Annotated in this window: 181 protein-coding genes and 5 pseudogenes (2 of these 186 cut by a window edge); 98 read left to right on the top strand and 88 right to left on the bottom strand. The window is 70.7% G+C overall.

From position 1 onward, the window contains the following. On the bottom strand, positions 1–343 hold the 5' end (the start) of the coding sequence (locus IF11_RS0102940) for a pectate lyase (protein ID WP_051745400.1). 467 nt of this gene lie to the left of the window's left edge; only the first 343 of its 810 coding nucleotides appear in the window; the start codon lies at positions 341–343; its stop codon lies beyond the left edge, outside the window. 59 nt (positions 344–402) lie between these two features. Continuing rightward, positions 403–2238: a rhamnogalacturonan lyase gene (locus tag IF11_RS0102935; protein WP_030349791.1), complete on the bottom strand. Its 1836-nt coding sequence runs from the start codon at positions 2236–2238 to the stop codon at positions 403–405. Positions 2239–2491: 253 nt separating this feature from the next. Here IF11_RS0102935 and IF11_RS0102930 point away from each other — a divergent pair, with 253 nt between their 5' ends. Beyond that, entirely contained in the window at positions 2492–2962 is a 471-nt protein-coding gene (locus IF11_RS0102930; RefSeq protein ID WP_037726818.1) for an Lrp/AsnC family transcriptional regulator, read from the top strand. Here IF11_RS0102930 and IF11_RS0102925 read toward each other — a convergent pair. Next, positions 2949–3434, bottom strand: a complete 486-nt coding sequence (locus IF11_RS0102925) for an Lrp/AsnC family transcriptional regulator (protein WP_206300588.1) — start codon at positions 3432–3434, stop codon at positions 2949–2951. The genes IF11_RS0102930 and IF11_RS0102925 overlap by 14 nt on opposite strands. Positions 3435–3698: 264 nt before the next feature. Here IF11_RS0102925 and IF11_RS0102920 point away from each other — a divergent pair, with 264 nt between their 5' ends. The 9 genes from IF11_RS0102920 to IF11_RS0102880 all read left to right on the top strand — a co-directional run bounded on the left by IF11_RS0102920 (position 3699) and on the right by IF11_RS0102880 (position 11841). Next, the gene (locus IF11_RS0102920) at positions 3699–4577 is read left to right on the top strand and encodes an ABC transporter permease (protein WP_030349788.1); all 879 of its coding nucleotides are present in this window, start codon (positions 3699–3701) and stop codon (positions 4575–4577) included. After that, entirely contained in the window at positions 4574–5377 is an 804-nt protein-coding gene (locus IF11_RS0102915; RefSeq protein WP_030349787.1) for an ABC transporter permease, read from the top strand. Before IF11_RS0102920 ends, IF11_RS0102915 begins: the two co-directional genes overlap by 4 nt. A gap of 105 nt (positions 5378–5482) precedes the next feature. Next, positions 5483–6568 carry an ABC transporter substrate-binding protein gene (locus IF11_RS0102910; RefSeq protein ID WP_030349786.1) on the top strand — a complete coding sequence of 362 codons (1086 nt, stop codon included), beginning with the start codon at positions 5483–5485 and terminating at the stop codon, positions 6566–6568. 1 nt (position 6569) lies between these two features. Next, complete coding sequence (locus tag IF11_RS0102905; protein WP_030349785.1) at positions 6570–7682, top strand: ABC transporter ATP-binding protein; 1113 nt, start codon at positions 6570–6572, stop codon at positions 7680–7682. Between the two features lie 97 nt (positions 7683–7779). Then, positions 7780–8568 carry a carbon-nitrogen hydrolase family protein gene (locus IF11_RS0102900; protein WP_030349784.1) on the top strand — a complete coding sequence of 263 codons (789 nt, stop codon included), beginning with the start codon at positions 7780–7782 and terminating at the stop codon, positions 8566–8568. A gap of 7 nt (positions 8569–8575) precedes the next feature. Then, a complete protein-coding gene (locus tag IF11_RS0102895; RefSeq protein WP_051745398.1) occupies positions 8576–9247 on the top strand; it encodes an RraA family protein in 672 nt (223 codons plus the stop codon). 62 nt (positions 9248–9309) lie between these two features. Next, positions 9310–10053: a 3-keto-5-aminohexanoate cleavage protein gene (locus IF11_RS0102890; RefSeq protein ID WP_030349782.1), complete on the top strand. Its 744-nt coding sequence runs from the start codon at positions 9310–9312 to the stop codon at positions 10051–10053. A 214-nt stretch (positions 10054–10267) separates the two neighbouring features. Further along, positions 10268–10489, top strand: a complete 222-nt coding sequence (locus tag IF11_RS0102885; protein ID WP_030349781.1) for a hypothetical protein — start codon at positions 10268–10270, stop codon at positions 10487–10489. A gap of 47 nt (positions 10490–10536) precedes the next feature. Next, positions 10537–11841: an SPFH domain-containing protein gene (locus IF11_RS0102880; RefSeq protein ID WP_078490366.1), complete on the top strand. Its 1305-nt coding sequence runs from the start codon at positions 10537–10539 to the stop codon at positions 11839–11841. Positions 11842–11888: 47 nt separating this feature from the next. Here the strand turns inward: IF11_RS0102880 and IF11_RS0102875 are convergent, their stop codons facing one another. From IF11_RS0102875 to IF11_RS0102845, 7 genes are all read right to left on the bottom strand, one after another. Beyond that, positions 11889–12230, bottom strand: a complete 342-nt coding sequence (locus IF11_RS0102875; protein WP_030349779.1) for an ArsR/SmtB family transcription factor — start codon at positions 12228–12230, stop codon at positions 11889–11891. Beyond that, positions 12227–12688 (bottom strand): SRPBCC family protein, encoded by a 462-nt coding sequence (locus IF11_RS0102870; RefSeq protein WP_030349778.1) that lies wholly within the window; start codon positions 12686–12688, stop codon positions 12227–12229. Before IF11_RS0102870 ends, IF11_RS0102875 begins: the two co-directional genes overlap by 4 nt. Positions 12689–12779: 91 nt before the next feature. Further along, positions 12780–12938, bottom strand: coding sequence for a hypothetical protein (locus tag IF11_RS41200; RefSeq protein WP_030349777.1), 159 nt, complete (start codon positions 12936–12938; stop codon positions 12780–12782). A 60-nt stretch (positions 12939–12998) separates the two neighbouring features. Continuing rightward, the gene (locus IF11_RS0102860; RefSeq protein ID WP_030349776.1) at positions 12999–13949 is read right to left on the bottom strand and encodes a cytochrome c oxidase assembly protein; all 951 of its coding nucleotides are present in this window, start codon (positions 13947–13949) and stop codon (positions 12999–13001) included. A 108-nt stretch (positions 13950–14057) separates the two neighbouring features. Then, on the bottom strand, positions 14058–15083 hold the full coding sequence (locus IF11_RS0102855) for a 6-phosphofructokinase (protein ID WP_030349775.1): 1026 nt from the start codon (positions 15081–15083) through the stop codon (positions 14058–14060). A 238-nt stretch (positions 15084–15321) separates the two neighbouring features. Further along, positions 15322–16050, bottom strand: coding sequence for a type 1 glutamine amidotransferase (locus tag IF11_RS0102850; protein ID WP_030349774.1), 729 nt, complete (start codon positions 16048–16050; stop codon positions 15322–15324). A gap of 49 nt (positions 16051–16099) precedes the next feature. Continuing rightward, positions 16100–17338: a MurT ligase domain-containing protein gene (locus IF11_RS0102845; protein ID WP_030349773.1), complete on the bottom strand. Its 1239-nt coding sequence runs from the start codon at positions 17336–17338 to the stop codon at positions 16100–16102. Positions 17339–17453: 115 nt separating this feature from the next. Between IF11_RS0102845 and def the strand changes: the two genes are divergently transcribed. Continuing rightward, entirely contained in the window at positions 17454–17999 is a 546-nt protein-coding gene (def, locus tag IF11_RS0102840; protein WP_030349772.1) for a peptide deformylase, read from the top strand. 53 nt (positions 18000–18052) lie between these two features. Here def and IF11_RS0102835 read toward each other — a convergent pair whose 3' ends face one another. Further along, positions 18053–18697, bottom strand: coding sequence for a TetR/AcrR family transcriptional regulator (locus IF11_RS0102835; RefSeq protein WP_030349771.1), 645 nt, complete (start codon positions 18695–18697; stop codon positions 18053–18055). A 175-nt stretch (positions 18698–18872) separates the two neighbouring features. Between IF11_RS0102835 and IF11_RS0102830 the strand changes: the two genes are divergently transcribed. Then, entirely contained in the window at positions 18873–20102 is a 1230-nt protein-coding gene (locus IF11_RS0102830; RefSeq protein ID WP_030349770.1) for an acyl-CoA dehydrogenase family protein, read from the top strand. A gap of 60 nt (positions 20103–20162) precedes the next feature. Here IF11_RS0102830 and IF11_RS0102825 read toward each other — a convergent pair whose 3' ends face one another. Further along, positions 20163–20651, bottom strand: coding sequence for a glutathione peroxidase (locus tag IF11_RS0102825; RefSeq protein WP_030349769.1), 489 nt, complete (start codon positions 20649–20651; stop codon positions 20163–20165). Between the two features lie 129 nt (positions 20652–20780). Between IF11_RS0102825 and IF11_RS36320 the strand changes: the two genes are divergently transcribed. After that, entirely contained in the window at positions 20781–20972 is a 192-nt protein-coding gene (locus IF11_RS36320) for a DUF6011 domain-containing protein (protein ID WP_051745443.1), read from the top strand. Between the two features lie 15 nt (positions 20973–20987). Here the strand turns inward: IF11_RS36320 and IF11_RS0102815 are convergent, their stop codons facing one another. Together IF11_RS0102815 and IF11_RS0102810 are read right to left on the bottom strand one after the other, a co-directional pair. After that, complete coding sequence (locus IF11_RS0102815; protein ID WP_030349768.1) at positions 20988–21866, bottom strand: acyl-CoA thioesterase; 879 nt, start codon at positions 21864–21866, stop codon at positions 20988–20990. Positions 21867–21946: 80 nt separating this feature from the next. Next, complete coding sequence (locus IF11_RS0102810) at positions 21947–24520, bottom strand: DEAD/DEAH box helicase (RefSeq protein ID WP_078490365.1); 2574 nt, start codon at positions 24518–24520, stop codon at positions 21947–21949. 75 nt (positions 24521–24595) lie between these two features. Here IF11_RS0102810 and IF11_RS0102805 point away from each other — a divergent pair, with 75 nt between their 5' ends. Beyond that, the gene (locus tag IF11_RS0102805) at positions 24596–25387 is read left to right on the top strand and encodes a metal-dependent hydrolase (protein ID WP_030349766.1); all 792 of its coding nucleotides are present in this window, start codon (positions 24596–24598) and stop codon (positions 25385–25387) included. Positions 25388–25447: 60 nt separating this feature from the next. On the opposite strand, the gene IF11_RS0102800 is transcribed toward IF11_RS0102805, so the two are convergent. The 4 genes from IF11_RS0102800 to IF11_RS0102785 all read right to left on the bottom strand — a co-directional run bounded on the left by IF11_RS0102800 (position 25448) and on the right by IF11_RS0102785 (position 31353). After that, positions 25448–27229 (bottom strand): ABC transporter ATP-binding protein, encoded by a 1782-nt coding sequence (locus IF11_RS0102800; protein WP_030349765.1) that lies wholly within the window; start codon positions 27227–27229, stop codon positions 25448–25450. Then, complete coding sequence (locus IF11_RS0102795; RefSeq protein WP_030349764.1) at positions 27226–29058, bottom strand: ABC transporter transmembrane domain-containing protein; 1833 nt, start codon at positions 29056–29058, stop codon at positions 27226–27228. Before IF11_RS0102795 ends, IF11_RS0102800 begins: the two co-directional genes overlap by 4 nt. Positions 29059–29269: 211 nt before the next feature. Next, positions 29270–30760 carry a Gfo/Idh/MocA family protein gene (locus IF11_RS0102790; protein ID WP_030349763.1) on the bottom strand — a complete coding sequence of 497 codons (1491 nt, stop codon included), beginning with the start codon at positions 30758–30760 and terminating at the stop codon, positions 29270–29272. Between the two features lie 149 nt (positions 30761–30909). Continuing rightward, on the bottom strand, positions 30910–31353 hold the full coding sequence (locus IF11_RS0102785) for a MarR family winged helix-turn-helix transcriptional regulator (RefSeq protein ID WP_030349762.1): 444 nt from the start codon (positions 31351–31353) through the stop codon (positions 30910–30912). 126 nt (positions 31354–31479) lie between these two features. On the opposite strand from IF11_RS0102785, the gene IF11_RS0102780 reads away from it, so the two are divergent. Next, complete coding sequence (locus IF11_RS0102780; RefSeq protein WP_030349761.1) at positions 31480–33321, top strand: ABC transporter ATP-binding protein; 1842 nt, start codon at positions 31480–31482, stop codon at positions 33319–33321. 207 nt (positions 33322–33528) lie between these two features. Further along, positions 33529–34380, top strand: coding sequence for an endolytic transglycosylase MltG (mltG, locus tag IF11_RS0102775; protein ID WP_030349760.1), 852 nt, complete (start codon positions 33529–33531; stop codon positions 34378–34380). 60 nt (positions 34381–34440) lie between these two features. On the opposite strand, the gene IF11_RS0102770 is transcribed toward mltG, so the two are convergent. The 6 genes from IF11_RS0102770 to IF11_RS43090 form a co-directional block, all read right to left on the bottom strand. After that, on the bottom strand, positions 34441–35514 hold the full coding sequence (locus tag IF11_RS0102770; RefSeq protein WP_078490363.1) for an NAD(P)-binding domain-containing protein: 1074 nt from the start codon (positions 35512–35514) through the stop codon (positions 34441–34443). An 83-nt stretch (positions 35515–35597) separates the two neighbouring features. After that, the gene (locus IF11_RS0102765; RefSeq protein ID WP_030349758.1) at positions 35598–36806 is read right to left on the bottom strand and encodes an LLM class flavin-dependent oxidoreductase; all 1209 of its coding nucleotides are present in this window, start codon (positions 36804–36806) and stop codon (positions 35598–35600) included. Continuing rightward, positions 36803–37858, bottom strand: coding sequence for an ABC transporter substrate-binding protein (locus IF11_RS0102760; RefSeq protein WP_030349757.1), 1056 nt, complete (start codon positions 37856–37858; stop codon positions 36803–36805). Before IF11_RS0102760 ends, IF11_RS0102765 begins: the two co-directional genes overlap by 4 nt. A 110-nt stretch (positions 37859–37968) precedes the next feature. Further along, complete coding sequence (locus IF11_RS0102755) at positions 37969–38745, bottom strand: ABC transporter ATP-binding protein (RefSeq protein ID WP_030349756.1); 777 nt, start codon at positions 38743–38745, stop codon at positions 37969–37971. Next, positions 38718–39578, bottom strand: coding sequence for an ABC transporter permease (locus tag IF11_RS0102750; protein WP_030349755.1), 861 nt, complete (start codon positions 39576–39578; stop codon positions 38718–38720). The genes IF11_RS0102755 and IF11_RS0102750 overlap by 28 nt, the downstream gene beginning before the upstream one ends. 167 nt (positions 39579–39745) lie before the next feature. Further along, complete coding sequence (locus IF11_RS43090; protein ID WP_349817350.1) at positions 39746–39829, bottom strand: putative leader peptide; 84 nt, start codon at positions 39827–39829, stop codon at positions 39746–39748. Between the two features lie 92 nt (positions 39830–39921). Here IF11_RS43090 and IF11_RS0102745 point away from each other — a divergent pair, with 92 nt between their 5' ends. The 12 genes from IF11_RS0102745 to IF11_RS0102690 all read left to right on the top strand — a co-directional run bounded on the left by IF11_RS0102745 (position 39922) and on the right by IF11_RS0102690 (position 68838). After that, positions 39922–40344 carry a secondary thiamine-phosphate synthase enzyme YjbQ gene (locus IF11_RS0102745; protein ID WP_030349754.1) on the top strand — a complete coding sequence of 141 codons (423 nt, stop codon included), beginning with the start codon at positions 39922–39924 and terminating at the stop codon, positions 40342–40344. 76 nt (positions 40345–40420) lie between these two features. Beyond that, complete coding sequence (locus IF11_RS38365; protein ID WP_240627730.1) at positions 40421–40591, top strand: hypothetical protein; 171 nt, start codon at positions 40421–40423, stop codon at positions 40589–40591. Between the two features lie 207 nt (positions 40592–40798). Next, positions 40799–42085 carry an FAD-dependent oxidoreductase gene (locus IF11_RS0102735; protein WP_206300681.1) on the top strand — a complete coding sequence of 429 codons (1287 nt, stop codon included), beginning with the start codon at positions 40799–40801 and terminating at the stop codon, positions 42083–42085. A 52-nt stretch (positions 42086–42137) separates the two neighbouring features. Beyond that, positions 42138–42551: a nuclear transport factor 2 family protein gene (locus IF11_RS0102730; protein WP_030349752.1), complete on the top strand. Its 414-nt coding sequence runs from the start codon at positions 42138–42140 to the stop codon at positions 42549–42551. 50 nt (positions 42552–42601) lie between these two features. Continuing rightward, positions 42602–43447 (top strand): LLM class F420-dependent oxidoreductase, encoded by an 846-nt coding sequence (locus IF11_RS0102725; RefSeq protein WP_030349751.1) that lies wholly within the window; start codon positions 42602–42604, stop codon positions 43445–43447. A 534-nt stretch (positions 43448–43981) separates the two neighbouring features. Then, positions 43982–45946 (top strand): AfsR/SARP family transcriptional regulator, encoded by a 1965-nt coding sequence (locus tag IF11_RS36315; RefSeq protein ID WP_063759110.1) that lies wholly within the window; start codon positions 43982–43984, stop codon positions 45944–45946. Positions 45947–46062: 116 nt separating this feature from the next. Continuing rightward, positions 46063–54759: a type I polyketide synthase gene (locus IF11_RS0102715; RefSeq protein WP_240627731.1), complete on the top strand. Its 8697-nt coding sequence runs from the start codon at positions 46063–46065 to the stop codon at positions 54757–54759. A 62-nt stretch (positions 54760–54821) separates the two neighbouring features. Next, entirely contained in the window at positions 54822–59033 is a 4212-nt protein-coding gene (locus tag IF11_RS0102710) for a non-ribosomal peptide synthetase (protein WP_051745393.1), read from the top strand. A 35-nt stretch (positions 59034–59068) separates the two neighbouring features. Next, positions 59069–62473 carry a non-ribosomal peptide synthetase gene (locus tag IF11_RS0102705; protein WP_106979081.1) on the top strand — a complete coding sequence of 1135 codons (3405 nt, stop codon included), beginning with the start codon at positions 59069–59071 and terminating at the stop codon, positions 62471–62473. A gap of 4 nt (positions 62474–62477) precedes the next feature. After that, complete coding sequence (locus tag IF11_RS0102700; RefSeq protein ID WP_063759109.1) at positions 62478–64049, top strand: GMC family oxidoreductase; 1572 nt, start codon at positions 62478–62480, stop codon at positions 64047–64049. Then, on the top strand, positions 64037–64852 hold the full coding sequence (locus IF11_RS0102695) for a thioesterase II family protein (RefSeq protein WP_051745389.1): 816 nt from the start codon (positions 64037–64039) through the stop codon (positions 64850–64852). Before IF11_RS0102700 ends, IF11_RS0102695 begins: the two co-directional genes overlap by 13 nt. Then, entirely contained in the window at positions 64849–68838 is a 3990-nt protein-coding gene (locus tag IF11_RS0102690; protein WP_051745387.1) for a non-ribosomal peptide synthetase, read from the top strand. Before IF11_RS0102695 ends, IF11_RS0102690 begins: the two co-directional genes overlap by 4 nt. 63 nt (positions 68839–68901) lie before the next feature. Here IF11_RS0102690 and IF11_RS0102685 read toward each other — a convergent pair whose 3' ends face one another. The 3 genes from IF11_RS0102685 to IF11_RS0102675 are packed head-to-tail and all read right to left on the bottom strand — an operon-like array spanning position 68902 to position 71626. Beyond that, complete coding sequence (locus IF11_RS0102685; RefSeq protein WP_078490355.1) at positions 68902–69765, bottom strand: ABC transporter permease; 864 nt, start codon at positions 69763–69765, stop codon at positions 68902–68904. 18 nt (positions 69766–69783) lie between these two features. Next, positions 69784–70641, bottom strand: a complete 858-nt coding sequence (locus IF11_RS0102680) for an ABC transporter permease (protein WP_078490353.1) — start codon at positions 70639–70641, stop codon at positions 69784–69786. Next, entirely contained in the window at positions 70634–71626 is a 993-nt protein-coding gene (locus IF11_RS0102675; protein WP_206300679.1) for an ABC transporter ATP-binding protein, read from the bottom strand. The genes IF11_RS0102680 and IF11_RS0102675 overlap by 8 nt, the downstream gene beginning before the upstream one ends. A gap of 133 nt (positions 71627–71759) precedes the next feature. Between IF11_RS0102675 and IF11_RS40660 the strand changes: the two genes are divergently transcribed. Beyond that, complete coding sequence (locus tag IF11_RS40660) at positions 71760–72470, top strand: TetR/AcrR family transcriptional regulator (protein ID WP_206300678.1); 711 nt, start codon at positions 71760–71762, stop codon at positions 72468–72470. Positions 72471–72552: 82 nt separating this feature from the next. Here IF11_RS40660 and IF11_RS0102665 read toward each other — a convergent pair whose 3' ends face one another. Genes IF11_RS0102665 through IF11_RS36310 form a run of 3 tightly spaced genes read right to left on the bottom strand, consistent with a single transcriptional unit; the run spans position 72553 to position 75783 of the window. Further along, positions 72553–73746 carry a macrolide family glycosyltransferase gene (locus tag IF11_RS0102665; RefSeq protein ID WP_030349739.1) on the bottom strand — a complete coding sequence of 398 codons (1194 nt, stop codon included), beginning with the start codon at positions 73744–73746 and terminating at the stop codon, positions 72553–72555. A 13-nt stretch (positions 73747–73759) separates the two neighbouring features. After that, a complete protein-coding gene (locus IF11_RS37625; RefSeq protein ID WP_051745384.1) occupies positions 73760–74545 on the bottom strand; it encodes a class I SAM-dependent methyltransferase in 786 nt (261 codons plus the stop codon). A gap of 59 nt (positions 74546–74604) precedes the next feature. Beyond that, on the bottom strand, positions 74605–75783 hold the full coding sequence (locus IF11_RS36310) for an FAD-dependent oxidoreductase (protein ID WP_051745380.1): 1179 nt from the start codon (positions 75781–75783) through the stop codon (positions 74605–74607). Between the two features lie 386 nt (positions 75784–76169). Here IF11_RS36310 and IF11_RS0102650 point away from each other — a divergent pair, with 386 nt between their 5' ends. From IF11_RS0102650 to IF11_RS0102640, 3 genes are all read left to right on the top strand, one after another. Further along, a complete protein-coding gene (locus IF11_RS0102650; protein ID WP_030349738.1) occupies positions 76170–77894 on the top strand; it encodes a SagB family peptide dehydrogenase in 1725 nt (574 codons plus the stop codon). Positions 77895–78314: 420 nt separating this feature from the next. Further along, on the top strand, positions 78315–79829 hold the full coding sequence (locus IF11_RS0102645; RefSeq protein ID WP_051745379.1) for a vanadium-dependent haloperoxidase: 1515 nt from the start codon (positions 78315–78317) through the stop codon (positions 79827–79829). A 151-nt stretch (positions 79830–79980) separates the two neighbouring features. Continuing rightward, positions 79981–80391, top strand: coding sequence for a DoxX family protein (locus IF11_RS0102640; RefSeq protein ID WP_425315182.1), 411 nt, complete (start codon positions 79981–79983; stop codon positions 80389–80391). A gap of 93 nt (positions 80392–80484) precedes the next feature. Here the strand turns inward: IF11_RS0102640 and IF11_RS0102635 are convergent, their stop codons facing one another. Next, on the bottom strand, positions 80485–81225 hold the full coding sequence (locus IF11_RS0102635; RefSeq protein ID WP_030349735.1) for a helix-turn-helix domain-containing protein: 741 nt from the start codon (positions 81223–81225) through the stop codon (positions 80485–80487). Positions 81226–81751: 526 nt separating this feature from the next. Continuing rightward, entirely contained in the window at positions 81752–82042 is a 291-nt protein-coding gene (locus IF11_RS0102630) for an antibiotic biosynthesis monooxygenase (RefSeq protein ID WP_030349734.1), read from the bottom strand. Positions 82043–82163: 121 nt separating this feature from the next. Here IF11_RS0102630 and IF11_RS37620 point away from each other — a divergent pair, with 121 nt between their 5' ends. The 19 genes from IF11_RS37620 (at position 82164) to IF11_RS0102535 (ending at position 119493) form a co-directional block, all read left to right on the top strand. Next, entirely contained in the window at positions 82164–82901 is a 738-nt protein-coding gene (locus IF11_RS37620) for a helix-turn-helix domain-containing protein (RefSeq protein ID WP_051745377.1), read from the top strand. A gap of 205 nt (positions 82902–83106) precedes the next feature. After that, positions 83107–84396 carry an NAD(P)/FAD-dependent oxidoreductase gene (locus IF11_RS0102620; protein ID WP_051745375.1) on the top strand — a complete coding sequence of 430 codons (1290 nt, stop codon included), beginning with the start codon at positions 83107–83109 and terminating at the stop codon, positions 84394–84396. Between the two features lie 176 nt (positions 84397–84572). Beyond that, entirely contained in the window at positions 84573–85205 is a 633-nt protein-coding gene (locus IF11_RS0102615; RefSeq protein WP_051745372.1) for a TetR/AcrR family transcriptional regulator, read from the top strand. A gap of 195 nt (positions 85206–85400) precedes the next feature. Next, the gene (locus IF11_RS0102610) at positions 85401–86768 is read left to right on the top strand and encodes an NDP-hexose 2,3-dehydratase family protein (RefSeq protein ID WP_106979089.1); all 1368 of its coding nucleotides are present in this window, start codon (positions 85401–85403) and stop codon (positions 86766–86768) included. Beyond that, on the top strand, positions 86765–87769 hold the full coding sequence (locus IF11_RS0102605; RefSeq protein WP_030349729.1) for an NAD-dependent epimerase/dehydratase family protein: 1005 nt from the start codon (positions 86765–86767) through the stop codon (positions 87767–87769). The genes IF11_RS0102610 and IF11_RS0102605 overlap by 4 nt, the downstream gene beginning before the upstream one ends. A gap of 10 nt (positions 87770–87779) precedes the next feature. Then, the gene (locus IF11_RS0102600; RefSeq protein ID WP_030349728.1) at positions 87780–88502 is read left to right on the top strand and encodes a class I SAM-dependent DNA methyltransferase; all 723 of its coding nucleotides are present in this window, start codon (positions 87780–87782) and stop codon (positions 88500–88502) included. Continuing rightward, positions 88499–89608, top strand: coding sequence for a DegT/DnrJ/EryC1/StrS family aminotransferase (locus tag IF11_RS0102595; RefSeq protein WP_030349727.1), 1110 nt, complete (start codon positions 88499–88501; stop codon positions 89606–89608). Before IF11_RS0102600 ends, IF11_RS0102595 begins: the two co-directional genes overlap by 4 nt. A 61-nt stretch (positions 89609–89669) precedes the next feature. Continuing rightward, complete coding sequence (locus IF11_RS0102590; protein ID WP_030349726.1) at positions 89670–90260, top strand: dTDP-4-dehydrorhamnose 3,5-epimerase family protein; 591 nt, start codon at positions 89670–89672, stop codon at positions 90258–90260. Positions 90261–90339: 79 nt separating this feature from the next. Then, on the top strand, positions 90340–91638 hold the full coding sequence (locus IF11_RS0102585; protein WP_063759108.1) for a DUF418 domain-containing protein: 1299 nt from the start codon (positions 90340–90342) through the stop codon (positions 91636–91638). After that, positions 91635–92705 (top strand): glucose-1-phosphate thymidylyltransferase, encoded by a 1071-nt coding sequence (locus IF11_RS0102580; RefSeq protein WP_030349724.1) that lies wholly within the window; start codon positions 91635–91637, stop codon positions 92703–92705. Before IF11_RS0102585 ends, IF11_RS0102580 begins: the two co-directional genes overlap by 4 nt. Before the next feature lie 352 nt (positions 92706–93057). Further along, positions 93058–94335, top strand: coding sequence for an NAD(P)/FAD-dependent oxidoreductase (locus IF11_RS0102575; protein ID WP_037726810.1), 1278 nt, complete (start codon positions 93058–93060; stop codon positions 94333–94335). A gap of 43 nt (positions 94336–94378) precedes the next feature. Beyond that, on the top strand, positions 94379–95638 hold the full coding sequence (locus IF11_RS0102570) for a cation:proton antiporter domain-containing protein (protein WP_030349722.1): 1260 nt from the start codon (positions 94379–94381) through the stop codon (positions 95636–95638). A gap of 16 nt (positions 95639–95654) precedes the next feature. After that, positions 95655–98393 (top strand): helix-turn-helix transcriptional regulator, encoded by a 2739-nt coding sequence (locus IF11_RS0102565; RefSeq protein WP_051745368.1) that lies wholly within the window; start codon positions 95655–95657, stop codon positions 98391–98393. Between the two features lie 31 nt (positions 98394–98424). Next, entirely contained in the window at positions 98425–100098 is a 1674-nt protein-coding gene (locus IF11_RS0102560) for an NAD(P)/FAD-dependent oxidoreductase (RefSeq protein WP_240627729.1), read from the top strand. Between the two features lie 129 nt (positions 100099–100227). Next, positions 100228–106461 carry a type I polyketide synthase gene (locus tag IF11_RS0102555; protein ID WP_030349719.1) on the top strand — a complete coding sequence of 2078 codons (6234 nt, stop codon included), beginning with the start codon at positions 100228–100230 and terminating at the stop codon, positions 106459–106461. Between the two features lie 66 nt (positions 106462–106527). Then, on the top strand, positions 106528–115707 hold the full coding sequence (locus tag IF11_RS0102550; RefSeq protein ID WP_030349718.1) for a type I polyketide synthase: 9180 nt from the start codon (positions 106528–106530) through the stop codon (positions 115705–115707). 11 nt (positions 115708–115718) lie between these two features. Continuing rightward, positions 115719–118151 (top strand): beta-ketoacyl synthase N-terminal-like domain-containing protein, encoded by a 2433-nt coding sequence (locus IF11_RS0102545; protein WP_030349717.1) that lies wholly within the window; start codon positions 115719–115721, stop codon positions 118149–118151. Beyond that, complete coding sequence (locus IF11_RS0102540; RefSeq protein ID WP_051745365.1) at positions 118148–118939, top strand: thioesterase II family protein; 792 nt, start codon at positions 118148–118150, stop codon at positions 118937–118939. Before IF11_RS0102545 ends, IF11_RS0102540 begins: the two co-directional genes overlap by 4 nt. A gap of 23 nt (positions 118940–118962) precedes the next feature. Continuing rightward, a complete protein-coding gene (locus IF11_RS0102535; RefSeq protein ID WP_030349715.1) occupies positions 118963–119493 on the top strand; it encodes a flavin reductase family protein in 531 nt (176 codons plus the stop codon). Between the two features lie 55 nt (positions 119494–119548). On the opposite strand, the gene IF11_RS0102530 is transcribed toward IF11_RS0102535, so the two are convergent. Next, a complete protein-coding gene (locus IF11_RS0102530) occupies positions 119549–120745 on the bottom strand; it encodes an MFS transporter (protein ID WP_051745363.1) in 1197 nt (398 codons plus the stop codon). Positions 120746–120814: 69 nt separating this feature from the next. Here IF11_RS0102530 and IF11_RS0102525 point away from each other — a divergent pair, with 69 nt between their 5' ends. The 9 genes from IF11_RS0102525 to IF11_RS37615 all read left to right on the top strand — a co-directional run bounded on the left by IF11_RS0102525 (position 120815) and on the right by IF11_RS37615 (position 132165). Continuing rightward, positions 120815–121465 carry a TetR/AcrR family transcriptional regulator gene (locus tag IF11_RS0102525; protein WP_030349713.1) on the top strand — a complete coding sequence of 217 codons (651 nt, stop codon included), beginning with the start codon at positions 120815–120817 and terminating at the stop codon, positions 121463–121465. Between the two features lie 95 nt (positions 121466–121560). Then, a complete protein-coding gene (locus IF11_RS0102520; protein WP_051745360.1) occupies positions 121561–124116 on the top strand; it encodes a hypothetical protein in 2556 nt (851 codons plus the stop codon). A gap of 47 nt (positions 124117–124163) precedes the next feature. Then, complete coding sequence (gene pigE, locus IF11_RS0102515) at positions 124164–126695, top strand: prodigiosin MAP biosynthesis aminotransferase PigE (RefSeq protein ID WP_051745358.1); 2532 nt, start codon at positions 124164–124166, stop codon at positions 126693–126695. 5 nt (positions 126696–126700) lie between these two features. Next, positions 126701–126970 carry an acyl carrier protein gene (locus IF11_RS0102510; RefSeq protein WP_157848401.1) on the top strand — a complete coding sequence of 90 codons (270 nt, stop codon included), beginning with the start codon at positions 126701–126703 and terminating at the stop codon, positions 126968–126970. After that, a complete protein-coding gene (gene fabF, locus IF11_RS0102505) occupies positions 126967–128208 on the top strand; it encodes a beta-ketoacyl-ACP synthase II (protein ID WP_030349709.1) in 1242 nt (413 codons plus the stop codon). Before IF11_RS0102510 ends, fabF begins: the two co-directional genes overlap by 4 nt. A 331-nt stretch (positions 128209–128539) precedes the next feature. Further along, positions 128540–128755, top strand: a complete 216-nt coding sequence (locus tag IF11_RS0102500; RefSeq protein WP_030349708.1) for a hypothetical protein — start codon at positions 128540–128542, stop codon at positions 128753–128755. Positions 128756–128874: 119 nt separating this feature from the next. Beyond that, the gene (locus IF11_RS0102495; RefSeq protein ID WP_030349707.1) at positions 128875–129996 is read left to right on the top strand and encodes a GNAT family protein; all 1122 of its coding nucleotides are present in this window, start codon (positions 128875–128877) and stop codon (positions 129994–129996) included. A gap of 13 nt (positions 129997–130009) precedes the next feature. Beyond that, a complete protein-coding gene (locus tag IF11_RS0102490) occupies positions 130010–130534 on the top strand; it encodes a truncated hemoglobin (RefSeq protein ID WP_157848400.1) in 525 nt (174 codons plus the stop codon). Then, on the top strand, positions 130531–132165 hold the full coding sequence (locus IF11_RS37615) for an FAD-dependent monooxygenase (RefSeq protein ID WP_078490340.1): 1635 nt from the start codon (positions 130531–130533) through the stop codon (positions 132163–132165). Before IF11_RS0102490 ends, IF11_RS37615 begins: the two co-directional genes overlap by 4 nt. Positions 132166–132221: 56 nt before the next feature. Here IF11_RS37615 and IF11_RS0102480 read toward each other — a convergent pair whose 3' ends face one another. Continuing rightward, complete coding sequence (locus IF11_RS0102480; protein ID WP_240627527.1) at positions 132222–132719, bottom strand: SAM-dependent methyltransferase; 498 nt, start codon at positions 132717–132719, stop codon at positions 132222–132224. A 50-nt stretch (positions 132720–132769) separates the two neighbouring features. On the opposite strand from IF11_RS0102480, the gene IF11_RS0102475 reads away from it, so the two are divergent. From IF11_RS0102475 to IF11_RS0102455, 5 genes are all read left to right on the top strand, one after another. Beyond that, the gene (locus IF11_RS0102475; protein WP_051745355.1) at positions 132770–134068 is read left to right on the top strand and encodes an MFS transporter; all 1299 of its coding nucleotides are present in this window, start codon (positions 132770–132772) and stop codon (positions 134066–134068) included. A 47-nt stretch (positions 134069–134115) separates the two neighbouring features. Continuing rightward, positions 134116–134652: a DUF6879 family protein gene (locus IF11_RS0102470; RefSeq protein WP_030349702.1), complete on the top strand. Its 537-nt coding sequence runs from the start codon at positions 134116–134118 to the stop codon at positions 134650–134652. A 28-nt stretch (positions 134653–134680) separates the two neighbouring features. After that, the gene (locus tag IF11_RS0102465; RefSeq protein ID WP_051745438.1) at positions 134681–135391 is read left to right on the top strand and encodes a PIG-L deacetylase family protein; all 711 of its coding nucleotides are present in this window, start codon (positions 134681–134683) and stop codon (positions 135389–135391) included. 106 nt (positions 135392–135497) lie between these two features. Next, positions 135498–136334: a class I SAM-dependent methyltransferase gene (locus IF11_RS0102460; protein ID WP_030349700.1), complete on the top strand. Its 837-nt coding sequence runs from the start codon at positions 135498–135500 to the stop codon at positions 136332–136334. A gap of 213 nt (positions 136335–136547) precedes the next feature. Further along, positions 136548–137858, top strand: a complete 1311-nt coding sequence (locus tag IF11_RS0102455; RefSeq protein WP_030349699.1) for an AMP-binding protein — start codon at positions 136548–136550, stop codon at positions 137856–137858. A gap of 144 nt (positions 137859–138002) precedes the next feature. Here the strand turns inward: IF11_RS0102455 and IF11_RS0102450 are convergent, their stop codons facing one another. From IF11_RS0102450 to IF11_RS0102425, 6 genes are read right to left on the bottom strand one after another with little or no spacing between them, the layout of a single operon-like run. Next, the gene (locus tag IF11_RS0102450; RefSeq protein ID WP_030349698.1) at positions 138003–141122 is read right to left on the bottom strand and encodes a ThuA domain-containing protein; all 3120 of its coding nucleotides are present in this window, start codon (positions 141120–141122) and stop codon (positions 138003–138005) included. 45 nt (positions 141123–141167) lie between these two features. Beyond that, a complete protein-coding gene (locus IF11_RS0102445) occupies positions 141168–142034 on the bottom strand; it encodes a sugar phosphate isomerase/epimerase family protein (protein WP_030349697.1) in 867 nt (288 codons plus the stop codon). Further along, positions 142031–143272 carry an ABC transporter substrate-binding protein gene (locus tag IF11_RS0102440; RefSeq protein WP_051745353.1) on the bottom strand — a complete coding sequence of 414 codons (1242 nt, stop codon included), beginning with the start codon at positions 143270–143272 and terminating at the stop codon, positions 142031–142033. The genes IF11_RS0102445 and IF11_RS0102440 overlap by 4 nt, the downstream gene beginning before the upstream one ends. Beyond that, a complete protein-coding gene (locus IF11_RS0102435) occupies positions 143269–144276 on the bottom strand; it encodes an ABC transporter permease (protein WP_030349695.1) in 1008 nt (335 codons plus the stop codon). Before IF11_RS0102435 ends, IF11_RS0102440 begins: the two co-directional genes overlap by 4 nt. Then, positions 144273–145289: an ABC transporter permease gene (locus IF11_RS0102430; protein ID WP_030349694.1), complete on the bottom strand. Its 1017-nt coding sequence runs from the start codon at positions 145287–145289 to the stop codon at positions 144273–144275. Before IF11_RS0102430 ends, IF11_RS0102435 begins: the two co-directional genes overlap by 4 nt. Continuing rightward, positions 145286–146776 carry a sugar ABC transporter ATP-binding protein gene (locus IF11_RS0102425; RefSeq protein WP_030349693.1) on the bottom strand — a complete coding sequence of 497 codons (1491 nt, stop codon included), beginning with the start codon at positions 146774–146776 and terminating at the stop codon, positions 145286–145288. Before IF11_RS0102425 ends, IF11_RS0102430 begins: the two co-directional genes overlap by 4 nt. Before the next feature lie 165 nt (positions 146777–146941). Between IF11_RS0102425 and IF11_RS0102420 the strand changes: the two genes are divergently transcribed. Further along, positions 146942–148141, top strand: a complete 1200-nt coding sequence (locus IF11_RS0102420; protein ID WP_030349692.1) for an ROK family transcriptional regulator — start codon at positions 146942–146944, stop codon at positions 148139–148141. A 105-nt stretch (positions 148142–148246) separates the two neighbouring features. Here the strand turns inward: IF11_RS0102420 and IF11_RS0102415 are convergent, their stop codons facing one another. Together IF11_RS0102415 and IF11_RS0102410 are read right to left on the bottom strand one after the other, a co-directional pair. After that, entirely contained in the window at positions 148247–151270 is a 3024-nt protein-coding gene (locus tag IF11_RS0102415; RefSeq protein ID WP_030349691.1) for a 3-keto-alpha-glucoside-1,2-lyase-like domain-containing protein, read from the bottom strand. 240 nt (positions 151271–151510) lie between these two features. Beyond that, positions 151511–152278: pseudogene (locus IF11_RS0102410) on the bottom strand (MMPL family transporter); the annotation flags it as partial. Between IF11_RS0102410 and IF11_RS36295 the strand changes: the two are divergent. The 4 genes from IF11_RS36295 (at position 152257) to IF11_RS0102390 (ending at position 156297) form a co-directional block, all read left to right on the top strand. Next, positions 152257–152784, top strand: coding sequence for a MarR family winged helix-turn-helix transcriptional regulator (locus IF11_RS36295; protein ID WP_030349689.1), 528 nt, complete (start codon positions 152257–152259; stop codon positions 152782–152784). The pseudogene IF11_RS0102410 and the gene IF11_RS36295 overlap by 22 nt on opposite strands. A 52-nt stretch (positions 152785–152836) precedes the next feature. Next, complete coding sequence (locus IF11_RS0102400; protein ID WP_240627528.1) at positions 152837–153697, top strand: response regulator transcription factor; 861 nt, start codon at positions 152837–152839, stop codon at positions 153695–153697. 319 nt (positions 153698–154016) lie between these two features. Then, positions 154017–154916: an MBL fold metallo-hydrolase gene (locus tag IF11_RS0102395; protein ID WP_030349687.1), complete on the top strand. Its 900-nt coding sequence runs from the start codon at positions 154017–154019 to the stop codon at positions 154914–154916. Between the two features lie 388 nt (positions 154917–155304). Then, positions 155305–156297 (top strand): hypothetical protein, encoded by a 993-nt coding sequence (locus IF11_RS0102390; RefSeq protein WP_030349686.1) that lies wholly within the window; start codon positions 155305–155307, stop codon positions 156295–156297. 22 nt (positions 156298–156319) lie between these two features. On the opposite strand, the gene IF11_RS0102385 is transcribed toward IF11_RS0102390, so the two are convergent. From IF11_RS0102385 to IF11_RS43085, 14 genes and pseudogenes are all read right to left on the bottom strand, one after another. Further along, positions 156320–157618, bottom strand: coding sequence for an MFS transporter (locus IF11_RS0102385; RefSeq protein WP_030349685.1), 1299 nt, complete (start codon positions 157616–157618; stop codon positions 156320–156322). Next, positions 157615–158790 carry a PLP-dependent cysteine synthase family protein gene (locus IF11_RS0102380; RefSeq protein ID WP_165840610.1) on the bottom strand — a complete coding sequence of 392 codons (1176 nt, stop codon included), beginning with the start codon at positions 158788–158790 and terminating at the stop codon, positions 157615–157617. The genes IF11_RS0102385 and IF11_RS0102380 overlap by 4 nt, the downstream gene beginning before the upstream one ends. 136 nt (positions 158791–158926) lie before the next feature. After that, entirely contained in the window at positions 158927–159274 is a 348-nt protein-coding gene (locus tag IF11_RS0102375) for a hypothetical protein (protein WP_030349683.1), read from the bottom strand. Between the two features lie 897 nt (positions 159275–160171). Beyond that, positions 160172–162391 carry an NADP-dependent isocitrate dehydrogenase gene (locus tag IF11_RS0102370; RefSeq protein ID WP_030349682.1) on the bottom strand — a complete coding sequence of 740 codons (2220 nt, stop codon included), beginning with the start codon at positions 162389–162391 and terminating at the stop codon, positions 160172–160174. A 127-nt stretch (positions 162392–162518) separates the two neighbouring features. Beyond that, positions 162519–162905 (bottom strand): D-ribose pyranase, encoded by a 387-nt coding sequence (rbsD, locus tag IF11_RS0102365; protein ID WP_030349681.1) that lies wholly within the window; start codon positions 162903–162905, stop codon positions 162519–162521. After that, positions 162902–163888, bottom strand: a complete 987-nt coding sequence (locus IF11_RS0102360; RefSeq protein WP_078490337.1) for a ribokinase — start codon at positions 163886–163888, stop codon at positions 162902–162904. Before IF11_RS0102360 ends, rbsD begins: the two co-directional genes overlap by 4 nt. 59 nt (positions 163889–163947) lie before the next feature. After that, positions 163948–165930: an ABC transporter permease/substrate-binding protein gene (locus IF11_RS0102355; protein WP_030349679.1), complete on the bottom strand. Its 1983-nt coding sequence runs from the start codon at positions 165928–165930 to the stop codon at positions 163948–163950. After that, the gene (locus IF11_RS0102350; protein WP_030349678.1) at positions 165920–167482 is read right to left on the bottom strand and encodes a sugar ABC transporter ATP-binding protein; all 1563 of its coding nucleotides are present in this window, start codon (positions 167480–167482) and stop codon (positions 165920–165922) included. The genes IF11_RS0102355 and IF11_RS0102350 overlap by 11 nt, the downstream gene beginning before the upstream one ends. Before the next feature lie 11 nt (positions 167483–167493). Beyond that, the gene (locus tag IF11_RS0102345) at positions 167494–168558 is read right to left on the bottom strand and encodes a LacI family DNA-binding transcriptional regulator (RefSeq protein ID WP_030349677.1); all 1065 of its coding nucleotides are present in this window, start codon (positions 168556–168558) and stop codon (positions 167494–167496) included. A 214-nt stretch (positions 168559–168772) separates the two neighbouring features. Then, positions 168773–169172 (bottom strand): annotated as a pseudogene (locus IF11_RS36290) (LuxR C-terminal-related transcriptional regulator); the annotation flags it as partial. Positions 169173–169511: 339 nt separating this feature from the next. Continuing rightward, positions 169512–170201 (bottom strand): HAD family hydrolase, encoded by a 690-nt coding sequence (locus IF11_RS0102335; RefSeq protein ID WP_030349676.1) that lies wholly within the window; start codon positions 170199–170201, stop codon positions 169512–169514. Between the two features lie 25 nt (positions 170202–170226). Beyond that, positions 170227–170709: an Lrp/AsnC family transcriptional regulator gene (locus IF11_RS0102330; protein ID WP_030349675.1), complete on the bottom strand. Its 483-nt coding sequence runs from the start codon at positions 170707–170709 to the stop codon at positions 170227–170229. A gap of 57 nt (positions 170710–170766) precedes the next feature. Next, the gene (locus IF11_RS37610; protein ID WP_051745348.1) at positions 170767–172155 is read right to left on the bottom strand and encodes a hypothetical protein; all 1389 of its coding nucleotides are present in this window, start codon (positions 172153–172155) and stop codon (positions 170767–170769) included. Positions 172156–172356: 201 nt separating this feature from the next. After that, complete coding sequence (locus IF11_RS43085) at positions 172357–172671, bottom strand: aldo/keto reductase (protein ID WP_483316181.1); 315 nt, start codon at positions 172669–172671, stop codon at positions 172357–172359. Between IF11_RS43085 and IF11_RS43390 the strand changes: the two are divergent. Further along, positions 172664–172873, top strand: a pseudogene (locus tag IF11_RS43390) (hypothetical protein); the annotation flags it as partial. The gene IF11_RS43085 and the pseudogene IF11_RS43390 sit on opposite strands and share 8 nt — an antisense overlap. A gap of 142 nt (positions 172874–173015) precedes the next feature. On the opposite strand, the gene IF11_RS41830 reads toward IF11_RS43390, so the two are convergent. Continuing rightward, the gene (locus IF11_RS41830) at positions 173016–174251 is read right to left on the bottom strand and encodes an MFS transporter (protein WP_240627529.1); all 1236 of its coding nucleotides are present in this window, start codon (positions 174249–174251) and stop codon (positions 173016–173018) included. Positions 174252–174503: 252 nt separating this feature from the next. Next, positions 174504–175382, bottom strand: coding sequence for an alpha/beta fold hydrolase (locus IF11_RS0102310; protein ID WP_030349671.1), 879 nt, complete (start codon positions 175380–175382; stop codon positions 174504–174506). A 188-nt stretch (positions 175383–175570) separates the two neighbouring features. On the opposite strand from IF11_RS0102310, the gene IF11_RS0102305 reads away from it, so the two are divergent. The 3 genes from IF11_RS0102305 to IF11_RS0102295 all read left to right on the top strand — a co-directional run bounded on the left by IF11_RS0102305 (position 175571) and on the right by IF11_RS0102295 (position 180458). Continuing rightward, on the top strand, positions 175571–177586 hold the full coding sequence (locus IF11_RS0102305) for an AfsR/SARP family transcriptional regulator (RefSeq protein WP_030349670.1): 2016 nt from the start codon (positions 175571–175573) through the stop codon (positions 177584–177586). A 185-nt stretch (positions 177587–177771) separates the two neighbouring features. Further along, positions 177772–179286 (top strand): FUSC family protein, encoded by a 1515-nt coding sequence (locus IF11_RS0102300; protein ID WP_030349669.1) that lies wholly within the window; start codon positions 177772–177774, stop codon positions 179284–179286. A gap of 113 nt (positions 179287–179399) precedes the next feature. Beyond that, the gene (locus IF11_RS0102295; protein WP_030349668.1) at positions 179400–180458 is read left to right on the top strand and encodes a lactonase family protein; all 1059 of its coding nucleotides are present in this window, start codon (positions 179400–179402) and stop codon (positions 180456–180458) included. A gap of 249 nt (positions 180459–180707) precedes the next feature. On the opposite strand, the gene IF11_RS0102290 is transcribed toward IF11_RS0102295, so the two are convergent. From IF11_RS0102290 to IF11_RS0102270, 5 genes are all read right to left on the bottom strand, one after another. Beyond that, entirely contained in the window at positions 180708–181628 is a 921-nt protein-coding gene (locus tag IF11_RS0102290; RefSeq protein ID WP_030349667.1) for a sirohydrochlorin chelatase, read from the bottom strand. 95 nt (positions 181629–181723) lie between these two features. After that, entirely contained in the window at positions 181724–182734 is a 1011-nt protein-coding gene (locus IF11_RS0102285; RefSeq protein WP_030349666.1) for an N-acetylglucosamine kinase, read from the bottom strand. Between the two features lie 63 nt (positions 182735–182797). Then, the gene (locus tag IF11_RS0102280; RefSeq protein ID WP_030349665.1) at positions 182798–183475 is read right to left on the bottom strand and encodes a uracil-DNA glycosylase; all 678 of its coding nucleotides are present in this window, start codon (positions 183473–183475) and stop codon (positions 182798–182800) included. A gap of 106 nt (positions 183476–183581) precedes the next feature. Continuing rightward, positions 183582–184670: a WD40/YVTN/BNR-like repeat-containing protein gene (locus IF11_RS0102275; RefSeq protein WP_030349664.1), complete on the bottom strand. Its 1089-nt coding sequence runs from the start codon at positions 184668–184670 to the stop codon at positions 183582–183584. Positions 184671–184762: 92 nt separating this feature from the next. Continuing rightward, positions 184763–185842, bottom strand: a complete 1080-nt coding sequence (locus tag IF11_RS0102270) for an NADH:flavin oxidoreductase/NADH oxidase (protein WP_030349663.1) — start codon at positions 185840–185842, stop codon at positions 184763–184765. A 173-nt stretch (positions 185843–186015) separates the two neighbouring features. Here IF11_RS0102270 and IF11_RS0102260 point away from each other — a divergent pair, with 173 nt between their 5' ends. After that, a complete protein-coding gene (locus tag IF11_RS0102260) occupies positions 186016–186384 on the top strand; it encodes an ArsR/SmtB family transcription factor (RefSeq protein ID WP_030349662.1) in 369 nt (122 codons plus the stop codon). 186 nt (positions 186385–186570) lie between these two features. Beyond that, on the top strand, positions 186571–187410 hold the full coding sequence (locus tag IF11_RS41825; protein WP_240627530.1) for a DUF6214 family protein: 840 nt from the start codon (positions 186571–186573) through the stop codon (positions 187408–187410). A gap of 45 nt (positions 187411–187455) precedes the next feature. Here the strand turns inward: IF11_RS41825 and IF11_RS0102250 are convergent, their stop codons facing one another. After that, the gene (locus tag IF11_RS0102250; protein WP_051745434.1) at positions 187456–188124 is read right to left on the bottom strand and encodes a DUF305 domain-containing protein; all 669 of its coding nucleotides are present in this window, start codon (positions 188122–188124) and stop codon (positions 187456–187458) included. Between the two features lie 177 nt (positions 188125–188301). On the opposite strand from IF11_RS0102250, the gene IF11_RS0102245 reads away from it, so the two are divergent. Then, a complete protein-coding gene (locus tag IF11_RS0102245; RefSeq protein ID WP_030349659.1) occupies positions 188302–189798 on the top strand; it encodes an LVIVD repeat-containing protein in 1497 nt (498 codons plus the stop codon). Here IF11_RS0102245 and IF11_RS0102240 read toward each other — a convergent pair. The 5 genes from IF11_RS0102240 to IF11_RS0102220 form a co-directional block, all read right to left on the bottom strand. Further along, positions 189774–190427 carry a TetR/AcrR family transcriptional regulator gene (locus IF11_RS0102240; protein WP_030349658.1) on the bottom strand — a complete coding sequence of 218 codons (654 nt, stop codon included), beginning with the start codon at positions 190425–190427 and terminating at the stop codon, positions 189774–189776. The genes IF11_RS0102245 and IF11_RS0102240 overlap by 25 nt on opposite strands. Positions 190428–190631: 204 nt before the next feature. Further along, positions 190632–191342 carry an HAD family hydrolase gene (locus tag IF11_RS0102235; protein ID WP_030349657.1) on the bottom strand — a complete coding sequence of 237 codons (711 nt, stop codon included), beginning with the start codon at positions 191340–191342 and terminating at the stop codon, positions 190632–190634. Positions 191343–191361: 19 nt separating this feature from the next. Beyond that, positions 191362–192063 (bottom strand): phosphatase PAP2 family protein, encoded by a 702-nt coding sequence (locus IF11_RS0102230; protein ID WP_030349656.1) that lies wholly within the window; start codon positions 192061–192063, stop codon positions 191362–191364. 33 nt (positions 192064–192096) lie between these two features. Beyond that, a complete protein-coding gene (locus IF11_RS0102225; RefSeq protein WP_030349655.1) occupies positions 192097–193032 on the bottom strand; it encodes a M56 family metallopeptidase in 936 nt (311 codons plus the stop codon). 182 nt (positions 193033–193214) lie between these two features. Further along, positions 193215–193790 (bottom strand): DUF5134 domain-containing protein, encoded by a 576-nt coding sequence (locus tag IF11_RS0102220; protein WP_030349654.1) that lies wholly within the window; start codon positions 193788–193790, stop codon positions 193215–193217. 599 nt (positions 193791–194389) lie between these two features. Here IF11_RS0102220 and IF11_RS0102215 point away from each other — a divergent pair. Further along, on the top strand, positions 194390–195424 hold the full coding sequence (locus IF11_RS0102215) for a glycoside hydrolase family 99 protein (protein ID WP_240627532.1): 1035 nt from the start codon (positions 194390–194392) through the stop codon (positions 195422–195424). A gap of 51 nt (positions 195425–195475) precedes the next feature. Here IF11_RS0102215 and IF11_RS38340 read toward each other — a convergent pair whose 3' ends face one another. From IF11_RS38340 to IF11_RS0102195, 4 genes are all read right to left on the bottom strand, one after another. Continuing rightward, positions 195476–197746 carry an ROK family protein gene (locus IF11_RS38340; protein WP_030349652.1) on the bottom strand — a complete coding sequence of 757 codons (2271 nt, stop codon included), beginning with the start codon at positions 197744–197746 and terminating at the stop codon, positions 195476–195478. A gap of 261 nt (positions 197747–198007) precedes the next feature. Next, positions 198008–199087, bottom strand: a complete 1080-nt coding sequence (locus tag IF11_RS0102205) for a Gfo/Idh/MocA family protein (protein ID WP_030349651.1) — start codon at positions 199085–199087, stop codon at positions 198008–198010. Next, a complete protein-coding gene (locus tag IF11_RS0102200) occupies positions 199072–199740 on the bottom strand; it encodes a ThuA domain-containing protein (protein ID WP_030349650.1) in 669 nt (222 codons plus the stop codon). The genes IF11_RS0102205 and IF11_RS0102200 overlap by 16 nt, the downstream gene beginning before the upstream one ends. A 145-nt stretch (positions 199741–199885) precedes the next feature. Further along, entirely contained in the window at positions 199886–200671 is a 786-nt protein-coding gene (locus IF11_RS0102195; RefSeq protein WP_030349649.1) for an IclR family transcriptional regulator, read from the bottom strand. A 235-nt stretch (positions 200672–200906) separates the two neighbouring features. Here IF11_RS0102195 and IF11_RS0102190 point away from each other — a divergent pair, with 235 nt between their 5' ends. Next, positions 200907–201470 (top strand): GNAT family N-acetyltransferase, encoded by a 564-nt coding sequence (locus tag IF11_RS0102190; protein ID WP_030349648.1) that lies wholly within the window; start codon positions 200907–200909, stop codon positions 201468–201470. 55 nt (positions 201471–201525) lie between these two features. Here the strand turns inward: IF11_RS0102190 and IF11_RS0102185 are convergent, their stop codons facing one another. Then, on the bottom strand, positions 201526–202176 hold the full coding sequence (locus IF11_RS0102185) for a glycerophosphodiester phosphodiesterase (RefSeq protein WP_030349647.1): 651 nt from the start codon (positions 202174–202176) through the stop codon (positions 201526–201528). A 300-nt stretch (positions 202177–202476) separates the two neighbouring features. Between IF11_RS0102185 and IF11_RS0102180 the strand changes: the two genes are divergently transcribed. The 3 genes from IF11_RS0102180 to IF11_RS0102170 are packed head-to-tail and all read left to right on the top strand — an operon-like array spanning position 202477 to position 205735. Then, positions 202477–203874 (top strand): DUF6421 family protein, encoded by a 1398-nt coding sequence (locus IF11_RS0102180; protein WP_030349646.1) that lies wholly within the window; start codon positions 202477–202479, stop codon positions 203872–203874. Positions 203875–203900: 26 nt separating this feature from the next. Beyond that, positions 203901–204662: an SDR family NAD(P)-dependent oxidoreductase gene (locus IF11_RS0102175; RefSeq protein WP_030349645.1), complete on the top strand. Its 762-nt coding sequence runs from the start codon at positions 203901–203903 to the stop codon at positions 204660–204662. Further along, a complete protein-coding gene (locus IF11_RS0102170; protein WP_030349644.1) occupies positions 204641–205735 on the top strand; it encodes a threonine aldolase family protein in 1095 nt (364 codons plus the stop codon). Before IF11_RS0102175 ends, IF11_RS0102170 begins: the two co-directional genes overlap by 22 nt. A 139-nt stretch (positions 205736–205874) precedes the next feature. On the opposite strand, the gene IF11_RS0102165 is transcribed toward IF11_RS0102170, so the two are convergent. Next, positions 205875–206603, bottom strand: coding sequence for a lysophospholipid acyltransferase family protein (locus IF11_RS0102165; RefSeq protein ID WP_030349643.1), 729 nt, complete (start codon positions 206601–206603; stop codon positions 205875–205877). Between the two features lie 314 nt (positions 206604–206917). On the opposite strand from IF11_RS0102165, the gene IF11_RS0102160 reads away from it, so the two are divergent. From IF11_RS0102160 to IF11_RS0102140, 5 genes are all read left to right on the top strand, one after another. Next, positions 206918–207244: a TlpA family protein disulfide reductase gene (locus tag IF11_RS0102160; protein ID WP_030349642.1), complete on the top strand. Its 327-nt coding sequence runs from the start codon at positions 206918–206920 to the stop codon at positions 207242–207244. Positions 207245–207439: 195 nt separating this feature from the next. Beyond that, positions 207440–207946 (top strand): flavin reductase family protein, encoded by a 507-nt coding sequence (locus IF11_RS0102155; RefSeq protein WP_030349641.1) that lies wholly within the window; start codon positions 207440–207442, stop codon positions 207944–207946. A gap of 199 nt (positions 207947–208145) precedes the next feature. Next, positions 208146–208931 (top strand): electron transfer flavoprotein subunit beta/FixA family protein, encoded by a 786-nt coding sequence (locus IF11_RS0102150; RefSeq protein ID WP_030349640.1) that lies wholly within the window; start codon positions 208146–208148, stop codon positions 208929–208931. A gap of 55 nt (positions 208932–208986) precedes the next feature. Beyond that, positions 208987–209949, top strand: a complete 963-nt coding sequence (locus IF11_RS0102145; RefSeq protein WP_030349639.1) for an electron transfer flavoprotein subunit alpha/FixB family protein — start codon at positions 208987–208989, stop codon at positions 209947–209949. Between the two features lie 141 nt (positions 209950–210090). Next, positions 210091–211389: a DUF6986 family protein gene (locus IF11_RS0102140; protein ID WP_030349638.1), complete on the top strand. Its 1299-nt coding sequence runs from the start codon at positions 210091–210093 to the stop codon at positions 211387–211389. Between the two features lie 73 nt (positions 211390–211462). Here the strand turns inward: IF11_RS0102140 and IF11_RS0102135 are convergent, their stop codons facing one another. Continuing rightward, complete coding sequence (locus IF11_RS0102135) at positions 211463–212455, bottom strand: LacI family DNA-binding transcriptional regulator (RefSeq protein WP_407706585.1); 993 nt, start codon at positions 212453–212455, stop codon at positions 211463–211465. A 254-nt stretch (positions 212456–212709) separates the two neighbouring features. Between IF11_RS0102135 and IF11_RS0102130 the strand changes: the two genes are divergently transcribed. Continuing rightward, positions 212710–213672: an ROK family protein gene (locus tag IF11_RS0102130; protein WP_030349636.1), complete on the top strand. Its 963-nt coding sequence runs from the start codon at positions 212710–212712 to the stop codon at positions 213670–213672. Between the two features lie 24 nt (positions 213673–213696). On the opposite strand, the gene IF11_RS0102125 is transcribed toward IF11_RS0102130, so the two are convergent. Continuing rightward, complete coding sequence (locus IF11_RS0102125; RefSeq protein WP_030349635.1) at positions 213697–214110, bottom strand: hypothetical protein; 414 nt, start codon at positions 214108–214110, stop codon at positions 213697–213699. A gap of 23 nt (positions 214111–214133) precedes the next feature. After that, positions 214134–214322, bottom strand: a complete 189-nt coding sequence (locus tag IF11_RS0102120; RefSeq protein ID WP_030349634.1) for a hypothetical protein — start codon at positions 214320–214322, stop codon at positions 214134–214136. 231 nt (positions 214323–214553) lie between these two features. Between IF11_RS0102120 and IF11_RS0102115 the strand changes: the two genes are divergently transcribed. Beyond that, positions 214554–215600, top strand: coding sequence for an NUDIX hydrolase (locus IF11_RS0102115; RefSeq protein WP_030349633.1), 1047 nt, complete (start codon positions 214554–214556; stop codon positions 215598–215600). 48 nt (positions 215601–215648) lie between these two features. On the opposite strand, the gene IF11_RS0102110 is transcribed toward IF11_RS0102115, so the two are convergent. Continuing rightward, a complete protein-coding gene (locus tag IF11_RS0102110) occupies positions 215649–217013 on the bottom strand; it encodes a dipeptidase (RefSeq protein WP_030349632.1) in 1365 nt (454 codons plus the stop codon). A gap of 149 nt (positions 217014–217162) precedes the next feature. On the opposite strand from IF11_RS0102110, the gene IF11_RS0102105 reads away from it, so the two are divergent. Beyond that, positions 217163–218467, top strand: coding sequence for a geranylgeranyl reductase family protein (locus IF11_RS0102105; protein WP_326613231.1), 1305 nt, complete (start codon positions 217163–217165; stop codon positions 218465–218467). Between the two features lie 49 nt (positions 218468–218516). On the opposite strand, the gene IF11_RS0102100 is transcribed toward IF11_RS0102105, so the two are convergent. Next, positions 218517–218966, bottom strand: a complete 450-nt coding sequence (locus tag IF11_RS0102100) for a nitroreductase/quinone reductase family protein (RefSeq protein ID WP_030349630.1) — start codon at positions 218964–218966, stop codon at positions 218517–218519. 165 nt (positions 218967–219131) lie between these two features. On the opposite strand from IF11_RS0102100, the gene IF11_RS0102095 reads away from it, so the two are divergent. The 3 genes from IF11_RS0102095 to IF11_RS0102085 all read left to right on the top strand — a co-directional run bounded on the left by IF11_RS0102095 (position 219132) and on the right by IF11_RS0102085 (position 222024). Further along, positions 219132–219836, top strand: coding sequence for a TetR/AcrR family transcriptional regulator (locus IF11_RS0102095; protein ID WP_030349629.1), 705 nt, complete (start codon positions 219132–219134; stop codon positions 219834–219836). Positions 219837–219961: 125 nt separating this feature from the next. Then, a complete protein-coding gene (locus IF11_RS0102090; protein ID WP_078490329.1) occupies positions 219962–221290 on the top strand; it encodes a sensor histidine kinase in 1329 nt (442 codons plus the stop codon). A 68-nt stretch (positions 221291–221358) separates the two neighbouring features. Then, on the top strand, positions 221359–222024 hold the full coding sequence (locus tag IF11_RS0102085; protein WP_030349627.1) for a response regulator transcription factor: 666 nt from the start codon (positions 221359–221361) through the stop codon (positions 222022–222024). Here the strand turns inward: IF11_RS0102085 and IF11_RS0102080 are convergent. From IF11_RS0102080 to IF11_RS0102070, 3 genes are all read right to left on the bottom strand, one after another. Continuing rightward, the gene (locus IF11_RS0102080) at positions 221985–222299 is read right to left on the bottom strand and encodes a DUF6332 family protein (RefSeq protein WP_240627868.1); all 315 of its coding nucleotides are present in this window, start codon (positions 222297–222299) and stop codon (positions 221985–221987) included. The two genes, IF11_RS0102085 and IF11_RS0102080, sit on opposite strands and share 40 nt — an antisense overlap. A gap of 75 nt (positions 222300–222374) precedes the next feature. After that, positions 222375–222722 carry an SCO4225 family membrane protein gene (locus IF11_RS0102075; RefSeq protein WP_030349625.1) on the bottom strand — a complete coding sequence of 116 codons (348 nt, stop codon included), beginning with the start codon at positions 222720–222722 and terminating at the stop codon, positions 222375–222377. Positions 222723–222789: 67 nt separating this feature from the next. Then, the gene (locus IF11_RS0102070) at positions 222790–224145 is read right to left on the bottom strand and encodes an MFS transporter (RefSeq protein WP_051745346.1); all 1356 of its coding nucleotides are present in this window, start codon (positions 224143–224145) and stop codon (positions 222790–222792) included. A gap of 129 nt (positions 224146–224274) precedes the next feature. Between IF11_RS0102070 and IF11_RS0102065 the strand changes: the two genes are divergently transcribed. Beyond that, a complete protein-coding gene (locus IF11_RS0102065; protein ID WP_030349623.1) occupies positions 224275–225492 on the top strand; it encodes an ROK family protein in 1218 nt (405 codons plus the stop codon). Between the two features lie 27 nt (positions 225493–225519). Here the strand turns inward: IF11_RS0102065 and IF11_RS0102060 are convergent, their stop codons facing one another. Genes IF11_RS0102060 through IF11_RS0102050 form a run of 3 tightly spaced genes read right to left on the bottom strand, consistent with a single transcriptional unit; the run spans position 225520 to position 227728 of the window. Next, entirely contained in the window at positions 225520–226491 is a 972-nt protein-coding gene (locus IF11_RS0102060; RefSeq protein WP_078490328.1) for a phosphotriesterase family protein, read from the bottom strand. After that, complete coding sequence (locus tag IF11_RS0102055; RefSeq protein WP_030349621.1) at positions 226488–227069, bottom strand: DUF4865 family protein; 582 nt, start codon at positions 227067–227069, stop codon at positions 226488–226490. The genes IF11_RS0102060 and IF11_RS0102055 overlap by 4 nt, the downstream gene beginning before the upstream one ends. 47 nt (positions 227070–227116) lie before the next feature. Then, the gene (locus IF11_RS0102050; RefSeq protein ID WP_078490327.1) at positions 227117–227728 is read right to left on the bottom strand and encodes a TetR/AcrR family transcriptional regulator; all 612 of its coding nucleotides are present in this window, start codon (positions 227726–227728) and stop codon (positions 227117–227119) included. Positions 227729–227893: 165 nt separating this feature from the next. Between IF11_RS0102050 and IF11_RS0102045 the strand changes: the two genes are divergently transcribed. From IF11_RS0102045 to IF11_RS41820, 3 genes and pseudogenes are all read left to right on the top strand, one after another. Continuing rightward, positions 227894–228205, top strand: coding sequence for an SHOCT domain-containing protein (locus tag IF11_RS0102045; RefSeq protein WP_030349619.1), 312 nt, complete (start codon positions 227894–227896; stop codon positions 228203–228205). Positions 228206–228269: 64 nt separating this feature from the next. Next, positions 228270–228370 (top strand): annotated as a pseudogene (locus IF11_RS39875) (ABC transporter ATP-binding protein); the annotation flags it as partial. 38 nt (positions 228371–228408) lie between these two features. Beyond that, positions 228409–228817: pseudogene (locus tag IF11_RS41820) on the top strand (ABC transporter substrate-binding protein); the annotation flags it as partial. Between the two features lie 62 nt (positions 228818–228879). Here IF11_RS41820 and IF11_RS0102030 read toward each other — a convergent pair. Together IF11_RS0102030 and IF11_RS0102025 are read right to left on the bottom strand one after the other, a co-directional pair. Next, a complete protein-coding gene (locus IF11_RS0102030) occupies positions 228880–229404 on the bottom strand; it encodes an ATP-binding protein (RefSeq protein WP_030349617.1) in 525 nt (174 codons plus the stop codon). Positions 229405–229660: 256 nt separating this feature from the next. Then, on the bottom strand, positions 229661–229978 hold the full coding sequence (locus IF11_RS0102025) for a hypothetical protein (RefSeq protein WP_030349616.1): 318 nt from the start codon (positions 229976–229978) through the stop codon (positions 229661–229663). 211 nt (positions 229979–230189) lie between these two features. Here IF11_RS0102025 and cds1 point away from each other — a divergent pair, with 211 nt between their 5' ends. Continuing rightward, positions 230190–230686, top strand: the start of a protein-coding gene (gene cds1, locus IF11_RS0102020) for an L-cysteine desulfhydrase Cds1 (protein WP_030349615.1). 661 nt of this gene lie beyond the right edge of the window; only the first 497 of its 1158 coding nucleotides appear in the window; it begins with the start codon at positions 230190–230192; its stop codon lies beyond the right edge, outside the window.

Below are 230686 nucleotides of genomic sequence, written 5' to 3'. Positions count from 1 at the left end.
CGGAGCAGTGGATACCGTCGGCGGCGGGGGCGCCGATGATGACGTTCTTCAGCGTCGCACCGTCGGCGAGCTTGAAGATCGGGTCCTGGTCCTCGTTCTGGCCGCCGCTGCCCAGGTCACCGGTGCCGTAGTAGCGCTTCATACCGCCGTCCACGGAACCACTGATGGGCTTCGTAGCGCCGACCGCCTCGCTGCCGTTGGCCGACGGCCAGGTGGCGGCCGCGGCGGTGGGCAGGGTGAGTCCGGAGGTGAGTGTGGTGAGCATGAGGGCGGCGGCGCCGAGGCCGCCGGCGATCACCCGCCGTTTCCCGGTGCTCAGTCGCGTGCCGTGCTGTTGTGTCATGGTGGGGCGCTCCTTTGGTCGAGTGAACGGTGTGGACCGCGGATTCACGGGTTGTCGATTCACGGCGTGCTGATGGCCGGTCTGGGAGGCGTGGGCATCTTGTCGCCGATGAAGAAACTGGGGTGTGGCGGCTGGTTGTAGGCGGTGTTCTGCCAGGCCAGCGCCGTCCGGTACATCCGGTCGTGCAGCAGTGTGGTGATCTTCCGGTCGGTCGGATGCGGTGTGGAGTAGATGCGCAGCGCCGTGTTGTCGGTGGTGGGCCAGATGACCTCCTCGCGCCAGTCGCCGAGGATGTCGCCGGAGAGCGACGGGGTGGCCTTGGTGCCGTTGTTGGAGTGCACCCCCGAACCGGTCAGCAGCCGGGTGTCGGACGACGGGCCGTACTTGTCGATGTGGGTGCCGTCGAGCAGTTCGCGCACCGGATCGCCGTCCCACCACGACAGGAAGTTGGCCGAGGACGGCTTACGGCCCTTGGTGGCGCCGGCCTCGTCACGGATCGAACCGTCGGCCGCCGACCACATCTCCGCGCCGTCGTTGCCCGCCCAGATGTCCCCGGCCACCCCGCGGCCGTTGTCACCGCCCGGCGCGGTCTGCCACAGCACCTGGCCGGTCCTGGCGTCGGCGAAGTACGACGAGGGCTTCGACGCGTCCTCGTCCACCTTGAAGTACTCAAGGCCCGGGCGGGACGGGTCGAGATCGCCGAGGTGGGCCGCGTCGCCGTGGCCGTTGCGCGTCGTCCACAGACCGGAGCCGTTGTCGTCCACGGCCATCGAGCCGTACACGATCTCGTCCCTGCCGTCGCCGTCCACATCGCCGACCGTGAGGGCGTGGTTGCCCTGACCGTCGTAGCCCTTGCCGCTGTTGGTGGAGCTGTTGGTGTCGAACGTCCATCGGCGGGTGAGCTGACCGCCGTTGAAGTCCCAGGCGGAGATCACCGTACGGGTGTAGTAGCCCCGCGCCATGATCAGGGACGGATTGGTTCCGTCCAGATAGGCGGTCCCGGCCAGGAAGCGGTCCACGCGGTTGCCGTACGAATCGCCCCAGGAGGCGACGGAGCCGCGTGGCGGGACGTAGTCGACCGTGCTCCGCGCGGCGCCCGTCCGCCCGTCGAACACCGTCAGGAACTCGGGCCCTTCGAGCACATACCCGCTGGAATTACGGTAGTCGGCGGAGGCGTCGCCGATCGCCTTTCCCGTGCCGTCGACGGTGCCGTCGGCGGTCTTCATGGCGACCTCGGCCCGGCCGTCGCCGTCGTAGTCGAAGACCTGGAACTGCGTGTAGTGCGCGCCGGAGCGGATGTTGCGGCCCAGATCGATCCGCCACAGCCGCTGGCCCTGGAGCGTGTAGCCGTCCAGGATCGTATTGCCGGTGACCCCGGACTGGGAGTTGTCCTTGGCGTTGGTGGGCTGCCACTTCAGGACGAGATCGAGGTCGCCGTCCCCGTCGAGATCGCCGACCGAGGCGTCGTTGGCCTCGTACGTGTAGTCCGCTCCCGCCGCCGGGACGGAGATCGGTACGTCGAGATAGCCGGAGCGGAACTGGACCGCGCTGGGCGAGGCGGGCTGCTCCGCGCCGTTCACGAGCGCGCGCACCGTGTAGTCCGCGGAGTTGGGGGCGTCCTTGTGCAGATAGTTCGTGGTGGTGATCGGCTCGGTGTTGACCTTGACGGAACCCCGGTAGAGGTTGAAGGACACGTTGTCCGCGTCGGTCGCCAGCCAGCGCCAGCTGACCAGGTTGTCATTGCCCGTGTGCACACTGACCAGGCCGCGGTCGAGCCGCTCCAGCCGCGCCGCGGCCGCCACCGCCCGCTCACCGGGCTGTGCCACGCTCGGCGTCGGCGCCGTCATCAGCCCGGCGAGGACCGCGCCGGACACCGCGAGCACGCTCAGCGGCATCCCTCCGCGGAAGGGGCCCCGGGGGCGTAATGGCCGTGGCGGGGATCCCGAACGTGCTGCGTACGTGCCGGCTCTGAACCGCACGAGTCCTCCAGAGGGGTGGGGGGTGTCTGTCCCTGTGTCCCCTGGTCGCCGCCCGCGCACAAAAGGTTGCCGCCCCCGGCTCCGGCTCCCCGCCGGGAGATCCGCGTACCCGCGCCGGTACCCTGAAATAAGGGTTACGGGTGGGTATAGGCGGCCGGGAGGTGCCGAGGTGATCGATGACCTCGACCGCGGGATCATGCGGATCCTCACGCGGAACGGCCGTACGCCCTACACCGCGGTCGCCCGGGAGCTGGGCACCTCGGAGGCCACGGTGCGCCAGCGCGTCACCCGGCTCCAGGAGAGCGGGGCGCTGCGGATCGTGGCGCTGTGCAATCCGCTGACCCTCGGCCATCAGTCCGTACGGCTGATGATCAGGGTGCGCGATCTGACGCCCCGCGCCGTGGCGAAGAGCCTGGCGGATCTGCCGATGATCAACCATGTCGCGCTGTGCGCGGGCAGCCAGGACATCTTCCTGGAGGGGACCTGCCGGGACCAGGCGCAGCTCGTGCAGCTGCTGGACGACATCCGTATGCTGCCCGGCGTCTCCGAGGTGCAGGTCCTGCTGCTGCTCGAACTCTTCAAGGACTACTCGTGGAGCGGACTCGCCAGCGCGGTGGGGCAGGGCGTCACGGCGGAATGATCCGCTCTCCCGGCGCCGCGGGCAGCTCACGGAAACCCGCCCACAGATAGCTGTCCTTGATGACCTCCAGCACGGTCAGCGCCTCGGCGTGGGCGACGCCGTTGACGCGCCGTACCCGCTCGGTGAGGAGCTCGGCGAGATGCCCGAGGTCCCGGCAGCGTACGTCCGCGATCAGGTCGTACGGGCCGACGCAGGAGGCGACATAGCGCACCTCCGGCATCCGGGACAGCTCACGGGCGACCAGCGCGACGGGCATGTGGTGCACCCGGACGGCGAGGTGCACCTCCATCTCGCCGAGCTTCACCGAGTCCGTCATCCCGACGACCTGCACCACTCCCTGGCGCTGCAACCGCCCGAAACGGGCCCGTACGGACGCCTCGGACAGGCCGATCGAACGGCCGATCTCACCGAAGGACCGGCGCCCGTCGACCCGTAGCTGGTCGATGATCTGCCGGTCCAAGTCGTCGATCATCAGAACTCGGCTCCTGTCCTCCGGGCGGGTACGGGGGCGCGCCCCGTTCCCCCATCATCTCCCCGCTCACGTTGCGCGGGGATGTCCGTTCCGTCACCACGGATCACCACGGCCGGCCGGCTGCGATATTCGCGGAATCAACCACCGGTTTCCACTCGATCCGATGTCGTCCCACCTGTTCAGAGCGGTGCCCCCGGCCCGAGGCTGTTCCCCACCCGGGCACCTGACACCCGGACAAGCCGAGTACGTCCGGGAGGCCAGCGCATGACCGCACCACCCCCCGCCGGCGCGGGGGCCCGCCGAGGATTCCTCACCGCGGCCCTGCTGGCACCCGCCGGACTGACCGTGGCCGGCCTGGTACTCGTACCGCTGCTCCTGGTGGTCCGGGACAGCTTCGCGACGCCGGACCTCTACGGCGGGACCAAGGGCGGCTTCACCCTCGCGAACTACCGGAGCCTGTTCGACCCGGTCTATCTGAAGGTCTTCGGCTACAGCCTCGGCATGGCGGCCCTCAACGCGGCGGTCTGTCTGCTGCTCGGCTATGTGGTCGCGTACTACCTGGTCAGCAGAGCGCCTCAGCGCCAGATGCTGCTGCTTCTGCTGATCATCGTGCCGTTCTGGACCGATTTCCTGGTACGCACCTTCGCCTGGATCAATCTGCTGAGCCCCGGCGGCCCGGTGAACAGCCTCACGGACGCGGTCGGGCTCACCCACGGGCCCGCCCAGTGGATCCCCAGCCAGGGAGCCTCGTTCGTGGGCCTCGTCTACGCCTTCCTGCCGACGGCGGTCTTCCCGGTCTACGCGTCGCTGCGCGGGGTCGATCCGGCGCTCGGCGAGGCCGCCAGGGATCTCGGCTGCGGCTGGTGGCGGGTGCACACCAAGGTGCTGCTGCCCATCGCCAGGCCGGGGCTGCTGGCCGCCGCGCTGCTGACGTTCATCCCGACGCTCGGTGTCTTCGTCATTCCGGTGCTGCTCGGCGGTGGCAAGAACCAGCTGGTCGGCAATTTGATCGTGACGCTCTACACCGAGTTCCGTAACCAGCCGATGGGCGCCGCCGCCTCCGTCGTCCTGCTGGTCCTGATGCTGGTCTCCCTCGCGGTGTTCGGTACGGCCGCCAGGCGCCTGAGGAGGAAGACGGCATGAAGTCCGCTCTCGACACCGTCACCGCCTGGCTGGCGCGGGGCGTCATCGCCTTCCTGTACGTGCCGATCGTGGTCGTCGTCGTCCTGTCCTTCAACGACTCCGACATCACCTACAAGTGGGCCGGCTTCACCACGCGTTGGTACGGGGAGCTGGCGCGGGACACCGAACTGCTGGACGCCCTCCGGGTCAGCGCCGAGGTGGCCCTGCTGTCGGCGACGCTGGCCACCGGCTGCGGACTGCTGGCCGCCATGGGGATGGCCCGGCTGCGTCCCCGGTGGCGGGCGGTGTTCTCCGGCGGGCTCTTCCTGCCGCTGGTCATCCCCGAGATCGTGCTGGGGGTCGCGCTGCTGTCGGTCTTCGGCAGCCTGCACGCCGGCCTGGGCCTGACCACGCTGGTGCTGGGCCATCTCGTGGTGACCCTCCCGTACGCGGCGCTGATCATCCTCGGCGCGCACGGCGCCCTCGACCCCGCACTGGAGGAGGCCGCGACCGATCTCGGCTGCAACACCTGGCAGGCATTCCGCAGGGTGACACTGCCACTGCTGCGGCAGGCCCTGCTGGCCGCCTGGCTGCTCTGCTTCACCATCTCCTTCGGCAACATCGTGATGTCGACCTTCACCAACGGTGTCGGCACCACCACACTGCCGCTGCGCGTCTACTCCCTGCTCAAGGTCGGTCTCACACCCGAGATCAACGCGCTGGGCACCCTGCTCGTCCTGTTCACCTTCCTGATCATCCTGGGCGTCGGACTCCGCCAGATGCGCCGTGTGCTCCTCGGCGGCGACCGTACGCCGCAGTGACCGCCCGTAGCCCTCACACCCCTCTCACACCTCTCTCACACCCCTCGGACTCCCTCGTACGCCGAAGTCCCGTACCCCGCAGGCCCGTTCTCCGAAAGGCCCGTCATGCGCAGAAGCACCGCCTCCAGAGCCCTCCTGACGACCGCCGTCCTCACCGCCACCGCGCTGCTCGCCACCGCCTGCGGCGGCTCGGCCGGCACCGCCGCCGGTTCCTCCTCGGGCGGCGGCAAGACCCTCAACATCTACGCATGGGCCGGTGAGATCCCGGACACCGTGGTCAAGGGCTTCGAGAAGGAGACGGGCATCAAGGTCACCGTCGACACCTTCGACAGCAACGAGACGATGACCGCCAAGCTCAGCTCCGGCGCCTCCGCGTACGACCTCGTCGAGCCCAGCCAGTACACCGTCCAGCAGCTCATCGGCCAGCAGCTGATCCAGAAGCTCGACCACTCGAAGATCAAGGGCCTGTCCAACCTCGCACCCAAGTTCCGCGACCCCGGCTACGACAAGGGCAACCAGTACAGCGTCCCGTGGATCTGGGGCACCACCGGCTTCGCGTACAACGACACGTGTATCCCGTCCGCGACGAGCTGGAAGACCCTCTTCGACCCGAAGTACAAGGGCAAGCTGTACATGCTCGACAACATGCTGGCCTCCTACATCGCCGGACTCCAGGTCAGCGGCTACCGGGCGACCAGCACCGACAAGGACGAGATCGCCACCGCCACCGCCGCCCTCCAGAAGCAGAAGAAGATCCTCGCGGGCTACAACTCCACCAACTACGCTCAGTTGCTCTCCACCGGCCAGGCGTGCGCGGCCGAGGCGTGGAGCGGTACCGCCATGGCGAAGGTCGTGCAGTCCAACCCGCATGTGCACTACGTGATCCCGTCCGAGGGCGGCTCCATCTGGACCGACGGTCTGGCCGTCACCAAGAACGCCAAGAACACCACCTCCGCGTACGCGTTCATCAACTACCTGCTGCGCCCGGAGGTGGCGGCACTGGCGACCGACGACGGCTCCTCGGCCAGCACCAACCAGGCGGCCCGCAAGCACATCAAGGACACCGCGGCCCTGGAGAACCCGGCCATCTACGCCCCGGACTCGGCCATAGCGAAGTCGGACTTCCTGCTCGACCCCGGCACCGCCATGCAGTACTTCCAGCAGGGCTGGACGAAGATCAAGGCGTCCTGACATGACATCAGCTCCCGCCCCCGCCTCCGTGCCCGCTTCCGCCGCGGCCCCCGCCCCCGCCGTCCGGCTGACCGGGATCGGCAAGGCGTTCGGCCCGGCGTACGCCGTCAAGGACGTCACCCTGGACATCCGGCAGAACGAGTTCTTCTCGATCCTCGGCCCCTCCGGCTGCGGCAAGACCACCCTGATGCGGATGATCACCGGCTTCGAGACGCCCAGCGAGGGCACCGTCGAGCTGGGCGGCGTCCACGCCACCGGCGTCCCGCCGCACAAGCGGGACCTCAATATGCTCTTCCAGAGCTACGCCCTCTTCCCGCATCTGAGCGTGTACGACAACGTCGCCTTCGAACTGAAGGTCCGCAAACACCCCCGGTCCGCCATCCCCGGCGCCGTGCGTGATGCCCTGGCGCTGGTACGTCTCGACGGTTACGGCGACCGCGCCGTCGCCGGGCTGTCGGGCGGCCAGAAGCAGCGCGTGGCGATCGCCAGGGCGCTGATCGGACGACCCTCGCTGCTGCTGCTCGACGAACCGCTCGGCGCGCTCGACCAGAAGCTGCGCGCCGAGATGCAGTTGGAGCTGAAGAAGCTGCAACGCGAGGTCGGGGTCACATTCGTGACGGTCACTCACGATCAGGAGGAGGCCCTGACGATGTCCGACCGCATCGCGGTGATGGACGGCGGACGGGTGCTCCAGGTGGACACCCCCGAGGCGATCTACGAGCGTCCCGCCACCCGCTTCGTCGCCGACTTCATCGGCACGTCCACCTTCCTCACCGGCCGGCTCGGTACGGACGGGCTGGCCGTGGCCGGCCTGGGCACCGTCCCGGTCCCCGGGCACGCGCTGCCCGACGGGGCACAGGCCCATCTCGCCGTACGGCCCGAGAACGTGACGGTCGCCCGCACCGCGGACACACTGCCGCCCGGCGGGGTGGCCCTTCCCGCGACCCTCCAGCAGACCGTGTATCTGGGCAACGCCACCCGCTACCACCTCACCCTGGCCGACGGCAGCGAGCTGCTGGCCGAGGCGGGCGGCGCCGGCCGCGCCGAACTGCCCGTCGGTGAGCAGGTGTGGGCCGGCTGGGACCCGGAGCGCTCGCGGGTGCTGGCCGAATGAACACCTCCTTGAGCGGCCCGTCGAGCAGCCCGTCGAACGGCCCGCTCCGCGCGCGGAAGTCCACCCCCACGTACCAGCACAGCAAGGAGATACGGCCGTGAAGGTCGCCGTAGCCCAGTTCGCCCCGACCGCCGACGCCGTCGGCAATCTCGCGGTCATCGAGGAGATGGTCCGCGAGGCCGCGGCGGCGGGTGCCGAACTCGCCGTATTCCCCGAGGAGTCCATGATTCCCTCGGAGGCCGTGGCGTCCCTGCGGGAAGCCGCCGCCGCGCACTGGCCGCGTTTCCTGGACACACTGGCCGGCCTCGCCGCCGCCCACGGGGTCGCCATCATCGCCGGCGGCTACGAGGACAGCGGTGAGTCTCTGCCGTACAACACCCTTGTCGCCCTGGACTCCGGCGGCCAACCGCTGGGCAGCTACCGGAAGATGCACCTCTACGACGCCTTCGACTACAAGGAGTCCCGGGAGGTCCAGCGCGGCGATGCCGGGCCCTGCGTCATCCGCATCGGCGCGTTCAATGTCGGTCTGGTCAACTGCTACGACCTGCGCTTCCCCGAATTCACCAGGTCCCTGGTGGAGATGGGGGCCGATCTGCTGTCGGTCTCGGCGGCCTGGGTCCGGGGCCCGCTGAAGGAGGACCACTGGACGACACTGCTGCGCGGCCGGGCCATCGAGAACACCTGCTGGGTCGTGGCCTCCTCGCTCACCACCCCCGACTGCATCGGGATGAGCATGGCCGTCGACCCGCTCGGCGTGGTCAGGGCCGCGCTCGGCGAGGAGCGCAGGGCGCTGTTCGTGGTCGACATCGACAAGGACCGGATCGACACCGCCCGCACCGTGCTCCCCGTCCTGCGCAACCGCCGCATCATCATCGGACCGAGGTGAATCCGCCGTGCCCGTCACCCTGCACGACTTCCCCGCCCCCGTGGACCCCGCACTCCTCGAACGGCTGGCGCGGCTCGACTTCCCCACCCTGGGCCACTACTTGGAGGAGGGCTTCTGCGATCCGCGACTGCACCGCGTCGCCGGCGAGCGCAAGCTGATCGGCCGCGCGGTCACCGTACGGATCACCGCCACCGACTCCACACTGCTGCACCACGCCGCCGGGCTCGTGGGGCCCGGCGATGTGGTGGTGATCGACTGCGGTGGCGACCGCAGACACGCGCCGCTCGGCGAGGTGGTCGCCAACGCGCTGGCCGCGCGCGGCGCGGTGGGCGCGGTGGTGGACGGGGTCTGTACGGACATCGACGCGCTGCGGGCGGTCGGCCTGCCCGTTTACGCGTACGGCCTGTCGATGCTCACCACCAAGCTGCACGGCATCGCCGACGGCGCGCTGAACACCCCCGTCACCTGCGGCGGAGTCTCCGTGCGCGCCGGTGATCTCGTCCTCGGGGACGGCAACGGACTGCTCGTCGCCCCCGCCGGGCGGCTGGCCGCCGTACTGGACGAGGCGCTCGCCGACGACGCGGAGGAGCCGGAGCTGATCGCGGACCTGTGGAGGGGCAGACCGCTCGGTGCGCTGACCGGCGCGACGGAGGTGGTCGAGAGGCTGTCGGCCCACTGACGCACCCCGCGCCCCCCACACACCACCCATCGAGCACCGCACCCCCCTTCGAAAGGACCACCGTGTTCCTGAAAGCCGCCGTCAACGGTGGACGCAGCACGTCCGAGCACCCCGGCGTCCCGATCACGGCCGCGGAGATAGCCGCCGACACCGCGGCGGTCGTCGCCGCCGGAGCCGATGTGGTCCATCTCCACGTCAGGGACGAGCGGGGCGGCCAGACCATCCGCCCCGACGCCCTCGCCGAGGTCCTGCGCGAGGTGCGCGCGGCGGCCCCGGGCGCGGTGCTCGGCACGACCACCGGGCTGTGGACCTGCTCCTCGCCCGACGAGCGGTTCGCCCTGGTCAAGGCGTGGGAGGTGCTGCCGGACTTCGCCTCGGTCGCCTTCAGCGAGGAGGGCGCCGCCGAAACGGCCGCTCTGGTGGTGGCGCGGGGTATGCGCCTGGAGAGCGCGGTATGGAGCATGGCCGATGTCCCGGCGCTGCTGGCCTCCCCGACGCTCCACCGGAACGAACGGATCCTGATCGAGCCGATGGACCCGGACCCGGACACGGCGGTGGCCCACGCCAGGGCCATGGCCGCCGCCGTCCGGGCCGCGGGTGTCGGCTGCCCGCTGCTCTACCACGGCGAGGACGCCACGGTCTGGCCGGTGCTCCGCGCCGCCCTGGCCGACGGCCACCAGATCCGGATCGGATTCGAGGACGGTACGGCCCTCCCCGACGGCACCACGGCCCCCGACAACCGCGCGCTGGTGCTGGCCGCCCTCCGTGCCGGCCATGCTCCCGGGACCCCCTCCGGAGTACTGTGAAGAGATCGAGGGTATGTCGCCGTCGGCCGCTCTGCCGGGGGCGTCCTCGATGATGGACGAGGTCGGAGGCGCGGCCCTCCAGGAGCGTGATCGCCATGATCGCGACTGATCCGGTGACCGTACGGACGCGGGCCCACGGAGACCGTGGAGCGACGATCCCGTCCGCCGGGGGCCCGGCGCGCCGCCACGAGGGAGACGGGTGGAGCAACGACGTATGTCCGTGGCAGATGACTCCGCGCAGAGCCCTGTCGGCGCGATCGGCAGGGTTACCGTACCGATCCCGGCCGATGGTCCCGGCGAGGTGCTGGTGTCCGTACGGGGCGGATCCGAGGCCTACGCGGCCTGGGCGGACCACCCGATCGGCAGAAACCTCCGGGTGATCGTCGTCGAGTCGATCTCGGCGCGTTCGGTGATCGTGGAGCCCTTTCCGTCCTGAACCCCTTCCTGAACACAGAGAAGCAGGCAGTTCGACAGGAGTTCCCCATGCTGTTCTGGCATGTTCCCGCGCCCAACGAGGCGATGCTCATATCCGGTTCCAAACGCCAGGCACAGGACACACAGTTCCGGATCGTCACCGGGCACGGCAGTTTCGTCATGCCCATCAAACAGAAGGCCCGCATGCTGTCACTCGCGCTGCGGGAGGCGGAGATCGTCGAGGACTGTGTGACCCAGCAGGGCATCCGGCTCAGGGTCCGCGCGGTATCCGTGTTCAAGGTCGGCGACGACGCCGTGTCGATCGCCAACGCGGCCCGGCGCTTCCTGACGGAACAGGAACACATGGAAGAGCTGGTCGGCCGGATCTTCGCAGGCCACCTGCGCTCCATCGTCGGCGGACTGACCGTGGAGCAGATCATCCGCGAGCGCGACCGGGTGGCCCAGGAGGTCAAGCAGGGCAGCCACAGCGAGATGGAGAAGCTCGGCATCGTCGTGGACGCCCTCCAGATCCAGGAGATCGAGGACACGACCGGCTACATCAACAACCTGGCGGCCCCGCACGCCGCCGCCGTCGCGAGCCAGGCGCGTATCGCCCAGGCCAAGGCGGACCAGGAAGCCTCCGAACGCGAGCAGCAGGCCGCCGCGCTCAAGGCCGAGTACGAACGGGACACCGCGATCAAGCGGGCCGGCTTCCTCGCCGAGACGGAGCAGGTCAAGGCGCGCGCCGCGCAGGCGGGACCGCTGGCCGAGGCCAGGTCCTCGCAGGACACCATCGAGCAGCAGACGGCCCTGGCGGAGCGTCAGGCGCGACTGGCCGCGCAGCGGCTGGAGGCCGAGGTCCGGCGTCCGGCGGACGCCGAGGCGTACCGGCAGCGGACGCTCGCGGAAGCGGCGCGTGACCGGGCGAAGTTCGAGGCGGACGGCAACGCGTACAGCGAGCGCGCGCTCGCCCAGGCCCAGGCCGACGCGAACACCGCCCGCGCGGCCTCCCTGAAGGACGGCAACCAGGAACTCATCGCGGCCAACCGCATCGTGGAGAACCTGCCGGCGCTGGCCGACGCGGCTTCCCGGGGCATGTCGGGAGCGAACCTCACCGTCCTGAACGGCACCGACGGCGTCAACGACATGGCGGCGGGTCTGGTGGGCCAGGGCATGGCCATCCTGAACTCGCTCAAGGGCTCCACGGACGGAGCCAAGGAGGCGGCGGGCGCGACCCCCAGCGTGAACCGGAAGCCCGCGCTCCGAGTCACCGAATCCCGTCCAGTACTGGGGAGACCCTCCGCCTTGCGATCGCCGCTCGGCATCCGAAGGAGGAATCAAGGCGCCGAGACGAAGAGAGCGCAGCGAACGTAGTGCGCCAGACGCCGCGGCCTGATCCGCGAAGATCGACCGGACAGGACCTAGGCGTCGGACGCGTCCTCGGCGAGGCGCTTGATCGCCGAGAGCCGGGAGTCCCAGTCCGCGGCGACCCGGTCCATCCACCGGGCGGTGACACTGAGCCGCGCCGGGCGCACCACGTACCGCGCCTCGCGGCCCGCCCGGTGCGCGGCGACCAGACCGGCCCGGTCGAGGACCGCGAGGTGTTTGACGATCGCCTGGCGGCTGACCGGCAGTTCCCCGGCCAGTACCGTGGCGGTCGCCTCGCCGTGCGCGGCGAGGGCGTCGAGTATCCGGCGCCGGGTCGGATCCGCCAGCGCGGACAGGACCTCCGCCACGGTGTCCCGGTCGGCTTCTGCCGTCATGCGTCGAGTCGCTCCACGTAATCCCGGATGTTGACGACCATGTCCGTCCAGCCACCCGTGTGGCTCTCCTTCGATGCGACGTCCTTCCTGTCCTCCGGGATCACGATATCGGCGAAGCCGGTCTCGACCACACGCAGCCTGGTTCCGTCGCCCTCCGGGGTGAGCGTGAACTCCACGAGGGTCGAGTTGCCCTCCTCGGCCACCTGGCCGGGGTACGCGCTGGCCCAGCGGTACGAGAAGTAGTGCGGCGGATCGACCTTCACGATCGTCGTCGGGAACTGGCCGTACTGGCCGTGGTCCAGGTGCATGATGCCGCCCGGCCGCAGGTCGATCGGGGCGGGCTGCCCCTGGCCGAACCACTTCCCGACATGCTCCGGTTCTGTCAGCACCGCCCAGACGCGTTCCCTGGGCGCCGCGATGGTGATCTCCCGTTCGATGCGGTCATCTGATGTGGACATGAGGGGAACCTTCCGCAGATCGGAACCAACGTGCAACTCGATGGTTGCACTGCTCCCTCGATAGTGCAACCCAAGGGTTGCGCGACGTGCCTCAGTGCCCCCGCGAGGCGGCCATACCGATCGTGATCAGCGCCAGCACCACCCAGCCGAACCACAGCCAGCCGTTACTGCCGAGCGCCGCGGTGTAGCCCGTCACGACGACCAGCGCGCCGACGGTCACCACACCCATGGTCTTGGTGGATCCGGACATGTGCGTCCTCCTCCTGGCCGGGCCATGACGCCCATCGTCGCCCGGGACCAGGGGTTCGCGCTACTGCCCCCGGGCCTGGAGTGAGGCCAGATAGGCGTTGTACGCGGCGAGTTCCTTGTCACCGTCCCGGTCGGCGGCCCGGTCCGAGCGCTTCGCCTGCCGCTGCTCCGAGCGGTACCACTGGAAGACCAGCGCGATCAGGACCAGCACGGACGGGATCTCGCTGAACGCCCAGGCGATACCGCCCGCCGCGTTCTGATCGCTCAGCGCGTCGATCCCGAGCGAGGCCGGGGGGGTGCGGTACGCGTCGACCATCGGCTCGCTCGCCATCATCAGCGCGATCCCGAAGAACGCGTGGAACGGCATGCCGGCGAAGAGCTCCAGCATCCGCATCACATAACCGGGCCGGTGCGGGCCCGGGTCGACGCCCATGATCGGCCAGAAGAACACCAGGCCGACCGCGAGGAAGTGCACCATCATCGCGATGTGCCCGGTCTTGGACTCCATCAGGAAGTCGAAGAGGGGCGTGAAGTACAGCCCGTACAGGCTCGCGATGAAGAGCGGGATGGTGAAGGCGGGGTGCGTGACGATCCGTACGTAGCGGCTGTGCAGCAGGGCCAGCAGCAGCTCGCGCGGGCCCTTGCGGCCCCGCCCAGCGACCGGCAGCGCGCGCAGCGCCAGCGTGACCGGCGCGCCGAGCAGCAGCAGGATCGGCGAGACCATGCTGATGATCATGTGCTGGACCATATGCACGCTGAACATGACCATGCCGTAGTCGTTCAGCTTGGTGCACATCACCAGCGCGACGGTCAGCACACCGAGGACGAACGCGACGGTGCGGCCCACCGGCCAGCTGTCGCCCCGCCGCCGCAGCCGCAGGACGCCCCCGCCGTACAGGACCAGTGCCAGCACACAGCCGATGAGGAAGAAGAGGTCCGGGGAGAACTCCAGCGCCCGGCTCAGCGTGAACGGCGGCAGATCCATGGTCATGCCGTGCCCGCTGTGATCCATCCGTCCGCTCCCGGATTCGTATCGATTGTCCGCACCAGACTAGAACCGCCCCCGGTCGCGGCCGCGACCGGGGGCGGTTCCTCGTGGATCACCGCGGTTCCTCGCGGTTCAGAGCACGCACTCCGCCTCGGCGTACCGCTCGGCGGGCACCGTCTTGAGCGTCTCGACGGCCTCGCCCAGCGGCACCATCACGATGTCCGTGCCGCGCAGCGCCGTCAGCATCCCGAACTCGCCGCGGTGCGCGGCCTCGACGGCGTGCCAGCCGAAGCGGGTGGCCAGGACCCGGTCGTACGCCGTGGGGGTGCCACCGCGCTGGACATGGCCGAGTATCACCGGCCTGGCCTCCTTGCCGAGCCGCTCCTCCAGTTCGATCGAGAGCTGCCGGGCCACGCCCGCGAAGCGCTCGTGGCCGTAGATGTCCTTGCCGCCCACATCGAACTCCATCGAGCCCTCGCGCGGCTTCGCGCCCTCCGCGACCACCACGATCGCGAACCGCTTGCCCGCCGAGAAGCGCTTGCCGACCAGCTCGGTCAACTCGCCGATGTCGAAGGGCCGCTCGGGTACGACGATGGCGTGGGCGCCCGCGGCCATCCCGGAGTGCAGGGCGATCCAGCCGGTGTGCCGGCCCATGACCTCGACGATCAGCACGCGCTGGTGGGACTCGGCGGTGGTCTTCAGCCGGTCCAGCGCCTCGGTGGCGACCCCGACGGCCGTGTCGAAGCCGAAGGTCACATCGGTCGAGGCGATGTCGTTGTCGATGGTCTTCGGTACGCCGACGATCGGCAGCCCGGCCTCGGAGAGCAGATGGGCGGCCTTGAGGGTGCCCTCGCCGCCGATCGGGATGATCGCGTCGATACCCAGGTCGGCCACATGCCCCCGGGCGCGCTCCACCCCGTCCCGCAGATGCGCGGGCTGCACCCGGGACGAGCCCAGGATCGTGCCGCCGCGGGCGAGGATGCCGGCGACGGCGTCCAGGTCGAGCTTGCGGTAGTCGCACTCCAGGAGGCCCTTCCAGCCGTCATGGAACCCGATCACCTCGTCGCCGTGGTCGACGACGGCGCGGTGTACGACGGACCTGATCACGGCGTTGAGGCCGGGGCAGTCGCCGCCTGAGGTGAGCACACCAATTCGCATTGCCCGCAATACCTTCGCTTCGTGGGCCGACGGCCGGACCCCATCGTCCGGCCAGGTCGCCGCCACCCTACCGGCGGGCGGTGGCGGGACCGAAACCCGGCGTCCGCCTGCTGGACAGGCCCCGCCGGCGGCCTCGTCGGTGGCTAGGGCCTGTCCGGCGGATCTTCGCGGGCCCGAAGATCCGCCGGACAGGCCCTGGGCCGGGGGCGGGGGGCCTCAGTCCTCGGAGCGGCGTCCGTCAGGCGGGCTGGGTCGCCGCGGCGACCCGCTCGGCGCGCAGCGCCTCGTACCAGCGGTCGTCGGTCGGCGGCAGCGCGTTCACATCGAGGGCCAGCTTCAGCAGCAGGTCCGCGATCTGCGGATTGCGGGCCATCACCGGACCGTGCATGTACGTACCGAAGACGGTCCCGTTGTACGCGCCCTCCGTGCCGTCGCCCGTGCCGTTGCCGCCGCCGAGCCGTACCCGCGCGAACGGCCGGGCCGTCGGACCCAGGTGCGTGATGCCCTGGTGGTTCTCGAACCCCGTCAGCTGCGGCAGGTTCAGCTGCGGATCGATGTCGGCCAGTACGTCACCGACACACCGCTCGCCCTCACCACGGGTGGAGACCACATCGAGCAGCCCGAGGCCGGCCTCGCGCTCGCCCAGATCGTTGACGAACTCGTGCCCGAGGATCTGGTAGCCGGCGCAGACCGAGAACACGATCGCGCCGTTCGAGACGGCCCGGCTGAGCCCGCCGTCGCGGCGCAGCCGCTCCGCGGCCAGCCGCTGCGGCCGGTCCTCACCGCCGCCGATCAGATAGATGTCGCCCGAGGTCGGCACCGGCTGGTCGCTGCGTACATCGACGCGGGTGACGTTCAGACGGCGCTGGTGGGCCCGGCGCTCCACCACCAGGGCGTTGCCCTGGTCCCCGTAGGTGCTCAGCAGGTCGGGGTAGATCCACACCAGGCGCAGGCTGTTGTCGCTCATTCTCGCTCGTCCTTCAGGGTTCCGAGGGGTCAGGTTTGCCGGCACCGGGTCAGTTGCCCACGCGGCGGCGCAGGTCCTGGAACGAGGTGTAGTTGGCGATCGCCTCGATCCGTCCGGGCGGCGCCATCTGCACGGCCTCGTCCGGGGTCTCACAGACCCGGAAGTCGAGACCGGCGACTTCGAGGCGTACCGCGAGGTCCAGCTTCCGGTCCCCGAGGACGAAGATCGGGTGGCCCCTCAGCCGGGTGTAGTCGACGTCCCAGAGCCAGGAGGTGTCCGTGCCGTCCGCGCCACGGGCGTTGACGGCGAGGATGACCGGGGTCGGCGGCGGATCGATGAGGGAGAAGGTCTCCAGCCAGCCCGCCGGGTTCTTCGCGAGCAGCAGCCGCAGATCGCGGCCGAGGAACGACACCACGTCGTACCGGCCTGCCACGGCCTGCACCTGGTACATCCGCTCCAGCGCCACCTGCGGCGGCACCCCGAAGGTCGCCGCGACGGCGGCGGAGGTGGCTGCGTTCGCCTTGTTCGCGCGGCCGGGCAGCTGGAGGTGGATCGGCCAGGCCGAGCCGTGCGGGTCGAGGACATGGTCGCCGTGCAGCGCCCAGCTCGGCGGCGGTCTGCGGAATCCGCACTCACCGCAGTACCAGTCGTCGCCGGGGCGCTGCATCACACCGCCGCAGGCGGGGCAGGACCAGGCGTCGTCCTTCCACTCCTGTCCCGCCGCGACCCAGACCACATTGGGTGAGGAAGAGGCGGCCCAGACGATCAGCGGGTCGTCGGCGTTGGCGATGACGACGGCCTTCGTACCGGCCAGGCCCTCGCGCCACTTCTCGGCGAGCATCCGGGTCTCCGCGGCGCGGTCGAGCTGGTCGCGGGAGAGATTGAGCAGGGCGATCGCCTTGGGCGTCGTGTCCCGTGCCACCCCGGCGAGATACTTCTCGTCGACCTCGATCACGCCGTACTTGGCGTCCGAACCACCCGCGAGGGCCGAGGTGATACCGGCCGGCATATTGGCGCCGAGCGCGTTGGAGACGACGGGCCCCGCGGCCCGCAGCGCCTCGGCGATCAGCCGCGTCGTGGTGGTCTTGCCGTTGGTCGCCGACACGAGGATGACGTCGAGATGCTGCGCCAGCCGTCCCAGCAGATCGGGGTCGAGTCTGAGCGCGACCTTCCCGCCGATCACCGATCCGCTGCCGCGGCCGGCGGCGCGCGACACCGCCGCCGCGGCCTTGCCCGCCGTCACGGCCAGCTTGGCCCGCGGCGTCAGCGGGTCCGTGTTGCCTGACATCGCCTTGATCCTCCTTGCGTCGGTCCGTGGGTCAGCCTATCGAGATCCGGCCAGGGGCCCGAACCGCGGCACCGGGCAGAAGGCGGGGGTTACCACGGACCGTACCCTGACCGTCATGCGAAACCGTCCGATCCCCGGCAGCACCGGGCGAGTACGAGCCATGCGAATGCTCGGTGATCCCGTGCTGCACACCCCCTGCGAACCCGTCACCGACTTCGGTCCCGCGCTCGCGGAACTGATCGAGGATCTCTTCGCGACGATGTACGCCGCCCGGGGGGTCGGGCTCGCCGCCAACCAGATCGGCGTACCGCTCCGGGTGTTCGTCTTCGACTGCCCGGACGACGAGGACATCCGCCATCTCGGACACCTCGTCAATCCGCGGCTGACCGAGGCGGACGGGATCGTGCTGCGCGGCCCCGAGGGCTGTCTCTCGCTGCCCGGCCTTGAGGCCGGCATGGAGCGGTACGACCACGCCGTGGCGGAGGGCGTCACACAGGACGGCGCGCCGGCGCGGATCGAGGGGTCGGGGTTCTTCGCGCGCTGTCTCCAGCACGAGAGCGACCATCTGGAGGGGCTGGTCTATCCCGACCGGCTCTCCGGATGGCGGCGTGCCAGGGCGCTGCGGGCCGCGCGCAAGGCGCCCTGGGCCACCGGCTCGTAGCGCCCGGCGCACGCGTGGCGCTTACGTGGCTCGCGGCGCGCTCCCGCGGCCCCTCAGAAGCCGGGGCCGCCCGCACGGTCGCTCACATCGGCCAGCCGCCCCCACAGCAGATCCGCCAGGCTGCGCACCAACTGCTCCCGCGAACAGGGCCGTTCCCCGAGCCACCAGTCACCCGCGCCGTGCATCATGCCGACGATGCCATGGCCCCAGACCCGGGAGAGCTGCTCGCTGTCGGGGCCGAGGTCGACCCGCTCCTCTATGACCTTGGCGAGTTCCTCGCCGAGTCGGCGCAGCAGCGGCGCGGAGTGGCGGCCGACGTCGAAGCCCTGCTCGGGCAGTTGCGCGTCCTCGGCCGGATGCATCAGGAACCGGTAGACCTGGGGGCGCGCCTCGATCGCGGCGAGGTACGTGTCGAGCGTGGTCTCGACGCGCCGGCGCCGCTCGGCGGGGGCGTCCAGCGCGGTCCGCAGCGCGTCCAGCAGCGCGTCGGTGTGGCGCTTGGCGAGCGCGCGGTAGAGCCCGCCCTTGTCGCCGAAGTGACGGTAGAGAATGGGTTTGGTGATGCCCGCCTCGGCGGCGATGGCGTTCATGGATGCTTGGGGTCCGTCCCTGAGCACCACGCGGTCCGCGGCCTCCAGGAGCTGGCGCCGCCGCGCCCGCGCCGACCGCTGCTGCTCGGCCTGCTGTGTGGTCTCCATAGGTCTGTCTCCCCGCCCCTGCGATTGCCTGACGCCCCGGCAACGTAACACCCTGCCCGCCATCGACGCTGATCAGGCCATGGCCCGTTGACATTTCCTACTTACGGGTAACAGTCTAGGGTTACCGTAGGTAACAATGGCGACGGTTCAACAGTCGCGCAGTGCTGGAGGGGACATGGCCGAGTTCACGCTCGATCTCAATGACGACCAGAAGCAGATACGCGACTGGCTCCACGGCTTCGCCGCGGATGTCATCCGCCCGGCCGCCGCGGAGTGGGACGAGCGTGAGGAGACACCTTGGCCGGTCATCCAGGAGGCCGCCAAGGTCGGCATCTACTCCCTGGACTTCTACGCCCAGCAGTTCTTCGACCCCACGGGCCTCGGTATCCCGATGGCGATGGAGGAGCTGTTCTGGGGTGACGCGGGCATCGCCCTGTCGATCGTCGGTACGGGCCTGGCGGCCGTCGGCGTCCTCGCGAACGGTACCGAGGAGCAGATCGGCACCTGGATTCCGCAGATGTACGGCGACGCGGACGAGGTGAAGGTCGCCGCCTTCTGCTCCTCCGAACCCGACGCGGGCTCCGACGTGGGCGCGATGCGCACCCGCGCGGTGTACGACGGGGCGAAGGACGAGTGGGTGCTCAACGGCACCAAGACCTGGGCGACCAACGGCGGGATCGCCAACGTCCATGTGGTGGTCGCCGTCGTCGACGGCGAGCTGGGCTCCAAGGGCCACGCCTCCTTCATCGTCCCGCCGGGCACCCCCGGCCTCTCCCAGGGCCAGAAGTTCAAGAAGCACGGCATCCGCGCCTCCCACACCGCAGAGGTGGTCCTGGAGGACGTCAGGATCCCGGGCCACTGCCTGCTCGGCGGCAAGGAGAAGCTCGACGAACGGCTGGCGCGGGCCCGGGAGCGGGCCGAGGCACCGGGCGGCGAGCGGGTGAAGAACGCGGCCATGGCCACCTTCGAGGCCTCCCGCCCGGCGGTCGGCGCGATGGCGGTGGGCACCGCGCGCGCGGCGTACGAGGTGGCCCTCGACTACGCGAAGACCCGCAGCCAGTTCGGCCGCCCGATCATCGACAACCAGGGCATAGCCTTCCAGTTGGCCGATATGCGCACCCGGATCGACGCCTCCCGGCTGCTGGTGTGGCGGGCCTCCTGGATGGCGACCACGGGCAAGCCGTTCACCTCGGCCGAGGGCTCCATGTCCAAGCTGTACGCGAGCGAGACGGCGAAGCAGGTCACCGCGCAGGCCGTACAGATCCTCGGCGGCAACGGCTTCACCCGCGAGTACCCGGTGGAGCGGATGCACCGGGACGCCGCGATCTACACGATCTTCGAAGGGACGAGCGAGATCCAGCGCCTGGTGATCGCCCGCACGCTGTCGGGGGTGCCGATCCGCTGATTCCACGCACCGCCGGGCGGGCCCGCCCTTCGTCGGGCGGGCCCGCCCGGCCGCGACGGCTCAGGCCGGCAGCTGCGCCTCGATCGCCGCGACGACCTCCGGCGCCTCCGGCTCCGTACGCGGCCGGATACGGCTGACGACCTCGCCCTTCGGGGAGATCAGGAACTTCTCGAAGTTCCACTGCACATCGCCGGCCTCGCCCTCGGAGTCGGTCGTCTTCGTCAGCTCCGTGTACAGCGGGTGCCGGGTCTCCCCGTTCACATCCGTCTTCTCCAGCAGCGGGAACGTGACCCCGTACGTCGCCGAGCAGAACGTACCGATCTCCTCCGCGGTGCCGGGCTCCTGGCCCGCGAACTGGTTGCAGGGGACGCCGAGGACCGTGAAGCCCCGGTCGCCGTACTGCTGCTGGAGCCGCTCCAGGCCCGCGTACTGCGGGGTGAGACCGCACTTGGAGGCGACGTTCACCAGCAGCACGGCCTTGCCCTCGTACGCGGCCAGGGAGGTGGGCTCACCGGTCAGGGTGTTCAGCGGAATGTCGTACAGAGTCATCAAGATCTCCTCGGTATCCGGCGTTCTCAGCTCATTGTGGACCCGCGGATGACCATCCCAGCGGGCAGGGCTGGTACAGCTGGGACCGTGCAGGAATCACAGCGCCCCTCAGAACTCCCCGACGGCCGGCTGCCCGGCACGGAACCGGACGACCCCACGCGGCGGCTGGTCAGGTGCGGGATGTGCGGCAGGCCGCTCACCGGTACGGCCTCGCGCCGTACCGGCCTCGGCCCCGCCTGTGACGCCAAACTCCATCCGCCCGCACTGGACATCAGGACCCGGCGACGCGAGGCCGATCAGGACCCGCTCCCGGGGATCTGAGCCGGGTGGCGCCCGCTATCCCTGCCCGTCGTGGCGGCGGAACAGCCCCTCCTGCACCACCGACACCAGCAGCCGGCCCTCACGGTCGTAGATACGGCCGCGGGCCAGCCCCCGGCCGCCCGTCGCGATCGGCGACTCCTGGTCGTACAGGAACCACTCGTCCGCGCGGAACGGACGGTGGAACCACATCGCGTGGTCCAGTGACGCCATGTCAAAGCCGCGCGGGCCCCACAGCGGCTCCACCGGGATGCGTACCGCGTCCAGCAGCGTCATATCGCTCGCGTACGTCAGCGCGCAGGTGTGCACCAGCGGATCGTCGCCCAGCGGGCCCACCGCGCGCATCCAGACCGCGCTGCGCGCGTCCGCGTCCTTGATTTCCTCGCGCGTCCAGCGCAGCCGCTCCACATACCGGATATCGAAAGGCTGGCGCCGGGCCATCCTCTCCAGCGGTTCCGGGAGTTGGCCCAGATGCTCGCGTACCTCCTCCGAGACCGTGGGGAGCGACTCGGGGTCCGGGAAGTCCAGCCGGGGCGGCAGCTGGTGCTCGAAGCCGCCCTCCTCGGGGTGGTGGAACGAGGCCGTCAGATTGAAGATCGTGCGGCCCTGCTGGACGGCGGTGACCCGGCGTGTGGTGAACGACCGGCCGTCCCTGACCCGTTCGACCTGATAGACGATCGGGACACCCGGGCGGCCGGGCCGCAGGAAGTACGCGTGCAGCGAGTTGACCGGGCGGTCACCGTCCGTGGTGCGGCCGGCCGCGACCAGCGCCTGGCCCGCCACCTGCCCGCCGAAGACGCGTTGCAGGGACTCCTGGGGGCTGCGCCCGCGGAAGATGTCGACCTCGATCCGCTCCAGGTCGAGCAGATCGACCAGTCTCTCGGCGGGGTTTGTCATGGCGCGGTGTTCTCCCGTTCTCGGTGCGATGGTACGAATCTCAGAGCTGACCCAGGGGCCTCAGAGCAGATCCACGGCTCTCAGAGCTGACCCACGGACGTGACACGCACCACCGCGAGACCCTCCTCGTCGGAGGCCGCGAGATCGACCTCCGCGCTGATGCCCCAGTCATGATCGCCCTTCGGGTCGGCGAAGGTCTGCCGGACCCGCCACAGGCCGTGCGCCGGGTCCTCCTCGATGGAGAGCAGCTTCGGCCCGCGGGCGTCGGGGCCGGTGCCCAGGTCCTCGTACTCGTCCCAGTACGCGTCCATCGCCTCGCCCCAGGCGTCCTCGTCCCAGCCCGACTCGGCGTCCAGCTCGCCCAGTTCGCGGACATGGTCCAGCGCGGCCAGCTCGACCCGGCGGAACATCGCGTTGCGTACGAGGACCCGGAAGGCGCGGGCGTTGGCCGTGACCGGCCTGACCTGGTCGGCCTTCTCCTGCGCCTGCTCGGCGGTCTCCACCTCGGGGTTGGCCAGCTGCTCCCACTCGTCGAGCAGACTGGAGTCGACCTGCCGGACCATCTCGCCGAGCCAGGCCGTGAGATCCTCCAGGTCCTCCGACTTGAGATCGTCCGGAATGGTGTGTTCCAGGGCCTTGTACGCGCCCGCGAGATAGCGCAGCACAATCCCCTCGGTGCGGGCCAGCTCGTAGTGGGACGTGAACTCGGTGAAGGACAGCGCCCGTTCGTACATGTCGCGGATCACGGACTTCGGCGAGACCGGGTGGTCGCCGACCCACGGATGGCTCGTGCGGTACGTGTTGTACGCGTGCACGAGCAGCTCTTCGAGCGGCTTGGGGTACGTGACCTCCTGGAGCCGCTCCATCCGCTCCTCGTACTCGATCCCGTCCGCCTTCATGGCGCCGATCGCCTCGCCGCGCGCCTTGTTCTGCTGGGCGGCGAGGATCTGCCGCGGATCGTCGAGTGTGGACTCGACGACGGAGACCATGTCCAGGGCGTACGACGGTGATTCGGGGTCCAGCAGCTCGAACGAGGCCAGCGCGAAGGTGGACAGCGGCTGGTTGAGCGCGAAGTCCTGCTGGAGATCGACGGTGAGCCGGACGATACGGCCCTCGGAGTCGGGGGTCGCCAGCTGCTCCACCACCCCGCCGTCCAGCAGCGAGCGGTAGATGGCGATGGCCCGCCGGATGTGCCGCAGCTGCTGCTTGCGCGGCTCGTGGTTGTCCTCCAGCAGATGACGCATCGCCTCGAAGGCGTTGCCCGGCCGCGCGATGACCGACAGCAGCATGGTGTGGGTGACCCGGAAGCGGGAGGTCAGCGGCTCGGGATCGGAGCCGATGAGCTTCTCGAACGTGGTGTCCGACCAGGCCACAAAGCCCTCGGGGGCCTTCTTCCGCACCACCTTGCGGCGCTTCTTCGGATCGTCGCCCGCCTTCGCGAGCGCCTTCTCGTTCTCCACGACATGCTCCGGCGCCTGCGCGACGACCAGCCCCGCCGTGTCGAACCCGGCCCGCCCCGCCCGGCCCGCGATCTGGTGGAACTCCCGGGCGCGCAGGGTGCGTACGCGATTGCCGTCGTATTTGGTGAGCGCGGTGAACAGCACTGTACGGATGGGGACGTTGACGCCGACCCCGAGCGTGTCCGTACCGCAGATGACCTTCAGCAGACCGGCCTGGGCGAGCTTCTCCACCAGCCGCCGGTACTTGGGCAGCATGCCCGCGTGGTGCACCCCGATGCCGTGGCGCACATAGCGGGAGAGATTGCGGCCGAACTTGGTGGTGAAGCGGAAGTTGCCGATGAGATCGGCGATCCGGTCCTTCTCCTCGCGCGTGCACATATTGATGCTCATCAGCGACTGCGCCCGCTCGACGGCGGCGGCCTGCGTGAAGTGCACGATATAGACCGGTGCCTGCCTGGTCTCCAGCAGTTCGGTCAGCGTCTCGGTGATCGGGGTGAGGCGGTACTCGTACGAGAGCGGCACCGGCCGGGTCGCGGACCGTACGACGGAGGTCGGCCGGCCCGTGCGACGGGTCAGGTCCTCCTCGAAGCGGGAGACATCACCGAGCGTCGCCGACATCAGGATGAACTGCGCCTGCGGCAGCTCCAGGATGGGGATCTGCCAGGCCCAGCCGCGGTCCGGCTCGGCGTAGAAGTGGAACTCGTCCATCACGACCTGGCCGATATCGGCGTGCTTGCCGTCACGCAGCGCGATGGAGGCCAGCACCTCGGCCGTACAGCAGATCACCGGGGCGTCGGCGTTCACGGAGGCGTCGCCGGTCAGCATGCCGACGTTCTCCGTGCCGAAGAGCTTGCACAGGTCGAAGAACTTCTCCGAGACCAGCGCCTTGATCGGCGCGGTGTAGAAGGTGACCTTGTCCTGCGCCAGCGCCGTGAAGTGCGCACCCGCCGCGACCAGGCTCTTTCCGGAGCCGGTGGGGGTGGACAGAATCACATTGGCCCCGGACACCACCTCGATCAGCGCCTCCTCCTGCGCCGGATAGAGCGTGATGCCCTGGCCCTCGGCCCAGGAGGAGAAAGCCTCGAAGAGGGCATCGGGGTCGGCATCCGGCGGCAGCTGATCGATAAGGGTCACGCCCCCATCTTGCCTGCCTTCCGTCCCGATCAGGGAACCGGACGGCAGGTCGAAGATCACGGACGATACGCTGGCCCGTCAACTGGGCTTCGCCACACTGGCCTTCACCACAACTGCACTGGGACGGGTACGACCATGATGGGACCGGCACACTCTCTGTCAGGGGCAGCGGCCTGGCTGGGGGTGGGTGCCGCCGCGGCCGCCGCCGGCCACACCATGCCGTGGCCCGTCCTGGTGGTCGGCGCGCTGATCACCGCGGGCGCCGCGCTCGCCCCCGACCTCGACCACAAGGCCGCGACGATCTCCCGGGCGTTCGGACCGGTGTCCAAGGCCCTCTGCGAGATCGTCGACAAGCTGTCGTTCGCCGTCTACAAGGCGACCAGGAAGCCCGGAGACCCCCGCAGGACCGGCGGCCACCGCACCCTGACCCATACCTGGCTGTGGGCGGTCCTGATCGGCGGCGGTGCCTCACTGCTGGCGATCACCGCCGGGCGCTGGGGGGTGCTCGCGATCCTCTTCGTCCATCTGGTGCTCGCGGTGGAGGGCCTGCTGTGGCGGGCCGCCCGGGTCTCCAGCGATGTCCTGGTCTGGCTGCTCGGCGCGACCAGCGCCTGGATGCTGGCGGGCATCCTGGACCAGCCGGGCAACGGCGCGGACTGGCTCTTCACCGCGCCGGGGCAGGAGTACCTCTGGCTGGGGCTGCCGATCGTCCTCGGCGCGCTGGTGCACGACATCGGGGACGCGCTGACGGTGTCGGGCTGCCCGATCCTCTGGCCCATACCGCTGGGCCGCAAGCGGTGGTACCCGATAGGCCCGCCGAAGGCGATGCGGTTCCGGGCCGGCAGCTGGGTGGAGCTGAAGGTGCTGATGCCGGTGTTCATGCTGCTGGGCGGGGTCGGCGGCGCGTCCGCCCTCAATCTGATCTGACGCGGCGGGGGCGTCCCGTACGGCTTCGTACAAGCCCGTACGGGACGCCCCCGCGCTCCGTCAGCCGTGCCAGGAGCGCCACAGCGCGGCGTACGCGCCGTCCGCGGCCACCAGCTCGTCATGGCTGCCCAGCTCGCTGATCCGGCCCTCCTCGACCACCACGATCACATCCGCGTCATGCGCGGTGTGCAGCCGGTGGGCGATCGCCACGACCGTACGGCCGTCCAGGACGCGGGCCAGCGAACGTTCCAGATGCCGGGCCGCGCGTGGGTCCAGCAGCGAGGTCGCCTCGTCCAGCACCAGCGTGTGCGGGTCCGCGAGGACCAGCCGGGCCAGCGCGATCTGCTGGGCCTGGGCCGGGGTGAGCGCCGTACCACCGGAACCGACCTCGGTGTCCAGGCCCTCGTCCAGCGCCCGCGCCCAGCCGTCCGCGTCGACCGCCGCCAGCGCCGCCCACAGCTCGGCGTCCTCCGCGCCCGTGCGCGCCAGCAGCAGATTGTCGCGCAGCGCGCCGACGAACACATGGTGCTCCTGGTTGACCAGGGCGACATGCTCCCGTACCCGCTCGGCGGGCATCTTGGAGAGTTCGGCGCTGCCCAGCGTGATCCGGCCCGTGCGCGGTCCGTAGATCCCGGCGAGCAGCCGGCCCAGCGTCGACTTCCCGGCGCCGGACGGACCGACCAGCGCGAGCCGGGTGCCCGGGCTGACATTCAGCGTCACCCGGTGCAATACGTCGACGCCCTCGCGGTAGCCGAAGTTCACGTCGTCGGCGCTGACATCCCGGCCGTCGGGGACCACCGACGCGTCGCCCGCGTCCGGCTCGATGTCCCGTACCCCCACCAGCCGGGCGATGGAGACCTGCGCGACCTGGAGCTCGTCGTACCAGCGCAGGATGATCCCGACCGGTTCCACCAGCATCTGGGCGAGCAGCGCGCCCGTCGTCAGCTGTCCGACGGTGATCCAGCCCTGGAGGACGAAGACCCCGCCGATCACCAGCACGGCCAGGAAGATCGTCGTATGCGTGAGGTTGATGACGGGGAACAGCACCGACCGCAGCCAGAGCGTGTACCTCTCCCAGGCGGTCCACTCCTTGATCCGCCGTTCCGACAGCTCCACCCGGCGCCCGCCCAGGCGGTGCGCCTCCACGGTCCGTCCCGCGTCCACCGTCTCGGCGAGCATGGCGGCGACGGCCGCGTATCCGGCGGCCTCCGAGCGGTACGCGGAGGGCGCGCGCTTGAAGTACCAGCGGCAGCCGATGACCAGCAGCGGCACCGCGAGCAGCACCGCGAGAGCCAGCGGCGGCGCGGTCACCGTCAGCGCGCCGAGCAGCAGCGCCGCCCAGACGAGGCCGATCGCGAGCTGGGGCACGGCCTCGCGCATCGCGTTCGCCAGCCGGTCGATGTCGGTGGTGATCCGGGACAGCAGATCGCCGGTGCCCGCCCGTTCCAGCACTCCGGGCGGCAGCCCGACGGATCTCACGAGGAAGTCCTCCCGCAGATCCGCGAGCATCTCCTCGCCGAGCATCGCCGCGCGCAGCCGCATCATCCGTACGAAGACGGTCTGGACGACCAGCGCGATCGCGAACAGCGCGGCCGTGCGCTCAAGATGCAGCTCGCGCGCGCCCTCGGAGAGCTTCTCGACGATGTCGCCGAGCAGATACGGGCCGACCATCGAGGCGATCACGGAGACCGTGTTGACCGAGATCAGCAGGATGAACGGTGTGCGGTGCCGGTGCAGCAGCTCGCCCACATAGGCGCGTACGGTCGCGGGCGTCCCGACGGGCAGGGTCGTCGCCGACTCCGGCGCCGCCGGGTCGTACGCCGGAGGGGCCACGCCGATCATGCTGATTCCTCGATCTCTTCCCGTGCCCGCGCTGACGCCGGCGTCATGATCTGTCTCTGTTCGGCCGCGGTCTCGCTCTGTTCGTCCTCGGTCTCGCGGGTGACGACGGCCCGGTAGCCGGGGTCGTCCCGTACCAGCTCGCGATGGAGACCGACCGCGGAGACCTGGCCCTCATGGATGAACACCACGCGGTCCGCGTGGTCCAGCAGCAGCGGCGAGGACGCGAACACCACCGTCGTACGGCCGGCCCGCAGCTCCTTCACGCTCTGCGCGATCCGCGCCTCCGTATGCGAGTCCACGGCGGAGGTCGGCTCGTCGAGCACCAGCACCTCCGGGTCGGTCACCAGCGAACGGGCCAGCGCCAGCCGCTGGCGCTGGCCGCCGGAGAGCGACCGGCCGCGCTCGGTGATCCTGGACCGCATCGGGTCGCCGCTGCCGTCCACCGACGCCTGAATGAGCGCGTCGAGGACATCGCCGCACTGCGCCGCGGCGAGCGCCTTCTCGGGATCGACCGCGCCGGAGGCCGGGATGTCCAGCAGCTCCGTGAGCGTCCCCGACAGCAGCACCGGGTCCTTGTCCTGTACGAGGACGCTGGCCCGCGCCGCGTCCAGCGGGAGATCGTCCAGCGCCACCCCGCCGAGCAGCACGGACGCGCTCTTCTCCTCGTCGGCGGCATGGCCGCCGAGGCGCTCGGCGAGCCGCCCCGCCGCGTCCGGATCCCCGCACACCACGGCGGTCAGCAGCCCGGACGGGGCGCGAAGACCGGTGGCGGGGTCGTACAGCTCCCCGGTCGGCCGGGCGTCGTCCAGCCCGCCGCGCTCGTCCTCGAACGCGGTCCGCTCCAGTGAGAGCACCCGGGCCGCGCGCTTCGCGGAGGGCCGGGAGAAGGAGTACGCCATGGCGATCTCCTCGAAGTGCCGCAGCGGGAAGAGCAGCAGCGTCACCGCGCTGTAGACGGTCACCAGCCCGCCGACCTCGATCCTGCCGTCCAGGACGAGCCGGGCCCCGTACCAGATGACCGAGATCAGCATGATGCCCGGCAGCAGGACCTGGATCGCCGAGATCAGCGACCACATACGGGCGCTGCGCACGGCGGCCTTGCGCACCTCCTGCGAGGCGGCGCGGTAGCGGCCGAGGAACAGCTCCTCGCCGCCGATGCCGCGCAGTACCCGCAGTCCGGCGACGGTGTCCGAGGCCAGTTCGGTGGCCTTGCCGGCCTTCTCGCGCTGGACGTCGGCCCGTTGGGCGGCGCGGGGGAGCAGAGGCAGTACGGCGACGGCGAGGACCGGCACGCCGACCGCGACCAGCGTCCCCAGCTCCGGCAGATACAGCACCAGCCCGATACAGATCAGCACGATCGCGATGACGGCGGCCAGGAAGCGCGAGAGCGCCTCCACGAACCAGCCGATCTTCTCGACGTCGCCGGTCGAGACGGCGACGACCTCACCGGCGGCGACCCGGCGGGTCAGCGCGGCACCGAGCTGGGCGGTCTTGCGCGCCAGCAGCTGCTGGACGCGCGCGGCGGCGGTGATCCAGTTGGTGACGGCGGTGCGGTGCAGCATGGTGTCGCCGATGGAGATGGCGGCGCCGCACAGCGCGATGAAGCCGCCGGCGAACGCGAGCCGGCCGCCGGAGCGGTCGATCACCGCCTGGACGGCGAGCCCGGCGCCCACCGAGAGCCCGGCGATGCCCGCGAAGTGCAGCAGGCCCCAGCACACGGCCTTGATCTGTCCGCCCAGCTGACTACGTCCGAGCCACAGCAGGAAGCGGGGGCCTGACCTGGCATCGGGAATCCCTGGATCGGGATACGGAAGGTCGCGAATCTGCATGATGTCCCATGACTCGTGGAGTGGCCCAAACCGTGCAAGGTTCGCCTTATTGGAGTGCCCGGGGCAATGGGTTTTCCGCGGAAAGAGCCAGAACGAGCCAGCGGGAGGGGTGCGGGGAGGGGCGCCGGGAGGGGCCGGAAGAGGGTGCGCCGGACGGGTGCGGGGGCCGTACGGTACGCGCCGTACGGCCCCCGCACTCACGGGTTCCGGATCACTCCTCGGGTCTGCCGGAGTCCACCCCCGCACGGGCGTTGCGCCACTCGCCGCGTGTGAAGTCGGGGATCTGCTGCGGGGCCCCGTTCGCCTTGAGCGACGCGTGGCTGAGCGGCACCGGCGCGGTCCAGGTCGCCGCGTCGTACACATCGAAGTCGGGCACGAGGCCGAGCCGGACACACTGCATCAGCCGGAAGACCATGATGTAGTCCATCCCGCCATGGCCACCGGGCGGATTGGCATGCTCCTTCCAGAGCCAGTGGTCCCAGTCCGCATACTTCCCGAAGTCGCCCCAGGAGTCATCCGTGTGGTCCGGCTCGATGTAGATGCGCTCGGGATAGTCCTCGAACACACCTTTGGTACCGCCGAGACTGTTGATCCTGCTGTACGGGTGTGGCGTCGACACATCGTGCTCCAGCCGGATGACCCGGCCCTTCGCCGTCCTGACCAGACTGATGGTCCGGTCGCTCTCGATGTATGTCTCCTTCCAGCTCGGGTCGCCGGGCGGCATATGGGCGGCGCGGTACTCGGCGAGCCCCAGCGCGGGCGTGCCGACGCTGGTGATCGAGACCGCGCGGTCGCCCCGGTTGATGTCCATATAGTTGGCGACCGGGCCGAAGCCGTGGTTGGGGTAGAGATCGCCGCGCAGCCGGGTGTGCCAGAGCCGGCGCCAGGGCCCCTCGTAGTAGTCGGGGTCGAACATCAGGCCGCGCAGATCGTGGTTGTAGGCGCCCGCGCCGTGCAGCAGTTCCCCGAACTTGCCCGCGTGGGCCATCCGCAGGACCCGCATCTCGTTCTTCCCGTAACAGCAGTTCTCCAGCTGCATGCAGTGCCGCCGGGTGCGTTCGGAGAGATCGACGAGCTGCCACAGCTCGTCGAGGCGCATGGCGATGGGACACTCCACCCCGACGTGCTTGCCGTTCAGCATGGCCGACTTGGCCATCTCGAAGTGGAAGTCCCAGGGCGTGGCCACATAGACGAAGTCGAGATCTCCGCGGGCGCAGAGGTTCTCGTAGTCGGCCTCGCCGTTGGTGTAGACGGCGGGCGCGGGCTGGCCCGCGCGCACCACCTTCGCGGCGGCGCTCTCGGTCTTCGCCTTCACCGGGTCGCAGAGCGCGACGACCCGGACGCCCGGGACGGCGAGGAAGAGGTCGATCATGCTGCCGCCGCGGTTGCCCAGGCCGATGATGCCGACCCGTACCGTCGTGCGGCGTTCGAACGGGACCCCGGCCATCGTGCGGCCCTTGCGCGGGGGCGCCGAGGAGTCGGTGGACGCGGCGGATTCCGCGGCTCCGGCAGCCGCGGCGGGGCCGGCCGCGGCCGCGGTGCCGCCGCCGAGCGCGGAGAGGCCGAGCCCGGCGCCCGCCACACCCGCCGTGGTCCGCAGGACCGAGCGGCGGCTCACCTCTCCTTGGGCGCTTCCCTGGGCGCTGTCCTCACTGGGGGATGTGTCTTCCGTACCGGGGTTCTCCTGTGCTGCGTCGTGCATCGACCCTCCAAGGGGGGAGTTGACGTGCGCGGCTGGTGCGTGAACCTCGGAAAGGACCTTGGCCGCCGACGCGGGCGATGCGCAAGGTGATGCGCAAGGGTCCGATTGGACTCTTGGGAACGGGCTGTTGGACTTCTTCCGCGCCGGAGTCAGCAGCGGCGCTCGGGGCCGCCGTCGACCAGCGTCGAGAGCAGCCCCCCGAGAACCTCGCGCTGCTCGGCGGCGAGCGGGGCCAGGACCTCCTCGGCGGCCGACCGGCGGGCCTCGCGCAGGGCCCGCAGCGTGGCCCGGCCGGTGTCGGTCAGCTCGATACGGACCACGCGACGGTTGGTCGGATCGGGGGCGCGGCGCACCGAGCCGCTCGCCTCCAACCCGTCGACCAGGGAGGTCACGGCCCGGGGCACCACTTCGAGACGCTGGGCCAGATCGGCCATCCGCGGCGGCTTGTCGTAATACGCGACGGTACGCAGCAGCCGGGCCTGCGCGGGAGTGATGCCGATCGGCTCCAACTGCCGCTTCTGGATGCGGTGGAGCCTGCGGGTCAGCCGCAGCAGCTGCTCCGCCAGCAGGCCGTCGGCGTCGGGGGTGCTCATGGCGGAATAATATCAGGACTATGGTCATTGTGAACATAGGTAACAGTGAGCTAGGCTCGACGAGCCTCGTGGGTACGCCCGTACCCGCGTACCTCCGCCCGAGCCCCTCAGCCATCGAAGGAGCCCATGAAACCCGAACACTCGACGTGGACACCGTCGTCCCGCCCCGGTGATCCGGGGCAGCCGGAGCCGCCCGCCCAGCTGCGGCGCATCTTCGGCCTCTTCCGTCCCTACCGCGGCCGGCTCGCGATCGTCGGGCTGCTCGTCGGCGCGTCGTCGCTGGTCACGGTCGCCTCGCCGTTCATGCTGCGCGAGATCCTCGACACCGCCATACCGCAGGGCCGTACCGGCCTGCTCAGTCTGCTCGCCCTCGGCATGATCCTCACGGCGGTCGTCAACAGCGTCTTCGGCGTGCTTCAGACGCTGATCTCGACCACGGTCGGCCAGCGCGTCATGCACGATCTGCGCACCGGCGTCTACAGCCGGCTCCAGCGCATGCCGCTCGCCTTCTTCACCAAGACCAGGACCGGTGAGGTCCAGTCCCGTATCGCCAATGACATCGGCGGCATGCAGGCGACCGTCACCTCCACCGCGACCTCCCTGGTCTCCAACCTCACGGCCGTCGTCGCCTCGGTCGTCGCGATGCTCGCCCTGGACTGGCGGCTCACCGCCGTCTCGATGGTGCTGCTGCCGGTGTTCGTCTGGATCAGCCGACGCGTCGGCCGCGAGCGCAAGAAGATCACCACGGACCGCCAGCGGCAGATGGCCACCATGGCCGCCACCGTCACCGAATCGCTCTCGGTGAGCGGCATCCTCCTGGGCCGCACGATGGGGCGTGCCGACTCGCTCACCAAGTCCTTCGCCGACGAGTCCGAGCGGCTGGTCGGCCTGGAGGTGCGCTCCAACATGGCCGGCCGGTGGCGGATGTCGACCATCGGAATCGTCATGGCCGCCATGCCCGCCCTGATCTACTGGGCCGCCGGCATCGCGCTGGGCGCCGGTGGCACGGCCGTCTCCATCGGTACGCTCGTCGCCTTCGTCTCGCTCCAGCAGGGCCTGTTCCGGCCCGCCGTGAGCCTGCTCTCCACCGGCGTGGACATGCAGACGTCGCTCGCCCTCTTCCAGCGCATCTTCGAGTACCTCGATCTGCCCATCGACATCACCGAGCCCGAGCGGCCGGTCAAGCTCGACACGATCCGCGGTGAAGTGCGGTTCGAGGACGTCGACTTCAGCTATGACGACAAGGGGCGCAGGACGCTGCGGGAGATCGGTCTGACGGTCCCGGCCGGCGGCAGCCTCGCCGTCGTCGGCCCCACGGGCTCCGGCAAGTCGACCCTGAGCTATCTCGTACCCCGGCTGTACGACGTGACCGGCGGCCGGGTCCTGATCGACGGCGTCGACGTACGCGACCTGGACTTCGACACGCTCGCGCGGGCCGTCGGCGTCGTCTCGCAGGAGACCTATCTGTTCCATGCCTCGGTGGCGGAGAATCTGCGTTTCGCCAAGCCGGAAGCCACCGACGAGGAGATCGAGACGGCCGCCAGGGCCGCCCAGATACACGACCACATCGCCTCGCTCCCCGACGGCTACGGGACGCTGGTCGGCGAGCGCGGATACCGCTTCTCCGGCGGTGAGAAGCAGCGGCTCGCGATCGCCCGCACCATCCTGCGTGACCCGCCGGTGCTGATCCTCGACGAGGCCACCAGTGCGCTGGACACCCGTACCGAACACGCGGTCCAGCAGGCCATCGACGCGCTCTCCGAGGGGCGCACCACCATCACCATCGCCCACCGGCTCTCGACCGTGCGGGACGCGGACCAGATCGTGGTCCTCGACGCGGGCGCCATCGCGGAGCGGGGCACCCATGACGAGCTGATCGAGCAGGACGGCCGCTATGCCGCCCTCGTACGCAGGGACAGCCGGCCGACGCATCAGCAGGCCGAGGCGCTGGCGTCGGTCTCCCCCTGACATGGCAGTGCCGCCGCTCCTGCGGGACGGGGAGCGACGGCACAGCGTTCGGTCAGCGGGATCGCGCACTCTCCGTGTCCGGTCCGGCCGTCGCCGGCAGGTGGCTCGCGTGCCGTTCGTATGCCGTTCGTATGGTGTTGCCGCGTCGCCCGTGTCGGCGCGCCTGAAGTGCCGGGTTCGCTGATCACTCCGGGTTAGCGTGCCCGCATGATGAACGAGCCTCCGGAGGCGAGCCCCGGGCGCAGACCCCGTCTGACCCGCCGGGGCCGTGTGGTCGTGCTGCTGACCGCGGTCCTGGTCGTGGCCGCCGCGGTGCTGGTTCCCGTACTCCTGCTGACCGGGGGCGGTGAGGGCGAGAAGCGGACGACGCTGGTCATTCCGGAGGGTCGGCGTGCCGCCGATGTCTATGTCTCCGTCGACCAGGCGCTGGGCCTGTCCCCGGGCACCACCCGCAAGGCGGCGTCCACCGCGCGGCTGCGGCTGCCCGAGGCCGCCAAGGGCAACCCCGAGGGCTTTCTCTTCCCGGCCACGTATCCGGTCGGCTCCGCGACGACCCCGGCCAATCTGCTGAGCTATATGGTCAACACCGCCAACCAGCGGTTCGGGGCGGGCCGGATCAGCGCCGGGGCGCAGCGCGCCGGGATGTCGACCTATCAGGCGGTCACCGTCGCCAGCATCGTGCAGGCGGAGGCGGATTCGGTGGCCGACATGGGGAAGGTCGCCAGAGTCGTGCACAACCGGCTCTCGCTGGGCATGCCGCTCCAGATGGATTCGACGCTGAACTACGCGCTGAACCGTTCGACCGTGGACACCAGCCACGCGGATACGAAGATCGACAGCCCGTACAACACCTATGAGCGCAAAGGGCTGCCGCCCACGCCGATCGGCAACCCGGGGGAGGAGGCGATGAACGCGGCGCTCAACCCCGCGAGCGGGGACTGGCTGTACTTCGTCACGGTGAAGCCCGGGGACACCCGCTTCAGCAACAAATACGCCGAACAGCGGCGAAACGTCGAGGAGTTCAACCGGAACCGCATGGCCGCGAACGGCTCGAACTGATCGCGTCGCCGTCCGGGCCTCGGGTCCTGGGGTGTTCCGGTCCGCGGGGTGTTCGCGGTGTCAGGCCACGGCCGGTTCGCGCTCCAGCAGCCGCTTGATCTCCCGTACGGCCGCCCGCCCGGCCCGGTTCGCGCCGATCGTCGAGGCCGAGGGCCCGTACCCCACGAGATGGACCCGTTCGTCCCGTACGGCCCGCGTCCCCTCCACCCGGATACCGCCGCCCGGCTCCCGCAGTCCGAGCGGTGACAGATGGCTGACCGCCGGCCGGAACCCGGTCGCCCAGAGGATCACATCGGCCTCCACCGTCCGGCCGTCGTCCCAGGCCACGCCGGTGGGGGTGATCCGGTCGAACATCGGCAGCCGGTCCAGCACCCCCGTCTCGCGGGCCCGCGTGATCGCCTCGGTGACCGGCAGACCGGTCACCGACACCACACTCCGCGGCGGCAGTCCCCGCCGTACCCGCTCGTCGACGAGCGCGACGGCCGCCCGTCCCTGCTCCTCGCCGAACGGGCCCTCACGGAAGACGGGCGGCCGGCGCGTCACCCAGGTGGTGTCCGCCGCCACCTCCGCGATCTCCATCAGATGCTGGGTGCCGGAGGCCCCGCCGCCCACCACGACCACCCGCAGCCCGGCGAACTTCCCGGGCCCCGGATAGTCCGCGGTGTGCAACTGCCGCCCACGGAAGGTCTCCTGGCCGGGGTAGCGCGGCCAGAAGGGCCGGTCCCAGGTCCCGGTGGCGCTGATCAGCCCCCGGGCCGACCAGTTCCCCTCGGAGGTCTCCACCAGCAGCCGCCCGCCGTCGCCCTCGCGCACCGCCCGTACGTCCACGGGCCGGTGGACCCGCAGGCCGAAGCGCCGCTCGTACGCCGTGAAGTACGCGCCGATGACCTCGGAGGAGGGCCGCGCGTCATCGCTCTCCGCGGTGGTCAGCTCCATGCCGGGGAGCGCGTGCATGCCATGGACCTTGCCGTATGTCAGCGAGGGCCAGCGGAACTGCCAGGCGCCGCCGGGCCGGGGGGCATGGTCCAGTACGACGAAGTCGCGGTCGGGTTCCAGACCCGACCGCCGCAGATGGTAGGCGCCGGACAGACCCGCCTGTCCGGCGCCGACGACCACTACATCGATGTCCCGCACCCCAAAGTCGTTCACGTTTCTACCAACAGCCTCCGGGGCGGGAATCTTCCCCTGAACCTCCAGGTCCGGACCGGGGCGCTCTGTCACCGGCCTCCGGAGAGCAGCAGCGGAGCGCCACCGGGCGCGGACGCCGGGCGGCCGTTCACCGCCGGCACGCCCAGCAGCGGCGAGGCCGGGACCTGTGCGAGGAGCCCGCGCGCGGCCAGTTGCGGGGTCACGCCCTCCCCGAACCAGTACGCCTCCTCCAGATGCGGATAGCCGGACAGGACGAAGTGCTCGATCCCCAGCTCGTGGTACTCCTCGATCCGGTCGGCCACGTCCGCGTGGCTGCCCACCAGCGCGGTGCCCGCGCCGCCCCGTACCAGCCCCACCCCCGCCCACAGATTGGGCGCGATCTCCAACCGGTCGCGGGACCCACCGTGCAGGGCGATCATCCGCTGCTGGCCCACCGACTCGCTCCTGCCCAGCGCCTGCTGGGCAGCCGCGACCGTCTCGGGGTCGAGATCGTCCAGCAGCCGGTTCGCGGTGGCCCAGGCGTCCTTGGCGGTGTCCCGCGAGATGGTGTGCATCCGGATGCCGAAGCGGACCGTACGGCCCCGCTCCTCCGCGAGACCACGGATCCAGTCGATCTTCTCCTTCACCTGGGCCGGCGGCTCGCCCCAGGTCAGATAGACATCCGTGTGCTCGGCCGCGACCGGTCCCGCCGCCGCGGACGAACCGCCGAAGAAGATCTCCGGGAGCGGATCGGGCGGCAGCGCGGTCAGCCCGCCCTCCACCTGGTAGTGCTCACCGTCGAAGTCGTACGGCCGGCCGCCCCAGACGCCCCGGATCACCGAGAGGAACTCCGCGGTCCTGGCATAGCGGCGGTCGTGGTCGAGATGGTCGCCGAAGCGGCGCTGCTCGGTCGAGTCACCACCGGTCACCACATTGAGCAGCAGCCTGCCCCGGGTGATGCGCTGGTACGTGGCCGCCATCTGCGCGGCGAGCACCGGTGAGATCAGCCCCGGGCGGAAGGCCACCAGGAACTTCAGCCGCTCGGTCTGCTGCGCGAGCGCCACCGTCGTCAGCCAGGCGTCCTCGCACCAGGTGCCCGTCGGCGTCAGCACCGCCTCGAAGCCCAGATGCTCGGCGGCCTTGGCGATCTGCGCCAGATAGTCGATGTCCGGGGCCCTGATCCCGCTCACCGGCGTGATGCGGGAGCGCTTGATGCCGCCGTCGGTGTACGCGTGCCGGTCGACGAGCGTACGTCCGTCGCCCCCGGTCGGCAGGAACCAATGCAGATGAATGCTCATCGGGAAGAGGCCTTTCCGTAGCTGCGCGCCGGCGAGGTCGACGGCGGGAGGTCCTTGTTGAAGCGGTCGTCCACGTAGTCGGCGAAGTCGAACGCGTGCGGAATGAGCTTCAGTTCGGTGAAGGTGTCGGCGATCCGCTGCTCCGAGGAGATCGCGGCCCGGTCGAGGGCCACCGGTACGCGCGTGCCGTAGGTCAGCTTCACCGCGTCCAGGGCGACTTCGTACGGCAGCCCGGTGTCCTTCGCCCAGACCTTCGCCCACTGCTCGGGATGGCCGAAGACCCAGTCCTGCGCCCGGCGCAGCCGCTCGATGAAGTCACCGATGGCCGCCGCCTTCTCCGTGTCCTTGAGCGCGGCCGGCGCGGCGACCTGGAAGTTCAGCCCATTGACGACGCCCCGGCCATCGGTCAGCACCCGTCCCTGCCCGCCGCGCAGCACCTGAGAGGTGTAAGGGTCCCAGACGGCCCAGGCGTCCACCTTGCCGGTGGTGAACGCGGCCAGGGCGTCGGCCGGCTGCAACAGTGTGACTTTGATGTCGTCGAGGGTGAGGCCGGCCTTTCTGAGCGAGGCGATCAACTGGTAGTGGGCCGAGCTGCCCTGGGCGACGGCGACGGACTTGCCCTTGAGGTCGGCGGTCTTCTTCAGCGGCGAGTCCTTCCGTACGAGAATGGCCTCGCCCCGGGAGTCGCCGTGGACCGCCGCGACGACGGTGATCTTCGACTTGGCTCCGGCGGCGAAGACCGGCGGCGTGTTGCCGACGGAACCGAGGTCCACGGCACCGGCGTTGACGGCTTCGAGCATCGGCGGCCCCGAGGTGAAGGTGGACCACTTGACCCGGTAGGGGAGGTCGTCGAGTTCACCGGCGGCACGGAGGACCGCTTCCGAACCGCCTTTCTGGTCACCGATGTTGAGGGTCAGGGAGCCCTTGCCGTCGACGGAGCCGCGCGCGCCGCCGGAGTCGTCGGCGGACGAGCTGCCGGAGCAGGCGGTGAGGAGGAGGGCGAGGGGGAGGGCCAGGGGGAGCAGGGCGGCGGGGAGGAAGCGTTTCATCAGCGGACTTTCTGTGGGGGTGCGGGGGGAAGGCGGACCTACTCGTCTAGGGCGTGTTTCGGAAGTAGCGCCTGCCAGGCGTCGCCAGGCAGGCGGGACTTCCGAAACACGCCCTAGGCCGCGGCGCCGGTGGGGACGGGCTCATCGACCCCCAACTCGGTGAGGAGCCGGGAGCGGAGGGCGGCGAAGCCGGGATCGCCGACGGCGCGAGGCCGGTCCAGCGCGACCGGCGTCTCGTACGCGATCACCCCGTCGCGCATCACCAGCGCCCGGTCCGCGAGCAGCAGCGCCTCCTCCACGTCATGGGTGACCAGCAGCACCGCGCAGCCGCGCCGCTGCCACAACTCGGCCACCAGCCGCTGCGCCTTGATCCGGGTCAGCGCGTCGAGGGCGCCGAACGGTTCGTCGAGCAGCAGCAGATCCGGTTCCCGTACGAGCGCCCTGGCCAGCGAGGCGCGCTGGGCCTCGCCGCCCGAGAGCGTCTTGGGCCAGGCCCCCGAGCGGTGGCCGAGCCCGACCTCCGCCAACGCGCCCTCGGCGATGTCCCGTTGGGGCTTGCCGTCGAGACCGAGCAGCACATTGCGCCAGACCCGCTTCCAGGGCATCAGCCGCGGCGCCTGGAACGCGACCGCGCGCCGCTTCGGTACGAGTACGGTCCCCTCGATATCGCGGTCAAGACCCGCCAGCACCCGCAGCAGCGTCGACTTGCCGCAGCCGCTGCGGCCGAGCAGCGCGGTGAACTCCCCAGGACGCAGGGTCAGATCGAGCCGGTCGATCACCGGACGCCCGTCGAAGGCCCGGGTCAGCCCCTCGACCCGTACCGCCACCGCGCCGTCGGACACCGGACCCGCGGTCGCGGGGCTCACTTGCCCTGGAATGTCGGTCGCCATTGCAGCAGCAGCCTTTCGAGAGTGCGGACGACGGCATCGGCGAGCAGGCCCAGGAAGGCGTAGACGACCAGGCAGACGACGATGACATCCGTACGGAAGAACTCCCTGGCCTGGTTCATCAGGAAGCCGATTCCGGCGTCGGCGTTGATGGACTCGCCGAAGACGAGGGCGAGCCAGGCGGTGGCGAGGGAGTACCGCAGACCGGTCATCGCACCGGGCAGCGCGCCCGGCAGGACGACATGCCGTACGAGACCCCAGCGGCCGAGCCCCAACGACTGTCCCGCCTCGATGAGTTGCTCGTCGACGCCGCGAATCCCCGCGTACACGTTGAGATAGAGATGGAAGGCCACCCCGAGCGCGATGAGCGCGATCTTCGGGGCCTCGCCGATGCCCAGCCAGATGATGAACAGCGGGATCAGCCCGACCCAGGGCACGGTACGCAGCATCTGCACGGTCGCGTCGACCAGATCCTCGCCGAGCCGGGAGAGCCCGGAGACCAGCGCGAGGGAGATCCCGATCACCCCGCCGAGCAGCAGCCCCACGGCGACCCGCTGGAGCGAGATGCCCATGGCGGCGGGCAGGGTGCCGTCACTGATCAGCTCGCCGGCGGCCGCGGCGATGGTGCCGGGGGAGGCGAGGATGTCGCGGTGCAGCACCCCGGTCGCGCTGAGCACCTGCCAGCCGGCCAGGAGCAGCAGCGGCCCGACGGTACGCCGCAGCCACCGCGGCACGGCACGGCGCCGGGAGCCGGCCGTGGGTGTCACCGGCTCCAGCGCGAGAGGTTCGTTCTTCGACAGTGTGGAGAGGTCCGGCGGGGCATGATCGATGGTCATGGCGGCTCCTCGGGCGGGGGGAGGGGGAAGGAGCGTGCGGGAAAGACGCGCCTCAGCGCCGGCGCGCGGGGATACGGCGACGGCATACGGTCAGCGGGACACGCCGACCGGGGCGACGGGAGAGACGGGGCGATGCCGGAGGGAAGAGCCCCGGGGGGAGAAGGGCGTCAGCAGCCGCGACGACACGCGGCGGAGGCCACCCGCAGCAGGTCGATGTGACCGCGCGTGGTGAGCAGAGCTGAACGCAACATGCCGCAGAACGTAGCGAGCGTTTCCGGATCCGGTCAATGGCGTCTCGGTACGCGGACGCGCGGTCCCGCGGGCCGGGCGGGAAGATGGAGGCATGCCCGACGCATTCACCACCAGAACCCTGAACGTCACCACCGGCACGCGTGAGGCGGTGGCCGATCTGACCCATGCCTGCGAGGAATTCCTCCAGGACAGCGCGGCGGGCCGGGACGGCCTGCTGAACATCTTCGTACCGCACGCGACCGCGGGCGTGGCCATCATCGAGACCGGCGCCGGCAGCGACGACGACCTGCTCGCCGCGCTCCGGACCCTCCTGCCCCCCGACAACCGCTGGCACCACCGCCACGGCACCCCCGGCCACGGCAGAGACCACGTACTCCCCGCCCTGGTGCCCCCACACGCGACGCTGCCGGTGATCGGGGGACGCCTGGAACTGGGCACGTGGCAGTCGGTCTGCCTGGTCGACACCAACAAGGACAATCCGAACCGTCAGGTCCGGCTGAGCTTCCTGGGCTGATCAGGACCGTGCCGCGGGACGGCCGAAGGGCAGAGCCGCGCGCGGAATCCAGCGTTTTTCGCGCACGGAGCGGCGCGTGGTCAGCTACTGGTCGCGCTACTACCGCTGGGAGTACCGGACGTTCGGGACGTATCCGGGGTGCGCCCTGTTGGAGGCGTTCCGAGCCGCCGCGTCGGAACAGGCGGGCGCGCGGTGGCCGCGCCGCACACCGCCCCCGGTGGCGGACGCGGACGGCGGGTCTTCCTGACTCTGTTGTCTGTGGGGATTGAGCAATCACGGAGGCGAACTCCCCGACGCCTCGACGCAGACTCACCAGGAGACCCGGTGATCCAGGAGATCACGGACTTCTCATGAAGGTGGGTGCGTAGGCGTGCTTGCTAGGCATGCGGTAGTCATCGGAGGCTCCATAGCTGGCCTCACCGCCGCTGGCACGCTGGCCAGCAGGTTCGAGAGAGTGACTGTCCTCGACCGGGATGAGCTGCCCTCCGACGCGCGGAACCGGAAGGGTGTGCCGCAGGCCCGTCACGGTCATGCCCTGCTCATCGGCGGACGTCTGGCGCTTGAGAAGGTGTTTCCGGGCCTCACCGCCGAGTTGACCGCGAGCGGCGCGGTCCCGTGGGACCCGGGGAACGACCTCATGTTCCACCAGATGGGTGCCTTCCGTATCCCGTACCCCACCGGAATGCTCGGTGTCAGTCTGACCCGTGCCTTTCTGGAGTTCTCGCTGCGACGGCGGGTGAGCGCGTTGCCCAACGCTGAACTGCGGGGCGGCGCGTCGGTCACGGGCGTCACTGGCGTCACCGGCCAGGTGACCGGTGTGGAGCTCGACAACGGCGAGGTGATCCCGGCCGATCTGGTCGTCGACGCGACAGGGCGGAGCGACCGGGGGGACCGCTGGCTTGAGCACGTGGGCTGCCCCGCACCCGAAGTCGACACCGTGAAGATCGACGTTGGCTACACCAGCCGTCTGCTGCACCGTCTCCCCGGTGACCAACTGACGGAGCAGGGCGGCCTGATCTACCTGATGGCCTCGATCTCACCGAACGACAAGCGGGCCGCGGCGGCCTTCGCCGTGGAGGGAGACCGCTGGCTCGTCACGCTGGGGGGCTGGCACCGCACCTACGCGCCCACCGATCCCGCCGGTTTCGCGGAGTTCGCCGCCGGTCTGCCCGTGTCCCACATGTCGGATCTGCTGGCCCGTTCCAAGCCGGTGGACGACGGCGACGCGGTGCGCTACACGTACCCCCATGCCCGTCGGCGCTTCTTCGAGCGGCTGAGCCAGCCACCGGCGGGCTACGTGGCGATCGGCGACGCCGTGTGCAGCTTCAATCCGCTGTACGGCCAGGGGATGACCGTGGCCATTCTGGAGGCGCTCGAACTCGGGGAGTGCCTCGACCGCGTCGGCGGGCCGACCGCCATGATGACGCGCAAGTACTTCCGGGCGGTGGGCAAACTGCTTGAGATGCCATGGCGCATCGCTACCGCGGGCGACTTCATCTTCCCGGAGACGGTGGGGCCGAAGGCGTTCGGCACCGACCTCGCCAACTGGTACGTGGGTCAGGTCACCCGCGCCAGTCACACGTCGGTGGATGTGCACCGCGTGATGCTGGAGGTACAGCAGATGCTGGCTCCGCCGTCCGCGCTCATGCGGCCGACTGTGATCGCCCGTTCGCTGCGCGCTGCCCGCAGATCGCCTGCCGTGGGCGCGGCGAGCACCCGCGTGCAGAGTGCCGTGCCGTAGCCCTGCCGGGGACGAGAGAAAACCATGTATCACCGGAAATGATGGAGGAAAAATGCCGGAACAGCCTGTCGACACGGTGAAGCGCGTTTACGCGGGCCTGACCGCTTTCGATATCGAGATGGTTCTCGGGACCTGTGACCCCGAGGTCGAGATGATCGCCCCGAAGTCGCTGCCGTGGTCGCAGGGCGACTACAAGGGGCTCGACGGAGCCGCCGCGTACTTCGCCAGTGCTCTGGGACACCTGGACCAGGCCAAGTTCGAAGTGGAACAGTACCTTCCGTCCGGTGACTGGGTCGCCGCACTCGGTTGGTGGAGCGGACGGTTCAAGGAGTCCGGGAACGAATTCAACGTGCGCTTCGTGCACTTCTGGATCATCCGTGACGAGAAGATCGTCCGCGCCGAGGGAATTTCCGACACGGTGCCGATCGCAACCGCCGGCGGGACGCTCGTACCCGCCACCGGCTGACCGGGCCATGTGGCCTTGCTGACCGGTACGACTCGATATGGGGAGAGCGTGTGAAGTTCGGTGTGTCGGCCCTCGTGACCGACGAGGGAATCGGGCCCGCGAAATTGGGCCGAGCCCTGGAAGAGCGCGGATTTGAGTCGCTGTTCGTCGGCGAGCACACCCATATTCCGGTGAAGCGGGAGACCCCGTGGCCGGGCGGTGGGGAACTCGGCCGGGATCTCTACCGCACCCTGGACCCCATCGTGTCGCTCACCGCGGCCGCGGTGGCCACGGAGCGGCTGATCGTGGGCGGCGGCGTGTTCCAGGTCACCCAGCGCGATCCCATCACGCTGGCCAAGGAGATCGCCTCGCTCGATCTGGTGTCGGGTGGCCGCGCGGCCGTCGGTGTGGGTGCCGGCTGGAACCGTGAGGAGATCCGCAATCACGGTACCGACCCGAGGACGCGCATGGCGCTGTTGCGCGAGCGCGTACTCGCCATGAAGGCCCTCTGGACCCAGGAGGAGGCGGAGTTCCATGGCGACTTCGTCTCCTTCGACCCGGTGTTCTCCTGGCCCAAGCCGGTGCAGCGTCCGCATCCGCCGGTCATGGTCGGCGGCAACCATCCCGCGGCCGTCGAGCGTGTCCTGGACTTCGGTGACGACTGGGGGCTCATCTGGCTGCCGATGATGCTGGAGGGGGAGGGCGGCCTCGGTGATCTCGTGGCGGACTTCCGACGGCGTGCGGAGGAGCGGGGCCGTGGATACATGCCGGTGACGGCGTATCAGGTGCCGCCGGACGCTCGGGTGGTCGAGTCCATCGTCGCGGCGGGCGCGGACCGGATCCTCTTCACCCTGGACACCGCTCCGGAAGCGGACACACTGCGCAGCCTCGACGCGATGTCACAGCTGATCGGATAGCGTCCGCGGCCGCCGTATCCCGTCCTTTCGCTCGGCCGACGGCGGCCCGCGGTGGAATGCGCGGAGGGCACGGGCCCTCTGGTGATCAGGTGAGCGCTGACGCCACTTGGTGACCGGGGATCCGTGCCCGTTGCCGTTCCCGGCCGCTGCCGGGTCCCATCCGGTCCCGGGGTCCCTCGCGGTGTGGTGGGCCCTCGTGGTGCGGTGGGCCCTCTTGCGCACGGACGTGTGCGGTGAGCAATGTCAGCGGTGACAGGTGTTCGAGCGATAGATACTTTGTTCTAAGTCGTGGGACGCGAGTGGAAATTGCGTCTCATTGTGCTGATTGTGGACGTAACGGAGTTCCATCGAAGGCGAACGGTTGGCTGAGCGGGACACCGCTCTTCACCCCGTGAGCCAGAGCGCTGCAAGGGGTTGTCGGGAGGCCGGCGGCCGTGTCCGACGAGGGGGAACATGCGGCTGGAACTGTTGGGGTCAGTGAGGGCTTGGTGCGACGGAGCGGAAGTCCTGCTCGGGCCACCGAAGCAGCGTGCAGTGGTCGGGGTCCTCGCGAGCCGCGTCAACGAGATCGTGGGCGTCGAGGAGATCGTGGACGCGGTGTGGGGCAGTGCTGTTCCGCAGACCGCGGTCAACGGTGTGCACACTTACGTCGCCGGTCTTCGCAGAGCACTCGAACCCGGTCGCGGACGCCGTGCGTCGGGTGGAGTGCTCACCTCCTCCGGGGGCGGCTACGCCCTGTGCCTCGACCCCGATCATGTCGACGTCGCCCTGTTCGAGCGGCACCACGCGGAGGCGCGGCGCCTGCACGGCCAGGGGCAGCTCCAGGAAGCGCTGCGGGAGTTCGACGCGGCGCTGGGCTTATGGCGGGGCGACGCCCATGCCTACGCCAATGTCCCCGGTCCGTTCGCGGAGATGGAGCGCACCCGGCTCGCGGAACTGCGCCTGACCGCCGTCGAGGAGTGGGCCGCCGACATGCTCGCCGTGGGCCGGCATGCCGAGGCCGTTCCCATGCTCTCCAACCTGGTGGCCAGGGAACCGTTGCGTGAACGTCTGCGCTGGTTCCTGATGCTGAGCCTGTACCGCAGCGGACGCCGGGCGCACGCACTGGGCGTGTACCGGGAGACCCGACGTCTGCTCAGTGAGGAACTGGGACTGGAACCGGGGACCGAACTGCAGTCCCTGCACGCCCAGATCCTCGCCGGACACCCGGACCTCGTCTCGCGGGTGACGGACATCGCGGCCATACGCGAGGGCCGTCAGACCGCTGCCCCCGTCAAGGTCGCGTCCGTCGACCCGGTACCGGCCGTGCGCCCCGCTCAACTCCCTTACAGCGCACGTGGGTTCGTCGGTCGCGCGGAGGAGCTGGCGGAGCTGGGGGCCCTCACCGCCCAGGGCGGCGGACGGCCCGAGATGCGCCCGACGCTGGTGGTCATCGAAGGAGCCCCGGGCATCGGCAAGTCGACGCTCGCGCTGCACGCGGCGCGGCAGCTCGGCGACCGTTTCCCGGACGGCCAGCTCTACGTGGACATGTACGGGGCAGCCTCGCGGCAGAGAACGCTGAGCGCCATGGACGCCCTGGCGCAGCTGTTGGGCAGTCTGGGCGTGGCGAAGTCACGTCTCCCCGACGACCTCGCGGGACGCGCGACGCTGTACCGCAGCCTGCTCCACGGCAAGCGGGTGCTGGTGGTGCTGGACGACGCCGTGAACGCGGAGCAGGTGCGACCGCTGATTCCGAGCGGTCAGGCGTGTGTGCTGGTCACCAGCCGGCGGGTGCAACGCGGACTGGTGGTGAGGGACGGTGCCTACCGCATCGCACTCAAGCCCCTGTCCTCGGCCGAGTCCGTGCGGCTGATCACCTATCTGATCGGTGCGGGGCGGGTCGAGGGGCAGTGGGAGGCCGCCGCCCGGCTCGCCGAGATGTGCGGGCGCCTGCCACTGGCCCTGCGGATCGCCGCCGAGGGCCTGGCCGAGCACCCCCGGCTGACATTGGCCGACATGGCGCAGCAGCACGCCGCTGAGGAGGGCCGCCTCGACCGTCTCGCTGTCGAGGACGATGTGGCGGCCAGTCTCCGGGCCGCGTACGCCGTGGCGTACGACGCGCTCCCCGCAGACGCGGCACGGCTCTTCCGGCTTCTCGGGCTGTACCACGGCGAGATGATCACTGCCCTCGTCGGTGCCGCACTGATGGGCGGCGACCTCGCGCACGCGGAGCAGGTGCTGGGCGTGCTCGCCGACTGCCATCTGCTGGAGGAGGCCGGCGAGGGCATGTACCGCTTCCACAATCTCCTGGGCATTTACGCGGCCGAATGCGCCGAGCAGGAGCCCGCGCACCACCGGACGGCGGCCCTGGCGCGATTGCTGGACGCCGGACAATTCGCCTCGGATTTAACGCCGTCCTCAATAGTTCCGCCTCCCGAACCGGTGTTGATCGGGGCGGCGGCGTGCAGGCGCTCTCCGTATCGCAGTATTGACGAAACCCCCACGCGCAAAGCCGAGTAGAGCAATATCGGAGGTGCGTATCGGAGCGGCCTCTGCGAAAGTTTCCACCACGGTTCGGTGCTCGTGGACAGGGGGTATGTGGCATGCGCGGTGGGGCAGCACGACGAATGGATGCCATGCACTCCGCCGACGCGGAAGCCCCGAATGGAAAGGGCGAAGAGCGCGGCGCTCCAGGGGATTCGATCGCTGTCATCGGATGGGCGTGCCGACTTCCGGGAGCGGAGGATCCAGAGGCTTTCTGGCGTCTGCTCGCCGATGGGTCGAGTGCCGTCTCCGAAATGCCGGAGGGGCGGATTCTGCCGCCCCTTTCGGTGCATGGATCCTCTCCGGACCCGGGGCGCGCAACACCCACCGGGGGGTTTCTCAAGCACGTCGACAGATTTGACGCGGATTTCTTTGGTATTTCTCCGATGGAGGCAGCCGCGACAGATCCGCAACAACGGTTGATGCTGGAGCTCGCCTGGGAGTGCGTCGAGGACGCCCGGATCTCTCCCGCCGCGCTCGAAGGCAGCGGCACGGGCGTCTTCGTGGGCGCCATGGCGGACGACTTCGCGAAACTGCGGGGCCGCCTGGGGGCGGACCGGATCACCCGGCACACCCTCGGCGGGACGCAGCGCGGTCTCCTGGCGAACCGCGTCTCCCACACCTTGGGACTGCGCGGTCCCAGCCTCGCCGTTGACACGGGCCAGTCCTCCTCCCTCGTCGCCGTCCACCTGGCGTGCGAGAGCCTGCGCAAGGGCGAGTCGGCCATGGCCCTCGCGGCAGGTGTCCACCTCATCGTCGATCCGGACAGCACCGCCAGCGTCGAGAAGTTCGGCGCTCTCTCACCGGACGGCCGCTGCTTCACCTTCGACGCGCGCGCCAACGGCTACGTCCGGGGTGAGGGCGGCGTGGTCGTCCTGCTGAAGCCGCTGTCCCGCGCGCTGGCGGACGGCGACCCGGTGCACTGTGTCATCCGGGGCAGCGCGATGAACAACGACGGCGACACCGACGGCCTGGCCGTACCGAGCGCCGAGGGCCAGGAGGCAGTGCTGCTGCGTGCCTGCGAGCACGCCGGTGTCGACCCGGACGCCGTGCAGTACGTCGAACTGCACGGCACCGGCACCGCGGTGGGCGACCCGATCGAGGCGGCGGCCCTGGGCGCCGCGTACGGCAGCACGAGGAGCCCGGGCAGGCCGCTGCTGGTGGGCTCCGCCAAGACCAACATCGGGCACCTGGAGGGCGCGGCGGGCATCGCCGGCCTGCTGAAGACAGGGCTCTGTATCGAGCACCGCCAGGTGCCCGCCAGCCTCAACTTCGAAACCGCCCATCCGCGCATCCCTCTCGACACCCTGCGCCTGAGCGTCGCGACCGGCCTCTCCTCCTGGCCGCGCGACGAGCGGCCGCTGTACGCGGGCGTCAGCTCCTTCGGCATGGGCGGCACCAACGCCCATGCCGTCCTGGCGGAGGCACCGATGTCCGGCCGCACGGACGCGGCCGACCCCCGCGACACGTCCCTGCCGGCGAGCCCCCGAGGTCCGCTGCCCTGGGTGGTCTCCGGACGCGACGCCTCGGACGTCGGCGAACAGGCCGCTCGGCTCAAGGAGTTCGTGGCGAACAATCCCGGACTGAGCCCGGTCGACACCGGTTTCTCGCTGGCCACCACCCGGACGCGTCATCCGTACCGGGCGGTCGTCGTCGCGTCGGGCGGAGACGACTTCCTCGCGGGGCTGGACGCCCTCGCGCGGGGCACGCGGTCGGCCCGTACGGTGCTCGGTTCGGCCGTCGGCCCGGCGGCCGGAACCGCGACGACCGCCTTCATGTTCTCGGGCCAGGGCGCGCAACGGCTCGGCGCCGGACGCGAACTGTACGAGACCTACCCGGCGTTCGCGGAAGCCTTCGACGAGATCCACGCCCACTTCGACGGGCTGCTCGACCGGCCGCTGCGGGACGTGCTGTGGGCCGCGCCCGACACCGCGGAGGCCGCCCTGCTCGACCGTACCGCCTACACACAGCCGGCGCTGTTCGCCGTGTCGGTGGCGCTGTTCCGGCTGTTCGGGCACTGGGGCGTGGTGCCCGGTCGTCTGATCGGCCACTCCATCGGCGAACTCGCCGCCGCCCACGCCGCCGGTGTGCTCTCCCTGCCCGACGCCTGCGCGCTGGTCGCCGCACGCGGGGCGCTCATGGACCGGCTGCCCGAGGGCGGCGCGATGGCGGCCGTCCAGGCGGCGGTCGACGAGGTCGAGCCGCTGCTGCGAGGGACCGGGGTCTCGATCGCCGCGGTCAACGGTCCGGGGTCGGCGGTCGTCTCCGGCGACGAGGAAGCCGTCGCCGCCGTCGTGGCGCACTGGGCCTCGCGCGGCCGCAGGACCAGCCGGCTCACGGTGAGCCACGCGTTCCACTCGGCACGGATGGAGCCGATGCTGGACGCCTTCAGGGAGGTCGCCGACACCCTGACCTTCCACGCCCCCACGATCCCGGTGATCTCGAACGTGACCGGCCGGGTGGTCGACGGCATCGACACCCCGGACCACTGGGTCCGGCAGATACGCGAGCCCGTCCGCTTCCATGACGGACTGCTGACGCTCCGCGACATGGGCTGTACCACCTATCTCGAACTCGGGCCGGACGCGGTGCTCGCCCCCTTGGCGCGTGACGCCCTCTCCGATCCGCACGGCGCGGCCTTCGTCTCCGCCCTGCGCGGCGGCAGGCCGGAACCCGCTTCCGCCGTCGCCGCGCTGGCCGTCGCGCACTCCCAAGGCTGTGACGTGGACTGGGCGGCCGTGTTCCCGGGCGGCCGACGGGTTGCGCTGCCCGGCTACGCGTTCCGGCGTCGGAGCCACTGGTCCGTCGACGGGTCGGAGCCCGGACGGTCCGGGGCCGAGCTGGAGAGGGCGGCAGAAGCCGCTCCGCCCGCTGGGGCCGTGCCGGCGCCCGCGGGCCCGGCGACCTCCCCGTCGCTCCGCACGCAGGGTGTCCAGGACCACCGCCGGCTGATGAGCCTCGTGCGGGACACGGTCGGCATGGTCCTGGGCTACGGGACCGACGACACCGTCGTCACCACGCGCAGCTTCAAGGAACTGGGCTTCGACTCGCTGAGCGCGGTGGAGTTCCGTGACCGGCTCGGCGCCGAGTTGGATACGCGTCTCTCGCCGACCCTCACGTTCGACCACCCGACCCCGGCCGCCGTCGTCGAGCATCTCCACTCCCTGCTGACGGGGACGGTTGAACTTCATAGGGCTGAGCGGCGGCTTCGTGAGGTTGAGGAGCGTGTTCATGAGCCGGTGGCGGTGGTGGGTATGGGGTGTCGTTTTCCGGGGGGTGTGGTGTCTCCGGAGGGTTTGTGGGGTGTGGTTTCTGGTGGGGTGGATGTGGTTTCTGGTTTTCCGGTTGATCGTGGTTGGGATGTGGAGGGTCTTTTTCATCCTGATCCGGATCATGTGGGGACGTCGTATGTGCGGCGTGGTGGGTTTGTTCGGGGTGTGGCGGATTTTGATGCGGGGTTTTTTGGTATTTCGCCGCGTGAGGCGGTGGCGATGGATCCTCAGCAGCGGTTGTTGTTGGAGACGTCGTGGGAGGCGGTGGAGCGGGCGCGTATTGATCCTTTGTCGTTGAGGGGGAGTAGGACGGGGGTTTTTGCTGGGGTTATTCATAGTGGGTATGGTCCGTTTTTGCATGAGGCGTCGGGTGGGGTTGAGGGTTTTTTGTTGACGGGTAATACGGTGAGTGTTGCGTCGGGTCGTATTGCGTATGTGTTGGGTTTGGAGGGGCCGGCGTTGACGGTGGATACGGCGTGTTCGTCGTCGTTGGTGGCGTTGCATTTGGCGTGTGGGGCGTTGCGTCGGGGTGAGTGTGATCTGGCGTTGGCGGCGGGTGCGACGGTGATGCCGCGTCCGGGGATGTTTGTGGAGTTCAGTCGTCAGCGTGGGTTGGCGGTGGATGGTCGGTGTAAGGCGTTTGGTGCGGGTGCTGATGGGACGGTGTGGGGTGAGGGTGCTGCGTCGTTGGTGTTGGAGCGGTTGAGTGATGCGGTGCGTTTGGGTCATCCGGTGTTGGGGGTGGTTGTGGGTTCTGCGGTGAATCAGGATGGGGCGAGTAATGGGTTGACGGCGCCGAGTGGTCGGGCGCAGGTGCGTGTGATTGAGGCGGCGTTGCGGGATGCGGGGGTTTCGGCGTCGGGGGTTGATGTGGTGGAGGGGCATGGGACGGGGACGGCGTTGGGGGATCCGATTGAGGCGGGTGCGTTGTTGGCGACGTATGGGGTGGGTCGTGAGCGTCCTTTGTTGTTGGGGTCGTTGAAGTCGAATTTTGGTCATGCGCAGGCTGCTGCGGGGTTGGCTGGTGTGATCAAGATGGTGTTGGGGATGCGGGCGGGTTTGGTGCCTGGGTCGTTGTATGCGGGTGTGTTGTCGGAGCATGTGGATTGGGGTTCGGGGAGTGTTGAGGTTCCGGGGGAGTTGGTGGAGTGGCCGGGTTCGGGTGGGCGGCGGCGTGCGGGTGTGTCGGCGTTCGGTATTAGTGGGACGAATGCGCATGTGATTTTGGAGGAGGCTCCGGAGTGTGTGGTGGGGGGTCGGGGTTCGGGGTCTGGTGGTGTGGTGCGGGTGTCCGGTGGGCCGGTGTCCGGTGGCTCGGGGTCGGGGTCGGGGTTTGGTGGGTTGGGGCCGGTGGTGTGGTGTTTGTCGGCTGTTTCGGATGTGGCGTTGCGGGCGCAGGCGGCGGGTTTGCGGGTGTTTTTGGAGGAGCGGCCGGAGGTGTTGGCGGCGGATGTGGGGTGGTCGTTGGCGACGACGCGTGCGTTGTTCGATCACCGGGCCACGGTGGTGGGGGAGGACCGGGCGGAACTCCTCACCGGACTCGAAGCACTCGCCCGGGGCGAAGCGGCCCCACAGTTGGTCCAGTCCGGCCCGGGACGCGGCAGGACAGCGTTCCTGTTCTCCGGGCAGGGTGCACAACGCCCGGGTATGGGCGCGGAGTTGTACCGCACCTACCCTGTCTTCGCCGAGGCACTGGATGAGGTCTGCGGCCATTTCGACGCGCATCTCGACCGTCCCCTGCGTGAACTGATGTTCTCTTCTCCGGGATCCGACGAGGCGGAGCTGCTCCATCGCACGGCATACGCCCAGCCCGCTTTGTTCGCCCTGGAGACCGCCCTCTACCGGCTCGTCCGGTCCCTCGGTCCCGTTCCCGACTTCCTCATCGGTCACTCGGTGGGGGAGATCAGCGCCGCGCACGCTGCCGGAGTGCTGACTCTCGCCGACGCGTGCGTTCTTGTCGCCGCCCGCGCCCGGCTCATGGAGGCCGCCCCCGATTCCGGTGGCATGGTCGCGATCGAGATCAGCGAGGCGGAGATGCGCGGCTGCCTCGGCGAGTTCGACGGCAGCGCCACCGTCGCCGCCGTGAACTCACCCCGATCCGTGGTGATCTCGGGGGAGGACATGACCGTCGAGAAGGTCGCCGCCTACTGGAAGACACGGGGGCGGCGGACCACTCGCCTGCGCGTGAGCCACGCGTTCCACTCCATGATGATGGACGGTGTCCTGGACGAGTTCCGTGCCGTGGCCGGGACCGTTGCTTTCAGCCCGCCCCGCATACCCGTCGTCTCCAACCTGACGGGCAGGCCCGCCTCCGCCGGCGAGCTGTGCTCCCCCGACTACTGGACCCGCCAGCTCCGGCACGCCGTCAGGTTCATGGACGGTGTGAACAGCCTGCTCGACGAGGGTGTGACCACCTTCCTCGAACTCGGTCCCGACGCCACCCTCACCGCGCTGGTCGAGGACTGCGTCACGGGCACCGGTCCCACCCCGACCCTGACAGCTGTGCTCCGGCGGGAGAGGCCGGAGGCACGCACGCTCGCGATGGCGCTCGCCGAGGCCCATGTCGCCAACACCGCCGTGGCTCGCCCCAGCCTCGGCCATGACGCCGCGACTGGTCTGGTCGACCTGCCCACGTACCCCTTCCAGCGCCGCCGTTACTGGCTGGAGGGCCCGGACGCGGTCCGCCGACCGGCCGGCGGACGGGGCGGATCCCTGGACCATCCGCTGCTCGGCGCGGGCATCGATCTCGCCGTCACCGGCGACCGCTGGTTCTCCCAGGAGCTCTCCGCCGATCGGCCCTGGTTCGTCCGAGAGCACCGCGTCTCGGGACGGTCCGTGCTGCCCGGCAGCGCGATGCTGGAGTGGGCACTGGCCGCCGTACGGTCCGCGACCCGTCCCGAGCCCACTGCCTGGACGCTGCGGGACGTGACCTTCAATGCGTTCCTGGCGTTCCCGGACGACGGAACCGCGCTCACCGTGCAGGCCGTGGCCGAGGCGACCGAGCGCGCCCACCGGGTGCGCTGCCTCAGCAGGCAGCCCGGGCACGAGGCCCCGTACGCATCCGACGGAGGCTGGACCGAGCACGCCACCGTGGCGAGCGCCGGCCCCGGTGAGCGGCCGCGCCCGGCCCCGGTGGACAGGCCGGGGCCGACAGCGGACATGACCGAGGAGGCCACCGGGCGTCTGTACGACGCCTTCCGGGGAATCGGCCTCGACTACGGGCCGGCCTACCGCGCGCTGCGCCGCGTCCGGCGCGACGGAGACCGGGCGCACGCGCTGATCGTCGCCGACGAAGCCGCCCGGGACCAGGACACCTACCTGCTGCACCCGGTCGTACTCGACGCCTGCTTCCAGACGGTGGTGGCATTCACCGCCGACGACGACACGCTGCGCGTACCCGCCTCCGTCGACCGGATCGATGTCTACGCGCCGCTCCCGGCCCGGGTCGAGTGCCATGCCCGCCGGCGCGCGACGACGGTCTCCGGGGAGGTGTCGCTCGACCTGGAGGTGTCCACGGAGAGCGGCGAAGTCCTGGCCACCGTGGAGGGGTTGCGCTTCCGCGCGGTGCCTCGGTCCATGCTCGGTGCCGCGACGAGCCCGTCTCCCCGCCGCTATGCGCTGACCTGGCAGCGTCGGCCCGACCGGCCGGGGACCGCGGCCGCCCCACGCGCGCGGGTCGGCACCTGGCTCGTGTGCGGAACCGACCCCGGGGCGACCGCCGACTGGTGCGACCGGCTGGCCGCGCTCGGTGTCACGGCTGTCGCCGTGGTCACCGGCGCCGCCGCACCGCGGGCGGACTCCGGAGCGTTCCATGTGGACGCTGTCTCGGACAGCGACGTGCGGCGGATGCTCGACACGGTACGCGGCGGAACGGGACAGCCTGTCGCCGGACTGATCCTCCTCGCGGAGCCCGGCGACGCCGGAGCCGACGACGTCGTCGAGGCCACCTACCGGCTGGCCCGCCGGACCACCACGCTGCTCGCCGGCTTCTTGCGGGCCTTCGCGGCCGAGCGCCCCGAGATCGTCATCTGCTCGGCGGGAGCGGCGGTGCCGGACGGCGACGCCGTTGCTGTCGGCGGCCGGGCGCCGGAACTCACACAGTCCGTCCTGACCGCCCTGACCCGGTCGGTCATCGCCGAGTACCCGGACCTGAGCTGCGTACAGATCGACCTCGCACCCGCGGAGCCGATGCCCGCCCCTGAGGAGATCCTCGACGAGGTGTCGGCACTCGGGGGTTCGGGCCATCTCGCGGTGCGCGACGGACAGTGGTACGAGGCCCGCCTGCGCGATGGGGAAGAGGGCGGAGCACCGGCCGACGAAGCGTCACGAGCCGCCGCACAGGAACCGGTGGCGGTCCGTGGCGGCGCCACCTATCTGATCACCGGCGGTCTGGGGGGCCTCGGTCTGGCCACCGCCGCCTGGCTGGCCGACAAGGGAGCGGAGTGCCTGCTGCTCGTCGGCCGTACGCTGCCCGCCGAGACGCCGCCTGAGGTGGCGGCACTGCGGGCGCGTGGAGTCCGTATCGAACTCCGGACCGCCGACGTGGCGGACACAGCTGCTGCCGAGCGCGTCCTGGCGTATGCGCACGCCGAACTGCCGCCGTTGCGCGGCGTGGTGCACGCGGCCGGCATCAACGCCGAGGGCGTCCTGGAGCGGGCCGACTGGTCACAGCTCAGCCAGGTGATGGATCCAAAGGTCAGGGGTGCCTGGAATCTGCATCGCCGCACCCAGGATCTCGAACTCGACTTCTTCGTCCTCTACTCGGCCCTGGGGGCGCTGATCGGCCTGACCGGGCAGCCGGGCTATCTGATGGCCAACACCTTCCTGGACGCGCTCGCCGGCCACCGACGGCACCAGGGGCTGCCCGCCCTGAGCGTGGGCTGGGGAACCTGGGCGGACACGGGCATGGCGGTCGACGGAGGCCTCGTGGAGCGGTTCGCCGCATCGGGCATCCACGGCATGTCGGCCGACGAGGCACTGCATGCCCTCGACCGTGTTCCCGCGGACGGTCCCGCACACGTCGCGCTGGCCGCCATCGACTGGCGGCGGTACGCGGCCGCCGGCGTCCGGCGGCTTCCGGACACGCTGCTCGGCGATGTCGTGCCGCTCGGCCCGTCGGCGGCCGCCGATGCGGGCACGGGGGCCGACAGCGGGCCCGGCCTGGCCGAACTGGTCCTCGCCCGGCCCGAGGAGGCACAGGAGGTCGCCCTCGAACGGCTGCTGGACGTGGTGGCCGTGCTCCTCGGGATGTCCGCGAAGGAGCGGGACGCGATACGCCCCACCTTCCGGTACAGGCACCTCAACGAGCTGGGCTTCGACTCACTGACCACGATCCGGCTCCGCAACCGGCTCCGCGCCGACTTCTCCGCCGACGTGTCGGCGGACTACCTCTTCGGGGGCGGTACGGCCCTGGAGATCGCCGGGCTGATCTGTCGGCAGCTGACGACCATGAGCGTGCTCGCCACCGACGACGACGTGCTGGACGACGGCGCGGAGACCGAGGTGCTGACGCTGTGACCGCCCCGGCCCCACCTCGACTGCCCTATGACTCGTCAACTGGCGGACAAGGAGAAACCGCTGTGCCTGAAAGCGGATCCCGTTCGGTCCCGGCCCTGCTCGACGATCTCGCCATGGCCGGCATCAGACTGCGGCTCGCACCGGGGGACCGGATCGAGGTGATCGCCCCCAAGGGAGGGCTCACCGGCGATCTCCGGGAGCGGATCGGCCGGCACAAGCAGGAGCTCATCGTCTGGCTCGACGGCGCCCGGACCCGCCGGGAGCAGGAGGCCGAGCTGCCCGTCGTCACACCGGACGAGAAGCACCTCTACGAGCCGTTCGCCCCGTCGGACCTTCAGATGTCGTTCATCATGGGCGGCAGGGAGGGGTTCGAGTACTACGTGCGGCCCCACCAGTACATGGAGTACGACCTCGCCGAGGCGGACCCCGGGCGCCTGGAGAAGGCGCTCAACCAGGAACTGGAGTACCAGCGGCGGAATCTGGTCGTGGTCCGGGAGGATCTGCGGCTCCAGACGGTCCGTGACCCGGGTCCCGCCCGTATCGAGGTGTTCGACGTCCGGCACCTGGATGCGGCCCGGGCACAGGCGCACATCGAACGGGTCCGCGACTCGATGAAGCGCCGCGAGCCCGTGCACGACCGCTGGCCCTGGGTGGACATGCGGGTCAGCCTGCTGCCGGACGATACCGCCAAGCTCCACTACAACAACAACAATCTCTTCAGTGACGCCCCGGCGACCCTGCGGTTCATCAGCGCCGTGCTGCGGCGCTACGAGAATCCCGGGGAGACCCCGCCCGAACTGGAGATCAGCTACCGGGACTGCGTGCTCGCCCTGGCCGAGCTGGAGGAGTCCCCGCTCGGCCGGGCGTCGAAGAAGTACTGGACCGACCGGATCGCCGACTGGCCCGCCGCACCGGAGATACCGCTCGCGGCCGGCGCCGACCCGCGACGGCGCTCCCGGCTGGAACGCCGGGAGCTGCTCTTCCCTCCCGACGTCTGGGCGTCGCTCAAGGAGAAGTCCGCCTCACGCAACCTCACCACGACCAACGTGCTGTGCGGCGTGCACGCGGAGGTCCTGGCGTTCTGGAGCGGGTCCCGCCACTTCCTGCTCAACAATATGATCACCCACCGGCTCCCACTGCACCCACAGATGAGCGAGGTGTTCGGCAACTTCGCCTCCCTGTATCCGCTGGAGATCGACTGGCGGCACGAGGAGGGCTTCCAGGACCGGGTCCGCCGTCTCCAGGCCCAGGTCCTCTCCGACGTTGAACACGTCTACTGGAGCGGCGTGAAGGTGCTCCAGGCGCTCAACCAGCACCGCCGCACACCGGGCAAGGCCGTATGCCCGTACGCCGTCGGCAGCGCGCTGTTCGTCGGAGCGGCCGAACGTCCTGTGCACAGCCTGCTCGAAACTCCGCAGACACTCATCGACTGCGAGTTCTGGGACCTGCGGGACGGCAGTCTGTGGGTCATCTGGGACGTCATCGAGGACATGTTCCCGCCGGGGCTCATCGACGCCATGCAGGAGGGCTACCGCAGTATCGTCATGCAACTCGCCGAGAGCGACGAGGCATGGCAGCAGCGGGCCTTCGACCCGCTCCCCGACGCGCAGCGCGCCCGGCACGCCGCACTCAACGCCCCGTCAGGGCCGGTGCCCCCGGGGCTGCTGCACGACTCCCTCGCCCGGCAGACGGCCCGCCGGCCCGGCCACCCCGCCGTCATCACGGCGGGCCGCACCCTTACCTACGAGGCCCTCGCGGGATGCGCCGAGCGGATCGCCCGGACGCTCCGTGAGTCCGGTGTCGCGCCCGGCGCCCTGGTCGCCGTCGCCGCGCCGCCGGGATGGGAGCAGACCGCGTCGGTGCTGGGCGTGCTGACCGCCGGCGCCGCCTATGTGCCGGTCGACCCCGGCTGGCCGCCGGACCGGCTCCGTTACGTGCTCCAGGACACCGGGGCCGCCGCCGTCCTCACCAGCCGGGCCCGGCTGGACACGCTCACCGCGCTCACGAGCGTGCCCGTGCTGGCCGTCGACGCACCGGAGGCCGGTGAGGCCGGCCCCGCCCCGGCGGGGGAGCCGCCGGAGACGACCCGGCAGCCGGGCGACCTCGCCTACGTCATCTACACGTCGGGCTCCACGGGCCGCCCCAAGGGGGCGATGCTCGACCACCGCGGGCCGCTCAACACCGTCACCGAGATCAACCGCCGCTTCGGCGTGACCTCGGACGACGTCCTGTTCGGCATCTCCTCGCTCTGGTTCGACCTGTCGGTCTACGACATCTTCGGCGCCCTGGACGCCGGCGCCGCACTCGTACTCGCCGAACCCGGCCGGCCCGACCCCGCCGCCTGGACCCGTACCGTCCGGGAGCGGGGGGTCACGGTCTGGAACTCCGTGCCCGCCCTCATGCAGCTCTTCGTCGAGGAGGCCGAGGGAGCGGGACTGCGGTTCCCCGGGCTGCGCACGGTCCTGCTGAGCGGCGACTGGATCCCCGTCGGACTTCCGGACCGGATCCGCGCGATCGCGCCCAATGCCCGGGTGATCAGCCTCGGCGGCGCCACCGAGGCGTCGATCTGGTCCATCTGCTACCCCATCGACCGGACCGACCCCGACTGGACGAGCATCCCCTACGGGAAACCGCTCGCCAACCAGAGCTGGCACGTCCTCGACGAACTCGGCCGCGACGTCCCGGACCAGGTCACGGGACAGCTCTTCATCGGCGGCGCGGGCGTCGCCCTCGGATACCTGGGCGACGCGGAGAAGACGGCGTCCGCCTTCGTGTCCCACCCGGTCACCGGCGAACGGCTGTACCGCACCGGAGACCTCGGGCGCCGTCTCCCCGGCGGGGACATCGAGTTCCTCGGCCGGATGGACTTCCAGGTGAAGATCCAGGGATTCCGCGTCGAACCCGGCGAGGTCGAGCACGCGCTGCTGGACCTCCCGGAGATCGGGCAGGCGGCTGTCGTGGCGCGAGGGACCGACTCCGGTAAGCAGCTGGCGGCCTTCGTGACCGCCAAGGAGGGCTGCCCCGCGCCGGTGCCGGCCGCGGTCCAGGCCGCGCTCGCCGAGCGGCTGGTCGGCTACATGGTGCCCAGCCATGTCGCCGTGCTCGAACGCCTACCACTGACCTCGAACGGCAAACTGGACCGCAAGGCCCTGGAGGCCCTGAGCCCGGCCGACATCGACGGCGGGCACCTCCCCGCCGAACCCAGGAACGCCACCGAGCGCACGCTGGTGGAGATCTGGCAGTCGGTTCTGGCGCGCGAGCCGATCGGGGTGCACGACGACTTCTTCGACCTGGGCGGGCAGTCCTTCACCGCGCTGCGGGTGATCGGGCAGATCGTCCGCCGGCTGGGACACCGCGTCCCGATGGGCACGTTGCTGGAGCACCCCACCGTCGCCGGACTGTCCGACTGGCTCGACACCCGGCAGAGCGACTGGACGCCGCTGGTCCAGCTGCGGTCGTCCGACGGAGACGAGGAGCCTTGGTTCTTCGTCCATCCGGCGGGCGGCAACGTGCTGTGCTACCGGTCGCTGGCCGAAGCACGAGACCGGCCGTTCTTCGCGTTCCAGGCCCCCGGCCCCGCAATCGGCCAGGAGCCGGTGGACAGCGTGCCGGAGCTGGCCGCCCTCTATGTCGCGGCGCTGACGGAGGTCCGGCCGCAGGGCCCGTACCGGCTGGGCGGTTGGTCCTCGGGCGCCGTGATCGCGGCCGAGGTGGTCCGGCTGCTGGAGGCGCGCGGCGACCGGGTCGAGCGGCTGGCGGTGATCGACTCGCCCGCGCCGGTGGCACCGCGCACGAACGCCGACGAGACGCAGCTGCTGCTCTGGTTCCTTGAGGACCTCGACATCGGCTTCGACCCGCACGCCCCCGGCGCCGCGGAACTGCCCGGGCCCGAGGGGCCCCCGGCGTCCGTCCGGCTCGGCCGCGCGCTCGATGCGCTCCGTGCGCGGGGCCCGGCCGACACCGGGCCGGACCGTGAGGAACTGGCCGACACCTTCGCGGTGTTCCGGGCCGTGGTGGAGGGCTGCGACCGCTACACCGCGTCCCCGGTCGCCGCCGACATCACGGTGCTGCGGGCCCGGGACGGCCAGGTCGGCGAGTTCGCCGGCCACCCCTTCGCGACGGCCCCCGACTGGGGCTGGTCCGCGCTGACCACCGGTGCCGTGGACAGCCTGAGCGTTCCCGGAACCCACCACACACTGCTCGTCGGCGCATCGGTGAACATCGTCGCCGACGCCCTGGACAGCACACCGCATCGCGGCCGGCGGGCCCGGTGACCGCGGCGGCGCGAGACGGAGGAGGACGATCCACGGTGACTCAGGACCTGCTCGGCACACTGCGTACGCGCGGTATCAAGCTGCGCCTGACCGACGGCCGACTGGACGTGGTGGCCCCGGCCGGTGCGCTGACCGCGCAGCTGCGGGACGAACTGCGCGAGCGGCGCGACGATCTCATCGCGATGCTCCGGGGCGTGACGGCGAGCCCGGAAGCGGGTGCCGTCGTGCCCCGGCCGGCCGACCGCCACGAACCCTTCCCGCTGACCGACATCCAGCACGCCTACTGGGTCGGCCGCGGGTCCGCGGTCGAACTCGGCGGTGTGTCCACCCACATCTACTTCGAACTCGAACGCGAGGGGTTGGACCAGGACCGGCTGGAGAGCAGCCTCCGGGCGGTCATCGCCCGCCACGACATGCTCCGTGCGGTCATCGGCCCCGACGGCACGCAGCGCGTTCTGCCGGAGGTCCCCGCGTACAGGATGCCCGTCGCCGATCTGCGCGGCCTGGTGCCGGAGAAGCAGGCGCAGGAGATCCTGCGTACCCGGGACGAGATGGACCACCAGGTCCTGCCCGCTGACCGCTGGCCGCTGTTCGACATCCGCGCCTCCCGGCTCGGGGACGATCTCCTGCGCCTGCACATCAGCCTCGACACCCTGATCCTCGACGGCTACAGCATGTATCTGCTTTTCCAGGACTGGCGCCGCTTCTACGAGGACGCCGACTGGTCGCCGGAGCCGCTGGACCTCTCCTACCGCGACCATGTGCTGGCCGAGGCGGCGGCGCAGGAGGGCGGCCGCTACCGGGCAGCGGAGAAGTACTGGCTCGACCGGCTGCCCGAGCTGCCGCCGGCGCCGGCCCTGCCGCTTGCCGTGCAGCCCAGCACGATCGGCCGGCCCGAGTTCGGCCATCGCGGCGGCCGGCTGCCGGCCGCGCGGTGGACAGCCGTCAAGGAGTTCGCCCGGCAGTTCGGGGTCACCCCGTCCGCCGTGCTCATGGCCGCCTACGCGGACGTATTGCGGACCTGGTCGAGCGAGCCCGACTTCACGCTCGACCTGACCCTGTTCAACCGCCCGCAGTCCCACCCGCGCATGGGCGAACTCATCGGCGACTTCACATCCGTCACCCTCCTCGCGCTGTCGGCGCGCCCGGATGAGGCGTTCGCCCCCCGAGTGCGGCGGCTCCAGCAGCAGCTCATGCGGGACCTGGAGCACCCCGAGTTCAGCGGTGTCCGGGTGCTGCGCGAACGGTCCCGCCGCGCGGGCGGTGGGCCCGGTGCCTCGATGCCGGTGGTCTTCACCAGCGCGCTCGTGCTGGGGACCGGTGGCGAGGACCCCTCGGAGGGGATCCGGTTCTTCGGGGACGAGATGTACGGCATCACCCAGACCCCCCAGGTATGGCTGGACCACCAGGTGACCGAGGAGCGAGGCGACCTGCTGTTCAACTGGGACGCCGTCGAGGCGCTCTTCCCCGCCGGTCTGCTGGACGACATGTTCGACGCCTACCGCGCCACCCTGGACCGGCTTGCCACGGACCCCGGCGCGTGGACGGAGCCGGCGACATCGCCCGCACTGCCCGAGTGGCAGTTGGACGAGCGCCGCGCCGCCAACGACACCGGCGCGCCGATCCCGGCCCGTACCCTCGGCGAACTCGTCGCGGCCCGGGCCCGCACCTGTCCCGACGCGACCGCGGTGATCGACGAGAACGGCGCGCACAGCTACCGCGAGGTCATGGAGGGCGCGGCCGGGCTGGCCCACCGGCTGGTTGAACTGGGCGCCACCCGGGACACGCTGATCGGTGTCGTGCTCGACAGGGGCGTGGACCAGGTCGTCGCCGTGCTCGCCGTCGCCCTGTCGGGCGCCGCGTATCTGCCGGTCAGCCCGGACTGGCCGGCCGCCCGGCGGCACCTGCTGCTGGAGCGGGGCGGGGCGCGGATCGTGGTGACGGCCCCCGGGGCGCGCGACGAGCTCGACTGGCCGGCCGGTGTCCACCTCGTCACCGCGGCGGATCCCGAGGTGACCGGCGCCGCCACCACGCCCCCGGAGGTCGATGTCCGTCCGGACGACCTGGCCTACGTCATCTTCACCTCCGGGTCGACCGGACAGCCCAAGGGCGTGATGATCGACCATCAGGCCGCGGCCAACACCCTCCAGGACATGAACGAGCGTTTCGCGGTGGGCCCGGACGACCGGGTGCTCGCCCTGTCGGCGCTGAGCTTCGACCTCTCGGTCTATGACGTGTTCGGCGCGCTCGCGGCCGGAGCGGCGGTGGTCGTGCCGGCCCGGGGCCGCGGGCACGATCCGCTGCACTGGGACGAACTGGTACGGCGCCACGGCGTGACGGTCTGGAACTCGGTCCCCGCCCTGATGCAGGCGTGGACCGAGGCCCGCGCCGCCGAGGGGCGCGACAGCGGGGGCGAGTCGAGTGTCCGGCTGGTCCTGCTGAGCGGCGACTGGATCCCCGTCACCCTTCCCACGGCTGTCCGGGCGCGGCATCCCCGGGCGGAGGTGGTGAGCCTGGGGGGTGCCACGGAGGCGTCCATCTGGTCCGTGCACCATCCGATCGGGGACGTGCCGCCGGAATGGACGCGGATCCCGTACGGCAAGCCCCTCGCCAACCAGACCCTGCACGTACTCGACAAGCACCTCCAACCGTGCCCGGTGTGGACCACGGGCGAGATCTGTATCGGCGGAGTGGGCGTGGCCCGGGGCTACTGGGGAGCGCCCGAGCTGAGCGCGGAGCGCTTCGTCGTCCATCCGCTGACCGGCGAACGGCTGTACCGCACCGGGGACCTCGGCCGCTACCTGCCGGGTGGGGACATCGACTTCCTCGGACGTGCGGACTTCCAGGTGAAGCTCAACGGATACCGCATCGAGCTCGGCGAGATCGAGGCGGTGCTGCGCTCCGCGCCGGGCGTCGCCGACGCCCTGGTGGGGGTGGAGAGCAACCCGGCGACCGGCGGACGTCAGCTCGTCGCGCATCTCGTGGCCGAGGACAGGGCGGTCCCGGCCGCCGGTACGACCGACACCGACCGCGCCGCGGGCGTCCGCGCCGCCGTCGGGGAACTGCTGCCGGGCTACATGGTTCCCCACCACTTCCTCTTCATCGACACGGTGCCGCTCAGCGCCAACGGCAAGGTCGACCGGAGTGCCCTGCCCACCCCGTGGGCCGAGCCGGAGTCCAAGGAGCAGACCGCGCCGCGCGACGAGCTGGAGAGCCGGCTGATGCGGATGTGGGCCGGCGTGCTCGAACGGGACGACTTCGGGGTCGACGACAACTTCTTCGAGTTGGGCGGAGATTCGCTGCACGCGGTACGCATCCTGACGATGATCCGCCAGGAGATCGGTCTCGAACAGGACTCGGAGGACGACCTGGGGATGCTCTTCGACTTCCCCACGATCGCGGAACTCGCCAACCGGCTCACCGGACAACCAGGGCAGTGACGACATGTCAGGAACCGATGTCAGAGGAACGGCACAAGGCACGGCGACGGTCGAAGGGCACTGGGACGAGGTGATCGTCGGAGCCGGCTCCGCGGGCGCGACCCTCGCCGGCCGGATGTCCGAGGACCCCGGTTGCCGGGTCCTGCTCCTGGAGGCCGGGCCGGACAACCAGGGCGATCCCCCCGGTTCGCCCGACAACCCCGTGCTGTCGGGGGCCAACTGGGACCACTCCGCCTACGTCCACGAGGAGGCCGAGAACGGACGGCGCTACCCGTATGTGGTGGGCAAGGCCGTCGGGGGCTCGTCCGCGGTGAACGGCGCCCTCGCGCTGCGCGGTCTGCCGGGTGACTTCGACGCCTGGGCGGCCGCGGGCAACCCCGCCTGGTCGTGGGAGAACGTGCTGCCGTACTTCGTCCGGCTGGAGTCCGACCGAGACTTCAAGGGGCCCGAGCACGGCAGTGACGGGCCCCTGCCCATCCGCAGGCAGTCCGAGGACGAGTTCGGCCCCCTGGCGGCCGGCTTCCTGCACGCCTGCCGTGACCGCGGCGTGCCGATGGTGGCCGACCTCAACGCGGCCGACCGCGCCACAGGGGCGGGGCCCATTCCGCGCAACGAGGCCGGCGGCCGACGCGTGTCGACGGCCGAGGCGTACCTCGCCCCTGCCCGGCACCGGCCCAACCTCACGGTGGCCGGTCACTGCTCGGCCGCCCGGATCATCTTCGACGGCGACAAGGCCGTCGGTGTGGAGGCAATGAGCGACGGGCGGCTCGTCCGTATCGGGGCCGACCGCGTGACGCTGTCGGCCGGGGCCATCGGCACGCCCGCGATCCTGCTGCGCTCGGGTGTCGGCCCGGCCGACGCACTGCTGCGGCTGGGCATTCGCCCGGTCGCCGATCTGCCCGGAGTGGGCGCGAACCTCATGGAGCACCCGATCGTCGCCCTGTGGGGACTTCCCGTCCCGGCCGGCTCCCGATCCGGGGAGCCCATGCACCAGGTACTGGCGCGGGTGGCGAGCACGGGCGCCGCCCCTGACCTCAATCTCACCCTGGTCAACAACGTCACCGACCTCGATGTGCCCGTGATGCGCGGGGTACTCAAGGGCCGGACCGCGTTCTCCCTGCACGCCTCGCTGCTGACGCCGCGCTCGCGCGGATCCGTCACCCTGCGGGGCGCGGAGCCGGACGCCGATCCCGTCATCGCGCTCCGGCTGGCCTCGGACCCTTGGGACGTCGAACGCCTGATGGCAGGCGCACGGATGCTCTGGGAGATGGTCAGGGGCAGCCACCTCGCGCCGCTGCTGGAGCGCGTGTTCCTCTGGACCGACCGGACGGTGGAGGACGACGCCATGCTGCGCCGTTCCGTCTCACGGTTCGTCTGCCCGTCCTGGCACCCGGCGGGGACCGCCGTGATGGGCCCGTCATCGAGCCCCGCGGCGGTCGTGGACGAGCGCTTCCGCGTGCACGCGGTGAGCGGACTGCGTGTCGTGGACGCCTCGGTGATGCCGACGATGCCGAGCGCGCCGACCAATCTCAGCTGCGTCATGCTCGGCGAGAGGGCGGCGTCGTGGAGCGCGTAGCGCCGGCGGGCGGTACTTCGCGGCGGCGCGCTCCGCGGACCGACTGGTGCGTCCGGTGGGCGGCCACCGACGACGCGCCCGTACGGCTCTTCTGCCTGCCGCACACGGGCGGCGGAGCGGCGCTCTACCGGGACTGGGCCGAGCGGCTGGCACCGTCCGTCGACGTCGTGTCCATCCGGCTGCCCGGGCGCGAGAACCGGTTCAGGGAGGCGCCGTACCGTCGTCTCGACGAGCTCGTCGAAGCGCTGGTCCGGGCCGTGGAGCCGCTGCTGGACCGGCCGCACGCCTGGTTCGGGCACAGCATGGGCGCACTGATCGGCTACGAGCTGTGCCGGAAGCTGCGCGACCTGGGACTGCGGGAGCCGGAGCGGCTGCTGGTATCCGGCCGCCGGGCCCCGCATCTGCCCTCCCGTCAGCCACAGGTCCACGACGCGCCGGTCGGCGATCTCGTGGCGCACCTGAAAGAGCTGAACGGCACTCCGGCCGAGGTGCTCCAGAGCACGGCCGCCCTGTCGGCGCTGCTGCCCATGGTGAGGGCGGACTTCGCGGTGTCCGAGACCTACCGCTGGCGCCCGGAACGTCCGCTCGACTGTCCCGTGCTCGTCCTCGGCGGTCTGGACGACGCCCTGGCGAACCCCGGCGAACTGGCGGGCTGGCGGGAGCACTCGACCGCGGGCTGCACGGTCCGGATGTTCGACGGCGGCCATTTCTATCTTCACGAGGAAGCCCAGGAGCAGGTCCTGGCGGCGCTGACCGCCGAACTGCCGACGCTGGGCGCCGCACTCACCGGGAGGCAACAGTGACCGCACACGACCTTTCCCCGACCCACAGTGTGTCCGCGCCCCCCGGAGCCGAGTTCCCGCTGACCGATCTCCAGGCGGCGTACATGGTCGGGTCGAGCCCGCTGATGGAGCTCGGCGGATTCCGGCCGAATCTCTACACCGAGATCGACATCGTGGACTTCGACTCGGAGGCGGCGCGACGGGCCGTCGATCTCCTGATCTCCCGTCACGAGCATCTGCGGACCGTCATGACCGAGGAAGGCGGCCAGCGGGTACTCGGCCCCGCCGAGGTCACGCCGTTCCGGCTGCGCGCGGTCGACCTGACCGGCCTGGCGGCACCGGAACAGGAGGCGGAGATCAGCCGGACCAGGGAGCGGATGCGGGACGAGGGTCCGGCGCCCACCGGCTGGCCGCTGTTCGAGATCGTCGCCCACCGCGTACGGCCGCACCGCACCCGACTGCATTTCGCGATGAGCCTGCTGCTCCTCGACTCGACGAGCACCCGCCGGCTCCAGGAGGAGTGGTGGCGGCTCTACCGTGATCCGACCGCCGAACTGCCGCCGCTTTCGGGCACCTTCCGTGAGTGTGTGCTGGCCCGCGCCGCGGACGCGGAATCGGATGCCCACCAGGCACAGTGGCGATACTGGGAGGCGCGGCTCGACTCGCTGCCCGACGCCCCCCGGCTGCCGCTCGCCCGGTCGGCCGGAAGTATCGAATCCGCCCGTCTGACCCGGCGCTCCTTCCTGCTGAGCCGTGAGCAGTGGCAGCGGTTCCGGGCCACCATGCGTGCGCACCGTGTGCTGCCGACGACCGGACTGCTGCACGTGTACGCGGAGGTGCTGGGGTCCTGGGCGGCCGCACCGAACTTCTGCCTCAACGTCCTGCACCAGAACTGGGTGGTCCGGCATCCCGAAGCGGCAGGCGTCGTCGGCCAGTTCAGCGCCACCCTGCCCCTGGAAGTCGACCTCCGGGAGGACGAGGACTTCTTCGTACGGGCGGCACGGCTCCAGCGCAGGCTGTGGAAGGACATGGAGCACTCCGACGTCAGCGCGATCCGGGTGACCCGCGAACTGGCGGCCCGCCGCGGCTGGACCTCGCGCGCGGCGCTGCCGTACGTCTTCAACAGCATGCTGGGCCCGGGGGAGCGGCCGGCCACCGGGAGGGGGGTCTGCAGGACGGTGACCTCCGCCCTGCGCACCCCCCAGGTGCTGATCGACCAGCAGGTCAAGGACGCCCCCGGGGGAGGTGTCGAGTGCGTGTGGGACATCGTCGGCGACGCCTTCCCGGCGGGCCTCCCCGACGCGATGTTCGACGCCTACCGGAGCATGCTGGAGTCGCTCTCCGCACCGGGCGGCGCCGAGGCCCGGCCCGCTCTCCCGGCGGCCGCCCACCGGGACCTGGTCGAGGAGCTGAACACGACGGCCGAGGCGCCTCCGGCGGGCCGGCTGGAGGACGGTTTCCTTCAGCGGTCGGCGGAACAGCCGGAGCGGCCGGCGATTCTGACGGCGCACCGCACGGTGACGTACGGGGAGCTGGAAGCGGTCTCGCGGTCCGTCGCCGTGTGGCTGCGCGACCACGGGGTCGGCCGCGGCGATGTGGTGCCCGTCGTGATGGACAAGGGCTGGGAACAGGTCGCGGCCGTCCTCGGTGTGCTGCGGGCCGGCGCCGCCTACTGCCCCGTATCGGCGACCCTGCCCGCCGAGCGCATCGATCGCCTGCTCGACGCGACGTCCGCCCGCACTGTGCTGTGCCAGTCCCACCGAATACCCGAACCGCTCCGTCCAGGAGCGCTTCCCGCACTCCGCGTCGACCTGGTGGATCCGACGGACCAGGTCCTGGATCCACCGGTGGGCGACTCCGGCGAGCTGGCCTACATCATCCACACCTCGGGCTCGACGGGTGTCCCCAAGGGCGTCATGATCGGCCATGGAGCGGCCCTGAACACGATCGCCGACATCAACCGGCGGCTGCGGCTCGTCCCGAACGACCGGGTGTTCGGCATCTCCTCGCTCAGCTTCGACCTGTCGGTCTGGGACATCTTCGGCACCCTGGCGGCCGGCGCCGCACTCGTGCTTCCGATGGCGACCGACCACCCCGATCCCGAGGGATGGGCCGAGGCGTCGCTCGCGCACGGCGCCACCGTGTGGAACTCCGTCCCGGCGCTCGCCGAGATGCTCGTCGAGGTCCTCGCTCACCGGCAGGGGGCCGATCAGCCGCCGCTACGGGCCTTTCTGCTGAGCGGCGACTGGATACCCACCTGGCTCCCGGACCGGATGCGGTCCCTGTGGAGCGACGTCCGGGTGCTGGGGCTCGGCGGCGCCACCGAGGCGTCCATCTGGTCGAACTGCTTCGAGATCGGCCGCGTCGACCCCACCTGGCGGAGCATTCCGTACGGGACCCCACTCAGCGGGCAGACCATGCGGGTACTCGACCACGCCATGGAGGTCAGGCCGCCCTGGGCCACCGGCAGGATCTATATCGGCGGTGTCGGCGTCGCCCAGGGATACGCGAAGGACCAGGAGCGCACCGCGGAGCGGTTCGTCCGGCACCCGCGCACCGGTGAACGCCTGTACTGGACGGGCGATCTGGGCCGCTACTGGCCCGACGGCACCATCGAGTTTCTCGGCCGCGAGGACCGGCAGGTCCAGCTCCAGGGATTCCGGGTGGAGCCCGGGGAGGTGGAGACCGCGGTGCGCAGCCACCCCGCGGTGGCCGAATGCGTCGTGTCCACGGCCGCGTCGCCGGACGGCCGGCCCCGGCTGGTGTGCCTGGTGGTCCCGGGCGAGGGCCTTGCCGTCGGCCCCGAGGAGATCTCCCGGCACCTGCGGGAGCGGCTCCCGTCCTACATGATCCCGGGGCAGTTCCGGATCGTGGAGCGGCTGCCGTTGACCCGCAACGGCAAGGTCGACATGGACCAGGTGGGGGCCGTGCCGGCCGAAACGGCCGCGGGCGATCCGGGAGCCGGGGGTGCGGACGACAAGGTGACGCGCCGACTGGGCGAACTGTGGGAGGAACTGCTGGGAGCCGACTCGGTCGGTCCGGACAGCGACTTCTTCGCGATGGGCGGCAACTCGCTGCTTGCGCTGCGGCTCATCAACCGGGCGCGTTCCGAGCTCGGCGCGGAGGTTCAGTTCGGGCAGATCTTCGAATCGCCGACCCCGCGGGCCTTCGCGGCGGCCGTCCGGGCCGGTGCCCGCCCGGCGGCGTGCGCGGTCAGGCTGTCCGACGGCGGGGAGAGCGGCACCGGGCCCGGGCTGATCCTCTTCCACCCGGTGGGAGGCTCGGTCACCAGCTATCTCGAACTGGCCCGTGTCTGGCCGGGGCCCGTACACGCCTTCCAGAGCCGCATGCTCGTCGACGGCGCCGAGGCGCCGGGGGCGCCGGATCTGACCACGATGGCCTCGGCGTATCGCGAGGAACTGCTGGAACTCGTGCCCGAGGGGCCCTACCTGCTCGGCGGCTGGTCGATGGGTGGCGTGCTGGCCTACGAAGTCGCGCGGCAACTGATCGCCGAGCGCCGCGAGTGCCGCGTCTTCATGATCGACAGCCTGGTCGCCGAGGGCCGGGCGCCGACGACGCGGGCCGAGGGCCATCTTGAGTTCCTGGGCGATCTGGCCGGCGGGCGCCCGCCGGCCGGGCTCGTGACCGCGGTGGGCGAGGCCGGCGAAGGGAAGTTGGCGAGTGCGGCCAGAGCGGCTGCGGTCGAGCACGGGCTCCTCCCCTCGGAGATCGATCTCGCGGGTTTCGAGCGGCTGTCGGATGCGCACGCCCACAACCTCGCGCTGTTGGGCGCCTATCGTCCCGGCTTCTGTGAGGTACCCGCTCTGCTCTTCGTCGCGCGGACGAGGCAGGGGGACCTCCAGGGGCCCGGCGCCGACTGGCGGGCGGTGTGCCCGCGGATCGAGGTCGAGATCCTGGAGGGGGATCACTATTCGATCGTGTCGGCCGGCGGACTCCGGGCCATCAGCGAACGGCTCGTCCGTTGGCTTGCCGCTACGGGGGATTAAGGGCGAAGCCGGACGGGTGTGTGTGCCGTGTCGCTGACGGCCCGGAGGGCTCTCGGGCCGGTGTCAGTACCGGCCGAGGGTTCCCCGGCGCCTGGCGACTTGCTCCAGACGGCCGAAGAGGACTACGCCGATTCCGATGAGCACAATCGGCTGGAGGATCACCCACCACAGGCCCCAGCCGGTCTCCAGACCGGTCAGCGAATGGCCGCCCACGAGGATGTCACGGATGGCCTCGATGCCCGGGGCGATCGGTACGAGGAGCCGGCTGAGGAAGGCGGTCACGTCCGGCATGTTGTCCAGCGGGACGAACGTGCCGCCCGCGATGAACCACACGGCCATCGAGAACTGCGTGATGATCTCGATGCGCTTGTACACCAGCGTCAGACCGCACAGGATCAGCGCGAGTCCGCAGGTACCCAGGACGATGGACGTGAGTGGCACCAGGATCTGTACGTCGAAGGGCATGTCGCCGCCCCTCGCCTCGATGGTGATCACGCCCACCAGGAGGACGGACAGGGCGCTCGGCAGAGCCGAAACGACGGCGGCCACCTGGCGGCCGAGGATGAGCGTCCACGAGGGCAGCGGCGTGAGGTACGTCTGTTCCAGCACGCCCGACTGCATGTCTCCGAGATAGCTCCAGAAAGCCCGGTTCACCTGCTCGTGGATGAAGGTGAGCGAGACCATGCCGAGAAGGCCCGGCAGGAGCAGTTCGTCCCGCAGCTGCCCGCGCCCCATGAACAGGACGAGCAGCAGGAAGAAGACGGGGAAGGTGATCATCTGGATCAGGACCTCGCGCCACCCCGCCCTCAGGTTCAGCAGGCCCTTGTGCACTTCGTTGCTGAAGCCGTTGAGGTAGGTGGCGGCGCCCGGGCGGTCCGCCGTGTTCGCCGGACCGGTGCGGCCGGCTGTTGGAGTGAGCGTCGTCATGGTCGGTCCCCGCTCATTTCAGTACTGGCCGAGCCGGCCGTCGCGCACGGCTCTGCGGTGGTTTCGGGAGAAGAGCCATCCTCCGAAGAGGACGAGCGCGAAGGTGTAGGCGAGCAGCCACGGCAGAGTCCCGTCGGACCAGATGTCCCCGAGCGACTTCCCGTCGAAGAGCACCTTCGTGGTCGCCTCGACCCCCAGGGTGGTCGGCAGGAACCGCGCCACCACCGCCAGCCAGTCCGGGTAGAGAGCGAGCGGCATCATCGAGCCGTTCAGCAGGATGACCAGTGACGTGAACAGCGAGTGCAGGGCGCCGACCATGGGGGAGCTGACGGCGATGGCCGCGAGTACGAAGGTGAACGCCAGGACATTGACGACGACCAGGGCGTAGGGCACCAGCGCGGCGGCCTTCAGCGGAATCGTCACGCCGGTCACGAGCATCGGCACCAGCGTGGCGACCACGGCCACCATGAGCCCCATCAGGGACGCGGTGACAAGCCGGCCCAGCATGAAGACCCAGGGAGGCGCGGGCGACATATGGCTCTGGGAGTAGGTGCCGCCCCGCTTCTCCTCGACGAGGTCCGCCACCATGACCAGGCTGCCGTAGTGCAGGAACCAGTAGCCGCTGATGGCGACGAGCGTCTCCGGGATCAGCTCCCTGCGGAGCGTGCCCTGCCCCATCACATACTGCATGCCGAGGTACAGCACCGTGCTGATGACCAGCATGATGATGTGCCCCACGGGGTGGGCCAGCTGCGACAGCAGTCCCTTGCGGACCTCCGCTCGCATCACGCTCAGACCGGTGCGAGGGGTCAGCTTCCAGTCGGTACGGGCCGGCCGGCCCGGCCGTTCGGTGGCGGCGGGCGCGACGCTAGTCATGGGCGGGCGCCTTGATGAGACCCATGAAGACGTCCTCAAGGTCCGGCTGCACCTGGGACAGCGACTGCACCACCGCGTGCTGGTCGCGTAACCGGTCGACGAGCGTGTAGACCTGCTGCGGGTCGCTCACGCGCCCCGAGATGATCGTCGTGCCCTCGACGCTCCGGGCGGTGAAGCCGGACGGAAGTGAGAGCTCCGGCAGGTTTCCCTCGACGCGCACCTCGTACTTGTCCCGCTCACGGAACTGGGCGAGCAGCTGGTCGGTCGGCAGGTCGGCGACGACCTCGCCCTTCCGGATCACGGCCACCCGGTCGCACAGCTCCTCGACCACGTTCATCTGGTGAGTGGTGAGGAGGACCGTCTTGCCGCGGTCCCGTGCCATCGTGCGGATCCACTCCATGACGGTGCGGGTCGCCTCGACGTCCAGTCCGATCGTGGGCTCGTCCAGCAGCACGATGGGCGGGTCGGCGATCAGCGCGGCGGCCACGGCGACCTTCTGCTGCATGCCGCGGGAGTAGCCGCCGACCTTCTCGTCGCGGCGCTCCCAGAGGTCGAGGCCCTTCAGGAGTTCCTCGGCGCGGTCGCGCGCATCGGCGCCGCGCATGCCCTTCAGCCGCCCGAAGTACAGCAGGTTCTGCCAGGCGGAGAGCGTCCAGTAGACGTTGCGCGAGCCCTCCAGGACCGCGCCGAACTGCTGCATCGTGGCGGAGCGCCGTCGGGTGACGTCGTAGCCGTTCAGCAGTGTCTTGCCCGACGTGGCGGCCAGCAGCCCGGCAAGGATCTTGATGGTGGTCGTCTTGCCGGCACCGTTCGGGCCCAGGAAGCCGAAGACGGTGCCGGCCGGGACCGACAGGGAGATGTTGTTGACGGACGGCGTGTCCGACGAGCCGTACGTCTTGGTGAGCCCGCTGATCTCGATCGCGGGCGTGGCCGTGACTGCTCCTGGCCGGTCGGAACCGGCTGGTGCCTGGGTTTGCGTACTCACATTCGCACCTTCATCGGGTAAACAGCGCACCGAAACGAGAACAGCATTTACTTTGCATGTGCTGTACTCTAATGTCAAGGGTGTTCTCGTGGAATGCTGTGTGCAGGTCGGACACGAAGAAGCGGGCAGGCGGATGTCATCGAACTGGCGTGAGAAGCGGCGGGCGTCCGCCGTGGCGGAGATCAAGGAAGTGGCCCGGCAGCTCCTGGTGAAGGGAGGGGTGCCGGCCGTCTCCCTGCGCGCCATCTCCCGGGAGATGGGGATGACGCCCTCGGCGCTCTACCGCTACTTCCCGAGCCTGGACGCACTGGTGGCGGGCATGCGCAGCGATCTCTTCGAGGAACTGGGCGAGGCCACCACGAAGGCGCGCGACAGTGTGCCCGGCGGCGATCCGCTGCTGCGGCTGATGGCGATGGCGCGCGCGTTCCGTGCCTGGGGGCTGGAGCACCGCGCGGAGTTCGGTCTCATGCTCGGCCCGCCTCCGTCGGGCATCGAGGGCGGTCCGGACCCGGACGAACCGGATTACGCGCCCGCGTGCGTGGGCGTCACGTTCCTCGGTGAGATCGCGGAGCTGGAGCGGCGCGGCGCCCTCCGGGTCCCGTCGGTCGAGCTCATCGAGGGCCGGCTCGCACCAGGTTTGCGGGACTACCTCGACGGCCAGGAGGGGCTCGGCCTCCCGGTGATCTTCGCCTTCCTCGCTGTCTGGGCGAGGCTCTACGGCTTCATCGCGATGGAGATCTTCGGGCACATGGCCTGGGCGGTGACCGACAGCGGCGCTCTCTTCGAGACCGAGCTGATCAACTTCGCCCAACAGCTCTCGGGCACCGACTACGAGGGCTCCTGAAGCCGGTTCCGCCGGCTTCAGGAGCCCTCGTCCACGGTCTGCCCGGACCGGACAGGCGCATCGCCGCTGAGCCTGCGGGCCCCTAACGCGCGGCGGTCTCACGTTCGACATGGGCCAGGATCTCGTCCGCCGCACGCACCGCTCCGCCGGACTCACGGATGTGCTCCTGCATGTCCTGGGTCGCCGCCCGTACGGTGTCGTCGGCCTCGATGTCCAGCACCGCGGCGCGGATCGCGCTCGCGGACGTCTCGTCCCGGCCGATCACGCGTGCGACACCGAAATCCGCGAGCTGGCGCGCCAGACCGTCTGCCGCGGCCAGCTGCGGCATCACCACCAGCGGGGTGCCCGCGTGCAGTGAGTGCATCACCGTCCCGGTTCCGCCGGAGCAGACGGTGAGCCGGGCGTGCTCCAGCACGGACTGGAACGGTACCCAGGTATGCGTCTCGACGTCGGCCGGCAGCGGTCCGATGTCGGCCGGGTCGACTCCCGGACCCACCGCGATCACCACGTGCCACGGCAGTCCCTCGAAGGCCTCGACGCACATCCGGAACAGCTCGGGCTGTTGGTTGAAACTGGTGCCCAGCGAGACCAGAGCGACCGGCTTCCCGCTCGCGGGAGGCTGCCAGGCCTCTTCCGGGTTCTCCACGCGCAGACAGGGCCCGGCGAAGACGAACTTGTCGTCGGTCTCGGCATCGATGTAGCCGAACCTGCTCGGATAGAAGACGATCTTGAGCGCCTCGGGGTCGCCCTTCAGCTGGTGGAAGGCCACCTCCGGGTCGACGCCGTTCATCGCCGCGTACCGTTGCATCTCGCTCCGGAGCTCGGCGTAGGCGGCGTCGCCGATGGCGGCCGGCGTGACGTGCTGACTGACACACCCCACCGGGAAGAGCCGTACCGCCGGGACACGCCACTTCTCCCCGAGCAGCTCGCCGATCCACCGCACGTAGCCGTCGTAGACGACGGCGTCCGGGCGGTCGTCCGCGAAGTGGGCGTCGAACAGCTGCGTGGTGGCGATCCCCTCGCGCACCCCGCTCAGCAGAACTCTGGCCAGCCAGTTGTCCGTACCCGGAGGAAAGTCCCTCTGTACGTCGATGGTGGACTCGTACGGGATGACGGTCGCGCCGGTGGAACCGACCTCCTTCGCGAACGCCGCGGTGGCCGGGTAGCTCACCCGGTGTCCCCGGCGGACCAACTCCTCGACGACCGCGAGAGTGGGCGCGAGGTGCCCTGGCGCCGGGACGTTGAAGAAGGCGATGTGGCGGCTGCTGCTGCCCACGACAAGACCTCCCTCAGACACGCCGGCCGCGGATGGAGACGAACTCGTGGCTTCGCACGACCATGGCCTTGTTGTGCATCAGGTCCTTGAGGAAGAGGTCGATGTCGGAGGCGTCGAAGCCGGCCTCGATCATGGCGTCGCGCTTCTGGCTGACGTTGTTCTCGTACAGCCGGCAGCCGTAGTCGCCACCCGTCCAGCTCTCGAAGTGCCAGCGGGTGCGCACGGAGGAGAGACCGGCGTCGAGCATGGTCCTGTGGACCTCGTGGCCCCAGCCGCCATGTGTGTGACGAGCCGTCATCACGTCGTACAGTCCGTCCAGGACACGCGTGAAGACCGCGGCGTGCTCCTCGCTGGGTGCGGACACCACCCGTGGTGTCGAGCGGACGAACTCCCCCAGCAGCAGCCAGCCCCCCGGCTTCAGCGAGCCGGCCAGACGGTGGACGAACTCCACCCGGTTCTCCAGGTGGTGGGTCAGCAGCCTGCCGTGGATGAGGTCGAACGGACCCTCCGCCGCGAGCGGTTCACCGCTGCTCAGGTCCTGGGTGTGGATCCCGATGTTCGGCCCCTGGGGGACCATGTGGGTGTCCTGGTCGATGGCTTCGACACGGCCGGTCTCGCCGGCCAGCTCGGACAGCATCCTCGTCACCGAACCGCCGCCGGCTCCGAGATCGAGGTAGTGGCCGCCCGTGCCCGGCGCTATCTCGCCGAGTTCGGCGCGGGTGAAGGGGTCGAGGAACTCCTCAAGCGGGCTCAACTGGGCGGGGACGTTGTGGAATACGTAGTCGGCGAGGTTGGTCATCGTCTTCCTCTGCTGTGGTGGAGCCGGCGGTGTCGGAACGTTGTGGTCGTCGTTGACTGTCACGGGCTGTAACTGAAGAGTTCCTTGTCCCGGTAGGTCTCCTCGCGACGCTTCATGGACTTGATCAGCGCGTCGCGGAGCCGGCCCACGAGGGGGTTGGTGGTGTGCCCCAGCCGCGCGATCAGCCGCGAGTGCTGGACGATCTTGTTGGCGCGCTGCGAGCGGATGCGTCCGTAGTGGCGCAGGGCGGCAGGCACGTCATGCTCGGTCAGGAGGCAGGCCAGGCTGGCGACGTCCTCAAGTGCCATGTTGGCGCCCTGGCCCAGGACCGGTCCGATCGGGTGCGCGGCGTCGCCGAGCAGTGCGAGCCTGCCGGTGTGCCAGCGCTTCAGGGGCGGGCAGTCGTGGACGTCGGTGACGACCATGTCCTCCAGGGCGCAGGAGGCGACTGTTTCCGGCAGGGGAGCGGACCACTCTCCCCACAGCTCCAGCAGATCGGCCTTGGCCCGCTCGACGGGCTTGGCCGGCCAGCTGTGCTCGGGGGCATTGACAGTGGCCGTCCAGAAGAGGCGCGTGTCGTCGAATGCCTCGGCGAAGAAGTGGCCGCCGGGCCCGACGAAGACGAAGCCGTCACCGTGCTGGGCCGGCCGCTTGGAGATGCCACGGATGGAGGTGAACCCGAGATAGCGCGGCGGCACCTCACCGGCGACCAGCGACCGCATGGTGGAGCGCACGCCGTCGGCCCCGACGACCAGATCGCCGGTGACGGTGCGGCCGTCGGCCAGCCGCACCGTGGCAGTGTCACCGGCGCTCGACGCCGCCATCACAGTGGCCTGGTGATGGACCGTCACCGGCGCCGGCCCCGGCCGGTGCACCGCCTCGGCCAGGATCCGGTGCAGGTCGGCCCGGAGGATGCCGATCATCGGGGCACCCCATTTCGCCGGGAAGTTGCCGACCTCGCGGCTCTTCAGGAGCTTGCCGTCCCAGGACATGATCGGCATGTCGGCGGCATGCCGGTCGCTGGACCATCCCGTGCTCCGCACGGCCTCGCCGAGCCGGGGGCTGATGCGGTCCACCGACTTGACGCCGTTGGGCGTCAGCTCGATCCCCGAGCCGGTGTTGCCGAACCCCTTCGCGCGCTCGAACACTTCCGCGGAGATCCCGCGTTCGCGCAGGGCGACAGCGAGCGCCAGTCCGCCGATCCCCCCGCCGGCGATGAGTACCTTGATCGACTTCATGTCCGAGTCCCTCCCGAGCTGGTGTCCCCGACCCTCATGGAGAGCCGGGAAGGCTGTTTTCCGCCACGGTCATCGCCACCGGGCACGAGCGCGCGTCAGGGCGGTCAATTGGGCCCGGATACCGGTCAAGAGTGTTCACCGAGGTCTTATGGCGTTCGCATTCTGTCGCGGTCGGCTTTCTCGGGAAAAGGTCGCCCCCCAAGTGTTTTGACGAGCAGTTTTGCATGACGGAACTCTTGCGAGAATATCCCAAATTGCTATTCTTTCCGATGATCCGGAGGGCTTGTGGCCGGGACATCGGCGCGGCTATCGTCACCAATTCCGGCGCGAGGCCGATTTATTCTGCAGGTATCTGCGGACCGAGGACGGATGACGGAATGATGGCAATGACCGGCATTGGCGGAACAGGGGATGCGGCGCCCTCCTGGCGTTCCCTGCACATTTCCCTCGACAAGGACGAGGCATACGCGGAGCGGCTGCTGCTCACCGTGGTCGCGCCCTGGGCGGCCGGGCGCATGGCCGATCGTGCCGTGGCGAGTTGGTTCCCGGAGCGCGCGGGTGCGCACGGGGAACAGCTGCGCGTGCACGTCCTGAACGCGGACGAGCGGACCATGGCCGAGCTCATCGAGGCGGTCCGGTCCGCCGGACCGAACGCGACCGGCTCGGCTCCGGAGATGGCCGAGCTTCCGTATGTGCCCGACGCCGCCCCGTTCGGCGGCGCCGAGGGAATCGCGGTGTGCGCGGAGCACTTCGGGGACGCCGCGCGAACCGCCGTCGAGACGATCAGGGCGACGCCGTCGCGCGAGAAGCGGCTGCGCGCGGCCGCCGCTCTGCTGCTGGCCTCCGCTCTGGCCGCCGGGCCCGATCCGCGCAAGGCCGTTCAGTGGCTGCGCGGCCACGCGTCCTCGCTGGCCGGCACGGCGGACGTCGCCGACGCGCGGACCCGCGCCGAGGAGGACCACTTCCGCAACGAGGCGGAGTGGCGGCACCGGCACGCCGCCACCCGCGCGGAGACCGCTCTGCCCACGACCACGACCGGGGCCTGGTACGGGCAGCAGTGCGCCGTGCGGACATCGCTGACACGGCTGCGGGAGGCGGGGCGGCTCGACCTGACACCCGGTGACGTGCTCCGTGCGTTCGTACGGCTGCTCTTCGACCAGCTGGGCCTCGGCGCGCATGACGAGGCGTACGTTGCCTGGCTGGTGTCCATGGACCTCGTCTCCCCGGGACCGCGCGAGCCTTTCTTCGCCGACTCCCAGACGTCCGTCGACCGCCAAATGCACGAGCACAGCAAGTACTTCGACGCCCGCCTCATGGACCAGCGCCCCGATATGGCCGGCGCGACGGCCGAGGGGCGCCAGGAACTCCCGCCCGTGCTGGCGCGCGTCGACCTTGGGCGACCGCAGGTACCTGGTCGGGACGTCCCGAGGTTCGAGGAGGTCCTCCTCGCCCGGCGCAGCGCGTACGGCTCTTACGGAGGCCCCGTCACCCTTGGCGAACTCAGTGCGCTGCTGTACTTCTCGGCGGGCGTCACGGCCCGGAAGACCATGCCAGGAACGGAAAGCTCCTACCCGGTCAGGCCGTACCCGAGCGGCGGCACACGCTACCCCCTGCGCACCCTGTTGTACTGCCACGCCGTCGACGGACTCGCGCGGGGCACCTATCTCTATGACCCGGAGGGACACGCGCTTGAGCAGCTGGGGGACAGGGACATCTGTGCCGACCTGATGCGGATGGCGCCCGCCACCGATCCGCGAGTGGCCTTCCCGCCCAAGGCCGGCGGGAATCTGCACGTCGACGACTGCCCGCTGTGGATCTTCACGGTGGCTGACCTGACGTTCCAGCGACTTCACTACGGCCTGCGCTCCTATCGTCTCGTCATGCAGGAGAGCGGCCACCTCGCACAGAACCTGGCGCTCGTCGCGACGTGGCTGGGCAAGTCCTCGGTGGGGCTCGGCGGGTTCTACGACGACACCGCGAACGAAGCACTGGCGCTGGACGGGGTCAACTCGTCAGTGGTCTACGTCCATCTCGTCGGCGTGGTGCGGCCGCCGTCCCGTTCCGCGGAGGGCACGGGTGTCCTCCCGGTGGACGCAGAGATTACTATATGAGAGCTCTAGTGTCTCCCTCTTCTCAACAAGTGGCAGGTCTCCTGGGCCGGGCGCGGGTGGGCGGGTGCTGCTGGAGGAGATGGGACGACCTGGCGGAAGAGCTGGATTCCGGCAGTGATCTTTTGTGCCGGACCGATCGGTTGTCGGGGCTTCTTCAGTCATTCCATAACCTGGGGCGACGAGATTCCGAGGCGCTCTTCGGGAAATGTCCCCGCGTAATCGCATCCGATCATGCGGGCCGGCTCCCCGCGCCGGCGAAACCGGAAGCGGAACGCCCCGAAACACCTTGGCAATCACGGACGCGGCCACCTGGTGCGGCCCCCTGTTGAGCAATTCAGGAGATGACAGGCCGAGTCCGGCCTGTGAGGGTCATCGTGCCAACGCGATGGCTATCCATTGCAAATCCTAGGGGGAGTCGAAATGAATCACCGCAGAGATTCGCTCAGACAGGGCGCACCGCGGCGTTCGGTGCTGTTCGGAATTGCCGGAGGCGCCGGCATCCTCGCGACCGACGGGCTGGGCCTCGCGGCGCGGCCGGCCGCGGCCGCGCCCGGAGCCGCCCGTCACCACTTCGACTTCGACACGGGCAACGCCCCCCTGGAGGTCTTCGGCCCCGTCTCCGGAGGGCCGGTGCGGGCCGCGATCGAGCCGAACGACGCCTCGCTCATCATCCGCTTCTCGAATCTGGTGGCGCACGCCTGGTTCGACGCCATCGCCCCGTACCATCCGACCGCGATCGGCATCCACTCGAACCTCGGCCACCGTCCTGCGAGCGAGAGGGCGACCAACAAGCACAGGAACATCGCTCTCATGTACGCCACCTACCGCATGTACGGGGCTCTGCTGCCGAAGTACTCGACCGTCTGGCGCGACGCCATGACATCGGTCGGACTGGACCCCGACGACGCCCAGGAGAACACCGAGACGCCCGTGGGGATAGGAAATCTCGCGGCACGGGGCGTGATCGCGAGTCGGATGCACGACGGAATGAATCAGCTGGGCGACCACGGCGGGCAGGAGTACAACCGGCAACCGTTCGCGGACTACACCGGATATCAGCCGGTGAACACCGCCTACGAACTGCGTGATCCGTCGCGCTGGCAACCGGCCGTCGTCACCAAGGGAAACGGGATCTTCCACGTCCAGCAGTTCGTGACGCCGCAACTGAAACTGGTCCGTCCCTACTCCTACGCGGATCCCAGCGAGTTCCGCGTCGCGAAGCCCACGGCGAGTGACCACCACAACCGAAGGGCGTACAAGCGTCAGGTCGACGGCATGCTCGCCATGTCGGCGAGCCTGACGGACGAGCAGAAGATGAAGTGCGAGATGTTCGACGACAAGTTCACGAGCCTCGGCGCCGCCGTCGGCTCCGCGTCGGACCAGGCCGATCTGGACCTGGACGGATGGGTCCACCTCCACGCGGTCGCCGATACCGCCACCTTCGACGCCAGCATCGCGGCCTGGTACAACAAGAACGTCTACGACGCGGTCCGCCCGGCCACCGCGATCCGCCATGTGTACGGAGACCAGCCGGTGACGGCGTGGGGCGGGCCGGGCAAAGGGACCGTCAGGATTCCGGCCGGCCAGTGGCGGGGCTACCTGGGCGTACCGGACCACCCGGAGTACCCTTCCGGCTCGACCTCGCTGTGCTCGGCGGAGGCGCAGGCGGTACGTCGCTTCCTCGGCACCGACGAGGTCAGGATCCGCATTCCGCGCGCCAAGGGCTCGTCCCTGGTGGAACCGGGTGTCACGCCGCCCGAGGAGACGGTGCTGAGCTGGGACTCCTGGACCGACTGGACACGCGAGTGCGGACTCAGCAGGTTCTGGGGCGGCGTCCACTTCATGCCGGCGATCGAGGTGTCCTGGGACATGGGGCGCAGGATCGGCGACCGCGCCCACGACTTCGTCCGCGCTCACATCGACGGCGAGGTGTGACGGCCGACCGGTTGTCGGCTGGTCGCACCCGAATTCACGCCAACTCCCGTACGGCGTAGGAGAAACACGCACCCACCGACGTCGCCGCCGATAGGCTGGCGATCACCCTCCTTGTCCCCCCACGCGTTGTCGACGCCGGGACTCGTAACCCGTGATCAAGACATGGAAAGCAGAGGAAACCACTGTTATGAACGTTGCCCTGTGGATCGTTGCGGGAGTTCTGGCCTTCTTGTTCGCCGCTGTCGGCCTGATGAAGATCTCCAAGCCCAAGGCCGAACTCGTGGCCGGCAACATGCCATGGGCCGGGGACTTCTCGTCCGGTGCGGTGAAGGCGATCGGAGCGGTGGAAGTGCTCGGCGCCATCGGGCTCGTGCTGCCGGCGGTGCTCGACATCGCCGTGGTTCTCGTCCCGCTCGCCGCGACCGGGCTGGCCGTCACGATGGCCGGCGCCGCGGTCGTCCACGCCCGGCGCAAGGAAAACCCCGCCATCGGTGTCAACATCGTCCTGCTGGCCCTGGCCGTGTTCGTCGTCTGGGGCCGCTTCGGGTCCCACAGCTTCTGAAACAGGGACGGGGGACTGGAGAGCGGCCGAGCCCGCTCTCCAGTCCCCCGTCATTCTGACGGGGTGTGGGAAGGGCGCCGGGTCCCCTCGCGATCAGGATGCGTGGACCGACCACTCGACCGGCAGTGCCAAGAGAATGGGCGGGTTCGCCCAGCCGAGCGGGCGCAGAGTCATCTGGACCGCCGCATCAGTCCCCGGGCCGATGGTGACGGGGCCCGCCGTGCCGGCGAGCAGGGGATGTGCCGCCGACGTGTTGCCCGGCAGGGGCCCCTGCGCCGCCGCGTGCACATACCAGTTTCCCTGCGGCACACCGGTGATGCGGAACTGGCCCGAGTGAGCGATCGTCGCGCGCGCGGCCGGAGACCGCTCCAGGATGGGGCTCTCGAATACTCCGATGTAAATGCCGGAGTCGGTTCTGTACGGGCTTCTCACGATACCCGAGATCGATCCATCGCTGTCCGGCCGCGTCTCGTCCGGCGCGAGTGAGATCCTGCGCGGGGACGGCTGTGTGTTCCCGAGGGCATTGTGTCGGTACTGCGTCGGCGAGAATCCCACGGATTCGCTGAAGCGACGCGTGAAGCTGCCCGTGCTGCTGTATCCGACCTGCGCACCTATGTCACTCACGTTGAGTGAGGTCGAGACCAGGAGGATCTTTGCCTCGTGAAGCCTTACAGCGCTCAGGAATCGGCCTGGCGTGACACCTGTGATACGCCGGAATGTCCGCAGGAAGTGGAACTTGCTCACCATCGCGGTATGGGCTAACTCATCGAGTGTGAGCGGTTCTGAATACCTTTCGCGTATCGTTTGCACTGCACATTGAATTGCGTGTTCCATCGTGCTCCCCCTGTGGAATACTTCGCTTGCGGAAAATCCGTGTAACGCGATGTGTCGCGCGTAGATTTGCGGTTCGATGTGTGGTGAATCGCAGGTGTTTCAGGGGTTGTGCCGTCTGCCGCCCAGGTGGGGATTGCCCTTCGCTGCTCGGTGTCCGGTGTGCCCCGGGCTCAATGGTGGCGGATGTCGTAGCCCAGAGGGTTGCAGACAGAACATGCATCTGTCTTCTTCGTTTTTGCGGTTCCGCAAAAAGTCACCGAACGGCGCGTCCGGTGACTGCCGGGGCGCTTTGGGATGTCTCCATCGGACAGGATCGTGGTGATCGTCCGGCGAATTGGATGATTCAACTCCGCTTATTTGGAGGCAATCATCCGATCGGAGTGGACGCCTCCGAAATGAAGCCGGCGAGTGGGTGGCCGTTCCGCGCCGAGAACGGAAAAGGGCCTCTGCCCGCGTCGGCGGAGACCCGGATCCGGATCGCCGTAACGCGGGCAGAGGCCCTGAGGAGCGGTGTGCGTCTCCGCTGCTATACCACGGCCACTATCTCGGCCGTCTCCGCGGTGGAGTCGGTCGTGAGCGCGAACGCGGGGCCGGCCTCCGGGATCGTCGGAGCGGCGGCGAGGGCCTTCTCCATGGCTGCGGCGGACTCCCAGTACCAGTGATCGACCCACGACCCATCCCCGAGCCGGCCGAGACGCGCCTCGGTGAGCCCGGGGAACGACTCCCGGACCGCGGCGATCAGCGTCGCCCGCTTGTCGATCATCGCCTGGTCGTTGGCGGGGTCGGTCCTGAAGCGCGTGATGCGGACAACCGTCATGCTAAGTCCCTCTCTAGAGTGCCTATCTCATGTGGTACTCTAGATGTACACTACGTTGAAGAGTCAAGTGTTGTGGTTGCTCAATCCTGGCGCGCGCCGTTCAACTCACGGGGGAGTCCTGATGCGGCCTGAGATCGAGAGTGTTGTCGAAGTCATACGCGACCGGTACGACGAGGATCTATCCCTCTGTGCCCTCGCGGACATGGCGCGACTGAGCTCTTTCCATATGTCGCGGATCTTCCGGCAGGAGACCGGGCTTCCGCCGACTCGTTTCCTCTCCGCGGTGAGGCAGGAGGTCGCGAAGCGAAAGCTCCTCTGCACTTCGGACCGGGTTGCCGATATATCGGTGCAGGTGGGATATTCCAGCCTGGGGAGTTTCACGACGCGATTCACGAAGAGTGTTGGTGTCCCGCCCGGCCGATTCCGTCGGCTTGCGCAGCTGGGGCAGACTGCCATCGATTTCACCGCGGGGATGATGGATGACGCGCCCTTCGCCTACGGGTCGTTCCGGGGGAGGGTTTACAGAAGTGACGGGTTGGATGATGAGCCCGTCTTCGTGGCAGCGATTCCTCCGCTGGCGCGTTACGAACGTCCTTCGCGCTGTTGTCGTACCGAGTTCGGCACCGGCGGCTGGAACATCGAATACGTTCCCGAGGGGCCCTGGCACATTCAGGCGGTATCGAGGAGATGCGGAGGCGGCAAGCGCCCCATCGTGGTCGAGAGCGCCGGACCTTTTTATGTCGCGCCGGGCTCTGTGATCACGGTGGATCTCGTTTTGAAATCTCCGTCACAAACGCGTGTTTACGATGCCGAGCGTGCCACTATCGGTGCCGCACTTCCGGAGCTCTTTGCATCCTGAAGGACTCATTCCGCCGGGTTGAGCAATCCTGGAGAAGACACATTTGACCTGCCGCCTCAACAATGGCACAACGGTGCGGTCCGCACCGCAGTTGCTGTCTTTTTGAGGAGGGCACGTGGGCGTGGTCGGCGGACACGCAGTGATTATTGGAGGCTCGATCGGGGGATTGGTCGCAGCCCGCACTCTCGCCCGCAGATTTGAATCGGTGACCGTGCTCGACCGGGACACCCTCCCCGAGGGCGCGGACAACCGGAGGGGAGTGCCCCAGAGCCCCCACGCTCACGCCCTGCTCATCAGCGGGCGCCAGAAGCTGGAGGAGTTCTTCCCCGGTCTCACCGACGAACTGATCGCAGGTGGCGCGGTGCCCTTCGATCCCGGTCGCGACCTGTTGTTCCATCAGATGGGGGCGCTGCGGACCCGGTTCACGAGCGGCCAGCTCGGCATCAGCCTCACCCGTGCCTACCTGGAACACGCGATCCGGCGACGTGTCACCGCGCTGCCCAACGTCGATATCCTCGACCGGACCGCCGTGAGTGGACTGTTCGGTGTGCCCGGCCGGGTGCTGGGGGTCGACCTGGACGACGGCCGCAGGCTCGGTGCCTCCCTCGTCGTCGACGCCACCGGGCGCAGTGCGGGCCGGACCGACCGCTGGCTGGGGCGGCTCGGGTGCCCGGCGCCGAAGACCACCACCGTCAAGATCGATGTCGGATACACCACTCGTGTGATGCACCGCGCCGGCGGCGAGTTGCACGACGACGCCCTCCTCTACCTGATGTCCGCGGTGCCGCCGGACGACAAGCGGGCCGCCGCGGTCTTCGCTGTGGAAAGGGACCGATGGATCGTCACCCTCGGCGGCTGGCACCGGGCACACGCGCCGGTGGACCCCGAGGGCTTCGCCGCGTTCGCCGACGCCCTGCCCAGCCCGCACGTGTCCGATCTGCTCGCCCGGACCAAGCCGGTCAGCGACGAGAACGCGGAGCGCTTCGTGTACCCGGCGGCGCGCCGACGGTGGTTCGAGCGTCTGAAGAAGGTCCCCGAGGGCTTCGTGGCGCTCGGTGACGCGATCTGCAGCTTCAACCCGCTGTACGGCCAGGGCATGACCGTCGCCACGCTGGAGGCGGTGGAACTCGGTCGGTGCCTGGACCGGCACGGCGCGGCCACGCCGGCCATGGCGCGCCGGTTCTACCGGGCGGCGTCGCGGGTGATCGACACACCGTGGCAGATGTCGACGACCAGTGACTTCATGTATCCCGAGACCGTCGGGGCCAAGGGCATCGGCACGGACGTCATGAACCGCTACGTGCGGCAGGTCATGCTGGCCAGCCATGTGTCGGTGCCCGCGCACCGCGTCATGCTCGACGTGCAGCATCTGCTGGCCAAGCCGGCGTCGGTCGTCCGTCCGGACAGGGTGGTCCGGTCGCTGATAGCCGCACGCCGGTCACCGGCCGGCCCCGCGGCCGGCGGCCCCGGGGCCACCGCCGCTCCCAACTCCTGAGCCGGGGCATTCCTCAGGAACGGCCCGTACGGCATGGCCGCGTGCCCGGCGGCCGGAGGCGGCAGTCATACTTGCCTGGCTTGCTGGAGTGGATGGGTGCCGACACGACGGGTCCTTCGGACGGTCCGCCCAGCGGCGCCTGAAATGCCGCAGCAGTGAGTAGGAAGTGATCGAGAATGGTGAAGGAAACCCCCGGCCGTCGGCTGAAGGCGCAGCAGACTCGCAACCGGATGCTGGCAGCCGCGATGGCACTGTTCATCGAGCACGGCTACGGCGCGACGACCATCGAGTCCATCGCCCGTGAGGCAGGCGTCGCCGTCCAGACGATCTACTTCTCGTTCGGGAGCAAGCAGCGGATCCTCAAGGAACTCATCGACGTTCACATCGCGGGCGACGAGGATCCCGTGCCGACGCTGGAACGGCCCCAGGTGGTCGAGGCGCTGGAGACGGAGGACCCGCGTCGGCAGCTGCGGCTTCAGGTGCACCTGACCCGTCTTGTCTTCGAGCGGGTCGGTCCGCTGCTCGAAGTGCTGCGCAACGCGGCGGCGACCAGCGGAGACGGGGCCGAGTTGTGGGAGGCGAACAAGCGCCAGCGACTGGTCGTCCAGCGGCGCTTCGTCGAGTCGCTGGAGAGCAAGCGGGCGCTGCGCGAGGGACTCGGCGTGGAGCGGGCCGTGGACATCTCGTACGTGCTGCTCGGTCCCGAGCTCTTCCACCTCCTGGTGTCCGAACGCGGCTGGACGCCGGAGGAGTGGGAGCAGTGGGTGTACGAGGGACACTGCCTTCACCTGATCGGTGAGCCGGTCTGATCCATCGGGGCGCGCGGCGTCCGAGTTTCGTCGGCGACGGCCGCCGCGGAGCTGTTCACGGCATCACCCCTGAATTGGTGAGCCGCCGGCGGACGTTATGAGCAATCTGGGAGACGCCACACGGCGGCGGGCTGCGCGAAAATGAGTGACCAGTGAAAGTGACGCGTCAGACCCGACCTAGTTCGAGAGTTGCTGATGACGGAATTTCTCGCCGATACGCCGTACGTTCCGGCAAGTTTCCACCAGTGGTTCGAGGCCGCTCGCAAGACCATCTACACGCAGGTGGAGCGTGTCCCGCTGGCATCCGTGCACGGGTGGGACTGCTCGCCCGACCTGCCGGCCATGACCCATCGCAGCGGTCGGTTCTTCTCAGTCGAAGGGCTCCGTACGCATCATTCTCGGGGCGCTGTCCCGTGCTGGGATCAGCCCATAATAAATCAGCCGGAAACTGGCATCCTCGGAATTCTGGTGAAGCGGGTCGACGGTGCTCTGTACTGCCTTGTTCAGGCCAAGGCGGAGCCGGGAAACATAAACGGACTTCAGCTTTCACCGACCGTGCAGGCAACGCGGAGCAATTTCAGCGGGGTGCACCGCGGGAAGCCCGTTCCCTATCTGACGTACTTTCAGAACGCCGCCCCGCACCGGGTGATCGCCGATGTGCGGCAGTCCGAACAGGCGTCGTGGTTCCTGCGCAAGCGTAATCGCAACATGATCGTCGAGGTCCGGGAGGACGTCGAGGCGGCCGACGGGTTTCACTGGCTGAAGCTCACCGAAGCGCGCGGGCTGCTGAGGATCGACGACCTGATCAGCATGGACCTGCGCAGCGTGCTGGCCTGCATGCCGTTCGGGGGAGAGCGGCACGTGACGCGGCCGACGTCGCCCTGCGGCCCCACCACGACAGGGGAGATCCTGAGCTGGATCACCGCCGCGCGTAGCCGGATCGAGGTGCGTACCGAGCAGGTGCCGCTGGCAGAGCTCGATCAGTGGCGGCGCGAACCCGCCGCCATCGTTCACGAGAGCGGCCGGTTCTTCGATGTGATCGGCGTACAGGTGAAGGCCTCCGGGCGTGAGGTCGGGGAGTGGGCACAGCCGATGATCGCCGCGCACGGGATCGGCCTCGTCGCCTTCCTCGCCGCCCGCTTCGACGGTGAACTGCACGTGCTGGTGCACCAGCGCGCGGAACCGGGTTTCGTGGACGTGGTGGAGCTGGGGCCCACCGTCCAGTGCACCCTGCGGAACTACGACCGGCTGCCGCGCGACGTGCGCCCGCTGTTCCTCGACGAGGTGCTGACGGCAGAAGCGGACCGGATCCTGTTCGACGTCACCTTGTCCGACGAGGGCGGCAGGCTCTACCACACCCGCAACCGGCATCTTCTGATCGAGACGGACGAGCGGCCGGACCATCCCGACTTCCGATGGATGACACCGGCACAGCTCTCGGGGCTGTTACGCCACAGCCACTACATCAACATGCAGGCCCGGAGTCTGCTGGCGTGCCTGCACGCGCTCTCCGCCTCGGCCGGCCCGGCCCGTGAGCCCGCGCGAGGAGCCGAGAGCGTATGACTTCGCAGGAGCGGGAGCCGGGCGAGCTGCCCGTCGTCGCCGTACTCGGAGCGTCCGGATTCGTCGGATCGGCTGTGACGGCGGCGCTCGCGCGCCTGCCCGTCCGGCTACGGGCGGTGGCCAGGCGGCCGAGTGGCGTGCCCGGCGGCGAGCCGGGCCGCACCGATGTGCGTACGGCGGACCTCACGCGCGCCGGGGAGGTGGCCGACGCCGTCGCCGGCGCGAACGCGGTGATCCACCTCGTCACACACAGCGGTGGCTGGCGGGCGGCCGAGAACGACCCCTCAAGCCGGGCGGTCAACGTCGGCATCATGGAGAACCTCTGCGAGGTCCTGCGCCGCGACCGAGGGGAATCACCTGCCCCGTTGGTCGTGTACGCGGGCGCCGCCTCCCAGATCGGACTGCCGCCCGAGCGCCCCATCGACGGCAGCGAACCGGACCACCCCGGGACCGCGTACGACCACCACAAGCTGGCCGCCGAGCGGTTGCTGAAGGAGGCCACCGCGGCCGGGGCGGTGCGGGGCGCGAGCCTGCGCCTGCCGACGGTGTTCGGGCATGTCGCGGCGCCGTACGCCGCCGACCGGGGCGTCGTGGCCTTCATGATTCGCCGCGCGCTGGCCGGCGAGCCGCTCACCCTGTGGCACGACGGTACGGTCAAGCGGGACCTGGTGCATGTCGAGGACGTGGCCCAGGCGTTCGTGGCCGCGCTCGACCATCCTGACGCGCTGGCCGGCGGCCATTGGCTGCTCGGGGCCGGCCGGGGCGATCCCCTCGGCGACGTGTGCCGTACCGTGTCCGAGCTCGTGGCGGCCCGGCTGGGGAAACCGCCGGTACCGGTGGTCTCCGTGGCGCCCCCCGAGAGCGCGCCGGCCACCGACTTCCGGAGCGTCACCATCGATTCCTCCTCGTTCCGGTCGGTCACCGGCTGGCGGCCTCGGATACCGCTGCGCGTGGCACTGGAGCGGACCGTGGCCGCCTTGGCCGAAGCCCATGCGACGTGAGGGGACAGCCGTGTACGGACCGGAGTTCGCCGAGATCTACGACTGTGTGTATTCGCTGCGCGGCAAGGACTACCCGGCCGAGAGCAAGTACGTGACCGAGCAGATCCGGGCGCGACTGCCCGGGGCCTCCTCACTGCTCGACGTCGCGTGCGGCACCGGAGGCCATCTGCGCTACTTCGACGAGCTGTTCGAGCATGTCGAAGGGGTGGAGCTCACCGAGGCGATGCTGTCCGTCGCCCGGGACCGGATGCCCGGCACACCTCTGCATCAGGGCGACATGCGCGCGTTCGACATCGGCCGGACCTTCGACGCCGTCGTCTGCATGTTCGCCGCCGTGGCGCATCAGAGCGCCGACGAACTCGCCGGCACGATGCGCTGCTTCGCGCGGCATCTGCGCCCCGGTGGCGTGGTCGCCGTCGAACCCTGGTGGTTCCCCGAGTCCTTCCTCGACGGCTACGTCGCCGCCGACGTCCTCACGCCCGACCACCGCACCATCTCGCGTGTGTCGCACACCCGGAGGGAGGGCGAGGCCTCACGCATGGAGGTGCACTACGTCGTCGCCGATGCCGAGGGGGCCCGGCACTTCACCGAGTCCTACCTTCACCAGCTGTTCCCGCGCGACCTCTACGAGCGGACCATGCGCGACGCGGGTTTCACGACCGAGTACATCGACGATGCCCAGTCCGGCCGGGGCCTGTTCCTCGGCGTGAAAGAAGGAGCGGAGCGTCCATGACAACCAGAGTCTGGGGCTATCTGGAGGAGTACGCGGCGGAGCGGAAGGAGATCCTCGACGCCGTCGACACCGTCTTCAGCTCGGGCCGGCTCGTGCTGGGCAGCAGTATGCACGGGTTCGAGCGGGAGTTCGCGACGTACCACGGGATGCCGCACTGCGTCAGCGTCGACAACGGCACCAACGCCATCAAGCTCGCGCTCCAGGCTCTCGGCGTCGGACGGGGAGACGAGGTCGTCACCGTGGCCAACACGGCTGCGCCGACGGTGGTCGCCATCGACGCCATGGGCGCCACCCCGGTCTTCGTCGACATCGATCCCGACACGTATCTCATGGACACCGCACAGGTGGAAGCGGTCCTGACCGACCGGACGCGCTGCCTGCTGCCGGTCCATCTGTACGGGCAGTGTGTGGACCTGGAGCCGCTCCGGAGCCTCGCGGCCGAACGCGGCCTGCTCCTGCTGGAGGACTGCGCCCAGGCACACGGCGCCACCCGCCACGGCAGACTGGCGGGCACCACGGGCCACGCCGCGGCCTTCTCCTTCTACCCGACCAAGGTGCTCGGGGCGTACGGCGACGGCGGAGCCACTCTCTTCCGCGACGAGGAGACCGCCCGGCGCATGCGCCGACTGCGCTACTACGGCATGGAGGAGCGCTACTACGTCGTCGAGACCCCGGGGCACAACGCCCGGCTCGACGAGGTCCAGGCGGAGATCCTGCGCAGGAAGCTTCCCCGGCTCGACGGCTACATCGCCGCGCGGCGCGCGATCGCCGAGCGCTACGCCGAAGGGCTCGCCGGCACCGGCCTGTCGCTGCCGGCCGTGGCGCCGGGCAACGACCACGTGTACTACCTGTACGTGGTGCGCCACCCGATGAGGGACGAGATCCTGCGGGCGCTCAAGGACCACGACATCGAACTCAACATCAGCTACCCGTGGCCCGTCCACACCATGACCGGGTTCAGCCATCTCGGCCGGCAGGCAGGGTCGTTGCCGGTGACCGAGTCGCTCGCCGACCAGATCTTCTCGCTGCCGATGTACCCGTCGCTGTCTCCCGCGACCCAGGACAGGGTGATCGGCGCGCTGCGCGAGGTGCTGGCGGCGCTGTAGCGCGCCGCACCGGACAGGGCCTCGTCCGCCCGCCCCCCAGTGGACCCGCTCAGGAGGAGCCATGGAAATACGTGAACTCGCGGTCGAGGGAGCAGTGGAGTTCACTCCGCGGGTCTTCCCCGACGAACGCGGTCTCTTCGTCTCGCCGTTCCAGGAGGCGGCTTTCGAAAAGGCCGTCGGGCACCGTCTCTTCCGGGCGGCGCAGACCAATCACAGCCGGTCCCGCCGCGGCGTCGTCCGCGGGGTGCACTTCACCGTGACACCTCCCGGCACCGCGAAGTACGTCTACTGCGCACGGGGTGCCGCCCTCGACATCGTCGTCGACATACGGGTCGGCTCACCGACGTACGGACAGTGGGACGCGGTCCTGCTCGACCCGGTCGACTTCCGGGCGATGTACTTCCCCGTCGGTGTCGGTCACGCTTTCGTCGCGCTGGAGGACGACACCGTCATGTCCTACATGCTCACCAGCGGCTACGTCGCCGAGAACGAACTCGCCCTCTCCGCCCTGGATCCCGCGCTCGGGCTCCCGATCCCCGCCGGCATCGAACCCGTCATGTCCGAGCGGGACATGGCCGCACCGACGCTCGCCGAGGCCCGGGCGGCCGGTCTGCTCCCCGACTACGCCACCTGCCAGGAGCCGGCCCGGTGAACGGACAGCCTCGCCGGACGGCGCGGAACGGCTCGGCCGGCCCGGCCGGACCCGGAGACAGAGACCCTCGGAGGACCGCATGTCGACCCGCAGGACTGTGAACTCGTCGGTCGGACGGCGAGGGGTGACCCCCGCCGAGCGTTCCCCGGCACCCGACATCGCGCGGGGCTTCATGCTGCTGCTCATCGCCCTGGCCCATGCGCCCATGTACGTGACGACCAGTGACCCGGGCGTGGTGACCCACCCGAAAGGGGGCGACGCACTCGACCGCGCGATCACGTTCCTCAGCCTGGACCTCGTCGACAACCGTGCCTACCCGATGTTCGCCGCCCTCTTCGGGTACGGCATGGCGATGCTCGTCATGCGCCAGCGTGCGGCCGGCACCTCGGCGCCCGCGGCGGGCCGGCTGCTGCGCCGGCGCGCGGTGTTCCTCATCCTGTTCGGCTTCGTCCACTTCGTGCTGATCTTCCCGGCCGACATTCTCGCGCCCTACGGAGTCGCGGCGCTGGCCCTCGGGTGGCTGCTCACCCGGGGTGACCGCGCGCTGGGCAGGGGCGTGGTGATCAGCGCCGCGGCGGCGACCGTTCTGGCCACTCTGCTGTCCATCGCCGTGGCCATGGAGGAGAGCGGGAGCGGCGGGGAACTTCGCGGTACCGTCTGGGCCCACGACTACGGTGAGGCGGTGGTCGAGCGGCTGTCGCAGGTGCCGTTCGCTTCGGTGCACATCCTGCTGGGCTGGCCGATCCCCACCGCCATCCTGATCGGTGCCGTGGCCGCGCGCAGGCGCTACCTCGACGACCCCGCCCGGCACCGCGCCCTGCTCAAGCGCGTGGTGCTCATCGGTGGTTTCGTGTCGGTGCTCGGCGGCGTGCCGCTGGCGCTGGTGGGCGCCGGTTCCTGGCAGGCCGGTGACCTGGCCACGGGCTCGGTGACCGCGCTGCACGTGATCACCGGCTTCGCCGGGGGCCTGGCCTATGCGGCCGCGTTCGGGCTGTTCGTGGCGCGCCTCCAGGACCGGGGCCGGACCCCGGGGCCCGTGAGCGGGGCCCTGGCCGCGGTCGGCCGCCGCTCGCTGACGTGCTACCTGCTGCAGTCCTCGCTGCTCGCGCTGGTCCTCGCACGCGTCGCCTTCGGCGTCGGCGACCGGATCCATGCCACCGGGGCGGCCGTCATCGCCGTCTGCGTCTGGCTCACGGTGCTTGCCGTGGCCGTCGCACTCGAACGTGCCGGGCTCAGGGGGCCGTTGGACGCGCTGCTGCGCCGGCTCGTCTACGGCAGGCCCGCCGACCGCGGAGCGGAACCGGCCACGCGAGGCGCGGCCCTGCCCGAGACGGAGCCGGTGGGGAAGCAGGAGCCGGCGACGAGGGCCGAGTCATGAAGGGGCTCGTCCTGGCCGGCGGCACCGGGACCAGGCTGCGGCCCTTCAGCCACACCATGCCCAAACAGCTCATCCCCATCGTCAACAAGCCGGTGCTCGTGCACATCCTGGAGGACATCCGCGCACAGGGGATCACCGAGGTGGGCATCGTGGTGGGGGGCTACGCGGGTGACATCGCCGCGAAGCTCGGCGACGGCTCCGCGCTCGGCCTGCGGATCACCTATCTCCACCAGGACGCACCCCGGGGACTGGCCCACTGTCTGGTGATCGCCCGGGAGTTCCTGGGCGATGCGGACTTCGTGATGTACCTGGGCGACAACATGCTGCCGCAGGGCATCGCGGACATCGTGGCCGACTTCCGCACAGGCGGGGCGGACGCCCAGCTCGCGGTCCAGCCGGTCGATGATCCGCGGGCCTTCGGCATGGCCGAACTGGACGACCGGCAACGGGTGACCCGGGTCGTGGAGAAGCCCGCCCACCCGGTGGGCGACCTGGCACTCATCGGCGTCTACGTCTTCTCCCCGCGGGTACACGAGGCAGTCGCGGCCATCGTGCCGAGTGGGCGTGGGGAGCTGGAGATCAGCGATGCCGTCCAGTGGCTGGTTGCCGGGGGCCACGACGTCCGTGCGTCCCGCTACACGGGCTACTGGCGGGACGTGGGAACGGTCGACGACATGCTGGAGTGCAACCGTGAGCTGTTGCGGAGCCTCGCCCCCTCCGTGGCGGGCAAGGCGGACGAGGCCAGCGAACTCATCGGCCCGGTGGAGATCGGGGCGGACAGCCGGGTGGTGAACTCGCGCATCACCGGCCCGGTGAGCATCGGCCGGGGCACCGTGATCGAAGACAGCGTCGTGGGGCCGGACACCACGATCGGCGACGACTGTGTGCTGAGCGGCGCCGGTGTGTCCTACTCGATCGTCCTCGACACCGCGACCATCAGCGGTGTCGGGGGACTGTACGGCTCCGTCATCGGCCGGGGCGCACTGGTCGCCTCCGCCGACGGCGAAGGACGACGCCACCGGCTGATGGTCGGTGACCACGCGAGCGTGCACCTGCTGACGAGCTGATGAGGCCAACCCGTGGTGGGGTATGGCTGACCGGCGCGGGTAATTCCGGTGGAACAACACAGGAGCCGGAAAGATAAAGAAGTGCCGGTCGGGGCGAACACACCCATGAACAATTTGGGTGAACGTTGAATCAGGCCGTGTCGGTGCTTCCTGTGCCCGTTCGTTTTGCGCCGATGACAGATTTTCGCAGCATGAATTCAGAATGCCGGCCCAGCCGCTCCATGCCTGTGGGATCAAATATCCAGAGATACTCCAGAAGACCTTCATGGGGCAGACGCCACACTTTGAGGAATGCCGATGCGCGCCCCGCCCAAAGCGGTGCACGTCAGTTGAAGCAAGGGGAGGATCTGTAATGTCGTCCACTCTCTTCGGGGTGCCTGAAGAATTCGACGTCATCGTCATTGGTGGCGGGCCGGCCGGCTCCACCACCGCGGGACTTCTCGCGGAGCGTGGACATCGTGTCCTCGTACTCGACCGTGAGCGGTTTCCCCGCTATCACGTCGGAGAATCACTCATCCCCGCCTTCATGCGTCCCATGAAGGAACTGGGCCTGACCGAGCGCATGGACGCCCGAGGCTTCGAACGCAAGTACGGCGGCACGCTGGTCTGGGGCAATGCGCAGGTCCCGTGGAACTTCTCGTTCATCGAGGGCACCACGCACGAATACGCGTACCACACCCGGCGCGCGGACATGGACTCCCTGATACTCGACCGGGCCCGTGAGCTGGGCGCGTTCATCATCGAGGAAGCCACCGTCAAGGAGCCCATCGAGACCGAGGGCCGCGTCACCGGTGTCCGCTTCACTCTGCGCGGCACGGACGGCATGCACGAGGCGCGGGCGAAGCTGGTCATCGACGCCTCGGGCCAGGCCCGGCTCCTCAGCCGCAAGTACGCCGACGTCACCTGGCACGAGGAGCTGCGCAACGTCGCCGTCTGGACGTACTTCGACAACTGCGAGCGGCTGCCGGGCGACGAGTACACCAACATCCTCATCGAGGGCCTGGACGAGGGCTGGTTCTGGGCCATCCCGATCGACAAGGGAACCATCAGCGTCGGCTACGTGACGCGGTCGGAGGAAGCCAACAAGGACGGCAAGTCCCTGGAGGACCTCTTCAAGGACGAGATGGCGAAGTCGACCAAACTCAAGAAGATGCTTGAGGGCGCCAACCAGTCCGCCGGCTGGCGGACCGCGCGCGACTGGTCGTACACCAGCCAGAGCTTCACCGGCAACGGCTGGGTGTGTGTCGGTGACTCCGCCGCCTTCGTCGACCCGCTGTTCTCCACCGGTGTCGCGCTGGCGACGCTGGCGGGCAGCACCCTGTCGAAGATCGTCGACAAGATCATCCAGCACCCGGAGATCGAGGAGCAGGCACTCAAGCGCTATGTCACCGCGTACCGGGGCTTCTTCGACGAGATCCGGACCTTCGTCGAGCGGTTCTACGACCGCACGAAGTACAAGGAGTTCTACCACAGCCTCGCGCAGGAGATGGTCGACCCCGACCGCGAGCGCACGCCGTCGGCGAACTTCGTCCAGCTGATCTCCGGGCTGAGCGGGAAGCACCCGATGCTCACCCTCACGATCGACGACCTCATCGACGAGGGCGCCGAGCCAGCCGCCGAGCAGAGTTGAACACCACCCACGACGAGACAGGGATGAGCGGGACGCCTAGGCCATGAGCAGTCACCAGGTGCAACTACTCTTCATCGATCTCGGGCTGATCCTCTTTCTGGCGAGAGGGCTCGGCCATTTAGCGGCCCGTGTCAACCAGCCCGCCGTGGTGGGCGAGATCGTCGCGGGTGTTGTGCTGGGGCCGACCCTGTTCAACGGGGCGATCTCCGATCTGCTGTTCCCCGACGACATCCGCCCGCTGCTCACGGGCATGGCGGATGTCGGCGTGGCCCTGTTCATGTTCGCCGTCGGTCTGGAACTGGACGGCTCCACGCTGCGCGGCAGGAGCCGGGTCACCGGAGGCGCGATCCTCGGCTCCACCGTCGCCCCGTTCCTGCTCGGCATCGGGCTCGCCTTCTACCTGCTGCGCACCCACGAGAGCCGGGACACCGCGGCGTTCGTCGTGTTCATCGGACTCTCGGTCTCGGTAACGGCGTTCCCCGTGCTGGCCAGGATTCTCACCGAGCGCGGTATCAGCAAGACCGCGGTCGGCGGGATCGCCCTGGCGACCGCCGCGTCCGTGGACGTCGTCGCCTGGACCGCTCTCGCGGCGGTCCAGGCGACGGCGGGCGGCGGTGGCGAGCACTGGCGCGTGGTGCTCGCCGTCCCGTACATCCTCGTGATGATGTACGTCGTGCGGCCCCTGCTGCGCGCCGTTTTCGTCAAGGACGGCAAGGCGGTCGCCTTCGCTCCGTGGCACCTCGCCCTCGTCCTCATCGGGGTGCTGCTGTCGGCTGCGGCGACCGAGGCGATGGGAATGCACTTCATCTTCGGTGCCTTCCTGTTCGGCACCATCATGCCCCGGGAGAAGACCCTCGCTCTGCGGACCGAGATCCACGACCGCACAGGGCAGGTCACCTCACTGCTGCTGCCCGTCTACTTCGTGGTGGCCGGCCTCAAGGTCGACCTGGGGTCCATGGGGAGCAGCGACTTCGTCGAGCTGGGCGTGATCCTGCTGGTCGCGATCGTCGGCAAGTTCGGCGGAACGTACGTCGGCGCCCGCAGCCAGGGCCTGCCGTCACGGCCGGCCGCGGCTCTCGGGGTACTGATGAACACCCGGGGACTGACCGAGCTGGTCATCCTCGGCATCGGCCTCCAACTCGGCCTGCTGGACACCGGGCTGTATTCCCTGATGGTCGTGATGGCCGTGGTCACCACGGCGATGACCGGTCCGTTGCTGTCGCGCGTCTATCGCAAGCCCGTGGAGGTCCCCCGCGCTCCGGAGTCCGCGGAGCCGGAACCCGTGACCTCTTCTTCGGCGTAGGAGGGGAGGAAAGATCATGCGGTTGGTCGGACTGGACCGCGAACTGTCCGAGCTCTCCGAGCTGCTCCGCACCTGCGTCCGCGGTGGAGGAGGCGGCGCCGCGGTGATCGGCGGTGCCATGGGCTGTGGCAAGACGGAGTTGCTCACCGCCTTGAAGAGCGAGGCGTCGAACCAGGACTTTCTGGTCCTGGACGCGGTCGGCACATGGCCGGAGCGCCGGTCTCCGGGCAGCGTGCTGAGGCAGCTGCTGCGGTCGGCCGGCGCTCCTCCGGGAGCCGTCGCGCTCCTTGACAGCCTCCACGGAACGTGCGCGGCGGTCGCGGAGGAGACGGGCGATCGGCCGTGGACGCTCGACGCGGCCCACACGGACGTCCTGCACCAGTTGTGCGCCGAGGTCGTCCGGGCCGCGGAGGACTCCCCCGTACTGCTGTGCGTCGACGACGTCCAGTTCACGGACCCGCTGTCCCTGCACTGGCTGCTCCATCTGATCCGCCGGCTGCGGCAGGCACGGGTGGTCCTGGTGCTCACCGAGTGCCCCCTGTCGCGCCCCGCCCATCCGCAACTGCACGCGGAGCTGCTCCGGCAGCCCAACTACCGTGGTCTGACGCTGGGTACGCTGTCGCCGGCCGGGGTCACGGCCCTGCTCGCCGCTCACCGGGGAGCCACTCCGGACCCGGCCTTCGCCGAGCGGTGCCATCGGGTCAGTGGCGGGAACCCACTGCTGGTCCGGGCCCTGTTGGAGGACTCCCGCCGCGCCTCCGACCCGGCCACGCCGGTGGTCGGGGACACCTACGGCGACACCCTCCTGAGCTGCCTGCACCGAGGGCGTCCGGCGCTGCTGCGGCTCACCCGAGCGCTGGCCGTGCTCGACGGCGACATCCACGCCCCCGGTCAACTCGCGCGGCTCACCGGCCTGGAGCCGTCCGCCGTCGTCCGCGGCACGCATGTTCTGGAGGCCGCCGGTCTGCTGGACGGGATCCGGCTGCGGCACCCCGTCGCCGCGCAGGCCGTGCTGGAGGGGCTGAGCGCGGCGGAGCGGAGCACCCTGCACCGCGAAGCGGCCCTGATGTGTTACGAGGAGGGCGTCGCCGCGACCCGGACCGCTCGGCACCTGCGCAACTGCGCCGGTGACGGCGGATCGTTGCCGTGGGCGGTGCCGTTGCTGCGGGAAGCCGCGGAGCGGCACCTGAACGGCAACAGGGTGGCGGAGGCCCACTCCTGTCTGGAGGCGGCGCTGCGTTTCGGGGCCGACGACGGTGAACGGGTCTGCCTGCGGGCCCTGCTGGCCTCGACCTCCTGGATGCTCAATCCGTCGATCAGCACGCCCCACCTCGGCGAGCTGGCGATTGCCCTGAGCGACGGCCGGCTGTCCACCCGGCACACACTGATGCTGGCCAAGTACCTGTTATGGCACGGCCGTTTCGACGAGGCGGTGCGTGCCGTCGCCCAGATGGACGACCGGGGTGAGCGGGCCGACCCGGAGTACGCGGCCGAGGTGCGGGCCACCTGGGAGCTGCTCTCCGTCACCTACCCGGTGGTGCTGGCTCCCGCCCGGGGAGAGCCGGTGATCGACGACCCGCGCTCGCTGAGCGCCATGGCGTTGTCGCGGGTGCTCGCGCACGGCCCCACCGAGGACGCCGTGGCCGAGGCGGAATCGGCCCTGCGCGCCATGCGGCTCGGCAGGCACACCCAGGAGTGGCTGATGTGCGCCGTCGCGGCGCTGTCGTTCGCCGACCGGCCGGACACGGCCGCCCGCTGGTGCGATCACTGGCTGGAGGAGGCACGGGCCCGCAAGGTCCCGTTGTGGATGGCGGAGTTCGCGTCGCTCAGGGCCGGTATCGCGCTGCGGCTGGGAGATCTGACAGGCGCCCGGTCACTGGCCGAGGCCGCACTCGCCCAAGTGCCCGCCGACAGCTGGGGCGTCTGCATCGGCGGCCCACTGGCCAACCTGATCCAGGCGGCGACCGACACGCGTGACTTCGCGGCCGCCGCCGAGTACGTGGCGCAGCCGGTGCCCGACGGCATGTTCTCCAGCCGGTTCGGGCTCTACTACCTGCACGCGAGGGGCTGCTTCCACCTGGAGACCGGACGCCCGTACGCCGCGCTCGACGACTTCACACAGTGCGGGGAACTCATGACGAGCTGGGGATTCGACCAGCCGACCCTGCTGCCGTGGCGCAGCAGCGCGGCGCGCGCGCATCTCGCCCTCTCGGACGTGCGGGCGGCCCGCGGACTCGCGGACGAGCAGGCCGCGCTCGCGGGCGAAGGCCTGTCCCGCGCGCGCGGCATCTCGCTGCGGGTGTGCGCCGCCACCCGCGACCCGGGCGAGCGGGCCGGGCTGCTCGAAGAGGCGGTGACGAACCTCCGCTCCTGCGGTGACCGGTTCCAGCTGTCGGGTGCGCTGGGCGAGCTGGGTCGGGCGTACGCCCTCGCCGGCCAGACCTCCCGGGCCCGCGGCGTGCTGGAGGAGTCGAAGCGCCTGGAGCGGGAGTGCGGGGCCGGTGCGCGGTCCCACGCCGGGGCGTGGAGCCTCGCGTCCGCGCCGGGTGAGACGGCGCTGGGCCGGCTGACCGGGGCGGAACGACCGGTTGTCGCCCTCGCCGCGCACGGCCGGACCAACAAGGAGATCGCCGACACGCTGACCATCACGGTGAGCACGGTCGAACAGCACCTCACGAAGGCCTTCCGGAAGCTCGGTATCCGGACGCGTAAGGAACTGCCGAGGAAGCACTTCCCGGAAGCGGCAGCGAGATGAGCAGGCACCACTGCATATCGGAGAGAGACAGGTGAGCGACTTGCCGCGCAAGGACTCGAAACACAAGCCGAGCGACCAGTACGACGTGGCGATCCTCGGCAGCGGAATGGCCGGCGGCATGCTGGGTGCGGTACTCGCCCGCAACGGCGTCAAGGTTCTGCTGCTCGACGCGGGTACCCACCCGCGATTCGCCGTCGGCGAATCCACGATTCCGTACACCTCGGGCATGACCCGGCTGATCGCCGACCGGTACCAGGTTCCCGAACTGAAGGCACTGTCCAGCTTCAAGGGGATCCGCAAGGAAGTCTCCCGCAACTGCGGGCAGAAGCAGAACTTCGGCTTCGTCTACCACCGCGAGGGCCGTCCGCAGAACCCCGCGGAGGTCAACCAGCTGGTCGTTCCCTCCGCCATCAGGACCGAGACGCACCTGTTCCGGCAGGACATCGACGCGTACCTCTTCCACCTGGCGGTGAAGTACGGCGCCGTTCCCCAGCTGGCCACCCGCATCGCGGACATCGAGATCGACCCGGACTCCGGTGCGGTGCTGCGTACCGAAGCCGGCAAGGAGTTCCGCGCGAGTTACGTCGTCGACGGCAGCGGCTTCCGCTCGCCGCTCGCGGAGAAGTTCGGCCTGCGCGAGACGCCGACCCGGGCGCGCACCCATTCACGCAGCCTGTTCACGCACATGGTGGGCGTGCGTCCGTACGATCGTTCCCCCAACGGCAGGCAGCACAAGCAGCCGAACCCGTGGCACAACGGCACGCTGCACCATGTCTTCGACGGCGGTTGGCTGTGGGTCATCCCGTTCGACAACCACGAGGACTCGCTCAACCCGCTGTGCAGCGTCGGCCTGACGCTCGACCCGCGAGTCTTCCCCAAGGGGGAGGCCACGGGGGAGCAGGAGTTCGACGACTTCCTCAAGCGGTTCCCGGAGATCGCCTGGCAGTTCGACGGGGCCAAGGCCGTACGGCCTTGGGTGTCCACCGGCCGGCTCCAGTATTCGGCCAAGCAGGTCGTGGGAGAGCGGTTCTGCCTCACCTCGCACGCGGCGGGCTTCATCGACGCCCTCTACTCGCGTGGTCTGACCAACACGATGGAACTGGTCAACGCGCTCGGCTGGCGGCTGATCGCCGCCTCACGCGACGGTGACTGGTCGCTGGAGCGGTTCTCGTACCTGGAGAACCTCCAGCAGGGACTCTTCGACTTCCACGACAACCTCGTCTACAGCTCCTTCGTGGGCTTCAGGGACTACGAACTCTGGAACGCCGTCAACCGGACCTGGATGCTCGGCACCATGCTCGGCAACGTCATGCTTGAGGACGCCTACTACCGGTACGACACCACCGGCGATACCCAGGTCTTCCTCGACCTCGAACAGAGCAAGCACCCCGGCTCGCCGTTGCCGGTGAGCGCTGGATTCAACGAGATGGGAATTCTCACCCGCGACCTCTGTGAATCTGTGGAGGAGGGGACAGTCACCCCGGGGGAGGCGGCGAAGCGAATTCTCCGGCATATCGAGCAGGCCGACTTCATCGCGCCGTCGTTCCGGCTGGGAATCGAGAGCACCCGCTGCTTCGCCATGAGTCCGGGCAAGATGGCGATGAATGCCGTGTGGTCCCGCCGGGAGGCACCGCCGGAGATCGGGCCGCGCATGATCAACGCGAGTAAGGGGCTGGTCAGGACGCGTCTGCGAGACCTCAGGTGACCCCAGATCACCTCTAGGGGTCGTCCGTGGGGAACACCCCTGAGATGTCAGGGGTGTTCCCCACTTCCGGGTTGACATAAATTCAGATGGATTGCTTCGGGATTTAGTTGCGAGACAAGAGGGCGACGAATGGACGCGAACGCAGAACGCGACCCGGCGAACCTGATTGCCATTGTTGGTATGGCTGGTAAGTTTCCGGGCGCGCCGGATGTCGAAAGCCTGTGGGATCTGATGATGGCGGGCGAGGACGGCATAGGCCCGATTCCCGCCGACCGCTGGGACAGCACGGCGCAGCTCGACCCCGAGAAGGAGATCCAGGCGGTCGGCGGCTTCCTCGACGGGGTCGACCGGTTCGACGCCGGCTTCTTCGGCATCTCGCCCCGCGAGGCCGAGGCCATCGATCCGCAGCAGCGTCTGATGCTGGAAGTGGGATGGCGTGCCATGGAGGACGCCGGTCAGCGTGCCGACGCCCTCGCCGGCACGCACACCGGCGTGTACGTGGGCGCCTCCTGGCACGACTACGAGCTTCTGCGCAAGGGACGCGAGGCCCAGCCCACCCCGCACAGCCTCGTCGGCAACGCCCTGGACGTGATCGCCGCGCGTCTCTCGTACTTCCTCAAGGTCCGCGGGCCCAGCATGACCGTGGAAACCGGCTGCTCCTCCTCGCTCGTGGCTCTGCACCTGGCCTCCCAGGCCCTGCGCCAGGGCGAGATCGACGCGGCGATCGTCGGCGGCACCAACCTCATGCTCGACCCGCATGTGACGGTCGGGCTCACCCACTTCGGCGGTCTCTCGCCGGACGGACGGTGCAAGGCGTTCGCCGCGTCGGCCAACGGGTTCGTGCGCGGCGAAGGAGTCGCCGCCCTTTATGTGAAGACACTGGAGCGCGCCCTGGCCGACGGCGACCGCATCCACGGCGTCGTCGTCAGCACGGCCGTGAACAACGACGGCGGCGGCGACAGCCTGGTGACCCCCAGCCCCCAGGGCCAGGAGGACCTGCTGCGACGCGCCTACGGCGGGGGAGTCGTACCGGAGGGCGCCCCCGCGTACATCGAGGCGCACGGTACCGGTACCGGGCGCGGTGACCCGATCGAGGCCGCGGCCATCGGGCGCGTCCTCGGCCAGGACCGTGCCGACGACCCGCTGCTCATCGGCTCGGTGAAGACCAATATCGGGCATCTGGAGGCCAGCGCGGGCCTGGCGGGCCTGATCAAGATCCTCCTCGCGCTGAAGCACCGTGTCGTGCCGCCGAGCCTGCATTCCGAGGAGCTCAACCCGGCCATCCCGTTCGAGGACATCAACCTGCGGGTGGTCCGCGAGCCCGTACCGCTGCCCGGCAGCGGCCCGCTTTACCTCGGGGTCAACTCCTTCGGCTGGGGCGGCACCAACGCCCATGTGGTCATCATGAACCCTCCCGAGACACCCGCGGACGACGCGTCGGCGCCCGTCCCGGCGACCGGACTGCCCGCCGTCTTACCGCTGTCCGCCAAGGACGTTCCCGCCCTCGGCGTGCGCGCCGCCGAACTGGCGCCCCTGGTCCCGGAGACTGCCGAGGAGGTCGTCACCCAGGCCGGCGCCCTCGCCTGGCGCCGCGACCACTTCCCGGTCCGCGCCGCCCTCGTCGCCCCTGGGGAATCCGCCCAGCTGCGTACCGGTCTGCTCGGCCTCGCCGCCGCACCGGACGCCGAGCCCGCGTCACCCGGACTGACGGTCGGCAACGCCGTAACCCGGGGCGGCACCGCGTTCGTCTTTCCCGGGCAGGGCTCCCAGTGGAGCGGCATGGGGGTCGAACTCTTCCGGGACAGCCCGCTGTTCGCCGAGGTCGTCACCCGATGCGCCGGCGTACTGCGCCCGTACACCGACTGGAACCTGCTGGACATCTTCTCCGGCGAGGCCGACGAGGAGTGGATGAGCCGTATCGACATGCTCCAGCCCACCCTCTGGGCCATGTCGCTCGGGCTCGCCGAGCTCTGGCGTGCCTCCGGGGTCGAGCCGGACGTCGTACTCGGCCACAGCCAGGGCGAGATCACCGCGGCCACCCTCGCCGGAGTCCTCTCCTACGAGGACGCCGCCCTGGTCATGGCCCGGCGCAGCGCTATCGCCCGCCGTGCCTCAGGACACGGGCGGATGCTCGCCGTGGACCTGGACCGGGACGCCGCGCTGGCCGCGCTTGAGGGGTTCGAGGACAGCGTCTCCCTCGCGGTGCACAACGGCCCCAGCTCCTGTGTGCTGTCCGGCGAGAAGGAGGCCGTACTGACCCTCAAGGAGCTGCTCGACGCCGAGGGCACCTACTGCCGGCTGGTCAATGTCGACTACGCCTCGCACAGCCCCCAGATGGACCCGCTGCGCGACGACCTGCTGGCCGCCCTGGACCCCGTCCGGCCGCGCGACGCCGAGATCGGCCTGATGTCGACCGTGCGACGGTGTCGGCTGGCCGGCCCGGAGATGGACGGTGCCTATTGGGTGGAGAACCTCAGGAACCCCGTGCAGTTCGCCGACGCGATGGGTGCCCTGCTCGATGACGGCATCACCCATGTCGTGGAGATCAGCCCGCATCCCGTCCTCGCGCCCGCCATCGAGCAGCTGGTGGCCGGACAACCCCGCGCGGCCGCCGTGCTGACCACCATGCGCCGCCATCACGGCAGCACCGCGGACGTCGCGGGGGCCCTCGCCCGCGGCTACGTCGCCGGCCTGGAGCCGTTCGGTGAACTGCCCAGGGGCTCCGGCACCGCGGTGCCCGGGTACCCCTTGCGGCAGGACCGCTACTGGACCGCCGAACGCCCGCGGGGCGCCGGGGCGGCGCGCGGCTTCGACACATCGCTCCTCCCCGCGCCCGGCGAGGCGGACGTCCGGCACGGCGCCCTGGAGCTGTCGCTCAGCAGCCCGCCCTGGCTGGAGGACCACCAGGTGCACGGCACCCCCGTGTTGCCCGGCGCCGGAATGCTCGCCATCGCCGTCAACACCGCCCGTGCCCTCCCCGGCCCCGCCGCCCGCCGTCTGGAGAAGGTCCGCTTCCGCAAGGAGGTGGCGGTGACCGAGGACATGACCAGGCTCACCGCCGAGTGGAGTGGCGGAACCGCCGGCGGCGCTTTCCGGTTGCTGTCGCTGTCCGAGGGCGGCGCCGGCTGGGAGGAGAACGCCACTGCCCGGGTCGGCCACCGGGAATTACCCCGCCCCGCCACCGCTTTCCCCGACTGGCACGCCGGTCTCGACCCGGTGGACGCCGACGGCTTCTACCGCGGCTGGGCGGCGCGCGGCCTCGAATACGGCCCCGCCTTCCGGGGCATCCGTACCTTGTACGCCGACCCGGCCGGTGAGCACGCCCTGGCCGAGGTCGTGCTGGGCGACCGGCTGCGCGCGGGCAACCGCGGGCGCGCGCTGCATCCCGCCCTGTGGGACGGGGCGCTCCAGGTGTCCCTCGCACTGTGCGACGCCTACGCACCGGGAACGGCTCTGATGCCGACGGCCGTCGACCGCATCGAGCTGCTGGACGACCCTGAGGAGCCCGTCACCCAGGTGTGGTCGCACGCCGTCCGGCGGGCGGAAGGCGTCTTCGACATCGAGGTCTTCGACACCGCTCACCGGCCGCTGCTGGTCATGGAGGGACTGGAGCTGTCGCCGCTGCCCGGCGCGGGTTCCGGAGCCGACTCCGACGCCGAGCGGCTGCACCGCGTCGAGTGGACTGATCTGACCGCCCCCCGTGACGAGGTCGCACAGACCGGCCACTGGCTCGTCTGCGGGGCGGCCGACGACACCGGCACGGCCCGGAGGCTGGCCGACGGGCTGGCCGCCGCCGGCGCCCGGGTGACGCGTACCGTCACGGACGGAGTGCCCGACGCGTCGGCGCTCCCCGGGAACGTGGTCTTCGTCGCGCCGGACGCCGATGCCGGGGACGAAGCCCAACGGCAAGGGCTCAGCCGCCTCGCCGGACTCGCCCGCGCCTGTTCGGATCTGCCCGTACCGCCGCCGCTGGCCGTGGTGACCGTAAGGGCGCAGGCGGTGGAGTCCGGCGACGCTCCCGATCCGGGAGGCGCGCTCTACTGGGGATTCACCCGTGTCCTGCGGCGCGAGCACCCGGAGTTGCTCGCCCGGCTCGTCGACGTCGACCCCGCGGACGCCGACGGCTCGGCGGAGTGGGCCGCCGAACTCCTCGGCGACGGCTCCGAGGACCAGGTGGCCCTGCGCGCCGGCCGGCGCCTCGCGGCTCGACTCACCCGTGGCGTCCCGGCCGGCGGACCTGCCGCCGCGCTGCCCGCCCGGCGTTCGGCGCGGCAGCCGTTCCGGGCCGGTGCCCGCCGGCCGGGCGCCCTGGAGCCGGTCGAGTTCCTGCCGCTCGCCCGGCGCTCGCCCGGCCCCGGCGAGATCGAGATCGAGATCGCCGCCGTCGCCATGGACCACGGGGACGCGTTCCGGGCCTTCGGGGCACAGCAGGCCGGCGCCGGCCCGCTGCCGCTGGGCTCCGGATGCGCCGGCCGTGTCGCGGCGGTCGGCCCCGATGTCACCGCCGTGGCGCCCGGTGACCGGGTGGCGGCCTGCGCGGTCGGCGTCCTCGCCAGCCACGTCACCGTACGAGCGGACCACGCCGCGCTCGTTCCGGACGGGCTCGGCGACGCGGAGGCGGCGGCGCTGCCGCTTCCGATGGCCGCCGCCTGGTACGCCCTGTCGGACCTGGGGCGGCTGGAGGCCGGGGAGACGGTGCTGATCGACCTTCCGGCCGCCGTCGCGGCCCGGGCCGCCGTCGAGCAGATCTCCCGGGTGCTGGGTGCCCGGATCATCACGACGGCCACGGGCGGCGACGCCGACGCCGGCTCCGACGTCGTCGTCGACCCCACGGACCCCGACTGGGCCGAGGCGGTGCGCGCCGCCACCGGCGGCCGCGGCGTCGACCTGGTACTCGCCTCGCCCGCCGGACAGCCCGGCGACGGAAGGCTGGACGCGCTTGCCGCCGGCGGCCGGTACATCGCGTTCGGGGGGAGTGGCAGCCGCGCCCTCGGCGCCGAGGCGTTCAGCCGGGGTGTCAGTCTCTCCACGGTCGCGCTGCCCGGCCTGCTGGAACAGCGGGGGCGCCGTTTCGCCTCCGCCCTGCGGGCGGCCTGGGAACTGGTCGTCAACGGCAAGCTGGAGTCGCTTCCCGTCCGCACACGCGCCATGGCCGAGGTGACCGACGTCCTCCGCGAGACCGTGAGCGGCGCTCCGCAGGGGCCGCGCACCGTCCTGGTCGACCCCTCCGGCGTCGAGGGTGTGACACCGCTGCCGATGCCCGGCGGCCGGTTCCGCGCCGACGGCAGCTACCTGGTGACGGGCGGCCTCGGTGCGCTGGGCCTGAGCCTGGCCGAATTCCTCGCGGCGCACGGTGCGGGATCGCTCGTCCTGCTGGGGCGCTCCGGCCCCGCCCCGGCCGCCGCCGCGCGGATCGAGGCACTGCGCGCCGCGGGCACCACGGTCCGTACCGAGCGGTGCGACGTCGCCGACGCCGACGCCGTGCGTGCCGTCCTCGCAGGAGTGCGGGACGAACTGCCGCCGCTGCGTGGGGTGGTGCACGCCGCGGGTCTGCTTGAGGACTCCACCGTGCGCAATCTGACACCGGGGCAGGCGGAACGGGTCCTGGCACCGAAGACCGCGGGTGCCCGCAACCTCGACGCCGGCACGGCGGAGGATCCCCTGGACTTCTTCGTCCTGTTCTCCTCCGCGGCGGCCCTGGTCGGCAACGCCGGGCAGGCCGCCTACGCGGCGGCCAACGCCTACCTCGACGCCTTCGCCGAGGCACGGCGTCGCCGGGGCCTGCCCGCACTCAGCGTGCAGTGGGGCCCGTTCACCGAGGTCGGCCTCGCCGCGAGCGACGACCAGCGGGGCGCGCGCCTGGAGGAGCGCGGCATGGGCGGCTTCGGCCCCGACGAGGCATGGTCCGCGCTCGTACGGATGCTGGAGCGGGACGAGCCGGTGACCGCATACGTGCCGATCCATCTGCGCCGGTGGTTCGACGCGTATCCGGACACCGCCGCGCTCGGCAGCTGGGAGCGGCTGCTCGTCGCCGCGCGCGACGGCGGCGGCGCCGCAGGCGGGGGCGGCGACTTCCTGGCGCGGCTGCTGGCCACCTCGCCCGAGGCTCGTCCGGCCGCCGCCGAGGAGGAGGTCCGCAGGCTCGCCGGACGGGTCCTGCGGCTCGACGCCGAACAGGTCTCCGGCGACGTCCCGTTCAAACAACTCGGCCTGGACTCCCTCATGGGCCTGGAACTGCGCAACCGGTTGGAGGCCTCGTTCGGGCTCAAGCTGTCGCCCACCCTCCTGTGGTCCTACGGAACATCGAGGGCGCTCGCCGACGCGCTGTGCGAGCGGCTCCCCGATCCGTCGGAGACCAGCTGACCCCGGTCCCGCGTCCGGCCCGGCCTTTCCCACGTCCTGTCGTACGACCGCGAGGAATACCACCCCATGGAAGAGACCGAAGAGACCGCTGCACCCGACGGAAGCCGGCAGACCCCACTCACCCGCGCACTCGCCACGATCCGCACCCTGCGTCAGCGCATCGAGGAGCAGGAGGACGGTCAGCCCGTCGCCGTGGTCGGCGTCGGCCTGCGGCTGCCCGGCGGCATCGACGACCTCGACGGTTACTGGGAGGCGCTGGCGGCCGGGCGCGACATGGTCCGCCCCATTCCGCAGAACCGGAAGGAACCGTTCAACGCCGAGTGGGAAAGACTCCCGCAGCGTGGCGGGTTCCTGGACGAGGTGCTCGACTTCGACGCCGCGTTCTTCGGCATCAGCCCGCGCGAGGCACGTCATCTCGACCCCCAGCAGCGGCTTCTGCTGGAGGTCGCCTGGGAGGCGATGGAGAACGCGGGCCTGCCCGCCGACCGGCTCTCCGGCACCCAGACCGGCATGTACCTCGGCATCATGTGGCAGGACTACCGGGACTGGCTCGTGGGCGAGCCGGATGCCTACTGGACGACCGGCAACGGGCACAACTTCGCGGCCGGCCGGATCGCGCACGCCCTCGGCCTCAACGGGCCGGCGATGGCCGTCGACACAGCCTGCTCGTCCTCTCTGGTTGCCGTACACCTGGCCGCACAGGCGCTGCGGCGGGGAGACTGTGACGTGGCGTTCGCCGCGGGCACGAACCTCATCCTGTCCCCCCGGTCCATGAGGCTGGTGCAGGAGACCCGCTCGCTGGCCCCCGACGGTCTCTGCAAGGCATTCGACGCCCGCGCCAACGGATTCGTCCGCGGCGAGGGGTGCGGTGTCGTGGTCCTGAAGCGCCTGGACCACGCCCTGCGCGACGGGGACCGCGTGCACGCCGTGATCCACGGCACCGCCGTCAACCAGGACGGCCGCTCGGGCGGCTTCACCGCCCCCAACGTGCTCTCCCAGGTGTCCCTCATGGAGAAGGCACTCGCCGAGTCCGGCCTGGAGCGCTCGGACATCGGCTACATCGAGGCCCACGGCACCGGGACCGCGCTCGGCGACCCCATCGAGATGGAGGCGCTGGCGACGGCGCTCGGCCGGGCGAACGACGGTGCCCCCATCGCCGTCGGAGCGGCCAAGAGCAACTTCGGTCACCTGGAGGCCGCCGCCGGCATCGCCGGACTGGTCAAGGCGATGCTGTGCCTGCGTCACCGGAAGGCCCCGCCAGTCGTCCACTTCCGGACGCTCAACCCCAGGGTCGACCTCTCCGGCACCGGGATGACCGTGCCACGGGAACTCACCGACTGGGCCCCCGGCAGCGGCCGTTACGCCGGTGTCAGCTCCTTCGGTATGAGCGGCACCAACGCGCACGTCATCCTCGGACCTCCCGAGGACACCCGCCGCGACGGCAGCCCCCACACCGGTGGCCCCGGGGTCGAGGGGTTCGAGATCTCCGCGAAGACGCCCGAGGCGCTGCGCGCCCTCGCCGGCCGGTACGCGGACCGTGTGGCGGCGCTCGGCCCCGACTCCTACGCGGCGTTCGCCTACTCGGCAGGGGCAGGACGGACCCGGCACGAGTTCCGCGCCCGCCTCACCTGCGGCGACCCCGAGTCGGCGGCCGCTGGCCTGCGGGCCCTGGCGGCCGGTGAGCCGCGTGCCGACGTGACCCTCGCCGAGGGAGCGGCCCCGGAGGCCGACCGGCTCCGGGACGCGCTGCCCCGTCACGTCATCGATCTGCCGGCCTATCCCTGGCAGCGGACGCGCCACGCACCCGAGACCCTGCCCGCCGGGTCGGTGACGCCCGCTGCTCCGGACGGCGGGGCGACGCCGGCCGATGCGGAGCACCGCCTCCTGCCGACCGCACACCGGACGGTGTGGCGGACCGCGGAACCGTCCGGTGCCGCGGCCTCCGGCTCCCTGATCTTCGCGGGCGACGACCAGGAACTCCTGGAGACGCTCGTACGCGGAGCGACTGCCCGGGGGGTGCGGGGGACCCTGCTCACTCCCGTACCCCCCGAGCGGGCCGACGGCTGGGCCACCGCGGAACTGCCCTCCGGCGCCCAGGCCTGGCAGCGGTTCTGGGAGGACCGCGAGGACCGGGAACCGGGAACCCTGCTGCTGGTCATGAAGGGCGACAGGCTGCCCGTCGGTCCGGACGCCGACGAGCCCGGCGGCCCCGGTACCGGCACGACGGACTGCTCGGTGGACCCTCTGGCCGACGGGGCGGCCCTCTGCGCCGCCGTGACGGTCGCCGTGTGCGCCGTCGCCGGCGGCGCGGGGGACCGCGGCCGTGCGTTCGTGCTCACCCGGGCCGCGGTCCGCACCTCGGACGGGGACCGCACCGTGTGCACGGGGCACGGACTCCTCCACGGGCTCGCCCCGGTGCTCGGACTGGAACTCGGCACCGCCTGGGGCGGGATCATCGATCTGCCCCTCACCCCCGAGGATGACGACACCGGCGCCCTCATCGACTTCGTGGCCGACCAGGTCGCGCCGGCGGCGCCCGGTGTCGAGGACCTGGCGGCGATACGCGACGGGCAAGTCATGGTGGCCCGGCTGACCGAGGCCGCCGGGCACACCGCCGAGCTGACCGTCCGCGAGGACGCGACGTACGTCGTCACCGGCGGGCTCGGCGCCGTCGGCAGGGAGCTCGTCGGAGACCTCGTGCGCCGCGGAGCCCGCAACCTGCTGCTCATCGGCCGCCGCCCGGAGGGCGAATTGGGCCCCGAGGCCGCGGCACTGCTGGAGAACCTCGCCCGGAGCACCGACCGCACCGTCTACCGGGGCGGCGGCTGCGACACACCGGAGGCGCTGGAACGGGCTTGCGAGGCACTGGCCGACATGCCGCCCGTACGAGGTGTGCTCCATGCCGCGGGGACACTGCGGCGGAGCCCTGTCACGGAGACGGGCGCCGAGGAATTCGCGGCGGCCCTGAGCGGCAAGGCCGCCGGCGCCTGGTGGCTCCATCTGGCGAGCTGCGCCTGGCAGCTGGACTTCTTCGTTCTCACGTCCTCGGTCTCCGCCCTCTGGGGCACCGAGGGCTGTGCCGCCTACTCGGCCGCCAACGGCGCCCTCGACACCCTCGCGGCGCACCGCAGGTCACTCGGGCTCCCCGCGGTGAGCATCGCCTACGGTCCCTGGGCGCTGGGCGGCGAGGGCATGGCCGACTCGGCACTGCGCGAGCGTTCCGCGCGTATGGGCGTCGGCACCCTCGACGCCGACACGGGCCGGGCGGCCCTGACCGGGCAGGCACCCGGCGCGGATGGCCGGCTGGTGATCTGCCCGCTGGATCTGCCCCGGCTCCGCCAGGTGATGGCGGGGCTGCGCCCGCGCGGCCTGTTCGGCCGTCACGACGCCGCGCCCGCCGCGCCGGCGGCCGGTGGGCGCTCCTTCCTCGACGGGCTGACGCCGGGCGAGCGCCCGGCCGCGGCGCGGGCCACGGTGACCCGTGTGCTCGCCGCCCAACTCGGCCACGCCGACAGCACCGCCGTGCGGGAGGACGTCGGCTTCTTCGACCTCGGCCTCGACTCGATCATGGCCGTGGACCTGACGGCGCGGCTCTCCGAGGTGTTCGGGACGACCGTTCAGGTCGCGGATGTCTTCGACCACCCCACGGTCGCCGAACTGGCCGCGTTCCTGCTGTCCAGGACCGTGGTCGGAGCCGTGAAGACGTCCGGGGAACGGCCCGCGCCTGCCGCGGGCGTCCCGGGCTCCCCGGCGCGGAGCTCCGCGACCGCGGGGAGCGGGGGCAGTGTGAGGCCGTCGGCCGAGGAGGCCCCGACCGTGGCCGGGACCACCGGTGAACCCATCGCGATCGTCGGCATGGCCGGGCGGTTCCCCGGCGCCGACTCCGTCGAGGAACTGTGGGAGCTCCTCCGCGACGGCCGTGACGGTGTCACCTCGGTGCCCGCCGGGCGCTGGGACACCTCCGCCATCCGCCCGGGCACGGTCACCACCGACCAGGGCGGTTTCCTCAGCGACATCGACCGCTTCGACGCGGGCTTCTTCTCCGTCCCGGCGCGCGAGGCCGAGAACCTCGACCCCCAGCAGAGGCTGCTGCTCGAATCCGCGTGGCACGCCATGGAGGACGGCGGCATCGACCCGTCGTCCCTGCGCAACTCCCGCACGGCGGTCTTCGTCGGCATCAGCTACGGCGATTACGCGAGGCTGCTGACCCAGGACGGCTTGGAAGGGGTTGACGCGTACTACAGCACGGGCACCGCGCTCAACGCGGCGGCCGGCCGCATCGCCTACACGCTCGGGCTGAACGGGCCCGCCGTCGCGGTGGACACGGCGTGCTCCTCCTCGCTCGTGGCCCTGCACCTGGCCGTCGGCTCTCTGAGGTCGGGCGAGAGCGACACGGTGCTGGCCGGTGGGGTGAACGTCATGCTCGACCCGGCCTCGTGGGCTGCCGTGAGCCAGGCGCACATGCTCTCGCCCGACGGCCGCTGCCGTACGTTCTCGGCCGACGCGAACGGATTCGTGCGCTCCGAGGGCTGCGGTGTCGTCGTGCTCAAACGCCTCGGCGACGCCCGGCGCGACGGCGACCGGGTGCTCGCCGTCATCCGCGGCAGCGCCGTGAACCAGGACGGTGCCTCGTCCGGGCTGACCGCCCCCAGTGGCCGCGCCCAGGAGAGCATGCTGGAGGCGGCACTGACCCGGGCCGGCGTCGCCGGCTCCGACGTCTCCTACCTGGAGGCGCACGGCACCGGCACCGCGCTCGGCGACCCGGTCGAACTCGGCGCGGCCTGGCGGGTCCTTGGCGCGGGCAGAAAGCCTGGGCGGCCGCTGCACGTGGGATCGGTGAAGAGCAATATCGGCCACTGCGAGTCGGCGGCGGGCATGGCGGCGCTCTTCAAGACGGTGCTCGCGTTGCGGCACGACGTGATCCCCGCCAACCTCCACTTCCGGGAGCCCAACCCGCACGTGGACTGGTCCGAGATGAACGTGCGCGTCGTGGACACCGCCACCGCCTGGCGGCGCGGCGACGGGCCGCGGGTCGCCGGCGTGTCCGGATTCGGCTTCACCGGCACGAACGCCCACCTGCTGATCGCCGACGCCCCGGCCGAGACCCCGGTGACCCCCCAGGTCGCCGCCCCGGCCGTGCCTGCGGCGGACGCGGAGAGCCGGCCGAAGCCGCCCTCGCGCCTCGTCCCGCTGTCCGCCCCCGACCCCGAGGGGCTGGAGCGTCTGACATCGGCCTGGGCCCGGAGGCTGGAGAACGCCACCGAGGAGGAGCTGGACTCGCTCGCCGCCACCGCCGGTGCCGGGCGCGCCCACTTCCCGTACCGCCGTGCTCTGCTCGGCGCGACTCCGGCGCAGCTCTCCGCCCAGCTGGGAAACCCGGCGGCCGCCACCCGCGCGCCGCGTGTCGCGTTCCTCTTCACCGGCCAGGGCAGCCAGTACTACGGCATGGGCCGCGAACTGTACGAGAACGAAGCGGTGTTCCGGGAGACGTTCGACACGTGCGACCGGATCCTGACGCCGCTGCTCGGTGCGTCCCTCGCGGACCTTGTGTACTACGGCGACGACCGGACCGCCGTCAACGAGACCCGGGTCACCCAGCCCGCCCTCGTCACCCTGGAAATGGCTCTGGTCAGCCTGTGGGCGTCCTGGGGTGTCCGCCCCGCCGTCGTCATGGGCCACAGCGTCGGCGAGATTTCGGCGGCCATGGCCGCCGGGGTGATGGACCTGCCCACCGGACTCGGGCTGATCGCCCACCGCGCTCGGCTCATGCAGGGCACCGAACGCGGCGCGATGCTCGCCGTCGTGGCCACCGAGGCGGACGTCAGAGGCTGGACGGCGGACACCGGACTGGACATCGCCGCGGTCAACGGCCCGGAGTCCGTCGTGGTGTCGGGCGCGCCCGACGCGGTCGACGGCCTTGCCGCGCGGCTGAAGACGCAGGGGGTGCGCGCCCGCATGCTCAGCGTGTCGCACGCCTTCCACTCCAGCCTGCTGGATCCCGCGCTGGCGGAGTTCGACGCCGTCCTCGCCCAGCTGGAGTTCCATGAGCCGGCCCTGCCCATCGTCTCCAACGTGACGGGCCGCCCCGCCGCACCCGGCGAGTACGACGCCGCATACTGGCGTCGGCACGCACGCCTGCCTGTGCGCTTCCACGACGGCGCACGCCAACTCGGCTCCCTCGGGGTCGACATCTGCCTGGAGATCGGCCCGGACCGCACGCTGGTCAACCTCGTGAAGGGCGCGGGACTCGCCGAGACCCCTGGGCTCGCCTCGTCACTGCGGAGAGGGACCGGGGATCGCGCCGCTCTGCTCGGCGCCGCGCAGCTGATGTATCTGGGCGGCCAGAACATCGACTGGGAACAGGTGACCCCGCGTCGGTCCGGTCCGCGTGACGCCGCACCGCGCTATCCCTTCGCCCGGACGCGGTACTGGACCGGGGCGGGCCGGCGTGCCGTCGCCGTAGGAACCCGGTCCGTGGCCCGGGGCCTCGCCTGGGGGGCCGAGATCCGCTCGCCCGCCCTGGGCGGCCGGGTCTGGGCCACCGAGCGCAGCACCGAATACCCGGCGCACCTCACCGACCACCGGCTCTACGGCACGGTCTCCGTGCCCGGCGCCTCCCAGACGGCCACCGTCCTCTCCGCTCTCGGCAGCGGCGGCATTCCCGTTGTGCTGGAGGATCTCCACTTCCCGCGCGCCCTGGTGCTGCGGGACGGGGAGCGTTACGAGCTCCAGATCGTGGAGGAGGCGCGGGAGCGGCAGGCCCGTGGCGTCAGTGTGCACAGCCTGCTCGACAGCGAGACGGGGCGCTGGCAGCAGCACCTGGCGGCCCGGATCGCGGACGCGGGCACCCGGCCGGACACCGGCCGGCACGCGGCGGCGCGACCCGACCCGGCGGCGTTCATGAAGAGCGCCGACAGGCATCTCTCCGGAGCGGACTTCTACGGACATCTGCGCTCGCTCGGCTACCACCTGGGGCCGTCCTTCCGGTGGATCGGTGACGCGTACATCCGTGGCGACGAGGCCCTCATCCGCTTCGTCGAACCCGCGGAGATGAACGAGTCCCCGGACGGTTACGAGATCCACCCCGGCCTGCTCGACTCGTGCCTGCAGAGCGCCGTGGCGTTCGCGGTCACCGGCGATCGGGTGACCGAAGAGGACGGGCTGGCCATTCCGTTCTCCATCGCCCGGCTGTCCTTCCCCCGCCGCCCGGTCCCCGGCCGGGAACTGTGGGGGCATGTCCGCGCGGTGCGCGAGGCCGGACCGGACGACGGCCTGCTCCAGGTGAAGTCCGCCGACCTGCACATGTTCGACGGCAGTGGTGCCACGGTGCTGGCGGTGGACGACTTCCGGTTCCGCCGCGCTCCGCGTGCCCTGCTCCAGCGTTCGCTGAGGGAGGGCGCACTCCACACGTACGACCTCACCTGGACGGCGCAGAAGCCGGCCACGGCCTCCGTGACCGGTCCGGTGAGGAGCCGTCGGATCGCCCTGCTGGGCGTCGGCACCGAGCTCGGCCGAGCGGTGCGCGAGGGCTGCGCGGCCCACGGCCACGAGGTGATTCCCGTACCGGACGGCGAGGCCGGCACGCTGAGCGCCGACCTCGTGGTGGACGCCCGGTTCGCGCCGGGCCGGGAGGGTGGCACCGGACCCGCGGACGCTCTCGCCGCGGCGCGGGAGCTGACCGGCACACTGCACGCGGTGGACCGGACCATTCCGTACGCCGTGCTGGGTGACATGAGCGACAACACCGCGGAGGGCGGCGCCGGCGCGCCGGTCCGCGAGGCCGTGTGGGGCCTGCTCACCTCCCTGGAGGCCGAGCACACCGACCGGCGGCTGCTCAGGATCGGGCTCGCCGCCGACTGGGACCCCTCGGTCCTGACGGAGGCGCTGATCCGGTCGCTCGACGAGGGTGTTCCCGAGCCGCGCCTCGCCATCGGTCCTGACGAGGTGCGGGTCGCCCGGCTGGTCCCGTACGACGCCGACCGTGAGCCGGAGCCCGACGTGTCCGCGAGCGGCGCCGCGGCCCTGATCACCGGGGGGCTCGGCGCGCTCGGTCTGAGCACTGCCGGGTTCCTCGCCCGTCGCGGTTTCACGGACATCACGCTCATGGCCCGCTCGGCACCGGACGCCACGGCCCGGGCCGTCATCGACGACCTGACCGCCCGCGGCGTCCGGATCAGTGCCGTGCGAGGAGATGTCACCGATCTCGATGCGTGCCGCGAGGCCGTGGCCCGGGCCGGACAGGAGACGCCGCTCCGTACGGTGCTGCACCTGGCGGGCGTCACCGACGACCAGGCGTTCGACCGCCTGGGCGCCGGCTCCTTCGACGCCGTCTTCGCCGCCAAGGCACACGGGGCGGCGAACCTCGCCGAGGCCCTGGCCGGCCATGAGCTGGACGCCTTCGTGCTCTTCTCGTCCGCGTCCGCCGTCCTCGGCACCGCCGGGCAGGTCAACTACGCCGCGGCCAACGGATATCTGGACGGCCTGTCCATGACGCTACGGGCGGCGGGCGTTCCCGCCACCAGCGTCAACTGGGGCCCGTGGGCACCGGAGGCCAGGGGCGGCATGGCCGCCTCCGCCGCCGTCGAACGGGCCATGGAGCGGCGGGGCCTGCGTTCACTCACCGACGAGGAGGCCGAATCGGTGATCCGGACGGTCCTGTCGGGCAGCCCCGGGGGGCGGCTCGTGGCGGTGGCCATGGACCATGAGGGGTACGCACAACAGCTCGCGGACCATCCCAGGGCCGCCCTTGTGCGGTCCCTCGTCACCCGCCAGATCCGCTCCACCGAAGCGGGGCCGACTCGTGGCCGGCTGACGGAACAGCTCACCGGGCTCGACCGTGACGACCTCGTGGACCGGCTCCGCCAGGCCGTGCGGACCGTGGCCGGTGAGGTCCTGGGGGACGAGACCGCCATCGTCGACGACCTCGGGTTCACCGAGACGGGGCTGGACTCGATCATGGTGATCGACCTGCGCACGCGGCTGTCCCACGACCTCGGCGCGGACCTGCCCGCCACGGTGGCGCTCGACCACCCCACCGTCGACCAGCTGGTGTCCTACGTCACCGAGCTCCTCTTCCCGGCGGAGCATGCCGGCCCCTCCGGCCCGCCTGCCGAGTCGGCGCAACAGACGAAAGCGGCCGTACCCACGGCACCGGCGGCATCGGCGGACTCCGGTACGCGCCTGGAGGACCTGTCGTTCGAGGAACTTCTCCAAGCCGTGCAAGCAGATGTGGTGACAGAGAAATGAGGGCGGAAACCATGGAACCCGCGCAGATCCGGCAGCTTATGGAGGATCAGCTCAAGCACTCCCGGCGGCTCCAGGCCCGCATCCAGGAGCTTGAGGACGAGCGGCACGCACCGCTGGCCGTGGCGGGCATGAGCCTGCGGCTGCCCGGGGGACTCGACACTCCAGACGCGTACTGGGACTTCCTGCGCGGAGAGGGCACGGCCGACTCGGAGATTCCCGAGGACCGGCCGGGCCTGCGTGGGGTGTACGACCCGGTCCCGGGCAAGCCCGGCCGCTCCTACGTCGACCGTGCCGGCTTCCTCGCCGACATCTCCCACTTCGACGCCGAGTTCTTCGGTATCTCGCAGCGCGAGGCCAAGCTGCTCGACCCGCAGCAGCGGATGCTTCTGGAGACCGCGTGGGAGGCCATGGAGCGGGCGGGCATCGCCGTCCGGCGCTCCGACCGGCTCGACGTCGGCGTCTATCTGGGCATGATGGCCTCGGAGTACGGCGAGCGCCTTGAGGACCGCTCCGACCTGACCCGCATCGACCCGTACTTCACGACCGGCGGGGGGCTCTGCTTCGGAGCCGGCCGCATCAGTCATGTGATGGGTTTCCGCGGGCCGGTGCTGAGTGTGGACACCGCGTGCTCCTCGTCGCTGAGCGCCCTGCACCTCGCCGTCCGGGCCCTGCGCGACGGCGAGTGCCGCTACGCCCTGGTCTGCGGGTCCAATCTGCTGCTGTCCGCCAGCCTGATGGTCTCGCTCTGCCAGACCCGTGCCGTGTCCCCGGACGGCCGGTCGAAGTCCTTCCTCGCCTCGGCCGACGGATACGGACGGGGTGAGGGAGTCGGTGCCATCGTCCTGATGCGGCTGGACGACGCCGAGAAGGAGGGGCGTCCTGTGCTCGCGACCATCCGCGGCTCGGCGGTCAATCACGACGGGGCAGCCTCCGGACTCACCGCGCCCAACGGACCCGCGCAGCAGGAGGTGTTCCGCGCCGCGCTGGCCGACGCCCGCGTCGGACCCGGTGAGCTGGGCTACGTCGAGGCGCACGGAACCGGCACCGCGCTCGGTGACCCCATCGAGGTCGGTGCGCTCGACGAGGTGGTCGGCGCGGCCGTACGCGAGCGGGGCGTGCCGCTGCCGATCGGCAGCGTCAAGGCCCGCCTGGGGCACCTGGAAGCGGCTTCCGGTATCGCCGCCGTCATCAAGACGGTGCTCATGCTCAAGCACGGTGAGATACCCGCCGCGCTGCCGGACGACGGGGCGGAACTGAACCCCCACATCCCCTGGGACCGGCTGGCCGTCACTGTGCCGCGCCGCGCGCAGCCGTGGCCGCTGCCCCGCAAGGTGGCCGGGGTCAACTCGTTCGGCATGAGCGGCACCAACGCCCATGTCGTTCTTGAGGCGTACGAGCCGGCCGGCGGCCCGCCACCCGCCGTCACCGGCCGTCCCGAACTGCTGACCCTGTCGGCCAAGGACCCGGTGGCCCTCGCGGAACTCGTGGGCGCCGTGAGCGGGTACCTCAAGAGGACGGACGAGGCCCAACTCCCTTCGCTCTGCCACACACTGCGCACCGGGCGAGCCGCCTTCGCCTACCGGGTCGCTGTCACCGGGACCACGGCCGGCGAACTCACCGAGGGACTTGACGCGGCACAGAACCGGGGTCCCGCCACCGCGCGCAGGGAATCGGCGCTCCGCGCGGCCGTGCTGCGGTTCTCCGGTGACGAGGCACGGCTGGCCGAAGGGTTCGCCGAGCTGGCGGACACCTTCCCCGCCGCGGCCGCCGGACTGGCCGTGGAGGGGCAGGGGCCGGGCGGCGCACTGGCCCGGCTCGTCGGCCGGTTCGGGATCCGCGTCCGTCCGGAGCACGACGCCGGGGCCGGCGAACCCGCGCGTCTGGAGTGGGAGACCGCCGAGGGCGAGAGTTCGGTGCCTCTCGTCGGGCACGACCGGGGCACCGCGCCCGGGTTGCTTCTCGCCGCTCTCGCCGCGCTGTTCCGGGCCGGCGCGGACCTCCGGTTCGGGGAGCTGGGCGCGGCCGGTACCCGGCTGCTCGGCGACCTGCCCACGTACCCGTTCCAGCGCAAGCGCTTCTGGATCGACGAACCACTCGTCGGCGCGGGCGGCGGCCGGCAGGACTCGGCCGTCGCCGCGCGGGGGCACCGCGCCCCCGCGCCCGCGGACCGGGAAGCCGTGCGCGCCTACCTCATGGCCGTGCTCACCGAGGCACTGCAGGCCTCCGAGGAGCCTGACGCCGACGGGTCCTTCCTGGACGCCGGCGGTGACTCCTTCCTGTCGGTCCTGTTCATCACCAAGGTCGAGGAGAACTACCGGCTGGGTCTGACGGCGGAAGAGCTGCCACTGGATCTGCCGCTCGGAGAGTTCTTCGGCCGGCTGGCCGACGACATCGCGGACCAGGCCCGTACCGCCGGCGCCGACGGACGGGAGGAGGGCGCGTGAGTCACTTCGTACGCCCCCGTAACCTGGCGGAGCCCGCGCTGCGTCTCGTGGCCTTCCACCACGCGGGCGGATCGGCTGCCTCGTACTTTCCGCTGACCCGGCACATGCCCGCCGACTGGGACGTCCTGCTGCTGGATCTGCCGGGCCGGGGCAAGCGCCACGCGCAGCCCGCCCTGGAGGACATGGACGAGATCGTGGCGGCGGCGACCGAGGACGTCCTGCCCTGGGCCGACGGGGCGCCGCTGGCCCTGTTCGGACACAGTCTCGGGGCCATCGTCGCCTTCGAGACCGCGCGGGCGCTGGAGGCCCGCCGCGCCGGACCCGGCTGGGTCGGTGTCTCGGGACGGGGGGCACCCGGTCACGAGGTGCTGACGAGGCTTCCTGACCACGGCAGTTCGGACGCGGAGCTCATGGCCCGGCTGCGGGACATGGGCGGCATGCCGGCCCAGCTCGACGCCGTACCGGAGTTCCGCGACCGCTTCCTCCGGGTCGTCCGCAGCGACCTTCGAGCCGTCGCGGAGTACCGTCCCGATGCGCACCGCCCCCCGCTGGCCGCGCCGCTGACCGCCTTCGGTGCCGTGGACGACTCCTGGGCGCCGATCGCGTCGATGGCCCCCTGGGCCCGGCAGACGCGCGGGCGGTTCACCGAACGCGTCTACTCCGGCGGCCACTTCCACTTCCTCGGCAGTTCCCGCGAGGCGTTCACCGCGGACCTCGTTGATGAGATACGGACCGCGGCCCTGCCCATGTCCACCGTTCCGTCATCTCCCGTCCACACGCCCTCGTGACACATCACCAGGAGGCCAGCACCATGGTGCCGGAAGCAGACCAGCCCGATATCCGTCCGCTCATGGCCGGGTTCCCCACCGGCGTCGCGGTGGTCACGACGCTCGCGCCCGGCGGGGAGCCGTGGGGCATGACCTGCACCTCGCTGTGCAGCGTCGCGCTCGATCCGCCGACGCTGCTGGTCTGCCTGCGTCAGGGCAGTCCGACGCTGGAGGCCGTGAAGGGCAGTGGGGCCTTCGCGGTCAACCTCCTGCACAGTCAGGCCCGTCCGACGGCAGAGCTCTTCGCCTCCGGCGCCAAGGACCGCTTCGAGAAGGTCGCGTGGCGGACGGTGGGACCGATCGGGGGCCCGCATCTGTACGAGGCGGCGCACACGATCGCGGATTGCGCGGTCGAGGACGTGCAGCCGGTCGGGGACCACGCCGTGGTCATGGGGCGGGCCGTGGCCATCACGCAGTTGCAGTTGCAGCTGCCGCTGCTGTACGGCATGCGCCGCTACGGGTCCTGGATCGACGCCGCCGAGGACAGTCACCTGCACTACGACTTCATGTCCTGAGCCGCACGACGGCCGCGCCACGGAGATTGTCCGGGACAGCGTGTAGTGCCCACCGCTACACGCTGTCCCGGACAATCCGCCGACCGCCCCAGGAGCAGAGTCCGGCCACGGCGAAGACGGCCGTCACCAGGGCCCAGCCGGCGGCGAAGCCTCCGGTCGTGTCGACCAGCAGACCGAAGGTGACCGGCCCCACCACAAATCCCGCGAAGAAACCCATGGAGACCAGGGCCGACGCGTGGCCCGTGCCGCCGAAGCCGCTGCCCTGGGTCACCGCCACCATGGAGACCGCGTTGGCCGCGGCGGCCGAGCAGCCGAGGCCCACGGCTCCGACCCACACGAGCCAGGTCGCTCCGGTGGCCGCGGGGAGCAGAGCCCCGAACACCACCGAGGCGACGGTCAGGATGAGGAGCGACCGAGGGACGTCCAGCCGGTTGCTGAGCCGGGACCACAGCACTCGGCTGGCGATGCCGGACACACCGATGGCAGCGATGAGCGCACCCGCGCTCCGTTCCCCCATGGACAGCCGCTGGTGCGCGTAGAGCGGCAGATAGGTGTTGAGGGCGGAGAGTCCGCAGCCGATGCAGAGCGAGACGGCCATCAGCCACCGGGTGGGCGGATTGGGCGCCGCGGGGAGGGCCAGACGGAGTTTCGCCGACCGTCCGGTGTCCTTGGGCAGCAGGACGGCCGCCAGCGCGGCCGCCAGCGCGACCGGGATCACGAGGGCGAGCGCGGCGCGCCAGGACATCGCCGCGGCCAGGGCGGGCAGGGTCAGACCGGCGGTGAACGCGGCGAGCGGCACCCCCGACTGCTTGACCCCAACGGCTACCGCTCGTCGCTCGGGCGGTACATGAGTGGTGATCAGCTTGTTCGTCGACGGATTGGCGAGCGACTGGGCGGCTCCGCCCAGCACCAGCGCGCCGAGCAGGAACCCGTACGTCCTGGTGGCGATCAGCAGAGCGAAGTCGGCGGCGACGAGGACCATCAGCAGGGCGAAAGCGCGCCGGCCTCCCAACAGGTCGGCCACCTGCCCCGCGTACAGCGAGAGAACGGTCGCCGTGCCGAAGGTCACCGCGGTCAGCAGTCCCAGTTGCGAGCTCGAAATCTCCAGATCCTCGATGAGGAAAGGCCCGAGCGCGCCTATCGCGTAGAGCACGAACATGGAGAGACCCATGCCGCCCGTGACGAGCACGAGGAGCGATGGCGGGACGCGTGCGGTGTGTATCGGCCCTTTTTCGGTCGGATCGGCCGTCACGCTTGCACCCCTTGTCCTCGATGTGAATATATGACAACTCTAGACGAGGACTATAGCAAGGGAGGTGTGATGCTGACTCCGAAAACGCCCGACGCCAGACGTGTGCGCGCGCAGTTGACGCGTCGGCGCATTCTCGACGCCGCGATGGAGCTCTTCTCCGAGCACGGGTACGAGGCGACGACCATCGCGTCCATCGCCCGGGAGGCCGGTGTGGCCGTGCAGACGGTCTACTTCTCGTTCGGGAACAAACAGCGGCTTCTCAAGAACCTGATCAGTCTTCATCTGCCCTGCGACGACAATGCCGGAGGCGGGGCGTCCTACGCCGGGGTGGCCGAAGCCCTCGCCGTGGACGACCCGTGTGCGCAGCTCAGGCACCTTGTGCGGGTCACCCGCGCGATCAACGAGCAGGCGGCCCCGCTCCTGGAGGTGCTGCGCAACGCGGCTGTCACCGAGGAGGACGGCGGGGACATGTGGCAGACGAACAAGGAGCAACGGCGCCTCGTGCAGCGGCAGTTCGTCCATGCTCTGGCGGACGAGGGGCTGCTTCCGGACGGGCTCGGACCCGAGCGGGCCGTCGACATCTGCTACGCGCTGCTGGGCCCGGAGCTGTACCACCTGCTCGCCTCCGAGCGGGAGTGGACGCAGGAGCAGTGGGAGGACTGGGTCTACGCGGGCCTCTGCCGGCACCTGATCAGGGGCGGTGACCGACCGGGCGGCTGACACCTCTCCAGAGGATATGCAGATCCCCTTCAGCGCGTGCGATGCAGACTGCTGGGCGGAGTGGGTCATGCGTGCGTAACGGGGGAGTGGCGACTGTGGGAAGCGACAGCGACAAACGGCCCCGGTTTCTCGTCGTGGCGGTGAGCGGGCGTGCCGCGTTCCACGGGACGATCGCTGCCGCGCTGTCGGACCTGGCCGGCCGGACCGGACCGGCGGATCCGGCGGACGCCGCCGGACCGTCCGTACGGGAACTCGTGGCCGCTGGACCTCCTGCGGCCTCCCCGGAACCGGCGCCGGACGCCTATCGCCACGCACTGGTCCGCGCCCGCAGGTTCCTGGACGGCGCGCTGCCCGACGCCGAGATCCGTCTGGTCAGCACCGAAGGCTTCGCCGACGCGGCGGACGAACTACGGCGGCTGACGGCTGATGAGCGGCGCGACGGCGACGACGTGCTGGCTCTCGTCCTGGTGGACGCGGGGTCCGCCGACGTACCGGCCGCCCCGGCGGGCGACGGCGGCGGCCTCGGCGCGGGCCTCGCCGAGCTGCGCGAGGCGTCGGCCGCGACCGTGCGGTGCGAGTTCAGTCCCTACACGGTCTTCGTCTACGACGAGGCGCCGCTGGGCCCCGCACTGCTGGCGCACCCCTACACCCGGCGGCAACTGCCCGCCCTGCCCTGGGTCCTGGCAGCCGACGTCGTCTGCGCGTTCACCGACTACGTGCAGCTCGGCTACACCGGAGCCCCTCTGCGCGGTGCCGCCGCGAGCACGCCCGCGCTGCTCTCCGACGAGCTGGCCGGTTTCCTGGACGAGCGGGCCGGTTCCGCCTGGGGCCTGCACTACTACACGGGCTCCGTGGTGTCCGGTCTGATCGCGGACCTGGAGGTGCGTGCGGCGCGCGGAGGCAACCCGGTGCTGCGCGGTCCGAGTGAACACAGCCTGGCCTGCGGGGCACTGGCCCGGTGGCAGTTGGACGCGGCACCCTTCCTGATCGTGGTCACCAGCGGGATGGCCGACGAGTTCCGCGGCACCCTGGCCAATCTCCGGGACGCGCGTGCCCGGGGATTCATCGTCTGCGCCGATTCGCCGCGGGACGCGTGGTTTCCGTTCCAGGGCACCGTGCACGGCGCGGAGGACACCAGAGAGGTACTGCGGGCCAGGGGCGTCCCGTTCCTCTATCTCGACGACCCCGAGCAGCTGACGGACCGGCTGAGCGAGGCGTTCACGGCCTACGAGGCCGGCCGCGGCCCGGTCGTGCTGCTGGCCACGCCCGAGGTGCTGCGCACCACGGCGGTCGCGGCGCGGACGGCATCCGCGCGGCACCGTGCCGGGTCCGGTGCCGCGCCGGCCTCCCGGCCCGCACGGGAAACCGGGCCCCGCGCACGGCTCACCGTCCACGAGGACGCCATCGCTCCCGTCATGGAGATCGTGAACCACGGTCCGGACAGGCTTCTGTGGCAGTGCGGCAGGCTCGGCACCGAGGAGCGCGATCTCGTCCACGACATCGCGGCCCGGGCCGGGATCGCCCTCGCCGACTCGCTCACCCGCCCCGGCTCGGTCGCCCGCTACCGGGACGGCGGAGTCGTACCGGAGTACCTCGGCACACTCGGCGTCTACGGCTACTCGGACCGTATCCACGACTTCCTGCACCACGGCGGGCGGCTCCGGCCGCGGGACGAACAGTGCCTGTTCTTCCTCAAGAGCCGGATCGCGGAGGCCGCGACGCCTTTCTCCCCCCGGGCACTCGCCCGCTCGCTGCGCATCGTGCAGGTCACGCGGGAGGAAGAGCATCTGGCGCCATTCGCCGACCACCGGCTGAGGTGCGACGGAGTGGAGTTCCTGCGCGAGCTGCACCGGCGGCTCGATGTCGCCGAACCGCTGAGGTCGCGGCGGGTCCGCGCCATCGGGGAGAGCCGGGACAGCGCCTCCGACATCGTGCACACCTTGCCCTTGGCCCCGATGAGCCCCAACTACTTCTTCGACCGCCTCGGTTCGGTCCTCGACACCCTGATCACCACCCACGGGTACACCTACACCGGCGTCTTCGACGTCGGGCGGGGCGGGCTCTCCGCCATCCGTAACCTGCCGCGCACCGGGCCGGGATTCTCCGGCTGGTACGGACGGGCCCTGATGGGCGACGCCCTCCAGGCGGTGCCCGCGGTGGCCCTGACCCGGGACGCCAACGTCCTTGCCTTCGTGGGGGACGGAGCCGCCGCCATGGTGCCCGACATCGTGCCCACGCTGGTGCAGGAGGTGACCGTCAACGGACACCGGATCGCCGGGAATCTGAGTATCTTCCGGCTCATCGACGGCGGGCACTCCGTGATCCGCACCTACCGGGAGGGCCGTCGGGGCGGCGAGGCGGGCCGCCAGACGCAGGTGCTGCACCTCTTGGAAGACGAATGGGAGCGCACCTTCGGGGAGCTGACCGTCAGCCATCGTCACCTCACCGACGTGAACCCCGGCGAACTCGTGGACCGGCTGCGCCGGCCGTCCACCGTCGACCTCTACTCCGTGCCGATGGCCCACAACAACGAGGGAGACGGGCTGAGTCTGCTGTCCTCCCTGGGCTGGCAGCGCGACCGGCTTCCCGAGCTGACCTTCGACATGGCCCGCCGGCCCGCCGCGCCGGCCCGCATTCGTCCCGGACGCTGACGTACGCCCCCGGCGCACGTGCCCGCTCACACTGAAGGAGAGCTCCGGTGAAGTTCGGCTTCCTGGCCCACGCAGTCAGCCCGGCCCACCGCAATCAGATACGCGGCCTCGATCTCTTCGGCCGGCTGCTGGACGATCACCGGGGCACCGTACGCGCCACCGGCCCTCGTCTCCACGTCCCACTGCCGATGCTCGGCTCCGTCACCTCGCTCACCGGCAGCCGGTGCGACGGCGAGATCCGCAGTCTCGCCCACACCGCGGAACAGATCCTGCGGCGTCCCACCGCCGCCCGGGAGATGGTGGCCGATGAGGTGGAGGCACTGCGGGACGCGGGTGCGGACATCGTCGGCCTCGGCGGTGCCACCTCGATCGTCGGCGACCGCGGACTCTGGACGGCGGCTCATGTGGACGTCCCCGTGACCAGCGGCAACTCCCTCACCACCTATGCCGCTCACGAGTCCCTCCTCGCCTGTGCGCGGCTCCTCGCACTGCCGGCCGAGGACACCCCGGTCGTGGTCGTCGGCTATCCCGGCTCGATCGCGCTCGCCGTCGCCCGACTGCTGCTCGCCGACGGGTTCCGGCTGGAGCTGGTGACCCGCCGCAGCCGCCGTTCCCGTTCCGCTCTGCTCAGTTATCTCGATCCGGCCGACCACGCGCGAGTGACCCTGCGCGAGCACGTCTCGGAGTGCTACGCGACCCCTCGTCTGTACGTGGCCGCGTCCTCGTCCGGTGGCGTCATCGACACCGGCCGCCTGCATCCCGGGTCCGTGGTCGTGGATGTCGCCCTGCCGCGGGACGCGCCGTCGGCGCCGACGGGCCGGGACGTGCTCGTCGTCGACGGCGGGCTCGTCAGCGCGGTCGAGGCGGTCGTGGTCGGTGACGGCGGCCTGCCGGGGCCCACTCAGCAACTCAATGGCTGCCTCGCGGAGACCATCGTGCTGGCCTTGGAGGGCCGCGCCGAGTGCTGGTCACTCGGCCGCCGGATCGATGTGGAGGGGGTGCGGCGGGTCGGCGCGCTCGCGGCGCGGCACGGCTTCCTGCCGAAGCCGCTCGCCTCCTTCGGGCGCGTCCTCGCCGACGACGACATCGCCCGGCTGGACGTTCACCACAGGCCGCGGTCCCGGCCCGCCCCGCCGCGACAGGACATCACCGCGGTGACCAGGCGGCGCTTCCGTGACCACGTCAACCCACCGATGGCGAGGCTGTTCGCCGCCCACGGCATGGACCGGGTGTTCACCCGGGCCGAGGGGTGCGTGCTTACCACCGCCGACGGGGTCGAGTATCTGGACTTCGTCGCCGGCTACGGCGCTCTTGGCCTGGGCCACAACCATCCGGACGTGGTCGCCCGGCTGCGCGACTTCCTGGACCTGGGCGCGCCCACCTTCGCCCAGTACATCTCCATGCCGGTGCAGACGGCCGAACTGGCGGAGCGGCTCAGCGCGGTGTCACCGGGCGGGCTGGAACGTGTCTTCTTCAGCAACTCCGGCACGGAAGCGGTCGAAGCCGCGTTGAAGGTCGCCCGCGCGGCCACCGGCCGCACCCGGCTGGTCCATGCCGACAACAGCTACCACGGCAAGACACTGGGCGCCCTGTCCGTCACCGGGCGGGACACGCACCGCGCCCCGTTCGCCCCCCTGGTGGGCGATGTCGTCGGTGTCCCGTACGGGGACGCCGACGCGCTCGCTGCCGTCATCGAGGGCGCCGCGGCGTTCATCGTCGAACCGGTGCAGGGCGAAGGCGGCGTCGTGCTGCCGCCACCGGGCTATCTGCTGGAAGCCCAACGTCTGTGCGCCCGGGCCGGGGCCGTCTTCGTCCTCGACGAGATCCAGACGGGTCTGGGCCGGACCGGCGCCATGTTCGCCGCCGAGCACGACGGCCTGCGGCCCGACGTCGTCTGCCTGGCGAAGTCTCTTTCCGGCGGACTCGTCCCGATCGCCGCCACCCTGGTCCGGGCCGGTCTCTGGGACGCCGCCTACGGCAGCAGCGACCGGGCCATGCTCCACTCGTCCACCTTCGGCGGCGGCAACCTCGCGGCCGCCGCGGCCCTCGCCACGCTGGACGTCCTGGAGGGGGAGAAGCTGCCCGAGCGGGCCCGCGACACCGGGACGTATCTGCGTACCTCCCTGCGCGCGGTCTGCGAACCGTACGGATTCATCCGCGAGGTGCGCGGCATCGGCCTGATGAACGCCATTGAGCTCGACGGCGACTTCTCCGGCGCCGCGGGCGCCATGGCCGACGAGATCCTCACCCGGCTGCCCGGTGACCTGCACACCCTCGTCGACTGGCTGCCCGACGACGTGCGCACGGCGATGAGCCGGGCGGGCAAGGCCCTGGAGTCCTCGCTGGGCGACTTGATGTGCCTGCGCTTCGCCGGGCAGCTCGCTCGTGATCACCGGATTCTCACGTTCGTCACGGCGAACCGCAACAGAGTGCTGCGCATCCAGCCCCCACTGTCGCTGACCACCGAACAGGCCGACCGGTTCGTCACGGCGGTCGGTGCGGTCTGCCACGACCTCGCCCTGCACGCGGACGTCATCGGCGTCCGGACGGCGGGGACCCCGACCCTCGACGAAGGATGATGACCGTGAAAACAGGAGTCACTTCTGCCGGCGCGATCCTGGAGCGGCTGACAGCCATGCTGGAGGAGAAGCTCGGCCTTCTCCCCGAAGAGATCAGCCTGGACGCCACGTTCAAGGAGGACCTGGGCCTCGACTCTCTCGACATGGTGGAACTGCTCACGATCGTGGAAGCCGAGACCGGTGCACCCGTCGAGGACGAGACGGCCCTCGCGATGACCACGATCGGCGACGTCATCGACTACCTCTCCGCACACGGGACCGGAGAGGAGGCATGAGCGGGCGGCGGGTGGTCGTGACCGGCCTCGGGCCGGTCACACCGATCGGCGTCGGCCGGCACGAGTTCTGGCAGGCCCAGCTCAAAGGGGTCAGTGGCATTCGTTCCATCACCCGGTTCGACGCGACCGGACTCCCGGTACGCATCGCCGGAGAGGTGGACCTCCCCGGCCATCTCGCCCCGGGCCGGCGCGAGGAGCTGTCCACCGACCGGTGCACCCAACTCGCGCTCGCGGCGGCCCGGCTCGCCCTGGAGGACGCCTCGCTGGACCTCTCGGAAGAGAACCGGGACCGCGTGGGCGTGGTGCTGGGGACGGGCGCGGGCGGAGCGAGCAGCTGGGAGACGAACGCCCGGCTGCTGGAGACGGCGGGACCGAACAGGATCGGGGCGCGGTCCGTGGTCATGTCGATGTCCAACAGCGCCGCCTCCCACATCGCCCTCGCGCACGGCATCACCGGCCCCAGTACTTCCGTGGGGACGGCCTGCGCGTCCGGTGGCGAGGCTTTGAGCGGCGCCCACCAGATGATCGTCTCCGGTGAGGCCGACGTGGTCCTGGCCGGTGGTACCGAAGCTCCGGTCACCCCCCTGCTGGTCTCCGGTTTCGCCAGGACGAAGGCGCTGTCCACGCTCAACGAGGAGCCCGAGCACGCCAGTCGTCCGTTCAGCGCCGACCGGGCGGGCTTCGTGCTCGCGGAGGGAGCGGCCGTGCTGGTCCTCGAATCGGAGGAGCACGCGCGTGCCCGGGGAGCCGACGTGCTCGCCACACTGAGCGGATACGGACGTTCGTCCGACGCCTATCACGTGACCAGCCCGCACCCGGAGGGGGCGGGGGCCGCGCGTGCGATGCGCGAGGCCCTGCGGTCGGCCGGCTGGTCGGCCTCCGACATCTCGTACGTCAACGCGCACGGCACGGGGACGCGGTACAACGACGCCTCGGAGGCGAGGGCGCTGCGGACCGTCCTGGGGGAGGCCGCCGGACGGACACCGGTCTCCTCGACCAAGTCGATGACCGGCCACAGCCTGGGAGCGGCCGGCGCCGTGGAGGCGGTGGTGTGCGTGGAGGCCCTTCTGCACGGACTCGTGCCACCGACCGTCAACCTGGACGTGGTGGACCCCGAACTCGGCCTCGACGTGGTCGGCGCGGAACCGAGAGAGGCTCGGCTCACCACCGCCCTCTCCAACTCGTTCGCCTTCGGAGGCCACAACGTCGTCCTCGCCTTCGGAGCCGGAGCGGCCTGACGTCCCACGCGTCGTGGCCGGCGCCCCGCCCCTCGCCAGGGCTTCGCGGTACCGGGCTCCGCCCCTTCCGCCTGCGGTTTTCCGGCCGTCCCTGGCGGCCGCACCCGGCTCGTCGTCCGAGCAACCTGGGAGAAGACGTGTGTCGGACCCCTCTGCGACACTCACCGAACCGGGGGCGGAAGCGAAGCCCTCACCGGACATGGCCAGGAATGGCTCATCTCCTCGCGAGCGGCTTCGCTGCCCGAGCGGCTACCGCATGTGCCCACCGGCCGACGGTGAGGCGGTGATTCCTGGGTGGTCCGGACTACCGCACTCTTCGGAAGGACACGACATGCACGACAAGCACATCACAGCACGTCCGGTCTGGGACCGGCTTGAGGTCTGGGACCAGTTGAAGGTCTGGGACGAGCTGAAGGTCTGGGACGAGCTGCGGGTTTGGGACGAGCTGCGGGTTTGGGACGAGCTCACCGTCTGGGACCTGATCCAGGTCTGGGACGCACACGAGGCCTGTGGCCCGGCCGAGGTGTGGGACCAGGTCACCGTCTGAAGCCCCGTGGTCGAGGTCTGATCTCACTCCGTGCGACGGACCGCCTCGGGCTCGGCGCGGGGCCCGGCACACCCGGGCCCCGCGCCGGAGACAAACGCGGCCCGGAGACAACCGAAGGGATGACCGCCGTGACGCAGATGGACGATCCGCCGGCAGCCGCTGCCGTCATGCGGCCCTTACCCGGCACCTTCGCGGTGCGGACAGGGGTGGCGGACGACTGGGACGAGTACCTCGGCGTGGGTGCCCCGGCGACGCTGAGCCGACGCTGGATCATGCTCGCCGAGGGGCGTATCCCCGGGGGCGCGCACACACTGGAGCTCTCCGGCGACGGGGTACCCTCCGTGGCACTCGTCGGCGGTCCCGTCGACCGGCCGACCGGCCATGTGCGGTTCGATCCCCACCGAGTGCTCTCCGGCGGGTCCGTCGACGAGGGCGTGGCCGAGCACGGACCGCACCCCTGGCGGGGGCTCGCACCCGAAGAGGTCTTTCCCTGCTGCCTGCTGATGTTCCCGAACTACGAGACTGCCCCGGTCGGGCCCGGCGCACACGATCCCGCCGCGGTGCGGGCGTACGTCGACGGGCTCGTCGACTGGTGCCGGCAACAGGGCATGCGCAGCATCGCGGCGCTGTTCCTGAGGCCCGACTTCCCGGAGTTCCTGGACGCCCTGCGCACGCGCGGTTTCGACGTCGTGCCGATGGTCGACCGCTGTGACATGGACGTCACCTGGCCGGACTTCGACGGATACGTGGCCGGGCTGCCGCGCAAGCGCCGCTTCGCCGTGCGCCGCGAGCTGCGGGACATCGCGCTCCGCGGAGTGGTGATCAGCGAGCGCACCGTCCGGGACCAGGAGCCGGAACTGGTCCGGCTGCGGGCGCAGATCGTGACCAAATACGGCGGGACCCCGGACGCGGAGCGTGAGGCCGGTTCGCTGCGGCACCTCCGCGAGCACTTCGGCCCGAGGAACGTCATGGTGGTGGAGGCGCGACAGGGCGACGACCTCCTGTCCTTCAGCATCCTTGTCCGCGACGGAGCGCGGTGGACGGTTCTGATGAGCGGCACCGACTACGACCGCCCGGATGCCTCGTTCACGTACTTCGCCACGATGTTCTACCGGCCTGCCGAACTGGCGCCCCGGATGGGCATCACGTCGATGGCCTACGGCCTCGGCACGCTCCAGGCGAAGAAGCTCCGTGGATGCACCGTCAACACGCTGTCCGCGGCCGCACTGTTGCTCGACTGAAGAGGAGAATTCCGTGCCGCCACAACCGGTACCACCACACGACGGCAAGGTGTTGCTCGTCGCCGACCAGGGGCTCAAGTCCGGTGACCGGATGACCTCGTCGCAGGTCGACCGCAAAGTCGAGGACTTTTACGCCGCGATCGGCGGTGAACCGTTCTTCCGGGCTCTGACCGCCCGGTTCTACGAACTCGTCGCCGAGGACGAGGTGCTCGCGCCGCTGTTCCCGGTGACCGACTGGGCGATGCACGCCGATCACCTCGCCGAGCACTTCATCAGGATGTACGGCGACAACGACCTGACCGCGGCCTGGGAACCGCGTCTGCACCAGGCGCACAGCCACTTCCTCATCGCTCGGGAGCACCGGCTGCGCTGGCTGGAGCTGATGGCCGCGGCCGGCGGCGACCTGGACGCTCCGGAGCCCGGGTTCGGTGAGTTCATGACCATCATGAAGGTGGCCAGCGGCGAGATGATGGCGGCGTCGCGGGGTGCGGCGCTCGCGCGCGGCGAACGATTCCACTGGGACGGATCGCCTCGATGACCGGTCGGCCGCCGCGTCATGTGGCGGTCGTCGGGGCGGGGGCAGCGGGGGCGTTCTTCACCCTGGAACTTTCGCGCCTGCGACCGGACATCACCATCGATCTCTACGACCGGGACAGTCGGGGACCGGGCGCCGGAATCGTCATGTCCACCGACTTCATGGATCACGTCCAGCGCGTCTTCCCGCGAGCCTTCGCGCTGCCGGCGACGGCCAGGGGCGTCTGGAACCGCACACTGACACTCTGCGGTGACGAGCGCATCTGGTCGGGTGCCTACGGCATGGTGGGACTGCGTCGCCGGACCTTCCACAGCCATGTGCGCCAACTGGCGGCGGACTCGCCGCGGGTGCGCCTGATCCGCCGGACCGTCACCTCGATACCGGAGGGGCGGGACGCGCCCGACGTGATCGTCCTCGCCGACGGGGCGGGCAGCCGGTTGCGCACCTCCCGGCGGGAGGCGTTCGGCACGACCGTCACCGCAGGGCGGACCAGGTTCCTGTGGGCCGCCGCGCCCGTCGTGCTCGAACCGTCGTTCGTCCTCAAGGACCTCGGTCCGGGGCTGCTGATCGTGCACTCCTATCCACACGCCGCCGACGAGAGCACGTTCATTGTTGAGGCGGACCCCACCACCCTCGCCGGGCACGGGCTGGACGACCGGCCGCTCCCCGAGCTGGAGAAGCGACTCGCCGCGCTCTTCACCGACGAGCTGCGCGGTGCGCCGCTGCATGCCCAGACCGCGGGCTGGCAGCCGTTCCGCACGATCGTCAACGAGCGCTGGCATGACGGGCGGTCCGTGCTCATCGGCGACGCGGCGCACACCGTGCACTTCTCCACCGGGTCCGGAACCACGCTGGCGATCGACGACGCGATGTGCCTCGCCGGTGCCCTCGCCGAGGGGACGGCGGTTCCCGAGGCCCTCGACACGTACGCGCGTACCCGGCAACCGGTGATCGGAGCGGCGCAGGCCGAGGCCCGTGAGAGTGTGGAGTGGTTCGAGACACTCTGCCGCCGCGGACGGACGAACGGGCACCGCACGGTCTTCGCGCTGCGCAGCCGGCGGCCGATGAACACCTTCGACCGGCTGCGCGACCGCGACCCGGAGTTCACGGCACAGACCGTGCACCGGCTCGCGGGCCGTCCGACCGACGCCGAGCCCCGTGACGTGCCGCTCACGGTCGGAGGGCTGATCCTGGAGAGCCGAGTCGCGGAGGCGGACGGTTCCGGGGGAAAGCCGGCCGGACTGGTCCTGCGCACGGCGGACGGTGCCGTGCGCTGCCCGGTCGGGGACGACGCAACGGCTCCGGGCGCGTTGAAGGCCGCGGGTGCGCGCGCGGTGGGGCTGCTGGTCGCGGCGGCGTCCGGTCCGGACGAGTCAACGGCCCGGGGTCCGGCCACCATTGCGGCCGAAGCCGCGGCGCGGGGCTTCGACTTCCTCGCCGTACCCTCCCAGACCGGTACGGGCCGCATCGCCCGCACCAGGCGCGCCGAGGAACTGACCTTCGCCGGAGCGCTCCCGGTGGTGCTGCTCTCGGCGGAGGACCTCTCGGCAGACGAGATCAACACGTTGATCGCGTCCGGGCGCACCGACATGGTCGCTCACCTGCCCGCCGATCCGCCGGAAGAACCGACGTGAGGGATGCGATGGCTCGTACCACACAGGCGAGCCCGACGGGGGAGAGCCTGAGTATCTCAGAAGTAATTGCTCATCAATTCGCCGGACCACTTCGGTGCACGGACCTCCCCGCGCGGCGCGAACTCCGGAAGATAGGGCTTGACGTCGAGCACCGGACTGCCGTCGAGAGCGTCGAGACCGCGGACGGAGAGGGTGAGACCGTCGACCGCGACCAGTTCGCAAACGGTGACGCCGATGTGATTCGGCCGGTTCGGTGCGCGCTGGGCGAGTATGCCCACTCGGGACCACGACGGGTTTCCGCGCGGGTGCTGCGTACCCCGGCAGACACGGTCGGTCCGATGAAAGACGAACACGACCTCGACATGAGAGTAATCCCGCAGTCCGAGCGTCGCATCCGCGTCCAATTCCTCCGGGTCGAAATCAATGCGGCATTCGACGCTTCCCCAGTTGTCCTGGACGGACTCCTGTCGCGATCCGCGGACGGTTCCGATGGGGACGAACGAATGCGGCATGGAAATCCCCTTCGGCGCAGTCATCATGGATTTATCGATCATGCCCGCGTCCTGACAGAGCGTCAATCCTCATTTCGGGCGGGAGCCTGCACATGACCGATTCCGAGCAGATTCAGCGGGGCCGTACGTCGATCTGGTCCAAGCTGCTACCGGACGCCGGGCCGGGGCGGCTCCTCGTTCTGTGCACAGCTGTGGCGAGCCTCGGCAACGGCCTGTACGTGACGGGCGGTGCCGTCTACTTCGTCCGGGTGGTGGGACTGTCCCCGGGACAGGTGGGCATCGGCCTGTCGACGGCCGGCGTGATGGCCCTCGTGCTCGGTGTTCCGGTCGGCTTCATAGCGGACCGCTTCGGGCCGCGGGGCACGACCGCCGTGCTCGCGCTGTGCAAGGCGATGATGCTGATCTCAGCGGCGTTCGTCCACTCCTTCCCCATGTACGTGGTGATGGCGGCGTTGCTGGGCACCGCCGAGCAGACCGGCCATGTGGCGCGCGGCGCACTGGTGTCGGGGGTCATGGGCAGGGAAGGGCGGGTGAAACTGTCGGCCTACATGCGATCCGTGTTCAACGGAGGTTTCGCGTTGGCCTCGTTGGCGGCCGGCTTCGTGATCGCCGTCGACTCGCCGGATGTCTACCTCGCACTCTTCTGGGGCAACGCGGCCGCGATGGTGGTCGTGTCCGGCCTGTACATGCGGTTGCCGCACGTGCCCCGGCAGCCCAAGCGGCCGCGCCTGAAGGGCGGGCCCTCGGCGGTGCGGGACGTGCCGTACATCCTGGTCGCCCAGGTGTCCGGGCTCGCCAGGATCGGTCCGACGGTGCTCGCGCTCGGCATACCGCTGTGGCTGGTGACCCACACCGACGCGCCGCGGGCGATGGCGGCGTGGCTGATGCTCGTCAACACACTGATGGTGGTGTTCCTGCAGGTGTATGTCGCCCGGGACGCCGACACGGTGCCCGGCGCGAGCCGCCTGCAACGATGGACGTTCCTGGTTCTCGCTGTCGCGTGCGCGGTCGCGGCGCTGTCCGGTGGCATCCCGGGGTGGGCCGCCGCCGCGGTGCTCGCGGTCGCCACCGTGCTCTTCACGCTCGGCGAGATCTGGGGGGAGGCGGCCCGCTGGGGCCTGCGGTACGAGTTGGCACCCGAGCATGCCCAGGGTCAGTACGGCGGGGTCTTCGCCACCGGCGACGCCCTGGCGGTGATCGCGGGCCCCGTCCTCGTGACGACCGTGCCGGACCGCCTCGGCCTCGTCGGCTGGTTGCTGCTCGCCGCCCTCTTCGTGGTCTCCCTGGCGCTCAGCGGTCCGGTCGTGCGCTGGGCCGTGCGCACCCGTGTCTCCGGGTCCGAAGAGAGCAATCTGCGAGACGCTGTGCGCACCACCACGCCGCGACAATGAGCCTTCGACCCGGCCGTTCGGATCCGGCTCACCCAGAGGAGTCAGCGATGTCCAGCAATCTGCCCGCGTTCAAGGAACTGATCGCCCAGGCGAAGCATTCGGCGATCCATCTTGAGATGCGCGACATGTACACCCCGCAAGGCGCGCTGTTCGTGGACTGGCAGGCCGGCAAGCCGATCGAGTACGACCGGCACCTCGACTGGGTCGAGCTCGTGCAGGAGACCGTGGGCCGTGGTGTCGACTGGCGGCGGCTGCGGATCGTCTCGGAGCCGGTCACGGACTTCATCCGCTACGAGTGGGAGACGACGACCATCGTCAACGTCCCGGCCGGTGAGAAGGTGCGCTGGCTGCCCCGCCGCCAGGTGTCCGATCTGCTGCTTCCGGGCAATGACTTCTGGGTGTTCGACGGCCGGCTGGTCCGCTTCACGCACTTCGCGGGCGACGGCTCGTGGGGTCCGCACGAACTGACCGAGGACCCGGCCCTGGCGAAGATGTGCACCGACGCGTTCAACGCCGTCTGGGAGCGCGGCATCGACCACGCGGACTACGAGCCGGTCCGGTCCCCCGCCGAAGAGAAGAGCTGAACCGCCCGTGGCCGAACCGTATGCCCCGATGCCCGACGACTGGCAGCGCGCGCTGGCCGTTGTCGCCCACCCCGACGACCTGGAGTACGGCCCCGCGTGTGCCGTGGCGGCCTGGACCGCCGCGGGCCGCGAGGTGGTCTATGTGATGGTGACACGCGGTCAGGCCGGCATGGACACCATGGAACCCGGAGACGCGGCACGCGTCCGGGAGCAGGAGGAGTTGCGGGCCGCTGCCCTCGTCGGTGTGGAAGTGGTCGAGTTCCTCGACCACCAGGACGGCGTCGTCGAGTACGGCCTGCCGTTGCGCCGCGACATCGCCGCCGCCATCCGGCGGCATCGTCCGGACATCCTGGTCACGCTCAACTTCCATGAGCGATGGCGGGGCGGCGACTGGAATTCGCCGGACCACCGCCATGTGGGCCGCGCCCTGCTGGACGCGGCGGGTGACGCCGGCAACCGATGGATCTTCCCCGAGCTCGCCGAAGACGGGCTGGAACCCTGGAAGGGCGTCCGGTACGCCGCTGTCGGCGGCTCACCGTTCGCCGACCACGCCGTCGATGTGACGGGTTTTCTGGACCACGGGGTGGCCGCGCTGGAGGCTCATCGGTCGTACCTCGACTATCTGGGCCCGGACCATCCCATGGCGGATGCCCGCGCGTTCCTTGAGAAGAAGGTACGGACGTTCGGTGAACGGTTCGGTGGTACCCCGGCCATAGCGTTCGAACTGATCGGGGTCTGACTCCGGCCGCTGCCGGACCGGCTTGACGTCACCCACGGCTGCACTCTATCTCTAGAGTTGAATACTGGAGATGGACTCCAGTTAAATCAGGAACCGTGGAGCGTCCATGCAGCCGATCGCCAACACCCAGCAAGCAGACGCGTGGAACGGCCACGAGGGAGCACACTGGGCCAACAACCCCGACCGCTATGACTCGTTGAACGGCGGGTTCAACGACGCACTGTTCGAGGCGGCCGCGATCGGCGAGCGCGACCGTGTGCTCGACATCGGATGCGGCACAGGCCAGACCACCCGCCTCGCTGCCCGCCGGGCCGCCTTAGGACAGGCCGTGGGGATCGACATTTCCGTGCCCATGGTGGAGCGGGCGCGGGCCATCGCCGCCGAGGAAGGCATCGCCAACGCGGTCTTCGAACAGGGCGACGCGCAGGTTCACTCGTTCCCCTCCGGCCACTACCACGCCGCTGTCAGCCGAGGCGGGGTCATGTTCTTCGCCGACCACATCGCCGCGTTCACCAATATCGGTGGCGCGTTGCGGCCCGGCGGCCGGCTCACCTTCATCTGCCCGCAACTGCCCTCCCCCGAAGCGGACTCGGCCCGGATCTTCGCGCCGGTGAACGCGCTCATCCGGCAGCCTTCTCCCGCGCAGCGGGGCATGGTGTCGCTCTCCGATCCCGCCCGCATCCACGAGGTGCTCACCACCGCGGGATTCACCGAGGTGACGGTGACCTCCGTCGAGGGGTCCGTCGACTGGGGGCGGACCGCCGACGAGGCCGTGGACTTCTACTTCGCGATGGGACCGGTCCGCTTCAACCTCGACGGCGTACACGAGGAGGTCGTCGGGGATGCCCGCGAGCGGGTGAGGGAGGCGCTCCGGCCGTACGAAACCCCGGACGGCGTCCGGCTGCGCGGCGCCGTCTGGCTGGCCACGGCCACGCGTCCCTGACCTCCACCCCGGCGTTCGCGGGTGTCGCTGACCGACGCGGTCAGCGGTGGACCGACTTCGGGAGGCGGGGCCGAGCGGTCGCCAGATGTACTTAAGAAGTTGCCCAGACCGGCACCGCGACACTGGGCGGGGCGCCTGGGGCAGGAATGACCGTTCGCCGGATCCCGGGCCTCCCTTCCGACGAAGCGAGCACGTCATTCCTGGGGGCCCTGAGTGAGCGCAGCAACCACGATCAGCGCGGGTACGCCCGCTACGACCGGGCGGAGCGGGGGCCGCACGGTCCTGACCGGAATCAGGGAGGGCGCCGCGCATTCGGGCACCCTGGACGGGCTGTTCAGCCTCGCGGCGGCCAGGCGCCCCCACGAGATCGTCGTCGCCGACGGCGGTCGCGCGCTCACCTACGAGTCGGCGGAGAGCAGCTCGGGCCGCTTGGCCTCGGCGCTTCTGCGCTACGGGGTGCAACTCGGCGACCCTGTGCTCGTTCACTGCTCGGACCACGCCCAGGCGCTGGTGGCCCAGCTGGCTGTACTCAAGCTGGGCGGAGTGTGCGTCCCGGTGCCACAGAGTGTCGACGACGCCTCCCTTGTGCGGATCGCCGGTCTGAGCGGCGCGACGCTCGTGCTGTGCAGCGGTGCGACCAAGGAGCGGTGGCCGCTTCCCGCGATAGTGCTGGACGACGAGCGGACATGGGCGAAGATCACGCACCTCCGGGTGGACGCTTCCCTGCCACGGTCGGGGCCGGCCGATGTCGCCTACCTGTTGACCGAACTCGGCGCCGACGACGGAGTGACGGGGCATCTCGTCGACCACCGGGCCTGGCTGTTCGCGCTCGGTGCCCGGCTGCGCCGGGCCGGCCGTCCCGCACGCGGTGTGACAGCGAGTCAGGAGGTCGGCGGCGCACGGGCCCTGGCCGCGGTGTGGTGGGCGGTCGCCGCGGGAAGCAGGTTTCACGGACCGCGTCCTCCGGGTGCCGGCGAGGCCGTGTCCCACCTCCGTGGTTCGGGTACCGCTGCGGTGTACGGACCGGAGGAGTACGAGGCGGTACTGACGGAATCCCGACCGGGCGCGGAAGAGCGGCTGGGCACGGTCCTGGTCACCGGTGGTCCCTTGCCGCCCGGGCTCGTGGAGCGCCATGCCGAACTGCTGCCCTTCACACGGCTGCTGGCCGAGTTCTCACCCCGCGACGGCGCCATGCCCTGGACGGCGGTCGACTGCACGGTGGGCGCCCGGAACGCGGCGGGCCGTACGGCCATGGGCGCCGCTGTGCCCCGTGTCCGCGTCACGGTCCGCGATGCGGACGGACAGGTGCTGCCCACGGGCAGCACCGGGCAGATCTGGGCCGCGGGCACGGCGCTGCCCTTCGACAGACTGTGCGACGGCTGCCACGAGCCGGCCGCCAGCCACCGGGGCTCGTTCACGGACTCCGGTTACACGGGGCGGTGGTCCGAGAGCGGTTCGCTGGAGGTCGTGGGCCGCACCCGGCCGCAGGGTACTGAGGGAGAGGAGCATGCGCGGTGGTACTGACGGAGGCTGACGGACACGAACGGTGACAACCTGAACCGTCAGGTCCGGCTGAGCTTCCTGGGCTGAGCCGGCCCGTACGGAAGAGTGCGGCGCGCCCGGTGGGATCACCGGGCGCGCCGCGCGTGCCGTGTCGCCGCTCGGGTCCTACGGGCTGATGAACTCCACCGCGTCCACGTCGAACGCGTTGTTCTGCGGGGAGGTGAAGACCAGATACAGCCTGTGGGTGCCCGCGAGGGCTTCGACCGGGACGGGCGGGGTGGATCGGTAGGTGTCCCAGCCGCCGGTGTTGGGGACGGGGGTGGTGGCGAGGAGCTTGCCGTCCGGAGCGTCCGCCCGGAGTTCGATCGCGCCGACGCCGTACGGGGACGACAGCGCGTAGCTGACGCCGCTGATGCCCTCGACGCTCATCGGGTCGAAGGCGATCCAGTCGCCGTCGCTGATGTCGCCGATGCGCTTGCCGTTCTCGGCGCCGGCCTGGGAGACCACGCGCGTGCCGGACTGCGCGTCGTAGTACTCGGCCTGCTTGTGCTTGGGCTGCAGGACGGCGCGGCCGTAGCCGGTGAGCGCGGAGGCTCCCGCCGCGCCCTTGTCGGTGTACTTGGCGTTGAGTACGTAGGTGAGGTCCGCGCCTTCGGGGTGGCCGCCCAGGTCACCGGTGTCGACCGTGCCCTCGCAGCCAGGGAGATCGGTGGTCGGGTGCTCGTGGTCGTCATGGCCGAGGGCCGGGTTGACGGTGACCTTGGAGCAGTCGACCGGCCCGTCCTCCGGATCGGTGACCGTCACCTTGTAGGGGATCTTGTCCCCGAAGGTGATGAGCTTGCCGCTGACCGGGAAGTCGATGGTCACCTTGGGCGCGGTATTGCCCGCGGTGATGGGGATGTTGGCGTAGCCCGACTTGCCGGTGGAGTCGGTGACCTTGAGCTGGGCGGTGAAATCCCCCGCGGTGGTGTACGTGTGGGTGGGGGCCGCCTCGGTGGAGTCGTACGTACCGTTCCCGTCGAAGTCCCACGCGTAGGTCAGCGCGTCGCCGTCCGGGTCCGTGCTGCCCTCGCTGGAGAAGGCGACGTCGAGCGGCAGGGGCCCGTTCGTGACGGAGGCCGAGGCCTTGGCGACCGGGATGCGCTTCCCCTGGGCGTAGTCGATGCGGTACAGGCCCGAGTCGTTGTTGCCGCCGCCGAAGGCGCTGCCCCATTCGAGGACGTACAGCGAGCCGTCGGGGCCGAAGGTCATGTCCATCGGTTTGTTGAACTTCGCCGAGGACAGGAAGTCGTTGATCTTGAGGAGCTTCGCGTCCTTGTCGAACCGGATCTCCTTGACGTAGTTGCGCGACCACTCGTAGAAGAAGCCGGCTCCCTCGAAGTAGGCGGGGAACTTCGTCGTGGAGGGGTTCTTGGCGTCGTAGCGGTAGACCGGGCCGCTCATCGGGGCGGAGCCGCCCGAGCCCATCTCGGGGAACTCCTCGGAGGCGCCGTAGCCGTACCAGATCTCCGGCTGCGTCAGGTCCGGCAGGTCGGAAAGCCCGGTGTTGTTGGGCGAGGGGTTCGTCGGGTTCGCGCAGTCGAACTTGGCGCCGACCTCCTTGGTGTCCGGGTTGTACGGGGCATACGCCTGGTTGTTGCCGTGGCAGAACGGCCAGCCGAAGTTGCCCGGCTTCTTGATGACGTTGTACTCGACGAGGCCCTCCGGCCCTCTGTCGGTGGTGGGGGCGCCGCGGTCCGGACCGTAGTCGGACACATGGACGTATCCGGTCTTCTGGTCGACGGTGAAGCGGAACGGGTTGCGGAAGCCCATGGCGTAGATCTCAGGACGGGTCTTCTTGGTGCCCGGCTTGAAGAGGTTGCCCTTGGGGATGGTGTAGCCGCCGCTCTTGGTGGGCTTGATGCGCAGGATCTTGCCGCGCAGGTCGTTGGTGTTGCCCGCGGTCCGTGCGGCGTCGAGCATCTCCTTGCCCGGACGCCAGTCGATCGGCGCGTACCCCTGCCAGTTGGGGTCGAGGTTGGGCGGTACGTCGTCGCCGACACCGAGATAGAGCGTGCCGTCCGGGCCGAACTCGACGGCGCCGCCGGTGTGTCCGGGCTCCGGGAAGGTGCGGTCCCGGTAGGCGGGAACGTCGAGGAGCTTCTTCTCGCTGGCCGGGTCGAGTGTGTCGCCCTTGATGGTGAAGCGGGAGAGACGGTTGATGTCCTTCGTCGCTCCGGCGGGCGAGTGGTACAGGTAGATCCAGCCGTTTCTGCTGAAGTCCGGGTCGAGTTCCATGCCGATCAGGCCGTCCTCGCCGCCGGTGTAGACGTCGAGCTTGCCCGCGGTGACGGTGGAGTGGGCCTTGGGGTCGAAGATCTTCACCTCGCCGCTGCGCTGGACGTAGAAGACGCGCCCGTCCTTGGCGACGTCGAGCTCCATCGGGTCGGCGGTGTTGTCGTCGAGGGTGACTTTCTCGTAGCCGCTCCAGACGGTGCCGCCGCAGTCACCCGCCTCGGTGCCCGCCGCCCACTTCAGGCCGCCGATGACATGGTCCCGGAAGAACGCCTCGCTGTAGGCCGGGGTGTCGTGCCCCATCGCGGTGGCCCAGACCTTGCCGCCCTGGGTGCTGCGGCACCAGGAGATGGGGTGGTCGGCGCCCATCGCGGAGCCGCCCGGGTTGTATGTCGTCTCGTCCGCGGTGACCAGGACATGCACGTCGCCGCGGGGATTGCGGTCGAAGTTGTACCACTCCTCCGGGCGCTCCCAGCGCTCGGGCAGACCTTTGGTGGAGGGGTGGACGCGGTCGGCGACCTTGGCCGTTCCCTGGAGCACGCCGGGTGAGTGGGCCGGCATATGGACGCCGCCGTTGATGGTGTCGTCCCACCACGGGAACTGCTCCTCGACGCCCATGTCGAGAGTGTTGTGAACGGCGACGACGCCCTTGCCGCTGCGTACGTACGTCTCCATCGCGTCGCGCTGTGCCTCGGTGTCCCAGACCATGCCGGAGTTCTGCAGCATGACGATGGCGTCGAAGTCCTTCAGCTTCTCGTCGTCGAAGACGGCCGGGTCGGCAGTCTGGACGATCTCGAAGTTGTTCTCGGCCGCTTCCTCCTCGAACATCTTGATGCCCGCGGGGATGGAACCGTGGACGTAGCCAACGGCGCGGGTGAAGAGCAGGGCGCGGAAGGCGGGTTCCTCACTGGTCGCGGCGGTGGCGGCGGCGGGAATCGCGGCGAACCCGAGCAGTAACGCGCTTGCCGCGGCGACGACCGCCCTTCTTATGCCGCGAGTATGACGGCTCATAACCGGTCCTCTCTGGGGGAGTTCGGTGTGCGGGTGCGGTACCGATCAAGGGGTGTCGAGAGCCTGGCGGAGGAAGGCGAGGCCCTCGGTGGCGATCCCGTCCTGGCTGGGGGCGAGGGGGCGCCACACGGACGCGGCGACGGCGATCGCGTTGTTGTGCGCGGTGAACGACTCGATGCACAGCGCGCCCCGGTAGCCGCTCCCGTCCAGCGCGGTGAGAAACCCGGCCCAGTCGAGATGGTCGGCACCGGGCGTGCCGCGGTCGTTGGCACACACCTGTACGTGGACGATGCGGGAGCCGGCCTCGTGGACGGCGCCGGGCAGCGAGCGTTCCTCGATGTTCTGGTGGTACGTGTCGAGGGCGATCCCGATGACCGAGGTGTCGAGACCCTCCAGGGCTGTCAGGGTCTGGCCGACGGTGTTGAGCAGACCTGTCTCGTACCGGTTGAGCGGCTCGACCCCGATCCGTACCCCGGCGGCGCGCGCGTGGTCGGTCACGGGCGCGATGTTCTCCCTGAACTCCGCGTAGGCGGCGGCCCGTTCAGCGGGGGTCATGCGCCAGGTGCGCCCGACGGCCGTATACACCGGGCCCGCCACGACGGGTGCCGCCACCGCGTGGGCCGCGTCGACGCACCGCAGCAGATAGTCCTGGGTGGCCCGTACGGTACCCGGATCGGTCCGTACGAGATTCCGGTCGGGCGGCATGACCGCGATCACGGCCGCCGGGGCGAGCCCGGTCGTGTCCAGCAGCTTGGCGGTGGCCGCCGGCTCCCAGTCCCCGGCCTGCTCCAGCGGCAGTTCGACGCAGTCGAAACCCCAGCCGGCCAGCCTCGGAAGGACCTCGGCCAGGGCGCCGCCCCCGACGGGGGAGTGCCAGATCCACGGGTTGGCGCCGAGCGGGAACCGCGTCATCCCTTGCCTCCCCAGTCCTTGGGGAACCCGGGAAGATCGGCGCAGCCGCACATCGCGTAGTGCAGGGGCGGCATGCCCGGCTTGAGGTACTCGTCGAGGGTGTCCTGCGTGATGGAGGGCTGCGGGAGCTTCCACTCCTTGGGGACCTGCTGCCCCTGAAGGATCCTCAGAGCGGCGATGACCGGGGTACGCCACTGGAAGGTGGGGTACGTCGGGGCGATCGCGGTGAGCTTCTTCTCCTTCCACGCCTGGAGGAAGTCCTGCTGGTCCTCACCGGTGATGGGCGGTACGTCCTGACCCGCGTCCTCGAACGCCTCCACCGCGGCCACGGCCGTCGCACCGGAGTCCATCCACACGCCGTCGATGGAGCCGTGCCGGGTCAGCGCGTCCGTGACGACCGACTTGGTCTTGGCCGGGTCGCCATCGGTGAACTTCACGTCGACCACGTCGAGTTCACTCTTGTCGAAGGCGACCTTCGCGGCCGACCAGCGGGTCTCCAGCACATCCACTCCGGGCGAGATGCGCAGGGCGAGGATCTTGCCCTTCGGCTTGACCTTCTCGACGAGGAAGTCGGCGGCGACCGCCCCGTATCCGTAGCCTCCGACGGGGTTGATGAAGGTGACCGCGCAGTCCGTCTCCACACCGCGGTCGAAGACGATGACCGGCACCTTGGCGCAGGCCTGCTCGACGGCGGGGGTGAGTGTGGCGGTGGTGTTCGGGGAGACGATCAGCGCGTCGCAGCCCTTGCCGGTCAGCTCCTGGATGTCGGAGATCTGCTTGTCGTCCTTGCCCTGTGCGTCGAGAACGGTGAACTTGGTGATCTCCTTGTGCAGTTCGACCTCCGCCGTCATGTTCTTCAGGCCGACCTGGCGCCACGGGTTGAAGACACCGGCGTTGGAGAAACAGAGATGGACGCCGCCCGCCTTCTGCTTCTTGTACCGTGCGGCGTCGATGAGTTCGGGGCTGAGCATCTGTTCCCACGGCTTGCCCGCTGGGCCCTGGGGCTGCTCCTTCGCGAGGGCCAACTGACGGTCGTACTCGGCCTGTTCGAAGAACTCCGACTGCTTGCCGCTGCCGGAGTCGTCCGCCGAGGCCGAGGCGCTGCCGGGGGCGGCAGGCGAGTCCGGTGGTGTGTCGCTCGTACAGGACGCGAGGAGACCCGCCACGAGCAGGGCGGCGGCCGAGGTGAGGGCGCGGCCGCGGAGCGGACTTCTGCGCAGGGGGCGGATCGCGGTCATGAGGCTTGTCCTCCCGAGGGGTTCGTACGTCGGCGGCGCAGCCGGGACCAGTCGGCGGCTCCCAGGCCGACCGCGGCAATGACGATGCATCCTTGGACGGTGGACTCCAGCGCGCCGGAGACGCCCTGGAGGTTGAGCAGGGTGAACAGCGCCTGCAACGAGAAGGCGCCGGCCATGGCGGCGACCACGGAGCCCCGCCCGCCGCCGAGCACCACACCGCCGAGGACCACGGCCGTGATCGCCTCGAACTCATAGCCCCTGCCCGCCTGGGCGGAGACGCCCGAGAAGCCGCCGACAAGGACGGCGGCGATCGCCGCGGCGGCCCCGGAGAGGACGAACGCGATGATCCGGGCGCGGGCGACCCGCACCCCGGCGAGGGCCGCGGCGCGTTCGCTGTCGCCGGTGGCGACGAGCGTACGGCCGAAGTCCGAGCGCATCAGCAGGACGGCGGCGGCGCCCACGACAAGGCAGACGATCACCGCCCAGGGCAGCCAGCCGAACGCGGCGCCGCGCCCGAGCTGGCGGAAGGCGGTCGGCAGGGCGCCCTGCGGGGAGCCGCCGGTCCAGAAGAACACCGCGCCTTCGAGGATCAGCATCATCCCGAGGGTGGTGATGAACGACGGCACACGCAGCGCGGTGGTGATCAGCCCGCTGACGAGTCCGGCCACCCCGCCCGCGACCAGCAGCAAGGCGGTGACCAGCAGCCAGGGGGCGCCGGGGAACGAGCCGTACAACTCGGCGGCGACCACGACACCCGCGGTGACGATCGCCCCCACGGAGAGGTCGAACTCACCGCAGACGATGACCAGATACTGGCCGGCGGCGAGGATGACGAGAGGCGCGGCGCGCTTGACGAAGGAGAGGAAGCGGTCGGGTTCGTAGAACCCCGGATCGGTGAAAGCCAGCGCGGCGAGCAGCACGGCGAGGAGCACATAGACGGGGGCACCGGTGCCCAGCGCCCGTACGACACGCTTGCCGTGGTGGGTGACGGTTGCCGTGGTCATGCGGTCGGCCTTCCCTTCGCGGCACGGCGGGGCCTGGCGTAGACGGCGACGGCCGCGATGATGACGACACCGCGGACCACGTTCTTGAAGAACGGGTCGACCGCCAGCTGGTTGAAGACACTGTCGAGAACGGCGAGGACGAGCACACCGCCGAGCGTCCCCGCCACCCCGCCGCGACCGCCGGCCAGCGCGGTGCCGCCGAGGACCACCGCGGCGATCGATTCAAGGTCGTAGCGGGCCTCCGTACCCGCCCAGGGCGCACCCGCGCCGAGGCGCGCCGCGAGGAAGAGGGCGGCCGCGCCGACGCACAGGGAGCAGATGATGTGCGCGATGACGACGGTACGGCGGGTCCGGACGCCCGAGAGCCTGGCGGCGTGCTCGTCGCCCCCGGTCGCGTACATGTGATGGCCCAGTCGGGTACGGCGGGTGAGGAACCACACCGCGGCGGCCACCGCCGCGAGGAGGAACACCGAGACGGGGACGGGACCGACGCGGTCGTACCCGAGATGCTGGAAGGAGGCCGGCACCTTCCCGGCGGGACCGGTGTAGTTGTCCTCGATCCAGCCGCGCAGGATGAACGCCGTGCCCAGTGTCGCGATGAACGCGTTGACCTTCAGGCCGGTGACGATGAGCCCGTTGGCGAGCCCGACCGCGGCCGACAGCGCGAGGACGGCGATCACGGCCGTCACCACACCGCCGCTCGCCATGGTCTCGGCCGCGACGAGTGTGCCGAGGCTGATGAGATAGGCGACCGACAGATCCAGGGAGCCGGTGAGGATGACGGCGGACTGGCCGACGGCGACGAGTCCGAGCGCCACACTGTTCTGCAGGATCGCGACCGCGTTGGTGGTGGTGAGGAAATCCCCGCCGCGGGCGGCGACGACGATCCAGCCGAGGAGAGTGACGGTCAGCGCCGCGAGCCACACACCGACCACGGGATCGCCGAGCCGGATCCGACGGAGGCGGACACCGGCCCGCGGCGGTACGAGCCGTCCGGGTTCGGTCGCGGTCACGCGGCCTCCTCCCGTCCGCCCCGGCGGCCACTGGTGGCGAGTCGCATGATGCTCTCCTCCTCGGCGTCGGCGGGCAGTTCGCCCACGAGACGGCCCTCGGACATCACGAGGATCCGGTCGCTCATACCGATCAGCTCGGGGAGTTCCGAGGAGATGATCAGTACGGCGAGCCCTTCACGGGCGAGTTCACGTACGAGGGTGTGGATCGCGGCCTTGGCACCGACATCGACGCCGCGGGTCGGCTCGTCGAACAGCAGCACCTGGGGCCGGGCCGCGAGCCACTTGGCGATGACGACCTTCTGCTGGTTGCCGCCCGAGAGATACAGCGCCTGCTGGTCCTCACCACGCGCCTGGAGACGCACGCGTTCGAGGAGCGCCGTGATCTCCCTGCCCGTCGGCGGTCCGCCGCGCGGGGAGACGGCCCGGGTGACGAGCAGCGCGTTGTCCCGTACCGACTGGTGCAGCGCGAGCCCCTCCGTCTTGCGGTCCTCGGTGACCAGCGCGATGCCGGCGCGGATGGCCTGGCGCGGACGGCGGGGGCGCAGCGGTGTGCCGCCGACGGTCATGCGGCCCGTGGTGAAGGGGGCCGCACCGAACAGGGCGCGCGCCAGTGACGTACGCCCCGACCCCTGGAGACCGGCGACGCCCACGACCTCTCCCGCCCGAAGGGTCAGGTTCATGTCATGAATACGGGCATTGCCGCCGCCGGTGACCGTGAGCCGCTCCGCCCCGATCTCCTCCGGGCGGGCACGCGGCGGGTAATAGGCGGTCAGCTCCCGCCCGACCATGCCCCGGACCACCTCGTCGGCGGTGGTTTCGGCGGTGCGCAGTGTGGTGACGCGACGCCCGTCCTTGAGGACCGTGATGCGCCGCGAGAGGTCGAAGACCTCCGGCAGACGGTGCGAGATATAGAGAATCCCGAGGCCGCGCGCGGCGAGCCTGCGCACGAGCGCCGCGAGGAGTTCGCTCTCATGGTCGGCCAGCGGCGCGGTGGGTTCGTCCATGACGAGGACACGGACGTCGGAGGCGAGGGCCTTGGCGATCTCGACCGTCTGCTGGCGCGCCACGGACAGCTCGCGGACGAGGGTGCGCGGCGTGATGCCGGTTTCGTCGATCTCGGCGAGGAGTTCACCCGTACGGCGCTCCATGGCCTTGCGGTCCACCAGCCCGCGGCGGACCGGTTCACGGCCGAGGAAGACGTTCTCGGCGACGGTGCGGTGGGGAAGGAGCGCGAACTCCTGGTGGATGATGCCGATTCCGGCGGTCTGCGCCTGCGCCGGGTGGGTGAAGGTGTGCGCGGTGCCGTCGATCGTGATGGTGCCGGTGTCGGGGATGTGCTCGCCGGCGAGGATCTTCATCAGGGTGGACTTGCCGGCGCCGTTCTCGCCCACCAGGGCATGGACTTCACCCCGTTCGAGGTCGAGCTCCACGTCGTGGAGCACACGCACCCCCAGGAAGCTCTTGGACACGCCCTGCATCGTCAGCATCAGCCGGCTCCTCGGTCAGCGGTCTGTTGTGCAGAGTCGTGACTCGCCTTTGGCCTGTCAAGAGCCCAAGCGGTCTTGCTTTTGGGCGAGTTGACGGGAACTTGTGCCGACCGGCGAACATAGAACGCCTTGTGAGCAGCGAAAGTCGTGCCTAGGGTGACTGTCATGCCTGCGCCGTCGGATCACAGCGGTTCCGCCACCCACACGCCCGGCGAGGTGCTGGCGCTGATCAGTTCCGGAGCTGTGGCGACGCGCGCGGACATCGCGCGGATCACCGGCCTGGCCCGCTCCACGGTCTCCCAGCGGGTGGACGCGCTGATCGCGCACGGACTCGTCGACGAATCGGCCCCCGCCCCCGGCGACTCGACCGGAGGCCGCCCGCCGCGCCGGCTCCAACTGCGCACCGCGGGGCACCTGGTGGCCGGTGTGGACCTCGGCGCCTCGCACTGCGCGGTGGCGCTGACGGACATCGGTGGAGCGATGCTGGCCACGCACAAGGAGCCGCTGTCGATCGCGGACGGCCCGGAATCGGTCCTGCGCAGGGTGGAACGGGCGCTGCACGCGCTGCTGAAGGAGACGGGACAGGAGCCGCGGACGCTGCGCGCGATCGGGGTCGGGGTGCCGGGACCTGTCGAATTCTCGACCGGCCGTCCCATCGATCCGCCGATCATGCCGGGCTGGCACCAGTATCCGATCCCTGAGTTCTTCGCCTCGCGCTTCGGGGTGCGGGCGCTGGTCGACAATGATGTGAACGTGATGGCGCTGGCCGAGCAGCGCCGTGCGTTTCCGGACACCCGCTACCTCCTCTACATCAAGGTCGGTACGGGCATCGGCTGCGGCATCGTGGCCGACGGCCGGCTCCACCGCGGCGCTCAGGGCAGCGCCGGCGACATCGGACACATCCGGGTCGGGGACCAGGAGGAGTCGTGCCGGTGCGGCAACACCGGGTGTCTGGAGGCGGTGGCGGGCGGGGCGGCGCTCGCGGCGAAACTGGCCGGTATGGGGCTGGACGCGGCCTCGGGCAGCGATGTGGTGCGGCTGGTGGCCTCCGGCAACCGGGACGCCGTGGGCATGGTGCGTGAGGCGGGCCGGGCGGTCGGCGAGGTCCTGGCCGGACTGGTCAACTTCTTCAATCCGGACACGGTCGTGCTCGGCGGCGCGCTGGCCGCCGTACACGACCAACTCCTCGCAGGGGTACGGGAAGCGGTGTACCGGCGCTCGCATCCGCTGGCCACGCGTGTGCTGCGGATCGAGCCGAGCCGTACGGGCGAGAACGCCGCGGTCATCGGGGCGGGGATCCTCGCGACCGAGCACGCCATGTCGCCCTCCCAGGTGGACCGCCGACTGGCGCGGGCGATGGCCTGATCCGGCTGATTCCCCGACTGATTCAGGCGATCCGGATCCGACGCTTCCCCCGGCCGTTTCCGGCCGGGGGAAGCGTCGGAGTCCTGCTGGAGTACTGCGTGGCGGTCAGTCCAGTGGTTCGACCCACACGTTCCTGAAGCGGACCTTATTGCCGTGGTCCTGGAGCCGGATCGCGCCCGTCGCGGCCGATTCCGCGTTGCCGCTGCCGGTCGGACCGTCCACGGCGACGTTGTCGTGGACCTTGGTGCCGTTCCACACCACCGTGATCCTGGCGTCCTCGGTCTTCTTCCCCGCGGAGTCGAAACGGGCCGCGCGGAAGACGATGTCGTACGTCTGCCACGTCTCGGGTGCCGTGCCGGCGTTCCGGTTCGCGGCCACCTTGTTGTAGATCGCGCCGGCCTCGTTCGCGGCGAGCTTCTCCACACCGAACGAGTCCAGAATCTGGATCTCGTACCGCTCCTGGAGATAGACGCCGCTGTTGCCGCGGTCCTGCCCGGTGACGTCCGGCGGCAGCTTCGGCACCCGGAACTCGGCGTGGAGTCTGAAGTCCCCGAAGGACTGCTTGGTGCGGATGTCGCCACAGCACACTTCGACGGAGTTCTCGGGGGTGCGCGGCCATTCGACGCTACGCCCGTCGGTGTGCTGCCACGCGGTGGAGATGCTGCCGCCGGAGAACAGGTCGATGCGGCTGCCGGGTCTGCGTACCTCGATCATGTCGAGATTGACATGGCCGGTGTCCTCGGGCCGGTAGGTGTAGGTGAGGGTGTTGCGGCCCTTGTTCAGGGCGAACCGCTCGGTCCGGGTGGACCAGCGGTTCCAGGCGCCGGTGGAGGGGAGGCTGATCTGCCGTGTCTGCCCGCCGTTGACACCGGCGCCGATCGTTTTGGTACCGGCGAACGGGTTGGGACCGTTGGCGTAGCGCAGGCTCACGTCGTACGTGCCCTTCGCGGGCACCTCGACCTCGATGGTGGCGGTGGCGCCCTCGGTGCCGAAGCCGTCGACGAAGCCGCCGCCCGTGTAGCCGGCGTGCTCGGTGTCGATGTCCGCGCCGCCGGACAGGCGCCCGGACTCGGCGTCGTACGACGTGACGGGCGCCTCGGGGCCGGGCCGCGCGTTCAGGGTGTACCAGGCCTCGGTGGACCACAACTGCTCGCCGTCGGCCGAGGCGAACGGGCGCGGCGAGCGTACGTGCACCACCCGGTCGGTCTTCAGGCCGGGGATGGTGAGCCGGACCGTGCGGCGGTCGTCGGAGATCAGGGCGGCCGAGACGGGCAGGCGCTCCTCGTCCACCTTGGGGCCGCCGTACGCCGGTGTGGGGACGTAGCGCCACTGCTCCACGGAGTAGCCGCCGCTCGTCAGCTTGGCGGCGGTCTCCTCCGACAGCGGCTTCGTATAGGTGAGTTCGAAGCCGTCGCGGGTGGCGCGCATGGTCTTGATGTCGAAGGCGTTCGTGCCGTTCGGGGTGAGTTTCTGGAGGCCGAAGCGGAGTTTTCCTTCCTGGCCCCAGTTCCCGTCGGCGCCGAGGCCGCCCGCGTAGATCGCACCGTCCGGTCCCGTGCTGATCCGGGTGATGCCGGCCTCCAGGCCCTGCGTATGGCGGAACACCGCGCCCTGGTATTCGCCGTCCACCTTCTCCAGATCGGCGCGTTGGATTCCGCCGTAGGTGACGTCACCGAAGAGCAGCTGACCGGCGAAGGTCCCCTTCTTGACCAGCATCGGTGTGCTGGGCGAGTTCGCTATCTCGTTCTGCGGCAGCCAGAGCACCGGCTTGGTGACCGTACGGTCGTCGAACGGGCCGTCCGGGTTGGTGTAGTGGTTGAAGAACCGGTCCTGTTTCACCTGGACGAGTTTCGACGCGGGCAGCCAGCCGCCCTGGTTGTCGGTGACGAAGAGACCGCCCTCCGGGCCCCATCCGATCCCGTTCGGGGTGCGCAGACCGCCCGCCAGGTAACTGACCTTTCCTGTCGCCTTGTTGACCTTGATCGTGGTGCCGCGGTTCGCGGCCGGCTGCGGATCGGTCGTCGCGCCGCCGTAGTTGATGGCGACCGAGAGATTCAGATAGAAGTCCCCGTCCTTGTAGAGCAGTCCGAAGGCGAATTCATGGAAGTTGCCTCCGTACGGCCAGGACGCGACCTTGCGGGTCGTGTCGGTGACGTCGTCGCCATTGGTGTCGGTCAACTCGGTCAGCTGGTGTTTCTCCGAGACGTACAGCTTTCCGTCGACGTACTTGATGCCCATCGGCTCTTTGAGCCCGTCGGCGATCTTCTTGTACGTGACCTTCTCCGGTCCGGTGTCACCGGTGACATGGTCGAGGATGTACGCCTCTCCCACGGTGTTGTTGCTGCCGCCCCAGGTGGTCACGGCGAGCCTGCCGTCCGGCAGCCAGTCCATGGCGGAGACCTGCGGCTCGAAGCCGTCGGGGCGCAGGTCGGTGAGGGTGTAGCCGGGATGGACGGCGGTCAGCGGGAGGCCGTCGCCGGGGGTGTCGTAGCTGCCCTCGCACTCCTTGCGGCCGGGAGCGGTGACGCGGACGACGCCGGCGTCGGTGCTGAGCACGGAGTTCGGTACGAGGACGAAGTCGGTGGCGCCCGGCGGCTTCCACTGGAGGGTCACCTGCTGTTCGCCGCCGCGGTCGAAGTGGTCGATACGGAGCGCGTGGTAGCCGGCGGTGAGGGTGATCTCGCCGTCCTTGGGTTCGGCGCCGTGCAGTCCGTCGTGGTCGATGACCCGCTGGTCGCCGATGTGGAGACGGGAGCCGTCATCGCTGATCAGACGGAAGGCGTAGGTGCCGTCGGCGGGGACGTTGACGTTGCCGATGATCTGCGACACGAAGTTGTCCGTGAAGCCGAAGCCCTCGGTGGAGGACCAGTCGACGGTGGGGATCAGCTTGTCGACGTTGGGGGTCTGGGCCGGCTTCAGGTCGCAGAGTTTGCTGAGCGGGGACTGGATGTCGAAGACACGGAGGGTGACGCCGGGTTCCTGCGGCGGCAGTTCCGCGGGGGCCCTCGCCTCCGCGCCGACCGCGGGCGCCACGAGACCTCCGGTGATGAGGGCCGCGAGGAGAAGCCCGGCGAGGGTCCGTGATCTGCGTCGACTGGGGCGGGGGCTCTGGTACTTGTGTGGCTGCACTCGTCCTCCTGCTGGGGCACTGCGAGTGGGCGGGGCCGGGCGGCCCGCGTCCACGGAGTGGAGTTCGTACACGTACCGGCGGTGCGGCGGCGGAGTTACGCCGCGCTTCACGCGGACTTCCGCGCGAGAACGACGCCCAGGGTAGGGACAGCGCACCGCACCGTCCATACTTTGTCCTCAACAAGGAAGAACTGGCCGATAGTTGAGCAGGCGGACGTGCTCGTCATCGACGGCGCCCCAGAGGCTCAGCCCGGCGAAGACGACCGCCAGCCCCGCGGCCTCCTGGGGCGTGTGTCCCCGGCCGCGCTCCTCGCGGTAGTGGGAGATCACGAAGACGGCGTAGTCGGTGCCGACCGCGAGGCCGAGCATCGAGGCCAGGGTGCTGGTCGTCATGGACAGACCCAGGGCGCTGCCCAGGGCCATGATCGAGGCGATGCTGATCCCGACACCGACGATCGCCGTCAGCAGCGGCAGCCCGGCGGCGGCCAGGGAGCCGAAGGTGATCAGCAGCACCACGGCGGCGATGGCGACGCCGATCGCCTCCGCCGAGCCGCCGGCCGCGGGCTGGGTCGCCAGCGCGGTGCCGCCGACCTCGACGGTCAGGCCCGCGTCCCGGGCCTGCTGGATGGCGTCCTCCAGCGTCTTCTTACCGGCGTCGGTGAGGTCGTCCGCCTTCACCTTGTACGTCACGGTCGCGTACGCCGTCGAGCCGTCCTCGCTCACCGCCTTCGCGGTGAAGGGGTTCACGGCGCCGGCGACCTGGGGCCCGTGGGCCATGTCGCCCACGGCCGTGTCGATGACCGACCGGTTATCGGCGGCGGTGATCTTCTGTCCGTCCGGAGCGACGAAGACGACCTGGGCACTTGCCCCGTCGGCCCAGGCGCCGGGGAAGCGCTGTTCCATCCAGCGCAGTACGAGGGGTACGGCGTGGTGCACAGTGGGATTGGGATTGCTTAAGTCAGGCAAACAGATGGTAAAGTGGATGGATGCCCAAGTCACCGCCAGCAGTTGTCCAGGCCCCGGCCCCGGCCCCGGCCTCGGCCGATGTGATCGAGATCGAGCGCGCGCTGAGCCGTGTCGCCTATCTGTCCAGCAGGGTCCGGCAGCACGACCGCCTCATGGCCCAGGCCGGAGTGTCACTGGACCGTGCCGCCGTGGCGCTGCTGCGGCAGATCGCCGATACCGAACCTCTGCGCCCCAGCGAACTGGCGAACCGGCTGGCCGTGGAGGCGTCCCATGTCACCCGCCAGGTACAGCAGTTGGAGAAGTCGGGGTACGTGACCCGCGTCCCGGATCCGGAAGACGGCCGTGCGCAGCGTATCCAGCTCACCCCGGTCGGGCGCGAGGTGGTCGACCGTATCCGCGAGACGAGTCGCCGGGGGATGCAGGCGGCCCTGGCCGATTGGTCGCCCCAGGACCTTCAGCAGCTCGCCGCCCTGTTCCATCGGATGGTGGACGACTTCCTCGGCTACGCCGACACCGATGCCGGTATCAATACGGAGCGCCCTGCCTGACGCCATGGCCCCGGGTGCCCGGGGCCCCGGCTCTGCCGTTCGGATGTGAAGCGTGAGCCTTACGCGAAGTGGTCCTTCCATGTACGGGATGTACGGGGTGTACGGGATATGCGGGGTGAACGAGATGCGCGGGGTCGGCGAGAGGCTCGGCGTGAACGAGGCGCGCGGGGTGAGCGAGACGCTCGGCGCGAACGAGGCGCGCGGGAGCATCGGTGAGACACCGTCGGCGGTCCGTGGGGACGGGCAGCACGTCCTCATCGTCGTCGCTGATCAAGACATCTCCGAACTGCTCACGACGACTCTGGAACTGGCGGGCTATCGGGTCGCCACGGCGCGCACCGGTGCCGAAGGGCTGGCGCGGATCGCGGGTTACCGGTACGACCTGGTGGTCCTCGACGCGACGATGCCGGACCTGAAGGGCCTCGCCCGCAGTCGCGTTCCCGCCGCCGACCGCCCACCGGTCCTCTTCCTGACCGTGTGCGAGTACCTGGACAGCCTCCTTCCCGAACTGGGGCCGGGCCAGGAGGACTACGTCACCATGCCGTTCCGGATCGCCGAAGTCCTCGCCAGGGCACGGGTGTTACTGCGCGGGCGCGGTCGCGGGCGCGGGTCCGCTCCTGTGTGGCGGGGACCGTGCTACGGCGACCTCGTCCTGAACGACGCCACCTGCCAGGCGTGGCGCGGGCCGCGGGCGCTCGATCTCACCCCCGCGGAGTACCGGCTGCTGCGTCACCTGCTGGTCAACGCCGACCAGGTCCTCTCGAAGGAACAGATCTGCCGTCACGTCTGGGGCGACGGCCGAGCCGACAACGCCATCGAGAAGCTCATCTCCCGCCTCCGGCAGAAAGTTGACCAGGAGGAACCTCCACTGATCCACACGCGCAGGGGTTTCGGCTACCTGCTGGGACGCTGACCGACAGACAATTGACTGCCCGTCAGCCCTGGTCGATCCCGCGACAAGCCTGAGCGCGTAACCGTCCTCGAACGCGCTGGGGCACCGCGCACGTGGTCAGGTTTGAGCCACACACGCATCCCCGAGCAGGTCCCACGTTCCCGGACTGGGAACCCACCGCGGAGTGAGCGTCGACGAACCCGCTGTGACTGGGCGCCGACCGTCCGGCTCCAGCCGGTGTCGCGCGTCGCCGACCGGGCGTTTCGGGCCGCATCCCGCTCCCTCCCGAGGAGCCGTGCGGCCGATGGCGCCGGCGTCACCCGGCGCGCAGGCTGGGGGTATGGACACCATTGTGCTTGGAATGGTGGAGATCACCCGTGTGGTAGAGCTGCCCGCCAAAGGCCGCGCCCGCGACTACGTCTTCCCCGATGTGCCCGTCGAGCACTGGCAGGCGCACGAGAACTGGCTCGCCCCCACCTTCCTGGACCCGGCCGCCGACGAGATCCACATCATGATCCAGACCTGGCTGATCCGCAGCGAGGGCCGGACGATCCTGATCGACACCGGCATCGGCAACGACCGGGAGCGCCCGGCCATGCCGTCCTTCCACCATCTGAACACCCCCTACCTCGGAGAGCTGGCAGCAGCGGGCGTGTGCCCGCAGGACGTGGACACGGTGATCTGCACCCATATCCACGGCGACCACGTCGGCTGGAATACCCGCCTGACGGACGACGGAGAGTGGCGGCCGACCTTCCCCAACGCCCAGTACGTCATCGCGCGCGCCGACTTCGACTACTGGAATCCGGCCAACGGACACCGGACCCGCTCCGGTCCTCGGATGGCCAACGTCTTCGAGGACAGCGTCGCCCCCGTGCACCGGGCCGGACAGACCGTGCTGTGGGAGGGCGACCACTACAACATCGACGCCCAACTCCGTATCGAGCCCGCCCCCGGCCATACGCCCGGCTCCTCCGCGGTATGGCTGCGGTCGGGTACGGACCGGGCGGTGTTCGCCGGGGACCTGCTGCACAGCCCACTGCAGATCTCGGAGCCGGACGACTGCCCCAGCTTCGACGAGGACGAGCCCCGCGCACGGGACAGCCGGCGCCGGGTGCTGGGGGAGGCCGCGGACCGGGGCGCCCTGCTGTTCCCCGCGCATTTCCCCGGGCCGGGCGCGGCCGAAGTGCGACGCGTCGGCGACCGGTTCGCGGTGAAGGAGTGGGCGGCATGGCAGTGAGGGCATTCTGCGGCACCGGCATCACGGAGCGCACCGGCTGGTGAGCCTTCCCGAAGAGCCCGCGGGTACAGCTGCCCGGGTCAGGCTGTGTGGCCAACTGTGATGCTCGCAATGGCCAACTACGGCGCGCTCAGTCACATCAGCGGCGGCCGACCGGCCCATTGACTCCGCTCCGCGCGTTCCGTCACCCCGGGAGCCGCATTTCGTCGCTTCCCCGAGATTGCAATACCTCGGAGGGGTATCTTGGCCGACTCGGCCATGTATACCCCCACCCCGTATTTGCCGCAAGGGTGACATGGGGCTTTCTGATACCCCCATGGGGTATATGGTGAGTGTGGTCGGTCAGTCAGCCGGCCGGACCATCACCGGACGATCAGAGGAGAGCACCATGAACACCGCGTCAAGGATCGCCACGTACACCGCCGCGCTCGCTGCCTCCTTCGGTGCGGCGTACGGGGTCGGGACCGTGGTCACGCCGGTTTCGACGGATCCGGAGCCCGCGGCGCACGCGGAACACGGAGGTGCGCCCGACGGGGGAGGGGAGGCGCCGCGGGGTGGTCATGACGTGCCGGCGGGCGGGTTGCAGGTTTCGGAGGGCGGCTACACCCTCGACCTCAGGACGCCCCGCGTCCCCGCGGCCCGCACCACCGAACTGCGCTTCGCCATACGCGACAGCGCGGGCCGTCAGGTCACCGCGTTCCAGCGCGAGCACGACAAGGAACTGCATCTGATCCTCGCCTCCCAGGACCTGACCACCTATCGGCATCTGCACCCCACCCGGGCGGCCGACGGCACCTGGAGCACACCGGCGAACCTCCCCGCCGCCGGGGGCTACCGCCTCTTCGCGGACTTCACCCCCGCCGCCAAGGGGGCGAAGAACCTCACGCTCGGCGCCGACCTCGCCGTCGCGGGCAACTACCGGCCCGCCCCGGTTCCCGCCCCCTCCACCACCGCCACGGTCGACGGTTACACCGTCACACTCACCGGCCCCCTACGCCCGGGGACGGCAGGCGAGTTGAGCCTGAAGGTCACCAAGGCGGGCCGGCCGGTCACGGACCTCCAGCCCTACCTCGGCGCCTACGGCCACCTGGTCGCCCTGCGCTCCGGCGACCTGGCCTATCTGCACGTTCACCCCAACGGCGCGCCCGGTGACGGCGAGACCGAACCCGGTCCGGACGTGTCCTTCACCGCCACCGCGCCCAGCGCCGGCACCTACCGGCTCTTCCTCGACTTCAAGCACAACGGCACCGTGCGCACCGCCGCCTTCACCGTCACCACCGGAACGGTCACCGCCGGAACGGCCCCCGCCACAGGGGACGCCGAGGACACGGAGCCGACCGGATCGCCGGGCAAGGAAGAGGCCGACGGGCACCAGCACTGACCCCTCCGGATCGCCGGTCCGGTCAGGCTGTCGTCGGCACCCCCTCGGGTACGGCCGCGGTCAGGCGTCCCGTACGGTGCAGCCCGTACAGCGCGCCCGCGCACGCGAGTCCGAGCGCGAGCAGGCAGAGCCACGGCAGCGCGGACATTCCCGCCGCGCGCGCGGCGTCCAGGGACGCGCCGGTGAGCAGGTTTCCCAGGGTGATGCCGACTCCGCAGATGGTGTTGTAGAGCCCGTAGTGGGTGGCGACGAGGCGGTCACCGGAGAGCCGGACGATGGTGTCCATCTCGAAGGGGTACGCGATCATCGTCCCGAGGGCGAGCAGCAGTGCGGAGAGCGCGGGCGGCACGGCCGCGAACAGCCACAGGCCCACGCCGTCCCGCGGTACCGGCATCGCCGTGGCGAGGAGCAGGGGTACGAAGGCCAGACCCATCGTGACCAAGCCCCAGATGAGCGCGTGGTCCGGCTCGACGCGCGCCTTGCACCAGGCGGTCACCCTGGTCTGGCCGAGGATGGTGCTCAGCCCGGAGACGGCGAACAGCAGCGCGACGGCCGCCGTCCCGAACTCCCCGTCGCCGCCCAGCCGCCGGACTTCCAGCGGCAGCGCCAGATAGACCTGGAAGGAGAGGACGTACGAGCCGATCATGGCGGCGGAGAAGAGCAGGAAGGGCCGGTTGGAGAAGACCAGCCGCCACTGCGAGCGCAGGCCGGCCCGCGCGCCGTCCTCGCGCCTCCTCGTGTCGTCGGCGCGGCGCGCGGGCAGCGCGCGGATCTGAACGACGCTCAGGAGCGCGAAGATCCCGGCGGAGACCAGGCAGGTGATCTGGAAGTCCACACCGGTCAGCACCATTCCCACCAGCGGTCCCAGCAGGATCCCCGCCTGGTAGAAGACGTTGAACAGCGCGAACGCCTCGACCCGGCGCTCCTTGGCGTCAGCCGCCAGATACGCCCGCACGGCGGGGTTGAACAGGGCCCCGGCCAGGCCGGTGGCGGCGGAGGCGGCCAGCAGCGAGGGCAGCGAATCGACGAAGCCCAGGGTCGCGAAACCGGCGGTACGCAGCACACATCCGGCGACGATCAGGGGCTTGTAGCCGAACCGGTCCGCGAGGGAGCCGCCGACGAGGAACATGCCCTGCTGGCTGAAGTTCCGTACGCCGAGGATGAGTCCGACCAGCAGACCGGACAGGCCGAGCGTGCCGGACAGATGGGCCGCCAGGTAGGGCATCAGCATGTAGAAGCCGAGGTTGATGGTGAACTGATTCACCATCAGCAGCTGCACGCTGCGCTCGTACGAACGGACTTGGGCGAGCGTTCCCTTCATCGGCCCTCCTCGGACGAGGACGGCGCGGACGGCCCGGACGGCCCGGACGGCCCGGACGGCGCGGGGGACGAGGGCGCAGACGTGGACGTCGGCGCGGAGGACAGCGTCAGCGGGTCGAGGACCTCGGTGCACCTCGTCCAGCGCGTCACCTCCGTCTCGTCCGGGCGGCTCACGGCGTCAGGTTCCTCGGCCGGCGGAACGCCGAGCAGCCCGTTCAGGGCGCAGTACTCGTCGTCGTACACCGTCTCCAGATACCGCTGCGGCCCGTCGGGGAAGACCGCCGCGATCCGGGTGTCGGCGGGCAGCGTACGGGCCAGCCACCCCGCGACCAGCGCCACCGCGCCCACGCTCCATCCGCCGGTGGCGTAGTGCGAGGAGGCCAGCTGACGGCAGGTCCACACCGCCTCGCGCGGGGCGACCCAGTGCACTTCGCTGAAGTTCTCGTAGGCGACGTTGCGGGGGTAGATGCTGGAGCCGAGACCGCGCATCAGCCGGGTCCTGGCGGGCTGGCCGAAGATGGTGGAGCCGATGGTGTCGACACCGACGACGCGCAGCTCCGGGTAGAGCTGTCGCAGTACGCGGGAGATGCCCGCCGAGTGCCCGCCCGTGCCCACGCTGCACACCAGGACGTCGATGTGGCCCAGCTGAGAGGCGAGTTCAAGGGCGAGGGGGGTGTACGCGGTGGTGTTGTCCGGGTTGTTGTACTGGTCGGGGCACCACGATTCCGGGTGCCGGTCCAGCAGTTGGGCCACGCGGTCGCGGCGGGCCTGCTGCCAGCCGCCCTCGGGGTGCGGCTCGGCGACCATGTCGACCTCCGCCCCGTACGCGGTGAGCAGCCGGGTCATCGACGGCTCAAGTCCGGGGTCGGTGACCAGGGTGACGGGATGGCCGTACACCATTCCCGCGAGTGCGAGCCCAAGCCCGAGGGTGCCGCTGGTGGACTCCACGATCCGGCCGCCGGGGCGCAATTCGCCGCGCGCACGGGCCCGTTCGACCATGTGCAACCCGGGCCGGTCCTTGATTCCACCGGGGTTGAAGCCCTCCAGCTTCGCCCAGAAGCCACGTCCGGGCGGACCGCCGGGCGCGGACACCCGGACGACCGGGGTGTTTCCGACGAGTCCGGAGATCGTGGGGTGGGCGGAGGTGGGGTCGGTGGTGAGGTGTGACTGCATCGTTCCGCTCTCGTTCGATGAAGCGCTGAGGGGGTGGCGGTTCATCTCGCGCGCTAGTGTGACGCGGCGGGGCCAAGGGCCTCCGGTCGCGGTACCAGCACGCGGCAGCCGATGGTGATGGCTGCGGACGGAATGTCTAGACGCGCCACCGGCAGACGGCGGTGAGTGTGGATCTGCCGGAGCGCTCGGTCCGTGGCCCGCGCGCCTCCCGCACGGGGCCCGACCGGGCGCCCGGGCCCCCGGCGACGGCGGAGAGCACGACAAGAGGCGGGGCAACAGCGGCCGGAGCCGACCGCTGCGCCTCGTGGGCGGCCCGGACGACGAGGCCCGGTACACACTCCGTGTGCGCGTGCGGATGGCCAGGCGTCCCGGGCGCCGCGATGTCCGACGCGGCGATGGCGGAGACCGTAGCCGGTGTCTCCGGCGAGTGGGCGGTGTCGTCCCTCGCATGCGCCACGACGCAGAGAAGGACGGTCAGAAGCACACTGCCGATCGTGAGAAGGCGCAGTGGCAGCGGCCAGTTGAGGCTGGGAACTAAGCGTGCGTGGGGGCGAACACGCATGGCGAACGGCACGGATCCTCCGCGATAGGGCCGCCGGGTGGCAGGTCAGCGCTGTGAGTACGCCCGCGCGGGCCGAGCCCGGAGAAAACCTGTTCTCCGGTACGGCGCGTGTCATCGGGCGACGGAGCCGCCGACTCCTACACCTGAAGGACGCCGGGCCCTCTCGCTGTGACCGACGCGGGAGCGGCCGGCACGAACCGATCCGTACCCCCTGCGGCCAGAATCGGCACAGCGGCCGGTCCCCACGCTCGCGCCATGAGGCCAGAAGCCACCGGCCCCGGCGTCGACTGCGGTTGCCCCGGCACACACTCCGTGGCCGGATGCGAGGAGCCGTGTCCATCGGCATCGCCGCCGCGCGGTGCGACGACAGCCACCGCTCCCCCGGCGGGGCCGTGCGCGTCATCGACGGAACTCGCCACTGCGGAAGGGGCGTTCGCCCGGGGCGCCACATGTCCCGCGGCGCTGTCGGCACTCAACCCGTGCGTATACACGAAGCCGAACAACAGCAGGGCCAGCCACAGCATGCGCAGCGGACTCGCCGAAGGGCGGGTCCTCGCGATGCCGAACAGCGACCGGGCCGTGACCATGCGGTGATCCTAACCGCTCCGCGACGCGGCTCCCCACCTGTCCCGGAAACATCGAGGTAATCAGCCTCGTACATGGCCGGTATACACCGCAGCACAGGCAGCCCCCTCGACTGGCTCAACGCGGTGAGCTCCGGCCGGCGGCCCCGAAGACAGAACCGCCCCGGCCGACAAGCATGTCGGACGGGGCGGAACTGGCGGGCGGACAACCCCCCTGCCCGTGGGAGCCTTCGCGTCAGCCGAGGAGCGCGAGGGCCTGGGTGAAGGTGGCCGACGGGCGCATGACGGCCGCGGCCTTGGCCGGGTCGGGCTGGTAGTAGCCGCCGATGTCGGCCGGCTTGCCCTGTACCGCGATCAGCTCGTCGACGATGGTGGTCTCCTGCTCGGCCAGCGTCTTGGCGAGGGGGGCGAACGCCTCCGCCAGCTGGGCGTCGCCGGTCTGCTTCGCCAGCTCCTGGGCCCAGTAGAGCGCAAGGTAGAAGTGGCTGCCGCGGTTGTCGATGCCACCGAGCCGGCGGCTGGGCGACTTGTCCTCGTTCAGGAAGGTGGCCGTGGCGCGGTCGAGGGTGTCCGCGAGCACCTGGGCGCGCGCGTTGTCCGTCGTCTGCGCGAGGTGCTCGAAGCTGACCGCGAGCGCGAGGAACTCGCCCAGGCTGTCCCAGCGCAGGTAGTCCTCCTTGACGAGCTGCTGGACGTGCTTGGGCGCGGAGCCGCCGGCGCCGGTCTCGAACAGCCCGCCGCCGTTCATGAGCGGGACGACGGAGAGCATCTTCGCGCTCGTGCCGAGTTCGAGGATCGGGAACAGGTCGGTGAGGTAGTCGCGCAGCACATTGCCGGTGACCGAGATGGTGTCCTCGCCGCGGCGGATGCGCTCCAGGGAGAACGCGGTCGCCTCCACCGGCGACATGATCTCGATCCGCAGGCCCTCGGTGTCGTGCTCGGCGAGGTAGGTCCTGACCTTGGCGATGAGGTTCGCGTCGTGCGCGCGGCCCTCGTCGAGCCAGAACACCGCCGGGTTGCCGGTCGCGCGGGCGCGGGTGACGGCGAGCTTGACCCAGTCCCGGATGGGCAGGTCCTTGGCCTGGCACATACGCCAGATGTCGCCCGCGCTCACCACGTGCTCCAGGACGACATCGCCCGAGTCGTTCAGGACGCGCACCGTGCCGGTGGTGGGGATCTCGAAGGTCTTGTCGTGGCTGCCGTACTCCTCGGCCTTCTGCGCCATCAGACCGACGTTCGACACCGAGCCCATCGTCGACGGGTCGTACGCGCCGTGCGCACGGCAGTCGTCGATGACGACCTGGTAGATGCCGGCGTAGCTGCTGTCGGGGATGACCGCGAGGGTGTCGGCCTCCTGGCCGTCGGGCCCCCACATGTGACCGGAGGTGCGGATCATGGCCGGCATGGAGGCGTCGACGATGACATCGCTCGGTACGTGCAGGTTCGTGATGCCGCGGTCCGAGTCGACCATCGCCAGCGCGGGGCCGTCCGCGAGCTCGGCCTCGAAGGACGCCTTGATCGCCGCGCCGTCGGGCAGGGACTCCAGCCCGCCCAGGATGCCGCCGAGGCCGTCGTTGGGGGTCAGACCCGCCGCGGCGAGCGCCTCGCCGTACTCGGCGAACGTCTTCGGGAAGAACGCCCGTACGACATGGCCGAAGATGATCGGGTCGGAGACCTTCATCATCGTGGCCTTCAGGTGCACGGAGAACAGCACGTCCTCGGCCTTGGCACGGCCGATTTGGGCCTTGAGGAACTCGCGCAGCGCCGCCACCCGCATCACCGACGCGTCCACGACCTCCCCCGCGAGCACCGGCACCGACTCGCGCAGGACCGTCGTGCTGCCGTCGTCACCGGCCAGCTCGATACGGAGCGAGCCCGGCTCGGCGATGACCGCGGACTTCTCGCTGGAGCGGAAGTCGTCGGCGTCCATGTGCGCGACGTTCGTCTTCGAGTCGGCCGTCCACGCGCCCATACGGTGCGGGTGCGCCTTGGCGTAGTTCTTGACCGACGCGGGGGCGCGCCGGTCGGAGTTGCCCTCGCGCAGGACCGGGTTGACGGCGCTGCCCTTGACCTTGTCGTAGCGCGCGCGGACGTCGCGGTCCTCGTCGGTCTTCGGGTCGTCCGGGTAGTCCGGCAGCGCGTAGCCTTGCTGCTGAAGCTCGGCGATCGCGGCCTTCAGCTGCGGGATCGAGGCCGAGATGTTCGGCAGCTTGATGATGTTCGCACCGGGCGTCTTGGCCAGCTCACCCAGCTCGGCGAGCGCGTCATCGATCCGCTGGCCCTCCTCAAGACGCTCGGGGAAGCCCGCGATGATCCGTCCCGCCAGAGAGATGTCACGGCTCTCCACGGTGACCCCCGCCGTCGAGGCATACGCCTCGACCACAGGCAAGAAGGAATACGTCGCCAAGGCCGGGGCCTCGTCGGTGTGTGTGTAGATGATGGTCGAGTCAGTCACCGGGTGCTCCGCTCCACGTCTGCAACATTGCTCGACATCAAGATATCTCGTGACCGGCCCCTGTCGAGACGGGGCCCTGCACCGGAGCCACGTGGTGTGGCCCGGCGGTATGGCTCAGCCGTGCGGCTCAGAAGAACACCCCGCAGCGCAACAGCACATTCGCGTACGGCCGCGCCTCCCCGGTGCGTACGATCAGGCGCGCGCCCGCCGACAGCTCCTTCAGCTCCGTGTGCGGGACGAAACCGAGGCCGGGCAGTGCCGCCAGCAGCCGCGCCGCCTCCGGGTTCGCGTCGCGGACCTCATGGGCCGCCGTCGCGCCCTCCACGACCAGCTCCGTCAGCAGACCGTCGAGCACCTCGGCGAACCTCGGTACCCCGGCCCGGAACGCCAGATCCACCACCCGCGGGCCCGCGGGCAGGGGCATCCCCACGTCGCAGACCAGGACACCGTCGCCATGACCCAGCTCGGCCAGCGCGCCCGCGAGATGACGATTCAGGATCCCCGACTTCTTCACTCGGACACCCTCTGACCCGGAGTGGACACTGTCTGTCCCGGAGCGGTTACGTGTGGTTCCGGGGCAGGGTCCGGAGCCGCTCCGGCAAGCGACGCCACCTCGGCCGCCGTCGGGAACGACACCTGCGCCCCCTCCTTGGTCACCGCCGCGGCCCCCACCCGCGCCGCGTAGGAGGCGGCCTCGACCAAGCTCTCTCCGGCGCCGAGCCGCCAGGCCAGCGCCGCGGTGAACGCGTCGCCGGCCCCGGTCGTGTCCACGGCGCGCACGCGTACGGACGGGACGAGCGCCGTCGTACGGTCGTCCGCCACCAGCGCCCCCCGCGCACCCAGCGTGATCACCACCGAGCGCGGCCCCAGCGCGAGCAGCGCCCTCGCCCACTCCTCAGGGTCGTCGCCCACCGACGCGCCGAGCACCACCCGCGCCTCGTGCTCGTTCACGATCAGGGGGTCGCACGCCGCCAGGATCGCGGCCGGCAGGGGCACCGGGGGAGAGGGGTTCAGTACGAACCGGCTGCCCGGTGCCAGACCCGCCACCACCTCCCCGACCGTCTCCAGCGGGATCTCCAGCTGCGCCGAGATCACCCGCGACGCCCGCAGCTGAGCCGACGCGTCCCGGATGTCGGCCGGGGTCAGCCGGGCGTTGGCGCCAGGCGACACCACGATGCTGTTGTCCCCGGACGGATCGACCGTGATCAGCGCGACCCCGGTCGGCGCGCCGCCCGACAGCACCCCCGCCGTGTCGACGCCCGCCGAGCGCTGCGAGTCGAGCAGCAGCCGCCCGTGGGCGTCGTCGCCGACCCGGGCCAGCAGGGCCGTGCGGGCTCCGAGGCGGGCGGCGGCGACCGCCTGGTTCGCGCCCTTGCCGCCCGTATGGACGGACAGATCCGAGCCGAGCACGGTCTCACCGGGGCCGGGGCGCCGCTCGACACCGATCACCAGATCGGCGTTGGCCGACCCCACGACCAGCAGGTCGTAGTCGTACATCACTGTCTTCCCGTCTCTTTTCCTGGAAGCCGTTGAGTCCCCTGCAAGCCGTCGAGTGGTCAGGAGAAGTCGGCGACATTCTTCGCCGTGACCACCTTGACCGGCACCTTCACCGTCGAGGCGATCTCGTCGCCCCGCGCGGCCTTGATGGCGTTGAGCACGGCGAGCCGGCCCAGTTCCGCCGGCTGCTGGGCCACCGAGGCGTAGAGCGTGCCCGCCTCGACCGCCTTCAGGCCGTCGGGTGTGCCGTCGAAGCCGACGACCGGGATCGACGTACCCGCCTTGGAGCCCAGCGCCTTGATCGCCCCGAGCGCCATTTCGTCGTTCTCGGCGAAGACCCCGTTCACCCCGCTGTGCGCCTGGAGCAGATTGGTCATCACATCGAGCCCCTTGGTGCGGTCGAAGTCCGCGGGCTGCCGCGCGACGACCTGGATACCGGGGTACGCCTTGATGCCCTCGGCGAAGCCCTGGCCGCGCTCGCGGCTGGCCGAGGTGCCCGCCGTGCCCTGGAGGATCACGATCTGCCCCGTGCCGCCGAGCTTCTCCGCCAGCGTCTTGGCCGCCTGCCGGCCTCCCGCGACATTGTCGGAGGCGACCAGCGTGGCGATGTCCGCCTTGTTGACACCGCGGTCGGCGGCGATCACCGGGATGCCGGCCTTGTCGGCGGCCCGTACGGACGGTCCCGCCGCGTCCGAGTCGACCGGGTTGACGATCACCGACGACATGGCTCCGCTGGTGAAGTTCTGTATCTGGTTGGCCTGTTGGGACGCGTCGTTCTGCGCGTCGGTGACGGTGAGTTCGACGCCCTTGGCCTTCGCCTCGGCCTCCGCGCCCGCCTTCAGCTGGACGAAGAAGGGGTTGTTGAGGGTGGAGAGGGACAGGCCGAGCTTGGTCCCGCCGCCGGAGGAGCCGTTGTTCCAGAAGGAGACACCGCCGATGACGGCGGCCACCAGCACCGCGGCGACCGTGTACTTCACGGCTCTCGCGCCCTTACGTCCCGAGCCCCCCGGGCCTCCCGCACCGGACGCACCGGCGGGCGCGGCCGACGCCCCGGCGCGGGAGCGCGCCGTGTCGAGCAGCACCGCGAGCGCGATGACGACACCGATGACGACCTGCTGCCAGAACGCCGACACCGACAGCAGGTTGAGGCCGTTGCGCAGCACCGCCAGGATCAGCGCGCCGATGAGCGTGCCGGACGCCTTGCCGACACCGCCCGACAGGCTGGCGCCGCCGATGACGACCGCAGCGATGGCGTCGAGTTCGTACCCCTGCGCGGCCTGCGGCTGCGCCGAGGAGAGCCGGGAGGCCAGGACGATACCGGCTACCGCGGCGAACAGCCCGGACAGCGCGTAGACGGCGACCTTCTGCCGCTTCACGCGCAGCCCGGACAGCCGCGCCGCCTCCTCGTTGCCGCCGATCGCGTACATCGAGCGGCCGAGGTATGTACGGCTCAGGATCAGGGCGGTGATCAGCCCCATCGCCACCATCACGAGCACCGGCACCGGCAGCCGGCCACCGAGCGTGTCCCCGATCCGCGAGACGGAGCCGGGGAAGGCGATCGGGCTGCCCTGCGAGATCACCAGGGACAGACCGCGGCCCACCGAGAGCATCGCCAGCGTGGCGATGAACGGCGGCAGTTTGCCGTACGAGACGAGCGCCCCGTTGACGAGCCCGCACGCGATGCCGGTGCCCACGGCGAGCACGACGGCCAGCCACACCGGCACCCCCTCCGACGTCGCCGACCAGGCAAGGACGGTCGCCGAGAGCGCCGCCACCGAGCCGACCGAGAGGTCGATGCCCGCGGTGACGATGACGAACGTGACACCGAACGCGAGGATCGCGGTCACGGCCGCCTGCACACCGACATTGAGCAGGTTCTGGGTGGTCAGAAAGTCGCCCGACAGCAGCGACATCGCCACCACCAGAACGACCAGGGCGCTCAGCGCGCCGTTGTCGAGCAGGAGCCGGCGGACCGCCCGGGCGCTTCCGCCACCGCCGTCGCCACCGCTATCTGTCGTGTTCTTGAGCGTGTCAGTGGCCACGGGAGCCCTCCACCCCTTCTTCGTCTTGCTCGTCGTCCTCGCCGATCGCCGGTCCGGATGGGCGCGCGGCGCCGACGGCCAGCGCCATCACCGCGTCCTGTGTCGCTTCGTCCGCCGTGAGTTCACCGGCGATCCGGCCCTCGGCCATCACCAGCACGCGGTCGCTCATGCCCAGGACCTCCGGCAGATCGCTGGAGACCATCAGCACGGCGTGACCGGCGGCGGTGAGTTCGTTGATGAGTTCGTAGATCTCGACCTTCGCGCCCACGTCGATACCGCGCGTCGGCTCGTCGAGGATCAACACCTTGACCTCGGCCAGCAGCCATTTGCCGATGACGACCTTCTGCTGGTTGCCGCCGGACAGCGTGCGGACCCGTTGGCCGAGCCCCGCCATCCGGACGCCGAGCTGCCCGGCGATCCGGGCGGCGGCGGTGTGCTGCGCCGCGCGGTCCACCAGCCCGGCGCGGGTCGCCGAACGCAGCGTGACCAGACCGAGGTTCTCCTCCACGGACGCGTCGAGCAGCAGACCCTGGCCCTTGCGGTCCTCCGGCACGAGACCGATGCCGGCGGCCATCGCCGCGCTCACGTCATGGCGCGGCAGCGTGGCGCCCGCCACCCGTACCGAGCCCGTGTCGTAGTGGTCCGCGCCGAAGACCGCCCGTACGACCTCCGTACGGCCCGCGCCCACCAGCCCCGCGATACCGACGACTTCACCGGCGCGCACCTCGAAGCCCACATCGCGGAAGACGCCCTCCCTGGTCAGTCCGGTGACGGACAGCAGGGCGGTACCGGTCTCCGCGGCCCGGCGCGGATACTGCTGGTCGATGTCGCGGCCCACCATGAGGCGTACGAGTTCGTCCTCGGAGGCCGACGCGGGCACCTGCCCGACGCTGCGGCCGTCGCGCAGGACGGTGACGCGGTCACCGAGCGCCGCGATCTCCTCCAGATGGTGGGTGATGAAGACGACGCCCACGCCGTCCTCGCGCAGTGCGCGCACGATGCGGAAGAGCTTGTCGACCTCCTCGGAGGTCAGCACGGCAGTCGGCTCGTCCATGACCAGCACCCGGGCGTCCAGGCTGAGCGCCTTGGCGATCTCGACCATCTGGAGCCGGGCGATGCCCAGTTCACGCACTTTGGTGTGCGGCGGGGTGGTGACTCCGACACGCTCCAGCAGCTCGGCCGCGTCCGACTCCATCTTCTTGCGGTCGACCAGACCGAAGCGGCGCGGCTGGCGGCCCAGGAAGATGTTCTCGGCCACCGTCAGATCGGGGACCAGGTTGAACTCCTGGTAGATGGTGGCGATTCCCAGCCGTTCCGCGTCCTGCGCGCCATGGATACGGACCTCCTGCCCGCCGACGAGCACGCGCCCGGCGTCCGGACGGTAGGCACCGGAGAGCATCTTGATCAGGGTGCTCTTGCCGGCGCCGTTCTCGCCGAGCAGGACATGCACTTCGCCGCGGCGCAGATCGAAGTCGACGCTGTCGAGCGCGACCACGCCGGGAAAGGTCTTGCGTATCCCTTCGACACGCAGCAACTCGTCCGGGTGACTCACGGGTTGCTCCTTCACGTTCGTGCTGACGGGTTGGGTGCTGACCGGTGGGGTGTTGAGGGGTCCGGACGCCGTGGGGCCGGCGGGAACTCCGCGCCGCAGGAGCGGCGTACGACCAGCCGGGCGGGGAGTGTGACGGACGGCGGGACTCGGCCCGCGATGCGTTCGGCCAGCGCCCGTACGGCGGCCCGGCCCAGCTCGTCCGTCGGCTGCGCGATGGCCGTGATCGGCGGGTCTGTGTGTACGAACCACGGGATGTCGTCGAAGGCCGCGAGCGCGATGTCGTCCGGGACGCTCAGACCCCGGGCGCGGATCGCGTCGAGCGCGCCGAGGGCCATCAGATTGTCCGCCGCGAACACGGCGTCGGGAGGCTCGGGAAGATCGAGGAAGCGCTCGGCGGCCCGGCGTCCGCTCTCGGCCTGGAAGTCGCCCTGGCCGATATACGCGTCGGGCAGCGCGACCCCGTGCTCGCCCAGCGCCGTACGGAAGGCGTCGACGCGTTCGCTGCCGGTGGTGGTGGTCGCGGGACCCGCGATGATCGCGAGCCTGCGATGGCCGATCCGCAGCAGATGGGCGACCAGATCGCGTACGGCGGCGCGGCCGTCCGACCGTACGACGGGCACCTCGACGCCCGGGATCCACCGGTCCACGAAGACGAGCGGGGTCGCGGCGCGCACCGCGTCGAGTATCAGCGGCGAACCGCGGTCGGTGGGCGACACCAGCAGCCCGTCGATCCGGCGGTCGAGCAGCGTACGGACGTGGTGGTCCTGCAACTCGGGCCGCTCGTCGGCGTTTCCGATGATCACGCTGTAGCCGAGCGTCCGCGCCTCCTCCTCGACCGCGCGGGCCAGCGAGGTGAAGTACGGATTGAGCACATCGCTGATGACCAGGCCGAGCGTGCGGGTCTGGTCGGTGCGCAGGGACCGGGCCACGGCGTTGGGCCGGTAGCCCAGCGCGGCGACGGCGGCGAGCACCCGGGCGCGGGACGCGGGGCTGACCGACGGATGGTCGTTGAGTACCCGCGACACCGTGGCGACGGACACGCCTGCCTCGGCCGCGACATCCTTGATGCCCGCCATCGTCGGTCCACCTCCTCGTGGAATCGATTACACGGAGGATTGGAATCGATTACACGAGCAGAAGGCAAGACCTTGGGGGTACGCCGAGACCGGATCGTAATGATCGCGGGGTCGTGGCAGAGTGGAATCCCCGCCCCGGGCCTTCGGATTCTCCCCCGTCTCCGGATGCCCGGGGTTTTCCGCTGCCCGAGACCGAAGCGTGGGTCGTACGCCGCTACGCGGAGGTCTCCGGTGTGTTGTTGCCCAGATATGCCAGTACGGCCAGTACACGGCGGTGCACATTTCCGCCCTCGGGCGGCAGCCCGAGCTTGTCGAAGACACCCCGGATGTGTTTGCTGACCGCCCGTTCGGTGATGACCAGCAGCTCCGCGACGGCCCCGTTGGCGAGCCACTGCGCCATCATCTCCAGCACCTCGTGCTCACGCGGTGTCAGCGCCCGCAACGGCCGCGCGGCGGCCTTCTGGCTGAGGATCTCGGTGACCACCTCGGGGTCGAGGGCGGTCCCGCCGGTGGTGATGCGCTCCAGCGCCTCCAGGAACTGCTCCACCCGCCCTACCCGGTCCTTGAAGCAGATAGCCGATGCCGCGCGCGCCCTGGGCCAACAGCTCGGCCGCAGCGGAGGGCGGCTGCCAGGCCGAGGAAGGCCAGGTCGTTGCCCGGATGCATTCGGCCTGGCGGTGTTCTACAGGTGGGTTGCCATATTTCCGGCACATCTCTCCCGGGGCAGAATCGAATTCACGCTCTCCGTACCCACCACCCGGTCCGTTCCGCTCTTCTCGATGAAGACCACGGCCAACGGCGCGGGCATCCCCCGGGCCTGGCGGGCCGGCCCCCGGTGCTCTCGGGCAGCGGATCCGACGGGCGTCCCGTGACACTGATGTACCCCACCCGCGTCAACGCCGACATGACGGAACGGAGCTGAGGCCCCCGGGGACCGGCGGGATCAGCGGGTCCTACTCGCCGACGATCCACGCGTACGCGGCCTGCGCCGTGAACTCGCTCTGTCCGCCGGGGAAGACCAGCCCCGCCGTACCGAACGCCGGATCGAGAGGTGCGCCGGGCGCGGGGGCGTACGGGATCGCGACACATCGCATCCCGGCGACCCGCGCGGCCATCACACCGGGTGCGGCGTCCTCCAGCACCACGCAGTGGGCGGGCTCGGCTCCCAGTCGGCGCGCCGCCTCCAGGAAGACGTCCGGCGCCGGCTTGCCGCGCGCGACCTCCTCGGCCGAGACGGTCGCGGTGAAATACCCGTCGAGTCCGGTGACGGCGAGCGCCTGATCGATGGCCGCCCCGGACGAACCGGACGCCACGGCCATGGGTACGCCCTCGGTGTGCAGCCGTTCCACCAGCTTCCGCATCTGCGGGAATGCCTCCGTCGAGGCGCGCACCCGCTCCAGATAGAGCCGGTTCTTCTCGGCGAGCAGGGTGTCCACGGGCGCGTCGATCCCGTACTCCTCGCGCAGCGCCTCCAGCGTCTCGCGGGTCCCGATCCCGATGAACCGGCTGTGCTGCTCCCAGCTGAAGTCGGACACACCGTACTGGGCCAGGAGCAGGCGTCCGGCTTCGTAGTAGTTCGGTTCACTGTCGACGAGTGTTCCGTCGAGATCGAAGATGACCGCAAGCGCAGGGGAAGTGCTCATACGCCCCAGCATGCCAAGCGCTCCCTCAGCGTCGCTCACCGACGTCCCGGCCCACCGACTCGACCAGCGGCAGCAGCCGGTGCGGCACCCGTTCGCGCAGCGCCATCTCCGTACGCGTACGGACCACACCCGGCAGCTGGATCAGACGTTGGACGACATCCTCCAAATGGCCGTTGTCGCGGGCGACGACCCGGGTGAGCAGATCCCCCGCACCCGTGATCGAGAACGCCTCGACGATCTCGGGGACCGCGGCGAGCGCGTCACCGACCTCGTCCAGATGCCCCTGCGTGACCTCGATATGGACAAAGGCGAGCACCGGATGGCCAAGGGCGGCGGGGGAGAGGAACGGTCCGGTGCCGGTGATCACCCCCTCGCGCTCCAGCCGGTCGAGCCGGGCCTGGAGCGTCCCCCGGGCGATCCCGAGGATGCGCGCGTACTCCCGCACGCTGGTACGCGGCTGCTCGATGAGGAGCCGCAGGATGCGGGTGTCGAGCGCGTCCACCGCCATCGTCCGCCGGCCTCCTGCCGTCCGTGGGTACGGCCCGCGCCTGTACCAATGGCCTCATTATGTGGGACCGGCCTGAGCCATCAGCCCCGGGCCGTCCGGCGACGCGGGCGACGGCAGACTGATCCCCTCGGCCACCTCGCCGCCCCGGGCGACGCCCCTGCCGCCGTCTCCGCTGTCGGCGCTGTCGGCGCCGGGGGCGCGGTCGTCCAGTGTGATGGTGACCGTGGTGCCCGCGGCGGCGAGGGTGTCCAGACCGGCGTCGATGCGTTCGTACAGGGTGGTGGCCAGAGCCCAGTCGCCGTCACCCGCGTCCGTGGTGTGCCGGGTGGTGAACAGCGAGATCAGGACGGCGATCAGCGAGCGCCCGGACAGCGCGGCGGCGATCCGGTCCTCGCCCCGGTCGGTGATCTGCGGAGGCATCCGGAAGTGGGAGTGGCGGCCCGCCTGGCCGGTGATGAACTCCCAGGTGTCGCGGTGGCAGACCAGGGACGCCGACGACACCCGGGCGGCGCGCTTGAGCAGCTCACCGTGCTCCTCGGTCACCGGCGTCACGGCGGTCCCGGCGGTCACGGGTGTCTCCGGTGTCTCCGGTGTCTCCGGTGTCTCGGGCGGCATCTGTCGCGCGGGCTCCCGGGGCGCACGCCGAGTCTCCTCCGCGTCGTCCATACGGGAGGTCAGCGCGGTGATGTCCGCACGGACCGCCGCCAGCTCGCCGCGGGCCTCTTCGAGGTGCTCCAGCAACGGGCCGAACTCCCGGCGCAGCGCGTCCAGGAGAGACGGTGTCACCCGCCACGTCAGCCCTGGCGAGGAGCCCTCGGTCGTGATACCCCGGGGGAGTGCCGATCGCTCGTGGGGCGCCGAAGGCTCGGGTGATGGCGACTGTTCGGACAGCGCCTCAGCCTCGGGCGAGGGCTCATGTCGTGCTGATGGCTCAGGCGGCCCCGACAGCACGGTCCGGGCGTCGTCCTCCTCGCGCTGGCTGGGAACGCTGGGCACACCGGGGACACCCGGCAAGCCGGGAACGCCAGGCATCTCAGGAGTCCCAGGCGCGTCGGCCATCCCCGGCACGCCGGGTGGCGACAGCGGTCCGCCAGGCATCCCGAAGGACAGAGACGGATGACCGGCGGACCCGGGACGGAGGCCCTCGACCGCCTCCTTCAGCTGCTGCACCTCGTCCTGCAGGATCTCCACGGCGGTCTCGACGGCCTGCCCCAGCTCGTCCCTGCCGCGCGCCAGGCCCTCCCTCGTCTCCCGGAGCTCCGTACGCAGCTCACTCAGCCCCGACGCGAGGGCCTCCTGGGTGGCCCGGTGCGCCTCGTCGCCCGCCATCCGGAGCCGGTCGAACCCCTCGGCGAGGGACGCCCGCAGCTCCCTGCGCGTGTCGGTCAGCGAGTTGTGCAGCATGCTCAGCAGGGTGTGGGAGCCGTCGTCCTTGTTCCGGGCCAACACTGTTCCTCGTCTCTACGGTAAGTAGTCACCTGATCTCTGGCAGTACTCGCCCCGGGTGAAACCTCGGGGACGGCGATAACTGATGCGCGGCCACTCTTCGGAGTGGTTGTGTGGCGGATCCGGAGTGGTTGTGGGCGGCGTGGTTTCGTGCGCGGGTTCCGGTTCACGTCCACCCGTCCGGTCTGCGCTCACCGCGGGTCAGGAGCCGGCCGGCCTGATGCCGATCCTGGCCGGGATACGGGCCAACTCGGCGTCGTCCGAGACGCCCTGGAAATCGTCGCGCGGCGTGTAGGGGCGCTCCAGCCCGGCCAGCTCGTCGTCGGTCAGTTCGATGTCGAGCGAGGCGACGGCGTCATCGATGTGGGACGGCTTGCTCGCGCCCACCAGGGGTGCGACGACAACGGGGTTGTGCCGCAGCCACGCCGGCGCGATCTGCGCCCGGCTGACGCCGCGCACACCGTCACCCTCGTGACGGGCGACAAGGTGACCGTCGCCGACGTGGGCGGCAGGCATCGACAAGATCTGGCTCGACGGACGCGTCCCGGCCGCCATGGCCGAGAGCAACGCCCAGATCGGCACCCCGAAGGCGTGGGAGGCCGGCCGGACCGGCAAGGGCGCCAAGGTCGCCGTCCTGGACACCGGTGTGCACGCCGGACATTCCGATCTCACCGGCCGGCTGGCCGAGACCAAGAACTTCATCGAGGGCGGATCGGTGAAGCAGGAGATCATCCGGGCGACGGGCGTCAAGTATCCCTGCTCCAGGGCAAGTTGGCCCGGTAAGGCCCGGCTGTCGGCCGTACCGGGCCGTGCGTTGTCAAGAGGGCATCAGCCGGCCATGAAGGGGGATCAAGGGACGGTCAAGCGGGCCGGTCGCTGTCGGTCCGGGACGTACCGAGCTGGCGGATCAGCAAGGTTGTGACGGCGAACAGCGCCCCGCACCCGACAAGCGCGTAGGGCAGACCGGCCGCTCCGGCGAGCAGGGCGACCGCGGCGCCGCAGACGATTTCACCGGCATACTCCGCCTGGGCGAGAAAGGAATGCACCGTCGCCCTGACATCGTCGGTGGACTGCTGGTTCACCCAGATGGTGCCGATGGTGCGCGTCAGGGGCAGAGCGACCCCCGCCACAAGGAGAACCGCCGCGCTGCCACTCACATCCTCGGGTGCGACGGCCAGCGCGACGAGACCGACCGCCCCGGCCACGCACGCCACGGCGTAACCGCGCTGGGCGGCACGGACATCGTTCATACGCGTCTCCACCATCCGCAGCGCGAGCGCGCCGACGAGCAGCGCGGCGATACCGAGCGCGGTGAACAGGATGAGGGGCTCGGGCGGGAACCCGATGTCGAAGAGCCGCTGCGGGTGGAGCCGGGCGAAGGCGTCGGAGGCGCCGTTGACCAGGAACGTGGCCGCGAATACGAGCAGGATCGCCCTGTTGTGACGGACGAGCGCCGACCCGCGCTTCAGGATGGACCAGGAGGCCGACCACCGTCTCACGGGAGCCGGCACGAAGCGCTCCTCACGGAAGCGGAACACGACGTACAGCCCGAGCAGCAGCATGGCCGCTCCGGCCAGCACCATGGCCGTGCCACGATCCAGGAACGAGGCGAGCACGCCGAACCCGATCAGGCCGGCCGCGGCGCCGGTCAACTGGGCACGGCCGGAGCGCACCAGCACGCCGGAGATCTTCTCCGGCCGGGCCAACTCGTCCGTCACCCACGCCACATCGGCGCCGCTCGCGAAGGTCCATGACAGACCCCACAGCATCTGTGTGCCGACCACGGCCCAGAACTCGGTCACCAGCCCGGTCGCCATCATCGCCGTACCCATCAGCACATGCGAGACGACCAGAGACCACTTCCGGCTCAGGGTGTCGGCGAGCACACCGGCCGGGATCTCGCACACGAGCGCGGTGATCCCCTGCGCTGTCCCGACGAACACCAGCTGGGCCGCGGTGAGTTGGGCGTCGACGACCAGATAGACGCTGGTGACCAGCCACCAGCCGTTGTGCAGTACAGCCCGCGCCCACGTCCATCGCAGAAAGACGACGACGAGGTCCTGGGCGCGCGTCACACTGTTCGGGCTGTTGCTCACTCCCGGATCATCGGGCACGCGGGGACCCGGCTCAACGCAATTAACGTGCGTGTACGGCTGGACCAACTGCGCCCCAGGGGCTGTCAGTTCGCCTTCGCGCCCGCATCGTCGATTTCCTCAAACCCGGCAGGCGCGAAAGTCACCGGGACGTACCGAAAGGGAGGCATCTCCCTGTGCCCGCGCACCCGCGCGGAGGTGGAGCGGTTCTTCGTGGGAACCGATCTCCTGGACCCCGGCCCGGCCCTCACCACCTCAGCGGGTGAGCAGGTCGCGCAGGGCCTTGGCGATGTCGGCGGGGGCTTCCTCGGCCATGAAATGGCCGTAGGCGACGGAGACATGGCGCAGATCGGCGGCCCACGCCCGCCACAGGGCCGGCGCGTCGTAACCGAGGGCGGCGCCCCAGTCCTGCTGGAGGACGGTGACCGGCATCCGCAGCCGGCCGCCGGCGTCCCGGTCCGTACGGTCGTGCTCGACGTCGACGCCGGCGGAGGCGCGGTAGTCGGCGACGATCGAGGGCACCGCGTTCCGGCAGGCGTCCAGATACGCGGCGCGGACATCGGCGGGGATCGCCCCCGGGTCGTTGGTCCAACTGTCCAGGAAGTGGCCGAAGAAGGCGTCCGCACAGGCGCTGATCATCTGTTCCGGCAGGCCCGGAGGCTGGGCCATCAGATACAGATGGAAGCCGACGGCGGCGGTGGTGCCGTGCATCACCTCCCACATGTCCAGCGTCGGCAGTACGTCGAGGCAGGCCAGGTGGGTGACCGCCGCGGGGTGGTCGAGCGCGGCGCGGAAGGCGACCAGGGCGCCCCGGTCGTGACCGGCGAGCGCGAAACGTTCATGCCCCAGCGCGCGGGCCAGGGCGACGATGTCGGCGGCCATGGTGCGCTTGGAGTAGGTGGCACCGCCGGCCTCGGCGGGTTTGTCGCTGGCGCCGTAGCCGCGCAGGTCGGGGCAGATCACGGTGTGGTCGGCCGCGAGGTCGGCGGCGACATGCCGCCACATCAGATGGGTCTGGGGGAAGCCGTGCAGCAGCACGACCGCACTGCCCGTGCCCGCGACGGCCGCGTTCAGTGACACGCCGTCGGCGACGGGAACGCGCCGGTAGTCGAAGCCGGTGATGGCAGGCGTCATGGTTGCGCCTCTTTCCGTAGCTGATCCGGATGACCAGGTTGACCAAGTTGATCCGGAGGTCCAGGTTGGCCCGGTCGGCCGGTTTGAACAGGTGTCTTCAGCCTGCCGGGCGCGAATGAGCATCGGATCAGCGCGCTATAGCGTGGCCGGGGGCGAAGCCACGCCCGACGGAAAGGTGGTCGCGGGTCGTGCGGGTCGGGTTCGGGGTGCTGGGGCCGGTCACGGCCTGGGACGGTGCCGGGGGCGCGATCGCCCTGAAAGGGCCGCGGCACCGCGCGGTACTGGCCCGGCTGATCGTCGCCCGCCGCCGCGTCGTCCCGGTCACCCGCCTGGTCGAGGATCTGTGGGCGGATCCGCCCCCGGGCGCGGTCGGGGCCGTACGCACCTTCGTGGCCGCGCTGCGCCGCGCGCTGGAGCCGGAGCGCCCGCCCCGCGCCCCGGCCGGGTTGCTGATCACGGAGGGGCCGGGGTACGCGCTGCGCGCGGAGCCGGACGCGGTCGACGCCTGGCGCTTCGAGCGGGCCGTGGCCGCCGCCGCGACGCTGCCTCCCGACGTCGCGCTCGCACGGCTGGAAGAGGCGCTGGGGTGGTGGCGCGGGCCCGCGTACGCGGAGTTCGCCGACGCGGCCTGGGCCCGCGCGGAGCGCTCCCGTCTGGCGGAGTTGCGGCTGCACGCCATCGAGCGGCGGGCCGAGGCCCGGCTGTCCCTGGGGCTGGCGGCCGAGGCGGTGCCCGATCTGGACGCGCATGTCGCCGAGCACCCTTGGCGCGAGGACGCCTGGCGGCTGCTGGCGCTCGCGCTCTACCGGGCCGGCCGCCAGGGCGACGCGCTCGCGGTGCTGCGCCGGGCACGCACGCTCCTGGTGGAGCAGCTGGGGGTGGACCCGGGCCCGGGGCTGCGCCGTCTGGAAGCGGACATCCTCGCCCATGCCGACCATCTCGACCCCTTGGCGGGGGCGAGCGGCGCGGCTGGGCAGGTGTGGGCGCGGGCAGCCGCCGCGTACGACCGTACTGTCGCCTCCGGTGCCCGGGCCCGGCTGGAGTCGACGGTGGGGCTGCTGCGCAGCCTCGCGGTGACCGGGGGTGGCGGCCTGGAGGCGGCCCGGCTGCACCGCGTGGCGGCCATCGCGGCGGCGGAGGAGCTGGGCGACGCGGCGCTGACCGCCCGGGTGATCGGCGCGTACGACGTCCCCGCGATCTGGACCCGCGCGGACGACCCGGAGCAGTCGGCGGCCGTCGTGGCCGCGGCCGAGCGCACCCTGACCGCGCTCCCTCCCGGCGGCCACGAGGCGGCGCGGGCCCGGCTGCTGGCCACGATCGCGCTGGAGTCGCGCGGCACGCCGCCCCATGCCCTTCGAGCGAGAGGCACCCCCTCGGCGCGCGGCGTCCAGGCCGCCCGGCAGGCGGAGCGGATCGCCCGCGGCCTGGACGATCCCGCACTGCTGGCGTTCGCCCTCAACGGCGTGTTCATGCAGACCTTCCACCGCGCGGGTCTGGCTTCCCGCCGGGACGGCATCGGCGCCGAACTGGTCACCCTGTCCGCCCGCCACGACCTGGTCACCTACGAGGTCCTCGGACACCTCATCCGCCTCCAGGCGCGCGGCGCGCTCGCCGACTTCCCCGGAGCCGACGGACACGCGGCCGCCGCCGACCGGCTGGCCGAGCGCCATGAACTGCCTCTCGTGGGCGTCTTCACGCAGTGGTACCGGGCGCTACGGCTCGCCGAGACCGGCCGGGCACCGGTGGCCGAGGTGGAGACGGCCTACCGGAAGGCCGCCGCGCGCCTCGACGGAGCCGGCATGCCCGGACTGGAACACGGTCTGCTGCCGCTCGCGCTGCTGTGCCTGCGGGTACGGCACGGACGCCAGGCCCCGACCGGCGAGCGCACCGACTGGGGGCCGTACGAGCCCTGGGTACGCCCCCTGGTGCTGCTGGCCCAAGGCCGCCGCGACGCGGCCGGGACGGCGCTCCGCGAGGTCCCGGACCCGCCCCACGACCTGCTGTTCGAGGCCCTGTGGTGCCTCACCGCGCGGGCGGCCGTCCTCCTCGGCGACCGGGCGACGATACGGCGCGCTCACAGCGAACTGGCCCCAGCGGCGGGAGAGTTGGCGGGAGCGGGCAGCGGCCTGCTCAGCCTCGGCCCGGTCGCGCGGTACCTCGAAGAGCTCGCCGCTACGGGATCAGCAGGACAGGAGGGACGGTAAGCCACCCTGGCCCGTTGGCCCTCCGCCCGCGCGCGGCGATCAAGGTCCACTATGCCAATGGCTCAGTAGGTCAAGGTTCACTTGAGCCACTGGGGCCAAGGATGCTGTGATGGATCCGTCAATGGCGCTGCGGATCACCGCGGCGCCTTTCTCATGCCGGAGTGAAAACGGGCGGGCTGGCAGTGCTGCTGAAGAGGATGTTCGTGTCTCCCGATCCGGGACGGCTGCGGCTGTACGGTGCCGTACGCGCCGTTCTCGGCATCGGTCTGGCGGTCCTCGTGTGCGGGGCCGCCGGTCACCCGCTCGCCGGCGTCATCACCGGTGGGCTCGCCGCGCTCCTCGCCCTCTTCACGGTCACCGACACGACGGTCCGCGGCCAGGCCGTCACCACCGCGCTGCTGCCCGCCGTCGGCTTTCCGGTGCTCGCCCTCGCGTCCGCGCTGCACGATCACCCGCTGATGCGCGACGCGGCGTTCCTCGTCGTGGCCGGTGCCGGGGTGTACGCCCGCCGCTGGGGCCCGCGCGGCCATGCCCTGGGGGTCTTCGGGTTCATGACCTTCTTCGTGGCGCAGTTCCTGCACACGGTCCCCGCGCAACTGCCCGGTCTTTACTCTGCGGTTCTGCTCGCCGTGCTCGCCTCGTCGCTCGTCCGCTTCGGCGTCTGGTGCTACGAGCGGCGGCTGCCGCCGCCCGCCGTACCCGCGCTGCCCGGCGCGGCGGGCCTGGTCCGTACGACCACCCGGCAGGCGGTTCAAGTGGCCGTCGCGGGCGCGTTGGCGCTCTGCGCGGGCCAGTTGCTCTCACAGGACCGGTGGTACTGGGCCGTCGGCGCGGCCTGGTGGATCTTTGTGAACACCGCCTCACGCGGGGAGACCCTGGTCCGCGGCTTCCGGCGGGTGGTCGGCACGGCCACCGGCTCCGCAGCCGGGCTGATCATCGCGGTACCCCTGCACGGCGCGCCGGCCCCCACCGCCGCGCTCGTGGCCCTCTGCGTCTTCGGGATCTTCTACACCGCCGCGGTCTCGTACAGCTGGATGATCTTCTTCGTGACGGTGATGGTCGGCCTGCTGTACGGACTGCTCGGCGTGCTCGATCCGGCGTTGCTCGCCCTGCGACTGGCGGAGACCGGCGTAGGGGCACTGGGCGCGACGGTGGCCGTTCTCCTCCTGCTGCCGGTGACCACACACGCTGTGACCGACGCGTGGATCCAGCAGGCGCTGCGCTGCGTCCACGGCTGCACGACCACGGCCGCCCGCCGGCTCGCCGGGGACGCTCACGCCGACCCGGGGCCGCTCGCCGCGGAACTGGAACTGCTCCTCGGCCGGGTACGGATGTCCCTCGCGCCGCTCGTCCATCCGCTGAACCCGTTGCGGGCGCGCGGGGCCCGGGCCCGCCAGGTACTCGTCCTGCTCGATGACTGCGCCCGCGAGGTACGGGGCTTCGCCGCCGTGGCCGCCGACCCCGCCGCCTCGCACGACGCCCGGCTGGCCGCCGCCTGTCGCCGGGTCGAGGCCGCCGTACGCGAGTTGGCGCCGCCGGGGGCGGAGCCGGCCCGTCCGGTGGCCGGTGCGCCGGACGCGCCGCACCACCACCCCGGGGCCGAAGTGGCGCTCGCCCATCTGCACAGCCTGGAGCGGGCGCTCGCAGACCTCTCCGCGCCCCTGCGCAGCGCGCCGCGCGGCCCTCTCGTCCCCGCCTGAGCTGCCGCAAATGGCCTGGAAACGGCCTACCGGGCCGGCTGATTGGTCCAGACCCCCTGCTACCGTCGGGGCCGAGGGGCAGCCGACGAGATCAGCCGAAGAGGGGACACACAGTGAGCGGCAGGTACGACGGGCGGGCCTTCATCGGATCGTTCACCTCCGCGGGAGGCCGCGGCATCATCGCCGTCACCGTGGACGCGGAGACCGGAGCCCTCACGGAGCGCGGAGTCACCGACGCCGTCGCCGATCCGTCCTATCTCGCGCTCGCCCCGGACGGGTCCGTGCTCTACGCGGTCTCCGAGACCGGGGAAGGCGCGGCTGCCGCGTTCAGGACACCGGCGGCGGACGCGGCGAACGGGGCGCCCCGACTGCTCGGGGAGCCCGTACCGGTCTGCGGCGCGAGCCCCACCCATCTCACCCTCACCGCCGGGCATCTGCTGACCGCCAACTACGGTTCCGGCAGCGTCACGGTGCTGCCCGTCGGCACCGACGGCGCTCCCCGGCCGGCGAGCGGAGTGACCCGGCACGAGGGCTCCGGGCCGCACTCCGACCGCCAGCGCGGGCCGCACGCGCACCAGGTGGTGACCGACCCGAGCGGCCGGTGGATCCTCACCACCGACCTCGGCACCGACTCCGTCCTGATCAGCGCCCTCGACGCCACCGCGGGCGAGCTGACGCCGCACGCCGAGACCGCGCTGCGCCCCGGCACCGGACCGCGTCATCTCGCCTTCCACTCGGCCGGCGGCCACGCCTACGTGCTCAACGAGCTGGAGCCGACGCTCACCCTCTGCCGCTGGGACGCGGAGAAGGGCCTGCTCGAACCGGTCGGCGAAGCCCCCGTCCTGCCCGACGGCGCGGACGTCGAGGGCTTCGGCTCCGAGGTGGTCGTGTCCCGCGACGGACGGTTCGTCTGGGCGGCCGTCCGTGGCCACGACAGCATCGCCGTCCTCACGCTCGACGCGACGTACGAGAAGGCCGAACTGGTCACCACCGTGGACTGCGGCGGGCGCTGGCCGCGCGATCTGGCACTGGACCCGACGGGTGGCCGCCTCTATGCCGCGAATGAGCACTCCGGCGAGGTGACCTGGTTCGACATCGATCCGGCGACGGGCATTCCGGCACGCGCGGGCTCCTTCGCGGCCCCCGCCGCCTCCTGCGTGATCTTCGGCTGACCAAGCGGGCCCTCCCTCCGCCCCGACGCCCCTCTTCGTACGGCCGAGTCCACCCGTACGAGCGGACTCGTGCTGTACGAGCGGACTCGTGCCGTACGAGCGGATGCGACCGTACGAGCGGACTCGGCCGTATCCACGCGGAAGGGCCCGCGCCGGAGCGAATCCGGGGCGGGCCCTTTTCCATGGGTACGGGCGGGCTGTGCTCCCGCCGTACTCAGGGGCGTGCGGCGCGTGGCCGGTGGGGGCGGGTCAGTGCGTCGGCGTCCCCTGCGGCTGCGCGGGGATGCCCAGCGCGGCCGTGTACTTCGACAGCACCAGCTTCCCGATCGCCGGATACGCGCCCAACGGCTCGGCGGCGGCGCACTCCGCCTCCTTGAGCGCCGCTTCGAGCAGACCCTCGGGCAGCTCGGGGCCGACCAGATACGGGGCGAGCGCGAGCTGGGTCGAACCGGCCTCGCGCAGCTCCTGGGCCACGGCCGCGACCGAGCCCTCCTCGTCGAGCGCGGCGGCCATCACCGGTACGGCGAGGCGCGCGGCCAGCAGCATTCCGGTGATCCCCGCGGCCTGCACCGCTTCCTTGCCCCCCACTGTGGCCAGGATGATCCCGTCGGCGGCCGTGGCGACCGTGAAGAGCCTGGCGCGGTCGGCGCGGGCCAGCCCGGCCTCCGACAGGCGTACGTGCAGACCTTCGGCGAGCAGCGGATGCGGACCGAGGACATCGGTCAGCTCCGCGGTGGCGCCGCTGTCCGCGACGGCCTGACCTATCCGCGTGACCAGCCCACTGTCCGGTCCCGCGAGCAGCGGTACGACGACGGCGGCCGGACCCTCGGGCTCGGCCACCTCGCGGCCCGCCGCCTTCGCCAGCTCATAGCGTTCGGTACGCAGCGCGGCGGTCCCGGCCAGGACGCTCTGCAGCGTGGGGTACTCGGAGTCGTCGCCGTCCAGGAAGCCGATGACGGCGTCGAGGCCGGGCAGCTCGGAACGGGCGATACTGATGACCTCTTCGGCCAGACCGCGGACGGCGGCCGAGGGGGTGCCGGGCACCGCGACGACAAGCGCGGGCGCACCTTCGGGAGCCGCGACCGGTTCGGGGCGGCGGTGGCGCCCCGACTGACGGGGTCGCGGCATTCGTACAGGCAGGCCGGATGCGGGCCCAGTGGGGGTGCTCATGGCGTCGAATGCTACTGGTTTTGTGGGCGCGGCTGTTCGGGGAGGGGGCAGTCGCGAACCATCTGTCCTTATTTATCCGTTAGGTGTTTTTCTGCTCATCCATCCTGTTCTGTCAGGACGTTCAGCAGGCGCGCGTCATGTGGCAGCCGGAGCGCGTCCGTGGCGAGCGCCCCCGCGATGAGCAGCGCCCCGCCGAGCGGATCGGCCGCGGCGGACACGGTCGTGGCATGCGGCAGTTGACCGGCCAGCTCGGCGCGCAGGGGTACGAGCAAGGCGTCGCCCAGTCCGAACAGCCCTCCCGTGAGGGCGACTTCGCACGCACCCGACGGTGGGCAGACCGCCGCCGCGGCCTCCGCGATATGCCGCGCGGCCGTCGAGACGATGCCCTCCGCGACCGGATCGCCGGCCGCGCAACGGGCCACCTCCGGCGCGAACGAGGCGAGTACCGCGGGCCGGTCGGTACGCGGATAGAGCAGTCCGGGCAGCTCGGGGGCGGGCCCGAAAACCGCTTCCATTCTGGACAGCAGTGCGGGCGATCCGCCGCGCCGTCCGTCGTACGCCCGCATGGCCGCTTCCAGCCCCGCCCGGCCGATCCAGGCGCCGCCGCCGCAGTCGCCCAGCAAATGACCCCAGCCGTCGGCGCGCTGCCAGCCGGTCAGGTCCGTGCCCAGCGCGATCATGCCCGTGCCGGCCGCGACGACCGCGCCGGGACGCTGGCCGAGCGCTCCCGCGTACGCGGTGACCGCGTCCGCCGCGAGCGCGAGCCGCCGGACGCCCAGGGAGCGCTCCAGCGCCGCGGGCAGTTCGGCGCGCAGTCCGTCGCCGAGCGTCGCCATCCCGGCCGCGCCGACCGCGACAGCGGACAGGGTGCCCGTATCCGCGCCCGCCCCCGCACTCGCGCCCGCCTCTGCCAGCAGGGTGTCCACCGCGGGCAGCAGCCGGCCGAGCAGCTGCCCGGCGTCGATTCCCGAGGGGCCGGTGCGTACCGGCTCGGTGGAGGCGGTCGTCGCGACCGTCGTCACGCCCGCGGTCCCGTCGGAAGCCGTGGAGCCGAGCGCGAACCGCAGCCCCGAGCCGCCCGAGTCCACCCCCAGCACCCAGCTCATCGATACACCCGGCTCATCGGCATATCCAGGGCATCGACGGCCCGGCTCACGCGGCCGTCCGTCTCATGGCAGCCGCCAGTCCACCGGCTGCGCCCCCTGGCCGATCAACAGGTCATTGGCCCGGCTGAACGGACGCGAGCCGAAGAAGCCGCGGTCCGCCGACATGGGGGAGGGGTGGGCCGATTCGACGGCCGGGTAGTCCCCGAGCATCGGCCGGCAGTTACGGGCGTCACGCCCCCACAGGATGGAGACCATGGGCTTGCCGCGCGCGACCAGCGCGCGAATGGCCTGCTCGGTCACCTCTTCCCAGCCCTTGCCGCGGTGTGCGGCGGGCTTGCGGGGCGCTGTCGTGAGCGCCCTGTTGAGCAGCAGCACCCCCTGCCGCGTCCAGGGCGTCAGATCGCCGTTGGAGGGGCGGGGCAGCCCCAGATCCGTATGCGCCTCCCGGAAGATGTTCTCCAGACTGCCGGGCAGGGGCCGCACTTCGGGTGCCACCGAGAAGCTCAGCCCCACCGCGTGCCCGGGGGTCGGATAGGGATCCTGCCCCACGATCAGGACCCGCACCTCGTCGAACGGCTGCTGAAAAGCGCGCAGCACATTCGGTCCGGCCGGCAAGTACGTGCGTCCGGCGGCGATCTCCGCGCGCAGGAAGTCGCCCATCTCGGCGATGCGCCCGGCCACGGGGCCCAGCGCATCCGCCCATCCGGGCTCGACGATTTCGTTCAACGGTCGTGCTGCCACGGGGCGCCACTCTACTGGTGCGCACGGCGCGCTTCCGCACACACCCGTCAACCCACCACCGTCGGACGGCATTTACCCGGCTCCCCAGTTACCTCGCTCACCCGGCTCACCCGGAGAGGGTGGCCGCGCGGACACAGAGCACATCCGGCAGATGCGAGGCGAGCAGCTCCCAGCTGTCCCCGTCGTCCGCGCTCGCGTACACCTCGCCGTTGCGGTTGCCGAAGTACACCCCGGCCGGATCGGAGCCGTCCGTACACATCGCGTCGCGCAGCACCGTGCCGAAGTGGTCCCCCTCGGGCAGCCCGGCCGACAGCGGCTCCCAGTCGCCGCCCGCGTTCTCCGTACGGAACACCCGGCAGCGGCGCTCGGCGGGGACGCGGTCCGCGTCGGCGGTGATCGGGAAAACGTAGGCCACATCCGCGTGGTGCGGATGGGCGGCGACCGCGAAGCCGAAGTCGGACGGCAGACCCGCGCCGATGTCGCTCCACCGGGCGCCCGCGTCATCACTGCGGAACACGCCCCAGTGGTTCTGCAGATACAGCCGGTCGGGATCGGCCGCGTCCTGCGCGATCTTGTGGACGCACTGGCCGAACTCCGGATACGGATCGGGCAGGAAGACCGCCGACACCCCCCGGTTGGACGGCGCCCAGCTCTGGCCCCCGTCCTGGGAGCGGAACACCCCGGCCGTGGACACCGCGACCGTCACCGCGTCCGGATCCCGGGGGTCGGTCACCACCGTATGCACGGCCTCACCGCCGCCGCCGGGCACCCAACGCGACCGGGTCGGGTGCTCCCACAGCGGCCGGACCAGCTCGAAGGTCTCGCCGCCGTCGTCGGAGCGGAACAGGGCGGCGGGCTCCGTACCCGCGTACACCACATCCGGTGCCGCGGGGCCGGCTGGATGCAGCTGCCAGACCCGCTCCAGAGAGGCGCCCGTGTCCTTGGGAAAGCGCACCGCCGGTCTCGTCGGCTCCGTCCAGCCGGCTCCGAGATCGTCCGAGTGGAACACGGACGGGCCCCAGTGCGCGCTGTCGCCGCCGACCAGCAGCCGCGGCACCGTCCGGCGCGTATCGATGCCGATCGAGTAGATCGCCTGCGCGTTGAACCGAGGGCCGTCGAAATCCCATCGGCCGCCGCGCTTGCGGCCGATGAAGAGCCCTTTGCGGGTGCCTACGGTGAGCAGTACGTCGGTCATGGCCGACACCTCCAGGACGCCGTTGTCTCGGGATACGGGCCAGTCTGCACCCGACCACTGACAATGACTCCCGGAGTGAACGTCCGCGCAGGTCAGACGGCCCGGTGGTACTGCTGCGGGGTGTGGACGCGCCCGCCCAGCTCACCGGCCGCGCGGCGGGCCCAGGACGGGTCGCGCAGCAGCTCCCTGCCGAGCAGTACGGCATCGGCCTCGCCGTTGGCGATGATCTTCTCGGCCTGCTCGGGTCGTGTGATCAGACCGACCGCCGCCACGGGCAGCCGGGTTTCCGCCCGGACCCGGGCCGCGAACGGCACCTGATAGCCGGGGCCGACGGGAATACGTACGTCCGCGGCGTTGCCGCCACTGGACACGTCGAGCAGATCCACTCCGTGCGCCAGCAGCTCGTCCGCGAGGCGCACCGTGTCGTCAACGGTCCAGCCACCCTCGTCGAGCCAGTCGGTGGCGGAGATCCGGAAGAAGAGGGGCAGCTCGTCGGGCCACTCGGCGCGTACGGCGTCCACGACCTCCAGCGCGAACCTCGCGCGGTTCTCGAAGGAGCCGCCATAGGCGTCCGTGCGCCGGTTGCTGTGCGGGGAGAGGAACTCCCCGATCAGATAGCCGTGCGCGCCATGCACCTCGACGATCTGGAAACCGGCCTCCCTGGCCCGCCGTGCCGCCGCCGCGAACTGTCCGACGATCTCCTTGATCTGCTCCACGGTCAGTTCGGCGGGCAGCAGATGCCCCTCCGCGAAGGGCAGCGCGCTGGGCGCCAGCGGCTCCCAGCCATGGGCCTCGGCGCCGACGGGGCCGCCACCGTTCCACGGCCGGTCGGTCGATGCTTTCCGCCCCGCATGAGCGAGCTGGATACCGGCGACGGCGCCCTGCGAGGCGAGGAAGCGGGTGATCCGGCGGAACGCCTCGACCTGCCTGTCGTTCCAGATCCCGAGGTCGGCGGGGCTGATTCGGCCCTCCGGGCTGACGGCCGTGGCCTCGACGAGGATCAGTCCCGTGCCGCCCGCGGCGCGCGCCGCGAGATGGGAGAAGTGCCAGTCGTTCGGCACACCGACGTCCGGACCCGTCTCGTCCGCGGAGTACTGGCACATGGGCGCCATCCAGACCCGGTTGGGGATGGTCAGGGACCGCAGGGTGTACGGCTCGAACAGTGCGCTCACGGCGGACTCCATTCGGAACGTGGGGGATCGGTACGTGACGGACGGGCCGCCGTCTCGGGCAAGGCCCATAGACGCTTCGTACGATACCCATCGTAGTAAGGTGAATGTCAAACTACGAGAAGTCTCGTACAATGAGATACCGCAGATGAAGCGCGACGAACGCGATGAACGCGATGAAGTGGAGCCCCGCCGTGACCGCCGCGACCAGCACACGTGAACTCGCCCACCCCTCGTGCGCGGAGATCCGTCTGGAGGGCGTGCTCCACGCGCTCTCCGACCCCCTGCGACTGCGGATCGTCCGCGAGCTGGCCGTGGTGGACGACGAGCTCTCCTGTTCGCATTTCGAGCTGCCCGTCAGTAAATCCACCACCACCCACCACTTCCGGGTGCTGCGCGAGAGCGGTGTGATCGAGCAGAACTACCGGGGGACGGCCAAGATGAGCGGACTGCGCAGGGAGGACCTGGACCGACTCTTCCCGGGTCTGCTCGACAGCGTCCTGGGCGCGGCGACCGCGCAGGCGGCCCGGCTCGGTGACAACTGATCCCTCGGTGACGGCTGATCCGGAGGCAGGTCACGGTTGATCCGATGAGCCGACAGGGTGCCGTACGGATCGGCACGTGCGCGCCATGACAATGAGGGTGGATTGCCTGATTAAGTTGTGAATGTGTCGGAACATAAATTGATTTCCGCCCAGGAACCTCATGAGCACGAGGCGTACCCATGGCCCATGTGGGAAGTGCAGGGGCACGGCACCGTCACCGGGGCCGGGGACCCCAGGGACGGCGCCGCGCGGCGCGAGATTCTGCCGCCCTGGGTCGATATCAGGCTGACCTTCGCGGACGGCGCGCGCATCGATGTGCTCGCGGTGGTACGTGACGGCCGGATCGCCATCGAGGACGCGCAGGCCGACCCGCCGCTCGCCCTGGAAGGTTTCGCCGCGCTCGCCGAGGCGATCGAGGCGCCGCTCCACAACGCCTGTCAGGTGGTCGCCGGCCCGCACCGGCCGCCCGCGCCCCAGCCCGTCGACAGCGCGGTTCCCGCCGACACCCCGGTCACCCCGCTCGCGCCGGGCTCCGTTGAGGGACCTCAACCGCTGCCCGAGGGGCCGGTGTCACTGGAGGAGACAAAACCCGAGGCCGACTCGCCGGCCGCCCACGGATCCGGACCCGCGCCGCTCGCGGCAGAAGGGCCGGCCGAGCAGCCGGCCACCGTACGGTCCGCGCAGGAGCCGGTGCCGGAGCGAGCCCCCGACCCTGTCCCGGCCGCGCCGCCGGAGCCCGAGCCGGCAGTCGCGCCGGCTGACGCGCAAGCCGCCGCTCAGTCGGCCGCACCGGAAGCCGCACGGGAGCAGGACCGATCCGGCCGGCACCGCGCCCGTCCGTCCCTCCCGCGCGGCAGCGCCGCGCGACAGGGTGTCGCCGAGATCTACCGCGCCGCCCAGCAGGCCGGCCAGGACCCGGTGCTCGCCGTGATGTCCGCCACCGGATTCAGCCGCCGCAAAGCGCTGAGACTGATCGCCGGAGCCCGCGACGAGGGACATCTGACCCCCCGTCACCACCGGCGCTGACAGCGCCGCTCGCCGTATCGGCCGGCATCCCCCGCATCCGCCGCTTCACATGCCGCGCATACGGTTCATCTCGGACGTCTGCTGTGAGATGACATCGTTCGCCATCTCTTCGACCTGGATGTTTTTGCCCTCCGACAGGGCCTCGGTAGCCATGGTGATCGCCCCCTGGTGGTGAGTGATCATCAGCTTGAGGAACAGCTCGTCGAAGGCCTTGCCCTTCGCCGCCCGCAACTGCGTCAGTTGGGCCTCGGTGGCCATCCCGGGCATCGTGCCGTGGTCATGGCCCTGGTGCTTCTTCGCCCCGCCGTTGTTCTTCAGCCAGGCTTCCATCATGCCGATCTCGGGCTTCTGCGCGTCGGCGATCCGCGAGGCGAGCCGCTTCACCTGCTCCGAGTCCGCCCGTTCCGGGACGAGTGCGGTCATGTCCAGGGCCTGCCCATGATGCACGATCATCATCTGCGCATAGGTGAAATCAGCGGAGTTGGGGGTGTTGTCCGGCGCCGCCTTCAGCGCCTCCCCGGCGGAGAGCGTCTTCGCGGGCTCGCCCGGCTTCCCGGGGGCCACCACCCCAGCGCCCTTGTCCGCGTTGGTCTTTGCGGCGTCCGCGCTGTCGTCGCCGCCCGATTCGCAGGCTCCCAGGGCGAGTACGGCGGCGGCGACGGCCGCCGCGAAGACGGACCGGCGAACACGCGGGCTCCGGTGGCGGATCAACACGGCGACCTCCTGCGGCACATGGTGTGGTGGAACATTTCCTAGCACGCTTCCGGCTACGAGTGATCAAAAACTTTCATTACGTCTCTGTTGCCATCTGTTGAGATGTACATGAGAGGGACGATACTGCCGAGGTCCGTGACCCGTTCATCTCTGAACGGGGATACAAGGGAGGACGCAGTGAGTTCGTTGCACACCACCAGCGTGCGGCGCAGACGTCTGGGCGTGGCAGCAGCCGCGGCCGGGCTCTTCGCCACTCTGCTGGCCGCCGGTCCGGCGGTCGCCACACCCGACCCCGGTGACCGTCAGGCCAAGGAGAAGATCTCCAGCAGCCAGGCCGCCGAGGTGAAGTCAGCCATTCAGAACGGCGAGATACCCGGCGTGGACGAGATCGTCCACAGCCCCAACATCAGTCATCTCGCGAATGTGCCCAAAGACCTGATCAAGGGGACCAATTCGGACCTCGCGTTCCAGGGCAAGTACGCCTTCACGGGCAACTACGACGGTTTCCGGATCTTCGACATCAGCAACCCGAAGGCCCCCAAGACCGTCGCGCAGGTGCTCTGTCCCGGATCGCAGAACGATGTCTCGGTCTCGGGTGATCTGCTCTTCCTCTCCACCGACTCCTCGCGCAGCGACAACTCGTGCAACAGCACGTCGCAGTCCGCCACGGAGAAGTCGTCCTGGGAGGGCATGAAGATCTTCGACATCAGCGACAAGCGGAACCCCAAGTACGTCGCCGCTGTTGAGACCGCGTGCGGTTCGCACACCCACACGCTGGTGCCGGAGCGCAAGGACGTCTACATCTACGTCTCCTCGTACTCGCCCAGCGTGTCCTTCCCGGACTGCCAGCCGCCGCACGACGGCATCTCCGTCATCAAGGTGCCGCGCAAGTCCCCTGAGAAGGCCGCGGTCGTGAACTTCCCGGTCCTCTTCCCCGAGGGCGGAAACCCGGGAGCGCCCACCAACCCGGGTGTCTCGGCGACCACGGGCTGCCACGACATCACGGTGCTGCCCTCCAAGGACCTGGCCGCCGGTGCCTGCATGGGTGACGGCATCCTGTTCGACATCAAGGACCCCGAGCACCCCAAGGTGATCGACCAGGTCCAGGACAATGTCAACTTCGCCTTCTGGCACTCGGCCACCTTCAACCAGGATGCCAACAAGGTCGTCTTCACCGACGAGCTGGGCGGCGGCGGCGCCGCCACCTGCAACGCCGAGATCGGTCCGAACAGGGGCGCCGACGGCATCTACGACATCGTCGGCAAGGGTGACAAGCGCAAGCTGGTCTTCCGCAGCTACTACAAGATCCCCCGCTACCAGGCGGACACCGAGAACTGCGTCGCCCACAACGGCTCGCTGATCCCGGTCAAGGGCCGCGACATCATGGTCCAGTCCTGGTACCAGGGTGGCGTCTCCGTCTGGGACTTCACCAACTCCTCGAAGCCGAAGGAGATCGCGTACTTCGAGCGCGGTCCGATCTCGGCCGAGACCATGGTCGGCGGAGGCACCTGGTCCGCCTACTACTACAACGGCCACATCTACTCGAACGACATGGTCAAGGGCTTCGATGTGCTCAGGCTCGACGACCGCCTGACCGACCCCGCGAAGCGGGTGCGGATGTCCGAGCTGAACGTGCAGACGCAGCCGGACTACTTCGACCGCTCCGGCCACTGAAGGATCATGTCCTGACTCGTTCCGCCGGGCGGGCAGCCGCCCGGCGGAACGCCGAGTTCCCAGTCCAGCCCGTAGCGCTGGAACAGCTCGGCGCGCAGCCGCGGCAGCGGCATCGGCGCGCCCGGCATCAGTACGGCGAAGACCGCGCCCATCAACAGGGCGCGCAGCAGCGGATAGTCGCTGTCCGGGTCCTGTGAGCCGTACCGCTCCACCGTCTCCCGGAGCAGCCCCGCGAGCCGCTGCTGCTCCGGGCACTGCACGAACCCCTCGGCCTGCAGGATGCCGGCCATATGGGTCCGCATCAGGACGGGACAGTCCTCGGTGAGCCCGAGAATGGCGTCGATCGCCCGTGCCAGCAGCTCCCGGCCGTCGTCGGTGGCCGGTTCGCGCTCCAGGGCCGCCTGGAGCGTGCGGTGCATCAGCCGGTGCACCGCGGACTGCAGCAGCTGCCGCTTCCCCGGGAAGTAGTACGAGACGAGCCCGCGCGCGGAACCCGCCCTGTCGGCGATATCGGCGAGCGTCGTGGCCTCGTAACCGCGTTCGGCGACCAACTCCACTGTCGCCTGCAGCAATCGCTCCCGGGACCGCCGACGGAGCTCTTCATTGACCGATGCGCTCCGCGGGGACATGCTTGACTCCTGCGTTGACTGGCTCTAAGCCAATATACTCAGTGCGTCCCGTCGCAGACCCTTCCGGGCCTGGTCAGCGGGGCTGCCGCCTGCCTTGGGCGACGCGGGGGATCGTCCAAGGCAGACGGCTTCGGCATGCCCGGACGGCGCCGCGGTGCCCGTTTCGGACCCCGGGGCCGCCCGTTTACCGCTCTGTTCACGGGTCTATCGCAACGGTCCCCGGCCCGCCAGGGCGATAACGGGCCGCAGTCCCGACGGGCGCTCCTCGACCGGCAGATGGTCCACGAAATGGACCGAGCAGCCCAGCTCCGCCGCTCCGCCGTCCGCCTCGCGGTCGTCGCCGACCATCAGTACATCGTGCGGATCCTGCCCCAGCTGCTCGCAGGCCGCCCGGAACAGCCGCACGTCGGGCTTCTGGATGCCGTGCTCGTACGAGAGCACATACGCGTCGACGAACGCGTCGAGGCCATGGGCGCGGAAGACCGGCCGCAGATCCCAGCCGATATTGCTCACCACCGCGATCCCGATGCCCTCGCGCCGCAGCGTGCCGAGCACTTCGGCGGCGTCGGTGTACGGACGCCAGGCATCCGGCGTCATATGACGGTCGTAGAGCGCGTCGTACAGGACCGGGCTGGGCAGCTCCACCTGCCGGGCGAGACCGGTGTACGCGGCGCGGTGGCGTCCGGCGCTCTCGTCGCGGGTGGCCCACAGTCCGGCCAGGTCCGGCGGCACCCGCTCCGGTGAGGAGCCACCGGGCAGCGCGCCCGCCACGGCCAGCCGCATCGCGTACCGCCGCACCTTGTCGGGGGGTACGGCGACGCCCGCCTCGTCGAGCACGGCACGCAGCCAGGAGCCCGCGGATTCGATACGGAAGAGGGTTCCGGAGAAGTCGAAGAGCACACCCTTGAAGGTCATGCGTCCGATCCTCGCCGGGTCACGGCTTCCTGGACAAGGTCACGCGCCCGTACACCGCGACCGAGAACGCGACCAGACAGCCACCCAACAGCCATCCGCCCCACACGTCCGCACTCCAGTGCACCCCCAGCCAGAGCCGGGTCAGGCCCGCCCCGGCCACCGATACGGACGCGACGACGACCGCCGTACGCCAGAGCCACCCGTCGGCCCCGTGCCGGCGTACCAGCCACAGCAGCAGCCCGCAGGTCACCGCGGCGGTCATGGCGTGACCGGACGGGAACGCCGCGAAATGCGCGGAGTCGACCGGGTCGGGCCACTGCGGGCGCTCCCGCCCGACCGCGGCCTTCGCCCCCTGGGAGACGGCGGCGCCCAGCGCCGCCGTCCCGGTCGTCCAGAGCGCGAGCAGCCGCTCACGCCGCAGCCACAGCGCGATCACGGCCACCGCGGTCAGCAGCCGCATCGTCCAGGGATCCCAGACCCAGTCGGTGAGCACCCGGTTCACCCAGGTCACGTCCGGGTCGGCCACCGCCCGGCGGTGCAACTCCTCCGCGACCCACCGGTCGAAGGAGAACAGCGGACCCCACTCCATGACAACGAGGACGGTCAGTACCCCCGAGAGGACGGCCAGCAGCGCGGCCACCCCGCCCGCCGTGGTGAGTCCGGCGAGCGGGGGACGGGCCGGGGGCGGCGGAGAGACCACAGGGGCCGAGGGCGAGCGCATGGGGTGATCCTCGCCCACACGGAGTGCGGGAGGCTATCCCAGGGCGCGAAGCGCCGGTACGAAAGCGATCAGGAGCGGTACGACCGGCACCAGCGCCGCCGCCGCGGTCAGCCGCAGCCGGCGACCCGCGGTGAGCCGGGGTACGGGCGACAGCAGCCGGTTCACCCGCTGCGGCAGTTGCGCGTCCGGGGTGGTGCCCGGCCCGAACACCCCGCGGTCCTCGTTCAGTTCGACCAGCGCGAGCGCGATCGTCAGCCGTCCGAAGCGCCGGGAGGCGACATCGTCGGCGGCCAACTCGACGAGCCGGTGCATCTCGTCGCGGAACGCCGCGAACACCGGCACCTGTGGAAATCCGTTCGCCAGCGCCCCCGAGCAGTGCAGCAGCCAGTCGTGCCTGGCGCGCGCGTGGCCCTGCTCATGGGCGAGTACGGCATCGAGCTGACGACCCTTCAGCCGACGCAACGCGGCCGTGGTGATGACCAGTTGGGGCGCGGCGCCCGGCAGCCACCACGCGCCGGGCCGCTCGCCCTCCAGGACGACGAGCGGCTCGCCGCGCGGCTCCTCGCCGGGCAGCACGGGGGAGCGTACGAGCAGTTCCTTGCGGCGCTGCCGGCGACGACGGCGGGCCCGGTGGATCTCGCGGGTGAGCATCGCGGCCGTCCAGAGGCCACCGCTGGCCAGCAGCACGGTCAGTACGGCGGTCCACGGCCCGTGCGAACCGAAGGCGTAGGCCTCCACGACCCCGCGCGGGGCGGGCGCGAAGACATGGCCGCGGACGAGCAGCCAGGAGGCGGCGGCGCTGAAGGTCATGGAGAGCGCGAAGCTCAGCAGCACGGCCGCCACGACGCACTGCCACACCCAGAGCGCCACCACGGGCTCGCGCTCCGGCCAGTCGGCGCGCGACAGGAGCCGCGGGGCGACGACGGCGGCCAGCGCACCGAGCAGCAGCAGTGCCAGGGAGACCATCATGGTCACCAGAGTATGAGCGTCGTGCTACTCAGGGGTATGTCCTTACCGGGCAAGTGACCCACGACACGTTTCGGCGCGGGTGCCGCCGATCTTCCGGGGCCACCGGAACCGGCCGTGATCGACAGGCCGGGACCAGCCAGGACCGCCCGGCGCCAGTCGGCATCAGCCGTGATCGGCCGAGCTCAGAGCGTGAGCAGCATCGCCAGCATCGCGATACCCATGGAGAGCCGGCAGACCAGGGCCAGCTCCGGCCGCTCGCCCCAGCCCGCCAGGGCCGTTCCGCGCCCGCCCTCGGGGCCCGCGGTGGCCGGGACCGGCAGCAGCCGGGCACCCGCCCACAGCACATAGCCGGCGTAGTAGACCAGCAGCACGCCGGTGATCAGCGGCGCTCCGCTCCCCGAGCCCGCCGTGTGCGCGCTGTGCGCCCCGGCCGGGGCGAGGGCCATGGCCCCGGCCATATAGACCATCGCGAGCATCCCCAGCAGATGGTGCAGCCGGTGTCCCGACCCGCCGGCCCGGAGGAGCGTGTGCAGCGCCGCGCCGGCGAACACCACCACATACCCCACCCAGACCCACCGGGGCGGTGTCAGCACGGCGGCGGGCACCGCCATGGCCGCCATCCCGAACCCCATCAGCGCCTCGCCGCCCACCGAACCGCGCTGTGCGCCCACGCTGTCGCGCAGCCGGAGCAGACAGTAGCTCCCGGCCGCCGCGCAGAGCGCGACGAGCAGCCAGCCGGACATCGCCGGTCCGTGCACCGCGCACCTCCCCCGTCCCCGTCAACGGATTCGTCCAGGGAATGCCCGGCGCCGCCGATGCGCATACGAGCGCAGAGGGACACAGGGGGAGCGCACCGGGGGTCACGGACCCGGCAGGGCACCGCCGTTCGGTTATTCGCATTTCACTGGAAACGGAAAGCGTAAAGAAAATCGGCTGACACGCCGTCGCCTTTTCCGGCCGAATTCCTGGCGCGCGCGGCCTTGTGGTGACGGTAGCGCCCGACTACCTTGCGAAGGCGTGCCCTTGGGGGCCGGGCGGGCTGCCGCCGCCTGTAAATCCCCCCACCCCCGAGGACTTTACGCGTTTCTGGCAGATATCGAGTGGGAGGCATTTCCCCATGCATATGTCACGACGGTCGGCCCTCGCGTCCGCACTGGCGGCTTCGGCCGCCATCGCCGGCGTCGGCGCAGCCCAGCAGGGTGCGTCGGCGTCCGAACCGCGACGCCGCGCACAGTCGGGCCCCACCGCGAGTCCCCCCGGTGACGTGGTCGGCAAAATCACCGTGGGCTACCAGGGCTGGTTCGCCTGTACCGGTGACGGCGCCCCCATCAATGGGTGGTGGCACTGGAGTCAGAACATGAGCCAGCCGCCGTCGCTCAGCAATACGACCATCAAGTCGTGGCCGGACATGCGGGAATACTCCCGCGGTTACCCCACCGCCTACCCGAACCTGAACAGCGGCCAGCCCGCCACGCTGTTCTCCTCGTGGGACCAGCAGACGGTCGACACGCACTTCCGCTGGATGCGGGAGAACAACTGCGACACGGCCGCGCTCCAGCGCTTCAACCCCTTCAGCCCGGAGGGCCCGACCCGGGACGCGATGGCGCAGAAGGTGCGCCAGGCGGCCGAGGCCAACGGCCGCAAGTTCTACATCATGTACGACGTCACCGGCTGGACGTCCATGCAGTCCCAGATCAAGGAGGACTGGACGTCGAAGATGAGGGCGCACACCGCGTCCAGCGCCTACGCGAAGCAGAACGGCAAGCCGGTCGTGTGCATCTGGGGCTTCGGCTTCAACGACCCGGGCCGGCCCTTCGCACCCGCGCCGTGCAAGGAGGTCGTCGAGTGGTTCAAGGCCCAGGGCTGCTATGTCATCGGCGGCGTGCCCACGCACTGGCGCAACAGCACCGACGACTCCCGGCCCGGCTTCCAGGACGTGTACCACGCGTTCCATATGATCTCGCCCTGGATGGTCGGACGGATCGGCAACGTCGCCGACACCGACCGGTTCTTCCGCGACGTCAACACCCCCGACCAGGCGGACTGCGACGCCCACGGCATCGACTACCAGCCCTGTGTGCTGCCCGGTGATCTCCAGGAACGCCACCGCGCCCACGGGGACTTCATGTGGCGGCAGTTCTACAACATGGTGCGGGTCGGCGCGCAGGGCATCTACATCTCCATGTTCGACGAGTTCAACGAGGGCAACCAGATAGCCAAGACCGCCGAGACCGGTGCGCAGGTGCCGTCCGGATCGGGTATCTGGGCGCTGGACGAGGACGGCACCTCGTGCTCGTCCGACTACTACCTGCGGCTGACCGGCGACGGCGGCCGGATGCTCAAGGGCCAGATCGGACTGACGGCCACCAGGCCCACCCAGCCCAGGATCTGACAGCACGTCATATCGAGGGCGGGCCGCCGGGACACCGGCGGCCCCTCCGTATCAGCCGGCCGGCAGATGCCGTGCCCGGCTCTCCCGCCCCCGCAGCCGAGGCGTGAACGTCGCGTGGAAGATGGTCGACGCCGCCCCCACCGCGGCGGCCTCCGCGCTCAGCACGGACGGCTCGACCACGACCCGCCGCAGCCGTCTGGCCGTCGGGAACGCGTTGACGGTACGGGCGATCTCGTCCAGATAGAAGTCGGCGACATCCTCGGTGAAGAAGGGACCGCCGAGCACGATCAGATCGATGTCCAGCAGATCGACCATGCCCAGCGCCCCTCGCCCCACCGCCCGCGCGACCTCGCGTACGGCCGCCGCCGCGGCGGGATCACCCGCGGCGGCGGCCTCGCCCACCGCCAGATACGCCGCGGTGCTCCCCGGCGTACCGCCCGGCGCGGCCGGTACGGGACGCATCCCGCCCCGTACCGCCAACTCCGGTACGGACACCGGCGGATTGCACTCCGGAAGGATCTCCGGCCGGCCGTCCTCGGCCACCCGCCCCAGTGCGATGGCGCACAACTGCCCGAACTCCCCGGCGTTGGCGCTGATCCCGCGATACAGATCGCCGTTGAGATAGAGCCCGGTGCCGACGCCCGTACCGAGATAGAGATACGCGAAGTCCCTGGCCCTGCGGTCGCGCCCGATCCACCGCTCGCCGGCCGCCGCCGCGGTGGAGTCCTTCTCCATCAGGACGAGGCATGGGAAGTGCTCCTGGAGCAGATAGAGCAGCGGCAGATCACCCCAGGCCGACATCAGCGGCGGTCCGAGGACCGTGCCCGACGCGATGTCGACCGGCCCCGGTACGGCGACGCCGATGCCGAGGAAGCCGTCCTCCCGTACCGACCCGCGCGCCTCCGCCAGCGTCTCCCGGCCCAGCGCGGCCACCCGTTCCACGAACTCCGCCGGATCGATGTCGGCGGTGACGGGCCGGGTACGGGTACGGACGATCGCGCCGTCGAGGTCGATGACGACCGCGGTGAGCACCTCCGGGTCGATATGGATACCGAGCGCGTGAGCGGCCGTCCCGCAGAGCCGCACCGGCGTACGGGGTTTGCCCGAGGTCGCGCGTCGCTGGGCGTCCTCGATGAGGATGCCCCGGTCCAGCAGCGAGCGGGCGATCCGGGAGACCGACTGCTGGGTGAGGCCCGTGCGGTGGGCTATCTCACCCCGGGTGATGGTGCCGGAGAGCCGTACCGTCTCGATGACCACACACTCGTTGAACGAACCCAGATCGATCTGGTTGACCCCGCTCCAGGGCTGATTTCCCGCCGTGCTGTCCGCGTGGTGGCCAGTGCCAGGATGGCCCGCGACGTTCTCGCGCAGCCAGCGCACCGCGGCGCACGGGGTGTCGGGCCGCGCCCCCGCGTACCGTTCCAGCTCGGCGGCCAGATCGAGATAGACACGGCGCGAGGACTCCGGATGGCTGGTGCTGTCGAGCGCGATCATGGCCCGGAGGAAGGTGCGCCAGGTCGATCGCGCGGGTATCTGATGAGGAGTCACCAGTTTGTCGTGCACGGCCTGTTGAGGTGATTCGGGCTCGTTCGCCATCTCCCAGAGCGTGATGGCGTGCAGCCCGAGGTCCGGATGGCTGCGGGCGGCCCCGGCCAGATACTCCGCCAGGCCGCCGTACGCCGGCGAGGTGTCACCGTCCGCCCCGCGCGCCATCGCCGCCGTCAGCGCGGCCTCCACGGCCCGGTCGAGTCCGGCGAGTACGTCCGTGCCGAGCACGGTTCCGGCGGCGGGCTGCCGGGGCGCGCCCTGCCGGGTGCCCGCGAGGAGCACGGCGCGCCGCGCGTCCACGTACAGGCCCATCACCCAGACCTCGGCGCTGGGCAGCGGCGGTCTGGTCGGTACGGACGGGGCGGGCGCCTCGTCGGGGGAGAGCCGCCAGCGGCGCCGGATCCCGGCGACCGTGGCGTGCGAGAGGCCCAGCTCCCGGGCGACCGCGCGTGAGGCGCCGCTGCCCCCGGGCGCCAGCAGCGTACGGGTGACGACCTCCGCCTCGTCCACGGTGGCGGGCCGGCCGGTGCGCGGCCGGTGTCCGAGGCCGTCGATGCCCGCGCTCGTCCAGCGCTGCCGCCAGGTGCCGACCGTCTGCCGGGACACCCCGAGCCGACGGGAGATCTCGGCGTCGCGCAGCCCGTCGGCGGCGAGGAGGACGACACGCGCCCGTGTCGCGAGCGGGCCGCCCTCCTCGGCCCAGCGGTGCAAGACGGCCCGGTGCTCCGGGGGCAGAGAGCCGACCGGGCCGTCGTCTTGGGGGGCCTTGGGCATCAGTGCCTCCGGGCGGCGAGGAAACGCGTGACCCACGCCTCTCCGGACTTCCTGCGGCAATACATGGGCGGCCCCTCCTGTCCAGCCGGTAACCGCCATGTAAAACCACGTGTGTTATCAAGTCAACGGCTTTGCCTCTTCCTTCTTCTTCCTGGTCGTGACGGCCCGCATCGGAATTGTCAGGTGAATTGATTGACGAATTGCGAAGCTGCCGGAAAGTAAGTGAATTGACAGGCGGGTGAATTGACGGCAGGGCGGAGCTCAGTGCCGTACCGGCTCCGGTCTGACGCAGCAGCTCTCCACCGGGAGCGCCCTGCCTTCCCGCGCCGAGTCGAGCAGCGTCAGCATGATGTCCAGGACATGGCGCGCCAGTTCGGCGGACGCCCGGTGCGGGCGGCCCCCGGCGAGCGACTCGGCCAGATCCGCGAGCCCGGTACCGCGTCCCGCTCCCACATATCCGGCCGTGACCGGCAGCGCCTCCCACTCCCCGGCGCCCCGGTGCAGTTCGACCGTTCCGTCGAACCCGTTGGGGTCGGGGACGGAGAGCGAGGCGCCGGTGCCGTGCACCTCGATACGCGGCAGCCGGGCGGCCTGGATGTCGAAGCTCATCACCAGCGTGGTGAGGGCGCCGTTGGCGTGCCGCAGTACCCCCGTGACATGGGTGTCGACCTCCACCGCGAACCGTTCACCAGCCCGCGGCCCGCTGCCGATCTCCCGTTCGGCACGCGGCCGGGATCCCGCGCCGGTGACGGTGATGACGGGGCCCAGCAGATGGACGAGCGCCGAGAGGTAGTAGGGCCCCATGTCGAGCAGCGGCCCGCCGCCCCGCCGGTAGTAGAACTCCGGGTCCGGGTGCCAGCGTTCGTGGCCGGCCGTGGTCATGAAGGCCGTCGCGGCGACCGGCGCGCCGATCAGCCCGTCGTCGACCGCCTTGCGCGCCGTCTGGACGCCCGTACCGAGCACGGTGTCGGGCGCGCAGCCGATCCGCAGCCCGCCCGCCTCGGCCGCGGCCAGCATCCGGTCCGCCTCCGCGCGCGTGGCGGCCAGCGGCTTCTCCCCGTACACATGCTTGCCCGCGGCGAGCGCGGCCAGGGCGACTTCGGCATGGACCGCCGGGATCGTCAGATTGAGTACGGCGTCCACATCGGAGCGTGCCACCAGCTTGTCGACCGATCCGACGACCGTCGCGCCGGGCACCCGGGCGGCGGCCGTCGCGGCGCGGTCCCGGTCGAGATCCGTGACGGCCGTCAGCGTGACGTCCTCCAGCCGTTCCAGTGTGTCCAGATAGGCGCCGCTGATCTTGCCCGCGCCCACCATGCCGATCCTCAGCGGCTCGCCCACAGCAGTCCCCTCTCGGTGAGCACCCGCACCTCGGGCACATCGAAGTCGTCCGGTTTATGGCCGATGGTGGAGACGAAGACCCGCCCCTCGCCCCAGGTCCTGGTCCAGACGGCCGGCATGGTCACCGGCCGCGCCCGCTCCTCGTCGGCCGCGAACTCCGTGGTCGCCAGGACATCGATCAGCGGGTCGGTGGCCAGCCAGTACTTCTCCGTATGGACCTGGAAGTCGCTCAGTCCGGCGATCACGGGATGGTCGGCGCGCTCCTTGACCAGCGTCACCCCGTGGTCGGAGAAGCCGGGCGGATGCATCAGGAACTGGCCGCCGGTGAGCAGTTGATAGCCGACATCGCCCCGGAAGGAGTCCACGATCCCGCCGTGCCAGCCGGCCAGTCCGGTGCCGGCCCGGACCGCCGCGGTGAGTCCGGCGCTCTGCTCGGAGGTGATCTCGCCCATCGTCCAGCACTGGACCACCAGATCGGTGGCGGCGAGGAGTTCGGCGTCGGTGTAGACATCGAGGGTGTCGGAGATCCGGATGTCGTAGCCGCGGTCGCGGAGGAACGGCAGGAACAACTCCGTGATCGCCAGGGGCTGGTGTCCCTCCCAGCCGCCGCGGACCACCAGGGCCCTCCGGGCGTCGGATGTCTCGGACGTCATGGTCGTTGCACGCTCCCATCATTGCTGCGCGGCAGAGCCCGGCGAACTTCGGCATACGGATAGCCGAATAGCGTATGGCCACCCGAACGTATGAAGAGGGAGATCTATTTGTCAACGACTCTACCAAATAGTCGTCGGAACGATGTCAGTGCTGCCCGAGCCGTTTGAGCAGAGTCCGCAGCGAGTGGGCCGCCTCGGTGACCGCGAGGGCGATCTCCGCCGCTCGGGCGTCGTCCATCCGGCTCTTGGGCGCCGAGCAGCTGATCGCGTCGCCGCCGCCATGGCCGGTGCCGAGCGCGACGGCCACGCACCGGATGTCCGGTGAGTTCTCCCCGTCGTCCATCGCCCACCCCCGCAGCCGCGCCTCGGACAGCTGGCTCAGCAGCGCGTCCGGGTCGGTCACCGTGTCCGGAGTGAGCCTCTCCAGCGGCCAGTTGAGCCGCATCCTCACCTCGGCCGCGTCATAGAGGGAGAGCATCGCCTTGCCCAGCGCCGTGGCGTGCGCGGGCAGCCGGCGGCCCACCGCCGAATACATCCGCAGGGCATGCCGGGACTCACGTTTGGCCAGGTATACGACGTCCGTACCGTCGAGCCTGCCCAGATGCACCGACTCGCCCGTCTCCTCGGCCAGGGTGTCCAGCACCGGGCCCGCGAGGCTCGCGACATCGTCGCCCTCCAGATAGGCCGTACCCGTCAACAGGGCCTTGAGGCCGAGGCTGTAGCGAGTGCCCGACGGATCCAGATCCACCCAGTGGCGCGCCTCCATCGTGCGGAGGATCGCGTGCAGACTGCTCTTGGGCACGGCCATCGTGCCGGCCAGCTCGGCGAGCGAGAGCCGGGCGCCTTCCGCGCCCAGCAGTTCGAGCACCTCAAGCACCCGAGCCGCGGACTTGACCTCTTCGGGCTTGCGCCCCCGTGCTGCCGCTGCCACCGATTCCACGGAACCTCCGCTTCTCGCTCCGGCGCCCCCCGGCGAACCGGTCGGCACGAATCCCGACGTGCGTCTTGACGCTATATCACCCCCACCATAAGTTCAGACACTCCAACGCCATTCGCTCTTCTGAACGGTTGATCCTCAGGAACGCCCCGGTCTCCGCGACGCCTCGCGTAGGCTGCGGAGGTCCCAGCCGTACCCAGGACAGACCGGACAGAGGAGAGCGCGCACCATGGACGCCGCCAGCCACCCCACCGTCCCGCACCGGACCGGCGCACTCGCCTACCGGGACGCCACGGCGGCCGACACCGACGCGCTCGTCGCCCTCATAGAGTCGGCGTACCGGGGGGACAGCAGCCGTACGGGATGGACGACCGAGGCGGACATCCTGGAGGGGCAGCGCACCGACCCCCAAGGGGTGCGCGAAGTGATCGAGTCGCCCGACAGCCGGCTGCTGGCCGTCGAGCGGGACGGTGAACTGATCGCCTGCTGCCAGCTCGAACACCGCGGGGACGCCGCCTACTTCGGGATGTTCGCCGTACTGCCCGGCGCGCAGGGCTCCGGCCTCGGCAAGCAGGTCATGGCCGCGGCGGAGCGCATCGCGGGCGAGACCTGGGGCGTACGGGAGATGCATATGACCGTGATCACGGTCCGCGAGGAACTGATCGCCTGGTACGAGCGGCGCGGCTACCGCCGTACGGGAAAGCTGCACCCCTTCCCGTACGGCGACGAGCGCTTCGGTATCCCGCAGCGGGACGACCTGGAGTTCGAGCTGCTGATCAAGCCGCTCGGCTGAAGCGCCGGGCCGGGCCCCGCAGAGCTGTGCGCGTTCGCGCAGGCCCGGCGCGGGCTCAGGCCGTGAACCGGCCCGTGCGCCGGATCTCCGGGAAGTCCGTGGTCACCGCCCCCAGCTGGAACGCCCGCGCCAGCCGCAGCTGATCCTGGGTGTTCACCACCCAGCCGATGATCCCCAGCCCCTCCGCGTGCGCGCGCTCCACGACCTCCAGGGTCAGTCTCCGGATGTTCAGGGCCAGCCTGGCGGCGCCCACCGCCCTGGCCCGGTCCACCACGTCGCCGCCCCAGCGGCTGGCGATCAGTACGGTACGTACGCCCGGCACCAGCGCGGCGATCTCGGCGACCGCCTCGTCATGGAACGACGACACCTCGACCCGCTCCACGAGTCCCCGCCGGAGCATCACCTCCGCCAGCGCGCGGGCCGCGGCCCTGTCCTTGATCTCGGCCTGGAGCGGCGACCGTACGGCGTCCAGCACCTCCTCGAAGACCGGGACGCGCTCGCCCCGCCCCGCGTCCAGCTCCCGCAGCTCGGCGAGGGTCCGGTCGGCGATCGCGCCCGTTCCGTCGGTCGTACGGTCCACGTCCGTGTCGTGCATGACGGCGAGGGCGCCGTCCTTGGTCAGATGGAGGTCCAGTTCGATGGCGTCCATGCCCGCGCGCTCTGCATGCAGAAAGGAGCGCAGGGTGTTCTCCGGTTCGACACCCATCACTCCACGATGACCGATGGTCTGGAAAGTCAAGACGATCTCGCTTCCGTCGACGGCGGCTCCCGCGCGCAGCCTAATGGCCAGGCCCCTGCCTGGGACCCGGCCGCGCACCAGGGAGTCCGGAGGCCGGTTGAAGCCCGCGGCGCTACGCTGGTTACGAGTGTCTTACCCCTGGATCACGGGAAAAACGACGGTGACCATGGGGGGTCCGCAGGATAATTTGTGTCAGCCCCGCTTGTAAGGGAGAACTGAACGCCTATACGGTGTCTTGACGCCAAGTTCTCCCGTGGAGGAAGTGACATGACGGAAATTCTTGCGCAGGACGCCGCCGTACCGGGCATATCCAGCGCTGCCCGGGTGGTCGATCACCCGGCCTGGCGGGAGCTCAAGAACGCCGTCGAGGAGATCCGCCCCTGGCAGTCCAAGGACGGCTCGATCGACTTCGACGCCGAGGGCGCCCCGGCGCGCGCTCTTGTCGAGGCGACGGCCGACCGGGTGATCGCCGCGGTCGAGCGGCTCTCCCCGCTCCTCCCGCACGACTCCGCGTACCACACGGCGCTCGTCGCCGATCTGCGCAAATGGGCCGACGCCGCCTTCGACGTCCCCGACTTCCTGGACTCGCTGCTGGCCTTCCAGCCCGCCGCGGACCGGGTGGACGGCCTCCAGCATCTCGCCGTCTTCCCCATGTACACGCAGAACGGCAACCCCGACCGCAATCTCGAAGCGGTCGTGCTGCGCATGGTCTGGCCCGAGTGGCTCGCCGAGCTGGAGCGCACGCGCTACGACAACCCGCTCTTCTGCGGCATCACCTTCGAGGACTTCACCTCCGGCTACGACACCAACTCCGCGGTGTTCTTCCCGGAGACCATCGCCGTGCGCGAGGCCCCGGAGCGGTTCAGCTGGGGCGGGATCTTCTGCGACCGCGAGGCCGCCCGCTTCCGCCGGGTCATCGACGCGGCCGTCCGTACGCTCGGCGTCGAACTGCCCGGTGACATCAGCGCGATGGTCGCCGATCAGGACCGCTGCCAGCAGGCGTTCGTGCTCTGGGACATGATCCACGACCGTACGCACAGCCATGGCGACCTGCCGTTCGACCCCTTCATGATCAAGCAGCGCCAGCCGTTCTGGATGTACGGGCTGGAGGAGCTGCGCTGCGACCTCACCGCGTTCCGGGAGGCCGTACGGCTGGAGGCGGACGGGTTCGCGCAGGGCCGTGACGTCCAGTACGCCGTCCTCTTCGACCGGATGTTCCGCTTCCCGGTCACCGGCGCGCGGGTGCGCAACTACGACGGACTCGGCGGGCAGCTGCTCTTCGCCTATCTCCACCAGCACGATGTGGTGCGCTGGACGGACAACACCCTGCGTATCGACTGGGAGCGGGCCCCGCGGATCACCAATCAGCTCTGCGCGGAGATCGAGGACCTCTACCGGGCCGGGATCGACCGTCCCAAGCTGGTCCACTGGTTCGCCGCGTACGAACTGGTCTCGACGTATCTCGCCCCGCACCCCGGCTCCCGCTGGGCCAAGGGCCCCGACGCCCTCGACCTCACCCAGCCGCCTCGTAAGCTGGTCGACGATGTGCTTCCGGACGAGTTTCCGCTCAGCATGTTCTACGAGGCGCTCTCCAAGAAGCTCAAGAACGTGATCGCCTCGACCAAGGGGATCACCGCCAACGACACCGGGCGAGCGGCCGCGTGAGCCCTCGCGAGCGAGAGGCGACGGCCATGAACGGAAGCGGTGCCACGAACGGCGCACTGGACGGCGCCGTGGTCGCGGTGGCCGGAGCGGCGGGTCCGGCGGGCCGGGCCGTCCTGCTGCGGCTCGCGGAGGCCGGCGCCACGGTCGTCGGCGCGGACGCGGACGCGACCCGGCTGGCCGAGGCGGTAGACGCCGCACGGTACGCGCACGGCGGCGCCACGGTCACCGGCGACACCGTCGATCTGCTCGACCTCGCCGCCACCCGCGCGTGGGCGGACAAGACCGAGAATGAGTTCGGCCGGATCGACGGGCTGGTCCATCTCGTCGGCGGCTGGCGCGGCAGCGCCACCTTCGCCGAGACCGATCTCGCCGACTGGGACCTGCTGGAGAGGCTGCTGATCCGTACCGTCCAGCACACCTCCCTCGCCTTCCACGACGGACTGCTGCGCAGCGATCGCGGACGTTTCCTGCTGGTCAGCGCGGCGGGCGCGACCAAGCCCACCGCGGGTAACGCCGCGTACGCCGCCGCCAAGGCCGCCGCCGAGGCGTGGACGCTGGCCCTCGGCGACGCCTTCCGTAAGGCGGGGGGCGAGGCGGGCCCCCGGGCCGCGGCTGCCATTCTGGTGATCAAGGCACTGGTGCACGACGCGATGCGCGCCGCGCGCCCGAATGCGAAGTTCGCGGGCTTCACGGACGTCACGGACCTGGCCGAGGCCATCGCCGGAGTCTGGGACCGGCCCGCCCGGGAAGTGAATGGACAACGCCTGTGGCTGACCCCCGAGCCGTGAGGTCCCGTACGACGGACGCGCGCCGGCACCACGACCCCGACGTACGCGGCTTCGCGAGCGACAACTACGCGGGCGCCCACCCCGAGGTCCTGGCGGCGCTCGCCGTCGCCAACGGCGGTCATCAGATCGCCTATGGGGAGGACGACTACACCGGCCATCTCCAGCGCGTCATGCACAGCCACTTCGGCCCGACGGCGGAGGCCTTCCCGGTCTTCAACGGCACCGGCGCCAATGTGGTCGCGCTCCAGGCGCTCACCGACCGGTGGGGCGCGGTCATCTGCGCCGAGACCGCGCATATCAACGTGGACGAGGGCGGCGCCCCCGAGCGGGTCGCCGGCCTCAAGCTGCTGACCGTACCGACCCCGGACGGCAAGCTCACGCCCGAGCTGATCGACCGGCAGGCGTACGGCTGGGAGGACGAGCACCGGGCCATGCCGCAGGTCGTGTCGATCGCCCAGAACACCGAACTGGGCACGGTCTACACGCCCGACGAGATCCGCGCCATCTGCACGCACGCCCATGAGCGGGGCATGAAGGTCCATCTCGACGGGGCCCGGATATCCAATGCGGCCGCGTCGCTGGACGTCCCGATGCGGACGTTCACCAACACCGTCGGAGTGGATGTCCTCTCCTACGGCGGCACGAAGAACGGCATGCTCTTCGGCGAGGCCGTCGTCGTCCTCGACCCCGACGCGGCGCGGGCCATGAAGCATCTGCGCAAGCTCTCCATGCAGCTCGCGTCCAAGATGCGGTTCGTATCAGTGCAGTTGGAGGCGCTGCTCGCGGGCGATCTCTGGCTGCGCAACGCCCGGCACAGCAACGCGATGGCCCAGCGGCTCGTGGAAGGCGTCCGCACGGTGGACGGCGTGGAGATCCTCCACCCGGTCCAGGCCAACGCCGTCTTCGCGCGGCTGCCGCACGAGGTCAGCGTGCGCCTCCAGCGCCGGTTCCGGTTCTACTTCTGGGACGAGAAGGCCGGGGACGTCCGCTGGATGTGCTCCTTCGACACGACGGAAGACGATGTCGACGCCTTCGTGCAGGCGCTCAAGGAAGAGATGGCGCGACAGCGGTGAGTGCACAGGCATGTGACCGGCCGGAAATCCATTGGATTCCGGCCGGTCCTGTCCCTGGGGTGACGGCTGTGCGGCTCATCCGGCGGGACAGCGACGCCCCGTCCTCCCTGGCGGAGAGACGTTTCCGCGCGCTCTCGGCTCAGCCGGTCTCCGCCGTACGGGCCTCCGCCGGGGTGGGTGCCGTTCCGCCGAGGTGTGCGGGTACCCACCAGGTGTCGGCCGCGTCCCTGGGGCGTACCGGATAGGCGCGCTGCGCGGCCTCCAGCAGCTCCTGCACCCGGTCGCGCAGCCGCCGCGTGATCGCTCCCGCGTACTGGTCCGCCGCCGCCTCGATCTGCTCGCCGACGCGGATCGTCACCGGGATGTGGCTGCGCTTGAAGTTGCGCGGCCGGCCCTTGGTCCACACCCGCTGGGTGCCCCACAGCGCCATCGGGATCAGCGGAACGCCGGCCTCCTGCGCCAGCCGGGCCGCACCCGACTTGAAGCTCTTGAGCGTGAAGGACGGCGAGATGGTCGCCTCGGGGAAAACCCCGACGATCTCGCCGGAGCGCAGCGAGTCCAGCGCGTGGGAGTACGCCTGCTCGCCCTGCTTGCGGTCCACCGGGATGTGCTTCATGCCGCGCATGAGCGGGCCGGAGACCTTGTGCCGGAAGACCGACTCCTTCGCCATGAAACGCACCAGACGCTTCTGCGGGAGCGCCGCGAGCCCCGTGAAGATGAAGTCCAGATAGCTGATGTGGTTACTGACGAGCACGGCGCCACCGGTGCGCGGGATGTGCTCGGAACCCTGAGTGTCGATCTTCAGGTCCAGCGCCTTGAACATCGTGCGGGCGGCGCCGATGACCGGCCGATAGACGAGCTCTGCCATCAGGTGAGGACCCTTCTGTTCCGGGGAGGGTTCTCCCGGCGGAAGTTACGCAGCCGTAGGTTTTCGGCATTGCGCCGATGGTGCCCCATACGCGGCCCCGTGGCCAGTCCTGGTCTGTGCGTCCGGCGAGATTCTCGTCACGTCGGCGTCATATCGCCGCAGCACAGCCGTAGTGCGCCGGACCAACAGGTACATCTCGTACCCCGGGCGGCAGCCGTCCCGGGCGCGCGGGCCGCGGAATATTTCGTGGTTGTGTGAACGCTGGCGATGACGACGACGGGGCTCATGGTGGGCGGGGCGACGGGAGGCCGAAGGTGCGGGGGAACGACGGCGGGAAGCGGCTCGGCGCGGCCGAGCTGGGCGCGGAACTGGGGGAGCGGGCCACGCTCGTCCAGTTCTCCAGCGCGTTCTGCCAGCCCTGCCGGGCCACCCGGCGCACCCTCGCCGACGTGGCGGGGATGGTCGACGGCGTCTCCCACGTGGAGCTCGACGCCGAGGAACGGCTGGAGCTGGTGCGCGAGCTGGGCATCCTCAGGACCCCCACGGTGCTGGTCCTGGACGCCGGGGGCCGCATCGTACGGAGGGCGGCCGGCCGGCCCCGGAAGGCGGATGTGATCGCCGCGCTGGGCGAGGCGGTGTGACGCCGGGGTGTGACGCGGGGGCGGGGGATACGTACTTGACTGCGCCCGCCACCTATCGTCACGCTGACGAGGTGCCCCAAGAACTCCTTCTCTACGGGCGGGCCCATGTGGACCTGGCCCGCAACGCGAGCGCGCGCTGTCCGGCTGTCTGAGCAGCCACGGCCCCGTTCGTCACTCCCGAAGAAGGACAACTCCATGACGGCCACGCCCGATCTCTCCACTCCTCAACTGGCCTCTCCCGACCTGCTCCGCTCCGTGTTCCGGCAGCACGCGGCTGGTGTCGCGGTCATCACGGCCCAGGGGGAGGGCCCGGTCGGATTCACCGCCACCTCCCTCAACTCGGCAGCCGCCGAGCCCCCGTTGATCTCCTTCGGTGTCGGCACCTCCTCCTCCAGCTGGCCGGTACTCGCCGAGACCGCTCATGTCGGTGTGCACATACTCGGCGAGCACCAAAGGGATCTGGCGGCCACATTCGCCCGCAGCGGCGCCGACCGGTTCGCGCCGCCCACGTCCTGGCGGACCGGGCCCGAGGGGGTGCCGGTGCTCGACGGCGTACTGGCCTGGCTGGTCTGCCGCGTGATCGCCCGGGTCCCCGCCGGGGACCACCGGCTGGTGATCGCCCAGGCCGTGGTCGGCGACCCCGCGGGCGGCGGCCGGCCGCTCCTCTACCACCAGGGACGGTTCAACGCGCTGCGCGACTGAGAGTTCCCCGCTCCGGCTCTCCCGCCGCGTTGGCAAGCTCACAGTTCCAAGCGCTTGCTCAGTGGGAATACTCTGGGTGTACTGGCGAGTAATATTTACTCCGGTGCGCCGGTCTCCCCGACCGGAAACCGCCCGATAAGGCGCCTATGCTGCGTGCAACAAGGCAGCCCAGAAATGACGATGCAGTAGGAGAGCCGGCGTGAGCTTGAGGATCGTTGTCTGTGTGAAGTACGTGCCCGACGCCACCGGCGACCGGCACTTCGCCGAGGACCTGACCGTCGACCGGGACGACGTGGACGGTCTGCTGTCGGAGCTCGACGAGTACGCGGTCGAGCAGGCGCTGCAGATCGCCGACGGGGCGGACGACGCCGAGATCACCGTGCTGACCGTCGGCCCCGAGGACGCCAAGGACGCGCTGCGCAAGGCGCTCTCCATGGGCGCCGACAAGGCCGTCCACGTCGAGGACGACGACCTGCACGGCACGGACGTCATGGGGACGTCGCTGGTGCTGGCCAAGGCGATCGAGAAGACCGGTTACGACCTGGTCATCTGCGGTATGGCCTCCACCGACGGCACGATGGGTGTGCTGCCCGCGATCCTGGCCGAGCGGCTGGGCGTCCCGCAGGTCACGCTGCTCTCCGAGGTCGCGGTGGCGGACGGACTCGTCAAGGGCCGCCGGGACGGCGACACCGCGTCCGAGCAGCTGGAGGCGTCCCTGCCCGCCGTCGTGTCGGTGACGGACCAGTCGGGCGAGGCGCGTTACCCGTCCTTCAAGGGCATCATGGCCGCGAAGAAGAAGCCGGTGCAGTCCTGGGACCTGGAGGACCTGGAGATCGACGCGGACGAGGTCGGTCTCGAAGGCGCCTGGACCGCGGTCGACTCGGCGGCGGAGCGTCCGGCCCGTACGGCGGGCACGATCGTCAAGGACGAGGGCGAGGGCGGCAAGCAGCTTGCAGAGTTCCTCGCGGGCCAGAAGTTCATCTGAGCCCCACTCGCCGACCGTCCCCCTCATCTTTCGCAAGCAGGAGAGAAGAAGTCCCATGGCTGAAGTTCTCGTCTATGTCGACCACGTGGACGGTGCCGTCCGCAAGCCCACCCTGGAACTGCTGACGCTGGCCCGCCGGCTCGGCGAGCCCGTCGCCGTCGCGCTCGGCCCCGGCGCCGAGAACACCGCCCCCGCGCTCGCGGAGCACGGCGCGGTGAAGGTGCTCACCGCCGACGCCGCAGAGTTCGGCGACTACCTTGTCGTCCCGAAGGTCGACGCCCTCCAGGCCGCCTACGAGGCGATCTCGCCCGCTGCCGTCCTGCTCCCGTCCTCCGCCGAGGCGAAGGAGATCGCCGCGCGCCTCGCGGTCCGTATCGGCTCCGGGATCATCACCGACGCCGTCGACCTGGAAGCCGGTGACCAGGGACCGGTCGCGACGCAGTCGGTGTTCGCCGCCGCGTTCAGCACCAGGACCCGTGTCTCCAAGGGCGCCCCCGTCATCACCGTCAAGCCCAACTCGGCCCCGGTCGAGGCCGCTCCGGCCGCGGGTGCCGTCGAGGCGCTGACGGTCTCCTTCTCCGAGAAGGCCACGGGTACGAAGATCGTCTCGCGTACCCCGCGTGAGTCGACGGGGCGCCCGGAGCTGACCGAGGCCGCGATCGTGGTCTCCGGCGGCCGCGGCGTCAACGGCGCCGAGAACTTCGCGGTCATCGAGGCGCTCGCCGACTCCCTCGGCGCGGCCGTCGGCGCCTCCCGCGCCGCCGTCGACGCCGGCTGGTACCCGCACTCCAGCCAGGTCGGCCAGACCGGCAAGTCCGTCTCCCCGCAGCTGTACATCGCCTCGGGCATCTCGGGCGCCATCCAGCACCGCGCCGGCATGCAGACCTCCAAGACCATCGTGGCGATCAACAAGGACGCCGAGGCGCCGATCTTCGACCTCGTCGACTACGGCGTCGTCGGCGACCTCTTCGAAGTCGTCCCGCAGCTCACCGACGAGATCAAGGTCCGCAAGGGCTGATCCGCCGACGCTGTACGGACCCGGGGCCGCGTGGTGATCCTCACCGCGTGGCCCCGCGTCGTTGACGTGGCGCGAGCCTGCCGATTAACTTCATTCAACGGATTGTTGATTCCACAGAGCGGAAAATTGGAGGGTGTGGGAATGGGGCAGCAGGAGAAGGTGGCCACGAGTCTCCCGGACGCGGTCGGCGCGGCCGTCGGTGCCTCCCTCGCGTCGGTCGACGCGGAACTGGCCCGCCGCTACCCCGGCGACCCGGGCACCCGCCAGCCCGTCCACACCGTCTACGTACCCGGCGATGCCTTCGCCGCGGATACCATCCGCTCCTGGGGCGGCCAGGCGCTCGCCGCCCTCGACGAACACGCCCCGGACGCTGCCTCGTTGGCGCGGGTGCTCGGTCTCTCCGACGAATTGGCCGGACCGGTGTACGAGCGCGTACGGGACAAGCTGAGCCGCGAGCCCGTCGAAGACCTGCGCATCGACTTCGAGGACGGCTACGGCCCCCGCTCCGGCCACGAGGAGGACGAGGACGCCGCCCGCGCCGCCCGGCTCGTCCACGAGGCGTACGGGAACGGCACCGCCGCCCCGTACATGGGCATCCGGATGAAGTGCCTGGAAGCCGCCGTGCGCGACCGGGCGATCAGGACCCTGGACATCTTCCTGAGCGGACTGATGGAGGCGGGCGGCCTGCCCGAGGGGCTGGTTCTGACGCTCCCCAAGGTCACCTACGCCGAGCAGGTCGCCGCGATGGCGCGGCTGGCCGGGGAGTTCGAGAAGGCGCGCGGCCTGGAGCCGGGCCGGATCGGCTTCGAGATCCAGATCGAGACCAGTCAGTCGATCCTCGCCGCGGACGGCACCGCCACCGTGGCCCGGATGATCGACGCGGCCGACGGCCGGGCCACCGGGCTGCACTACGGCACCTTCGACTACAGCGCCTGCGTCGGGGTCAGCGCCGCGTACCAGTCGAGCGACCACCCGGCCGCCGACCACGCCAAGGCCGTCATGCAGGTCGCCGCCGCCGGCACGGGCGTACGGGTCTGCGACGGCTCCACGAACGTGCTGCCGGTCGGGCCCACCGCGCAGGTGCACGAGGCGTGGAAGCTGCACTACGGCCTCACCCGGCGCGCGCTCGCCCGCGCCTACTACCAGGGCTGGGACATGCACCCGGGCCATTTGCCGACCCGCTACGCCGCCGTATACGCCTTCTACCGCGAGGGTCTGGAGCCGGCCGCCGCCCGGCTGGCCGCCTATGTCGCCAAGGCGGGCGGCGATGTGATGGACGAACCCGCCACCGCCAAGGCGCTCAGCGGCTATCTGCTGCGCGGGCTCGACTGCGGCGCTCTCGACGCCGACGAGGTCACCGGTCTCACCGGTCTGGCCCGCGCCGATCTGGAGAGCTTCGCGATCCCGCGCCGCGCGGACCTGACGGTGACCGCCCTGTAGCCGGGCGGTCGTCGCCGCTCCCGAGCCCGCGGGCCGGACCGCCGACCCGCGGGCCGGTTTGCCGACCTGCGGGCTACCCCTCCGCCGGTGGCGGGATCTCTCCCGAGCCGCGGGCGATCAGCCGCGTCGGCAGCACCACCTGTGACGGCGCGTCGGCCGCCCCGTCGAGCCGGTGAAAGAGCCGCTCCGCCGCCGTACGGCCCAGGGTCGCCGCGTCCTGCGCGATGACCGTGACGCCCGGGTCCAGCAGATCGGCGAGTTCGATGTCGTCGAAACCGACGAGGGCGACCGGCCGGTCGTGCGCGGCCAGTACCCGTACCACCGTCACCGTCACGCGGTTGTTGCCCGTGAAGATCGCGGTGACGGGCTCGGGCCCCGCGAGCATGGCGACGACGGCGTCCTGTACCCGCTTCGGCGCGGTCGTGCCGAGCGAGACCCAGTCGTCGTGTATCGCGAGCCCCGCGTCCGCCATCGCCGTCCGATAGCCGCGCAGCCGTTCGCTCGCCGTGTGGATCCGGGGCTGGTCGCCGATGAAGCCGATCCTGCGATGACCGTGCGCGATCAGATGGGCGACCCCGGAGCGGGCGCCGCCGAAGCTGTCGGAGAGCACGGCGTCCGCGTCGATCCGGCCGGCCGGCCGGTCCACGAAGACCGTCGCCACCCCGGCCTTGATCTCCGGCTCCAGATAGCGGTGGTCGTGCCCGGCGGGGATCACGATCAGCCCGTCGACCCGGCGCGCGCAGAGGGCGAGCACCAATTCCTGCTCGCGGTCCGGGTCCTCGGCGCTCGATCCGTTGATCAGCAGCGCGCCATGGGCACGGGCGACCTCCTCCACGGCGCGGTTCAGCGGCCCGTAGAAGGGGTCGGCGAGGTCCTCCAGGACCAGGCCGATGCTGGCGGTACGGCCCTTGCGCAGCACCCGCGCCGAGTCGTTGCGGCGGAAGCCCAGCGCGTCGATGGACTCCTGGACCCGGCGCTCGGTGTCAGGTGTGACACCCGGCTCCCCGTTGACCACCCGGGAGACCGTCTTGAGTCCTACTCCGGCACGTGCGGCCACATCCTTCATCGTGGGCCTGTTGCCGTAACGGGGCTCGGGGCGGCGGGTGTTGTCGGCCACAGTGCGCTGTCCTGTCGTCGTTGCGTCAGTGTTTCGGCGTTCATTCGCCGGTCCTTTGCCGTGGGTTTGCCTGCCACGGCCGTGGCGTCGAGCATAGGCCCTGGACAACGTTGTCAGGGGAATGGAGACTGTTCATCGAAGCCGCTGTTCCGTCCGTCCCCGGTATACGCGGGGACACCTCATCGCCGGGAGATCCCACACCGATGCATACCGACCCCGTTGCCTCCCTCGACATCGGCGGCACCAAGATCGCCGGCGCGCTGGTGGACGGCAACGGCAGCATCCTCGTACGGGCACAACGGCCCACACCCGCGCGGGAGGACGGCGAGACGGTCATGCGCGCCGTCGAGGCGGTCCTCGCCGAGGTGTCCGCGTCCCCGCTCTGGGCGTCGGCCACGGCGATCGGTATCGGCAGCGCGGGCCCCGTGGACGCCTCGGCCGGCACGGTCAGCCCGGTCAACGTCGCGGGCTGGCGCGGCTTTCCACTGGTGGAGCGGGTACGGGCGGCTACCGGCGGGCTGCCGGTGACGCTCGTCGGCGACGGCGTCGCCATCACCGCCGCGGAACACTGGCAGGGCGCCGCCCGCGGCTATGACAACGCGCTGTGCATGGTGGTCTCCACGGGGGTCGGTGGTGGCCTTGTCCTGAACGGGAAGCTCCACCCCGGTCCCACCGGCAACGCCGGTCACATCGGCCACATCAGTGTGGACCTGGACGGCGATCTCTGCCCGTGCGGCGCCCGCGGCTGTGTGGAACGTATCGCCAGCGGCCCCAATATCGCCCGCAGGGCGCTGGAGGGCGGCTGGCGGCCGGGACCCGACGGTGACACCTCCGCCGCCGCGGTGGCCGCCGCGGCGCGGGCCGGCGATCCGGTCGCGATCGCCTCCTTCGAGCGGGCCGCCCAGGCGCTGGCCGCCGGGATCGCCGCGACCGCCACACTGGTCGAGATCCGTATCGCGGTCATCGGAGGCGGAGTGGCGAACGCGGGCGAGGTGCTCTTCGCACCGCTGCGCCGCTCGCTCCAGGACTACGCCTCGCTCTCCTTCGTCCAGGGCATCAAGATCGCCCCGGCGCTGACCGGGCGGGACGCGGGCCTCGTCGGCGCGGCGGCTGCCGCGGCGGCGCTCGGCGGACGGGACGGAACGGCAGCCGCGGTCAGCGGCTGAGCGCCGGCCCCTCGCGCCGAGGACTCAGCGAGTCGTCTGGCAGGCCATGCGCTGACTGCCCCGGAACTTCACACACAACTCGGTGTCGGTGCCCGCGTCCTCGGCCGGCCAGCTGTGGGTCAGCGCCTTGCCGGAGCGGGTGGCCGTCGCCGTATCGATGAGCTGTCCGTTCCGGTACAGGGACACCGCGCGGGAGGTGACGTGCCTCGGCGGGTTGGTCCAGATCCCGGTGACCGCGTTCCGGCCGCCCTGCCCCTCCAGCCTGATACAGATCTGCGGTCCCGAGAAGTGATGGGTGCAGGCACTGCTGTCGGCCGCCGCCGGGGTGGCGCTCAGCGACACGGCGAGGCCCGCGAGCGCGAGTGTCAGCGCGGACCGCCGGGCGCGCGGGGGCGGGGAGTTCGGAGGCGGGGCGGGCGCGGTCGTTGGTCCGGTCATGTCCGCTCTCCGGGGCTTACGCGTCACTTGGCGCCGCAGGAGCCCGAGTCGGTCGCCTGTTGCGGTACGACGACGAGGAACACGTCCGAGTCGAGATCCATCACGACCTCGGCCGGTGTGCCCTCGTCCCGCCGCGCCCGCGCGAACTCCTCCGCGGGCCAGCTGCCGCGCGGTCCTCCCGCGGGAAATTTCTCCAGCACCGTCCGGCGCATTGGTTACCCCCTTGCCCTGTGGAGCTTTCAACGAGGTTCCCCGGGGTTGTGTTACGGCCCGGCGGGGACATCGGTCCGTACAGGAGACGCCAGCGGGGCCTCGGGACGACCTCGATCCGGACACAGCTCGGACACGACCCGTCGGCCGGTGCGGGCTCCCCGGTCTGCCCGGGGGTTTCCGGGGCAGGTTGTTGCGGGCAGTCCACTGAGGGCTACGGAAGAGGGGGAACCGTGATCGTCTGGATCAACGGTGCGTTCGGAGCGGGCAAGTCCAGCACCGCACGCGAACTGGTCGACCTGATCCCGAACTGCACCTTGTACGAACCCGACCTGATCGGCGGGACGCTGGCGGAGCTTCTGCCGCAGAAGCGGCTCGCCGAGGTGACCGACTTCCAGGACCTGCCGATCTGGCGGCGTCTGGTGGTCGACACGGCGGCGGCCCTGCTGGCCGAGGTGGGCGGTGCGCTCGTCGTGCCGATGACGCTGCTGCGCCAGGAGTACCGGGACGAGATCTTCGGCGGGCTCGCCTCGCGTCGTATCCCCGTACGGCACGTGCTGCTGACAACAGATGAAACGATCCTGCGTGGACGGATCGCGGCACGTGAGGCCCGTGCGGACGACCCGGCCGGGCATGGGGTGGGCGAGCACGGCCGGCGCGGCGGCGACGCGTACATCGAGCCGTACCGCGCGGCGCTCGGCTGGCTCACCGGCGACGCCCTCGTGATCGACAACACCGGTCTCACGGCGCGCGAGACCGCCGTCTGTCTCGCCGAGGCGGTACGCACCGGCACGGCGGGCGTCTGCGAGATCGTGCAGACGCCCGAGCCGACCGCCGAGACCGTCGCTGCGGGCGTCCTGCTCTTCGACGAGCAGGACCGGGTCCTCCTCGTCGATCCCACCTACAAGCCCGGCTGGGAGTTTCCCGGCGGGGTGGTGGAGGCCGGTGAGGCGCCCGCCCGCGCCGGGATACGTGAGGTCGCCGAGGAGATAGGCATCGAACTCACCGATGTGCCCGGACTGCTGGTCGTCGACTGGGAACCACCGAGGCCGCCGGGGTACGGCGGACTGCGGCTGCTCTTCGACGGCGGTCTGCTCCCCGCCCGCCTCGCCGGACAACTGCTGCTGCCGGGGCCCGAACTGCGGGGCTGGCGCTTCGTCGGCGAGGAGGAGGCCGGGCGGCTGCTGCCGCCCGGCCGTTACGCACGGCTGCGCTGGGCCCTGCGGGCCAGGGAGCGCGGGACCGTACTCAACCTGGAGGACGGGATCCCCGTGGGCTGACGGCGCTCCCACGAGCCTCAGGTCCGCCGCGGGCCCCTGCAAGCCTTCTCAAGCTTGCTTGGACCGCGCGTAGTTGACCAGGAACAGGGCCTCGGAGACCGACAGACGCTCCAGCTCCTCAGGAGAAACGCTCTCGTTCACCGCGTGGATCCGCGCCTCCGGCTCGCTCAGCCCGATCAGCAGGATCTCCGCCCGCGGATACAGCTCGGCCAGGGTGTTGCACAGCGGAATGGAGCCGCCCATTCCCGCTGCCTGCATCTCCTGGCCGGGATACGCCACACGCATCGCGTCGGCCATCGCGGTGTACGCGGGGCTGGAGGTGTCCGCGCGGAACGGCTGGCCCTGGCCGACCTGTTCCACCGCGACCCGCGCACCCCACGGCGTGTGCTTCTCGATGTGCGAGATGAGCAGTTCGGTCGCCTCGGCGGCGTCCTGGCCCGGCGGCACCCGCAGACTGACCGTCGCCCGCGCGCTCGCCTGGATCGACGGGGTGGCGCCCACCACGGGCGGGCAGTCGATGCCCAGTACGGTGACGGCCGGGCGGGCCCAGATCCGGTCGGCGACCGTACCCTCGCCGATCAGCCCGACACCGTCGAGCACCTTGGCGTCCTTGCGGAAGTCGGCCTCGCCGTAGGGCAGTCCGTCCCAGACGGCGTCCGAGGCCAGCCCGTCCACGGTGGTGGAGCCGTCCTCGGCGCGCAGCGAGTCGAGCACCTTGATGAGGGCGGCGAGCGCGTCGGGCGCCGCTCCGCCGAACTGGCCGGAGTGCAGGTTGCCTTCGAGCGTGTCGACCGAGACCCGGACCATCGTCATGCCGCGCAGCGTGGCCGTGACCGTCGGCAGGCCCAGCTTGAAGTTGCCGGTGTCGCCGACGACGACGGCGTCCGCGGCCAGCAACTCCGGGTGGGCTTCCGCGTACCGTTCGAGACCGCCGGTGCCCTGCTCCTCCGAACCCTCCACGATCACCTTGACGTTCACCGGCACCCCGCCGTTCGCCTTGAGGGCGCGCAGGGCGAGCAGATGCATCAGGAAGCCGCCCTTGCAGTCGGCCGCCCCGCGTCCGTACCAGCGGCCGTCGCGCTCGGTCAGCTCGAAGGGCGGCGTCACCCAGGCGTCCTCGTCCAGCGGCGGCTGCACGTCGTAGTGGGCGTACAGCAGCACCGTGGGCGCGCCCGCGGGACCCGTCAGCAGGCCGTAGACGGACTGCGTGCCGTCCGGGGTGTCGAGCAGCGCGACATCCTGGAACCCCTCGGCGCGCAACGCGTCGGCGACCCAGCCGGCGGCGGCCTCGCACTCGCTCCTGGGGAACACCGCGGGATCCGCGACCGACCGGAAGGACACCAGCTCCGCGAGCTCCGTACGGGCACGGGGCATCAGCGACGCTACGGTCTCGGCGATCGGATTCGCGGTCATGGGCACGCTCCTGGTGGGTACGACGTTGTCTGAGTCGGATGTACGTCGAAGTCACTGCCGATCCTCCCACAGCGGGTTCACCGAGCCAGCGCCGTAGGATGCCGTTCGACAGCAGGGGCCACCGGTCGGATCAGGAGCAGAAGCACATCGTGAGCAGCGAGAACGCAGACGCCGGAAGCGAGCACGACGAGCCGGTGTGGGATGTCGTCGTGGTCGGCGCAGGGCCGGCGGGAGCCTCCGCGGCATACGCGGCGGCGGTCGCGGGCCGTCAGGTGCTGCTGGTGGAGAAAGCCGAGTTGCCCCGCTACAAAACCTGCGGGGGCGGGATCATCGGGCCCTCGCGCGACTCACTGCCCCCGGGCTTCGAGTTGCCGTTCCAGGACCGGGTGCACGCGGTGACCTTCTCCCTGAACGGCAAGCTCGCCCGTACCCGCCGCTCCAAGCGCATGCTCTTCGGGCTCATCAACCGCCCGGAGTTCGACGCCAGTCTGGTGGAACACGCGCAGAAGGCCGGCGCGGTGCTCCGTACCGGCGTGACCGTCTCGCGCGTCGAGCAGCACGGCCCGGCCGTGCCCGACCGCCGTACGGTCGCCGTCGTCCTCGCTGACGGCGAGACGGTGTTGGCGCGGGCCGTGGTCGGCGCGGACGGCAGTGCCAGCCGGATAGGCGCCCATGTCGGCGTGAAGCTGGACCAGGTGGACCTGGGGCTTGAGGCCGAGATTCCGGTACCGCCGACGGTCGCCGAGGACTGGGCGGGTCGGGTGCTCATCGACTGGGGCCCGCTGCCCGGGAGTTACGGGTGGGTGTTCCCGAAGGGCGACACACTCACCGTCGGGGTGATCTCGGCCCGCGGCGAGGGCGCCGCCACCAAGCGCTATCTGGAGGACTTCATCGCACGGCTCGGGCTCGCCGGGTTCGAACCGTCCGTCTCGTCCGGGCATCTGACCCGGTGCCGCAGCGAGGACTCACCGCTGTCGCGCGGCCGGGTGCTGGTGTGCGGCGACGCGGCGGGGCTGCTCGAACCGTGGACCAGGGAAGGAATTTCCTTCGCCCTGCGCTCCGGGCGGCTCGCGGGGGAGTGGGCGGTACGGATCTCGGAGTCGCACGACGCCGTGGACGCCCGGCGGCAGGCGCTGAATTACGCGTTCGCCATCAAGGCCGGGCTCGGCGTGGAGATGGGTGTCGGCCGGCGGATGCTGGCCATCTTCGAGCGCAGGCCGGGACTGCTGCATGCGGCGATCACGGGGCTGCGCCCCGCGTGGAACATGTTCGCGGACATCACCCGCGGCTCCACCACGCTGGCCGGTGTCGTACGGACCCATCCGCTGGCCCGCCGCGCGCTGGATCTGCTGGACCGCAGGCAGCCGGGCGAGACCGGGACGCCGGACAGCGGGACCCCGGAGCCGGGTGCGGCGGGAGTGACGGCCGCGCCGGAGGCGGGCGCCCGGGAGTGAGCGACGGGCCCTGAGCGGGCATCCGCCCTGGTCCGGAGTCCGTTGCTGATCAGGAATCCGTCCTGATCAGAAAGACCGGGTGGTCGGGGGCCGCCGCGATGATCTCCTCGTCGGAGGACTTCGCGGTGACCCCCTGGAAGTACTGGTTGACCTCCCAGCCCCAGCGCTCCAGATAGGCGCGCAGGATCGGGAGCTTCTCGCTGTCGGGGATCTCCGTCGCGGTGAACGCCCGGATCTTGCGGCCGACACGCAGCTCACCGGCGCCCGCGACGCGCATATTGCGTACCCACTGCGAGTGGCCGCGGGCGGAGACCAGGTACTGACTGCCCTGGTACGTGTGCGGGTTGACGGGGATGCGCTGCATCCGGCCGCTCTTCCGGCCGGGTACGGACAGCTCGGCGGAGCCGAGGAGGCTCACGCCGTGCCGGGCGAGCCGGCCGATGACGCTGTTCATCCGGACGGTGAACGGGCTGGCCTTGAGGTAGTGCGGCTTCGACACGTTCGGCTGCGACACGGGAATCTCCTGAGCGTGAGACGAGGGCGGGGAACAGCGTCGCGAGAGCACTGCTCTCGCTTGAGAGCAGTGTGCATCGAGTGGGTGCTCCAAAGCAAGAGCAGTGCTCTCTCTTCTGGGCGGTGCTCCGAAAGTAGTACACTGCCCCGAATGACGACCATCCGGGGAGCCAGGGAACGGGCCCGCACCGAAGTCACGGCGGCCATCAAGGACGAGGCGCGCGGACAGCTCGCGGCCGAGGGGGCGGCGAAGCTCTCACTGCGCGCCGTCGCCCGCGAACTGGGCATGGTCTCGTCCGCCCTCTACCGCTACTTCCCCAGCCGCGACGAGCTGCTGACCGCGCTGATCATCGACGCCTATGACGCGGTCGGCTCGGCCGCCGAACGGGCGCTCGCCACCGCCGACCCCGCCGATCCCCCCGCGCGCTGGACCGCCGTCTGTGTGGCGGTACGTGCCTGGGCCCTGACCCACCCCCATGAGTACGCGCTGATCTACGGGTCTCCCGTGCCCGGCTATCAGGCGCCCCAGCTGACGATCGAGCCCGCGTCCCGGGTCGGGCTGGCGCTGATCTCCATCGCCGCCGACGCCCATCGCGCCGACGGCATCGCGCTTCCGCCGCTCGCCGAAGAGCTGCGCCCGGAGGCCCAGCGGCTCGCGGCCCAACTCGCGCCCGGCCTTCCGCCGGAGGTGATGGCCGCGCTCATCGCGGCCTGGGCCCAGCTCTTCGGGCTGGTCTCCTTCGAGGTCTTCGGCCAGTTCAACAATCTGGTCGAGGCGCGCGACGAACTGTTCACCCACGCCGCGCGGCGCCTCGCGCACGAGGTCGGGCTGATGGACCGCCACCGTACGCCCTGACGCCCGTACGCCCCGACGCCCTGACGGGTCGGTTCGCCGAGGCGTCCCGTACTCCCCAGGGAGTACGTGTGATCACCTCGCCCGGCCGACGCCCGGAACCCGCCCGCCCGTCTAGCGTGACCGGTATGGAAGAGCAGCGCAGCCGCCGGGGCCGGTGGCGGGAAGGGCGCCGGGCCCGTGGCTGGGGCGGCGGCTGGGGCGGTGGCCCCCATTGCCGGCCCGGTGGGCCTCCCTGGGCGCGCGGCGGCGACCGCTGGTCATACGGCGGTCCACCGTGGGGACAGGACGGCCCGCCGTTCCGGCTGCCCGGGGCCCGTCGCCGCGGCCGGCTGCCCTGGCCGTCCACCCTGTGCCTGACCGTTTTCGTCCTGGTGGGGACCGCCTTCGCCGCGGCCAACCAGCCCGATCGCCAGCCCCTGGACGTCTACGCGTGGCTGCTGCTGCTCGCCGGTTCCGCGCTGCTGCTGTTCCGCAGGAAGCACCCCGTCATCGTCGTCTTCGGCGTCTCGGCGACCGTGCTCGGCTACTTCGCCGCCGGCTATCCGTACGGACCCGTCTTCATCCCCGTCGCGGCCGCCTGCTTCGCCGCGATCGTCGCGGGCCACCGGCAGGCGGCCTGGTGGGCGGTCGGCACGCTCTGGGTCGGCCATCTGCTGATCGCGCACTGGCTCTACCGCTGGCTGCCCCCGGCGCACGACCGGCCCGCGCCCTGGGGACAGGAACTGGTCATCGCGGCCTTCGTGGTGGCCCTCTGCGCGGCGGCCGAACTGGCCCGGCTAAGGCGTGAGCAGTGGGCCAGGGAGGGCGCCGAACGCGCGGCGGCCAAGAAGCGGCGGGAGAACGAGGAGCGGCTGCGGATCGCCCGTGAGCTGCACGACGTACTCGCCCACTCCATCTCGGTCATCAACGTCCAGGCGGGTGTGGGGCTCGCCCTGCTCGACTCCGACCCCGAGCAGGCCCGCACCGCCCTCACCACCATCAAGGCGGCGAGCAAGGAAGCCCTCGGCGAGGTACGGCAGGTCCTCGACACCCTCAGAACGCCCGGTGACGCCCCACGCGCCCCCGCCCCGGGCCTCGACCGGCTGCCCGAGCTGGTCGAACAGGCCGCGAGCGCCGGACTGACCGTTGACATCCGGCGGGACGGGGAGCGGATGGCGCTGCCTCCGGGCACGGATCTGGCCGCCTTCAGGATCATCCAGGAGGCGCTGACCAATGTGGTCCGCCACTCCGGGTCCCGTACGGCGGAGATCGGCCTCGGCTACGCGCCGGAGTCGCTGGAGCTGCGCATCGACGACGCGGGTCCGGCCACCGGCGGGGACGCGGGGGGCGGCGGCAATGGTCTCGTCGGCATGCGGGAGCGGGCCGCCGCGCTCGGTGGCACGATCGAGGCCGGCCCGCGTCCGGACGGCGGTTTCCGCGTACGGGCCACCCTCCCGCTGCACCCCGAGAACTGAACACCCGGGTCCGGAAACGGCCCGGACACCCAGGGCCTGAGCAGGGCCTGAACGCTCAAGGAGACACCGTGATCCGTGTACTGCTCGCCGACGACCAGTCGCTCGTACGCGCCGGCTTCCGCGCGCTGCTCGCCGCCCAGCCGGACATCGAGGTCGCGGGCGAGGCGGCGGACGGCGAGGAGGCGCTGCGCAGAGTGCGTGAACTGAGCCCCGATGTGGTGCTGATGGACATCCGGATGCCGCTTCTCGACGGGCTCGCCGCGACCCGCCGGATCACCGAGGACGGCCGGCTCGACCAGGTGAAGGTGGTCATGCTCACCACCTTCGAACTCGACGAGTACGTCTTCGAGGCGATCCGCTCCGGCGCCTCCGGGTTTCTCGTCAAGGACACCGAACCGGAGGAACTGCTGCGCGCGGTGCGGGCGGTGGTGGAGGGGGACGCGCTGCTGTCCCCCGGCGTCACGCGCCGGCTCATCGCGGAGTTCGCGTCGCGTTCCAAGGCGCCGACGGGCATCGCGGAACTGGCGGCGCTCACCGAGCGGGAGCGGGAGGTGATGGCCCTGGTCGGGATCGGGCTCTCCAACGAGGAGATCGCCCGCCGGCTGGTCGTCAGCCCGCTCACCGCCAAGACGCATGTCAGCAGGACGATGGTGAAGCTGGGCGCCCGCGACCGGGCCCAACTGGTCGTCCTCGCCTATGAGTCGGGGCTGGTACGGCCGGGCTGGCTCGGCTGATCGGCCGGATTCTCCGGCTGCTGTCCCGGGAGTTGACCGGTCGGGCCCCGTCCGGGCCGCGGGAAGTGCCACAGGACCTGGACCACCCGCGCCACGAAGGCGAGACACGCGGCGACGGCGGCGATGCGCCGCAGCGCGTCCGGCAGGTCGAAGTACCACGCCGGTCCCGCGATGACGCCGTACACCAGTGCCGCCGCGAACGCGCCCGTCAGCACGGCGTAGCCGATCTCGACCGTGTTGGCGTCCCGTTCGGCGTTACTGCGCGTGGTCCCCACGATCCGTCTCCCCATGGCCCGAGTCTGGCCTCGCCCGGGGGCCGGGGCAAGACGCCACTCCCTGGCCGGCCGGGGTCAGGCGCGGTGCGGGTGGGCCGAACCCCGCGTGTTACGCAGCAGCCGTACGAACGCCCCGAGGGCCGCCGCCTGGATCAGCACCGAGAGCACCAGCGCGGGATAGAGGAATCCGGCGGACTCCGCGACCGCGTCGCCCAGCAGCCCGCCGCCGACGAAGAACGCGAAGATGGCCGGCGCCGCGAGGAAGAACAGCCACACACCGGCGAACGAGGCGTCCTGGTGGTGTACGAAGAGGGTGTCGACCGCGACGAACACCGTCGCCGCGGCGACCAGGCCGAGATAGACCTGCGACGCGCGGTTGCCGAAGGTCAGCCGCGCGAGTCCGGTCAGCCGTCCTGAGTTCATTGCTCTCTCCCCTGAAGTGGTTGTCCCTCCAGGGTGGTTCAGCCCGAACGGATGTGCCTGAGTACGGCTACTCATCCGCCGGTCGCGCCAACTCAGGCCGGTGGGCGGACTCAGCCGGCCGCGTGGACTCCGCGGGCCGCGCGGAGTCGGCCGGCCGCGCGGAGTCCGCCGGGCCCGCCGAGTCCGCCGGGCCCGCCGAGGAGTTCCGCGCCGAGTAGCCGATCAGCGCGGCGGCGCCCGCCAGCAGGGCCACCGTGGTCAGCGCGAGGGGGAGCGTGAACCAGTCGGCGAGAAAGCCGATCGCGGGCGGCCCCAGCAGCATCCCGCCGTATCCCAGGGTGGAGGCGGCGGCGACCCCGCCGGGCCCCGCCAGCGCCCCCGCGCGGCCGATGGCCACGGGGAAGATATTGGCGAGGCCGAGACCGGCCACGGCGAAGCCGGCCAGGGCCAGCCAGGCGGTGGGCGCGAGCGCGCCGACCAGCATGCCGAGCGCGGCCGTGACACCGCCCGCGACCAGGGCGCGGGTCTGGCCGAGGCGCTCCAGCAGGGCCGTGCCGGACAGCCGTCCCGCCGTCATGGCGAGGGCGAAGAGTGAGTAACCGGCGGCCGCCAGACCGGGGGTGGCGTCCAGGTCCTGGGTGAGATGGAGCGCGCTCCAGTCGGCCATCGCGCCCTCGCCGTACGCCGTGCACAGGGCGATCACACCGAAGAGGAGGACCAGGCGCCGGGTGCGCCCGTCGAGCCGCCGCGGTGCGGCCGTCGTTCCCTCCTCCGCAAGCTCCCGCTCCGTACGCTCCGGGACGGGCGCCGGGTGCCGTAGCAGCGTGGGGCCGGTGACGGCGGTGACGAGCAGACCGACGCCGGTCAGGAGGGACAGATGGACGGTGGGGGAGAGGCCGCCCGCGACCAGCCCGCCCAGACCCGCCCCCATCATGCCGCCGAGGCTGAACGCGGCGTGGAAGCTGGAGATGACCGGGCGGCGCAAGGCGGCCACGAGATCGACGGCCGCGCTGTTCATCGCCACGTTCAGCCCGCCGTACGCGGCGCCGAACACCAGCAGTACCAGCCCGAGCGTCAGGGCCGAGTGGGTCTGCGGCGGCAGCACGATACTCAGCGAGAGCAGTACGGCGCACACCACCGTCACCGGATGACTGCCGAAGCGCCGGCAGAGCCGCCCGGTGAACACCATCGTCACGACCGCGCCCGCGGAGACACCGAGCAGCGCGAGTCCCAGATCGCTCGCCGAGGCCCCGGTCTGCTGCTTGATGGCGGGGATACGGACCACCCAGCCGGCGAACATGAAACCGTCGAGGGCGAAGAACACGGTCAGCGCGATGCGGAGGCGGGACAGCGGGGACCGGGAGCCGGGTTCTCCGGCGCGTCCTCCCAAGAGGGCCCTCGCTACTTTGTTTAGGTGCGGCACAAAGTAACCATAGGGGCCATGTCCCGTCCTCACAAGCCGTCGGCATCCCGTCGGCCACCCCTCGGCATCCCCTCGGCATCGCGCGACGGCCCGTCGGCATCGGGCGCGGATCATGGGAGACTCGCCCCCATGAACGGCAAGGGGACGACCGCCCGGACGAGGCTGGAGAGAGGCCGCGGCGCACTCGGTCCGGCACTGGAACTGGTGCACACCGGCCGCGCGCCCACCCGCGCGGTCCTGACCGCGGAGCTCGGGGTCACGCGGGCCACGGCAGGAGCGGTCGCCGCGGAGCTGGAGGCCCTCGGTCTGATCCGGGTCGACTCACGTCCCGGCGCCGGAGCCGGTTCCCAGGGCAGGCCCTCGCACCGGCTGTCCATCGACGACAAGGGGCCCGTCGCGCTCGCCGCACAGGTCCACGCGGACGGCTTCCGGGCCGCGTTGGTCGGGCTCGGCGGCCGGATCGTCGCCACCGCGCCCGTGCGCAGTACGGTCACCGCCGATCCGGCGCAGGTCCTCGGGGAGGTCGTCGAGGCCGGGGCCGGGCTGCTGCGGACCACCGGGCTGCGCTGCGTCGGCGCGGGGCTCGCCGTACCGTCGGCCGTCGCCGAGCCGGAGGGCACGGCGCTCAACCCGCTGCATCTCGCCTGGCCCGCCGGGGCGCCGGTACGGGAGATCTTCGCCGAGCGCGTACGCGCTGCGGGCATCGAGGGCCCCGCGTTCACCGGCAACGACGTCAACCTCGCCGCGCTCGCCGAGCACCGGCACGGCGCGGGACGCGGCGCCCAGCATCTGCTCTGTGTCGCGACCGGACACCGGGGGGTCGGTGGCGCGTTGGTGCTCGACGGCAGGCTGCACACCGGCAGTGCGGGCCTCGCCCTGGAGGTCGGCCATCTCACGGTCAACCCCGAGGGCCGCCCCTGCTACTGCGGCAGCAAGGGCTGTCTCGATGTCGAGGCCGACCCGCTCGCCTTCCTCACCGCGGCCGGCCGCGCCCCCGGCCCCGAGGTCTCGCTGCTTCAGCAGGCCCGCGATCTGCTCCGTACGGAGCACGCGGATCCGGCCGTACGGAGGGCCACCGAGGAGCTGATCGACCGGCTGGGCCTCGGGCTCGCGGGGCTGGTCAATATCCTCAACCCCGACCGCATCATCCTCGGCGGACTCCACCGGGAACTGCTCGACGCCGACCCGGAACGGCTGCGCGCCGTCGTCGCCGACCGCAGCCTGTGGGGCCGCAGCGGCGGCGTACCCATCCTGCCCTGCACCCTCGACCACAACAGCCTGGTGGGCGCGGCCGAGGTGGCGTGGCAGCCGGTGCTGGACGATCCGCTCGGCGCGCTGGCCCCGTGACCGGCCGACAGGGGCGCACCATCGGGATCACGGCGCGCGGAAGCTCAGCGCGCGAGCCGGGTTCGCGACGAGGAATCGCTCCACCATCCTTTCGCCCAGGGTGACTTCGAGCCTCGGGCGCAGCCGGCGCAGCAGGTACGCCATCCCCGGGGTCTCCGGCACCGTCGTGTCCCCGCCCAGCAGCAGCCGGTCGCCGAATCCGGCGACCGCGAGCACGGCCAACTGCTCGGGCAGCCGCCAGTCCGTGGCGTGATGGGCGCGTGACGGACCGTCAAAAGCCAGATAAGCGCCGGACTCCGCCGCCATGCGCTGGATGACCTGATCCGGTGATCTGCCCAGATGGCCCAGGATCACCCGCTCGGGCGGTACCTCCAACTCCCCGCACAGCAGGTCGAGTACGTCCAGCGCGCCGGTCCCCAGTTCCAGATGGACCGCGATCGGCGCGCCCGTACGGTGATGGGCCCGCGCCGCGGCTCCCATCGTGCGGCGCGCGTGCGCATCGATCCCGTGGAACGCCCCGGCCACCTTGATCAGCCCGGCCCGTACGCCCGTCCCCGCGATCCCCTCCGTCAGTTCGGTGATGAAGAGTTCGGCCGGATCCTCGCCCGCCGACCGCAGTGTCGCCCGGTCGTAGTGCGCGGCCTGATGCAGCCCGGTGGCGGCGACCACATGCACGCGCTCCGCCCGGGACAGCGCGGCCAGCTCCGCCGGTCTGCGGCCCATTCCGTACGGCGTCCACTGCACCACGGCCCGGCCGCCGAGCGCCCGGAACTCACGCAGCCGGCCGGCCGCCGCGTCCGGATCTGCCAGCTCCTGGCCCGGCAACACGGGGCTGCGCAGGAAGAGATGGTCGTGCGCGTCGCAGATCCCGAGCTCCGCCGGGTCGACCTCGCCGAGGACCGTACGGACGGTACGGGCGGCCTGGGCCTCGGCGGCCCGGCCCCCGGCGGCCCGGCCCCCGGCGGTCCGGGCCTCGGGTGGCGTCCGGGCCGGACTCACCGCAGGTCTCCGCCGCTCAACTCCGCGCGGTGCGGCTGCGACAGACGCAGCACCTGATAGTGGTCGCCGACCGCCCGCGGGGTGTCATGCGCCCAGAGCGTGAACTGCGACAGCTCCCAGTGGCGCGGATCGAGGGCCAGCGTCGCGCACACCACCCCGTCGAGCCCGGCGAGCCGTTCGGTCTCCCGTACCGCCTCCTCGGCCAGGGCGGACAGCGCCGTTCCCTCCGGGACGGGCTGCCGGCGGCGTACCGCCGTGCGCGGCACGCTCGCGTGGGCCGGGCCTTCCAGGTGCACGAGCCCGGACCCGTGCTGGACCTCGGGCCGGCCGAAGTCACGGACGATGCCCGCGAACCCCGGCCCGAGGAGGAAGGAGTTCATGCCCGCGTGCGTGGTCCAGACATAGAACGGCGCGTACTGGTTGACGGGCGAGTCGTCACCGCGCTCCCGGATCAGATACGCCTTCAGCCCGAGCCCGGGAAAGTCGTCGAGGAGCGGCCCCTTCTCCGCCACGCGCTTGCGGATGATCCCCATGTCGTAATCGGCGGGAAGAGTGATCTCGTACTGCATGACATGCATCGGGTGCTCCCGGTCCTGACGGTATGTACGGGATGACGCCAATCGTCTTACGGGCGGGGTGAGTTGGGTACATCCCGGCCGGGCGCGAGCAGGGCCAGCAGTCCGCGCACCCCCGCGTCGAAGGCGGCGGGTGAGCCGGAGGCGCGGGCCAGGACATACCCGCCCTGTACGGTCGCGACGACCGTCGACGCGATCTCCGCCGGGTCGAGCCCGGCCGTGAACTCGCCGCGTTCCAGGCCCTCTTGGACGATTTCAGCGAGCCGGCCGCGCAGCCAGTCGAGCGTCTCGTCCACCGGGGCGCGCAGGGTCTCGTCGGCCATGATGTCCGGGTCCATGGTCAGCCGTCCGACCGGACAGCCGCGCAACACCTCGCGCTCGCGCAGCAGATACGCGGCGATCCGGTCGTACGCGGACCCGGATCCGGACCCGGAACCCCCGAGAGTGGCCTCCGCCGTTGCCCGCAACTCCTCGGTGGTACGGGCGATCGCGGCCCGCGCCAGCGCGGGCTTGCCGCTGAAGTGGTGGTACATGCTGCCCTGGCCCGCGCCCGCCCGCCGCTGTATCGCCTTGGGGCTGGTGCCGACATATCCCCGGTCCCACAGCAGCTCGCGGGTGGCCTCGATCAGGCGCTCGGTGGTGCTCATGACTCCACTGTACATACCAGTAGGTACAGCGATCGCGAGAGCGGGAAGCAGCCGCGGGACCCGTTTCTGCTCCCGGGGGCGTACGCGCACTGCCGCTGGCCGTACGACGACCCGGACCCCCTCCCGGAGCGAGTCTCGGAAGGGACACCCCGAACCCCTTTCCGGAGGAGCTGAACCGAGATGAACACCTTGGCCTTCCACGGCGGACCCGGCCCGTGGATCCTGCTGTTCCCGCTGTTCTGGGCGGCGGCCGTCCTCGGCGTGGTGACCGTCCTGCGCCGCACCGTCCGGCGCGGGCGTGGCGGCGCCGGTGGCGGTGGCGGTTTCCGCGGTCCCTGGCAGGGGGCGCGCGCCCCGCACGACGACCAGTCGCCCATCGCGCTGCTCGGCCGCCGGTTCGCCACGGGCGAGATCGACGAGGACGAGTACTGGCGCCGACTGTCCGTACTGGACGAGCAGTTCGGCCGTACGGGCAAGGGCGGCCCCGCATGACGGCCCCGCGCCGACCGGTCCCGCCGCGGCGTCGCCCCGTAGCGCCGCGCGCGTCGCGGACGCCGTGAAGGTCTACGGGCGGGGCGGTAGGCAAGTACGGGCCCTGGACGGGGTGAGCGTCGACTCACCGCCGGCCGCTTCACCGCGATCATGGGGCCTTCGGGCCTGCTGCGCCGCGAGCGCGTCGCCGTGGCCCGCGTCTTCGCCGGCGGCCCGGAGGTCGTCTTCGCCGACGAGCCGTAGACCGTTCGGGTGGTCCGGGGACCCGCGCCCGCGCCGGAACGGTGCCGGCGCTCGCGGGTCTCGGCGCCATCCTGGGCGTGCTCACGTTCGTGGTGCTCGGCCCGGTCGCCTCCTCGCTCGCCGTACGGATCCTGGGCGGGCCCCTGGAGCGGCTGCGCGGTGTCCCGGGCGGGCCGGCCAGGGGTGACGCGTTGCGTAACCCCCAGCGGACGCGGCGACCGCCACCGCGCCGATGATCGGCGTGAAACCGACCATGGACCGGACGGTGAACCGTTCCTTCGCGGGGGCCTCGCGGTGAGCGCACCGGCCTTCGGCGGCGGAGGCGGCGGCGTGAGCCCCTGGCTCGCCCCCGCCCTGGCGAAACTGCCCGCGGGTCGGCGCGGCTGGACATCCTGCGCGCCATCGCCACGGAGTGAGGCGCCCCTCCGGGGTCAGCTGATCACGGCCGACCTGGCCCAGGGGGGCCCGTACTCCCTGGTCATGGCGCCGAACTCGGCCCCGGGAAAGGGACCGTCCGTCGTCGCGCCGTACACCGGGCGCAGGGGCAGGGCGAGCGCGGCGGGCGGCGCGGGGAGGGTGAACCAGATGCTCTTTCCCGTGTCGCCCCGGGCACGAATGCCCCAGCTCTCGCTGACCGCCGCGATCAGGGCGAGACCGCGGCCGCCGGTATCGAACAGACTCGCTTCGCGGACCGTGGGGAGCCGCGGATCGTGGTCGCTGACCGAGACCGTGAGCCGTTCGAGCAGCAGCTCGATATCGACCGTGCACCGTTTGTCCGGCTGTGCGTGCCGGTGGACGTTGGTGAGCAGCTCGGTGACACCGAGCGCCGCATAGTCGATCAAAGGATCGAGATGCCAATAGCGCAATTGCGCCGAGATTATTCTGCGGACCTGTCCGATCCGCGACGGCAGGGCCTGGAGCTCCACCGTGCAGTGCCTGCTGGGCTGGCTGATCACGGCCACGACTCCCCGAAATGAGGTCCGAAGAAGACGAAGATCGGATCCGGCAACTGGTGCGCTGCTGATCCCGCCCGGCGGGGCCGAATCGCAGTGTCACCGCCGGTTAACCCTGAGTGATGTGAGATCAGAGTGAACCCAGGGGCTCGGCTTCGCAACTCGGGCAGACCGGACCGTCGTTCGCGGCAGGTTTCGGGTATATATCGGACGAATTCCGGACAGAATTCGGGTGGATCGGGACAGCTTCCGCGAGAGCTCAGGTTTTGGTGTGGCTCGCCCTGCTGACGGTGTCCATGAAGCGCCCGGCGAGCGCTGTCGCGTCTGGCCTGCGGCCGGGCTGGCCCATGGTCAGCCGGTAGCGGATCCCGTTCACGGTGGCGACCGCGCTGCCGCTGCCCGCGAACCACGGCTTGGCCGTACGCACGGCCCGCAGGGGCGCGCTGTCGATCACGCGGCCGTAGCTGGTCAGCAGGGCCAGCCTGCCGTCCTGGATCAGGACCTGGCCGGCCCTGGTGAGTGAGCGGGGCCATCGCTCGATCCGTACCCCGCGCGCGCTGAACTCCGGCTCAGCCATGGCTCTTCAGCCCCCTCCGTGCCCATTCCCTGTGCCCAGTCCCCTCAAGTCCCCTCAAGGCAGTGTGCACAAGTATGCGGGCAGGCACCAGAGCGCGTTTCCGGCAGGGGCCAGAAGTGATCGCTATGGCTACCCAAAGTCAATGTTTGCGCAGGTGATGGCGGTACCTTTGAGGGACGGGGGCCGGTTCGACGGACGAGGAACGGCGCGTATGACTGGACGAGACGGATCCGGCACGGACGGGACGACGACGCCCACGGACGGCCGGGCGACGGCGACCGCCGACGTGGACCGCAGCGATCCCGCCTACCGGGCATGGCTCAAAGAAGCCGTACGGAAGGTCCAGGCCGACGCCAACCGCTCCGCCGATACGCACCTGTTGCTCTTCCCGCTGCCCGAGCGGTGGGGAATCGATCTCTATCTGAAGGACGAGTCGACCCATCCGACCGGCAGTCTCAAGCACCGGCTCGCCCGCTCGCTCTTTCTCTACGGGCTGTGCAATGGATGGATCAGACCCGGCGCACCGGTGATCGAGGCCTCCAGCGGCTCGACGGCCGTGTCCGAGGCGTACTTCGCGAAGCTGATCGGGGTGCCGTTCATCGCCGTGATGCCGCGTACCACCAGCGCCGAGAAGTGCCGGCTCATCGAATTCCACGGAGGGCGCTGCCACTTCGTCGACGACTCCCGGAAACTGTACGAGGAGTCGGC

The sequence above is a fragment of the Streptomyces scopuliridis RB72 genome (assembly GCF_000718095.1).
GTDB lineage: Bacteria > Actinomycetota > Actinomycetes > Streptomycetales > Streptomycetaceae > Streptomyces > Streptomyces scopuliridis.
This window is presented reverse-complemented; position numbering and strand designations above follow the sequence as displayed.

Excerpts from the sequence above, each read along its gene's own strand:
- IF11_RS0102935 (WP_030349791.1), bottom strand. The coding sequence starts at position 2,238 with ATGCCGCTGAGCGTGCTCGCGGTGTCCGGCGCGGTCCTCGCCGGGCTG.
- IF11_RS0102925 (WP_206300588.1), bottom strand. The coding sequence starts at position 3,434 with ATGATCGACGACTTGGACCGGCAGATCATCGACCAGCTACGGGTCGAC.
- IF11_RS0102920 (WP_030349788.1), top strand. The coding sequence starts at position 3,699 with ATGACCGCACCACCCCCCGCCGGCGCGGGGGCCCGCCGAGGATTCCTC.
- IF11_RS0102915 (WP_030349787.1), top strand. The coding sequence starts at position 4,574 with ATGAAGTCCGCTCTCGACACCGTCACCGCCTGGCTGGCGCGGGGCGTC.
- IF11_RS0102910 (WP_030349786.1), top strand. The coding sequence starts at position 5,483 with ATGCGCAGAAGCACCGCCTCCAGAGCCCTCCTGACGACCGCCGTCCTC.
- IF11_RS0102905 (WP_030349785.1), top strand. The coding sequence starts at position 6,570 with ATGACATCAGCTCCCGCCCCCGCCTCCGTGCCCGCTTCCGCCGCGGCC.
- IF11_RS0102885 (WP_030349781.1), top strand. The coding sequence starts at position 10,268 with ATGTCCGTGGCAGATGACTCCGCGCAGAGCCCTGTCGGCGCGATCGGC.
- IF11_RS0102880 (WP_078490366.1), top strand. The coding sequence starts at position 10,537 with ATGCTGTTCTGGCATGTTCCCGCGCCCAACGAGGCGATGCTCATATCC.
- IF11_RS0102875 (WP_030349779.1), bottom strand. The coding sequence starts at position 12,230 with ATGACGGCAGAAGCCGACCGGGACACCGTGGCGGAGGTCCTGTCCGCG.
- IF11_RS0102870 (WP_030349778.1), bottom strand. The coding sequence starts at position 12,688 with ATGTCCACATCAGATGACCGCATCGAACGGGAGATCACCATCGCGGCG.
- IF11_RS41200 (WP_030349777.1), bottom strand. The coding sequence starts at position 12,938 with ATGTCCGGATCCACCAAGACCATGGGTGTGGTGACCGTCGGCGCGCTG.
- IF11_RS0102860 (WP_030349776.1), bottom strand. The coding sequence starts at position 13,949 with ATGGATCACAGCGGGCACGGCATGACCATGGATCTGCCGCCGTTCACG.
- IF11_RS0102855 (WP_030349775.1), bottom strand. The coding sequence starts at position 15,083 with ATGCGAATTGGTGTGCTCACCTCAGGCGGCGACTGCCCCGGCCTCAAC.
- IF11_RS0102850 (WP_030349774.1), bottom strand. The coding sequence starts at position 16,050 with ATGAGCGACAACAGCCTGCGCCTGGTGTGGATCTACCCCGACCTGCTG.
- IF11_RS0102845 (WP_030349773.1), bottom strand. The coding sequence starts at position 17,338 with ATGTCAGGCAACACGGACCCGCTGACGCCGCGGGCCAAGCTGGCCGTG.
- def (WP_030349772.1), top strand. The coding sequence starts at position 17,454 with ATGCGAAACCGTCCGATCCCCGGCAGCACCGGGCGAGTACGAGCCATG.
- IF11_RS0102835 (WP_030349771.1), bottom strand. The coding sequence starts at position 18,697 with ATGGAGACCACACAGCAGGCCGAGCAGCAGCGGTCGGCGCGGGCGCGG.
- IF11_RS0102830 (WP_030349770.1), top strand. The coding sequence starts at position 18,873 with ATGGCCGAGTTCACGCTCGATCTCAATGACGACCAGAAGCAGATACGC.
- IF11_RS0102825 (WP_030349769.1), bottom strand. The coding sequence starts at position 20,651 with ATGACTCTGTACGACATTCCGCTGAACACCCTGACCGGTGAGCCCACC.
- IF11_RS0102815 (WP_030349768.1), bottom strand. The coding sequence starts at position 21,866 with ATGACAAACCCCGCCGAGAGACTGGTCGATCTGCTCGACCTGGAGCGG.
- IF11_RS0102805 (WP_030349766.1), top strand. The coding sequence starts at position 24,596 with ATGATGGGACCGGCACACTCTCTGTCAGGGGCAGCGGCCTGGCTGGGG.
- IF11_RS0102800 (WP_030349765.1), bottom strand. The coding sequence starts at position 27,229 with ATGATCGGCGTGGCCCCTCCGGCGTACGACCCGGCGGCGCCGGAGTCG.
- IF11_RS0102795 (WP_030349764.1), bottom strand. The coding sequence starts at position 29,058 with ATGCAGATTCGCGACCTTCCGTATCCCGATCCAGGGATTCCCGATGCC.
- IF11_RS0102790 (WP_030349763.1), bottom strand. The coding sequence starts at position 30,760 with ATGCACGACGCAGCACAGGAGAACCCCGGTACGGAAGACACATCCCCC.
- IF11_RS0102785 (WP_030349762.1), bottom strand. The coding sequence starts at position 31,353 with ATGAGCACCCCCGACGCCGACGGCCTGCTGGCGGAGCAGCTGCTGCGG.
- IF11_RS0102780 (WP_030349761.1), top strand. The coding sequence starts at position 31,480 with ATGAAACCCGAACACTCGACGTGGACACCGTCGTCCCGCCCCGGTGAT.
- mltG (WP_030349760.1), top strand. The coding sequence starts at position 33,529 with ATGATGAACGAGCCTCCGGAGGCGAGCCCCGGGCGCAGACCCCGTCTG.
- IF11_RS0102765 (WP_030349758.1), bottom strand. The coding sequence starts at position 36,806 with ATGAGCATTCATCTGCATTGGTTCCTGCCGACCGGGGGCGACGGACGT.
- IF11_RS0102755 (WP_030349756.1), bottom strand. The coding sequence starts at position 38,745 with ATGGCGACCGACATTCCAGGGCAAGTGAGCCCCGCGACCGCGGGTCCG.
- IF11_RS0102750 (WP_030349755.1), bottom strand. The coding sequence starts at position 39,578 with ATGACCATCGATCATGCCCCGCCGGACCTCTCCACACTGTCGAAGAAC.
- IF11_RS43090 (WP_349817350.1), bottom strand. The coding sequence starts at position 39,829 with ATGTTGCGTTCAGCTCTGCTCACCACGCGCGGTCACATCGACCTGCTG.
- IF11_RS0102745 (WP_030349754.1), top strand. The coding sequence starts at position 39,922 with ATGCCCGACGCATTCACCACCAGAACCCTGAACGTCACCACCGGCACG.
- IF11_RS0102730 (WP_030349752.1), top strand. The coding sequence starts at position 42,138 with ATGCCGGAACAGCCTGTCGACACGGTGAAGCGCGTTTACGCGGGCCTG.
- IF11_RS0102715 (WP_240627731.1), top strand. The coding sequence starts at position 46,063 with ATGCACTCCGCCGACGCGGAAGCCCCGAATGGAAAGGGCGAAGAGCGC.
- IF11_RS0102700 (WP_063759109.1), top strand. The coding sequence starts at position 62,478 with ATGTCAGGAACCGATGTCAGAGGAACGGCACAAGGCACGGCGACGGTC.
- IF11_RS0102685 (WP_078490355.1), bottom strand. The coding sequence starts at position 69,765 with ATGACGACGCTCACTCCAACAGCCGGCCGCACCGGTCCGGCGAACACG.
- IF11_RS0102680 (WP_078490353.1), bottom strand. The coding sequence starts at position 70,641 with ATGACTAGCGTCGCGCCCGCCGCCACCGAACGGCCGGGCCGGCCGGCC.
- IF11_RS40660 (WP_206300678.1), top strand. The coding sequence starts at position 71,760 with ATGTCATCGAACTGGCGTGAGAAGCGGCGGGCGTCCGCCGTGGCGGAG.
- IF11_RS37625 (WP_051745384.1), bottom strand. The coding sequence starts at position 74,545 with ATGACCAACCTCGCCGACTACGTATTCCACAACGTCCCCGCCCAGTTG.
- IF11_RS36310 (WP_051745380.1), bottom strand. The coding sequence starts at position 75,783 with ATGAAGTCGATCAAGGTACTCATCGCCGGCGGGGGGATCGGCGGACTG.
- IF11_RS0102650 (WP_030349738.1), top strand. The coding sequence starts at position 76,170 with ATGACCGGCATTGGCGGAACAGGGGATGCGGCGCCCTCCTGGCGTTCC.
- IF11_RS0102645 (WP_051745379.1), top strand. The coding sequence starts at position 78,315 with ATGAATCACCGCAGAGATTCGCTCAGACAGGGCGCACCGCGGCGTTCG.
- IF11_RS0102635 (WP_030349735.1), bottom strand. The coding sequence starts at position 81,225 with ATGGAACACGCAATTCAATGTGCAGTGCAAACGATACGCGAAAGGTAT.
- IF11_RS0102630 (WP_030349734.1), bottom strand. The coding sequence starts at position 82,042 with ATGACGGTTGTCCGCATCACGCGCTTCAGGACCGACCCCGCCAACGAC.
- IF11_RS37620 (WP_051745377.1), top strand. The coding sequence starts at position 82,164 with ATGCGGCCTGAGATCGAGAGTGTTGTCGAAGTCATACGCGACCGGTAC.
- IF11_RS0102615 (WP_051745372.1), top strand. The coding sequence starts at position 84,573 with ATGGTGAAGGAAACCCCCGGCCGTCGGCTGAAGGCGCAGCAGACTCGC.
- IF11_RS0102610 (WP_106979089.1), top strand. The coding sequence starts at position 85,401 with ATGACGGAATTTCTCGCCGATACGCCGTACGTTCCGGCAAGTTTCCAC.
- IF11_RS0102605 (WP_030349729.1), top strand. The coding sequence starts at position 86,765 with ATGACTTCGCAGGAGCGGGAGCCGGGCGAGCTGCCCGTCGTCGCCGTA.
- IF11_RS0102595 (WP_030349727.1), top strand. The coding sequence starts at position 88,499 with ATGACAACCAGAGTCTGGGGCTATCTGGAGGAGTACGCGGCGGAGCGG.
- IF11_RS0102590 (WP_030349726.1), top strand. The coding sequence starts at position 89,670 with ATGGAAATACGTGAACTCGCGGTCGAGGGAGCAGTGGAGTTCACTCCG.
- IF11_RS0102585 (WP_063759108.1), top strand. The coding sequence starts at position 90,340 with ATGTCGACCCGCAGGACTGTGAACTCGTCGGTCGGACGGCGAGGGGTG.
- IF11_RS0102580 (WP_030349724.1), top strand. The coding sequence starts at position 91,635 with ATGAAGGGGCTCGTCCTGGCCGGCGGCACCGGGACCAGGCTGCGGCCC.
- IF11_RS0102575 (WP_037726810.1), top strand. The coding sequence starts at position 93,058 with ATGTCGTCCACTCTCTTCGGGGTGCCTGAAGAATTCGACGTCATCGTC.
- IF11_RS0102570 (WP_030349722.1), top strand. The coding sequence starts at position 94,379 with ATGAGCAGTCACCAGGTGCAACTACTCTTCATCGATCTCGGGCTGATC.
- IF11_RS0102565 (WP_051745368.1), top strand. The coding sequence starts at position 95,655 with ATGCGGTTGGTCGGACTGGACCGCGAACTGTCCGAGCTCTCCGAGCTG.
- IF11_RS0102555 (WP_030349719.1), top strand. The coding sequence starts at position 100,228 with ATGGACGCGAACGCAGAACGCGACCCGGCGAACCTGATTGCCATTGTT.
- IF11_RS0102550 (WP_030349718.1), top strand. The coding sequence starts at position 106,528 with ATGGAAGAGACCGAAGAGACCGCTGCACCCGACGGAAGCCGGCAGACC.
- IF11_RS0102545 (WP_030349717.1), top strand. The coding sequence starts at position 115,719 with ATGGAACCCGCGCAGATCCGGCAGCTTATGGAGGATCAGCTCAAGCAC.
- IF11_RS0102535 (WP_030349715.1), top strand. The coding sequence starts at position 118,963 with ATGGTGCCGGAAGCAGACCAGCCCGATATCCGTCCGCTCATGGCCGGG.
- IF11_RS0102525 (WP_030349713.1), top strand. The coding sequence starts at position 120,815 with ATGCTGACTCCGAAAACGCCCGACGCCAGACGTGTGCGCGCGCAGTTG.
- fabF (WP_030349709.1), top strand. The coding sequence starts at position 126,967 with ATGAGCGGGCGGCGGGTGGTCGTGACCGGCCTCGGGCCGGTCACACCG.
- IF11_RS0102500 (WP_030349708.1), top strand. The coding sequence starts at position 128,540 with ATGCACGACAAGCACATCACAGCACGTCCGGTCTGGGACCGGCTTGAG.
- IF11_RS0102495 (WP_030349707.1), top strand. The coding sequence starts at position 128,875 with ATGACCGCCGTGACGCAGATGGACGATCCGCCGGCAGCCGCTGCCGTC.
- IF11_RS37615 (WP_078490340.1), top strand. The coding sequence starts at position 130,531 with ATGACCGGTCGGCCGCCGCGTCATGTGGCGGTCGTCGGGGCGGGGGCA.
- IF11_RS0102480 (WP_240627527.1), bottom strand. The coding sequence starts at position 132,719 with ATGATCGATAAATCCATGATGACTGCGCCGAAGGGGATTTCCATGCCG.
- IF11_RS0102475 (WP_051745355.1), top strand. The coding sequence starts at position 132,770 with ATGACCGATTCCGAGCAGATTCAGCGGGGCCGTACGTCGATCTGGTCC.
- IF11_RS0102470 (WP_030349702.1), top strand. The coding sequence starts at position 134,116 with ATGTCCAGCAATCTGCCCGCGTTCAAGGAACTGATCGCCCAGGCGAAG.
- IF11_RS0102465 (WP_051745438.1), top strand. The coding sequence starts at position 134,681 with ATGCCCGACGACTGGCAGCGCGCGCTGGCCGTTGTCGCCCACCCCGAC.
- IF11_RS0102460 (WP_030349700.1), top strand. The coding sequence starts at position 135,498 with ATGCAGCCGATCGCCAACACCCAGCAAGCAGACGCGTGGAACGGCCAC.
- IF11_RS0102450 (WP_030349698.1), bottom strand. The coding sequence starts at position 141,122 with ATGAGCCGTCATACTCGCGGCATAAGAAGGGCGGTCGTCGCCGCGGCA.
- IF11_RS0102445 (WP_030349697.1), bottom strand. The coding sequence starts at position 142,034 with ATGACGCGGTTCCCGCTCGGCGCCAACCCGTGGATCTGGCACTCCCCC.
- IF11_RS0102440 (WP_051745353.1), bottom strand. The coding sequence starts at position 143,272 with ATGACCGCGATCCGCCCCCTGCGCAGAAGTCCGCTCCGCGGCCGCGCC.
- IF11_RS0102435 (WP_030349695.1), bottom strand. The coding sequence starts at position 144,276 with ATGACCACGGCAACCGTCACCCACCACGGCAAGCGTGTCGTACGGGCG.
- IF11_RS0102425 (WP_030349693.1), bottom strand. The coding sequence starts at position 146,776 with ATGCTGACGATGCAGGGCGTGTCCAAGAGCTTCCTGGGGGTGCGTGTG.
- IF11_RS0102420 (WP_030349692.1), top strand. The coding sequence starts at position 146,942 with ATGCCTGCGCCGTCGGATCACAGCGGTTCCGCCACCCACACGCCCGGC.
- IF11_RS36295 (WP_030349689.1), top strand. The coding sequence starts at position 152,257 with ATGCCCAAGTCACCGCCAGCAGTTGTCCAGGCCCCGGCCCCGGCCCCG.
- IF11_RS0102395 (WP_030349687.1), top strand. The coding sequence starts at position 154,017 with ATGGACACCATTGTGCTTGGAATGGTGGAGATCACCCGTGTGGTAGAG.
- IF11_RS0102390 (WP_030349686.1), top strand. The coding sequence starts at position 155,305 with ATGAACACCGCGTCAAGGATCGCCACGTACACCGCCGCGCTCGCTGCC.
- IF11_RS0102385 (WP_030349685.1), bottom strand. The coding sequence starts at position 157,618 with ATGAAGGGAACGCTCGCCCAAGTCCGTTCGTACGAGCGCAGCGTGCAG.
- IF11_RS0102380 (WP_165840610.1), bottom strand. The coding sequence starts at position 158,790 with ATGCAGTCACACCTCACCACCGACCCCACCTCCGCCCACCCCACGATC.
- IF11_RS0102360 (WP_078490337.1), bottom strand. The coding sequence starts at position 163,888 with ATGTACGACTACGACCTGCTGGTCGTGGGGTCGGCCAACGCCGATCTG.
- IF11_RS0102345 (WP_030349677.1), bottom strand. The coding sequence starts at position 168,558 with ATGGCGGGCATCAAGGATGTCGCGGCCGAGGCAGGCGTGTCCGTCGCC.
- IF11_RS0102335 (WP_030349676.1), bottom strand. The coding sequence starts at position 170,201 with ATGAGCACTTCCCCTGCGCTTGCGGTCATCTTCGATCTCGACGGAACA.
- IF11_RS0102330 (WP_030349675.1), bottom strand. The coding sequence starts at position 170,709 with ATGGCGGTGGACGCGCTCGACACCCGCATCCTGCGGCTCCTCATCGAG.
- IF11_RS43085 (WP_483316181.1), bottom strand. The coding sequence starts at position 172,671 with ATGCCTGCCGCCCACGTCGGCGACGGTCACCTTGTCGCCCGTCACGAG.
- IF11_RS0102310 (WP_030349671.1), bottom strand. The coding sequence starts at position 175,382 with ATGACGCCTGCCATCACCGGCTTCGACTACCGGCGCGTTCCCGTCGCC.
- IF11_RS0102290 (WP_030349667.1), bottom strand. The coding sequence starts at position 181,628 with ATGAGCACCCCCACTGGGCCCGCATCCGGCCTGCCTGTACGAATGCCG.
- IF11_RS0102285 (WP_030349666.1), bottom strand. The coding sequence starts at position 182,734 with ATGAGCTGGGTGCTGGGGGTGGACTCGGGCGGCTCGGGGCTGCGGTTC.
- IF11_RS0102275 (WP_030349664.1), bottom strand. The coding sequence starts at position 184,670 with ATGACCGACGTACTGCTCACCGTAGGCACCCGCAAAGGGCTCTTCATC.
- IF11_RS0102260 (WP_030349662.1), top strand. The coding sequence starts at position 186,016 with ATGAAGTGGAGCCCCGCCGTGACCGCCGCGACCAGCACACGTGAACTC.
- IF11_RS41825 (WP_240627530.1), top strand. The coding sequence starts at position 186,571 with ATGTGGGAAGTGCAGGGGCACGGCACCGTCACCGGGGCCGGGGACCCC.
- IF11_RS0102240 (WP_030349658.1), bottom strand. The coding sequence starts at position 190,427 with ATGTCCCCGCGGAGCGCATCGGTCAATGAAGAGCTCCGTCGGCGGTCC.
- IF11_RS0102235 (WP_030349657.1), bottom strand. The coding sequence starts at position 191,342 with ATGACCTTCAAGGGTGTGCTCTTCGACTTCTCCGGAACCCTCTTCCGT.
- IF11_RS0102230 (WP_030349656.1), bottom strand. The coding sequence starts at position 192,063 with ATGCGCTCGCCCTCGGCCCCTGTGGTCTCTCCGCCGCCCCCGGCCCGT.
- IF11_RS0102225 (WP_030349655.1), bottom strand. The coding sequence starts at position 193,032 with ATGATGGTCTCCCTGGCACTGCTGCTGCTCGGTGCGCTGGCCGCCGTC.
- IF11_RS0102215 (WP_240627532.1), top strand. The coding sequence starts at position 194,390 with ATGAGCCAGCCGCCGTCGCTCAGCAATACGACCATCAAGTCGTGGCCG.
- IF11_RS38340 (WP_030349652.1), bottom strand. The coding sequence starts at position 197,746 with ATGCCCAAGGCCCCCCAAGACGACGGCCCGGTCGGCTCTCTGCCCCCG.
- IF11_RS0102200 (WP_030349650.1), bottom strand. The coding sequence starts at position 199,740 with ATGACGTCCGAGACATCCGACGCCCGGAGGGCCCTGGTGGTCCGCGGC.
- IF11_RS0102190 (WP_030349648.1), top strand. The coding sequence starts at position 200,907 with ATGGACGCCGCCAGCCACCCCACCGTCCCGCACCGGACCGGCGCACTC.
- IF11_RS0102185 (WP_030349647.1), bottom strand. The coding sequence starts at position 202,176 with ATGGGTGTCGAACCGGAGAACACCCTGCGCTCCTTTCTGCATGCAGAG.
- IF11_RS0102180 (WP_030349646.1), top strand. The coding sequence starts at position 202,477 with ATGACGGAAATTCTTGCGCAGGACGCCGCCGTACCGGGCATATCCAGC.
- IF11_RS0102175 (WP_030349645.1), top strand. The coding sequence starts at position 203,901 with ATGAACGGAAGCGGTGCCACGAACGGCGCACTGGACGGCGCCGTGGTC.
- IF11_RS0102165 (WP_030349643.1), bottom strand. The coding sequence starts at position 206,603 with ATGGCAGAGCTCGTCTATCGGCCGGTCATCGGCGCCGCCCGCACGATG.
- IF11_RS0102155 (WP_030349641.1), top strand. The coding sequence starts at position 207,440 with ATGACGGCCACGCCCGATCTCTCCACTCCTCAACTGGCCTCTCCCGAC.
- IF11_RS0102145 (WP_030349639.1), top strand. The coding sequence starts at position 208,987 with ATGGCTGAAGTTCTCGTCTATGTCGACCACGTGGACGGTGCCGTCCGC.
- IF11_RS0102140 (WP_030349638.1), top strand. The coding sequence starts at position 210,091 with ATGGGGCAGCAGGAGAAGGTGGCCACGAGTCTCCCGGACGCGGTCGGC.
- IF11_RS0102135 (WP_407706585.1), bottom strand. The coding sequence starts at position 212,455 with ATGAAGGATGTGGCCGCACGTGCCGGAGTAGGACTCAAGACGGTCTCC.
- IF11_RS0102130 (WP_030349636.1), top strand. The coding sequence starts at position 212,710 with ATGCATACCGACCCCGTTGCCTCCCTCGACATCGGCGGCACCAAGATC.
- IF11_RS0102125 (WP_030349635.1), bottom strand. The coding sequence starts at position 214,110 with ATGACCGGACCAACGACCGCGCCCGCCCCGCCTCCGAACTCCCCGCCC.
- IF11_RS0102120 (WP_030349634.1), bottom strand. The coding sequence starts at position 214,322 with ATGCGCCGGACGGTGCTGGAGAAATTTCCCGCGGGAGGACCGCGCGGC.
- IF11_RS0102110 (WP_030349632.1), bottom strand. The coding sequence starts at position 217,013 with ATGACCGCGAATCCGATCGCCGAGACCGTAGCGTCGCTGATGCCCCGT.
- IF11_RS0102095 (WP_030349629.1), top strand. The coding sequence starts at position 219,132 with ATGACGACCATCCGGGGAGCCAGGGAACGGGCCCGCACCGAAGTCACG.
- IF11_RS0102090 (WP_078490329.1), top strand. The coding sequence starts at position 219,962 with ATGGAAGAGCAGCGCAGCCGCCGGGGCCGGTGGCGGGAAGGGCGCCGG.
- IF11_RS0102075 (WP_030349625.1), bottom strand. The coding sequence starts at position 222,722 with ATGAACTCAGGACGGCTGACCGGACTCGCGCGGCTGACCTTCGGCAAC.
- IF11_RS0102065 (WP_030349623.1), top strand. The coding sequence starts at position 224,275 with ATGAACGGCAAGGGGACGACCGCCCGGACGAGGCTGGAGAGAGGCCGC.
- IF11_RS0102055 (WP_030349621.1), bottom strand. The coding sequence starts at position 227,069 with ATGCATGTCATGCAGTACGAGATCACTCTTCCCGCCGATTACGACATG.
- IF11_RS0102050 (WP_078490327.1), bottom strand. The coding sequence starts at position 227,728 with ATGTACAGTGGAGTCATGAGCACCACCGAGCGCCTGATCGAGGCCACC.
- IF11_RS0102045 (WP_030349619.1), top strand. The coding sequence starts at position 227,894 with ATGAACACCTTGGCCTTCCACGGCGGACCCGGCCCGTGGATCCTGCTG.
- IF11_RS0102025 (WP_030349616.1), bottom strand. The coding sequence starts at position 229,978 with ATGGCTGAGCCGGAGTTCAGCGCGCGCGGGGTACGGATCGAGCGATGG.